Source organism: Amorphoplanes digitatis, assembly GCF_014205335.1.
Lineage (GTDB): Bacteria > Actinomycetota > Actinomycetes > Mycobacteriales > Micromonosporaceae > Actinoplanes > Actinoplanes digitatus.
The window spans coordinates 5,419,135-5,644,727 of the sequence record NZ_JACHNH010000001.1 but is presented as its reverse complement, the minus strand read 5'-3'; the positions used below and the strand labels follow the sequence as shown (position 1 = coordinate 5,644,727).

Here is a 225,593-nt window from a genome sequence, read left to right as displayed (position 1 = left end):
TGCGCCTCAGCGATCTTGATCTGCTTGAGGATGTAGGCCAGGTCGGCGGGGGTGACGGTGAATCCCTGGCCGATCGGCCCGGCGCTGGCCGGGGTGGCCACCACGACGGTGGCGAGCAGGGTGGTGAGCAGGGCGCTCACTGCGGTGCGAAGCGGGAGCCTCATTACGCGCATCTCCGGGGGAGTCAGGGGAAAAGCGTTGAATTCGCACATCTTGGGCACCGCCGGTGTTGTCCACCTCCCGTCCGGCTGAGGGCATGCTGAAGGGCCGTCCCGGTCGCCGGGGACGGCCCTTCAGGTGGAGCTCAGAGGTCAGCCGTGGTGGCCGCTCGCCTTGGTGGTCAGGTCGGGGATGCCGTGCGACAGATCCACGCCCGGACCGGGCAGGTTCGCCGCGACCGCCACCCGGTCGGCCGGCACGTGGGCGGCGCGCCCCAGCGCCTGGCGTACGGCCTCGACCTGGCCGTCGCTGATGATCGCGCCGAAGTACCGGACGGTCAGCCCGGAGCGCTGCACCGTGGTGCGGTAGCGGTTGAGCGAGTCGGACAGCACGCCCTCCCGGTCGATCACCGTCGCGACGTCGGCCGGCAGGACGCCGGCCGCGGGGACGACGGCGAACGTCAGGTCGTGCACCAGCACCGGCTGCACCAGGTAGAACGCCACGCTCGCCGGCTGGTTGTCGCGCATGAACGCCTCGGCGTCCGGCACGGAGACGCCCTCGTCCAGCACCAGCGTCTGCTCCGGCACCAGGTACTCGAGCATCTCCGGGCTGAACACCGCGAACGTCGCGTCGGTCAGCGTGCCGAGCTTGGCGCGCTGCGCCGCCGCGCGCAGCTCACGGGCGATCTGCCCGCGATCGGCGCCCTTGGCCGGGTGAATCGCGACGGCCGCGCGCTTGCGCACCATCGGCCCGTCGAAGGTCGTCGTGGCCAGCTCGTCCCCGGCGTCGTCGGTGACCGGGCCGGTGGCGGCCTGCGCCGGTTCGGCGAGCCAGCCGCCCCAGCGGGCCATCGCCGCACCGCCGCCCGCCAGCAGGGCGAGCACCAGGCACCACCGCAGGGCGTTGCCCCAGGTAAGGCGCCTCATCAGGTACCCAGCGGGTAGCTCGGCGCGTACACCACCGGCTGCTCCGACTCGCCGTCCGGGTACGCCGCGTCGGAGCGGACCGGGTCGTTGACGTTGATGTCACCCACCGCGAACTGGATCATCATGTCGTTGTCCTCGTGGATGAGGTTGTGGCAGTGCACCATGTAGCGGCCGCCGGCGTTGCCGCCGCCGGTGGTGAACTGCATCAGCACGCTGACCGTCTCGTTCTCGCCGAGGTAGAAGACGTCCTTGCCGCCGCCCTCCCAGGCGTACGCCTTCTGGTCGGGGGTGTTGTTACGGCCGATGATCTTGCCGTCGATCAGGTGGATGTGCAGCGGGTGGAACCAGCCGCCCGACTCGTTGACCAGGTCCCAGATCTCGACGTCGTACGGCTTCGGGTTGCCGAAGACCCGCTGGAAGCCGCTCTTCTCGACGTCGTCCCAGGTCTCGCCGTTGACGGTCCAGATGCCGTGCTTGCGCTCCAGCCGCAGGCGGCGGCGGGCCGTCGCCATGTCGGGCGTCAGCTTGTGCACGTCGACGGCGCCCAGGTTCGCCCACGGCTGCGGCCCGAGGTCGAGCGTCTTGGGGATCTCGTACGTGTCGGGCCCGGCCGGGTCCGCGACCACCTCGAACTGCATGACCTTGCCGGTCTTGTCGAAGTCCTCGTTGTTCTTGTTGCTGAGGTTCTTCAGCTCGATCCTGGTGCCCGGCTTGTACTTGCGGAAGTCGATCAGGATCTCGTAGCGCTCGGCGGGCGCGTGCCGCCAGGACGACACCGCATTGACCGTCGGGGTCATGCCGCCGTCGGTGCCCACGACGTAGACCTGGTCGTCGGTGCTCAGCTTGAAACGGTACGAACGGGAGATGCTGGACACCAGCACCCGGAACCGGTAGACCCGGGGCTTGACCCGCATCTTCGGCCACGGCACGCCGTTGACCATGATCACGTCGCCCATGAAGCCGGCGTTGTCCTCGCCGTCGAAGGCCACCGAGCCGTTGGCCTTGAACGCCATGTCGCTGACGACCAGCGGGACGTCGTACTCGCCCTGCGGCAGCTGCCTGCGCTCGTACTGGTCGCTCAGGTGGTACATCGCGGCCAGCCCGACGAACGCGTTCTTGGCCGTGGTGCGGTGGTTGTGGTCGTGGTACCACATCGTGCGGGCCTGCTGCCAGTTCGGGTAGCGGTAGGTCTTGGCCTGCCCGGGGCTGGTGTGGTCGTTCGCGTACCCGTCGTACTGCGGCAGCGAGGCCGAGCCGTGCAGGTGGGTGACCGTGTTGAACTCGCCGCTGTACAGCGGGTGGTCGCCCAGCGCGTTCGCGATCCGGACCTCGGACCGGGTGCCCTGCGGCACCTTGATGGTCGGGCCCGGGAAGATCCCGTTGTAGCCCGCGATGGTGGTCAGCAGGCCGGGGACGATGCTGGCCTGGCCGATCTTCTGGGTGAGCCGGTAACGGTGGAACGGGCCCTTGTCGTCGACACCCTGTTCGCACGGCATGAGCACCGGAGGCCGCCGGAACATGTTCGTGTACGGCGTCGGGGTGTTCTTCGCCGCGAGCTTGCTCTCGGCGGCGATCACCTCACCGCCGGCGCCGGCCGCGATCAGCCCGCCGCCACCGATCGCGAGCGCGCCCTTGAGCATGCCGCGCCGGGTCACCATTCCATCAGTCATCCGTACTCTCCGTGTTCATCTCACCAGTCGTGCGCAGAAGCTAGCGGTGGGCACTGAGGTAAACCGGTGGAAATCCTGAGGCCGGCTTGAGCCGGCCCGGATCGCGCTCGGCCAGGGCGGCCGAAATCCTTAGGTGCCGGCCGGAGCCGCCGATCTCGCAGCGGACAGAGGGGGAATCACACAGATGCGCGTGACGGTGTTGGGGCCACTCACAGTGACCGACTGTGGCGGAACGATCCTGCCCGCCGGGGACCTGCCGCGCCGGGCCCGCCAGGTGCTCGCGGTGCTGGCCGCCCGGCACGACCGCATCCAGACCAAGGACGCCCTCGCGGACGCGGTCTGGGGTGCCGAGCTGCCCGGCAACCACGTCGCCACGCTCGAGCACTACGTGTCGATGATCCGGCGGCGCCTCCAGCCGGACGGCAGCGTCTCGAACTGGTTCATCGTCACCCGGGGCGGCGGATACCTCTTCGACACCGGCCGCGCCGAACTCGACCTGGCCGAGCTGCGCGGGCACATCCGCAGCCTGGACGCGCTCCCGCCGGACGGCCCCGACCGCCTCGCCGTGCACTCCTCGATACTCACCCTGGCCGGCCAGCTGCCGTTCCCGGAGGACCCGTACGCCGAATGGGCCGAGCAGGCCCGCACCGAGGTGCAGCTCGCCGCGGTGGACGCCCTGCTGGCGCTGGCCGGGGCCGCCCTGCCCGACGATCCCGCGCGGTCGCTGCGGCTGGCGCAGGAGGCGATCGGGCTCAGCCCGTTCCTCGAATCGGGTTACCAGGCGGCGATGACGGCGGCGGTCGCCATGGACCGGCCGGACCAGGCGCTGCGCATCTTCGACCGCTGCCGGCGGGTGCTCGAGGAGGAGCTCGGCCTGCCGCCCTCGGCCGAACTGATCCGCCTGCAGAGCGCCGCCCTGGCGCACCGGCTCCCCAAGCCCGCCGCGGCCGTACCCGCGCCGGCCGCCCCCGCGCCGGCCACCGGAGCCGAGCCGGTCTTCCTCGGCCGCCAGCACCAGATGGAGGTGCTGTTCGAGCCGACGGCGCCGCCGGTCGTGCACGTCGTCGGCCCGGTCGGCGCCGGCAAGTCGGCGTTCGTGGCCGAGCTGGCCCGGCGCGCGCCCAACCGCGTCGGCATCGGGCACGCCGGCTCGGCCGTGTTCCGGCTCGCCTGGCTGCGTGCCGTACTTGTCGACCTGGGCGCCGGGCCGGAGATCCTCGCCGCCGTCGACGGCGCCAAGAGCGACCAGCCGCTGGGCCCCGCCGAGCTGGAGCTGATCGGTTCGCTGTTCTACGGCCCCGAGCGGGTGTTCCTGGCCGTCGACGACGCCGCCGACCTGGACAGCGCCAGCGTCGCGGAGCTGGCCTGGCTGAGCAACAACTGCCCGCGGCTGCGGATCGTGCTGACCTACCGCTACCCGTCCCAGGTCATCGACCGGCCGCTGGCGGCGCTGAACACCACCGTCGTGCTGCGGCTGGGCCCCTTGAGCGCGGAGGACCTGGCGTCGCTTGACGACGACCGGGTGGCCGAGCGCAGCGGCGGAATCCCCGCCCTGGTGGCGGTCGCGACCCGGCCGCACGAGATCGCCTGCGCGGTCGCCATGCAGATCGCCCGGCAGCGGACCCGGTGGATGAGCGAGCCGGCCTGGGACGTGCTGCGCCTGTGCGCGGTGCTCGGCCCGCTGAGCGCGGCCGAGCTGGCCCCGCTCACCGGCCGGTCGGTGCAGGAGGTGCTGACCTCGATCGACGATCTGGTCCACGCCCACCTGCTCAGCGACGAGCCCGACGGGACCGTGCGGCACCGCGGCACGCTGATCCGCGACGCCATCCGGGCGCAGGTGTCCGAGGCGTCCTGCACCCATCTGCGGGAACGGCTGACGGCGGCCTCCTAACGGAGACCGCCGCCGCTGATGTGCCCTGCTCAGACCGTCAGTTGGTCACGTTGACATTGAAGGCGAGCTGCTGGGCGCCCGTCGTCGTGACGAAGCTGACCGTACGCACCGTGCCCGGGTTGGGTCCGGTGACCCGCAGGTCGAACGCCCCGGTGGCGTCCACGGACACCGGCGCACCGATCGTGCGGCCGGTGAGCGTGCCGCCCAGCACCACGGTGACCCGCTGGCCCGCGAGCAGGCTGCTGGTACCCGAGATGCGCCACTCGTTGTTGCCGGTGCGGTAGCGCACCGCCAGGCCGGACAGCGTCTCCGCCTGCGGCCGGACGACGACCCTCGCGGTGTCGGTGCCGGCCGGGTTGGTGACCGTCAGCTCGAGCACCACCGGGTCGTTGTTGAAGACGTACGCGGCGTTCGGGCCGGGCACCGCGGGCAGCGCCTGAACCGGGTAGGTGAACGTCGGCTTCGAGCTCGCCGGGTCGGACAGCTTGACCGCCGGACCGGACACCTGCCGCCACGAGTACGACTCGGCGGAGTTCGAGTTCGAGCCGTCCAGCGCGACCGCGCGGCCCCGGACCACGATCTGGTCCGCGCCCGGCTTGGCCTTCGGCAGGGCCGCCGCGATCACGTTGACGGTCACCTGCACCGGCACGCTCGTGCCGCCGGGCCCGTTCACGGTGAGCGTGAACTTGTACTTGTCCACCTCGGTCGGCACGAACGTCGCCACGGAGCCGGTCGGGTTCGTCAGCGTGACCGGCGTGCCGCCGGTCTGCTTCCAGGTGTACCCGGCGATCTCACCGGCCGAGCCGGTGCCGTCCAGCCGGACGGTCTGCCCGACGATGGCGGGGGAGTCGACCGTCGCGCCGGCCACCGGCGCCGTCGGCAGGAAGACCTGACCGGTGCCGGTGAGCGGAGCGGTCGCGGACCCGCCCGCGGCCGAGGTGACCGTGATGGCGGCCGGCGGAGCGGCGACGTTCACGAACGGCGACCCGGTGATCGGGCCGAACCCGGTGACCGACAGGGCCGGGTTCGAGCTGTGGTCGCTGGAGACGGCGGAGACCGACAGGGTCTGCGCGTCGGCGTCGTACGCGAGACCGGTGATCGTCACGACGTCGGCCAGGGCCCGCGTCTTGCGGGTCACCGGCCGGTCGCTGGCGTTGACGACCTCGATCTTGGAGTCCTTCGGCACGGCGGTGGCCGGGAACCGGCCGTAGTAGCGGCCGCCGCTGCCGCGCAGCGAGGTGGTGTGGAAGCCCAACGCGTCGTTGGTGGCGACCTGGATGACCTGGCCGGGCTCGCTGCTGGCGAACACCTCGACCACACCGGAGCCGTCCGGGTTGGTGGTGTACGTTGCCTGGTCGATGTCGACGCCGGCGTTCGTCGCGTAGCGGCCCTGGACGCTGAACACGTCGGTGAAGCCGACCTCGCCGATGACCGCGCCGGTGGCGGGGTTCAGCTGCTCGACGCGCACGAAGTTCGTCTTGTACGGGCTGCCGATGACCTTGTGGTTGACGCCCGGGTCACCGGTGTAGCCGACCGGCGCGGCGGGCGCCACGGCCGGGTCCCACTTCAGGAACGGGCCGATCCGGCTGCTCATGACGCCACCGAACGCGCCCGGGGCGACGCCGATGTCCTCGGTCATGTTCACGCCCTTGTCACCCGCGACGATGTCGTCGATCCCGTACGGGTGGGTGATGCGGAAGCGCTGGCCCTGCGGCGCGTCGAAGCGGATCCGGACCCGGCCGAAGACGACCTGGTCGCCGGGGATCGGGTCCTCGCGGGCGAACGCCGCCTCGACGTTCATCCCGAGGGTCACCCGGGAGCCGCCGGTCAGCGTGAAGTCGGCGCCGGCGAGCTGGTAGAAGGACTCACCGGGGAAGTTGTCGGGGAAGGACACCGGCTCGTCAGGATTGGGCATCTCGTCGGCGGGTCCCGGGCAGAGCTGATCGCCGGGGTCGACGCACAACTCCAACCGGTTGTTGTCGCTGTCCCGGTACCAGGCCGGGAAACCGTGTTCGGCGATCGGACCGACCTGCACGAGACTGCCGGACCGCTCGGTGGTCGGCTGCACGGCCACCGCGACGGCGGTGCCGGCGAGCGGCGCCACCACCGCCACGATCACGCCGAGCGTGACCGGGAGGCGAGCCAGTGTCTTCTTCATGGCACTCCTAAGCTGTTACTGGAGCCGCCAAGATAGGAACGCGTGCTGTGGCACTGCTGTGGTCCGGCTGAGGCGGACGGCCTCAGTCGTCGTCCCGCTCGTCCAGGACCGGCCGGTCGCCGGCGCAGCCGACCCGGACCTTGACCCGGTCGTGGTCGTCGACGGTGCCCCGGAACTCACCCTCCGCCTGCACGCGCGGACCCTGGTCGCGCTCGTGCACGGCGAATCCGCCCAGCGGGGACATCGCGACGATCTCGGCGCGCCCGGCCGCGCACCGCGCGACCACCGTGCCGCCCGCGGTCCGGAACGAGCGGAGCCCGGCGGACGGCGCCGACCCGCTGCCCGCCGACGCGGAGGCGGACGTGGACGCGGCCGCGGACGGCGTGGCCTCGACGCTGGGCGGGGCGGAGGCCGGCATGGTCGTCGCGTGGGCGGCCAGGTCGCGGTCCACCTCCGCCTGGGAGCGGGGTCGCCCCGCCTCCGAGCTGAGGCCGTCACCGATCACCCGCACGGCGGCCAGCCCGATGAGTACGGCCAGCACGGCCGCGCCGATCCAGCCGGCGGTGCCCAGCAGCGTTCGTGGCTTCATCCGGTCGACTATGCCCTCCCGGATGCTAAAGCCGGGCCGTGACCGCGCTAAGGGAGGGTTAAGCCGCTGGTGACGGGGATCCGGGTTACCGTGCGGTGATGGCGCACCTGCTGCTGATCGAGGACGACTCGGCGATCCGTACCAACCTGCTGCGGGCGCTGCGCGAGCGAGGTCACGCGGTGGCGGCGTCACACACCGCGATGGCCGGGTTGCAGACCGCCCTGGCCGAGCGCCCCGATCTGGTCGTGCTCGACCTCGGCCTGCCCGACCTCGACGGCCGCGAGCTGCTGCGGATGCTGCGGGCGGTGAGCGCGGTGCCGGTGATCGTGGCGACCGCGCGGGACGACGAGGAGGAGATCGTCCGGGTGCTGGACGCGGGCGCCGACGACTACGTGGTCAAGCCGTTCACGGCCGCGCAGCTGGACGCCCGGATCCGGGCGGTGCTGCGCCGAGGCGGCGAGGTCGGGCAGGAACCGGCCGCGATCACCGTCGGCGGGCTGCGGGTCGACGCCGGTGCCCGGACGGCCTCGCTGGACGGCGCGCAGCTGGACCTCACGCCGCGCGAGTTCGACCTGCTGCACCACCTCGCGACCCGCGCGGGGCAGGTGGTCACGAAGCGGGAGCTGCTCTCCGAGGTTTGGCAGGTGCCGTACGGCGGCGCGGACAAGACGGTCGACGTGCACCTGTCCTGGCTGCGCCGCAAGCTCGGCGAGACCGCGCAGACGCCACGCTATCTGCACACCGTGCGGGGGGTGGGCGTGCGGCTGAGTGAGCCGGCATGAGGCGCCGCCTCACCCTGCTGGTCGCCGCCACCACCGGCCTCGTGCTGCTGGCCTTCCTGGTGCCGCTGGCGGTGCTCGTGCGCCAGGTCGCCGCGGACCGCGCGGTGGGCCGCGCCGACAACGTGGTCCGGGCCATCGTGCCGCTGGTGGGCACGAGCGACTCGAGCGAGCTGGAGCTGTCGCTGAGCGGGGCGTCGGCGCCGGTGACGGTCTACCTGCCGGACGGGCGCGTGCTCGGCGCCCCGGCGGCGCCGACGGCGGCGGTGCGGCTGGCGAGCGCGGCCGGGCAGTCGTTCACGGTCGACGGCGCGGCCGGCCGGGAGATCGTCGTGCCGGTGGTCACCGCGCAGGGCACGGCGGTGGTGCGCACGGTGGTGCCGCGCGCGGAGCTGACCCGCGGCGTCGTCAAGGCGTGGCTCGTCCTCGCCGGGCTCGGCGTCGTGCTGGTGCTGCTCGGACTGCTGATCGCGGACCGGTTCGCCCGGACCCTTGTCGCGCCGATCGCGGACCTGTCCGCGGTCTCGCACCGCCTGGCCCGGGCCGAGCTGACGGCGCGCGCCTCACCCGGGGGTCCGCCGGAGATCCGGGAGGTGGCCGGTGCGCTCAACCACATGGCCGCCCGCATCCAGGACCTGCTGCGCCACGAGCGCGAGCAGGTCGCGGACCTCTCCCACCGGCTGCGCACCCCGCTCACCGCGCTGCGCCTGGAGGCGGAGACGCTGCGCGACCCCGGCGACGCGGCCCGGCTCGCGGCCGCGGCCGACGCGATCGAGCGGGCCGTCACGGCCGTCATCCGCGAGGCCCGCCGCCGCGGCGCGGCGCGCCCCCGCACCGGCTGCGACGCCACGGCGGTGGTCACCGAGCGGGTCGCCTTCTGGTCCGTGCTGGCCGAGGACACCGATCGAGGGGTACGCCGTGAGCTCCCCGCCGCGCCGCTCCCCGTCGCCGTACCCGCCGACGACCTGGCGGCGGCGCTCGACGCCCTCCTGGGCAACGTCTTCGCGCACACCCCGGACGGCACCGACTTCGCGGTGTCGCTTGTCGCGCGCCCGGCCGGCGCCGTACTGACCGTCTCGGACGCGGGACCCGGCTTCCCGGAGTCCGCGACGCGCCGCGGGGTGTCCGGTTCGGGCTCGACCGGCCTGGGCATGGACATCGCCCGCCAGGCCGCCGAGACCGCCGGCGGCACGATGCGGGTCGAGTCCGGCCGCGACGGCGGCGCCCGGGTGGTGCTGGAACTGGCCGGTCCCTTAACCAGCCCTTAGAGGTCGCACAGCGTGCCGCTAAGCCCCGGTACGCGAATGTGCTGGACATCAGCCAGTCAGCACACCGGAAGGTTCAACCGATGATCAAGCTCCGCACCGTCTCCACCCTCGCCGCCGGGGTGGCCGCCGCGCTCGCCCTCGGCGGCACCGCCCTCGCCGCCTCCGGCGCCGACGACCCCGCCGGCTCCGACGACCGCGGCGGCGCCGTGGAGATGCTGCCGAACGGCGACCCGGTCCCGACCGACGCGGCCACGGACCCGGCACCCACCGCCACCGCCACCACACCGGCGGCCACCTCGCCGGCCGCGGTCGACATCGCCACCGCCCGCGCGATCGCCCTGCGCGCCACCGGCGGCGGCCGCGTCACCAGCATCGAGGCCGAGACCGAGCACGGCCGCGCCGTCTGGGACATCGACGTCGTGACCAACGGCGTCCGCCACGACCTCGACGTCGACCAGGCGACGGGCACCGTCCTGCGCCACCGCGTCAAGTCCTCGAACGGAAAGGCGACCCGCACCTCCACCGACGACCACGGCCGCGGCGGCCACGGCACCGACGACACCGCCGCCGACGACCACGGCCGCGGTTCCGACGACACCGCCGCCGACGACCACGGCCGCGGCTCGGACGACACCGCCGCCGACGACCACGGCCGCGGCGACGACGACTCCGCCTCGGACGACCACGGCCGCGGCCGCGGCGGCGACGACTCCGGCGCCGACGACCACGGCAGCGGTGGCCACGGCTCCGACGACTGACCCACCGGTCGGCGGCCGCCGGCCTCGGCCTGGATGCCGCCGACCGAGACCGGACTGGTCGTTCCCCGAATCGGCCCGGACGGTCGCACGCAGCAGCAGGGCTCCGCGGGTTCCGCGGTGCTCTGCTGCCGCGGCGCCGGCTGCGTGACTGTGGAGTAGGCGACCAGCTTCAGGGTGCTTTGTCGGGCTGCTGCCTGGCCGCCGCGCAGGCGCAACCCCGCTGCCGAGCCAGGACGAGACACCCGTTGAACCAGCGGTCGAGGTTGCCGCCAAGTGCAGCGAGCAGCAGCGGCCGATCAGCAGACCGTCTCACCAAGCATGTAACTGAGAGTTGCCAAACCCCCTTCCGCATGGTCCGCGTGTGCCTTCGGCCCGGACCCGCCGCGAATTCGGGAAACGCGTGTGCGGAGAGTCCTTGTATCAATGAGAATGCATCCATCGGGCCGCCGGAAATGTTTTGTGTGTCTGTATGGGTGACGGACCGCCGAGGCCCCGGTGTGGTTTGAAATGGCATAGCCGGGCAGGTGGAGATCTTGCATTCCGTCGGTTCCTGTGCCGATCGATTTCGTCATGGGGTCCGCTGGCTACCTTAATTCCATAGCGGCTGCCGACCGGATCGAGTTGACCTTGATGCCGTTCGGGCGGGTGGGCAGGTTCCACCTGCCCAGTGGTCCCGTCCAGCGAGCGCGCCTTGGTGGGTTTCGCGTGGCGGGCGGTTTCCCTCAGCGGATGCGCCTGGGCAGGTTCCACCCGGCCGGCGGACTCGTCCGCCGAAGGTGTCGGGGTGGGCATCGCCGGGTCGATGGCCCTGTTGAGCCGGTGCGCCTCAGTGGATCCCGTCTCGCCCGGCGGCTCGGTCTGGTTGCTGTCCCACGGATCGTGGTGGGTCGAAGTGGTGCGGCGTGGCGCCGGGTGCCGGGCCGGCTCGACGTGGGCGAGCCCGGGCGAATGGGACGGCTGTGGCCTTGGTGGGCGTCGCTCGATCAGATCTGCCGTGTGGCGCTCATCGTCTCGGCTGCGCAGCCGGCGCAGGCGCCGGGCGTGACGTTGAGTGAGGCCCCACGCGCGGTGTCGCTCGTGGTTGCGGCGGAACTCGTCCCGCTCGGGGGAGTAATTGCGGGATGCGGTGCGGTCACGCATGGCGGCCAACTCGCTGCTGGTGAAGAATTGAAGCTGCCGCACGGATTCATTATCCCGGAGCGGCCAATGTTTGTCCTTTCCGATCCGTTTTAGATCATGCCAACTTCTCGCAGAGAACACTTGGTACTTTCAACCTTGCTGCGCTGTCGGACGCCGGCTCGAATACCTCCGTCGGAGGTCAGCTTGAAATTGCCTGGTCCGGCGAAATCGCAATGAAGCGAGGGAGGGCCAGCTCTTACGGTGCGGGAGTCCGCGGTGGGTCGACGGAACGGTCCGTGCGCAGGGGTCTGTCGGGGCTCACCGCGCTGCTGATGACGGGCCCGGTGGGTCGGCGGTCAGTCGAGCCAGCAGATGACCGCGTCGCCCTCCTTGGCCGCCGCGGCGAAGAATTCCCGGACGTCCGGCAGGTAGTGGGCCACCCACTCCAGCTCGCCGGGCCTCTCCCAGGTGCCGGGGTAGATCTCGGCCCGGTAGAGCTCGGTCGGGTCGACGCCGCGGATGAGGTCGTCCTCGGTGAGCGTGGCCAGTTGCGCGGCCGCGGCCGCCACCTGGTCCGGCGTCAGGTAGGAGGGTGGCCCGTAGCCCCAGTCGTCCTCGAGGTTGGCCAGGAAGTCGAACATCTCCTCGCTGTCGGGCTCGACGTCCGGCAGCTCGACGAAGCTCTCCGCGCCCAGGACCAGCGGAATCTCGAAGCCGAGCCGATCGAGCAGGAAGTCGAGCCCGTTCCACGCCTTGTCGATGCCGGTCCAGCGTTCGGAGCCGCTGTCGCGCGCCGTCCTGGCGAGCCGGTGTGCCCAGTCGAGGTCGGTCGCGGCGCGTGCCAACTCGTCGGGGGACACGCGTAGCCAGTTGCCGTTCATGCTCACGGCGGCAGCCTAGACGCGGGCTACGACAGTTCCGTACCGACCGGCGGCCGGTCACATCCAGAGCACGCCGGCGTCCTCGTGTTCGCGGACGCGGTACTCGATCATGCGGCGCAGCAGGTCCGCCGGCACCGGGCCGCCGTACGGGAGCTTGACCGTGCCCTTGCCGGTTTCGAGGTCGCCGAGTTCGGCGTCGAAGGCCTCGCGGGTGCTGGGGGTGAACGTGAAGTTCGCGTGCTTCGCGTGGCCGCTGATCACGAACAGGATCGTCCCCGACGGATGCACCCAGGCGGGGTGGCCCCACTTGATGGCCTCGCTCGCATCCGGCACGGTCGCACGGGCCAGCGCGTGCAGCTGCTCGAGCAGCTCCCGGGCCGGCCCGGCGACCCCTTCGATGTACTCGTCGATCGTCCGGGGCTTGGTCATGGCATCAGTCTGGCAAACCGTCAGGACTCGTAGTACCGGCTTCGTTGCCGCCGGTAGGGCCGACGGGAATCCATCATGAAGTGCCGGCAGGCGAAGACCGTCAAGGCGATGCTCACGAGCGCGACCACCACGATGGGCAGCACCGGCGCGCCGCCCACCGACAGGGGCGTCGCGGAGCTCACCGACTTCTGTGCCTGCGCGGCCGGTCCGGTCGTGGCGGCGGCCGGCGGAGGCGCCGTCGGCAGCCCGGCGAAATCGACGATGCCGCTGCTCTCCAGCAGGGTCATGTGCGTCATGACGAACTGGTTGGTGCGCTGGGCGAGCTTGCGTACCGTGTCGTTGCGGGTGCTGGCCCGGATGGTGGCGATGGCCGGGAAGATCTTGCCGTGTGCCGCCCGCAGCCGGTCGATGTAGATCTGGTCGAACTCCTCGCCCTCCGCCTCGCGCATCTCGGAGAGCCACTTCTGCTGGTCCGCGTTGGGCTTGTTCGGCAGGTCGACGTCGAGCTTCTTCGCCGCGTCGCGGACGAGCTTGTCCAGCACGCCGTGCTGGGCGGCGATGTCGCGCCCGATGGCCTTGATCCGGGGGTCGTTCGACTTCTCCTGAGCCATCTCGCCGGCCGGAATCTCCCACAGCCCGGCGAGGCGGACCTTCACCGTGAAGTCCTGGTCCGCCTCGGAGATGGAGCCCTTGCCGCGGTCGGTCAACAGCTCGTTCGGCGGCAGCGGAATGCCCGGCTCGGCGCGCGCCGAGTTCGGGTCGAGCAGGATCAGGGCGACGGCGACGAGCGCCGCACCCGACAGGCGGTGACGCCACCCCAACACTTGATCGACGGCGAACACGTCAACCTCCACCCCGGTTACCTCGGATGCTGCCAGCGACGGGAACTACGTACCGCGGCCCGTTATGGATCAACTCGCAGGGACGAATTTCTACAGGCCGTAGATCGCGGCTCAGGAGCGAGGGCGCGGTGAGGCGGCGCGGAGGCCGTCGGCAGCCGGGCCGTCGAGGTCGGTGCAGAGGGCGAGGGCCCGATGCCAGTGCCGGGCGGCGCGGTCAGGGCGAGCACGTGGTGTACAGGTCTTCGGTGAAAGAGGAAGGAGCCCGTTGGCTGATCTAGCGGAAGTCCAGGAGGGCGTGCCGGGAGGTGGTCGACGGCGGTATCGGCGGGGGAGACCACTGAATCGAAGGAATGAACTCTGATGAGAATGGACTACGATGTCCTGACCTGGGATATTGGGAGCGGTCCAGGGGTCGACGACCTTCCGACGGCATTTATCGACGGCGGATACGACGGAATCTACATTCGCATCGAGCGAGGCGTGAGGCTCAAGAATCTCGATTTCCTCGGTCAGCTGCCAGGTCTCAAATATGTAGAAGTAAAGGGTGCCGTACGTGACGACTCTCATGCCTTTTCTCTGTCAGGTGTCGTCGAGCTGGTTCTCCTGACGAGAAGCAAAGTCCCTTTACCCGTGACCGTGAGCGATACTCTCGAATCGCTCGGCATCGATGATCGTCCAGGTGTCCTTGAATTTTCTGGACTTGCCCGGCTCCAACACTTGACCCTGTGGTTGTGTGCGCGGCGCGACCTCCAGTTCTTGTCCGGAGCCCCAGGTCTGCTGTGGTTGAAGGTGGAAGGACTTGGGCAGGTGGTGAACCTTTCGGGAATAGAGAACTGCCGGTTGCTCCTCGAGGTCGAGTTGTTGGAGATTCAGGCTGAGAGCCTTTCGCCCCTCGGTGCCGTGCAAAACTTGCTGAGGCTGCGGCTGATCGGGTCACGGAAGTCCACCATCTCATCAGGTTTGAACCTGGACGAGCTCTGCGGCCTAAGCCGCCTCAGAGAGCTTCGGATCACCAACTCCAGGTCCGTCCAGTCCGTTGAACCATTGCTTGGATTGCCGGAGATCCAGGACGTTCGCATGAGGAATACCAGGATTTTGGATCCGGACGCTGAAGTGCAACAACGTCTTTCGCGCAGAGGAACGTTTCTCGGACCCGACGATTGAGTCCAGGGGTCAGTGGGTGCCCGGTCATTGTCGTGGAGCGTCGAGTGCGGTGAGGCGGGCGCGGATGTCGGCGGCGGCCGGGAGGTCGAGGTCGGTGTAGAGGGCCAGGGCGCGGTGCCAGTGGTGGCGGGCCTGCTCCGGGTCGCCGGTGGTGTGGTGGATGTTCGCGATTCCGGCGTGTGCGCGGGCCCGTTCGGCGACGGCGTCGGTGTCGGCGGTCAGGGTGAGTACGGCGGCGTGCAGGTCGCGGGCGCGGTCGTGCTGCCCGGTGGCGTGCAGGGTCTCGGCGAGGCCGTTGAGTGCCGATCCCTCGCCGGTGCGGTTGCCGATGTCGCGGAACAGGTCGATGGCCTGCTGGTGGTGGTCGATCGCGGCGTCGAAGCGGCCCTGCTGCCGGCGTACCAGGGCGAGTTCGTTCAGGGTGTCGGCCTCGCCGGGGCGGTTGCCGATCTCGCGGTCCAGGGCCAGGGCGCGCCGGAGGTGGTCGACGGCCTGTTCGTGGCGGCCCTGGCGGGCGTGGATGGCGCCGAGCCGCTCGAGCTGCATCGCCTCCCCGAGCGGGTCGCCGAGCTCGCGGTAGAGGGCGAGCGCCTCGTTCGAGTGCTCCGCCGCCTCGTCGTAGCGGCCCTGCTGGCGGTGGACGATGCCGAGGGTGTCCAGGGCGTCCGCCTGGCCGAGGCGGTTTCCGGTCTCCAGGAAGATGGAGAGCCCCGCCCGGGTGCACCGCACGGCCTGCCGGTGGCGGCCCCACCGGCAGTACGCGTAGCCGAGGTTGTTCAGCGCGCGGGCCTCGCCGGCCCGGTGGCCGATCTCGCGGAAGTTCAGCAGGGCGTGCCGGAGCTGCTCGACGGCCTCCGCGTGCCGGCCCAGCCCGTCGAGGCTGGTGCCGAGGTTGGCCAGGGCGTTGCCCTCGGCGGCCAGGTCGCCGCAGCGGCCGGCGGCCTCGCCGGCGTGCGTGTGGATGGTCAGGGCGTCGGCGAAGTGGCCGCCGAAGTCGAGGTAGAGGCCGAGGGTCGCGGACAGGCGGCTGGTGTAGCCGGGCCGGCCGTCGACGGCGGTGTGCGCGCAGACGGCGACCAGGTTGGGGCGTTCGGCGTCCAGCCAGGTCCGGGCGGCGACCGGGTCGGTGACGTCGGGGGTCGGTGAGCCGGCGGGTGGCACCCGCGGCCGCTGGAACGTGCCGGCCGGGAACAGGGCGTCCATCGCGGCGGCGGCGGTGGCCAGGTAGTGGTCGAACAGGCCGTTCAGGGCCGTACGCCGCGCGTCGTCGGTGTCCCGCGAGCGGGCCAGGTCGGCGGCGTATGCCCGCATCAGGTCGTGGAACCGGTACCGACCCGGTACGGCCTGGATGAGCAGGTGGGCGTCGAGGAGCTCCTCGAGGATCCGGCCCGCGGCGTCGACGGGACGGCCGGTGAGCGCGGCGACGGCGTACGGGTCGGTGTCGGCGCCGGGGTGCAGGCCCAGGTAGCGGAAGGTGCGCCGCTGCTCGTCGGTGAGGTCGTCGTAGGACAGGGTGAACGCGGCGGCCACGCCGCGTTCGCCGTCGTGGAGCTGGCCGAGCCGGTGGTGCCGGTCGGCGAGCCGGTCGGCCAGGTGTGTCGCGGTCCAGGCGGGGCGGGCGCGCAGCCGGGCGGCGGCGATGCGGACGGCGAGGGGTAGCCGCCCGCAGAGCCGGACGACCTGCTCGACGGCGGTGGGATCGCCGGCGGCGTGTCCGGGCCCGGCGATCCTGGTGAACAGGGTGACCGCGTCGGCGAGGGGCAGGATGTCCAGCGACAGGGGCCGCGCGTCGTCCAGGGCGGTCAGCCGGCGCCGGCTGGTGACCAGGACCAGGCAGCCGGGCTCGGCGGGGAGCAGCGGGCGTACCTGGTCGGCGGTACGGGCGTTGTCCAGCACGATCAACATCCGGCGGCCGGTCAGCCGGCCCCGGTAGAGCGCGGCCCGGTCGTCGACCTCGGCCGGTATCTGCTCACCGGGTACGCCCAGGGCGCGCAGCAGCCGCTCGAGCGCCTGCCCGGGTTCGATCGCCGCGACGGCGCGGGTGTAGCCGTGCAGGTCGAGGAAGAGGCTGCCGTCGGGAAAGCGTGCGGAGAGCCGGTGCGCGGCGTGCACCGCCAGGGCCGTCTTGCCGATGCCGCCCATGCCGTCCACGGCGCAGATCACCACGACTCCGGACGTCGTGCCGGGTGCGAGGTTGAGCAGTTGGGCGAGTTCGGCGTGGCGGCCGGTGAAGTTGCCCGTGTCGGCCGGCAGCTGCGCCGGTGCGGGTGTCGGTGCCCGGCCGTCGAGCACCGTCCGGTAGGCCTCTTCGAGGGCGTCGGTGGGGTCGACCCCGAGCCGGCCGGTCAGGTGCGTACGGGTGCGCTGGTAGACGGCGATCGCCTCGTCGCGCCGTCCGGCGGCGTGCAGGGCCCGGATGAGCAGCGTCGCCAGGCGTTCCCGGCCGGGATGCCCGGCCGCCGCCGGCGTGAGCAGGTCGACCGCCTCGCCCGTGCCGCCGCGGGCGAGCAGCACCGCGGCGAGGTCCTCGGTCGCGGCCAGCCGCAGGTCGCTCATCCGGTCCCGGAGGGGGTCCAGCGAGGGCCCGGCGAGATCGGCGAGCGCCGGCCCCCGCCACAGTGCCAGCGCGAGGCGCAGCGACTCGGCCGCGTCCGCGTCGTCGTCGGCCTGCCTCGCCGCCCGGGCCCGGGCGACCAGGTCGCGGAACCGGTGCCAGTCGACGACGGCCGGTTCCGCCTCGAGGAGGTAGCCCGGTGCGCGGGAGACCAGCCGGACCTGAGCACCGAAGCCCGCCTGACGGAACGCCGTCCGTAGCCGCGAGACGTAGTCGGTGACCAGCCGGTCGATCGTCACCGGCGGGTCGCCGGCGCCGCCGCCCCAGGCCAGCCTGACGATGTCCGCCCGGCTGACCACGGTGTTCGCGTGGAACGCCAGCACCGCGAGCACCGCGCGCTGCTTGGAACCCAGCGCCACCGCACGCCCGTCGTGCCGGACGTCGACGTCGCCGAGCAGCCGCAACTCGACCATCACAAGCCCCCGAATCCGACCCTACGGGATCGCTACGGCGCGGATCGGACCTCGTGTCCCGACTCTGTGGACCCGGTCGCTGCGACGAGAACGGCGGAACGATGACCACTTTCTACGATCACGACGGCATCCGCATCACCGAACGGTGGCTGTCCATCGGCGGCCGCCGGTGCCGGGTCGGCCACCTGCGCAACCTTCGGGTGGCGCGGGGGCGGTGCGACCGCACCGCGCGGCGCGCGGCGTACACGGCGGTGGTCTCGCTGCTCGTGGTCGGTGTGACCGCGCGGCACGTCCCGGTGGCGGTGTCGGTCGCCCTGGTGGTGCTGCCGGCCCTGGTCACGCTCGCCCGCGCGCGGCTGGTCCGGCCGGCGTACCTGCTGCTCGCCGACTACGGGGGTGCCACGGTGGCGCTCTACGCGACGAGGGACGAGACCGAGTTCGGCAAGGTCAGCCGCGCGCTGGCGCGCGCGGCGGCGGGGTCTAGGTGCCGAGCGCGGTCAGCGATGCCCACAGTGCCACCACCGCGAGTACCAGAGTCGCGGGCACCGCGAGCAGGCCGAGCCGGGTGAACTCGTGCAGGTCCACCCGCGCGTCGTGCTGGTGCACGATGCGCCGCCACAGCAGCGTGGCCAGCGACCCGGCGTAGGTGAGGTTGGGGCCGATGTTCACACCCAGCAGCACCGCGAGTACCGCGCCGGATCCGGCCGTCGCGGTCAGCGGCAGCAGCACCAGCACGGCGGGCAGGTTGTTGATGACGTTCGCCAGTACGGCGGCCAGCGCCGTGATCGCGAGCAGGGCCGCCAGGCCGGTGCCGTCCGGGATCAGTCGCCCCAGCGCCGCGGCGAGGCCGTTGTCGACCACCGCGCCGACCACGATCCCCAGCGCCAGTACGAAGAACAGGAACGGCACCCCGGCCGCCCGCAGGATGCTCGCGGGGGTGGTGCGGCGCCGGACGAGGGCCCGGGCGGCGAGCACCAGCGCGCCGGCGAACGCCGCCCAGGCGGGGTTGATCCCGGCCGCGGAGGTCAGGACGAAACCCGCGAGCGTGCAGCCGACGGTGGCCAGCGCGAACACCGGCACCGGCGGCGGCTCGGCGGCCGGCTCGGCGGCGGCGCCGGCGTCCAGGTCGGCGGCGAAGAAGCGCCGGAAGACCAGGTACTCGGTGCCGATCGCGACCAGCCAGGGCAGCGTCATCAGCGCGGCGAAGCGGGTGAAGGTCAGCGCGCTGGCGGCGAACGCCAGCAGGTTCGTCAGGTTGGAGACCGGCAGCAGCAGCGAGGCCGTGTTCGACAGGTGGGTGCAGGCGTAGACGTGCGGCCTCGGCCGGGCGTTCAGCCGCGCGGCGGTGGCGAACACCACCGGGGTGAGCAGCACGATCGTGGCGTCCAGGCTGAGCACCGCGGTGATCAGCGAGGCCACCGCGAACACGTACGCCAGGAGGTTGCGGGGCCGCCGCCGTGCGGCGCGCGCCATCCAGGCTCCGCAGGCCTGGAACAGCCCCTCGTCGTCGCACAGCCGGGCCAGCACGAGCACCGCGGCCAGGAATCCGATCACGGGCCCCAGCAGGGCGACCTCGGCCCGGACGCGGTCGAGCGTGATCGCACCGGTGGCGATGACCACGCCGGCCGCGGGGACGGCGACGACCGCCTCCGGCAGGCCACGGGGACGAATGACGGCGAAGGCGAGCACGGCCAGGAGCAGAACGGAGGAGAGGGCCTCCGCGAGCAAGGTGTTCAAGGCCAGGCCCTTCCCCGGAATCGGTGGCGGGGAAACGCCGAAGTGATCTTGGTCCCGGTCTGGTTGCCGCGATGAAATGAACCGTGGTTCAATCCTTGGCAAGCTTTGAACGCGGATTCAGAATTTTGGGGGCCTCCGGATGCCGTACCGGCAGACCGCACTGACCAGGCAGAACGCGAGGGACAAGCGGGACGCGATGCTCCGCGGCGCGCGTTCGCTTGTCGCCGCCGAGGGGTTCAAGGGCGCCACCGTCGCCGCGATCGCCACCCGCTGCCAGGCCAGCGTCGGCTCCGTCTACTCATACTTCGACAGCCGCGACCGCCTGCTCGCCGAGGTGTTCCGCAGCGCCGCGAACCACGAGATCGACCTGGCCCGCACGGCCGTCGCCGACGCCGGTCAGCAGGCTGCCGAGCGCCTCAACGGCCTGATCCGCACGTTCAGCGGGCGGGCACTGCACGGGCGGCGGATGGCCTGGGCGCTGCTGTTCGAGCCGGTCAGCCCGGTGGTCGAGGAGGAGCGGCTGGTCTACCGCGGTTCATACACCGACATCAGCGAGCGGATCATCCGCGACGGCCTGACCAGCGGCGACTTCGTGCCGCAGGACCCGCGGCTGGCGGCCTCCGCCGTGATGGGCGCCATCTCCGAGGCGCTGGTCGGGTGGATCCGCCCGGACAGCCCCGAACCGTCACCCGATGAACAGGCCGGCGTGATCGAGGCGATCCGGCTGTTCTGCTTCCGCGGACTGGGAGTCGCCCGATGACCGTCACAACCCCGCTGGCCCGCGCGCAGCGGGTCCTCGCCGACCAGTCCGTGACCCGGATGTTCGGCACCCGGCTGGTCTCGTTCGGCGAGGGCAGCGCCACCGTCGAGCTCGACATCCGGCCCGAGATCACCAACCACCACGGCGCCGTGCACGGCGGGATCGTCGCGTACGCCGCCGACAACGCCCTCGCCTTCGCCGGCGGCGCCGCGCTGGGACCCGACGTCGTCACGTCCGGGCTCACCATCGACTACATCGCGCCGGCCCGGGGCCGTACGCTGCGGGCACACGGCATGGTCATGCGCGCCGAAGGCCGGCGCGCCGCCTGCCGTTGCGAGCTGCACGCGATCGCCGAGGACGGCACCGAGACCCTGGTCGCCGTCGCGCAGGGCACCATCGTCGCGCCGGCGGAGCCGGCGGCCACGCCCGCCGCCCAGCCGGCGCGGGTGCGGGTGGGCCGGCTCGCCACGCCCAGCGTCCAGGACGTGCTCCTCGAGCGCCGCCGCACCGGTAACACCGACGACGGCGCCACGGTCGCCCTGGTCATCGAGGGTGGCGGCATGCGGGGCATCGTCTCCGCCGCGATGGCCGCCGTCATCGAGCGGGAGGGCCTGCTGCCGTCGATCGACATGATCGTGGGCACCTCGGCCGGCGCGGTCAACGCCGCCACCCTCGCCGTCGGCGCCGCCGGGGCGATGGCCGAGTCGTACGCGGAGGTCTTCACCTCGCCCGAGTTCATCGACCTGCGGCGGTTCGCCCTCGGCCGCCCGGTGATCGACGGCACGCGCATCGTCAGCCGCGTCGACGAGCTGTTCGACCTCGGCTCCGCGGCCGGCACCGACTGGGCCGGCCGGCTCGCGATGGTCGCCACCGACGTGGACACCGGCCGGGCCGAGGCGCTGTCCGACTTCACCGACCGCGCCGACCTGATCGGCAGCCTGCACGCCTCCGGCCTGCTGCCGATGCTCGCCGGCGACCCGGTCACGCTGCGCGGCCGGCGCTGGCTGGACGGCGGCATCGTGGAGGCAGTACCGGTCGTCGCCGCCGCCGCGCGCGGCGCCACCCACGCCGTCGTGCTCGCCACCCGGCCGCCCGGCACCCAGCCGTCGTTCGGCGCCGTCGACGTGGTGGTCGAGCGCTACCTGCGCCGCCTCAACCCGGAGCTCGCCGCCGCCTACCGCGGCCGGCCGCACCGCTACCGGGAGACCCTCCAGCAGGTACGCGACGGCTGGAGCCACGGCCTGAGCACGCTCGCGCTCGCGCCCCGCCTCGGCGACCCGCTGCCGTCCCGGCTCGAACGCGACCAGGCGGCGCTGCGTGCCGCCCGCGACGCGGCAACCGACGCCGCACGGGAGGCCCTGTCCTTCCTCCTGCGGTGAGGAGAGCTACCCGTCGGTGACGCCCGGGCGGACCAGGCCGCTCTCGTAGGCGAACGCGGCCGCCTGCACCCGGTCGCGCAGGCCCAGCTTCGCCAGCATCCGGGAGATGTACGTCTTGACCGTGGCCTCGCCCAGGAACAGCCGTACCGCGATCTCCGCGTTGGACAGCCCCCGGGCGACCAGGCGCAGCACGTCGACCTCCCGGTCGGTGAGGGCGGCCAGCCGCTCGGCGGCCGCGGGGTCGGCGCCGGGCGCCTGTGCGAACGACGCGATGACCCGCAGCGTGATCGCCGGGTCCAGCAGCGCCTGGCCGGCGGCGACCGTGCGCACCGCCTGCACCAGCTGCTCGGGCGGTGCCACCTTGAGCAGGAACCCGCTCACCCCCGAGCGCAGCGCCCGGGCCACGGCGGCGTCCTCGTCGAACGTGGTGAGGATGATGACCTTCGCGGCGCTCTCGGCGACGATGTGCCCGGCCGCCTGAAGCCCGTCGCAGCGCGGCATCCGGACGTCCATGAGCACGACGTCCGGCCGGGTGCGCCGGACCACCTCCCGGGCGTCGAACCCGTCGACGGCCTCACCGACGACGCTGATGTCGGGCTGGTGGTCGAGCAGCATCCGCAGCCCGGCGCGGATCATCGCCTCGTCGTCGGCGACCACGACCCGGATGCCGCTCACCGCCGCGCCCCGATCGGGAACACGGCGTCGACGCCGTACCCGCCGTCGGGCCGCGGACCGGCCGCCAGCCGCCCGCCGTACACGGAGACCCGCTCCCGCATGCCGACCAGGCCGTGACCGCCCGGGCCGGCCGTCGGGTCCCGGTCCGGACGCGCGCCCGGCGGCGGGTCGTTGTCGATGGTGAGGCCGAGCCGGTCCCCGGCGCGGTGCACGACGACCCGCGTCGGCACGGTGCCGGCGTGGCGCAGCACGTTGGCGAGCGCCTCCTGGAGGATCCGGTACGCCGAGACGTCCAGCGCCGCCGGCAGCTCCGCGATGTCGCCGTCGACGGTCAGGTCGACCGGCAGACCGGCGGCGCGCACCTCGGCGACGAGTTCGTCCGCGCGGGCCAGCGACGGGTTGCGCACCGGCTCGTTCGAGGCCGCGTCGCGCAGCATGCCCACCAGGGCGCGAAGCTCCCGTACCGACTCGCGGCCGAGCCGCTCCACGTTGCGCATCATCTCGGCCTGCGCGGTGTCCGGCGGCAGGGTGCTGCGGATGGCGCCGAGCTGGAGCACCATGACGCTTATCGAGTGGGCCACGACGTCGTGCATGTCGCGGGCGATGCGCTGGCGCTCCTCGACGAGGATCGCGTGTTCCCGCGCGTCGCGCTCGGCCTCCATCGCCTCGGCGAGGCGGGCCAGGAGCGTCGCGCGATGCCGCAGCCGGCGGGCGAGCAGGCCGACGCCCCAGGCGCCCCAGCACAGCAGCCCGAAGAACAGGTTCTCCCACGCGATCGCGCCGAGGCCGCCGACGGTGGAGCCGGTCGCGCGGCCGGCCACCCAGGTGCCGAGGCTCGCCATGAGCTGGGCCGACAGCGGCGCGAGCCAGGACCGCCGCGGATTCCCGCGGTACCCGGCCCAGCCCGGCGCGAGGAAGAAGCTGAGCACGCCCGCCCCGGTCGGCCCGTTCAGCCCACCGGCAACGACGATGGGGAACGCCGCGGCCACCACGGCGCCGGGTCCTGCCGGTGATCGCCGGCGGGGCGCTCATCGCCGGCGCGGCGCTGTTCTTCGCCGGGCTCGCCACCTCGCCGCCGGCGGCCGGCGACGAGAAGGCGCAGTACCTGGCGTCCCTGGCGCGGGACCCGTTGCTCACCCAGCTCTCCGCGCTGCTGCTGCACTACGGCAACCTGCTCATGGGCGCGGGCCTGCTCGCCGTGCCGCTGCTGGTGCGGGGCCGCAGGGGCGGCCTGCTGACGCTCGTCGGCGCGCTGTTCGGCGCGCTCGGGCTGCTCCAGATCTCCGGTTCGCTGCTGTCCGACTGGTTCCACATGGAGCTGGGCCGCAACCTGCCGCTGGAGCAGGCCGCGGCGATCTCGGACCGGGTGCTGGCCCACCCGGCCGAGCAGCTGGCGTTCAACCCGGGCCCGCTGGTCTCGCTGGCGCTGCTGATGACGTTCATCGGGCTGGCCCGGGCCGGCGTGGTCGGCTGGTGGACCGTGCCGGCCATCGTCGCCGGGTACGCCGGGATGCTGCTCCTGCCGTACAGCACGCCGATCCTGCCCGCGGTCGGCGCCGTACCGATGCTCGCCGTGCTGGGAGTCGCCGGCTGGCGGACGATCGCCCGGGCCCGGGTGCGGACGGCCTGATCGCATGGAGGTGGCGCGGCGGCCGGGGCCGCCGCGCCACAGGAGCGGGTGCTGCGAGCCGGCCGGGGTCAGCCCGTCCGGCAGGTGACGGTCGGCCAGGTCCAGTTGCCGTTGGCCATGATCGTCACACCGAAGTTGTTGCCGTTGCCGTTCGGCCGGGCGGTGACGGTTCCGGTCGTGCCGCTGACCGAGGCGTTCCAGCTGTTCTGCAGGCTCTGGCCGCCGTTGAGGCCGAGGCTGACGACCCAGCTGTTCGTGCCGCTGACCGCGACGTTGAGGTTGAACCGGTCGCCGAACTGCTGGCCGGCCGAGAGCGTCGCGGTGCAGTTGCCGCCGCCGGGGTTGGGGCTGGTGGTGGTCGGCCCCGGGTTGGGGGTGCCGCCCTCGCTCACCGTGATGTCGGAGCTGCCGCTGCTCTGGTAGCCCTCGGTGGCGATGATCTGGTACGCGTGGTTGCCGAGGTTCAGCCCGGCGCGTGCCCAGGCGTCGAAGTGGTTGGCGGTGGTGATGGTGCCGCCGCTGCGCTTCGACTGGCGGACGCTCCAGTACTGGTAGAACGTCGCGGTGCCGTCGATCGACGGCTGGTTGACCCGCTGGGTGCGGTAGATGTCGTAGGTGCTGCCGTCGGTGGTGACGGAGCCCAACCGCTGTGCGCCGGTGCTCGGGTTGTACGTGCCGAAGTTCTCCACGACGTAGTACTCGATGAGCGGGTTGCGCGTCCATCCGTACAGGGCGAGGTAGCTGTTGCCGTTCGGGCTGTAGCTGCCCGAGTAGCTGATCGTCCTGCGGCTGCCGGTGGCCCAGCCCTTGCCGCCGACCCAGTTGTTGGTGCCGCTGCCCCAGTTGCTGGAGTAACGGCCGTCGGCGCGCAGCGTCATGCTGGCGTTGCCGCTGTCTTTCCAGAACGAGTAGTAGAACCCGTTGTGCGTGCCGGTGGAGTTCGAGCTGACGGTCCGGTCGGCCTCGGCGTAGGCGCTCGGTGCGGCTATCACCGTGCCGGCCACGGCCATCACCGCGGCGCACGCGGCGCCGAGGAGCAGCCGCGTCCGGCCGCGTCTCCTCGGTGGGGTGGGGATGTCGTTCATGTGTCTGCTTCCTCCTCGTGACGGCTGGCGGGAGGCCAGCGGCGCGGGCGGCCGCCGGATATCGGCGTCGGACCACGCGGTGGGGGCGGTCGCGTTGGGACGTGCCATCGACGGTCATTGAGTCCCGTCGATGGCGACGCTATTTCCGTACCCACCAGGGTGTCAACAAGTTTCGGTAACCTTCCGGAAATCAGTCTGTGACGATAGATCGACGTTCAGCCTGACCGGTACCGGATTGGTGTGACACGCCTCCGAGGTGATCGCCGCAGCCCGCCCGCACCTTGAGGGAGGTGGGGTTCCGGAAGTTTCGGAAACGCTACGGGGTCGGCGGGCGGACTGCGGACTTCTCGGCGGTCGCGGTTTCGGGCGCGCGCCCGGCGAGGTGTGCCTCGATGAAGGCGACCAGCGCCGTCCGGGTCTCCGGCGTGAACTCGCCCACCGGGATCGGGATGAACTGGCCCCGGCCCATCCAGACCAGCAGCACGTCCGGCCGCTGTTCGAGCCGGTCGAGCAGCGGCCACCGGATGATGCCGTCGGTGTGCCGGGTGCTCGACCTGACCCCTTCGGCGTCGATCCGGTAGCCGACCGGCCCGTCGAGCAGTCGCTGCGCGCGTCCCACCGAGACGCGCACCAGCAGGGCCGGCATGCCGACGGCGAGGGCCAGGCCCAGCACGACGAGGGTCGTACCCGACACGTAGATGCCGATGCTGACCGCCCACGCGCCGAAGAAGGCCGCGAGCAGTCCGAAGATCCGGAGGAACCAGATCACCTTCCGCGCGGCGAGCCGCACGCTCGCCGCGAACTGGGCCTTGCTGAGCTGAGCCGTGAAGGCGAACTGCGTGTCGGTTTCCATGGACGCGAGAGCATACGGTGCGGCTCAGGCGGCGTGGTGATCGAGCAGGCGCAGCGCCCGGTGCACGTGTCCGTCCGTTTCGGCCAGTGCCCGGCCGGCCGCCTCGGCGCTGGCGCCGGCGATCAGCGTCACCACCGCCACCTTCGCGTCGCCGGCGGCCGCGCGCAGCGCCTGCCGGCACCGGTCCAGGTCGGCGCCGGTCGCCTCGGCCAGGATGCGCAGCTGCCGGTCGCGCAGCTTGGCGTTGCTGGCCAGCATGTCGGTCATCAGGTTCGAGTACGTGTGCCCCAGCCGCACCAGCGTCGCGGTGGAGAACGCGTTGAGCATCAGCTTCTGCGCGGTGCCGGCCTTCATCCGGGTGGATCCGGTGAGCACCTCCGGCCCGGTGTCGGGCGCGACGTGCACGTCGACGCCAGTGGCGATCGGCGAGGCCGGGTTCGCCGACAGCAGCACGGTGTGCGCGCCGCGGGCGCGGGCCACGGCGAGCGCCGCCCGGACGTACGGGGTGCGCCCGCTCGCCGTGACGCCGACGACGAGGTCTCCCTCGCCGGCCTCGGCGGCGGCCGCCGCACCGGCGTCCTCGTCGTCCTCGGCCGCCTCGGACGGATTGGTCAGCGCGTGCGATCCGCCCGCGATGTGCGCCACCACCCGGCCGGGCGCCAGCCCGAACGTGGGGATCAGCTCGGCCGCGTCCAGCACCGCGATCCGCCCGGAGGTGCCGGCGCCGACGTAGTGCACGCGGTGCCCGCCGGCGAGCGCGGCCACGGCCAGCTCGACGGCGGCGGCGAGGGCGGGCAGCACGTCGGCGACCGCGACCGGTACCTGGCGGTCCTCGGCGTTGATCAGGCGGAGCAGGTCCAGGGTGGACATCCGGTCGATCGAGGCGCTGCGCGGGTTGCGCTGCTCGGTCCGCGACAGCGGCGCCTCGTCCAGGGGCCTCACCCGCGGCTCCGATCGGTGCCGATCCGCCGCCCGCGTACCGCCGCGTAGGTGACGTCGAGCGCGGCCCGGGTCTGGTGGTAGGTGCGCTGGGCGACGCCGACGAAGACGCAGTCGATGACGGTGAGCTGGGCCAGCCGGCTGGCCATCGCGCCGGAGCGGAACGTGGTCTCGCGGGCCGCGGTGGTCAGCACCAGGTCGGCGACCTGGGTGATCGGCGCCTTGGGGAAGTTGGTGAGCGCGACGGTACGCGCGCCGCGCCGCCCGGCCTCGGCGAACGCCTCGATGGTGTCGCTTGTCGTGCCGGTGTGCGAGATGCCGAACGCCACGTCCCGCTCGTCCAGCAGCGCGGCGCTGGTCAGGGCCAGGTGGGTGTCGCTCCAGGCGAACGCGACGCGGCCGATGCGGTGCAGCTTCTGCTGGAAGTCGCTGGCCACGAACGCGCTCGCGCCGACGCCGTAGATGTCCACCCGCCGGGCGCCGGCGACCAGGTCGACCACCTGCTCCAGCACCGCGATGTCGATCTGCGAGGCGGTCTCCTCGACCGCCCGGGCGTCCGCGAAGGCGATCTTCTTGACCACCTGGGCGAGGTCGTCGCTCTCGCTGATGTCGCTGCCGACCGGCTCCTCGGCGGCTCCGGCGGCCTCGTACGCGCGGCCGGCCTCGCCCGCGAGGGTCAGCCGCAGCTCGGAGTAGCCGGCGAAGCCCATCGCCCGGCAGAACCGGATCACCGTGGTCTCGCTGGAGCCGGCCCGCCGGGCGAGGTCGGTGATGGTGAGCCGGGCGGCGGTGGCCGCCTCGTCGATGATCACCCGCGCCACCCGCTGCTCGGCCGGGGACAGCGACGGCAGCAGGCCGCGGGCCCGGACCGTGATGGGCGAGCGGTCGATCGCCGTATCTGCCATGGAGAAAAGTTTCCTATGCTCGTCGTGCGTGGTCAATTGTCTCCACCGAAGGGTACGGTCACCGGACGATGGGTGCGACGTTGGTGATCGGTGTCGACGCGGGTGCCACCACCACGCGTTGCGTGGTCGCGACCCTCGACGGCGAGGTGGTGGGCCGGGGCACGGCCGGCGGCGCGAACCGCAACAGCAGCGGCGGCGAGGTGGGCGCGAGCCTGTGCGCGGCGCTGACCGCGTCGCTGGCGGCGGTCGACCGTTCGACGGTGCGCCTCGGCGTCCTCGGCGCGGCCGGATCGGCCGGCGCCGGCCGTGGCGCGTTCCGCGCGGCAGCGGCGCGCGCCTGGCGCGACGCCGGGCTGACCGGCGAGCCGGTCACGGTGACCGACCTCGAGGTCGCGTACGCGGCCGGCACCGCCGAGCCCGACGGCGTGTTGCTGCTCTCCGGCACCGGCGCGCTGGCCGCCCGGTTCTCCGGCGGCGTGCTGCGGCGCCGCTGCGACGGGTACGGCTGGCTGCTGGGCGACGAGGGTTCCGCGGTGTGGATCGGGGTGCGCGCGCTGCGCGCGGTCCTCGCCGCGCTCGACGGCCGTGGCGAGCCGACCACCCTGGTGGACGCCGCGTGCGCGCACTTCGGTGTGGCGGGACCGTCCGGAGAGGACGTCGCGCAGGCGCTGCTCGCCGCCGGGTTCGCCGCGCCGCCCGCCGCGCTCGGCCGGCTGGCGCCCGCGGTCGGCGCCGCCTGCGAGTCCGGCGACCCGGTGGCGGTGCGGATTTGCGCCGCGGCCGCCGGCCGCCTGCTGCACACCTTCGACAGCGTCGGGCCGCCACCCGGCGCCGTCGTGGTGCTGGCCGGGTCGGTGCTGCTCAACCCGGGGCCGGTCGGCCGCGCGGTGCGCGCCGGCCTGCTGGCCCGCACCGGCGCTGAGCCCCGCGCGGCCCGCGACGGCGCCGGCGGGGCGGCGGCGCTCGCCGTCGGCCTGCTCACCGGCGCCCCCGTGGCGCCGGTGGTGCACGCGCGGCTGACCGGCGCCCGTCACGAGCCGAGCCGGGAGTAGCGCAGGTACGGCCGCCGCCGCGCCTCGAACTCGGCCAGTTCGCCGGCCCACGCACCGACCACGTCGTCGGTGCCCGCGCCCGCGTCGATCATCGTGCGCAGCCGCGACGAGCCGGTGAGCAGGTCGATCCAGTGCCGGGTGCCGCCGTCCACCCGCCACGCGAACGCCGCCTGGCGGCGGGCCTCCACCAGCATGCCGACCGCCGTACGGATCGGGTCGTACGCGGCCTGGTCGGTCACCTTGACCTCGATGCCCGCGCAGAGCCGGTTGGCGAACTTGTTGAACGTCGGGGTGAAGTACGCCTCGCGGAACTCCACGCCGGGCAGGTTCAGCGCCGTCACCCGGTCGCACCAGTGGTGGTCGAAGTCCGGCCCGCCGATCAGCTCGAACGGCCGGGTGGTGCCGCGCCCCTCGGACAGCGAGGACACCCCCTCGAACATGCCGGTTCCGGGGTAGACCACCGCGGTGTCCGGTGTGGGCATGTTCGGGCTGGGCAGCACCCACGGCAGATCGGTGTCGCCGGCCCGCAGCCGGGCGTGCCAGCCCCGGCAGTCGATCACGTCGAGGTCCACCGGCCGCCCCGCCTCGACGGGAAGGAACTCGCCGTTGTAGAAGCGGGCCAGCTCGCCGACGGTCATGCCGTGCTGCTGCACGATCTTCAGCCGGCCAACGCCGGAGGTGAAGCCGTCGGTCATCATCGGCCCGTACGCGCGGCCGCCGATCGGGTTGGGCCGGTCCAGCACCAGGTAGCGCAGGCCCAGCCGGGCGGCCGCGACCATCGAGTCGTACAGCGTGTAGATGTAGGTGTAGAAGCGGGCGCCGACGTCCTGGATGTCGAAGACGACGGTGCGTACCCCGGCGGCGGTGAACATCTCGGCCCACCTGGCCTGCGAGGCGAGGTAGGCGTCGTACACGGTCAGCCCGGTGCGGGCGTCGGTGCCGGTGCCCTCGCTGCCGCCGGCCTGCGCCGAGCCGCGGAAGCCGTGCTCGGGGCCGAAGACGCCGCCGATGGTCACGCCGTCGGCGTGCATCCGGTCCACCAGGTGCCGGTACCCGCCGTCCACGCCGGTCGGGTTGGAGACGACCCCGATCCGCTCGCCCCGGACCGCGTCCCAGCCGGCCGCGGCGAGCCGGTCCAGGCCGGTCCGCACGGGGACCCGGGGGAGCAGGCCGGGCTTCGCGGCGGCCGGTCCGCCGAGGGTCAGCCCGGCGGCGGCACCGGCCGCGCCCGCGGCCAGCAGGCCACGACGGTTCACGGGACGCTCCAGCTCAGCCCGTGCCCGTACGGATAGGTCCCGGGTATCTCGACCGGCAGCCTGCCGCGCGGCGGCGCGGTGCCGAGCAGCACCTTTGCGAGGGACTCCATGGCGACACCGGTGAAGCTGTAGGTGGCCAGGTAGGTGGTGACCTCCGGCAGCGCCGCGATGTCGTACGGGTCGCGGACCGCCACCACGACGACCGGCTTGCCGGCCGCCACCAGGGCTTTCACGAGGGCCTGCTGCCGACCGCCCGGATCGGCGACCGTGGTGTCCCACGCCCTGCTGGTGAGCACCACGGTGAGGTCGTGGGTGCCCGCCGCGGCGACCGCCTCGGCGATCTTGGCGTCGTTCGGCAGGTTGGTGACCAGCGGTGTGGCGCCGAGCGCGCCGGCCAGCACCGCGACGTTGTTGTATGCGCTGGAGTTCCACCCCGTGACCAGCACGGACTTCCCGGCGTGAGACCAGGGGAGCAGGCCCGCGTCGTTGCGGATCGCGGTGACGGTGCGGTCGGTGACGGACCGGGCGACGCGGACGTGCTCGGGCGAGCCGACGGCGCGTTCGGCCGCGGCCGGGTCGAGCGGCGTCCAGGCGAGCAGGCCGCGCTTCTGCTTGAGGGTGAGGATGCGGCGCACCGAGGCGTCGATGCGGGCCTCGGTGAGCTCGCCGGAGGCGACCGCGCCGAGCACGGCGTCGTACGCCACCTGCATGTTCGGGGGCATCAGCAGCATGTCGACGCCGGCCTTGAGCGCCAGCACCGGCACCCGGTCGTCGCCGTACTTCTGGCGTACGCCGGCCATCTCCAGGGAGTCGCTGACGATCACGCCGCGGTAGCCGAGCTCGCCGCGGAGCAGCCCGGTGATGATCGGCTGCGACAGGGTGGCCGGGTCGCCGGCCGGGTCGAGCGCCGGCACCACGATGTGCGCGCTCATGATGGCGTCGACGCCGGCCGCGATGGCGGCCTTGAACGGCGGCGCGTCGACGCGCTGCCACTCCTCGCGGGTGTGCGTGATCACCGGCAGGCCGGTGTGGCTGTCGGTGGCGGTGTCGCCGTGCCCGGGGAAGTGCTTGGCGGAGGCGGAGGCGTTCGCGCCGCGCTGGAGCCCGAGCACCTGGCTCGCGGTGAGCGCGGCGGCGAGCTTCGGGTCGCTGCCGAACGAGCGCACCCCGATGACCGGGTTGGCGGGGTTCACGTTGACGTCGGCCACCGGGGCCCAGGCCTGGTTGATGCCGACCGCGCGCAGCTCGGCGCCGGTGACCTGCCCGGTGCGGTACGCGTCGAGCACGCTGCGTCCGGCGCCGAGCGCCATCCCGCCGGGGAACTGGGTGGCCGGCGCGGGCATCCGGGAGACGACGCCGTGCTCCTGGTCGGTGGAGATGGTCAGCGGGACGCCGGCGGAGGCGGCCTGTAGCCCGTTGCTGAGCGTGGTGATCTGGCGCGGGCTCTGGAGGCTGTTGGTCCAGGCGAAGTAGATGACGCCGCCGAGGTGGTACTTCGCGACGACCTCCGCCGGGGTGTCCACGCCGTACAGGCGGCGGTTGGCGGCGGCGTCGGCGGCCGACGGCGTGTTCGCGTCGTTGCCGTAGACGTAGGTGGTGAAGAGCTGACCGATCTTCTGCGGCAACGTCATCCGGGCCAGGGCCGAGTCGACCGGTGACGGTGCGGGGTTCGCGGCGGCCGGAACGGCGGGAACCGTGAGACCCAGGGTGGCGAGAGCGAGAAGAGCCACGGGACGCGTTCGCATGGTGCCAGAAGGTAGCCGGGTCGCCGTGGTATGGCAATAACATTCGCCCCTCTTGCCAGTTACGAAGGAAACATTCATCCTCGACAGATCGACGTATGGAGAGGCGTTGATGATCAGACTTCGGTTCCTGCCCCCGCTCTGCGTGCTCGCCTGCCTGGTCGCCGGCGCGCCCGCGGCCGCCGAGCCCGCCCCGGCGGCGGCGCCGGCCGTCACGCCCGCCGACATCCGGTTCCGGCACGACGTACTGCGCACCGGCACCGCGTACGAGGCCGGCCTGCTGCCGGACCGGGTCGCCGCGCTGCCCGGCATCGCCGCGTCCTACCTCGAGGCGACGCCGGACCATCCCGGGCGCCCCGCGTACGCGGGCGCCGCCGTGCTCGCCGCGCACCACGGCGTCGTGGTGTCGCGGTTCGCGGTCGGTGACGCGGTCCGCTACACCGCCGACCCCGGCGGCGGGATCGCCGAGCTGCCGCCGCGGCAGCGGATACCGGCCCGCACCGACACCCTGTGGGACCTCGCCTCGATCTCCAAGCTGTTCACCACGATCGTCGTGCTCCAGCAGGTCGAGGCCGGACGGGTGGACCTGGACGCGCCGGTCGCGGACTCGGTCCCGGAGTTCGCGGCCGGCGGCAAGGAATCGGTGACGGTACGGAACCTGCTCACCCACACCTCCGGACTGCCGGCGTTCCTGCCGTTCTACTCCCGGTACGGCACGCCCGAGGAGCGGACCGCCGCGGCGCTCGTCACTCCGGTGACGGCCGGGTCGGCGCCCGGCGCTCAGTACGTCTACTCCGACATCGGCCTGATCGCGCTCGGCGTGCTGGTCCAGCGGGTCACCGGCGAGTCCCTCGCCGACGCGGTCCGTGCCGGGGTCACCGGCCCGCTCGGCATGCACGACACCGGCTACAACCCCGGCGCCGGGCAGCGGGACCGGACCGCCGCCACCGAGTACCAGCCGTACGTGAACCGCGGCGTGGTCTGGGGCCAGGTGCACGACGAGAACGCCTGGTCCCTCGGTGGCGTGGCCGGGCACGCCGGCGTCTTCTCCACCGTGGACGACCTGGCGGTCCTGTGCCAGATGCTGCTCGACGGCGGCACCTACCGGGGCCGGCGGATCCTGTCCCGGCCGATGGTCCGCCAGGCGCTCGTCGACTACAACGCGGACCTGCGGCCCCGGTACCCCGAGAGCGCCCGCGGGCTCGGCTTCGAGCTCGCCAAGCACTGGTACATGGACGGGATGACCTCGCCGGTGACCTTCGGGCATACCGGGTTCACCGGCACGTCGATCGTCATCGACCCGCTCGACCAGTCCTTCCTCATCCTGCTCAGCAACCGGGTGCACCCCGACCGGGCCTGGGGGAGCAACAACGTCGCGCGGCGCGCGCTGGCGCGTACGTTCGCGGCCGCGCACCCGGTCCACGCGCTCGCCGGCGGCGAGCCCTGGCGGACCGAGCTGCGCGACGGCGCGGTCATGACGCTGACCGCGCCGCTGCGGCGCGCGGCGGGTGAGCGGGCACGGGCCTCGTTCCTGCTCTGGTACGACACCGAGCCGGGCTACGACACGGCGACGCTGGAGTGGTCGGCCGACGGGGTGAGCTGGGCGCCGCTGCCGACGACCCTGCGCTCCGGCCGGGAGACGGTGACGGGCGACGGCACGTTCACCGGCTTCGGGGGCCGCCACTGGTGGCTGGCCGCCGCCGACGTGCCCGCCGGGACCACCCGGCTGCGGCTGAGCTACCGCACCGACGCCGCCTCGCAGGGCCGCGGCGTCCTGCTCGACCGTCTCCGGGTCTTCGAGCCCGGAGCGCTTCTCGTCGACGGCGCGACCACCTTCGCCGCCGACGGCTGGAACCCATCAGTGAACTCTTAGGCGGGAGCCGAACATGGGATACCGGATCAGCCGGCGCGGGCTGCTCAACGGCGCGGCGGGCGTCGCCGCCGCGGGCACACTCGCCGGGTGCGCGATGGGCGGCGACGACGACACCGAGTCCGACGCCAAGGGCGAGGTCAGCGCGGCCAACCCGCTGGGTGTGAAAGAGGACGCACCGCTGGAGGTGGTCATCTTCAACGGCGGCTTCGGCGAGGAGTACGCCAAGGCGCACGAGGCGATGTACCAGGAGCGCTACCCCAAGGCGGAGATCAAGCACTCGTCCACCCAGAAGATCGCCGAGACGCTGCAGCCGCGGTTCGTCGCGGGCGACCCGCCGGACGTGGTGAACAACTCGGGAGGCAGCCAGATCGACTTCAACGGCCTGGTCTCGCAGGGCGCGCTCACCGATCTCGGCGAGCTGCTCGACGCGCCGAGCCTCGACGACCCGGCCAAGAAGGTACGCGACACGCTGCTGCCCGGCATCGTCGACGTCGGCTCGTACGACGGTAAATTCCTGTCGCTGAACTACGCCTACTCGGCGTACGGCGTCTGGTACTCGCGGAAGCTCTTCGAGTCGAAGGGCTGGCAGTACCCGAAGACCTGGGACGAGATGATCGCCCTCTGCAAGAAGATCAAGGCGGCCGGCATCGCGCCCTGGACCTACCCGGGCAAGCACTCCCGCTACATGAGCTGGCCGATCCTCGCCGCGGCCGGCAAGCTGGGCGGCATCGAGGTGATCAAGGCGATCGACAACCTGGAGCCGAACGCCTGGAAGCACGAGGCGGTCCGGGCCGCCGCCGAGGCCTACTACCAGCTCGCCGTCGACGGCTTCCTCCAGCCGGGCGCCGAGGGCATGGACCACGTGCAGTCGCAGACCGAGTGGTGCCGGGGCCACGCCGCGTTCGTCTCCTGTGGATCGTGGCTGGAGAACGAGCAGAAGTCGGTCACCCCGCCGGACTTCCGGATGGCCGTCGCGCCGACGCCCAGCCTCACCACGAGCGACAAGATGCCGTTCGAGGCGTTCCGCGGCACCGGCAGCGAGCCGTTCATCGTCCCTACCAAGGGCAAGAACGTCCGCGGCGGCCTGGAGTACCTGCGGGTCATGCTCTCGCAGCAGGGCGCCTCCGACTTCACCCGCAAGGTCAGCAGCCTCACCTGCGTGAAAGGCGCCGGCGCCGGCATCGAGCTCGGCCCGGGCCTCGCGTCGGTGACCGGCCTGATCGAGGCGTCCAAGGGCACCGCGTTCACCTGGCTGTACTCGTCGTACTACCGCAAGCTGGAGCGCGAGCGGGTGGACGCGGCCTGCGCCGAGCTGTACACCAAGCGGATCAACGCGGCGCAGTGGTGCGAGCAGGTGCAGAAGTCCGCCGACGAGTTCGCCCAGGACCCCGCGGTCAAGAAGTACAAGCGGGCCTGAGGTGCGCGGCAAGCGGCTGTTCATCGCCACCTTCCTGATCCCACCCCTGCTCCTGTACGGAATCTTCGTCGTCTCGCCGTACGCGCAGGCGTTCCAGATAGCCGGCACGAACTGGAGCGGGCTGTCGCCGGACTACGAGTTCGTCGGCCTGGACAACTTCCGGCGGCTGGCCGGCGACGGCTACTTCTGGAACGCGCTGCGGCACAACGCTCTGATGCTCGTGCTGCTGCCGGTGGCGACGATTCTGCTCGGGCTCTTCTTCGCCTCGATGATCAGCGTCGGCGGCCGCTCGGACCGGGTCGGCGTCCACGGCGTACGCGGTGCCGGCTTCTACCGCGTCGTCTACTTCTTCCCGCAGGTGCTCTCGGTGGCGATCGTCGGCGTGCTCTGGAAGGAGATGTACGCACCGCACACCGGCATGGTCAACGGCATCCTCCGCGCGATCGGGCTGGACGGGCTCGCCGTGGCCTGGCTGGGCGATCCGCGGTTCTCGTTCTGGTGCGTGATGGCCGTGCTCGTCTGGATGAACGTCGGCTTCTACGTGGTCCTCTTCAGCGCGGCCATGCAGTCGATACCCCGCGACCTCTACGAGGCGGCCCTGCTCGACGGCGCGAGCCGGCTCACCACGCTGGTCCGGATCACGGTGCCGCTGGTGTGGGACACCATCCAGGTGGCCTGGGTGTACCTGGCGATCCTCGCGATCGACGGCTTCGCCGTGGTGCAGATCATCACCGACGGCGGCCCGAGCTCGTCGTCGGACGTGGTCGGCCTGCGGCTGTACAAGACCGCGTTCGCCGACGGGCAGTTCGGCTACGCCTCGGCCATCGGCGTGGCGATGTTCTTCCTGACCCTCACCGTGGCGGCCATGTTCCTGCGGGTCACCCGCCGCGACCGGGTGGAGCTGTGATGGCGGTGCTCACGCGGACCCACCGCGAGTCGCCGCCCGAGCAGCGGTCGCCGGCACCCCCGCGCCGGGTACCGGTGCTCTCGCACGCGTTCCTGATCGGCTGGGCGCTGCTGACCACCCTGCCGCTGCTCTGGGCGGTGCTCAGCTCGTTCAAGAGCGACGAGGAGATCCTGACCGACCCGTGGAGCCTGCCGTCGCGGCTGCGGTGGGAGAACTGGGGCCGGGCCTGGAACGAGGCGCACATCGGCCGTTACTTCCTGAACAGCGTGATCGTGGTGACCGGCGCGCTCGCACTCACCATGCTGCTCGGCGCCATGGCCGCGTACGTCCTGGCCCGCTACCGCTTCCGCGGCCGCCGGATCGTCTACCTCGCCTTCGTCGGCGGCATGATGTTCCCGGTCTTCCTGGCGCTGGTCCCGCTCTTCTTCGTGGTACGCAACCTGGGCCTGCTCGGCACCCTGCCCGGCCTGACGCTGGTGTACGCGGCCTACTCGCTGCCGTTCACGGTGTTCTTCCTGACCGCGTTCTTCCGCACCCTGCCCACCTCGGTCGCCGAGGCCGCGATGGTCGACGGGTGCGGGCACTATCGGCTGTTCTTCGCGGTGATGCTGCCGATGGCCCGCCCCGGGCTGGTCAGCGTCGGCATCTTCAACTTCCTGTTCCAGTGGAACCAGTACGTCCTGCCGCTCGTGCTCATGCAGGGCGAGGGCGCGGAGCGCAAGTGGGTGCTGGCGCAGGGGCTGACGGCGCTCGCGGTCAACGAGGGATACCGCGGCGACTTCAGCGGCCTGTTCGCCGGGATGACCATCGCGATGCTGCCGGTGATCGCCGCCTATCTGCTGTTCCACCGGCAGGTGCAGAGCGGCCTCGCCGCGGGCCAGCTCCGATAAACCCTACCGTGCCCCGGGTCAATGTACTGTGGACTTCCGCGCTGCAAAGGGGAGTGACAATGGCCTGGGAACTCAATGGAAATGGCGGCACGGACGCGACCAATATGTTCTTGGGCACCACCGACAATCAACCGTTGGTCTTCAAGACCAGAGGCTTCGAGCAGATGCGGATCGACCGCCTCGGGCGGGTAGGAGTCGGCACGTCGGATCCCAGCAAGACGCTCACGGTGTCCGGGCACGTCGAGGTGGCCGGAAGAATCTCCGGGTTCGGCACCTCCGAGGACGACTCCGTTTTCCGGGTCCGGCACACCGGCAAGGGCTTCGCGGGATTCTTCCACGGCAAGGTCGGCGTCGACGGCGACTTCAACGTCAATTCGAATATCGGCGTCCTGGGCGACATCAAGTTGGTCGGCGGCGCCGACCTGGCCGAGGAGTTCGACGTCGTCGGCGACGTCCCCGCCGACCCGGGAACCGTCGTGGTGCTGGTCGGCGGCGACAACGTGCAGGTCAGCGACAGGCCGTACGACCGGCGGGTGGCCGGCGTGGTCTCCGGCGCCGGCGACCTGCGACCGGGCCTGATTCTCGACCGACGGTCCGGGCCCGGCCGGCGCCCGCTCGCGCTGAGCGGCAAGGTCTGGTGCAAGGTCGACGCCGATCAGGGCGCCGTCGAGGTCGGCGACCTGCTCACCACGTCGCCGACGCCCGGACACGCGATGCGGGCCACGGACCGCGAGCGCTCCTTCGGCGCGGTGATCGGCAAGGCGCTCGGCCCGCTCGACTCGGGCCTCGGCCTGATCCGCGTCCTCGTCGCCCTTCAGTGACTAGGCCTAGGCGGAGAAACCCGCGGCGTTCGAGGTGAGGCCGGTCCGGACCCCGTGCGCCCGCACGACGTGGGCGGTCGGCTGAGCGCCGTGAACGAACCCGATGACGACGCTGTAGCCGCCGAGGGCGTCCGCGTTCACGACGGCGTGAAGGTGGATTCCCTCGATGATCTGCACCGGCTCCCCGGCGGCGAAGCCGCCACCGAAGATCCTCATCTCGGTCACGGTTCCGCCGGCCGGCCCGCTCGACGCCAGTTCGACCGAGCAGGTCGGCAGGAACGGGGGAGGAGGCGGCGGAGGCGGGGTCGGCCCCGGGCCGGTCACCGTGAACGCGAGACTGCGCACCACGATGGTGAATCCGTCGCTGGTGACGCCACTGCGGGCAATAACCGCCTGATAGTGGCCGGGCTCGTTGAACGTGGCCGGAATGATGGATCCCGAACCGATGTCATTGCCATTCGCCAGGGTCAGGGGTATCGCCGGCGGCAGCGGCACACCGTCCTTGAAGTAATTCAGTACGGTTTCGAGCGCATTGCCGGGCTGTGCGCTCACCTGAATGTTCGGCACGAACGGCGGCCGCCCGGACGCCGGCCCGACGAGCCGGGCGGACAATTCGAGCGACGACGGAAGACGCCCCAGCGCGCTGATCAAAGACCGCAGGGAGTGTCGCGCATCGGCCGGAATGCCGGGAACAAATGCCGCCACCGTTCTCGCGGTCGGCTCCCGCAGGGCCTGGCCGGCCCGGACGCCGGCACTCGTCAGCACGCCGGTGAATTGCACGACGTCCCTCAATGAATGAAGCTCGCGCATCAGGCTGCACCTTTCGGCGACGCACTCGGTGGCCTTCTCGATACTAGGTCCTCGCGGGGGTACCGACTTCGGCCGAGTGGGCGGCGATGAGGTCGAACGCCGCCGGCAGGCAGGTGCTCCAGTAGCCGAAGTTGTGGCCGCCGGCCGAGTACGTCCCGGCCGCCTTCGGCCGCGGCAGCGCCTTCTCGAGGGCGCGTACCTCGGGGAGCAGGCCGTCGTCGGTGCCGCACCAGAGCCCGACGGGCACGTCGCGAAGGCCGGCGGCCCGGGCGAACACGTCGTCGCCCGGGTGCACCGCGGGAGAGAACGCCGCCACGGCCCGGACGAAGCCCGGGAACGTTCCGGCCAGCAGCAGGGCGCCGTAGCCGCCCATCGACCAGCCGCAGACGGCGACGCGGGTGGTGTCGAAGCCCCGCTCGGCGCACCAGGCCGGGATCTCCTCGTGCACCATGCGCTGTGGATCGTCGGTGCCGGACGGGCGCCACGACAGGCGGTCGCCCGTCGCGCCGGCGAGGACGAACGGCGCGTTTCCCCGGCGTACCGAATCGCTCGCGAAGCGGCCGAGTCCCAGGCGGGGGAAGTCGGCCGCCGTGGTCGAGGCGCCGTGCAGGACCAGCAGCACCGGCAGGCCGCGCCCGTCGCCGTGCCCGGCGGGTACGGCGGTGTAGAAGTCGACGGTCCGGCCCCGGGCGGCGGAGCGGCGCCGGTCGAGTCGCTCGTCGCCGATCGGCGCGCCGGGGATCGTGGGCGGCGGCGCGGCGCGGCCGCGGTAGACGCCGCCCAGCGTCGCGATCGCGGCGGTGGCGCCGAGCGCGGTCAGCACCGTTCGTCGCCTCACTGGTCCTCCATCGCCGTGTTCAACGACGAAGGGCTCAGGCGGTGCCGCGCCGGGGCGCCTCGGCGCGCACGGCGTCCCGGTGCTCCCGCAGCGATGTGCTCATCGCCGCGATGAACCGGTGCACGGTCTCCAGTTCGTCGTCGGTGAAGTCCGCCATCACCGCGTCCGTGCGCCGCCCGAGCGGCTGGAAGAACTCCATGGCGAGGGCGGCGCCCTGCTCGGCGTAGTGCAGCAGGACCTTGCGCCGGTCGGCGGTGTCGCGGTCGCGGCGGATGTGGCCGGCGCGTTCGAGGCGGTCGATCAGGGCGGTCACGGATCCCGAGGAGAGGTTGAGCTGCTCGCCGAGGCGGCCGGGGGTGACCGGATCACCGACCAGTTCCGCGTCCATGACGGCGATCAGGGCGTGCAGGTCCGTCGGCCCCAGCCCGTGCAGGTTGGCGAAGGCGTGGCCGACGTGCTGGGCATCCGCCGCGTACTTCCGCAGGTCGTTGGTGACCTCGGCGACCAACTGGCCGCGCCGCGTGTCGCGCGGCCGGTACATGCCGTGCTCCGTGATCCTTTTCTCCTCCCGCCGGTTTGCAGCATAACTCAACCGTCGATAATCTCGATAAACGAGATACATGGCAGTCGAGATTTCTGCTCGCTCCAACCGTGAGGAAGTCATGTCCCTGTTCACCCACGTCGCCCGTGGCCGCCTGGCCGCCTGGCTCACCGTGGTCGCCGCGATCGTCGTCGGGGCCGCCGTCTTCGGGCTGCCGAGGCCCGCCAACCCCGACCCGGTGTCCGCCACCGGGCTGTCGGCGCAGTGGCAGTCGACCGTGGCCGAGCGGCTACAGGAGCAACTGCCCGACAGCGACGTCCAGCCCGCGCTCGTCGTCGCCGGCCGCTCCGACGGCGGGCCGCTCACCCCCGCCGACACCGAGGCGCTCGCCGCCCGGTCGCGGGACCTGAGCCGGTTCGCGGTCGGCGGAAAGGTCGCACCCCCGCAGGTCTCCCCGGACGGTAAGGTCGCGCTGATCGCGGTGCCGGTGTCCACCGCCGGCGGCCAGGAGCAGGTCGCCGACACGATCGAAGGAGTGCGCGCGGCGCTGGACGGCACCGGCGCGGGCCTGACCGTCGAGGTGACCGGCGGGCCGGCCTTCACCGCGGACCTGACAAAGGTCTTCGAGGGCGCGGACGCCACGCTGCTGATGGTGACCGCCGGCGTGGTGGCGCTCCTGCTGCTCATCACCTACCGCAGCCCGTTCCTGTGGATCATCCCGCTGGCCGTCGTCGCGGCCGCCGAGCAGCTGACCCTGCGCGCGATCGACACGATCGTGCCCGCCCTCGGCATCAACCTCCAGGCGGGCGCCGTCACCGGCATCGCCAGCGTGCTCGTCTTCGGCGCCGCCACCGACTACGCGCTGCTGCTCATCGCCCGCTACCGCGAGGAGCTGCGCCGGGAACCGGACCGCTTCGTCGCGATGCGCGCCACGCTGCGCCGCACCGCCGAGCCCATCCTGGCCAGTGGGTCGACGGTGGTGCTCGGCGTACTCACGCTGCTGCTGTCGGAGCAGGAGAACAACCGGGCCCTCGCCGTGGCGTGCGCGATCGGTGTCGTGTTCGCCATGCTGTCGGCCCTGCTCGTGCTCCCGGCCGCGCTGGTGATCTTCGGCCGGGGCCTGTTCTGGCCGTTCGTGCCCCACGCCGGCAGCGCGGCCCGGGAGGGCCGGCTCTGGGGCCGGCTCGGCACCGCCGTCGTGCGCCGGCCGGCGGCCGTCGCCGTCCTGTCGACGCTGCTGCTGGCCGGCCTCGCCCTCGGCGGCCTGGGCATCCGCACCGGCCTGTCGGAGACCGAGCAGTTCCGGGTAAAGCCGGAGGCGGTGGCCGGTGCGCAGACCCTCGCCAAGGCGTTCCCCGCCGGGACCACCCAGCCGGTCGCCGTGCTGACCAACCCGGCGGCGGTGGACGCGGTCAACCGGGCCGCCGCCGCGGTACCGGGCGTCGCGTCCGCACGCCAGGGCCGCGCCGGCGCCGCCGTCGCCCAGGTCGACGTGGTGCTGGAGGCCGAACCGGGAACCGGCGCGTCCGACCGGGCGGTCGAGGCGCTGCGGGCCGCGGTCGCCGCCGTTCCGGCCTCCGCGCCGCCGGCCGTCGAGGGCGCGGATCCGAGCACCGGCGCGGTGGTGGGCGGCAGCGTCGCCGCCACCTACGACACCGCCGAGGCCAACGGGCGGGACCTGCGGCTGATCCTGCCGGTCATCCTGCTGCTTGTCGCCGCCGTGCTGGTGCTGCTGCTGCGCGGCCTGCTCGCGCCGGCGCTGCTCGTGCTCACCGTCATCGCCTCGTTCTTCGCCAGCCTCGGCGCGGCGTGGCTGCTCTTCGATCACGTGCTCGGCTTCCCGGCGCTGGACAGCGGGGTCATCCTGCTCGCGTTCGTGTTCCTCGTGGCCCTCGGCGTCGACTACAACATCTTCCTGGTCACCCGGGCCCGCGAGGACGCGCGCCGGGCGGGCACCCGCGACGGGATGCTCTCCGCCCTGCGCGTCACCGGCGGCGTCATCACCAGCGCGGGGGTGCTGCTCGCCGCGGTCTTCGCCGTACTGGGCGTGCTGCCGCTGATCCTGCTGACCCAGATCGGCGTCATCGTCTGCATCGGCGTCCTGCTCGACACGCTGCTCGTGCGGACCGTCCTCGTGCCGGCGCTGGCGTTTCTGCTCGGCGAGCGCTTCTGGTGGCCGAATCGGGTTCGGGGCGCCGCCGGCGAGGCGGTCACCGCGGACGACCGGCCGCGCACCCTGCTCCTCAGCAGGCGGTGACCCTCAGCAGGTCACGGTGATCCGGTCGAACCGGGCGCGGAACGGGGTGGGCTTCGCCCCGAACTGCGCCCGGTTGAGCGCGGCCACGCCGACCCGGACGGTCTGCGGCAGGGTCATCTTCACGGTGGCCAGGTCGGCGAACGTCGGCTTGTCGGCCGGGCGCCACGAGCCGTGGACCGCGTCGCCCGACCGGGCCATCCGGAAGACGATCCGGGTGGCCGCGGTCTCGATCGGCCGCTGGCTGGGCAGCGGCCCGTGCGGCCGCAGATGCGTGCCGGCGTCGCTGTACTCGAAGCTCACCGTCCCGGTCGTCCTGCCGAAGCCGCGCTCCATCCGCACCCAGCTGGCCGGGCCGTTCCACAACAGCAGCCCGGCGCCCTGGTAGAACACGGCCGGGGACGCCTCCATCTCGGTCTCGAGGACGAAGTCTCCGGTGATCGGCCGCAGCAGCATCGGCGCGGTCGTGTTGGTCTTGTAGATGTCCGTACCCTCCGGGGCGTCCATCTCGGCCACCCCGCCGCCCACGGTGAGCGTCAGATCCTTCCGGGGCCGCTCCCAGGCGGGATCCACCGCGGTGCCGGCGAAGTCCTCGGTGAAGCCGCAGGTGGGTGCGCCGGAGGCGGGCGGCGGCGCGGCGGCCTGGCCGCGGTCGGCGCGCATCAGCCGCACGACGAGCGGGACGCTCACGGCGATCGCCAGGACGGCCGCGGCCGCGACCAGGATGAGGACGCGCCGCCGGCCCGAACCGGAACCGTCGGGCGAGGGCTCGGCCGGCGCGGCCCGGCCCACCGCGATGGGCCGGGTCGGCGGCGACTCCGGCGACTCCGGCGATGGAGCGGGCGGTTCCGGCGCCGGCGGGGCGGCCGATGGCGCCGGCGAGGAAGGCGGGGGCGCTTCCACCCGGGCGGCGGCGGGCGGGACGGTGCCGGTCAGGCGGGCCGCGCCGAGCGCGATGCTGTGCTCGGGGTTGGGGTCGACCACGACCGGCCGCTCGAACGCGGCGCCCACCAGCGCGCCGGCCAGCGGGATCCGCGCCGACCCGCCGGCAAGCAGCACCGCCCGCAGCTGCTCCGGGCCGACCCCGGCCGAGCGCAGCGCGCGCCCCAGCGCCCGCACCGTCTCCTCCATCGCCGGCGCGATCATCGCCTCGAACTCGTGCCGGGTCAGCCGCACCCGGGTGTGCAGGCCGGGCAGCGCCACCGGGATCATCACCTCGGTGTCGTAGGAGAGCGTCTCCTTGGCGTCCACACAGTCCCGCCGCAGCCGGGCGAGCGCCGCCACCAGCTCGGGGCCGTCCCCGGCCAGCCGTTCGGCCGGCAGGAGCCGGGTCACGTGGTCGAAGACCGCCTCGTCGAAGTCGGCCCCGCCGAGCTGCTCGATGCCCTCCGGCGTGCCGAGCAGCTCGAACCCGTCGGCGGTGCGGCGCAGCACGGCCGCGTCGAAGGTGCCGCCGCCCAGGTCGTAGACGGCCACTATGTCGCCGTCGTCCATGTGCTCGCCCGCCGCGTACGAGGCCGCGGCCGCCTCGGGCTCGCTGCGCAGCACCACCCGTGGCGCGTCGGCCATGCGCGCGGCCTGTTCCAGCAGGTCGCGCTTGTAGGGACCCCAGTTGGCCGGGCAGGTGAGCACGACCGAGCCGGGCGGGCCCTGCTCGTTCTTCGTGGCGACCGCCAGTACGTGCTCCAACTGGCGGGCGAGCAGCGCGTGCGCCGGATAGGGCGAGCCGCCGATCAGCAGCGGCACCGGGTCGCCGACCCGCCGCTTGAACTCGCGGGCCAGCCGCCCCGGCTGTTCCTCGCCGCGCCGCGTGGCCGGCTCGCCGACCAGCACCGGCCCGTCGGCCGGTAGGAAGATCACCGACGGGATCTCGGGACGCCGCCCGCCGAGCCGGAGCACCTCGATGGCGTCGCCGCGCCGCACGGCCGCCGCGGTCCAGGTGGTACCGAGGTCAACGCCCAGCCCGTAGGTCATCTCGCTCCGATCCGTGCCCCGGCGGGCCCCGGCCGGCGCCGAGCACTCAGCATCGGCCGGGGTGCCGGCACCGGCAAGGCCGCGACACACGGCTGCACCAAAGGCTGCCCGGGCAGACCCTAGGTGACCTCGCCGGCGAGCCGATCCAGGAGCTCCCGGTCGTCCGGGGCCAGCCACGTCTCGTCGAGCAGGCGGCCGCCGGCGCGCCGGACCGCGTGGACGAAGGGCTGCGCCCACAGGTGCTCGATGAGGGCGACCGCGGCGGCGCCGCCCGCGGGCACCGCGTCCTCAAGCGACCATGTGGCCGGGTCGGTCCCGCCCTGCCCGATCCGATGCCCGTCGCTCCCGGCCTCGTCCCCGGCTTCGCTGAGGAACGCGGTGGCCAGGCGGCCGAGGTCCGGCGCGGCGCCCGGCGGTGGCGGCAGCGTGTCGAGGTGGCCGTCCTCGGTGCGCGACACCAGCAGCACGTCGAGCAGCCGCACGACGCCCGCGTCCGCGAGCCTGGTCAGCTCGGCCAGGATCTCGCCGGACAACGACGCCTCGGGGAACCCGAGCACGAGTACCTGCACCGGACCGCTCACGGCGTCACCCGGGCCGCGAACTGCTGGTACTCCTCGGCCGTGAGCACGCCGGCGGCGAAGAGGTTCTGCAACGCGGCAAGTTGCTGGTCCGCGCGGGAGGTGGGCGCCGGGGGAGGCGGGGCCGGGCGCGGCTGGGGATGCGCCGCGGCGTACGCCTGAGCCGGGCTGAATCTGCCGCCGTAGTAGGGCACGTCGCCGGTCATGCCGGCGCGCAGCAGCTGCCTGGGCACCAACAGCATGGCCTACGAGTCCTTCGCCCCGAGCGCCGCCGAGATCTGCTCGATGGCGGCGGCCTCGTCGGGGCTCACGCTCTGCCCGTGCTCGCGGTGCGCCTCGGCCACCTTGTCGGCAAGTGCGAGCACGAAACGCCGGTACGCGTCCACCTCCTCGGGCGTGGCCTTGCCCTCCAGCAGCGCGACCGCGTCGCGCAGGTGCTGGAGTCCGTGCTCCTTCATCTCCTCGAAGGAGCGGTATCTCGTGTGGTCCGCCTGGGGTTTGGCCGCCGCGATCTCGTCGAGCAGCTCGCTCTCGCCGTGCAGCGCGCGTGCGTCCAGGTACGCCTTCGACATCGCGATCGTCTCGCGGAACGTTCCGCCGCGCGACGCCGTGATGACGATCAGGCCCGCGGTCGGCGGGCCCTCGAGCACTGACTTCCATTCCTCGGGCGTGAAGGCGCTCTTGGTGGTCATCGCAGCTCCCAATGGTCAGGCCATTGGCTCGAGGCTAGACGATCAGGGCCGGGTTCGGGGCAGAGTTGGGCGCGCCGCCCGTCGCGATGACGGGCGGCGCGCGGATCGATCGGCTAGAACCTGATCTCGCCCTGGTTGTACACCCGAGGCAGGAAGTACGCGTTCTGGATCTCCGCGTTGCTGTTGCTGCCGCGCAGCTGCTCGGACCAGATCATGAAGTAGGTCCACTTCGGCTGGCTGTCGAGCAGTGCCGCGGTGGGCACCTTGCCCATCTCGGCGAGCGCGATGGGCTTACCCGCGGCGATCGCCTGGATCTGCTGGTAGTCGCCGCTCGACGGGTGGTTCTTGTACCAGGCGTCGAGCGAGACGACGTCGACGTAGCCGGCGCCCGGGTAGTAGCCGGCCCAGCCGCCGGCCGGGTTGTCCTGCACGTTCCAGACCCAGATCAGGTTGGTCAGGCCCTGACTGTCGAAGTAGTCCTTCATCTGCTGGTAGATCTTCGCGCCGCCGTTGGCGCCGGGCCGGGCGCCCCACCAGTTCCAGCTCTCGTTCATCTCGTGGAACGGCCGCCAGAGCACCGGGACGCCGGCGTCCCTGAGCTGCCGCAGGTACGGGACGACGGCGGCCATCCGGCTGCGCCAGGTGGCGTTGAGGGCGGTGCCGCCGGTGACGATCTGCTGGAACTGTGCGTTGCTGATGCTGGTCTTGACGCCGCCGTCGAAGTTGCAGGTGGCGCCGACGGTGGGGGAGCAGGCGTGCCAGGTCAGCGCCACCAGTGAGCCGTTGGCCCACTCGGTCTTGGCCTGGTCGACGACCCGCTGTCGGTTGGCGACGTCGGCGGAGTTGAACATCATGTCGCCGCCCCAGAGGCCGGGCCACTGACCGGTGATGTCGTGTGCCTGCTGGGTGTACTGGCCGGGCGCGGAGGCGGGTTCCTTGTTGTGCTGGCCGCTGACGGTGTGGTTTCCGGTGATCGACCTCAGATAGTTGATCACGGTCTGTTTGGACGTGGCGGGGAACGCCAGCGCCGGGGTGGCGACCGAGGCGGCGGCGGTGGCCACCAGAGCGGCGACGGCCACCGTCGCCGTCAGCGCGCGGACGGGGATTCTCATGGGGAGGTTGTCCTCCTTCGGGGGAACGGCTCTCGTGCCGACAGCTTCGGGTAGCCGTTACGAACATGTCAATAGGTGAATTAATAATTTAAGTTTCAGCGGGTATCGATCAAGCCCGATGCGCGCGGGATGAGTGGTCAGACCTGGCCCGGGGTGTGGCCAGGCGCGACGGACGCCTGAACCACCAGCGCGGCGGCTCCGATGCCGGCCGCGTCACGGGGCTGCGCCGAGAGCTCCACGGTCACGCTGTGCCGCTGCCGGGAGTGTGCGGTCCGGTCGAGGTGCGCGCGCAGCCGGCGGGCGAAGATCGATCCCGCCCGTGCGACGCCGGGCCCGGTGAGCACGAGCCGGCCGAGATCCAGCAGGTTCACCATGGACGTCGCGGCCGCGCTCAGCCGCTCGGCCGCCTGGTCCAGCACCTGGTACGCGTCCGGGTCGCCGTAGACCGCGGCCCGGGCGATGGCGTCGTACGCGCTCGACTCGCTGCCGTCCAGGGCCAGCCGCGCGCGCAGGTCCGCACGCTCGCGGGCCGCCACCACGATCGCCCGCATCGACGCGTACCGCTCCACACAGCCCAGGTTGCCGCAGGGGCAGGAGCGTCCGGCGTAGTCGATGGACAGGTGGCCGAACTCGCCGGCGCCGAAGCTCGCCCCGCGGTACAGCGCGCCGCCGAACACGAAGCCGGCGCCGATCCCGGTCGACAGGTAGATGCAGCCGAAGGCCTGCTCGCGCGACACCCGGCGGCTCCAGAACTCGCCGAGCGCCGCGGCCGCCGCGTCGTTCTCCACCAGGATCGGCACGCCGAGGCGGCGTTCCAGCTCGGCACGCACGTCGCCGGGGTCGTCGCCGAGACCGGTCGCGGCCTGCGGCAGGCCGGGCCCGGGCGCCGGCCTGACGATGGCGAGGCCCTCGACGCGGTCGCGGGGCAGGCCCAGGCCGTCGGTGAAGTCCGCGAACCGCTCGGCCAGCCGGTCCGCCGCCCAGACCTCGTCGGGCAGGCGCGGTACCACCTCGCGGCCGACCACGCCGCCGGTGAGGTCGATCGCGACGCAGGTGACCGTGTCCGGCCCGAGGTTGAAGCCGACGCCGAACCGGTTGGCCGGGCTGATCGCGATGAGCTTGCGCCGCCGGCCCAGCACCGAGTCGGTCGAGCCGATCTCGTGGATGATGCCGTCGGCGATGAGATCGCGGACGATGTTGGAGATCGACGGCTGGGTGAGCCCGGTCAGCTCGGCGAGCTCGACCCGGCTGATGGCCACCGAGGACCGGACGACGTCGACGATCAGGGCGCGACTTCCCGGCCCGGCTGCGGGCGCTTCTCGACGAGCCATAGGGGTGCGTCTCCGGTTCGTTGCTGTCCGCTCCGCGCTAACTTACCGTCCCGGCGCGCGGCTCCGGCGGCGATGTGGTCGCTGGAGGATAAATTACTAATCTAATCTTGACAGCCTCGCGGCGACCGTCCCATGCTGGGCGCCCAAGCGGGCGGTGACGCATCCGCCCAGGCTGACATCGGCGGACGGATCCCAGCATGATCAATAGAAGGCACTTCATCGGTATCGGCGCGGCGGCCGCGCTCGCCCTGGCCTCCGGCTGCACCGGCGGCGCCGGCGACGAAAGCGAGACCGGCGACTTCTCCGGCGAGGTCAAGGGCGCCATCACGGTGCTGACCAACCGGACCGACCTGGTCGACACGACGTTCAAGGAGTACGCCAGGACCTTCGAGGCCCGGTTCCCCGGTACGAAGGTCACGTTCGAGGGCGTCACGAACTACGACAACGACGTCACCACCCAGCTCAGCGGCGGTGACTACGGCGACGTGCTGATGATCCCCGGCACCGTCGCCATCGACCAGTACCGCCAGTTCTTCGAGCCGCTCGGCACCGACACCGACCTCAAGGCGAAGTACCGGTTCACCGGCCCCGCGACGTACGAGGGCAAGGTGTACGGGCTGTCGCTTGGCGGCATCGCCAAGGGCTTCGTCATCAACAAGCGGATCTGGGCGCAGGCCGGGATCACCGCGCCGCCGAAGACGCCGGAGGAGTTCCTCGCGGGTCTCAAGGCCGTCGCCGGCAGGACCGGCGCCGTCCCGTACTACACCAACTACAAGGACGCCTGGCCGCTGAGCGAGTGGAACAACCACCGGGCCGTCCTGGCCGACCCGGCGATCAACGACAAGTTCCCGGCCGATGCCGCACCCTGGCAGCCGGGCAAGATCCAGTACCTCACCGACGGGCTGCTCTACGACGTCGTGAACAGCAAGCTCAGCGAGAAGGACCCGCTGACGACCAACTGGGAAGGCTCCAAGCCGATGATCGCCACCGGCAAGGTCGCGACCATGCTGCTCGGCTCCTGGGCGGTTCCGCAGATGCGGGCCGCCGCCGAGGCCGCCGGCGCGAACCCGGACGACATCGGCTTCTGGCCGTTCCCGTACCAGACCGGCGGCACCTTCCACGCCGCCATCGACGGCGACAAGCTGGCCGCGGTCAGCCGGAACTCCGAGAACAAGGCGACCGCCCGGGCGTTCCTCGACTGGTTCGTCAACGACTCCGGCTTCGCCGCGGACCAGCAGGCGATCCCGCCGGCGATCAGCCAGCCGCTGCCCGCCGGCCTGAAGGCCTTCCAGGACACCGGGGTCGAGCTGATGGAGGTGCCGGCGGCGACCACCAACGCCGGCAAGGAGGACGAGATCATCAAGGAGTCGGAGATCGACCTGAAGGGTGAGATCTACCGGCAGAAGCTCGTCGACATCGCCCGCGGCGCGGCCAGGGGCGACAAGGACTCGTACTTCGCCGAGCTGAACAAGCGGTGGAGCGCCGCGCAATCGCGGGTCATGCAGTGAGACGCGGTCCCTGGCTGTACCTGGCGCCCGCGCTGATCCTGCTGATCACCTTCACCTACGTGCCGGTCGCCAACATGCTGTGGTACAGCTTCCACAAGTGGGACGGCCTGGACGTCCACATGACCCCGGCGGGGTTCGGCAACTACGTCCGGGTCCTCACCGACGAGCAGTACTGGCGGGTCTTCCTGGTCAGCCTCTACTACCTCGCCGCGTCGTTCGCGCAGATCGCGATCGCCCTGTACTTCGCGGTCGTGCTCTCGTACAACGTCCGGTTCAAGAACCTGTTCAAGGGCATCCTGTTCTTCCCGTACCTGCTCAACGGCGTCGCGGTCGGCTTCGTCTTCCTCTACCTGTTCCAGCCCGGCGGCACCCTGGACACGATGCTGCGTGCGCTCGGGCTCGGCGAGCACACCCGGTACTGGCTGGGCGACCCGGACATCGCGAACCTCTCCCTGGCCGGCACGTCGGTGTGGCGGTTCACCGGGCTCAACTTCGTGCTGTTCCTCGGCGCGATCCAGTCGATACCCGGCGAGATCTACGAGGCGGCGGAGATCGACGGCGCGAACCGGTGGCACCAGTTCCGGCACATCATCGTTCCGGGCATCCGGCGCATCATCAGCCTGTCCTTCATCCTGGCGATCTCCGGCAGCCTCGCGGTCTTCGAGATCCCGTTCATCATGACCGGCGGCGCGAACGGCACCCGCACCTTCGTCGTCCAGGCGTACCAGACCGCCTTCCAGTTCCGGCAGATCGGCCTCGCCTCGGCCATGGCGGTCGTGCTGCTGCTGATCGTCCTGCTGGTCACCTGGGTACAGCGGCGCATCCTGCCCGACGACGAGGTGAGCCTGTCATGAGCGGGTTGGCTCGCACCGCGAAGTACCTCTCCCTCGTGCTGGCGTCGCTGGTCGTCCTCATCCCGCTCGTGGTCGTGCTGTTCGCCGCGCTCAAGACGCACGCGGAGTACAACTCGACGGGCCCGCTCACCCCGCCGCGGAACTGGCTCAACCTCGACAACTTCGTCACCGCCTGGACCGCCGGGAACATGCTGCGCGGCTTCTGGAACACCACGATCATCCTGGTGGTCTCGCTGACCGGCACGGTCCTGATCGGCACCCTCGCGGCATACGCGGTCAGCCGGTTCACGTTCGGTTTCAAGCGCCTGGTCCTCGGCCTCTTCCTGGTCGCCGCGCTGGTGCCCGGCGTCACCACGCAGGTGGCCACGTACCAGATCGTCAAGTCGATGGGCCTGGTCAACACCCAGTGGTCGGCCATCGTGCTGTTCCTGGGCACCGACATCGTGTCCATCTACATCTTCATGCAGTTCATGCAGTCGATCCCGCGGAGCCTGGACCAGGCCGCGATGATCGACGGCGCCGGCCGGTTCACCGTCTACCGCCGGATCATCCTGCCGCTGATGAAGCCGGCCATCGCCACCGTGGTGATCATCAAGGGCATCGCCATCTACAACGAGTTCTACATCCCGTTCCTCTACATGCGATCGCCCGGCCTCAGCGTCATCTCGACCGCGCTGTTCCGCTTCAAGGGCCCGTACGGCGCGCAGTGGGAGGCGATCGCCGCCTGCACGATGATCGTCCTCCTGCCGACTGTCGTGATCTTCCTGCTGCTCCAGCGCTTCATCTACAACGGCATCACCGCCGGAGCCACCAAATGACGAAGGACGTGCATATGCCGCAGACGCGAGACCTCGGCGGATCCTGGGAGCTGCGGGCCGACGGCGCGCTTCCCGAGCAGGCCCGGTCGCTGGCCGGGGTCGCCGTGCCGGCGGTCGTACCGGGCTGCGTCCACGTCGACCTGCTGAACGACGGCCGGCTGCCGGACCCGTTCCGGGACGACAACGAGAAGGCGGTCGCCTGGGTCGGGCGCACCGACTGGCGGTACACCCGCGAGGTGGCCTGGACCGGTGACCCGCACGAGCGCATCGACCTGGTGTTCGACGGCCTCGACACGGTGGCGGCCGTCGAGCTGGGCGGCGACGCGCTGGGCGCCACCCGCAACATGCACCGCGGCTACCGGTACGACGTCACCGCCCTGAACGACGGCGTCGCGCGGCCGCTGACCGTGCGGTTCACCTCCGCGTACACCGAGGCCGAGCAGGTCCGCGACCTGCTCGGTGCCCGCGCGAACGCCTACCCCGAGCCGTTCAACTTCATCCGCAAGATGGCCTGCGGCTTCGGCTGGGACTGGGGCCCGACCCTGGTCACCGCCGGCATCTGGCGCCCGGCCCGCCTGGAGGCCTGGAGCGTCGCCCGGCTGGCCTCCGTCCGTCCCCTGGGGACCTGGTCCGGCGGCGAGGGCCGCCTGGACCTGACGGTCGAGGCCGAGCGCCTGCACGACACGCACCTGACCGTGCGGGTTCTCCTGGACGGACGCGAGGTGGCGCGCGGCGAACTGCCGCCCGGCGACTCCCGGTGGGTGATCGGCACGACCGTCGCCGGCGTACGGCCGTGGGCCCCGATCGGCTACGGCGAGCCCACCCTGTACGACCTCACCGTCGAACTGTCCGCCGGTGACGTGCTCCTGGACCGCTGGCGGCGGCGCACCGGCTTCCGCGGCGTGACCATCGACCGCGGCCCGGACGCGGCCGGCTCCCGGTTCGTGATCGGGATCAACGGCGAGCCCGTGCTGGTCAAGGGCGTCAACTGGATCCCGGACGACATCTTCCCGTCCCGGATGACCCGGGAGCGCTACCGGCGCCGGCTGCGGGAGGCCGCCGACGCCGGCGTCAACCTGATCCGGGTGTGGGGCGGCGGGATCTACGAGGACCGCGCCTTCTACGAGGCGGCCGACGAGCTGGGCCTGATGGTGTGGCAGGACTTTCTGTTCGCCTGCGCCTGCTATCCGGAGGAGGAGCCGCTCTACTCCGAGGTGCTCGCCGAGGCCCGGGAGAACGTGGCCCGCCTCGCGCCGCACCCCAGCCTGATCACGTGGTGCGGCAACAACGAGAACCTGTGGCTGCGCGGGGCGATGCGCTGGAACCAGGCGGAGGGCGGAGACCTGACCTGGGGCGAGCGGTACTACCTGGAGACGCTGCCGCGGGTGGTCGCCGAGCTCGACCCGTCGCGCCCGTACCAGGCCGGCAGCCCGTGGTCCGGCTCGTGGGAGCACCCGCCCAACGACACCGGCCACGGGACGTTCCACTCGTGGGAGGTGTGGAACCGCGAGGACTACGCCGACTATCGCGACTCGGCGCCCCGGTTCGTCGCCGAGTTCGGCTGGCAGGCGCCGCCGGCCTGGACCACGCTGCGCGACGCGGTCTCCGACGACCCGATGCTGCCGGACTCGCCGGGCGTGCTGCACCACCAGAAGGCCGAGGACGGCAACGGCAAACTGGCCCGCGGCCTGGCACCGCACTTCGGGGCGCCGGTGGGCACCGAGGCCTGGCACTACCTGACCCAGCTCAACCAGGTGCGGGCGATCCGGACCGGGGTCGAGCACTGGCGCTCGCACTGGCCGCACACCGGCGGCACGATCCTCTGGCAGCTCAACGACCTGTGGCCGGTCACCTCGTGGGCGGCGATCGACGGCGCCGGGCGGTACAAGCCGCTCTACTTCGAGCTCAAGTCCCTGTACGCGCCGCGCGGGCTGACCGTGCAGCCGCGCGCGGGCGGCCTTGTCGTCGCGGTGCTCAACGACAGCCCGGAGCCCTGGTCCGGGCGGCTGGCCGTGCGGCGGCGCACCGCTGCCGGTGAACCGCGGGCGGCGTGGGCCGCGCGGGTCGACGTGCCCGCCCGGCGGGTGTCGACCGTGGAGATCCCGGCGCACGTGACCGCGCTCGGGGACGGGGAACTGCTGGTGGCGGAGCTCGACGCGGCACGGGCGCTGTGGTTCGGCGTACGGGACAAGGATTTCGCGTATCCCGCCGCGGGCCTGACCGTGACCGCTGACCCGGCACCCGGTGGTCTTGACGTGCGGATTCAGGCTGCGGGCCTGGCGCGGGACGTGCTGCTACAAGCCGACCGGATCCATCCGGAGGCGGTCGCCGACCGCGGTTTCCTCACGCTGCTGCCCGGCGAGTCGGCGACCGTGCGGGTGCGCGGCCCGTTCGAGCCGGACCCGGCGCTGCTCAAGGCGCCCTGGGTGATCACCGACCTGGCCTCGGTCCTGCGCCTCGGCCTGGCGGTACGGTAGCGCGGTGACACAGGCGCAACGACGGGTCGGGCTGGTGCTGGCCCGCGCCTCGCGGGTGCTGGGCGAGGAGCCGTATTACCACGAGTTCCTCGAGGGGCTCGAGCGCGTGCTCACCCCGGCCGGGGTCTCGGTGCTGGTCAAGGTCGTCACCGACCGGGACGCCGAGAAGCAGGCCTACGAACGCTGGGCCGCCGACGAGCGGGTCGACGGCGTCGTGCTCGTCGACCTGACGCCCGAGGACGACCGGGTGGCCCTGGTGCACCGGCTGGGGCTGCCCGCGGTGGTGATCGGCGCGCCGTCGACCGCGTCGGGCCTGCCGACGGTCTGGACCGACGACGCCGGGTTCGCCCGGGAGGTGGTCGGGTTCCTGGCCGAGCGGGGGCACGAGGTGATCGGGCACATCAGCGGCCCGATGTCGTTCGTGCACACCCAGCTGCGCCGCGAGGGCACCGAGGCCGAGGCCGCCGCGCGCGGCGTGCGGCTGCTGCACGGCGAGGGCGACTACTCGTACGAGTCGGGCCGCGCCGTGACCTCCGGCCTGCTCGGCGGCGGCCCGACCGCGATCGTCTGCGACAACGACCTGATGGCCCTCGCCGTGCTGGACGAGCTGCGCGAGCGCGACCTGGCGGTGCCGCACGACATCTCGGTGGTCGCCTGGGACGACTCCGCCCTGTGCCAGCTCGCCGTGCCGCCGCTGTCGGCGATGAGCCACGACGTGGGCCGCATCGGCGAGCTGGCGGCCCGGGCCCTGCTCGACGCGCTGGCCGGCGCGGCACCCGAGGTCTACCGGGCGCCGACCGCGCACCTGGTGGCCCGCGAGAGCACCCGCTAACGGTCCAGCAGCTGGGCCAGGTGCACGGCCGGGCGACCCCGCAGATCGGCGACTTGGGTGCGGCAGGAGAAGCCGTCGGCGAGGACCACCGCGTCGGGTGCGGCGTCCAGGGCGGGCAGCAGGTTCTGCTCGGCGACGGCGACGGAGACCTCGTAGTGGCCCAGCTCGACGCCGAAGTTGCCGGCCAGGCCGCAGCAGCCGGCCAGCCGCCGCACCCGGGCGCCGGCGGCGGCGAGCAGGTCGGCGTCGGCCTTCCAGCCCAGGACGGCGTGGTGGTGGCAGTGCGGCTGGGCGACGAGGTCGACGCCGGACAGGTCCGGCGGCGTCCAGTCCGGCGTCTTGGCGAGCAGCTCGGCGAGGGTGTGCACGGAGCCGGCGACCAGCGCGGCGTCGGCGTCGCCGGGCAGCAGCTCGTGGACGTCGGAGCGCAGCACCGCCGTGCAGGACGGCTCGATGCCCACGATCGGGACGCCGTCGCGGGCGTCGGCGGCGAGCGTGGCGACCGTGCGCGAGAGGATCTTCCGCGCCGAGTCGAGCTGGCCGGTGGTGATCCAGGTCAGGCCGCAGCACACCGAGCCGGACGGCAGCCGCGGCTCGTAGCCGGCCGCGCGCAGTACCCGTACCGTCGCCTCGGCGACCTCGGGTGAGAAGGCGTCGGAGAAGGAGTCGGCGAAGAGCACCACCGGCTTGCGGCCCTGCGCCGCGGCCGGGGTGAAGCCGCGCCGGAACGGCCGGCGGGCGAAGGCCGGCACGGAGCGCCGCCGGTCGACGCCGGCCAGCCAGAGGGCGAGGCGGCCGAGGCCGGGCAGCCGGACCGCCGCGTTCGCCAGCCGCGGCGTCCACCCGGCCAGGCGGGCCCAGAACGGCAGCCGGCCGAGCGTGTAGTGCGAGCGCGGCCGCAGCCGTCCCCGGTAGCTCTGGTGCAGCACCTCGGACTTGTAGGTGGCCATGTCGACGCCGGTCGGGCAGTCGGAGGCGCAGCCCTTGCAGGACAGGCAGAGGTCCATCGCGTCGTGCACCGACGGGTGCGACCAGGGCAGCTCGCCGCGCACGACCTCCTGGAGGATCCGGGCGCGTCCCCGGGTGGAGTCCTTCTCCTCGCGGGTGGCCAGGTAGGACGGGCACATGACGCCGCCGGCGGCGGAGTTGTCGGCGCGGCACTTGCCGACGCCGGTGCAGCGGTGCACGGCCTGGCCGAGGTCGCCGTCGTCGTGCGGGTACGCCATCGCGAGCCGCTGGAGCGGGAAGCGCCCGGCGGGCCTGATGTCGGCGTCGACCGGGTCCGGCTCGACAAGGACGCCCGGGTTGAGCAGGTTGCCGGGGTCGAACGCGTGCTTGATCCCCGCGAACAGGGCGATGGCGTCCGCGGAGTACATGTGTGGCAGCAGCTCCGAGCGGGCCCGGCCGTCGCCGTGCTCGCCGGAGAGCGAGCCGCCGAACTCGCCGACGAGCTTGGCCGCGTCGGTGAGGAACTCGCGCAGCACCGCCGTCCCGCCGGGCCGGTCGAGCGGGTAGTCGAGCCGCACGTGCATGCACCCGTCGCCGAAGTGGCCGAACGGCGCGGACGTCATGCCGTAGGAGGAGACGAGGTCGTCGAAGCGCGCGAGGTAGGCGCCGAGCCGCTCCGGCGGCACGGCGGCGTCCTCCCAGCCGGGCCAGGCGGGCTTGTCCGACGGCGCCCGGCCGGCCAGGCCCGCGCCGTCCTCGCGGATGCGCCACAGCCGGGCCTGGGTGGCGGGGTCCTCGACGACGAGGGCCTCGCCGATGCCGTCGGCCGCCAGCTTCCGGGCCCGCGCGGCCACCTCGCCGTGCTCCTCGCCGGCCAGCTCGACGAAGAGCCAGGCCGCGCCGCGGGGCAGCGGCGGGACGGCGTCCGGGCCGCGGCGGGCGCGCAGCACGTCGACCAGGCGCGAGTCGAGCCCCTCGCAGGAGGTGGGCCCGTGCGCGACCACGGCCGGTGCCGCCTCGCCGGCCGCGATGATGTCCGGGAAGCCGAGCACGACGACGACCCGGACCGGGGCGTCGACGACCAGCTTCACGGTCGCCTGGGTGATGACCGCAAGGGTGCCCTCGGAGCCGACGAGCGCCCGGCCGAGGTCGAAGCGCTCGGGCAGCAGATGCTGCACCGCGTAGCCGGACACCTGGCGGCCGAACCGGTCGAACTCGGTCCGGGCGGTGGCCAGGCGCGCGCCGACGACGTCCCGCAGGCCGGCGACGAGGGAGTCGGCACCCCGGGCGAAGGCGGCGCCCCGGTCGTCGTAGCCGGTGACGAGGCGGTCACCGGCCGCGGTCAGCAGCTCGAGCCCGGCCACGTTGTCGGAGGTCCGGCCGTAGGCGAGCGACCGCGAGCCGCAGGCGTTGTTGCCGATCATCCCGCCGATGGTGCAGCGCGGATGGGTGGACGGGTCCGGCCCGAAGCGGACGCCGTGCGGCATTACCGCCTTTTGCAGCACGGCGTGCACGGTGCCGGGCTCGACCACCGCGGTGCGCGCGGCGGGGTCGACGTCGAGCACCCGGTTGAGGTGGCGGGAGAAGTCCAGCACGATGCCCCGGCCGACGGCGTTGCCGGCCACCGACGTGCCGGCGCCGCGGGAGGTGAGCGGCACCCCGGTCTCGCGGGCGACGGCGAGCGCCGCGGCGACCTCGTCGACGTGCCGGGGCCGCACCACTGCGAGGGGGGGAATCCGGTACAGCGAGGCGTCGGAGGAGTACATCCCCAGCGTGCCGGCGTCGGCACGCACCTCGAGCCCGGCCTTCCGCAGGGCTTCCACCACTCCGCTCATGAGTAACATGTTACTCATGCCTGAGCTCGCCCTGCCGCCGGACGCGCACAGCCTCGCCGACGCCGTCGCCCGGGCCGTCCGGGACGGCGTCGCCGCCGGCGAGCTCGTGCCCGGCACGACCTACTCCGTCTACCAGCTCGCTGACCTGCTCGGCGTGTCCCGCAGCCCCGCCCGCGAGGGCCTGCTCCGCCTCGCCGAGGCAGGGCTCATCGAGATCCACCGCAACCGCGGCTTCCGCGTCCTGCTGCCGGGCCCGCACGACATCGAGGAGATCGTCGAGATCCGCCTCGCCCTCGAACCGCCCGCCGCCCGCCACGCCGCCGAGCGGGGCACCGACGAGCAGCACCGCACCATCCGATCCGCCCTGGAGACGATGGCGGCCGCGGCCGGGCGCGGCGACGACGCGTCCTTCTGGCCGGCCGACCGCGCCCTGCACGACCTGCTGCTGCGCGCCTCGGGCCGGCACCGCACCGCCGCCATCGTCGAGCGGCTGCGCACCACCACCGCCCTGCTCGGCCCGCCGACCACCGCCAGCGGCCGCACCCTGCCGGAGATCCACGCCGAGCACGAGCCGGTGGTCACCGCCGTCCTGGCCCGCGACGGCGCCGCCGCCGAGGCCGCCATGCGCACCCACCTCGAAGCCACCCGGGACCTGCTTGTGGGAAACCTGCTCCGCGGCTCACTCGCCGTCGCACCCGGAGGTGTCGATCGACCGCGAGCCGGGTAGCGCCTTCTCCATCCAGGCCAGCTCCGAGTCGATGTCGGCCCCGGTGAAGAGATCGACATCGCCCTTGGCCGCGTCGTGCACCACCACCAGGACCCGATCGCCGCGGGCCGGGCCGGCGCCCGTTCCGCTGACCGAGAGCACCGCCGGCCCGTTCTCCGGCTTCAGGTACCGCGCCGCGTCGACCTTCACCGCGAATTGATCGCCCAGCCGGCTCGCCGACGTCACGTTTCCCACCGCGATGATCTCGGCGCAGGCCACCAGGCCCGGCAGGCTCCGGCTTTCCGAACTGTCGGCCGGTCCGCTCCCGCTCACCGCGTAGCCGCCGGCCAGGGCGATCCCCACCCCGGCGGCCGCCGCCAAGATCCAAGGTCCAAACCTTATTCCCCTACGCGTCAACGAGGCGGGAGCCTGCTCGTCGGTACTGCCGCGTGCGTCCTCGACCCTGGTCATCTGACACCCGTCCAATCGCGTGCCGGGCGGCACTCGGTGCTTCGACGCAGAGCACCCCGAACACGTTCACGAAGATCAGGCCATCGCCGGGAGGCGACTCGCGACAAACCACGATCGGCAGCGCCGACGAGGAGGCTCCTGCCTCGTTGACGCGTAAGGGAAAAGGGGTTTGGTCTTTGATCCGCGGCGAATATCAGACGGCCTCCCAGACGAAGCCGTCCGGGTCGGTGAAGGGGCCGGCGGTAGCGCCGACGACGATGCGGTGCGAGCCGGTGCCCTCCGGTGCGACGCCGACGTTCTTGGCGGCGGCGCGGCGGCCGTAGAGTGCCAGGCTGATGGGGGAGCCGGCGGTGTCGAACTCGACGTACTTGCTGCCGAAGCTCTTCGTCACGGCAAGTCCCCGGTCGACGTAGAACTGCTTGCTCGCCTTCACGTCCGCGACTCCTAGCAGGAGCACGACGTCGTCGATCTCCCGGGTCTGCGGGCCGGTGTCCTTCTTCGAGGAGGTCGCGACGCTCCAGATCGTGCCGTCCGGTGCCTGCACGGCCGCGCCGTAGCCCCAGAGGCTCTTCTTCGGCGGCTTGAGCGTCGTGGCGCCGGCCTTGAGGGCGGTGCCGACGAGGCTGTCGACGGTGCTCGGCTGGGACACCACCAGGGAGAGGGTGAAGCCGCGGAAGCCGGTCGTCGGCGCCTGCGAGGCGCGGAAGTCCACCATCTTGCCTAGGCCGAAGGCCTCGCCGTAGAAGGCCTTGGCGGCCGCGGGGTCGGTGACCTCGAGGGACACGTACTCGATGGCGGTCACTTGGACACCTCCTGGATCCGCACCATGTTGCCGGCGGGGTCGCGGAAGGCGCAGTCGCGCACGCCGTACGGCTGCTCGGTCGGCTCCTGGATGACCTCGGCGTCGCCGGCCTGTAGCCGCTCGAACGTGCCGTCGAGGTCCTCGGTGGCCAGCAGCACGCTGCCGAAGGTGCCCTTGGCCATCATCTCCTGGATGGCGCGACGCTCGTCGTCGGTGAGGCCGGGGGTCGCCGCCGGCGGGTACAGGACGATGGAGGTGCCCGGCTGCCCCACGGGGCCGACCGTGATCCAGTGCATCCCGTTGTAGCCGACGTCGTTGCGTACCTCGAAGCCGAGCTTGTCGCGGTAGAAGGCCAGGGCGGCCTCGGGGTCGTCCTGTGGAAGGAAGCTCGAGAAGATCGTGATGTCCATGTCGACAACGCTAGGCGCGCCGCCCGGCACGCGCTTCTCGATTCCTGATCGGTCTCAGACCAGCGGCGTCCGGGTGCGCAGCAGTTCCGGGGTCAGCGTCGCCGCGGTGAGATCCAAGGTCCGCACAGCCATGGCGCCCGCCCGGGAGGCCTGGCGCAGGCACTCGGTGAGCGGCTCGCCGCCGAGGTACGCGGCGAGGAAGCCGGCGAAGAAGGCGTCGCCGGCGCCGTTGGTGTCGGCGACCTCGCCGGCCGGCGTGGCCGGCACCCGGATGATCCGCCCGTCGGAGTCGCAGGCGATCGCGCCCCGCGCGCCCAGCGTGCAGACGGCCAGCCGGCTGCCGGCGGCGACCCGTTCGCGCAGGAAGGCCTCGGGGTCGGCCAGGCGGTCCCCGCTGAGGAACAGGTAGTCGGCGGCGTCGCGGAACTCGCGGTGGAACTCGCTGGCACCGTCGTAGTCGTGCAGGTCGCACCAGACGGGCTTGCCGGCCTCCCGCGCCGCGCGCAGGAACGGGCGGGAGTGGTCGGCGAGGTCGGCGACGACCAGGTCGGCGGCGTCGATCAGGCCGGGCTCGACCGCGACGTCGTGCGCGGCCGCGGGCAGGGTCAGGTACACCGAGAGCCGCTGCCCCCGCGCGTCCATCAGGTTGACGTGCCGCTCGGAGCCGTTGGCGCTCGGGATGACCACCAGGTCGATACCGGGTGCGCGCAGCTCGGCGGTGATCCGCGCGCCGGTCTCGTCGTCGCCGACCAGGGTGATCAGGGTGACGGGCACGCCGAGCCGGGCCAGGTTGAGCGCCTTGCCGGCGGAGGTGCCGCCCAGGCTGTCGTAGTGCGACCGGGCGAACAGGGCGTGTGGCTCCGGGAGCGGCAGGTCCGCCACGTGGACGATGAGGTTCCAGGATGCTGGACCGGCGACGAGGACGCGAGGCATGGGCGCCATCATGCCCCAGGACGCACTCTGCAAGAAGTTTCAGTTACGACTTCGAGGCGTGTCGGTTTCCTGCGCTGCGGCCGGGCCGGCGCGCGCCGACAGCCGACCCGTGATCCCGCTCACTATGGCTGGTAGAAGCCCATCCACGTGACCTGCGCCGGAAGGTGTTCCGCCCGTCCACGGGCATTGACGGCAGTTGACGTGTCTTGCAAGAACTTGCAAGGGTTGGATGGCACCCCACGCCGCCGGTTCGGGCGTTTCCGAGCCGAACCACCTCTGATGCGGAGAGAACAGCATGCGCCCTACCACCATCCCGAGCCTGCTGGGCGTGATCGCCCTGGCGCTGATGCCCGCCGCGCCCGCGTCCGCCGCCACCACGCCCGTGATCCACTTCTCGTCGGACTGGAACACCACGGTCGAGGGCGTCGTCGCCGCGAACGCACCGGTGCTTGTGGAATACGACCCGGCGCGCCTGCCGAACTGCCGCGCGCAGTACGCCGGCGGCGACGCGTGGAGCATCGGCGTCGAGTTCCGGATCGACGGCGGCGCGGTGCAGCGCCGGCCGGTCACCCAGCTCGACGCCAACCGCAGGCAGGTCCCGGTGCCGGCGTCCCTGCCGCTCGGCGCGGACGCGCGCGAGCTGGAGCTGTGGTTCGTCTCCGGCGACCGGGCCGGCTGCCGGGAGTACGACTCGCGGTACGGGGCGAACTACCGGTTCGCGGTCGCGCAGTGACCATCCGCGCCCTGCTCACCGTGCTCCTCGGCGTCGCCGCAGGCCTCGGCGCGGTTGCCGCACCGGCGGTCGCCTCACCGCCGCCGCCGCGCCAGCTCGGCGCGCCCGACCTGGGCGGGTACTGCCGCTCGCTCGGCTACGCCGACGCCATCGCGCTGGGCCGCTCCGCGTACGACTGGCACTGCCGCGCCGGGGACCGGTACGGCGACCTGACCCTCGACGCCGCCTGCCGCTGGACGTACGGCACCCCGCAGGCCGTCGACCGCATCGCCGACTTCTGGCGCTCGGGCAGCGTCCAGTGCTGGCGGGTGCGCGACGACGTCATCGCGCCCGACCTCGACCGGTACTGCCGCACCACCGGTGCCGACGGCGCCGTGCTCGTCGGCGCCGACGCGTACAGCTGGCGCTGTGTCACCGGCGGGGACGAACCGGCGTACGTGAGCGTCGACATGCCCGCCGCGTGCCGGGAGAGCACCTACGGGTACGCCACCATCGACCGCTTCGTCGACTTCCTGGACCCGTACTCCTGGCAGTGCCGGGTCTGAGCGGGCCCGTCACGCGGGCGCCCGGAAGTGCGAGAACGTCGGGCGCCGGCGCAGGCGGAAGCCCAGCGACTCGTACAGGCGGATGGCCGCGGCGTTGTCGGCGGCGGTGTGCAGCATCGGGGTCTCGCCGCGCTCGCGGATGCCGGCGGCCACCGCCCTGACCAGGCGGGTCGCCAGGCCCCGCCCGCGGTGGGCGGGATCGGTGCAGACCGCGCTGATCTCGGTCCACCCGGGCGGGTGCAGCCGCTCGCCCGCCATCGCGATCAGCGCGCCGCCGCGCCGGATGCCGAGGTAGGTGCCGAGCTCGACGGTTCGCGGCAGGAACGGGCCCGGCTTGGTGCGCCCCACCAGGTCGAGCATCTCCGGCACGTCCGCCGCGGTCAGGGTCACCGCCTCCGGGTCGGGCTCGGCCCGCAACGCCACGTCGACCAGCTGGACGCCGCCGATCCGGCCCAGCGGCGTCCAGCCCGGCGGGGCGACGAGGTCGTCGCCGGTCAGCGTCAGCTCGGCGCCGGGACCGACAAGCTCGCGCAGGTCCGCCCAGGCGCCGGCGTCGGCCGGGTCGGACACGGCGTGGAACGGCGCCACCTCCGGGTCGTAGCGGGCGGCCCGCCCGACGACCTGCGCGAAGCGGGCGTGCGCGCCGCGCAGCGACGCCCACGCCGGGTTGTCGAGCACGGCCGTGCCGACGAGGGTCACCGTGCCGCCCCCGAGACGGCGGGCACCGACAGCCCGAGGTGTTCGCGCAGGGTCTCACCGGTGTACTCGGTGCGGAACACGCCCCGCTCCTGGAGCAGCGGCACGACGGTGTCGGCGAACTCGTCGAGCCCGTCCGGCGTGACGTGCGGTACGAGGATGAAGCCGTCGGCGGCGTCGCGCTGGACGAGGTCGTCGATGCGGTCGGCGACCGTGGCCGCCGTACCGATGAAGGTCTGTCGTCCGGACACCTCGATGATCAGATCGCGGATGGAGAGGTTGCCCGCCGTGGCGCGCTCGCGCCACTCGCGCGCGGTGGCAAGCGGATCGCGGTGCATCCGCACGCTGGCCCGGCCGCGCGCGATGTGTGCGTCGCCGAGGTCGGGGTCGACCTCGGGCAGCGGGCCGTCCGGGTCGTAGCCGCTGAGATCGCGGTTCCAGAGCTGTTCCAGCAGGCGCAGTGCGGTCTGGCCGCTGATCTGCTGCCGGCGGATGACCGCGGCCTTCTCCTGTGCGTCGGCGTCGGTGTCGCCGAGGGCGAACGTCGCGGCGGGCAGCACGAGCAACTGCTCAGGGGTACGCCCGTAGGCGGGAAGCCGCCGCTTGACGTCGGAGTAGAACGCCTGCCCCGCCTCAAGGGTGCCGTGCCGGCTGAAGATCGCGTCCGCGGTGCGGGCGGCGAACTCGCGGCCGCCGTCGGAGTCGCCGGCCTGGAGGATCACCGGCCGGCCCTGCGGGCCGCGGGGGACCGTGAACCGCCCGGCGATGTCGAAGTGCGCGTCGCGGTGGCTGAAGGAGCCGATGCGGGGGTCCTCGACGAACAGCCCCCGGTCGGGGTCGGCGGGGATCCGCGACTCGGGCCACGAGTCGAACAGCTCCGTCGCGGCCTGGAGGAACTGCGTGGCCCGGCTGTAGCGGTCCTGCTCGGCGAGGAACCCGCCGCGCCGGAAGTTCTCCCCGGTGAACGCGTCCCACGAGGTGACCACGTTCCAGGCGGCCCGGCCGCCGGAGAGGTGGTCGAGGCTGGCGAACTGCCGCGCCACCTCGTACGGCTCGTTGAACGTCGAGTTGATCGTGCCGGCCAGCCCGAGCCGGTCGGTGACCGCGGCGAGGGCGGCCAGCACGGTGAAGGTGTCCGGGCGCCCCACCACGTCGAGGTCGTAGATCCGCCCGGCCTGCTCGCGCAGCCGCAGGCCCTCGGCGAGGAAGAAGAAGTCGAACTTGGCCCGCTCGGCCGTCTGCGCGAGCCGCACGAAGGAGCCGAACTCGATGTGGCTGCCGGAGCGGGGGTCGCTCCACACGGTGGTGTTGTTGACGCCGGGGAAGTGCGCGGCGAGGTGGATCTGCTTACGGGGCTTGCTCATCGTCGCTCCCGGTGGCGTATCGGTTGGCGGGGCGGGGCAGGCCGAGCAGGCCCCGCAGCGTCGTCGCCTCGTACCCGCGGCGGAACGCGCCCCGCTCTTGCAGCTCGGGCACCAGGGCGCGGGTGATGGCCTCGAGGTCGTCCGGCAGGGTGCCCGGGCGCAGCCGGAAGCCGGTCAGCCCGGCGCCCCGCCACTCGACAAGCAGGTCGGCGAGCCCTTGCGGCGTACCGGTGAACACGGTGGCGTCGGACGCGAACGCGGCACCGGCGAGGTCGTCGAGCCGCGCCTTGCGGTCCCGGGCCGCGGCGGGGGTGTCGCCGAGGAAGACGACCAGGTCGGCGAAGACGTGCACGGTCTCGCCGGCGCGGCCGGCGACGGCCTGTTCCGCCCGGATCTCCCGCACGATCTCGGCGCCGTGCGCGGCGTCGGACGGCGTCACGTACACGATGTCGGCGCCGCGGGCACCCAGCCGGTACGCGATGCCGCCGTGCGCCAGCGCGCTCACCGGCGGCTGCCCCTGCGGCGGCCGCGGCGTGATCGACGGGCCCTTGACGCTGAACTTCGGGCCCTTGAAGTCGATGTAGTGCAGCTTGTCGCGGTCGATGAACCGGCCGGTTGCCGCGTCCCGGATCTCCGCGTCGTCCTCCCAGCTGTCCCAGAGGCGGCGGACCACCTCGATATGGTCCGCCGCCTCATCGAAGAGCTCGCCGAGCAGGTCCTGAACCTCGGGGGTGTCGAGGTCGTCGATCCGGAACGGCGGGATCGTCCGCCGTCCGAAGTGGGCCGCCTCGTCGGGCCGGCCGGACACCTGTGCCCGCCAGCCGGCCCGCCCGTTGCTGACGTAGTCCAGGGTGGCGATCGCCTTCGAGATGTGGAACGGCTCGGTGTGGGTGACCGTCGCCGTCGGTACCAGGCCGATGTGCCGGGTGAGCGGCGCGACCCGCGCGGCGACCAGCACCGCGTCGAGCCGGCCGCGTACCTGGTCGGTGCGGTCGTCGTGGCCGTCGCGCCGCGACGACTGCGGCCCGAGGGAGTCCTCGATGGTGACGAGGTCGAGCAGGCCGCGCTCCGCCTCCCGGACGAGGTCCACCCAGTAGCCGGGCCGGAACAGCTCGGCGGGGCGGGCGTGCGGCGCGCGCCAGGCGGCCGGGTGCCAGCCGGCGCCGTCGAGCGCGACGGCGAGGTGCAGCGGTACGGCTGCGGACATCGATCACTCCTTGTTCTGGCCGTCCCGGATGCCTACTTGTTGTCGATCGGCAGGCCGGGCGGGTTGACCTCGGCCTTCGTGACCGCCTCGTTGCGCAGGTTCCAGCGGTCGAGGATCTTTGCGTAGTCGCCGGACGAGATCAGCTGGTCCAGGGCGGCCGCGAGCGCCTTGATGAGGCCGTTGTCCTTCTTGGTGGTCAGCGCGATCTTGCCCTGGAGGTTGGCGCCGGCGCCGGAGTAGGTGCCGACGATCTTGGTCTGCCCGGCGACGGACACGTGGTACGCGGCGCTGGGGTTGGGGGTGAAGTAGGCGTCGATCTGGCCGGAGCCGAGCGCCAGGTAGACGGCCTGGTTGTTCTGGTAGTACTTGATGTCGATCGGCTTGAGGCCCTGCTTCTCGGCCTCCTTGCTCCACTCGACGAGGATCTTCTCCTGGTTGGTCCCGGAGCTGACGGCGACCTTCTTGCCGGCGACGTCCTTCGGCGCGGTGATCGTGAGGTCGGCGTCCTCGCGGACCTCCCAGGCGAGGTTGTCCAGCCGGTACGTCACGAAGTCGTACTTCTGCTTGCGCAGCTCGGTGACGGTGATGTTCGAGGCGCCGACGTTGTACTTGCCGCTGTCCAGGCCGACGAACAGGTTCTCCCAGGAGGTGTTCTGCAGGTCGGGCGCGAGGCCGAGCACGCCGGCGATCGCCACGCCGAGGTCGGGCTCGTTGCCGATCAGCGTCGTGTTGTCGGTGGCGGTGAACGCCAGCGGCGGGAAGCCGGACGCCGCGGCGCCGACGCCGATGGTGAGCTTTCCGGTGTCCCGGACGGCCTGCGGCACGAGGCTCGCGATCGCGTCCACCTTCGCCGGCACGATCCGCTTCTGGTCCGGGCTGGTGTTGAGGGCGGCGGATGAGGCGGCGACCGTCGTCGGCTTCTCCTCGGGGGCGGCGCAGGCCGCCAGGCCCGCGAGGAGGGCGGCGGCGGTCAGCGCGGCTCTGATGCGCATGGGGTCTTCTCCAGGGGTGTCAGCTGAGGACTTTGGACAGGAAGGCGCGGGTGCGGTCGTTTTCCGGGCTGTCGAGGAGCCGGCCGGGCGGGCCCTGCTCGACCACGAGGCCCTCGTCGAGGAAGACGATCGTGTCGGCGACCTCGCGGGCGAAGCCGATCTCGTGGGTGACGACGATCATCGTGGTGCCGGCGGTGGCCAGGTCGCGCATGACGTCGAGGACCTCGCCGACCAGCTCGGGGTCGAGAGCCGAGGTGGGCTCGTCGAAGAGCACCAGCTTCGGGCGCAGGGCCAGAGCCCGGGCGATGGCGACCCGCTGCTGCTGGCCGCCGGAGAGCTGCCGGGGGTACGCGTCGGCCTTGTCGCCCAGGCCGACCCGGTGCAGCAGGGCGAGCGCCTCGGTGTGCACCTGCGCCCTGGGGCGGCGCTGCGCGGAGATCGGCGCCTCGGCGACGTTGTCCAGCGCGGTCAGGTGCGGGAACAGGTTGAAGCTCTGGAAGACGAAGCCGATACCGGCCCGCTGGCGCAGCACGTGCCGCTCGCTCAGCTCGTGCAGCCGGTCGCCCGAGCGCCGGTATCCGATGATCTCCCCGTCGACGCTGACGTGGCCGCGCTCGGTCTTCTCCAGCCGGTTGATGCTGCGCAGCAGGGTCGACTTGCCGGAGCCGGACGGGCCGATGACGACGGTGACGCTGCCCGCCTCGACGGTCAGGTCGACACCGCGGAGCACCTCGTGCGTGCCGAAGCTCTTGTGCAGGCCCCGGACCTCCACCATGGGCCGGCTCATCGCGCGCCGCCCGCGCGGCGCAGGGCGAACAGCCGTTGCAGCGGAGTCGGCGGCAGGGTGCGCAGCGCGCCGCGGGCGTAGTGCCGCTCGACGTAGTACTGGAGCACCGACAGGGCGGCGGTGAGGATGACGTACCAGACTGTGGCGACCATGAGCAGCGGTACGACCCGGCCGTTGCGCCCGTAGACGACCTGCACCTGGTAGAAGAGCTCGCCGATGGCCAGGACGTAGACGACCGACGTGCTCTTGAGCAGGTTCACGAGTTCGTTCGCCGCGCTGGGCAGGATGGCGCGCATCGCCTGGGGCAGCAGGATGCGGCGGAACTGCCGGCCGCGGGGGATGCCCAGCGCGGCGGCGGCCTCGAGCTGCCCCTGGTCGACGGAGATGATGCCGGCGCGCACGATCTCGGCGGCGTACGCGGCCTCGTGCAGCGCGAGGCCGAGCAGCGCGGCACCCAGCGAGCTGACCAGGTGCAGCGTCTCGAAGCGGAAGAAGCCCGGCCCGAACGGCACGCCGACCTGGAGCGTCTCGTACAGGTAGCCGATGTTGGCCCAGAAGAGCAGCTGCACGATCAGCGGCACCGACCTGAAGACCCAGGTGTAGGTCCAGCTCACGGCCGCAAGGACCGGGTTCTTGGACAGCCGCATCGCGGCGAGCACGATGCCGCCGAGAAAGCCGAGGACCGCGCCGGCGAGCGTGAGTTCCAGCGTGACCAGCAGCGCCCGGACGATGGACTTCTCGAAGAAGTATCCGCCGAACGTGTACCAGTCCCAGCCGGGGTTGGTGGCCAGCCCGTGTGCGAACTGTGCGCAGAGGACGAGCACGATCAGCGCGAAGACCCACCGCCACGGATGACGTGCCGGCACCACCCGTAGCTCGGCGGGCGGCGCGGCCGGATCGTCCGGCGGGTCGGCGTTCTTGCGGTTGATCGATGACAGCAGGCTCACGGTTGCCTCCGCAATCACGGTTGGCGATGACCGTAGATCGCATCCATTCAGCCCACAAGTCCTATGGGCGTAATATGCTTTACACCGCACAACCCCTTGCCGTATCCCCATAGGCAAGGTAGGAAATACCCCGTGAGCACCTCTGTAGTCGAAAGGCCGGCCGCGCCCGCGACCGGCCCGGGCGCGACGCGTTCCGCGCGCTCGTCGGGCGGGCGCCGTCGCCGGATCGGGCTGCGGGTGCTGGCCCTCGTCGTGCTCTACCTGCTGTGGGAGCTGGCCGCCCGGGTCACCGAGAACCCGACGTTCATCCCCTCGCCGGGCGCGGTCTGGCACCAGCTGGTGCTGACCTCCACCACCCACGACGGCATCCGCGGCTACAGCGGCCACCTGCTCGCCGAGCACCTCGGCGTCAGCCTGCGCCGCATCGTCATCGGTTCCCTGATCGGGGTCGGCGGCGGCCTGCTCCTCGGAATCCTGATGGGCACCGTGCCCTGGATCCGGGTGGTCGTCGAGCCGGTGGTCACGTTCGTGCGCGCGCTTCCGCCGCTGGCGTACTTCAGCCTGTTCATCATCTGGTTCGGCATCGACGAGACCCCCAAGCTGTGGCTGCTGTCCATCGCGGCCCTCCCGCCCGTCGCCGTCGCCACCGCGTCGGCGGTCTACTCCGCGCCGACCGGGCTGGTCGAGGCCGCCCGCGCGCTCGGCGCCGGGCGGTGGCAGGTCGTGCGGGACGTGGTGCTGCCCAGCGCGCAGCCGGAGATCTTCACCGGCGTCCGGCTCGCGGTCGGCATCGCGTACTCCTCGGTGGTCGCGGCCGAGACCATCAACGGCGTACCCGGCATCGGCGGCATGGTCCGCGACGCACAGCGCTACTCACAGACCGACGTCGTCGTGCTCGGCCTCTTCGCCATCGGCCTCTCCGGCCTGCTCATCGACGCCCTGCTGCGGACCGCCGAGAACCGGCTGATCCCGTGGCGGGGCCGCGCCTAGATAAAGGAACCCCCCATGAAGATCACCCGCCTCCTCGCCGCCGCCCTGCTCGTCGCCGCGACCGCCGCCTGCGGCGACGGCGCCGCCAGTGGCAATGCCGATCCCCAGCAGAAGACCATCCGGCTCGCGTACCAGGCGTTCCCGAGCGGCGACCTCATCGTCAAGAACCAGGGGCTGCTCGAGAAGGCCCTGCCCGGCTACAAGATCACCTGGACCAAGTTCGACTCCGGCGCCAGCATCAACACCGCGTTCGTCGCCAAGAGCATCGACATCGCCGCGATCGGCTCCAGCCCGGTCGCCCGGGGCCTTTCCGCCCCGCTGAACATTCCGTACCAGGTGGCGTTCGTGCTCGACGTCGCCGGGGACAACGAGGCGCTGGTCGCCCGCAACGGCAGCGGGGTCACCTCGATCGAGGCGCTGCGCGGGAAGAAGGTCGCCACGCCGTTCGCCTCGACGGCGCACTACAGCCTGCTCGCCGCGCTCGACCGGGCCGGCATCAAGGAGTCCGAGCTGACCATCGTCGACCTGGAGCCGCAGGACATCCAGGCGGCCTGGACCCGCGGCGACGTCGACGCCGCCTACTCGTGGCTGCCGTCGCTTGACGAGCTCAAGAAGACCGGCAAGGTCCTGATCACCAGCCGCGAACTGGCCACGGCGGGCAAGCCGACGCTGGACCTCGGCGTGGTCTCCACCGCGTTCGCCACCGCGCACCCCGACGCCGTCGACGCGTGGCGCAAGGCCGAGGCGCAGGCCCTTGACCTGATCGCGAGCGACCCGGCGGCCGCCTCCGCGGCGGTCGGCGCGGAGCTCAACATCAGCGCCGACGACGCGAAGGCGCAGCTCGCGCAGGGCGTCTTCCTCAAGCCGGGCGACCTGTCGTCGGACGAGTGGCTCGGCACCGAGGCGAAGGTCGGCAAGCTCGCCCAGAATCTGCTCAACGCCGCCGAGTTCCTGAAGGCGCAGCAGAAGATCGACTCCGTGCCGGACCTGGCGAGCGTCGAGAAGGCCATCTACGTGAAGGGCCTGCCGGGTGTCCTCTCCTGACACCCGCGCCGCGGCGGAGGCCGCCATCGAGATCAGCCAGGTCGAGCACGTGTACGGCGCCGGCGCCGCGGCGGTCACCGCCGTGGGGCCCGTCGATCTCACCGTGGCCGCGGGGGAGTTCCTCGTCCTGGTCGGCGCGTCCGGCTGCGGCAAGAGCACCCTGCTCCGCCTCATCGCCGGGTTCGAGGAACCGACGTCCGGCAGCGTGCGCACCGCCGGGGCGGTGCCCCGCCCCGGCCACGGCGCCGGCCTGGTGTTCCAGCAGCCGCGGCTGTTCCCGTGGCTGACCGTCGGCGGCAACGTCGAGCTCGCGCTGCGCTACGCCGGGGTGCCCCGCCAGGAGCGGGTCGCCCGGGTGCCGGCTCTGCTGGCGAAGGTCGGGCTGGACGGCATCGCGCACCGGCGCACCTGGCAGATCTCCGGCGGCCAGCAGCAGCGGGTGGCCATCGCCCGCGCGCTGGCCGTCGACAACCCGCTGCTGCTGCTCGACGAGCCGTTCGCCGCGCTCGACGCGCTCACCCGCGAACGCCTTCAGGAGGATCTGCGCCGGGTCAGCGCCGCGACCGGCCGCACGTCGGTCTTCGTGACGCACAGCGTCGACGAGGCCGTCTTCCTCGGTAGCCGGGTCGTCGTTCTCAGCGCCCGCCCCGGCCGGGTCGTCCTCGACGTCGCCGTCGACCTGCCGCGGGCCGGGCTGCCCCCCGACGAGCTGCGCGGGCTGCCCGCGTACGCCGCGCTGCGCGCCACCATCGGCCACGCGGTCCGGGACGCGGCCGCCGTCGCGTGACGCTGGTGTTCGGGTACGCGGTCGAGCAGGATGGTAGCCGTGGCCGACGTTACCGCCTCCGCCTTCGTTGATCGCCTGCGCGCGGCCCCGCGCCGCGCCGATGGGTCCGAGCCCGGCCCGGACCACCTCGGTCTGGCCATGGGTACCGTCTTCAACCTGGCCAAGGAGTACCTCGACCTGCCCCTCGGCGAGGTCGAGGTCCTGCTGGACGAGTCCGTCTACGAGGCTCGCGTCGGCGCACTGTCGATCATGGACAAGAAGGCGCGCCGGAAGCGGACCGGCGAGGACGAGCGCCGCGGCCTCTACGAGCTGTACCTGCGCCGGATGGACCGCATCGACGACTGGGGGCTCGTCGACCTCGGCGCGCAGTACGTCATCGGCGGATACCTGCTGGACAAGCCGCGCGACGAGCTGTACCGGCTGGCCCGCTCGGAGAACGTGTGGGAGCGGCGCACCGCCATCTGGGCCACCATGTTGTTCGTGCGCCGAGGCGACCTCGACGACATGTACGCCATCTCCGAGCTGCTCGTCGACGACCCGGAGCACTTCGTGCAGACGGTCGTCGGCGGCATGCTGCGCACGGCCGGTGACCACGACGCCGGCCGGCTGCGCGCCTTCCTGGACCGGCACGCGGCGACGATGCCGCGCACGGCGCTGCGGTACTCGATCGAGCATCTCGGCAAACCGGAGCGCGATCACTACCTGTCGCTGGCCAGGGCCGGTACCCCGGGCCGGTGACGACCGGCCGGTCGCGCGCGGGGCGGGCTCCCGCGGGGCATGCTGGGTGGATGGCAGCGATGACCCGGCAGGAAGCACTCGATTTCATCTCCGTCGGCAGCCGCACGGGCAAGCTGGCCACGGCCTCGCCGACCGGTGAGCCGCACGTGGCGCCGATCTGGTTCGTGCTTGACGGCGACGACCTGGTGTTCAACACCGGCGCGCAGACCGTCAAGGGGCGCAACCTGCGGGCCGATCCGCGGGCGGCGCTCACCGTGGACGTGTCCGAGTTCCCCTACGACTTCGTCGTGGTCCGGGGCGTGGTCAGCCTCGAAACCCAGGCACCGGACCTGCTCGAATGGGCGACCAGGATCGCCGAGCGGTACGTGCCGGCCCGGCTCGCGACCGACTACGGCAAGCGGAACGCCGTCGACGGCGAGATGCTGTGCCGGCTGCGCATCGACCGCATCAGCGGCGCCAGCGACATCGCCCTGTGACGGGGTGTGACCAGCACTTACAGGTACAGGTCGATCCCGGTGCCGTCGGACAACCGGGCGGCCGCGATCGCGGGCATGCGCAGGCCCATCAGCGCCTGCAACAGGTCCGCCTGGGCGTTGACCTCACCCTGCCGCGCCTCCGGCGACGGCGTGCCCGCCCCGGTCGCCGCCCGGAACGCGAACATCGCGCCCGCACCTACGGAACTGACCGACATGGTCCGCCTCCTCGCGATCGAATCTGACCGCAACCATCGGCCGCCGTGCCGCCGACGTGAGACGAATGCGGCCCGGATCTAAGCCGTGAGGGTGTGCGCGATGTCGTTCGCGTGATCCGTCACGGACGCCGCGGTCACCGTCGCCCGCACCGGCAGGACCTCCAGGCAGCGGCGCAGCGCCGTGGCGAGCAGCGGGTTGGGCACCCGCATCGAGACCGTGCAGTGCGGCACCCACCGGCCCGGCCGGTAGTGGTCCCAGACCTCGATCCCGGCCGCCGCCAGGCGTTCGTGCACCGCCCGGTGCACCTCGAGCAGCGCGGCCGTCGGGGTGACACCCAGCCACAGCACGCGGCCCACGAACTGGCCGACGAAATCGAGGTCCAGGGTCAGCCCGACGCCGAGGTCGAGGTCCGCGAGCGCGGCCGCGACCGGCTCCGGCTCCAGCCGGGCCGCCGCGACCAGTGACAGGTGCGGGCGGTGCCGCTCGGCCAGCAGCGAGGCCAGGGTCGGGATGCCCTCGGCCTCCAGCGCGTGCCACAGCGTTCGGAGCCGCCGCGTCGCGTGGACGTCGAGATAGAGTTCGAGAGCCGCGACCACGAGGACACCGTAGCGTCAGGGTGACCCGGGCACGGCGAGCGCGTGCCCGGGTCACGATCTATTTCCGGTACGGGTTAACGGGTGCCGTTGAGCGTGGACGCCGGAATCTGGTCCGCGACCGGCGGGAGCTGCTTCGACTCGTCGGCCCGCATTGTCGACCTCTTCTCGTCCTCGTCCGGCTCGAGCGGCTCGGTGAACGGCTGGACGTCACCCTGGCAGACCTTGCCCTTGGCCGGGAGCGTGCCGCGGAGCAGGTAGTCGTCGATCGCCTTGGTGGCGCACGCCCCGGTGCCGTACGCGGTGTGCCCGAAGTTCGTGCTGGACAGCAGCCGGCTGTTCGGCAGCAGCTTGGCCGAGGAGACCGCCTCCACGTAGTTGGTCGCCGGGTCCCAGTAGCTGCCCACCACGAGCACCGGCGCCGCGGTGCGACGGGTGAACGGGCCCGTGTAGGCGTCCTCGTCGCGCACGGTCCAGGAGTTGCGGGCGCACTGCACGCTGCCCCAGGCCCAGGCGCGGCCGAAGTACTTCGCCCGCTTGTCCGCCTTGACGGTCGCCGCCGGCCAGGAGTTCGCGTCCTTCGGGTGCAGCCCGTCGGTGCACATGACGCCGCTGAACGCCTCGAAGCCGTTGTCGTACGGGAAGTCGCGGGCGGGCCGGGTGGCCCGGGCGTCCTTGATCCGCTTGATCATCGCGGCCTTCGCGGTCGCCTTGGCGGTGCCGCTCGCGAACAGCAGCTGCCACAGCTCGGCCGAGATCTGGGTGACCGAATCGCCCGCGTACATGCCGTAGAGCGCGCCGAGGACGCCGCCGACGAAGTCCGCGTAGGTGACCGTGTAGGTGCCCCACTCGTCGGTGATCACGAGCGGCTTCTTGCGCAGCTTCGCGGCGATGGCCTCGAAGTTCTTGACCGGGTCGCCGTCGGAGAAGGCGCAGTACACCGGGCCGGCCTTGTCGCAGCGCGTGAGGATCTCCTTGAGCGCCTTGTACGCGCCGTCCGCGGAGCGCATCCGCTCGTCCTGGATCTGGTTCTGGGTCTTCTTCGTGCCGGTCCACGACACCGGGTCGATGACGCCGTCGACGACGACCGCGCGTACCCGGTCCGGGAACATGTTGGCGTAGTACTGGCCGATCGCGGTGCCGTAGCTGAAGCCCAGGTAGCTGAGCTTCTTGTCACCGACGGCGCGGCGCAGCACGTCCATGTCCCGGACGACCTCGGCGGTCGACATCGCGCCGGCGATCTTCTTGCCGGTGGTCGAGCAGCCCTTGGCCACGGCCTTCGCGGACTTGATGTAGGCCTTCTCCTCGCCCTTGCCGTACGGGAAGGCGACGTTGAGGCCCTTGTACGCCAGGGTCTGGTCCCGGGTGGACTTGAAGCACTTGATGTTGTCGCTGTTGGCGATGCCGCGCGGGTCGACGCCGACGATGTCGAAGCGGTCGAGCAGCGTGTCGCTCAGGAACGAGGGTGCGGCCAGCGCGATGTCGACGCCGGAGCCGCCGGGGCCGCCCGGGTTCAGGAACAGGCTGCCGATCTTGCGCTTCTGGTCGCGGGCCTTGATCCGCAGGACGGCGATCTCGGTGGTCGCGCCCTTCGGCTTGTCGTAGTCGAGCGGCAGGCGGACGGTCGCGCATTCCGCGGTTCCGTAGCACTTGTACCAGCCGAGCTTGGGCGTCTTGACGCTGTCGACGCGCTTGCGTTCCTTGGCGCTGGTCTTGTCGGGTTTGGCCCGCACGACGAACGATGCGGTGGCTTCTTGGGGCGGCGTGGCCGCCACGGGCGCGACGGCACCGGCGGCGAGAATCACGCCGGCGATTCCCGCGCTCGCCAGACGGCTGGGGGTGAATGGCATGCAAGCTGCCTTTCGAAAGGGGTGTGCTTCAGTCGGGTGGATCGTAGGAAGTCGATGCCACTCCCGATCGTTGTGATATCAGTGGGTGAGTCGGACTTCGGCACTCCAGTTAGGACGCACGGCCAGTGATGAATGCAGGTCCGGCCCCGATTCGGCGCACGACGGTCAGCTGCAACTACCGCATGTTCGGGATGCACGATCCGTCCTGTGAGGAATCCGACAACTTCGCGACGGCGGTGTCGGCGGCGAGCCGCGAGGTGGTCGGCTGGGCGCCCAATGCGGTCATGGTCGAGGTGGTCTGCGACCTGGTCCGCATCGGCGTGCAGGTCGAGGTGCTCGCCGGGGAGCCGGCCGCGGACGAGTCCGCCGACCTGCTGCGCGACGGCCGGCTCGAGGTGCCCGGCGGCCTGCTCAGCGTCCCGCAGTCGGCGGACGAGGCGTTCCAGCGCGGCGTCGACCTGCCGGACGGCCCCGGCACGTACGGGGTACGGGTGCTCGGTTACGGCCGGGCCCGGGCCCGGCGGCTACGGGACGAGGGCGTCGGCCCCGCCATCGTGGGTGCACTGGCCGGGATCGAGCATTATCGAATCTGTCTTTGGCGGGTGTTGTCCGAGCCCCGCTGGGAGGACGACGAGGATTGACGGCGACGCGCCGGCACGGTGTCCGGCGCGTCGCATTTTCGCCCGGGCTACCGCAGAACGGTGACGTAGAACTTGTCGCCGTCCAGCACGCGCAGCGCCCGATAGAAATTCACCTCGAGGAGCGTGTTGCCGACATACTGGTTGTCGGTCTTGTCGATGAGGCGCACGGAGTACCGCTCGCCCCAGTTGTAGGTCTCGGGGCCCGTCCTGGAACCCTCGTAGGTCGACGCGAACGGAAACTCGTCGCAGTTGTCGAGATCGCTGTTCCAGCTGCCGAAGACCGCGGCACACATGGCCTCGGACTTGCGCCGGTTGCCCTCCTTGGCGGTGTCGTTGTACATGCGGGTCAGCGGCTCGGTCTTACCCGGCACGGACTTGCCGAGCCAACTGGGGAACGTCAGCTGCGGCCGGTCGTATGCGTGCAGGATGTGCAGGGCGCTCTCGTCCTGATTGGACTGCTTGAGGTCGACCTCCAGCACGAGCCGGTACAGCGGGAAGACCGCGCCGCGGGCACGCCCGACGTAGCTCGCGGAGTCGTAGCGGATCGGCGACTTCGCGACATCGACCCCGCCCGGCGCGCCCCACACCCATTCCGGCTGGGTGGGCGTCGCGAAGTCCAGGCTGAGCGTCATCGTCGAGTCGACGAGCTGGACGCCGGCACCGGACACCTCCGGCGAGGTGAACGTGAACGCGGCGGTGTTCACCGCCTGCCATCCCGGAACCGTTGAGATCCGGCTGGTGCTGGGGCAGCTCATGGCGGTGTTACAGCCGGCGAAGGCTACGCCGAGGGTTGCCGCCGCCCAGTTCACACCGGCGCCGGAGTAGTCGACGTCGTCGATGTAGACCAGGTAGTCGAACTGGCGGGCGCCGTTGTTGCCGTACCCGATGACGGTGAAGTCCACGGAGAAGTTCGCGACGATCTGCCCGGTGGTGACGTCGCGGCCGGGCGCGCTGAACTCGCCCCAGGCACACCAGCTGTACCGGTTCTTGTACCAGCCGCTGAGGTCACCCGGCTGGGTCTGCGCGTCCGGCTCGTCGCGGCACTCCTCCTTGGTCGGCGGTGGCGGCGGATCCTCGGGTGCCAGTTGCGGCAGGACGGGCAGCGTCGCGGCGGTGCCGGGACCCGGTAACGGCGCGATCGGGAGCCGGCCCGGCTCGGCCGGCTTCGCGAAACGCCGGCCCTGCTCGACGAAGGCGTGGTCCGAGGCGCCCGGCGGCGAGGCCTTCACCGAGGCCGCCGGGATCGCGGCGACGGCGAGCGCGGCCGCCAGCGAAAGCACCTTGATGAACATCCGTGTTCTCCTCTGCGTGGTCACGATGCCTCCCGGCAGCCGGCGCCGAGACAGGCGGAGATCAGGCGACCGGACGCCGCGTCGAACACCGCCACGTAGCCGTCGTAGAACTTGTCGTGTGATGCCGCCATGGACCGCACCCGCGCCGCCGACGTCACCACGTGCCGGGCACTCCTGGTGGTCACGGTGGCGGGTTCCGTGCCGACGACGTCGATCGCCCGGGCGACGGCCGCGCGGGCCTGCCCGGCGGTCATCGGCTTCGCCATCCCGGCCGTCTGTAGGACGGTGGCGGTGGCCGGCTTTCCGACCGTGAAGGCGTCCAACTGCACGGGATCGGTGGCGGTGGTGCTGTAGGAGGCGCTGAAGCAGTTCGGCGGCATGTTCACCGTGTCGTAGATCCAGTCCTCGTAGCGCGGCGGCGTCTCACAGGTCTTCGGCTCGCCCGTGCCGGTCTCACCCAGGTACGGCCGCCGCCACACCCCGTTGCCGTCCATCAGCTGCATCCGCAGCTCGAACGGCGTCGCGGTCGTCGTCACCTGCGGGTACCGCACGGCCATCCCGCTGCGCGAGACGCGGGTGCTGCCGCCGGCCTGCAACGCCGTGGTCGCCACCGTGTTGTAGTCGTAGAGCAGATCCCACTGCCCGGCGTCGCCCTTGCCGAGCAGCATGTATGTGTGGCTCCGCCCGTCGGCGACGTTCGAGCGGGGCGCCTGGCTGGTCGTCAGGGCGTGATACTGCTCGGTGGTCGAGTTCCACTCGAGCCAGTACGCCCCGTACGAGACGGTGCCGGTCTTCTCGATGCTGCGCTCGGCCCGGCTGCCGAACTCGACGCCCGTCGCGCCCTGGCCGTAGTCCGGCTTGAGTGGCCGCACCTGCGTGTACGTGTTCGTGGTGTTGGTGAGGATGAACAGCTCGGGGTCGAGCCAGTTCATGTTCACCGGATACTGCCGCCAGTTCGCGGTCACGCCGATCATCCGCTCGGCGCCTTGCGTGGCGCACACCTCGGTTATCGTCCAGTCCCGGCTGCGGACCGTGCAGTCCGAAGGCGCCGTGCGCAGCCGCCACCGCTGCGAGGCGATGCCCGAGCAGGCCGCGGTCTGTAGCAGCGCGCCGCTGGCCGTGCTGGACCCGACCACCTGAAGGCACTGGGAGTTGGCCCCGTTCACCAGCGTCCATCCGCCGTAGGGGTCGCTCAACGGCGCCCGCCACCGCTGGCTCGTCGCGGTTCCGCACGCGGAGATCACCACGGCGTTCGCGGAGTTCTTGTCGAGGCACAGCCCGCTGGCGACGTTCTTGATCCGCCAGGTGATGCCCGCCGTCGTGCTGGAGGCCACCCGTTCCCACTGCCACCGCTGGTTGTTCACCGTCGCACCGGCCACACCGACCCGGTACGGCGTCATCCGCACCCGCGACGCCGCCGCCGTCCCGACGATCTCCCAGACCCGGGCGTCGGTGGTGGCCCCACCGCCCGTCGCCCTCGGCGCCGACGTCGCGGCCAGCGCCGGCTGCCCGACGGCGAGGATCCCGCCCGCCGCCAGCACGGCGACCGCGAGTCGCGCCACCGCCCGCCTGCCGCGGCTACGTGTTCGAAGACGTGTTTGCACGATGCCCGTACCTCCCCCGTAGGAATGCGCCGGCATGCCACGGGACCGGGCCGGCCCGCAGCGAATCACATCGATCGGCGCCCATTCGTCTCCCGGATTCAAACCCCGCGAAGTCGCCGGCGCAAACGAAATTTCATCCGTCCAGTTTGGAGCCTCACGGCTTCGCCTGACCTGGGCCGCCGCCGTCGGTACGGTGAGGATGCGGACGGGAACACCCACGTCGAGGAAGGGATCCGTCATGACGGTCAACCCGGCACAGGACGCACGGCTGATGGAAACCCTCCAGGAGGCGATGGACTCCGCCACGGTCGCCCGGGTGTTCGGCGCCCCGATCGTGCACGAAGGGGTACTGCTCCTGCCGGTGGCCAAGGTCGGCGGCGGCGCCGGCGGCGGAAGCGGCAGCGGTCAGGAGGGCACGGGCCGGGAAGGGCGCGGCATGGGCGGCGGTTTCGGCACGGCCGCCAAGCCCCTCGGCGTATTCGTCCTCAAGAACGGCGAGATCACCTGGCGCCCGGTCGTCGACGTCAACCGCATCCTCCTAGCCGGCCAGGTCGTCGCCGTGGCAGCCCTACTCGCAGGCCGCGCCCTCCTCAGGACGCGCCGACGCCGCGCCACCCGAGTGCCAACCACCGGGTAACGCCGGGACCTTCGGCCTTGCCCGCGCCGGCGGTCGGTGTGATGCCGGGGCTTTGGGCTTTGGGCTTTGGGCTTTGGGCCTTGGGCCTTGCCCGCGCTGGCGGTCGGTGTGATTCCGGGGCCTTCGGCTTTGCGCGCGCTGGCGGTCGGTGTGATTCCGGGGCCTTCGGTCTTGCGCGCGCTGGCGGTCGGTGTGATGCCGGGGCCTTCGGTCTTGCGCACGTCGGCGGCTGGCGTGATTCCGGGGCCTTCGGTCTTGCGCGCGCTGGCGGTCGGCGTGATGCCGGGACCTTCGGCCCTGCACATGCCGGCGGCCGGCGGGCAGGGTGAGGGGAGGCGGGTCAGCCCGGGAAGCCGGCGCCGCCTTCGCCGGTTCCGCGTGATCAGCGGGAGGGAGACCACAATGACGTCATATTCCGAGGCCGACCTGCTGCGCGCGGCCGGGGCCGGTATCCGTGCGCCGTCCCTGCTCAACACCCAGCCGTGGCTGTTCCGCCTGCGCGCCGGCGCGATCGAGGTGCTCGCGGACCCGGCCCGCCGGCTCCCGGTCGCCGACCGGGCCGGCTGGGCGGTACGGCTCGCCTGCGGCGCGGCGCTCTACAACGCCCGGCTGGCCCTGGCCGCCGCGGGCACACCGGCGGCGGTCGAGCTGCGCCCGGACCGATCCGAGCCGGACCTCATCGCCCGCCTCACCCCCGGCCGGGCCCGAGAGGCGACCTACGCGGAGGTGGACCTGTTCGCGGCCATACCGCGCCGCTTCAGCAACCGCGCGCCGTTCTGGCCGGATCCGGTACCCGCCGAGACCCGGCTGCGACTGATCGACGCGGCCCGCTCCGAGGGCGCCTGGCTCGACCTGCTGGTCGGGATGACGGCGCTCAGCGGCTTCGCGGAGATCGCCAGCAGCGCGGACCGGGTACTGCGCCGCGACGTCCGCTACCAGTCGGAGATGGCCGGCTGGACCCACGCCGACGCGGCGCCGGACGGCGTCCCGGTCACCGCGGGCGCCCCCGCCGCCGAGCCGCAGGACCTGCTGCCGCAGCGCGCGTTCTCCGACCACCGGCGCGGCCCCGGCCGCGACTACGAGCCCGAGCCCCTCATCGGCATCCTCGGCGTCATCGGCGACCTCCCGGTCGACCAGATCGTCGCGGGCCAGGCGCTGCAAAAGGTGCTGCTGACCGCGACCGACGCGGGCCTTGCGACGTCGATGCTGTCCCAGCCGATCGAGGTCCCGGCGGCCCGGGACCAGCTACGGCGCGCCCTCGGCCGCTCGGGCGTACCGCAACTCGCCCTGCGCTTCGGCTACGGCCACCCGGGCCGCCCGACCCCCCGCCGCGACGTCTCCGAGGTCCTGCTCACCGCCGAGCCCTGACCGGACTGTCACTGGCGTGAAGAAAGCCCGCCGGCGTGGCGCTTCTGGCAACCCGTGGCGACACACCGTTCGGCGGGCCGTACCGACTCGCCGCGCCGTGTCCACCACCCGAGGCTTTCACCCCGGTACCGGTGGGCTTCTGCTTCCATCATCACGCGCCGCCTCCAGCCCGGACAGAGCCATTGGTCCCGACCCGCCACCAGAACACGAGCCGATGCGACACGCAGCCACCACCGGCGCCTGACCTGCTCCAGGAACCGGCCACGGAGTTCGGCACTCCGACCAGGGCCGGCGCCGTCGCGTCCGAGGAGCCCTCGCCCGCGGATCGTCGTCCACAGGTAGCAGCGGACAACCGATCTCGATCACGGTGACCGCGCGCCTCCGAACACCTCGCTCCCACCCGCTCCCGCGCCAGTGGGCCGCAGATCGACGACCATCCAAATAGGGGTGCACCATGAGCCAAATCGCCGACTATTCTCGCGCCTCGTTCCCCTCGGCCTCGCGGCATCCTGCATTCTCAAGCTTCAAGGTGGCCCACGACGGATACTCGCCGACTTTCACGTGATGTTGCGCTCCGACGCGGCAGTGGTTTGCCGAGTCGGCAACAAAGATTGCAAAACTCGAAATGATCTCGATCGGTTGCGGAATGCCGAAGCGTGCGATTCTCGCTCGCGGCGAGTGTGATCGTCTGGGCCGTATGTCAACAGCTCAGGCCGCCTGCTCTGATGGAAGTGGCCACCGGATGGTCTGGCCGCATCGTGCGAAACGGCGACCATGTGAGGGGTCTGTTTCGAGCTCTATTGTGGTGTTAGTTTGGTCACGCGATCAATTTCTTGCCAGGGTGTTCATCGTCGATAAGTTGGCATGATCTAAAACGGATCGGAAAGGACAAGCGTCAGCCGGTCCGGGATAATAATTCCATGCGGCAGCTTCAATTCTTCACCACCAGCGAATTGGCCGCCATGCGCGACCGCACCGCATCCCGCAACTACTCTCCCGAGCGCGACGAGTTCCGCCGCCACCACGAGCGACACCGCGCATGGGGCCTCACTCAACGCCACGCCCGGCGCCTGCGCCAGCTGCGCAACCGAGACGACGGGCGCCCCACCGCATTCCCGGCCGAACGACGCCCAGCAGTCCCGCAACCGCGCCGCCCAGCCAAACCAGTCCACATCAAACCGACCCGACACCCGGCACCGGGCCGCACCACCTCGACCCCCCACGATCCGCCTCGCCACCTCGAAAGGCAGGACAGCAACCAGACCGAGCCCCCAGGCAAGACCGAATCCCGTCAGCCGCACCGGCTCAGTCAAACCACCCACCGGGCGAACCGACCCGGCGAACCGACCACGGCGCATCCGCGGAACGAGTCCGCTAGCCCGGCGGAGCCGACGAGGGCGCGCTCGCCGAAGGGGATCGCCTGCGAGTCGGAACCTACCCGGGCCCGTTTGCCGAGCAAGGCTTCTTGTCGGCTGAGACCGGCCCGGACATGCTCGCCTGGCGGGATCCCTGGCGAGGTGGAACCTACCCAGACGCATTCGTCGGACGAGGCTGCCTGCCAGGCGAAACCAGCCCAGACATGCTTGCCGGACGTGGCTGCCTGCCAGGCGAAACCAGCCCTGACATGCTTGCCGGGCGTGGCTGCCTGCCAGGCGAAACCAGCCCTGACATGCTTGCCGGGCGTGGCTGCCTGCCAGGCGAAACCAGCCCTGACATGCTTGCCGGGCGTGGCTGCCTGCCAGGCGAAACCAGCCCTGACATGCTTGCCGGGCGTGGCTGCCTGCCAGGCGAAACCAGCCCTGACATGCTTGCCGGGCGTGGCTGCCTGCCAGGCGAAACCAGCCCTGACATGCTTGCCGGACGTGGCCGGCGGCCCGGCGAAACCGGCCAAGGCGCATCTGCGGAACGGACCCGCGGACCAGGCGAAGCCCACCCAGAGGCGTCCGGCGGAATGGACTGCTGGTCAGGTGGGATCTACCCGCACGCATCCGCCGAGCGAGTCCGCCCGCCGCGCGAAATCGACCAGCGTGTGCTCGTCGGAAGGGGCCACGGACGGGGTGGAATCTGCACCGGCGCATCCGCCGGGCGAGACTGCACGCCACCCGAAGCCCGCTCAGATGCGCTACCCGGAAGGGACTCCGGGCCGGGCGGAACCTGCGCTGGCGCATCCGTCGACCGAAGCCGCCTGCCAGGCGAAACCGGCCGACGCGCGCGCCGGGCGGGGCCGCTGGGCGGGTGGGGTCCGCCCGGACGTGCCCGTCAGAGGAAGTCGATCGCCAGGTGAGACTCGCTGACAGACGCTGAGCGCGACTTCTGCGCCTGCTGGATCGGCCACGTCGGGCCGGTAATCGCAGCCGAACCTGTGAGTGGCATGTCTTCGCGGTGGAGGTCCTGGGAGCGAAGCCTGACGGGCCGGAGGCCGCGCGAATCCCGAGGGAATGCGCAGACGGGCGATATCGCGCCACCGCAAGGCGCACCGAACCGAATCGGCGACCGGCACCGGTCACACCCACTCCCGCTCCGCGAGGTGGCCGATCCGTTCCTACTCGCAGAACCGGTGGACGTCAGTCTGCCGCGTCGATCACACGCGGACGCAGGACCACGTGCGGGTCTTCGAGGGTCACCACCATGGCGAAGGGGAACCGGTCGACCTCCAGGCAGAGCGCTACGTCATCGGCATGCAGGCCTGGAACGCCACGCCGCACTCCGGCCGTCAGCTCGGCGGCGGCACTGGAGCCGGCAGCACGATCGAGGAACCCGGCCGCATCGACTTTCGCCCCGGCGGCTCGGCGCGCGATGTATTGAGCGCACGACAGGTCCTCGTCGGCCCGGCCGTGGTCGCCGGTGACGACGAACGTGACATCGTCACCTTCGTGCTCCCGCAGGAGCTGGGCCGTTGCCTCCGCCACCACGAAGCTGGCGCATACCAGCAACGACGCACCCTTGGCCGCGTGGACGCCGACCGTTCCGTTGGTCGTCTTCTGCACCACCGTCCGCCCTGAAAGATCCATGGATCTCAGCAGACCTGGCGAGTTGACCAGGTCGAACCCGGGTGCCGGTGGACCGTCCTTGAGCGTGACCCACTCCGGATGGCGCGCCTTGAGCGTCAGCGCCTCCTCCAGCGACCCGGCAAGAACGACCTTCTCCGCACCCTGAGCAAAGGCCCAGGCGGTCACCGTGAAGGCGCGCATGACGTCGATCACGACAGCGACCGACGGAACCTCAGCCATCTCGGCGATACCAACAAAACGAGTGCCCACCCGAAGATCATCTCGCGCACCCGGCCCTCGAACAACGGACGTCCGAATCGCCGCGGGCTGGTTACGTCGGTTGGTGGGATTGGACGGCGGTGCGGACCGCGGTGAGGAGTTGGGTTGCGGTGAAGGGCTTGGCCAGCAGGGTGGTGCCGGGTGGGAGCATTCCGTGGTGGTCGATGAGGCCTTCGGCGTAGCCGGACATCAGCAGGACCCGGCTGGCGGGGCGGTCGGTGGCGAAGCGGCGGGCCAGGTCTGGGCCCGTCGTGCCGGGCATGACGACGTCGGTGAGCAGGAGGTCGATGGTGTCGTGGTCGGCGGCGACGGTCAGTGCCTCGTCGGCGTCGGCGGCGGTGATGACGGTGTAGCCGGCGTGGGTCAGGTTGCGGGCTACCGTTTCGCGGATGCCGGGCTCGTCGTCGACGACCAGGATTGTCTCGTGGCCGCCCGAGGCCGGGGTGCCGGGTGCCGGTGGCGGGGTCTCGACCGCGTGTTCGGTGGTGGGCAGGTGGATGGTGACCGTGGTGCCGTGCTCCGGGTCCGATTCGATGCGCAGTGAGCCGCCGAGCTGGTTGACCAGGCCGTAGGTGGTGGCGAGGCCGAGGCCGGCGCCGGTGCCCTTGGGCTTGGTGGTGAAGAAGGGTTCTAGGGCGCGGTCGAGGATCTCGGGTGTCATCCCGCTGCCCGTGTCGCGCAGGGTGAGCCGGGCATACCGGCCGGGTGGGAGGCCGGCGTCGGGGCTGTCGTCGCCGCGGACGTCCATGGTGGACGTGGTGATGGTGAGGGTGCCGCCGGCGGGCATCGCGTCGCGGGCGTTCATGGTGAGGTTGAGCAGGATCTGGCCGACGTTTACGGGTTCGGCGAGGATCGGGCGCAGGTCCGGTGCCAGGTGGGTGATGACCCCGACCTGCCGGCCGATGCTGGGTGCCAGCAGGTCGTTGGATTCGCGGATCGCCTCGTTGAGGTCCATGGGGGTCACGGACAGCTGCTTGCGGCTGCCGAACGTGAGCAGCTGCTGGGTGAGGTCGGTGGCCCGGCGCCCGCCCTTGCGGATCTGCCCGAGGTCGTTGAGCAGCATGCGGCCGGTGTCGGCCGGCAGCGTGCCGGTCTGGGTGAGTTCGGTGACGGTGTCGGTGATCAGGCCCTCGAAGCCGAGCATCGCGCCGAGGATGTTGTTGAAGTCGTGTGCGACCCCGCCGGCCAGGCGGCTGAGGCCCTCCAGGCGCTGGGCGGCCTGGATGCGGGCGTCGACGTAGCGCTTGCGCTCGCACTCCTGTTGCTGCTGCTCGGTCTCGACGGCGGCGGTGATGTCGTCGACGGTGGCGATGAAGCCGTGCGCGGCGCTGTCCGGGATCGACTGGACGTTGACGTGCAGCCAGCGCTGGCGGTTGTCGGGCAGGGTGACCTGGCCGCGGAACTGGTGCTGCCCGCCTGCCTGCCCGCGGCCGCCGACCACTGCGAGGATGGCCTCGCGCCGGTCGGGGGCGACGCAGCGCAGCCAGCGCAGGCCGAGCAGTTCGTCGGTGGGCATGCCCATGATGGCGACGAACCTGCCGTTGACGTAGTTGGCGTGGCCGTGCCGGTCGCCGAAGACGGTGCCGACGGGGGAGTGGTCGGCCATCAGCTGGAAGCGGGCCGCGGTCTCGGCGAGCACGTTGGTGCGTTCGAGCAGTTTCGCGTCGACGGCCCGCCGGCGTGCCCGGGCGGCGTGGTCGGCGTCGAAGCTGGTGTGCGTCCCGGCGGCGGTGGCGATCGCCCGGTCGACGGTGCGCAGCAGGGTCTGCGGGTCGGTGGACTTCAGCAGGACGTCGGCGACGCCGCAGGCCTCGGCGACGGGTTGCGCCTCGGCGGGCAGGTAGTTGGCGGTGAGGAAGACGATGGGGGTGTCGGCGGTGTCGGGGGCCGCGCGGAGCTCCTGCGCGAGCTGGTAGCCGTCCATGCCGGGCATGAGCACGTCGGTGAGCACCAGGTCGGGGTGCCGGGCGTGCGCCAGGCCGAGCGCCTCGCCGCCCTCGTGCGCCTCGATGACCGTGTGCCCGCGGTAGGTCAGGATGTCGCGGACCAGCTCACGGTTGGCTCTCTGGTCATCGACGACGAGGACGGTGCTCATCGCAAGTTCCCATCTCGAGACGCGTAACGATGAATGGTAGCTGACTTTTATAGTGCTTTAGGCGGATTTGAGCCTTCCTCGGACATCGGCGAACTCGATGTGCAGGCGGCCGAGCGTGTCGCGTGCGCCGGTCAGATCGTGGTGGAGTGCCGAGGCCTCGAGGATCTCGCAGACCGACGCCATCGCGCCGGCGCCGAGGTTGGACGCGGCGCCCTTGAGGCTGTGCGCGGCGAACCGGACGGCGTCGGCGTCGCCCGCGGCGACGGCGAGGTCCAGCTCGGCGAGCTGGCCCGGTGCCTCGTCGAGGAACGTGGTGATCAGGTTCGTGACGGTGTCGGGCTGCGCGTAGCGGCGCAGGTCGGCGAGGCGATGGGCGATCGTGTCCGCGGGCAGGTCCGGCCCGGGCGTCTCCGCCGGTTCCGGCTCCGCCTGATCCAGCCAGCGGCCGAGGGCGTCGGCGAGATCGTCGGGCTCGAAGGGCTTGCTGAGGTAGTCGTCCATCCCGGCGGCGAGGCACCGCTCGCGGTCCTCCTTCAGCGCGGCCGCCGTCATCGCGATGATCGGGGTGCGGGCCGGTGGCTCGCCGGGCGCGGCGGCCTGCTCCTCGCGCTCGCGCCATCGGCGCGTCGCCTCGTATCCGTCCATGCGCGGCATCTGGCAGTCCATCAGGACGGCGAGGTAGGTGCGGTCCGCGCCGCGGTCGAGCGCCTGCACACCGTCGGCGGCGATGTCCACCTCGAACCCCAGGTGGGCGAGGACCCCGGCCGCGACGATCTGGTTGGTGGCGTTGTCCTCGACCAGCAGCACCCGTCCCCGCACCGGCGGGGGCTCGGCGGGCCCGGTGTCGGCCGGCTCGGGCTCCGTGGCGGGCGACTCCTCGCAGGCGATGTCGATCAGGGTGTTGAACAGCGCGGACTGCTGCACCGGCTTGCGGACCTCGGCGGCGATGCCCACCTCCCGCAGCCGCTCGGGCGGCACGGTCTCGCTGCTCAGCAGCACGACCGGGAGCGGCGGGATGCCGGGGTGCTCCCGGATCCGGGCGGCCAGCTCCGCGCCGTCGCCGTCGGGCATGACCTGGTCGATGAGGGCGACGTCGTACGGCCGCCCGGCGATCGACGCCTGCCACAGGTGCTCGACCGTCTGCTCACCGGAGTCCACGGCCGTGGTCACCATCGCCCAGCTGCTGAGCTGCTCCTCGAGGACCTCCCGGGTGGTGGCGTTGTCGTCGGCCACGAGCACCCGTAGCCCCGCGAGGCTCGCCAGGTGCGCCTGCGGCGCCCGCGCGGACGCGTCCCGCTTCAGCGGGATGTCGCACCAGAAGGTGCTGCCCCGGCCGGGCTCGCTGTCCACGCCGATCTCGCCGCCCATCGCCGTGGCCAGCTCCCGGCAGATCGCCAGGCCGAGACCGCTGCCGCCGTACCGGCGGGTGGTGGAGACGTCCGCCTGGGTGAACGCGTCGAAGAGCCGGTCGTGCAGTTCCCGGCTGATGCCGATCCCGGTGTCGCTGACCTGGAGCCGGACGACTACCGGCCCGGCGGCCGGTGCCGGCGATCCCGGCGCCATACGGATGACGACGGAGACCTCGCCGCGGTCGGTGAACTTGATGGCGTTGGTGGTGAAGTTCAGCAGGATCTGGCGTACCCGCACGGGGTCGCCGCGAAGCCACTGCGGCACGTCGTGGTGGCACTGGCCGATCAGCTCCAGCTTCTTGACGCGCGCGGTCTCGGCGACCATGTCGAGGACGTCCTCGACGATGCTGCCGAGGTTGAGGTCGGTCTCGTCGAGCACCAGCGCGCCGGCGTCGATCTTGGAGAAGTCGAGGATGTCGCTGATCACCGCGACCAGGGCCCGGCCGGCGGCGCGGATGCTCTCGGCGTACCGGCGCTGGGTCTCGTCGAGATCGGTGCGCAGCAGCAGCGCGACCAGGCCGATGACGCCGTTCATCGGCGTCCGGATCTCGTGGCTCATCGTGGCCAGGAAGGCGGATTTCGCCGTGGTGGCCGCCACGGCCTCGTCCCGGGCCGACGCCATGACCTCCATCGAGGTGTTGACCAGGGTGGCCATCTCCGCGAGGTCGGACGGACCCGTCGCGTCGACCCGCTCCGCCAGGTCGCCGCGGATGATCCGCCTGGCCGCCGTCGTCACCCGGCCGACCGGCACGCTCACCGCGCGGGTCACCGTGTACCCGACGGCCGCGACGACCAGCAGGCTCAGCAGGGACGTCCACATGATCAACCGCTGGGTGGCCTCCGCGCGCGCGGTGCTGATCCGTTGCAGCTGTTGCAGTTGGTGGTCCTGATAGGCGTGCATCTGTAGCAGCAGCGCCTCGATCTGGCTCATCGCCCGCGTGCCGCGCTGGGTGAGTACCAACTGCTGGGCGGCCTCGAAACCCTGCTCGCGCCGGAGCGTGATCGTCTGATTCATCTCGGCCAGCTTGTCGCCGAGGGCCTCGTCCAGGTCGGACAGGAGCCGCTGCTGTTCCGGGTCGCCGGCCGTGAGCTGCCGCAGGCGTACCACGCTCTCGTCGATCCTGCCGAGCGCCCGATGGTAGGGCGCCAGGTACTCCTCCTGGCCGGTGATGATGAAGCCGCGCTGGCCACGTTCGGCGTCCTGTACGTCGGACCGGACGATGTCGACGCGGTGCATCACCTCGTTGGCGCGCGCCACGGGCACCTGATTCGTGACCAGCGAGTCGATCCGCCCGTACGAGCTGAACGCGACCAGGATCAACCCCGCCGCGGCGATACCGAAGCCGCCCGCCAGCAGCCACCGCACCGGCCAGCGCCAGATCCGGCGCAGTGCCCTTCCGGGCACGGGGTCCTCCGGCGCGGAATCATCCGCAGTCACAAGAGCGACGTTATGTCCCCGGCCGTTGCCGCGAGTGGCCTTTGGGGAACGCCGCGGAGCCATAATGATGGGCGATGCGTCATCCAGGACCGCCTTTGGGAGGGAACGAGATGAGCCAGCACACCTATCGCGTGACCGAGATCGTCGGCAGCTCGCACGACGGCGTGGATCAGGCGATCCGTAACGCCGTGAAGCGGGCCGCGCAGACCCTGCATCACCTCGAATGGTTCGAGGTGACCGAGATCCGCGGTCACCTGGAGAACGGCGAGATCGGCCACGTCCAGGTCACGATGAAGGTCGGCTTCCGGCTCGACGAGGTCTAGCCGGGCTGTTGTACCCTCGCGTAATGGTGATTACATGATTACGCCATCGATTCGGATCACCGAGGACGGGCCGTACCGGGTCGAGGGTGAGGTGTCGATCCGGGACACCGACGGCACCGAGCTACGCACCGAGGGGATCTGGCATCTGTGCCGGTGCGGCGGGTCACGCAACAAGCCGTTCTGCGACTCGACACACGGGCTGAAGGGCTGGACCGGGCCGGAGACCGCCGACCGCGGCGGCGACGAGCCCGCCGAGGGCCCGCCGTCGATCACCCCGACGGTGGACGGCCCCTATGAGGTGTGCGGCGCGATCCGGCTCCTCGGCGCGGACGGCGAGCCCTACGCCGCGCGGGGGCGGCAGTGGTTGTGCCGGTGCGGGCACTCCCGCAACAAGCCCTACTGCGACGGCTCGCACCGCTACGCCGGCTTCCGCGATCCGCTGCCGCCCGAGCTGGAGAACACCCCTACCGTGTACGCCTGGCTGGGCGGCCGCGAGGCCCTCGAACGGCTGACCACCGCGTTCTACGACGGCATCCTGAACGAGCCCGACGACCTGCTCGAGCCGGTCTTCCGCGGGATGGACCCCGAACACCCCAAGCACGTCGCCGCCTGGCTGGGCGAGACCTTCGGCGGGCCGGCCGACTACACCGCCCACCACGGCGGCTACGAGCACATGGTGGCGGCGCACCGCGGCCGCGCACTGACCGAGGAGCAACGGCAGCGCTGGGTGAGCCGGCTGGCCCGCACGGCCGACGAGGTGCTGCTGCCGGACGACCCGGACGTACGCCAGGCGTTCCTGTCCTATCTCGAGTGGGGCTCGCGGATCGCCCTGTTCAACAGCCAACCCGGCGTCGAGGTGATCGCGCACGCGCCCGTACCGAAATGGGGTTGGGGTAACGCGGCGCCCTATGTGCCGCAGCCCTGGGACGACCCCGAGGCTGCGGCCAAGGGCCGCGCCGGTCAGGACGGTTCGTAGGCCAGGTTCGGCCGCAGCCACCGCTCGACGTCGGCGACGGGCATGCCGCGGCGGGCCGCGTAGTCCTCGACCTGGTCCCGGCCGATGCGGCCCACCGTGAAGTACTTCGCCGCCGGGTTGGCGAAGATCAGGCCGCTGACGCTGGCGGCCGGCGTCATCGCGAAGGACTCGGTGAGCGCCAGGCCGAGCGCGTCCGCGTCCAGCAGGTCGAAGAGCTCCCGCTTCTCGCTGTGGTCCGGGCAGGCCGGGTAGCCGAGCGCCGGCCGGATGCCGCGGAAGCGCTCCGCGTGCAGGTCGGCCAGCGCCGGCTCGGCGTCCGGCTCGAACCAGTCGCGGCGGGCACGCAGGTGGATGTACTCGGCGAACGCCTCGGCGAGGCGGTCGGCCAGCGCCTTGACCATGATCGCGCGGTAGTCGTCCTGCTGGGCCTCGTACTGCGCGGCCAGGGTCTCCGCGCCGTGGATGGTCACCGCGAAGCCGCCCAGGTGGTCGCCGCGCGGCGCGACGTAGTCGGCAAGGCAGCGGTTGGCGCGGCCGTCCGGCTTGACCGTCTGCTGGCGCAGCATCGGCAGGCGCACCCCGTTCTCCAGGACGATGTCGTCGCCCTCGGTGCCCGCGGGCCAGTAGCCGTACACGCCCCGCGCCTGGAACGACCCGTTCTCGATGATCTCGTCGAGCAGGGTGTTCGCGTCGTCGTACAGCTCGCGGGCGACCGGCTGCTCCAGGATCGCCGGGAACTTGCCCTTGAGCTCCCAGGCCAGGAACAGGAACTGCCAGTCGATCAGCTCGCGCAGCGCGGGCAGGCCCGGCTCGACCGTGCGCAGGCCGGTGAACACCGGCGTCGGCAGCTCGCCGAAGCCGACCTCCTCGCGGTTGGCCCGGGCCTGGTCCAGGGCCAGCATCGGCTGGGAGTGCCGGTTGGCGTGCGCCTCGCGCAGCCGCTGCTGCTCCAGGCGGTTGGCGGTGTCCAGCCGCTCGGCGCGCTCGTCGTCGAGCAGGTCGGAGACCACGCCGACGACCCGCGACGCGTCGAGCACGTGCACGGTCGGTCCGTCGTACGCGGGGGCGATCCGCACGGCGGTGTGCTGGCGCGAGGTCGTGGCCCCGCCGATCAGCAGCGGCAGCTTCAGGCCGCGACGCTGCATCTCGGCGGCCACCGCGACCATCTCGTCCAGCGACGGGGTGATCAGCCCGGAGAGCCCGATCGCGTCGGCGCTCTCGGCGACGGCCACGTCAAGGATCTTCGCGGCCGGCACCATCACGCCCAGGTCGATGACCTCGTAGTTGTTGCAGCCCAGCACCACGCCGACGATGTTCTTGCCGATGTCGTGCACGTCGCCCTTGACGGTCGCGAGCACGACCCGGCCCTGGCCGCGGCCCGGGTCGACCCGGCCCTCGAGGCGGGCCTGCTCCTTCTCCGCCTCCATGAACGGCTCGAGGTAGGCGACCGAGCGCTTCATCACCCGGGCGCTCTTGACCACCTGCGGCAGGAACATCTTGCCGGCGCCGAACAGGTCGCCGACGATCTTCATGCCGTCCATCAGCGGGCCCTCGATCACCTCGAGGGGCCGGGCCAGCCCGCGGCGTGCCTCCTCGGTGTCCTCCTCGATGAAGTCGACGATGCCGTGCACCAGCGCGTGCGACAGCCGCTGCGCCACCGGCGCCTCGCGCCAGGACAGGTCGATCTCGCGCTTGGTGCCGGAACCGGTCACGGTCGAGGCGAAGGTGACGAGGCGGTCGGTGGCGTCGGCGCGCCGGTCGAAGATCACGTCCTCGACCAGTTCGAGCAGGTCCGCGGGGATGTCGGCGTACACCGCGAGCTGGCCGGCGTTGACGATGCCCATGTCGAGCCCGGCGCGGACCGCGTGCAGCAGGAACGCCGAGTGCATGGCCTCGCGGACCACGTCGTTGCCGCGGAAGGAGAAGGACAGGTTCGAGATACCGCCACTGGTACGGGCGCCCGGGCAGCGCGCCTTGATCAGGGGCAGGGCGTCGATGAACGCCTTCGCGTACCCGTTGTGCTCGGCGATGCCGGTGGCGACCGCGAGCACGTTCGGGTCGAAGATGATGTCCTCCGGCGCGAAGCCGGCCCGCTCCACGAGCAGGTCGTACGCCCGGCCGCAGATCGACACCTTGCGTTCGGTCGTGTCCGCCTGGCCCTGCTCGTCGAAGGCCATCACCACCACGCCGGCGCCGTAGTCGCGGATCCGGCGTGCCTGCGCCAGGAACGGCTCCTCGCCCTCCTTGAGGCTGATCGAGTTGACCACGCCCTTGCCCTGCACGCACTTGAGGCCGGCCTCGAGGACCGTCCACCGCGAGCTGTCGATCATCACCGGGATCCGGGCCACCTCCGGCTCGGTGGCGATCAGGTTGAGGAACGTCGTCATCGCCTGCTCGCTGTCGAGCAGGTCGGCGTCCATGTTCACGTCGAGCAGGTTGGCGCCGCCGCGGACCTGCTCCAGGGCGACGTCGACCGCGCCCTGGTAGTCGTCCGCCTCGACGAGCCGGCGGAACCGGGCCGAGCCGGTGACGTTCGTGCGCTCGCCGATCATCACGAATCCGGTGTCCGGCCCGATCGCGAACGGCTCCAGCCCGCTGAACCGGGTGGCCCCGGTCGGGGCGGCGATCGCTCGCGGCGCCGTCGCTCGCACCGCGTCGGCGATCCGGGCGATGTGCTCCGGCGAGGTGCCGCAGCAGCCGCCGACGATGTTGACCAGGCCGGACGCGGCGAACTCGGCGACCAGGGCGGCGGTCTCGTCCGGCGTCTGGTCGTAGCCGCCGAACGCGTTCGGCAGGCCGGCGTTGGGGTGGCACGCCACGTACGCGCCGGCGACCTTGGCGAGCTCGGCGACGTGCGGGCGCATCTCGGCCGCGCCGAGCGAGCAGTTCACGCCGACGACGAGCGGCTCGGCCCGCTCGATCGAGCGCCAGAACGCCTCGACGGTCTGCCCGGACAGGGTCCGGCCGCTGAGGTCGACGATCGTGACGGAGATCCAGAGCGGCAGGTGCGGCGCGACCTCCCGGGCCGCGGCGATCGCCGCCTTCGCATTCAGCGTATCGAAGATCGTCTCGATCAGCAGCAGGTCGACGCCGCCCTCGGCAAGGGCGGAGATCTGCTCCGCGTACGCCGCGCGCACCTGATCGAAGTCGACGGCGCGGTAGGCCGGGTCCTCGACCCGGGGCGACAGCGACAGCGTCACGTTCAGCGGCCCGATCGAGCCGGCGACGAACCGCCCGCCGAACTCGTCCGCCGCCTGCCGGGCCAGCCGCGCACCCTGCACGTTCATGTCGCGGACCAGGGACTCCAGGCCGTAGTCGGCCTGCCCGATGCTCGTCGCGGTGAAGGTATTTGTGGTGGTGATGTCGGCGCCGGCGGCGAGATACTGCCGGTGCACGTCCAGGATCAGGTCGGGGCGGGTCAGGTTCAGCAGGTCCGGGTCGCCGGTGACGTCCCGCGGGTGGTCGACGATCAGGTCGCCCCGGTAGTCCGCGGGGGTGAGTCGTGCGCCCTGGAGCATCGTGCCCCAGGCGCCGTCCAGCACCAGGACGCGCTCGTCCAGCAGCCGCCGCAGCGACGCTTCAGTGTCCCGACTTGACGTGTTCAACCAGCCACCTCCGGAATCGGAGGCGCCCTTGTCGAAGAATTCAGGCCGAGCGTGGCGGGTCCAGCCCGTCGCAGCGCCCCTCGACCTGACAACCGAGGATACCCGAAGCCGGGCGGCGGGCCGGTCAGCCGGTCGCCGCGGGTCCGCGTCGCCCGGGCACGATCAGGCCCGACTCGTACGCGACGACGACGGCCTGCGTGCGGTCCCGGAGCCCGAGCTTGCCCAGCACCCGGCTCACGTGCGTCTTCACCGTCTCCTCGCCGACCACCAGGCGGGCCGCGATCTCCGGGTTCGAGAGCCCCTCGGCGATCAGGCACAGCACCTCGGTCTCCCGGGGCGTCAGCGCGCCGAGTCCCGCACCGTCCGGCGCGCGACGCTGCCGGCGCAGCCGGGCGAACTCCTCCACCAGCCGGCGGGTGATGGCCGGCGCGAGCAGCGCCTCGCCCGCCGCCACCACCCGCACCGCGTCGAACAGCCGCTCGGCGGTGACGTCCTTGAGCAGGAAGCCGCTCGCGCCGGCGGCCAGCGCGTCGTAGACGTGTTCGTCCAGGTCGAACGTGGTGAGGATGAGGATGCGCGGCCCGTGCTCGCCGGACTCCGCCAGGATGCGGCGGGTCGCCTCGATCCCGTCGAGCACCGGCATCCGGACGTCCATGAGCACCAGGTCCGGGCGGTGTTCCCGGCACACCGCCACCGCGTCCTCGCCGTCGAGCGCGGTGGCGACCACGCTGAAGTCGGCCTGCGTGGCGAGCAGGGCCGCGAATGCCGTGCGCACCACGTCGTGATCATCGACGACGACGATCCGGATGGGGCTCATTCCTCGCCCCCGGTTGTCGGCAGGACGGCCTCGATGAGGAAGCCGCCGATCGGCGCCGGCCCCGCGGTGAGGCTGCCGCCGACCATGGCGGCGCGCTCGCGCATGCCGGTCAGGCCGTGCCCGCCCGGGCCGGGCGTCCGGCCGGCGGGCGGCGGCCCGGGACCATTGTCGCGTACCCGCAGCAGCAGGGTGCCGGGCCGGTAGTGCAGCTCGACGTCGACGGCGGCGCCGGCCGCGTGCCGGCGCGCGTTGGTCAGCGCCTCCTGCACGATCCGGTACGCGACGAGCTCGATGCCCGGGTCCAGCGGGACGACGCCGCCGTGCACGATCAGCCGGGTGCTGCCGGCCGACAGGTCGCGCGCCTCGTCCAGCAGGCCGTTGAGCTGGTGCAGGCCGGGCTGCGGCCGGCGGGTGACCTCGGTGCCGGCGTCCTCGCGCAGGACACCCAGCAGGCGGCGCATCTCGGTCAGCGCCGCCCGGGCGGTCTCGCCGATCGCGACGAGCCGCCGGGCGCCCTCGGCCGGCATGCCCGGGGTGGTCAGCCGGGCGGCGTCGGACTGCACCGCGATCATCGAGATGTGGTGGGCCACGACGTCGTGCAGCTCCCGGGCGATGCGGGCCCGCTCGCCCCGGGCCACGTGCTCCATCAGGGTGTCGGCGATGGCCCGGTCGGTGGCCTCGTGCCGGGCGGTGGCCGCGCCGGCCCGCCGGGCGGTGCCGGCGACCGCCGCGACGGCGGTCACCGCCAGCATGGCGATCGACGGCGTGCGCCCGCCGGCCGCCATGGCGACGCCGGGCGCGGCGGCGTAGGCCACGAACGGCACGATCAGCACGCCGGCCGTACGGACGTGGCCCTGCCGGCCGAGGACGTAGCAGGCGACCCCGAGCGCGACCAGCACGGCGACCGTGGGCGGGTAGCCGATCAGCGGGCTGATCAGGCACACCGCCGCGATCAGCACGGCCGACACCACGGGCATCGCCCGCACGAGCGCGATCGGCGCCGTCGCGGCAAGGGCCAGCAGGGCGCCCAGCGGCCGGGTCAGCGGCTGCCCGGCCTCGCGGACCGCCACCTCGACCAGCGCGGCGCAGCCGAGCACGGCGGCGAGCAGGTACGGCCAGTAGGCCGGCTCGAGCATCCGGCGGTAGCCCGGGACGGGGTTCTCCTGGGTGGGCCGCACGTCAACCATTGTGACCGCACCCCCGGCGCGCCGTCGTCCCCCGGCGCAGGGGGCCGCGGCTCCCTCGCGCGGGGGAGCCAGAACCGCTCCGCGGCGTGACGACCGCGGGCCCGTCCGGCTCCTAGCCTGCTAACCATGCCACCAACCATCGAGGTAAGCGGCGTGCGCAAGCATTTCCGCAGCACCGTCGCCGTCGACGGCCTGACCTTCACCGTCCGCCCGGGGGAGGTGACCGGGTTCGTCGGGCCCAACGGCGCCGGCAAGTCCACCACCATGCGGATCATCCTCGGCCTCGACGCGCCGGACGAGGGCGAGGCGCTGATCGACGGGCAGCCGTACCGCAGCTTGCGCACCCCGCTGCTCCAGGTCGGCGCGCTGCTGGACGCCGCAGCCGTGCACCCCGGCCGCAAGGCCCGCGACCACCTGCTGTGGCTCGCGCACAGCAACGGGATTCCGCGGCGGCGCGTCGGCGAGGTCCTCGACCAGGTCGGGCTCGCCTCGGCCGCCGGCCGCCGGGCCGGCGGCTACTCCCTGGGCATGCAGCAGCGGCTGGGCATCGCCGCGGCGCTGCTGGGCGACCCGCCCGTACTGATGTTCGACGAGCCGGTGAACGGCCTCGACCCGGACGGCATCGTCTGGATCCGCGGCCTCATGCGCTCGCTCGCCGCCGAGGGGCGGGTGGTCTTCGTCTCGAGCCACCTGATGAGCGAGCTCCAGGACACCGCCGACCACCTGATCGTCATCGGCCGCGGCCGGCTCATCGCCGACACCAGCGTGTCCAAGCTGATCGCCGCGGCCTCGAAGGACCGCGTCGACGTGCGCACCTCCCGGCGCGCCGACGCGATGGCGCTGCTCGCCAACGCGGGCGGCACCGTCGCCGCGATCGACGCCGAGGTACTTACCGTCGAGGGCGTCACCGGCGAGCGGACCGCCGCCCTGCTCACCGAGGCCGGCCTGCCGTTCTCCGAGCTGCGGTCGCACCGCGCCTCGCTGGAGGAGGCGTACATGGAGCTCACCCGCGACGCGGTCGAGTTCAGCGTCACCGAGGAGGAGGGGCGATGACCGCGCCGGGGGAGGCCTTCGGGCGGCTGCTGCTCGCCGAGTGGACCAAGCTGCGCTCGGTGCGCCGATGGGTGATCACCCTGTTCGGCGTCGCCGCGCTGACCGTCGGGGTCAGCGTGCTCGCCGCGAACGGCGGGTCCACCGACGTTAACGAGAGGCCCAACTTCGTGGTCGGGCCGGACGGCACCGCGGTCACCGACGGCATGGAGTTCGTACACCAGCCGATCACCGGCGACGGCTCGATCACCGTGCGGGTGGCCTCGCTGGGCAAGCCGCCGGCCGAGCGTCAGGCCTCCGGCGGACTGGCCGGCTCCACCCTGCTGCCGGTCGGGCCGTGGGGCGGTGCGGGCGTCATCATCAAGGACGGCACGCGCACCGGCTCGGCGTACGCCTCGGTGCTGCTCACCCCGGCACACGGCGTACGCATGCAGTCCAACTACAAGACCGACCTGGCCGGCGAGGCGGGCGGCGGGCCGCGCTGGCTGCGGCTGACCCGCAGCGGTGAGCTGATCACCGGGCACGAGTCGGCCGACGGGACGAACTGGCGCAGGATCGGTGAGCTGACCGTGCCCGGGCTGCCCCGCGAAGCCCAGATCGGCATGTTCGTGTCGGCCGAGCCCGAGATGAGGCTGCTGCGCCAGGCCGGCGGCACCTCGGTCGGCGGGCACGCCGGCAAGGCCGTCGCCACCTTCGACAACGTCCAGCTCTCCACCTCGGCCGGGCCGTGGCGCGCCGACGTGGTGGCCATGCCCGCGCCGCCGGAGCCCCCGGGCGAGCCGCACAAGGGCGACGAGGGGCCGCAGGGTGACATGACGGAGGCGAACGGCACCTACACCCTCACGGGTACCGGAAAGATCGGTCCCGAGATCCCGCCGGACGACATGGTGCAGATCTCGCTGTTCGGTGTGCTGGCGGGCCTCATGGCGCTGATCGCGGTCAGCGTGCTGTTCGCGACGTCGGAGTACCGGCGCGGGATGATCCGCACCACGTTCCTGGCCAGCCCGCGCCGCGGCCGGGTGCTCGCCGCGAAGGCCCTGGTGCTGGGCGCCGTCACCTACGTGGTCGGGCTGGCCGCGGCGGCGGCGGCGTTCCTGATCACCCAGCCGATCCTGCGGGAGCACGGCTTCGCCCCGCCCGCCTTCGCCAAGGAATCCCTGACCGACCCGGCCGTCGTCCGGGCGCTGCTGCTCACGGCGGCGTTCATGACCGCCGTCGCGGTGTTCAGCCTCGCCCTGGGCACGATCATGCGCCGCAGCGCCGCCGCCATCACGACCGTCATCGTGCTGGTGATCCTGCCGGTCATCGTCGGCTCGCTGTTGCAGGCGGCGCCCGCGCGCTGGCTGATGCACGTCACGCTCGCCGGCGGCTTCGCCACCCAGCGCGCCAAGCCGCCGAGCGACACCCTGGTCGAGCCGTGGTCGATGATCGGCCCGTGGACCGGCCTCACGGTCGCCGGCGCGTACGCGGGCGGCGCACTCCTGCTCGCGTGGTGGCTCCTGCGCCGGCGTGACGCATGAGCGGTTCCCTGTGCAGGGCGCTGCGTGCCGAGTGGACCAAGCTGCGGACCCTGCCGAGCACCGGCTGGCTGCTGCTGGCCGCGGTCGGGCTCACGGTCCTCGTCGGCTACGCGGCCGCGGCGACCCTCCAGGTGCGGGAGTGCCAGGCGCCGCTCTGCTACGAGGACCTCACGAAGATCAGCCTGGTCGGGGTCCGCCTCGGCCAGGCGGCCATCGTCATCCTCGCGGTGCTGACCGTCACCACCGAGTACGGCACCAAAATGATCAAGGTGACGCTCGCGGCGGTCCCCGGCCGGATGACCGTGCTCGCGGGCAAGCTGGGCGTCGTCACGGCGGCCGCGGCGCTGGCCGGCGCGGCGGGCGTGCTCGGCACGATGCTCGCCGCCCGGGCGGTGCTGCCCGGCAACGGCTTCACGGCCGCGAACGGCTATCGGCCGCTGTCCCTCGGCGACCACCTGACGCTGCGGGCCGCCACCGGCAGCGTGCTCTACCTGTGCCTGGTCGGCGTGCTCGGTGTCGGGGTGGGCCTGCTGATCCGGGACACGGCCGGCGCGGTCACCACCGTGCTCATGCTGCTGTACGGCTCGCCGATGCTGGCCCTGCTGATCTCCGATCCGCGCTGGCAGCACCGCATCCACCGGTACTCGCCGATGGACGCGGGGCTCAGCATCCAGACGACGCGGGACTTCGCGACCGCGCACATCGGCCCCTGGGCCGGCATCGGCGTGCTCGCCGCGTACGCGGGCGCGGCGATCGTGGCCGGGGCGATCGCGCTCCGGCTGCGGGATGCCTGAGCCCGCTAGCCTCGGGTCGATGATCGTATGGATCAACGGCACCCACGGCGCGGGCAAGACGACGACCGGCGCGCTCGTGCAGCGGCTGCTCCCGGAGTCGCGGGTGTTCGACGCCGAGAAGGTCGGCGGGATGCTCATGGACATCACGCCGGGGCTGCCCGACACGGACAACTTCCAGCACTGGCCGCCGTGGCGGCAGCTCGTCGTCGAGACCGCCCGCCGGGTGCTCGACTACACCGGCGGCACGCTGGTGATGCCCATGACCGTCCTGGTCGAGCAGTACTGGCGCGAGATCAGCCAGGGCCTGGCCCGGCACGACATCCCGGTCCGGCACTTCGTCCTGCACGCCGACCAGGACACCCTCCGCGGCCGCATCGAGGGAGCGTCCATCGTGCCGTCGCCGTTCCGCCTCAAATACCTGGAGCCGTACGCCGAGGCGGCCCGCACCTGGCTGCACGGCGAGGCCGAGGTCGTCGACACCACGCACCTCACGCCCGTACAGGCCGCGCAGTGGATCGTCTCGGCGCTCACCACCAATAGTTGTCCTGCGGCCGATAGGGGTTCTCCAGCTCGGTGATCTCGTCGTCGGTGAGGCGGAGCGCGAGCGCGGCGACCGCGTCCCGCAGGTGGTTCGGCTTGGTGGCGCCGACGATCGGGCTGGAGACGACCGGCTTGGACAGCACCCAGGCCAGCGCCACCTGGGCCATCGCGACGCCGCGGCCCTCGGCGACCCGCTGGATCGCGTCCACCACCGGTTCGTCGACGTCGCGGTCGAACGCTGTGGCGACGGTGTCCGACGACGACCGGGCGGTGGCCCGGCCCCACGGCCGGGCGGCCCGGCCCTTCGCCAGCGGCGAGTACGGGGTCAGCCCGACGCCCTGGTCGAGGCACATCGGGATCATGTCCCGCTCCTCCTCGCGCTTGAGCACGTTGTACTGATCCTGCATCGCGGTGAAGGTGGTCCACCCGTTCACCACGGCGGCCTGTTGCAGCTTGGCGAACTGCCAGGCCCACATCGACGACGCGCCGAGATAGCGCACCTTGCCGGCCCGGACCACGTCGTCGAGCGCCCGCATGGTCTCCTCGACCGGCGTCCCGGCGTCGAAGCGGTGGACGTAGTAGACGTCGACGTAGTCGGTGCCGAGCCGTCGCAGCGAGGCGTCGATCTGTTCGAGGACGGCCTTGCGGGACAGGCCGCTGCCGCCCGGGCCGTCGTGCATCCTCCCGCTGACCTTGGTGGCCAGCACGATCTCCTCCCGGCGGGAGAACCGGGTGATCGCCCGCCCGACGAACTCCTCCGAGGTGCCGCCCTGGTAGACGTTCGCGGTGTCCCAGAACGTCACGCCCAGCTCGACGGCCTGCCGGAAGAACGGCGCCGCGGCATCCTCGTCGAGGGTCCACCGATGCAGGCCGGCCGCGGCATCGCCGAAGCTCATGCAGCCCAGCCCGATGCGACTCACCGTCAGCCCGCTGCCGCCCAGCCGCGTGAACTCCACCTCAGTACCCTCCCGGAATCGGCGGCCCGGACCGCCCGCGTGGCCGCACCCGCCCAGCCTCGCACGTGGGTCAGACCGCGCGGAGGGCGTTGCGGTGCGGACGTAGGAGCAGCCGGTCGACGGCCGCGGCGGTCGCCTCGTCGGCGGGAAGGAGAACGACCAGTTGCTGGGCGTCCGCGGTGGGTAGTTCGAGGGTCTCGGTGTTCCACAGCAGTTGGTGTACCTGGGGGTGGTTGACTCGCAGCGGCACCCGGGCCGGTGGGATGTGGTGGTGCAGCCGCCGGGTGAACTCGGCGCCGGCGACGGTCGCGAAGTCGGCCGTGAACCATTCGAAGGATTCGGTCGACGGACCCAGCCACAGGTTGAACACCTGCTCGTCGGCGATCTGGTCCCAGTCGGCGAAGGTGGTTCTGGCCTGCGGGTGCGTGAAGACGTACCGGGTGAGGTTGGGCTCCTCGACGTCCAGCAACCCGGTGTCGCGCATTATCGTGGCGAACCCGCCGGTGTTGGCGAGCACGTCGCCCAGCCGGTTGGTGACGAAGGCGATGCCGGGTTCGAGAAGGTCGAGTATCCGGCGTACGGCTGGTCGCACGGTTCGGTCGGGCGGCGCCGGCCGGGCATGCCGGGCGCACGCGCCGCCGGTGATCTTGGCAAGGTAGACCAGGTGCGTGCGTTCCGCGGCATCGAGGCGGAGCGCGTCGGCGAGGGCGTTGACGATGGAGGGCGACGGGTTGCGGTCGCGGCCCTGCTCGATCCGGGTGAGGTATTCGACGCTGATGCCGGCCTGCTCGGCCAGTTCCGTTCGGCGTAGCCCCGGAGCACGTCGTCGCTGGTGGACCGGCAGGCCCACATCCTGTGGGCGGATGCTGTCGCGCTTGGCCCGGATGAAGTTACCCAGCGGCGTACCCATGTCGCGAGCCTACGGCCCGCCGCGCTGCTCAGGGTGGCCCTGTGGGGGCCAGCCTGCGCCCGGCCTGGTTGACGGGCCCGGAACGGCAGATCGTCTACGGCATGACTGACAAGAGCAGACTCGTGGTAATCATCGGCAGCGTCCGCGAGGGCCGGTTCGGGCCGGTCGTCGCCGCCTGGGTGGCGGACCGGGCCCGGGCGCACGGCGGTTTCGATGTCGACGTCATCGATCTGGCCGGTGTGGACATTCCGTTGGCGCTGCCGGCCGCGCCGCCGAAGTTCGCCGGTGACGACTATCCCCGTCCCGAGGGCATGAAGGACGTCACGCGGAGGCTGGCGGAGGCCGACGCGTTCCTCATCGTCACGCCGGAGTACAACCACAGCTATCCGGCATCGCTGAAGGCGCTCATCGACTGGCATTTCACCCAGTGGACCGCCAAGCCGGCGGCGTTCGTCAGCTACGGCGGCGCGGCCGGCGGCCGGCACGCGGTCCTGCACCTGGAGAACGTGCTCACCGAACTGCACGCGGTGACCATTCGGGACGGGCTGGCCTTTCCCAACTACTTCAACGCCTGGCAGGACGGCGCACCGCTCGACGCCGCGGCGGACGGCTACGCGAAGACGCTGCTGGAACAGCTCTCGTGGTGGGCGCAGGCGCTGCGTGTTGCCCGCAACGCCGCGCCTTACCCGGGCGGGGCGTGAGTGGAACTCAACGGTGGATGGCATGGTCGAGGCCTCGCCCGGAGTCGAACCGGAACTGGGTCACCCGCTTTGCAGGCGGGGCGCTCCGCCGGGAACGCCACGAGGCCGTCGTGCCCCCGGCCGGACTCGAACCGGCGACCTCGACGTTCGGAACGTCGCGCTCTGTCCTGCTGAGCTACGGAGGCATTTCCGATGCGTGCGGGCGGAGGGATTCGAACCCCCTCAGCGTGAGCACCTGGTTTACAGCCAGATCCGACTCTCCGACGTCGGCGCGCCCGCATGTAGGCCTTAAGCAGCGCGGACGGGACTCGAACCCGCACATTCCCGGGTGAAAGCCGGGCGACTCTACCTGTTCGTCCACCGCGCCAAGCTGCTGCCGCGTGTTCCGGCCTGGACTCGAACCAGGGCCCTCCGTCGTGTCGAGGCGGCGCTCTACCAACTGAGCTACCGGAACGGGTGCGGGGGAGACCCCGCAGTGCGCCGTCACAGATTCGAACTGTGGACCCGAGGCTTAAGAGGCCCCTGCTCTGACCGGGCTGAGCTAACGGCGCGTGGCGGAGGAGGGCGGGGTCGAACCGCCACGGGCGGCGAAGCCCCAACCGTTTTCGAGACGGTGGCCGGCGCCAACTGTCGGCTGGCTCCTCCAAGGTGCGTCGGGCCAGTCGGATTCGAACCGACGTCCTCTCGCTTCCAAAGCGAGCGCGCTGACCAAGCTGCGCCATGACCCGTGGTGTCGACGGTCGTGCGTGCCTCCACGAGGATTCGAACCTCGGACACCCGGATCCGTAATCCGGTGCTCTATCCGCTGAGCTATGGAGGCCTGGTCTCGCCGGCAGGATTCGAACCTGCGCCCTCCTCGTTATCAGCGAGGCGCCCCTACCAGCTGGGCCACGGCGAGACGAAGCGGAGGGCGGTGCCCTCCTTGCGCGCCGACGACGGGAATCGAACCCGCGGCCCTCCGCTCGACAGGCGGATGCTCTACCACTGAGCTACGTCGACAAGTGGACCCGGTCGGATTCGAACCGACAAACCTTCGCTGTGCAAAAGCGCTGCTCTACCAGTTGGAGCTACGAGCCCTCGAATGTGCTGTCGCGTACCCGGAGCAGGATTCGAACCTGCACTGCCCGCGTTCTGGGCGCGGTGCCTCCTACCGTTGGGCTACCCGGGCATGGGTTGTTTCGCCTGTTGCGTGCCCTCGGCGCGATTCGAACGCGCACCGTACGGTCCCTCAGACCGTTGCCTCTGCCGTTGGGCTACGAGGGCGGGAGCTGCGAGCGGAGGATTCGAACCTCCATCGCCCGGGTCAGAGCCGGGTGTGCTGCCGTTGCACCAGCTCGCATCGTCCGGGCGGCGGGGGTAGCGATGCCCGCGGCCCGGACTCACTCAGCGCGCGGTGAGCTGTCGGGGTCACCCTTGCGCTGGTGCACCTTTCTGTCTCGTCGTCGGTGGTGCTGGACATGAGTGGCTACGGGGAGTCGAACCCCGGTCTCCGCCATGGCAAGGCGGCGCACTGACCGTTGTGCTACAGCCACAGGGTGTTGCGTCGCCCGTCCGGGGGTTGAACCCGGTCTTCCGGATCGAGAGTCCGGTGGTCTACCTACCTCAGCCTCACGGGCGGTGCGCCGGGGGAGCGGACGGTCAGCCGTCCGCCCCGGTCCGGCACCGGCGACCCATCCAAAGAATGGGTGCCGGATATACATGCCATCCACTGTTGAGTTGACAAAAATCAATTCCACTGAACGAATTCAGGGCACGCACGGGTGGCAGGATTCGAACCTGCAACCTTCGGATTTGGAGGCCGGTGCTCTAAGCCGTTGAGCTACACCCGTAAGACAATTCAAGAACGAAAAAACCGCCCGTTCCCCGGTACGGAGGAGGGCGGCGTGTGCGCACACAAAGCTGCGCTAACCGCTCCAACGCTCCAGGTCACGAAGGGTTTCGTAACCTCGCAGGGTAAGTCTCACCGTCGCGACGGGCGCGGCTAGGCCACACCACGTCGCCCTTGATTGGGCGATCGCGCAGTTCGGCTGCCACGCCATGACGGTTCAACTCCTCTCGGGACTCTCGGTGCGGTATCGCCATCCAGGATGGCCGATGACGCTTCATTCGTCAACGGTTTTGTGGGCCGGATTCCCGGCCCGCCGTCGGCGTTGGGATCACTGTGCCGTAAACCCCGGAATGCCCGCCAGTTATTTATCGGCGCGAGATTCCGCGGTTCGCCGGGCAACCGGACCGGTGCGCGGCCGGTCTAGTAGGGGTGAGAGCTCAAGCCGGCAGAGGGAGCGTCCGTGGCTACGGACTTGGAGACCGAACTGCAGTCGTTCGTCGAGGCGAGATACCTGCACCTGCGGCGCACCGCGTACCTGCTCTGCGGTGACTGGCACCGGGCCGAGGACCTGGTGCAGACCGCGCTGGCCCGGGTGGTGGTCGCGGCGCGGCGGCGCACGATCGACAACCTCGACGCGTACGCACGGACCGTGCTGACCCGGGTCTACCTCGACCACCGGCGTCGTCATCCCTGGCGGCGCGAGGGGCCGCTGGCGGAGGCGCACGAGCAACCGGCCGCCGACGGCGACCGGGCGCTCTCCCTGACGGTCCTCGCGGCCCTGCGCGCGCTGCCGCCCCGGCAGCGCGCGGCGGTGGTGCTGCGCTACTGGGAGGACCGGAGCACCGAGGAGACCGCGGAGGCGCTGGGCGTCGCCGCCGGCACGGTCAAGAGCCAGTGCGCCAAGGCCCTGGCGACGCTGCGTGGCTCACTCGCCGGCATTCGGCCGGAGATGTCAGTGAATGGAGGCGGAAAGTGACCGGAGTGCACGATCTCAAGGGCCTGCTGGAGCAGGCGACCAGCCACGAGCCGCCCCCGGGGGCGGGACCGGCGGAGGTGTTCGGCCGGGCCCGGTCGATGCAGCGGCGGCGCCGGGTGGGTGCCGGGGTCGCCGGTGCCGCCACGCTCGGCGTGCTGCTTGTCGTCGCGGTGGCGGCACGGCCCGGCCCGGCCGCGGGCCCGGACCCGGAAGGCGGCGTGGCACCCGCGGCGCCGGCGCCGTCCACCGGTGCGCCGTCGCCCGGTACGCCGGCGACGGTGCTGGAGACCCTGCGTACGCTGCTGCCGCCGGGCGCGAAGACCAGGGACCACGAGTCGGATGACGGCTTCGCGGGCCTGGTGATCACCGACCCGGCCGGCCGCACCACCGTGGAGGTCAACGTCCAGCCGCACTTCACCGAGTTGGGCAAGGCCTCCGCGGCGCAGCTGCTCGACCGCTACGACTGTGCGAAGAGGACGGATCCTGACGGCACCGAGTGCACCGCGACCTCGACCGGCGGGGTCCGGATCGTGTCGATCGACGGTCCGGCCGAGGAGCCGAGTCCGGCGGGGGTCGTCCGGCGGCAGGTCGACGTCCTCGGCCCCGACGGGCTGCGGGTGGTCGTCACCGCCTGGAACGCCGTTGAGGTCAAGGACGGCCCCGCGACCAGGTCGGCGCCGGCACTCACCGGCGCCGAGCTGCGGGAGATCGCCACCAGCGAACGGTGGAGCCCGGCGCCGACCGGGCAGGGGAACCCGCAGGGCGCCCCGAAGTAGACCCCGGGTCGAAGACCGCTCAGTGGTAGGTGTCCTCGTCGGACTTGCGGTAGTCGTGGATCTCGTCGAGCCGTCCGGCCGCCGCGAGGGTCACCCACGCCGGGTTACGCAGCAGGATGCGTCCGAGTGCGACCAGGTCGAACTCGCCGGCGTCGAGCCGCTCGATCAGGCCGCGCAGCGCGCCGGAGCCGAGGAAGTCGCGGGTCAGCCCGATCGAGCCGACGGTGATGGAGGGCAGGCCGGTGAGGTGCTTCGCCCAGCCGGCCAGGTTGCGCGGCGAGCCGGTGAACGCCGGTGCGGCGAAGTCGCGCTGCGAGGCGTGCAGCACGTCGGCGCCGGCCGCGGTGAAGGCGTCGAGCAGCACCGCCAGCTCGGCGGGGGATCCGGCGATCCGGGCGGCGTAGTCCCGCTCCTTGAACTGGGAGAACCGTACGATGATCGGCATCTCGGCCGGAACGGCCGCGCGGACCGCCCGGATGACCTCCGCCGGGAACGCGGCCCGCGCGGCGGGTGAACCGCCGAAGCGGTCGGTGCGGCGGTTGGTGTGCGACCAGAGGAATTCGTCGAGCAGGTAGCCGTGCGCGGCGTGGATCTCCACGGCGTCGAACCCGGCCCGGGCCGCCACCCGGGCGGCGTCGGCATACGCGGCGAGCAGCGTGTCGATGTCCGCGAGGGTCATCGCGTGGCTGTCGCCGGGCACGCCCGAAGGGGTCCAGGCCGCGATCCCGTCCACCGGTTCGCGCGCGCTGCCGAGGTGCCAGAGCTGCGCGGCGATCCGGCCGCCGGCGGCGTGCACCTCGCCGGTCACCCGCAGCCAGCCGTGCTCGGCCGCGCCGGCGGTCATCCGCGGCACGGTGGTCTCGTGGCCGGCGCTGGGGTGGCCGACGAGCACGCCCTCGCTGATGATCAGGCCGATGCCGTGCTCGGCCCGGCGCCGGTAGTAGGCGGCGACCTCGGGCGTCGGCACGCCGCCGGGTGAGCGGAACCGGGTCATCGGCGCCATCGCGAAACGGCTGCTCAGCGGCAGGCCGGCGAGGTTGGTCGGGGTGAGGAGGGAGCCCAGCGCGGTGGTGAGTGTCGTGGTCATGGCGCTACGCTAAAACCTGACATTGACGTCAAGGGCAAGTTTTGTGGCGAGGGAGACACCCGTGCGCATCGGAGACCTGACGGCGGCGACCGGCGCCAGCGCGCGATCGTTGCGCTACTACGAGGAGCAGGGCCTGCTCGCGAGCGAGCGCAGCGCCGGCGGGCAGCGGCACTATCCGGAGTCGGCGGTCGCGCGCGTGACGCTGATACAGACCCTGCTCGCCGCCGGCCTGTCCAGCAGCACCATCCACGACGTGCTGCCGTGCATCTCCGAGGAGGCGATCCGCACGCCCTGGCTGGCCGAGCGGCTGCGCACGGAGCTGGCCCGGGTCGAGGACCAGATCAGCTCCCTGCACCGGACCCGCGACATCCTGGCCGGCCTGGTCGAGCAGTACGTCGTCTGACAAAGAACCGCGGCGCACCTCCGAGTGGTCGGAGATGCGCCGCGGGCCGGAAGCGACTTGCTCAGTGCACCATCACCGGGGTCTCGACGTGGCCGGCGTCGCCGCTGCCGGCCTCGCCCGCGGGCACCCGCTTGCGGGGCAGGAACGCGATCGGGATGAACGTCGCCAGCACCAGCAGGAACGCGACGGTGAACGTGGTGGCGAACGAGTCGGCCACGAACGCCAGGCCCCGCTCGATGATCGACGGCGGCACCGCAACCGGCAGCGCGCCGTGCTGGCTGGCGATCGCGAGGCCGGCCTCGGTGACCGGCTTGCCGGTCTCCGGGTTGGTCATGCCCGGGACCGGGGTCGACTCGTTGAGCTGGCTGGTCAGGATCACCGACATGATCGCGGAACCGATCGAGCCGCCGATCTGCTGGAGGATGTTCACCAGCGTGGAGCCGCGGGCCACGTCGTGGCTGCCCAGGGTCCGCAGCGCCGAGGTCATGATCGGCATCATCGTGCCGCCCATGCCGAGGCCCATCACGAACAGCGAGCCGCACAGCAGCCAGTACGAGGTGTCCACGCCCACCTGGGTGAACGTGAAGAAGCCGGCGGCGATGAGCGCCATCGCGAAGGGCACGGTCCGGCCCACCGGGATCTTGTCGGCCAGCGCGCCGGCGATCGGCATCGTCAGCATCGCGCCGAGGCCCTGCGGCGCCATCAGCAGGCCGGCGTGCAGCGTCGACTCGCCCCGGACCTGGAGGAAGTAGCTCGGGAACAGCAGGCCGGCGCCCATGAACGCGATGATGAACACGAACAGCGAGATCGACGCGATCGCCAGGTTGCGGTTCTTGAACAGCCGCAGGTCCAGCAGCGGGTGCTTCGGCTTGAACGAGTAGAAGACGAACCCGATCACCAGCAGGGCGCCGACGAGCATAGGGATCCAGACCTTGTTGGCCGTGATCGTGCTGGTCTCCGGCAGCGACGAGACGCCGTACAGGAAGAGCGCGAGGCCGGGGGACAGCATCAGCATGCCGACGAAGTCGAACGACTCCGACGGCTGCGGGTCGTCCTTCGGCAGCGCGAACTGCGCGTACACCAGGCCGATGATGCCGATCGGCAGGTTGATCAGGAACACCCAGTGCCAGCTCGCCGCCTCGATCAGCCAGCCGCCGAGGATGGGGCCGGCGATCGGGCCGAGCAGCATCGGAACGCCCAGGACCGCCATCAGGCGGCCGATCCGCTCCGGGCCGGCCGCGCGGGTCATGATCGTCATGCCGATCGGCATGAGCATGCCGCCGCCGAGGCCCTGGAGCACCCGGAACGCGACGAGCTGCTCGATCGTGTCGGCGGTGGCGCAGAGCACCGAGCCGAGCGTGAACAGCAGCAGCGCGAGCATGTAGAGCCGCTTGGTGCCGAACCGGTCGGCGGCCCAGCCGCTGAGCGGAATCACCGTCGCGAGCGCCAGGGTGTAGCCGGTCATGGTCCAGGCGACCTCGGCGTACGTCGCGTTGAAGACGTCCTGGAAGGTCGGGATCGCGACGCTGACGACGGTGATGTCGAGGATCGACATGATCGCGCCGAGGACCACCACGCCGGCGATCTTGAATACGGCGCCGTCCAGTTTCGTGGGCGGCGCGACGGCCTGATTGGTCACAAGAGCTCCATGTTCGTCGTTCGGACTGCCGCCCGTGGCACACCGGATCCCAAGGCCGCGCGCGACGCAGACGGCCATGGTGTCACTGCGGCGGGGCCGCGATCATCCAATATTTCCAGCATCCCAGGGGTGGCCCCGCCACGGGCCGGACGGTGACCGACGGCACAGTCACCCCTGGACAACCCCGATATTTAAGGCGCCGTCCTTTCGGCGGCCTCGCCCGCCGACATCACCGTTTGTGATCCGGGCCACGTCGGCCGGGCAGTCGGATCTTGGACATCGGCGTGGCACCGCCGATCCGGCCGGTGCGATTCTGATGCCGGTCCTACCTGCGCACGAGGGCGGCCGATGACCTTCAGATCACGGGTACGCGCGCTGGTGGCCGGGCAGGCTGCGGCGCTTCGCCGCTCGGAGCAGGCCGGCGACCTCGACCGGCGGATCACGCGGCTGCGGGCCGGGGTCGACGACGCCGAGCCGGGCTCCCTGAGCCAGGCCGAGCTACTCAACAGCCTCGGCAACCGCCTCGTCGACCGCCACCGGTTGTCGGGGGACGTGGCCGATCTCGCGACGGCCATGGACTGCTACCGGCGCTGCGGGGACCTGGCGCCGGGCACCGAGCTCGCCACGACGGCGCTGGGAAACCTGGCGGTCGCGTGTGTGAACCGCTACACGCAGCTCGGTGCGCTCGAGGACCTCGAGGCCGCGATCACGAACGGCCGCGCCGCCCTCGCCGTGGTACAGGACCCGGCGGACCGGGCCCGCGACCTGAGCAACCTGTCGCACGCGCTGCACGAGCGGTACTACCGCACGCGCCACCGCGAGGACCTCGAGGAATCGGTCACCGTCGCGGAGGCCGCCGTCGAGCTCGCCGCGGAGGGCGCGCCCGAGCGGGCGGCGGCGAGCGTGAACCTCGCCGTCGCGCTCCTCGAACGCGCCGCCGCCACCGAATCGTTCGCCGACCTGGACCGTGCCGCCGGGCTCTACGAGAGCGCGGCGGCCATCACGCCCCGGGACTCCTGGCTCCGGGCACCCGTCGCCGCGGGCCTGGGCACGGTGCGGCTGCTCCAGCTCCGCCGGTCGGGGCAGTCCCGGGCCGAGGGGGAGGAGGCCCGAACCATCGCCGGCCTGCGGGCGATCGCCGAGCGGGCGCCGGCAGGCTCGACGATGCGTCATGCCGCCTACTACGCGATAGGCGGCACGTTGTGGCAGCGGTACCTGCGGGACCGGGACCCCGCACGGCTGGAGGCGGCGATCGAGGCGCTCGGGGCCGCCGTCGCCGCCGCGCCCGACGGCGCCGGCGAGCTGCCGAGGTATCTCAACGCGCTCGGCATCGCGCTCAGCGAACGGACCTTCGTGTCGGGCAGCTACGCGGGACTTGCCGCGGCGCTCGCGGAGTGGGTGCGCGCCCTCAACCTGCTGGACCGGGGCTTCGGCTCGGTGCCGATGGCGTACAAGCTCGGTCAGCAGGACATCTCCGCCGGCCTCGGCATCGCCGAACGGGTGGTCTCGGCGTACCTCGTCCTCGCCGAGGCGGTCACGACCAGGGCGGGCGTCGACCGCATGCTGCGCAACGCGATGTTGATCGCCGAGGCGGCCAAGTCCCGGCTCCTGACGGAGCTGATCGGGCGGGCGGACCTGCCGGCGCCGCCGGGCGTACCCGCGGACGACGCCGGCCGGGAACGGGAGATCTTCGCCGAGCTGCGGATGCTGGACACGGTCGAACTCGTCGGTCACGGCCAGGATGCCGGGGTGACCGACGCCGGCTCGGGCGGCCGCCTCGCCCGGCGCACGGCGCTGCGCGGTGAGCTCGAGGCGGTGTGGGCGTCGATGACGGCCGCCGATCCGCGCGCGGAGGCCCACGTGGCGCTGCGGCGCGGGCGCCCGCTCGACTGGGAGACCCTGACCGGTCTCGCGCGGCGGCTCGGGCCGGGTACGGCGCTGCTGTCGCTCTTCCTCACGAACTCCCGGACGGTGATCTTCGTGCTTCGTTCCGGCGAGGACGCGCCGGACGTCTGCACGGTCGACCTCGAACCGTCACAGTGGGACGACATCCTGAACCGCTTCGACCGCGAGGTGCTCGCCGGCTCCGGCCGCCGGGCCGAGACCTGGGACCGGCCGCTGCGCCCGCTGCTGGAGGCGGTCTCCGCCCATCTCGGCGGCGTCGAGCGGGTGGTCCTCGCGCCGTACGACGCCGGGCTGCGGCTTCCGTGGTCGCTGATGGCGGCGCGGGCCGGCTGGCGTGCCGCGGACGGCGGCGCGCTGCCGCTGGTCACCATGGAATCGCTGGGCCTGCTGCCGTTCCTGCTCGATCGCCGCCCGGCCGCGCGGGGACCGGCCGCCGTGGTCGGCGACCCCACCGGGAACCTGGCGCACGCCAACGCCGAGGCCGTCGAGATCGCGGCGATGCTTGGCGTCGACCCGCTGCTCGGGCCCGCCGCGACGAAGGCACGTGTGCTGGACCTTCTGCGCCGCTCGCCGGTCGCGCACGTCGCGGCACACGCGCTCTTCCTTCCCGGCTCGCCGCTGGACTCGGGGATCGTCCTCGCGGACGGGGTCCTGACCGCGCGGGAGATCCTGGCCGAGTCCGTCACGCTCGACCTGCTCGTCCTCTCCGGCTGCGAGACCGGCGTCGCCGAGTCACTCGGCGGGTACGAGTTCGCCGGGCTCTCGCAGGCATTCCTCCAGGCCGGCGTCCGTTGCCTCGTCGCGAGCCTGTGGCGGGTCGACGACCCGGCGACCGCCGCGCTGATGGCCTCGTTCTACGGCGACTGGCGTGACGGCCTGAGCCTGGACCGGTGCCTCGCCCGCGCGGTGTCCGCCGCGAGACCCGCCGGGCCGGGCCGGGCGCACTCGTCGGACGCGTTCGTGCTCTCCGGCGACTGGTCGATCGGGTGGCCGGTGACCGCATCGAGATGAGGAGTCGCACCATGTTGCTTCGGGTACCGGACGCGATCCAGCGGCCGCTCTGGGAGGGCGAGCTGGAGCCGGACGACACCGTGCCGCCGGCGGAGACGCTGCGCGGCACCGAGTCCGCGAGAGTGGGCGCGGCGCCGCGGAACCTGCCGGTCGTCAGCATCGGGCGCCCCGAGGTCTGGAACGTCGTCGACTTCTTCGACGCCGGCGCGCTGCCGACGCCGATGCGCGCGAAGCTGTCGGAGGCCAGCTTCTACCTGGTGCGGCTGGCCTGCTCGTTCCGGCCGGCGCACGACAGCACCGAGATCGACTGGGCGCGGTTCTCGGTGTCGTTGCAGCGCGACGAGGCCGGCCTGATTCCGAGCGCGTTCGACCTGCACCCCCTGTTCGTCACGCAGGAGGTGAAGCGCAACGTGACGGTCAGCCTGGCGCCGACGCTGAAGTTCCTCGAGGTGGAGGCGGGCATCGGCGCGGTGGGCTTCGGCTTCGAGTACCAGGAGATCCAGCCGGTCATCAGCGCGTCCGGCGCGGGCGAGTCGGAACCGGCGTGGGACTTCCAGGCCGTCAAGGGCACGCACGTGTACGGCAGCAAGTGGATGCACCTGCTGGTGCGGGCCAGCCCGGCGATGACCACCTGCCACGCCCGGCTCGAACTCAGCGCCGACGTGGTCCGCAGCGGCCTGCGGATCGCCGCGTTCAGCCGGCCCCGGCAGACGTCGGCGGACCCGCTGACCGTACGCCTCTGGGGTTGATCAGTCCTTGATCGAGTCTCGGCCGCGCTGCACGAGCAAAGGATCCGCGGGGAACACCACCGCGGTGTCCTTGCCCTCGTAGTCGAACTGGTCCAGGAAGAACCGCATCGCGTTGATCCGCGCCCGCTTCTTGTCATTGCTCTTGATCGACGTCCACGGCGCATGATCGGTGTCCGTATGCTCGATCATCGCCTCCTTCGCCACCGTGTACGCATCCCAGCGATCCAAAGACTCGATGTCCATCGGCGACAACTTCCACCGCCGCACCGGATCGATCTGCCGGATCGCGAACCGGGTCCGCTGCTCGGCATGCGTCACCGAGAACCACAACTTCGTCAACGAGAAACCACTCTCGGTCAACATCCGCTCGAACACCGGCGCCTGCCGCAGAAACAACTCATACTCACCGTCGCTGCAAAACCCCATCACCCGCTCGACCCCGGCCCGGTTGTACCAGGACCGATCGAACAACACGATCTCCCCCGCCGTCGGCAACTGCGACACATACCGGTGGAAATACCACTGACCCAACTCGGTCTCCGTCGGCTTCGTCAACGCCACCACCCGGGCAGCACGCGGATTCAGATGCTCCATGAACCGCTTGATCGTCCCGCCCTTACCAGCCGCGTCACGACCCTCACACACGATGACATGCTTCGTCGCCGTGTCCAGCGCCCAGTACTGGAACTTCAACAACTCGATCTGCAACTGATACTTCTGCTCCTCATACACATCACGATCGAGGCGCTCGCCGTACGGATAATCCTGCCGCCAGGTCTCCACCGGACTACCACCCGGATCGATCAGATCCGGATCCGACAGGTGCGCGTCATGCCGCACGCTGTAACCCTCACGCAGCAACTGGTCCAGGTACTCGCGGAAGTTCTCACGTATCACACCCTCAGTATCGGCCTAAATGCGCGCGGTCACCTGGGTCCGGCGAAGGATTCCGCCGCGCACCAAGCCCCGAGGGTTGTCCCGATGAAATGGTTGATGTCACCGACCTCGTGGATGCCGACGGTGAGCGCGGCGATGGTCGGGGCCCACTCCGGGCCGTCCGCCGGCAACCTGTCCGCCGGCACGCGGAAGGCGTCCGACCGCCATTCGCCGAACTGCCGCGCGTCCGTGTCGGGCGGCCGGATGTTCTCCAGGGCCTCCGCCTCCGCCCACGGCGCGCCGATCTCAAGGGCGCGCGTGCGCAGCACGTTCAGGCGCGCGATCTCTCGTGCCGCCTGCCGCAGCAGCACGCCGTACTCCGGCGGGTTCGGCAGAAACAGCTCGCACTGGTTGCCCAGCCCCAGGACGGCCATCCGCGTCGCCTCGTCGGGGGGCCTGCTATAGCGTTCCGCGGTGAGCAGGCCGGCGGACGCCTTCCGCAGCTTCTTTTCGATCTCGCGGAGGCGGTCCTGGTTATCGCTCCCCAACGCCATGGCGACCGCGATGGCGTGCAGGTCGGCGGCCGACTTCGTCACCTGGGCCGCGAGCGCGTGACTCTCCGCGTGATTCGCCTGCCGGCTGGCGACGCGCTGGATGACGACGAGCGCCACCGGTATGCCGAACATGGCACCCGTGAGCGACGACACGAGGTTCGTCATGAAGGGCTTGTCCGCCCAGAACCCGTGGTCGTCGCCGGTCCATCCGGCCGCGGTGAGCGTGAGACCCATGGCCCACATCGGCGCGAAGGTGTGCCGGACGACGGGTGCGGTCGAGCGCCAGAAGCGGCGTACCGAGCGGAACAATTGGCCGTTTCCCTTCCCTGGAACGGACCGGAGTCTCCCAGTGACCAGCGGGGCGTAGACGGCCTTTCTGTCCGACGCCGCGGCTTGCGAAGTTATCCACAATGGATGATGGGAAGCCCCTGAGCCGGTGAGATGACTCACTCGGCTCGATGGCCGATCGCATCGACACATGCGCATCGTCCTATCAAAAGCGTCGCGCCACCCGCGCGTTTTCGCGCCACCGGGCTCGGCGAGCAGTGCTCGCGCACGCCGTCCGGGCCGGCGGCGGGTTGCTGCCCGTTGATCGACATTGCTAGCTTCGGCGACCTCGGGACGAGCTGAAGAATCCTCGGAAACGCCGGTCTAATTCAAGAAATTCTTAGGTAGATGGCGGCCAAACCCACGGAATCTTCGGCTCACGAACAAGGGGGAAGTTCAGTGACCACCATGAATCGCCGTGAGCTGCTGAAGCTGACGGCTGCCGGGGCGGTGGCGGTCGGCACCGGCGCGCTCGGCGTCCAGGTATTGACCGTCAGCGGCTCGCAGGCCGCCGTCGACACGTCCGTCACCACCGGCGAACGCTTCGACGAGACCTACCGGGGCCGCCGCATCCAGGGCGCCGGCGTACCCGCCGGGCGGGCCCGCGCACTTGCCGAGGGCGGCGCCGGCGCGGCCATGCCCGACGTCGTCATCGACGGCACCGCGCTGCACGTGATGGTGAACGCCGACGGCACCTACACCAGCGTCGCGAACCACTACCAGACCTTCCGGACGCTGCGTGAGGTGGCCCGGGCCGCGGTCGACGAGCTCGACGGAGCCCGGCTGGTGCCCGTACGGCACCACTGACCCGCGCTTACGGCAACCCCTCTCTCGGAAAGGCGACCCGATCCACCATGGGCGTACGCAAGAACCAGCGCGACCTCACCGCCACGGAGAAGCGCGACTTCGTCGCCGCCGTGCTCGAGCTCAAGCGCAGCGGCCGGTACGACGAGTTCGTCCGTACCCATAACAGCTTCATCCTCGGCGACAGTGACAACGGCAACCGGGTCGGCCACCGCTCGCCGTCGTTCCTGCCCTGGCACCGGCAGTTCCTGCTCGACTTCGAGCGCGCGCTACAGGCCGTCAACCCCGCTGTCGACCTGCCCTACTGGGACTGGACCGTCGACCGCAGCGCCACCTCGTCGATCTGGGCCGCCGACTTCATGGGCGGCGACGGCCGCAGTTCCGACGGCCGCGTCACCACCGGGCCGTTCGCGTTCGGCGCCGGCAACTGGACGCTGAACGTGCGCACCGACGACCGCGGCTATCTGCGGCGGGCACTGGGCGCCGGTACCCGGTCGCTGCCGACCGCGGCCGAGACCCGCGACGTGCTGGCCATCAGCACCTACGACTCCGCGCCGTGGAACAGCTCCTCGGCCACCGGCTTCCGCAACCAGGTCGAGGGCTGGCGCGGGCCGAACCTGCACAACCGGGTCCACGTCTGGGTCGGCGGCGACATGCTCGCCGGCACCTCACCCAACGACCCGGTGTTCTGGCTGCACCACTGCCACATCGACAAGCTGTGGTCGGACTGGCAGCGGGCGCATCCGGCCTCGGGCTACCTGCCCACCGCCGGCACGACGAACGTGGTCGACCTCAACGACACGATGACGCCGTGGAACACCGTGCGCCCGGCGGACGTGCTGGACCACAAGCGCTGGTACACGTACGCCTGAGCGGTTGAACGAGCCCGGCCGGCGGCGGCCCGGCCGGGCCGGAGACCGGTGCGGCGGACGCGGATGCGTGTCCGTCGATGGTGATTAGGATCATGGTGCGGAAGATCGGGGCCGTGCCGGTTGCTGACGCCGGCATGACGACTACCCCACTCAGCACCGCCAGCGCGCTGCTGCGGCCGGTGACGGCCGGCGCGCTCCAGGCACCCAACCGGATCTGGATGGCGCCGCTGACCCGCAACCGCGCGAACCCGGACGGCACCCCGAACGCGTTGCAGGCCGAGTACTACGGCCAGCGCGCCGGCGCCGGCGTCATCATCGCCGAAGGAAGCCAGCCGTCGGCGGTAGGACAGGGCTATCCGAACACCCCGGGTCTGCACACCGACGAGCAGCAGGAGGGCTGGCGGCGGATCGCCGAGGCCGTGCACGCCGGCGGCGGCCGGATCGTGGTCCAGCTCATGCACGCCGGACGGATCTCGCACAGCAGCACCATCGGCGGGCAGGTGCCGGTCGCGCCCTCCGCCGTCCGCGCCGCGGGCGAGGCGGTCACCGTCACCGGCCTCCAGCCCTTCTCCGAGCCGCGCGAGCTGCGCACCGACGAGCTGGCCGGCGTGGTCGCCGAGTACGCGGACGCCGCCCGCCGGGCGGTGGCCGCCGGACTGGACGGTGTGGAACTGCACGCCGCGAACGGCTACCTGCTGCACCAGTTCCTCGCCGACGGCGTGAACGCGCGCACCGACGGCTACGGCGGCTCGGCGGCCAACCGGGCCCGCTTCGTCGTCGAGGTCGCGGCCGCCGTCAGCGCCGCGATCGGCGCAGACCGCGTCGGGATCAGGATCTCCCCGCTGAACCCGTTCAACGACATCGCCGAGGACGACGTGTCGGTGTACGAGGTGCTCACCGCCCAGCTCGCCGAGCTGGGCCTCGCGTACCTGCACCTGCTGGCCGCACCGGGCGACCCGATCATCGAGAAGCTGCGCGCGGTCTGGCCCTCGACGCTCGTGCTCAACACCGGCTTCGGGGTGGAGTCGGATCGCGACCAGCTCGACCGGCTCGTCGCCGACGGCGTTGCCGACGCGGTGACGGTGGGACGCCCGTTCATCGCCAACCCGGACCTGGTGCTGCGCTGGACGCGGGGCGCCGAGCTCAACGAGCCGGACCCGGCAACCTTCTACGCCGGCGGCGCGAAGGGCTACACGGACTACCCCGCCCTGTCCTGACCGGGAGCGCCTACCGCCCGTCGCCCGTCGGCGGGCGGTAGGCCGCGTCCGACCAGCCGGATCTCGGCGACACCGGCGCCGTCCGCCTCGTCCAGGCGGGTGCCTCCGTCGGGCTCGAACCCGGCTCGCCGGTAGAAGTCCCGGGCACGCCGGTTGGGCGCGTAGACATAGACGCACAGCGGCCGGTGTCCGCGCCGCCGCAGATCGAGCACCGCGTGGTGGAACAGCTCTCCGCCTCCCGGCCGGGGTCCAGCGCGTCGAGGACGTCCCCGCTCATGAACTCCCCGTACGCCGCCCGCCAGGCCCGGACCTTGAGGGCGCCGATGCCGCGCGCGTCCCGGGGCTCTGCCGACCGGATCACCCCCGCATCGTAATCCCCGGATTCCCGCGCTTGTCCCTCACGCGGCGTCATGCCGCATAGTCCGTGGCGTGGAAGAGCAACTGACCGTGGGGCATGTGGCCGAGCTGGCCGGCGTGACCGTACGCACGCTGCATCACTATGACGAGATCGGCCTGGTGCGGCCGTCCTCGCGGACCGCGGCCGGGTACCGGGCCTACTCGGCGGGCGATGTGGAGCGGCTGCGCGAGGTGCTCGCGTACCGGCGGCTGGGCTTCGGGCTGCGCGAGGTCGCGGTCCTGGTCGACGACCCGGCCACCGACGCCGTCGCGCACCTGCGGCGGCTGCGCGGCCTGCTGCTGGACCAGCGCGACCGCGCCGCCGCCATGGTCACCGCCATCGACAGGGAACTGGAGGCACGGGCGATGGGTATCAGGACGACGCCGGAGGAACAGCTGAAGATGTTCGGCGCGCGGCTGTACGACGCCATCGGGTCCGCCTATCCGGCGACGCGGCGCACCGAGCCGCGGATCGCCGCGCAGATCTGGGCGGCGCTCGGGGACGCCCGGACGGTGTTGAACGTCGGTGCCGGCACCGGCTCCTACGAGCCGCCGGACCGCGACGTCACCGCGGTGGAACCGTCGGCGGTCATGCGGGCGCAGCGTCCCGCGGGCGCGGCGCCGTGCGTGGCGGCCGCCGCGGAGAGCCTGCCGTTCGAGGACCGGTCCTTCGACGCCGCGATGGCGGTCAGCACCGTTCATCACTGGCCGGACGCGGTCGCCGGGCTGCGCGAGATGCGGCGGGTTGCCCGCCGCGTGGTGGTGTTCACCTACGACGCCGACGACCCCGGCTGGCTTCAGCGGTTCTGGCTCACCCGCGACTACCTGCCCGAGTTCGCCGGCCTGGTGACCGGCCGGCCCTCGCTGGCCGACCTGGCCGGCGCGATCGGGGCCCGCACGGAGCCGGTGCCGATACCGTGGGACTGCGCCGACGGCTTCTTCGAGGCACACTGGCGCCGGCCCGAGGCGTACCTGGACGAACAGGTGCGCCGCGCGGTGTCGGTGTGGACCCGGGTCGGCCCGCAGGCCGAGCGGCGGGCGGTGAGCAGGCTCCGCGACGACCTCGCCTCGGGCCGGTGGGCCGAGCGGAACTGCGAGCTCGTCACCCTCGACGCGGCGGAGCTCGGCCTACGCCTGCTCGTGGCCTGAACCCCGCGCCGTCTCACCGGGCCTGTTCCTCGTACACGCGTTCCGCGACGCGGCGGGTCTGCTCGTCGAAGAGGACCAGGCGGACCGACTCGACCTGGTCCGGCACGCCACGCAGCGCCGCCAGCGCCTGTGCGACGGCGTCCTCCTTCGGCCACCGGTACACCCCCGAGGAGATCAGCGGAAACGCGACCGACCGCGCGCCCAGCTCGGCCGCGACGGACAGCGAGTTGGTGTAGCAGCCGCGCAGCAGGGCGGAACGGTCCTCGTCCGCGCTGTACACCGGCCCGACGGTGTGGATCACCCAGCGGGCCGGCAGCCGGCCGCCCGTCGTGGCCACCGCCTGCCCGACCGGCAGCCCGCGCCCGTAGCGGCTCGCCCGCAGCGCCCGGCACTCCTCGAGGATCGCCGGCCCGCCCTTGCGGTGGATCGCGCCGTCGACGCCACCGCCGCCCAGCAGCGACGAGTTCGCCGCGTTGACGACCGCGTCGACCTGCTCGGTGGTGATATCGCCGGTGACGAGCTCGACCTGCACTGTCTCTCTCCTCCGCGTGACGGCTGCCGCTGTCAACATATTCCAGCCGATGTCTAGCATTTCATCCGTGATCGACGACTTCGCGGACCGGCTTCTTCGTGAGATGGCCGGCCTCGACCCCTGCACGGCGATCGTCGAGGCCGGCGAGCAGGATGTCGACGGCCTGACCGACTACGGCCCGGAGGGCCATCAGGCCCGCGCCGATCTCGCCGTCCGCGCCCTGCGCGAGCTCGAGATCCTGGTTGACACCCCGCCGGCCCGCCCGCTGCGCGCACACCTGGCCGAACGGCTGCGTACCCGGATCGCCCTGCACGAGGCCGGTGAGGACCTGCGCGAACTGCACGCGGCGGCCACCGGCCCGCTCCAGCTCGTCCGCCAGGCCGTCGAGGCCGCGGTACCCGCCCGCGGTGCCGAGGGCGCGGCCTTCGAGGAGGGCTGGGCCCGCGTCGGCGCGCGCCTGGCCGCGATCCCCGCGACCCTCGACGGGTACGCCCGCAGCCTCCTGCTCGCCGCGGAGCGCGGCAACCTGCCGGCGCGGCGGCAGGTGGAGCTCGTCACGCGGCGCTGCCGCGACTGGATCGACGACGACGTCGCCCTGGTGGATCGCTACGGACAGGGGCGGCAGCGGGCGTCGTTGGAGGCCGCGGCGACGGGCGCGCGGGCGGCGTACCGGAAACTGGCCGGGACGCTGACCGCGGAGCTGGCACCGCGGGCCGCCGACGAGGAGGCGTTCGGACCGCGCCGGTACGCGCTCTGGGTGCGCACCTTCCTCGCGACCGAGCCCGACCTGCGCGAGCTGTACGACTGGGGCCGGGACGAGTTCGGCGCGACGGAGGCGGAGCTGATCGCGGAGGCGAAGGCCCTCGGCGGCGGCGTGCCGGAGGTCCTCGACCGGCTCGACCGCCCCGACGCGCCCGGCACGCTGCACGGCAGGGAGGCGTTCGCCGCCTGGCTGCAGGAGCTGTTGGAGGCCACCACCGAGCGGCTGGACGGCGTGCACTTCGACATACCCGCCCCGCTGCGGCGCATCGAGTCGCGGTTGACCCGCTCGGCCGGCATCGCCTACAACGGGCCGTCGCGGGACCTGACCCGGCCGGGCCGGGTCTGGTGGTCCCTCCCGGAGGGCACCGAGAACTTCCCGACCTGGTACGCCTACAGCACCGCCTACCACGAGGGCGTTCCCGGCCACCACCTGCACATCGGCGCCGAGGTCCTCCGGGGCGGACTCGGGCAGCGGCTGAACCTGCTCGGCGGCCTCTCCGGCAGCCAGGAGGGCTGGGCGCTGTACGCCGAGCGGTTCATGGACGAGCTCGGACTCTACGAGCAGCCGGGCGCCCGGCTGGGGTACCTGTTCATGCGGCTCCTGCGGGCGGCGCGGGTCGTCGTCGACATCGGCCTGCACCTGCGGCTGCCGATGCGCCCCGGCGGCGCTGTCTGGACGCCGGACGCCGCGCTGGAGTTGCTGCGGGACCGCTGCCACCAAGGGCAGCACGCGCACGCCGAGCTCGCGCGTTACCTGGGCCGGCCGGGGCAGGCGCTGGCCTACAAGGCCGGTGAGCGCGTGTGGCTGGCGGGCCGCGCGTCGTTCCCCGGCGACCGGCGCGCGTTCCACCGGCGGGCACTGGAGCTGGGCTCGCTGGGCCTGGATCAGCTCACGGCCGCCCTCACCGGTCGCGGTGCGGCGGAACGTCCGGGTAGCCGAGGAGCCTGACGAGGTCGCCCGCGGCGGCGGAGAAGGCCTCCTGGACCTCGTCGTCGAAGTGGTTGCGCCAGTCGCCGGGCTCGCCTCTGCGGTAGTGGGAGACCGTGCCGGAGCCTGCCGGCGCGCCGCGCATTCTCGAGAAGCTGTACCGGTCCCGCAGCGCGGCCAGGTCCGTCGGCGGTAGGGCGATCCCGCAGTGCCGTAGAAGCCGATCGAGGTCCTCCAGCTGCCGCTCCCCGGTCAGGTCCTCGTACCGGACGATGCGGACGGCCTCCGTGCTCGGCGCGGTCGCCCACGCCCGCAGGGACTTGAAGGTGCCCCTGCGGGAGTGATGGTCGATCACGTAGAGCAGGCCCTCCTTCGGCGATCTGCCGCGCAGGGCGCTGCGGACCTGCGGAACGTCGCCCATCGGCGTGTGCGAGCTCCGGTAGGAGAAGTAGCTGGACACGACGATGTCGCGCGGATCCCGGCAGACGAAGAACGCCCGGTAGCGGTCGGGCTTCGGGATGCTCAGGAAGCCCTTGTGGGAGATGAACAGGGACGAGACCACCCGGCCGGGCGGGAAGGCCATCGGGGGATGCCAGTTGTACGGGCGCGGATCGTAGGGCAGCAGTCCGGAGTGCCGGTACACGGCGGGATCGTTGAGGATTGCCTTGATCCATTGGCTGGCCGTCTTGCGCATCGTGCAGTGGTACACGTTCTCGAACTCGCACCGCGACTCCACTGGGACCGTGAGCCGCAGCCTGGCATTGTGGGCCTCACACATCACCCGCCGGGCCGCGACGCGAACGGAATTCGGGGTGTGGTGTTTGGTGAACGTGACGGCACGGTTCAGCATCGCCGTGAACCTCTTCTTACCTGCGCGGCCGGGGGAGCACCGCAGGACAGTCGAGTCATCTGTTCAGGGGTTCCGGAGCGGACCGACCCTGCGCGGTACACCTTCACCGCTCCGGACACGAATCTGGGGTGCGGAACTCTACATTGAATTCGGCGGGTTCGCCGGGCGTCGCATCGAGGGATCTACCCGCCGCGAATACCACATATGGGCGATAGCCCGGCAAGGCGGCACGGGGCTAGGCTCAGAACCGCTGTCATTGCCGAGATCCTTGCTGCTCAAGAAGCGGGCAGCGCACCTGTTCCTGGGGTGCCCGCCGCTCTGGAGTAGACATGCCCGTGGAACTGAAGCCGCCGTACCTGATCAATCACGCCCCGGAACGCGGAGACGGCCGGGTCGCGGTCACCGCGGACGTGGCCGGCGCGGTGATCGAGGTAGCGGTGCACGGCCGCTGGAATCCGTCGTTGCGGATGGACGCGTGGGCCGCCGTGAGCAAGTGTTTCGCGCAGCATCCCCCGATGGTCATCGTCGACCTCCACGACCTGGGCGACCCGCTGGCCGCCAGCGCGCCGGCCTGGTGGACCATGGGCGCGACGGGCGCGGCGATGCACCCGCCGGTGTCGGTGGCGGTGTGCCTGCCCACGGCGACGGCCCTGGCGGCCCGGCTCAACCGGATCGGCGTCAAGCGGCAGCTGTCGATGTTCGCGACAATGCCCGAGGCCCATGTCGCGGTGACCGGCCGGGCGCCGATGGTCAGCCGCGTCCAGCTGGAGGTGCCGCCCCGGCCCGACGCGGTGGCCCGGGCCCGGGACCTGGTCGGCGAGGCCTGCGAGACCTGGAGCCTGCCCCGGCTGCTGGGCCCCGGCCGCCTGGTCGTCGCCGAGCTGGTCGCCAACGCCGTCGAGCACGCCGGCACCGACGCCACGGTCACCGTCCGCCGCCGCGGCGGCGGGCTTCACCTGGCCGTCAGCGACGGCGACCCGCGGCTGCCGAGCCTGCTCGACCCGCCACCGCCGGGCCGGTCGGCGCCGGACGGGCGGGGCCGCGGCCGTGGCCTGCGCGCCGTGCACGCCGCCACGATCGCCTGGGGCGCCCTGCCGACGGCCACCGGCAAGGTCGTCTGGGCCGTGCCGCGCCCCGACCCGGCCTGAGCCGGGTCAGGCCGTCCGGGAAGCGCGGCGCCTGCGCCGGACGAGGACGAAGGCTACGAACGCGGCGGCGAGCACAGTCACGGCCGCGACCGCGACCGCGGCGACGATGATCGCGGCGCTCCTGGCGCCGGAGCCGGACGACGACGGTGGTCCCGGGTCGCCGAGCGGGTTGACCGGCACGTCGGGCATCTCGGCGGTGACCGCGGCGTTCGCGTCGACGATGCCGTGCCCGTAGGCGTCGTCGGGGCCGGGGGCGCCGCCGTCGGTGGCGGTCCGCAGGATCCTGTTGACCACGTTCGCGGCCGTCAGGTCCGGTGAGCGCGACCGTTGCAGCGCCACGACGCCGGTGACGAGGGCGGCGGCCACCTGGTCGCCGTCGGGTATCAGCAGCGGGCCGTGGCCGCTGCCGTCCTTCGCGCCCGGATCGAGGCCGATGATCCGATCGCCCTGGCCGGCGGTGACGGGGTCGGGGCCGGGAGCGCGCAGCGTCACCCGGTTGTCGGGCCGGACGCCCGCGGGCAGCGCACCGTCGCGGCCCACACCGCCGACGAGGAGCACCCCCGCGCGCTGCCGTGGCGGCAGCCGCGCGCCGTCGTGCAGCGCCATGACGACCACGACGTCGTGTGCCAGGGCGTACCGGATGCCGTCGAAGTTCTGGCCGAGGCGGTCGAACGGGGCCTCGGCGACGTTGATGACGTCCACACCCGAGTCCACCAGCCAGCGCATGCACAACTCGGTGTCGTCGGCCGGCCCGGGGCAGATGATCGGCCTGACCTTCGCGCCGGGCGCGACGCCCAACTGCCCGGTTCCGCCCTGCGCCGTCATGAGGCCGATCCGCGCGGTGGCGGTGTCGTCGGCCAGCGGGTAGTCGGCGGGCGCCTCCTCGACGTCGTCCAGCAGCCCGCCGTCGACGCGCATCGCCGGCAGCACGCTGTCGCCGAGATCGGGGTGGCCGGCCGGGAGGCCGTTGGTGAGCAGGCCGATGGTGACGCCGTCACCCCGGGCCGCCCGCTGCGCCTCGGGGACGTGGATCTGGTCGAGGTACCACTGCTCGCTCCGCGGGCTCGCCGCGGCCGGCGTCGCCGGCAGCGCCACGGCCGCGACGACAAGCGCGATCGCGGCGGCGGCGCGCACCGGCCCGCGCGGCGCCCGCCGCATCACATCGTGACCATCTGCGGCCAGGAGTCGCCCAGCTCGCCGGTGACCTTCTTGGCGTCGACCATCTTGTTGACCACCTCGGTGACGTGGTTGACGCCGTTCTCCAGCCCCTCATACATGGCGTTGACCGCGATCTGGACCAGCTCGCCGCTCTTGCCGATCGCCTCGAGCGCGCCGACGACCGTCGCCGCGTCGACGATCGCCGCGCCGAGGGCGCCGGCGATGTCGAACAGGGGCTTGAACAGCGAGACGATGTAGGCGGCGTTGGCGGCGGCGAGCTCGGCGAGCCAGCTCGCCATGTCGCCTCCGGCGGCGGCGAGCCCGTCGATCGCCTTGACCTGGATCGGCACCCGCTGGTCGTACGCGCGCTTCGCCGGGCCGTCCCAGTTGTTGACGTTGATGGTGTATTGCGCCGCGGTGTCCGACATCGCCGTGACCGGCGCGTGCACCCGGTCGAGCCAGTCGAACGCGCGGGTGATCAGCGAGAAGACCGGGATGCCCTCGTCGAGGATCTTCTTCACCAGCGCGAGGACCTCGACGACGGCCTTCTTCAGCCGCTCCATGGCGTCGTGCACCTTGTCGCCGTAGAAGTGCGCGGCGGCGATGCCGCCCAGGCCGCCCAGCCAGCTGACCTTGCCGAGGTCGGAGAGCGTCCCGTTGACCGTGCTGATCAGCTTGTCGAGGGCGTCGCCGGTCTTGCGGTGCTGGTCCGCCACCTTCTCCGTCGAGTCCTTCAGGGCGGTGCCGGCATCGTTGATGTTCTTACCGTCGCCGGGCGGCGGGGCCATCGGGAATCACTCCGTTCGCGGTAGGGCTGCTATTTGCCGTAGATGCGGCTCAGGTCGTAGGCCTTCTTGCCGTCCGTGGCCTCGTATTCGTCGTGCGCGCGGTGCAGGGCCTCGTCGATCTGCTTGAACTCGGTCGCGGCCTCGCCCGCCAGCTTCGACACGAGGTGCCAGACGCCGTCGTAGGCGTTCTTCGCCGCCTGCGCGGTGATCGGGTTGTTGGTGAAGAAGGCCGTCACCTGGAGGGCGAGGTCGTCCACCTGCCGCTGGACCGCCGTCATGTCGGTCGAGAGCGCCGACCATTTGGCCGCCTCGTCCAGCAGGGCCTGCTTGACCACGCGAGTCTCATCGGGGCTTCCCGCCATCAGGACCTCCGTTCTGTTCGGATCGGGTCAGCCGCGGGCCCGCGCGGCGGCGTGGAAGGCGCCGAGCGCCTCCCGCGCGAGGTCGCCGTTCGCGGCCATGGCCGGCAGGCGGCTCAGCAGCACGCGGATGTCGTGGATCTGGCCACTCTGCACGGTGATCTCGATGAACCCCGACGGGCCGGTCACCGTCGCGTCGTGGTGCTCCGGGGCACGGACGTCCGGGTTGTCGCCGTAGAGCTGGAGCATCTCGATCTGCCGCAGCTGGTCCTGCACGTCGCCGAGCAGCTCGTCCGGCGCGAGGTATCGGCGGCGGTGCGAGCGCAGGTCGTCCTCGGCCCGCCGCTCCAGGTCGGCCCGGTCGACGTCGCGCTCGGCGTCCTCGAACGCCCGCGCGCCGGCGGTCAGCAGGTCGCACACCGCCTCGCCGTATGCCTGCATGAGGGCGCCGCCGAGGCGCTCGCGGGCCAGCCGCTGGTCCCACCGCGGGTCGAAGTGGACCCGCTCGACGCGCTGGCGACCGTCGACTGTGACCGCAACGGTCCCGGAGCCGTCCCGGCCCTCGAATCGCGCACCCGGCCGGACCGTGGCGCTCGTGGCCTGGCTCAACGTGCGCAGCTCGACGCTGACGCGCCGCAGCCGCGAGAAGACGTCATCGTGGGGATGCGCCATGATCCGTCGTTCCGCCTTCCGCGCTCGCCGGAGCGGCCCTCGCGCCGCACCGCCAGGACGCTACTAGTAAACGGCCGGTCGACGCTGCCCCGCCCGTACCGTCTGGGGATGGCGCCGGGGACTCAGTCCCGGCGGCGCAGACAGATCAGCTTGCCGCCGGCGTCGACGGCCACCGTCTCCCAGCCGCTGCTCTCCAGCAGCTCGGCGGCGGACAGCAGGACGTCCACCCGGCCGAGGTCGCTCGGATGGATCTTGGTGTCGGCGTAGTACGACGACAGCGCGATGACCAGGTAGATCAGCCGGAAGGGGTATCCCTCGAGCGAGACCCGACCATAGAGGACATCCTCGGCCTCGAAGATGCGAGGAGGGCGCGGCAACATCGCACCAATATCTCATCAGCCGTCAACCGCTCGGGCGCTCAGGCGAGGCCGGCCTCCTTGGCGAGGATCGCGGCCTGCACCCGGGAGGAGCAGCCGAGCTTGGCGAGCACCCGGGAGACGTGCGTCTTCGCGGTCGCCTCGCTGATGGACAGCGCCGCGGCGAGCCCGGCGTTGGACAGTCCGCGGCCCAGCGCGGCGAGCACGTCGCGTTCGCGTTCGGTGAGGATCTCGAACGCCGGTGGCGCCGGCGGCGGCGACGGCGCGGGCCCGGCGGAGACGAACGCGGTGAGCAGCCTGCGGGTCACCTCGGGCGCCAGGAAGCCGTCGCCGGCCGCGACCCGGCGTACGGCGTCGATCAGGGCCGCCGGCTCGACCGACTTGAGCAGGAAGCCGGCCGCGCCGGCGCGCAGCGCGCCGAACAGGTAGTCGTCGAAGTCGAAGGTGGTGAGGATCAGGACGTCGGCGAGCCCGGCCGAGGTGATCGCGCGGGTGGCGCTGATGCCGTCGGTGCCGGGCATCCGGATGTCCATCAGCACGACGTCCGGGCGCAGCGCCGTCGCCTGGCGCACCGCGACGGCACCGTCCGCCGCCTCGGCGACCACGGTGATGTCGGGCGCCTGCTCCAGCATCAGCCGCATGCCCGCCCGGATGGCGGCGTGATCGTCGGCGACCACGACCCGGATCGGCCGGTCGTTCACGGCGTCTCGGCCGGGCGCAGCGGCAGCGACGCGCGTACCAGGAAACGGTCGTCGTCGCGGCCGGCGGTGAGCTCGCCGCCCAGCAGGGCGGCCCGCTCGCGCAGCGACACCAGGCCGGTGCCCGAGCTGAGCGCGTGATGGTCGACGCCGCCGGCCCGGGTCAGGGTGTTGGTGACGGTCGCGGTCACCCGGTCACCGGCCCGGCGGACCTCGAGGCGAACGTCCGAACCCGGTGCGTGCTTGCCCGCGTTGGTGAGCGCCTCCCGCACGATGCGGTACACCGCGTGTGACACCACCGCCGCGATCCCGGGCACCTCCGCGGCGTGGGCCTCGATCCGCAACCCGCCGGCGGCGGCCTCCGCGACCAGGTCGGGCAGGCGGTCCAGGCCGCCCGGGAGGGTGGGGTCCGCCGCCGCCGGGTCGTCGGCGCGCAGCAGCATGATCATGGAACGCATCTCCTCGAGGGCGGCGAGGCTGCTCGCGCGCACGGCCTGGATGGTGGCCCGGTCCCGCTCGGTGTCCGGCGGCCGGGCCAGGGCCGCGCCGGAGTGGATCGCGGTGGTGGACAGGTGCGCGGCGATGACGTCGTGCAGGTCCCGGGCCATCGCGGCGCGCTCGGCGAGGACGGCCTCGCGGGCGGTCCGCTCGGCGTCGAGGGCGCCCAGTTGCCGCTGTTGGCGGATGTTGGCCGCCCACCACAGCGGCACGAACAGCAGGGTGGTCAGCTGCAGGCCGATGAAGACGGCGATGCGCAGTTCGCCCGCGGCGAGCCCGCCGACGACGCTCGCCGTGCCGATGACCACGAACACCGCCGTGGTCAGCGCCGCGCGGGCCCGCGCGGAGGCGAACTGCCCGGCCGAGAAGAGCAGGTCGAACAGGACCAGCACGAGCGCGACGCTGCCACCGAGCGCGATGTCGGCGGCGGCCGCGACGACGCCGGCACCGAGCGCGAGCATGGGATGGCGGCGCTTGCCGAGCATGGCGAGGCAGCCGGCGGCCAGCAGGACCGTGTGCCACCAGGCCGGTGCGCCGGCGAGCCGGCCGGCCTCGGCGAAGGACCAGACATCGGTCAGGCCGACCAGGTTGAACGCGTACCCGGCGGCGAAGGTTCCCGCCGCGGTCACGACGTCCTGGAACCGGGTGCTGCTCCGCCAGCGCGCTCTCACCCCCACCCGCCCATCTCACCACGCACCGCCCGGGCGGGCGTCCGGCGAAGGATGTACGCCCGGCGTACCCGGCCATCCTTCGGGCGACGCGGCCGGTGCCGCGCGCACGGCAGGGTGCCGGCATGGACCTCGCGCTCCTCGGCTCGCTTGCCGCACTCGCCCTGATCGACTCCACCAGCTTCGGGACCCTGCTGATCCCGATCTGGCTGCTGCTGCGACCCGGCCCGGCGCGTGCCGGCCGTATTTCGATCTTCCTGGGTACGGTCGCCGCGTTCTACTTCGCGGTCGGGCTCGCCGTCGCGCTGGGTGCCGGCGCCTTCCTGCCGCGGATCGGCGGCCTCCTCGGCACCCGCCCGGTGGCGTGGGCCCAGCTCGTCCTCGGCGTCGCGCTGTTCTTCGTGAGCTTCCGGCTGGACCGCGGCAGGCGGAAGTCCTCCGGCGGCGGCCGCCTGATCCGCTGGCGGGAACGCGCCCTCGCCGACCGCGGCGGCGTCGCGGGCCTCGCCGGCCTGGCGCTGGCGGCGGCCGCCGCCGAGGTGACGACAATGCTGCCGTACCTCGCCGCGATCGGGCTGCTGACCACCTCCGGGCTGGATCCGGCGGGGGTCGCGCTGGTCATGGCCGGCTACTGCCTGTTGATGATCGTCCCCGCGCTGCTGCTGCTCGCGGCGCGGCTGGCCGCGGGGGACCGGGTCACGCCGCTGCTGACCCGGATCAGCGACTGGATGGTCAACAGCAACGCGCTGGCGTGGATCGTGGGCATCGTCGGCTTCCTGCTCGCCCGCGACGCCGCGTTCCGGCTCGGCCTGATCGGCGCCTAGGCCCTAAGCGGACGAACCGCCCGGAATCCCTGGCGCCGGCGGCGGCGGATGGGCAGCATGAAGGGGACGCGGACACCGTCCGCGCAGACCGAGTCCCGCGGAGGTTCGCCATGGCGGACGGCACGGCTGTACCGCAGCCGGATGGTGACGACTACGAGTACGACGAGGCGCACGACGCCGACGTCCGCGCCCAGCAGCCCACGGATCCGCCGCCGGTGCGCATGCCGGAGGGCATCCACGTCACCGATACCGACGGTGACTACGGCTATGACAGCGCACACGACCTGAGCTGAGCTGAGCTGAGCTGAGCCGCCCCCAGATACTTGCCGCCTCCTTGAAGCCCGGTTGAGGCTGCGTTGACCTGCGCAGCCGACTTCTTCCCTCGACAGCACCGGATGGCACGCAGGGCTCCGGTCTAGGGAAGGACGTTCTGATGCAGGGTGCAGTGGGCATTGTCGCGGCGGCCGCGACGGTTGTCGGCGGGATCGCCGTCAGCTCCGGCGTGATGTGGCAGGCGTCGAGCGCAGCCTTCACCGCGTCGACGAGCAACGCGGCCGACGCGTGGAACGCCGGCACGGTCGGCCTCGCCGACGACGACACCAGCACGGCGATGTTCACCGCGAACAACCTGCGGCCCGGCTCGACCGGCTCCAAGTGCATCAAGCTGACCTACAACGGCAGCCTGTCGGGCTCCGTCAAGCTGTACAGCAGCGCGGTGTCCGGTGCGCTGGCCCCGTACGTCGACCTCGTGATCGAGGAGGGCACCGGCGGCGACTTCGGCACCTGCACCGGCTTCACGCCGACGGGTACGGACTTCACCGGCACCCTTGCCGCGTTCGGCACCGGCAAGACCGACTTCACCACGGGCGTCGGCACGTTCGCGCCGTCCGGCCCGGCCCAGACCAGGACCTACCGCTTCAACTACACCGTGAACGCCGCCACGCCGGACGCCGCGCAGGGCACCGGCGCGAACGCGACCTTCAACTGGCAGGCGGCGAGCTGACCATGAACACCGTACTTCTCGAACCCCCGCCGGCGACCATCACGGTCCCCGCCGACACCGCGAACCGGGACCACTCGGGGCCCGAGGCGCCGGGACGCAGGTACAAGGGGCGCCACCGGGCGCGCAAGGGCGCGCCGTGGTGACGATGCGCTGGTCGCTCCCGCTGGCGCGGCTGGTCGCGATCGGCCTGCTGGCGGCGGGCGCCGCGGTCGTCGCCTGGTCCGTCCTCCCGCTCTCCTGGGGCTGGAGCTCCGCGGTGATCGTCAGCGGCTCGATGGGCCCGCGGGTGCACCGCGGCGACGTGGTGATCTCGTCCCCGCCGGCGCCGGACTGGCGGCCCGCGGTGGGCCAGGTGGTCACCGTGCCGGACGCGCTGCACCCCGGCCAGACGGTGACCCACCGCGTCGTCGGGTTCGACGAGCGGGGCCGGCTGATGACGCGCGGCGACGCCAACGGCAGCGACGACTCCTTCCACACGGCGCCGGAGCAGGTGCGCGGGATCGCGCGGCTGCTCGTGCCCCGGGTCGGCCTGGCGACGCTGCTGATGCGCGAGGGGAGCCCGGCGATGTTCGTGGCGCAGAGCGCGGCGGTGCTCGCCCTGCTGGCGCTGGCGCTGCGGCTGCCGGTCGTGCCGCGCCGCTGGGCGGGAAGGTTCAAGTCCGGCGCCCTCCTGCCGACGTAGTCCCGGTGGGAGGACTCTGATGGCTGGCGACACACCGCGGGCGCGGCGCGGCCTGCGCGCCGGGCTGGCGCTGCTTGCGGTCCTCGGCCTGGTCGGCCTCGGCCTGCTGCCCACCAGCATGGCCGCCTTCTCGGCCAGCACCTCGAACCCCGCCTCCTCGTTCACGGCGCGCGCCACCTTCGGCCTGACCCAGACGGCGCCGTGCTTCAGCTACGACGGCTCGGGCGGCTGCACCGCGGCCACCGCCATCGCGGCGGGCCGCAGCGCGGTGGTCAGCCCGGACGGCAAGCACGTCTACGTCGCCACCAGCTACAGCCCGGACAGCATCCGAAGCGGCGTGGCGGAGTTCTCCCGCGACGCCGTGACCGGGGCGCTCACCCAGATCGGGTGCCTCAGCAACGGCACCCTCGCCGGCTGCACCGCGGTGCCCGGCGCCCTCAACGGCGTGCAGGACGTCGCCATCAGCCCGGACGGCCGGCACGTATACGCCGCCGGCGCCACCAGCTCGACGATCACGGCGCTCAGCCGCGACCCGGGCACCGGCGTGCTGAGCGCGCTGGCCGCACCCAACAGGTGCCTCTACCACAGCGCCGCGACCGCCGTCACCGGCTGCGCCTCGGGCCGCGTCCTCGACGGCGCCGGCGGCGTCGCCGTCAGCCCCGACGGCGCGTTCGTCTACGTCGCCTCCAGCGTGTCCGACTCGGTGACGGTCTTCGCCCGCGACTCCGGCACCGGCGCGCTGACCCAGCTCGCCGGCACCGCCGGCTGCGTCACCAACTCCGCGGTCGGCGGCTGCGCGACCGGCAAGGGCCTCAACGGGGCCGCCTATCTGCACCTGTCGCCCGACGGCGGCAGCCTCTACGTGGCGTCGTCGGGCAGCAACGCCGTCGCGGTGTTCCAGCGCGACGCCGGCACCGGTGTGCTCACCCAGCCGGCGGCGCCGAACGCCTGCGTGTACAACAGCGGCTCCACCGCCATCACCGGCTGCACGGCCGTCAAGGGCCTCACGGGCGTGAAGAACGTGGCGATCGCGCCCGACGGCCGCACCGCGTACGCGATGGCGGTCTCCGGTGACAACCTCGCCGCGTTCACCCGCAACACCGGCACCGGCGTGCTCACCCAGGTCGCCGCTCCGAACGCGTGCCTCTACCGGGTCACCGTGATCACCGGCTGCACCGCCGCCAACGGGCTCGACGGGCCGTCGGCCATGGCATTCAGCCCGGACGGGCTGTTCGCGTTCGTCGCCGCCTCCGCGTACAACGCGGTGCTGGCGTTCCGGCACGACAACACCACCGGAGTGCTCACCCAGCTGACCGGGAACGCCGGATGCCTCAGGGTGAGCGGCACCGGCAGCTGCGCCGCCGGTCTGGGATTGTCCCGGTCCAACTCCGTCGCGACGAGCCCGGACGGCCGCGACGTGTACGCGGTCGGCGGCAACGTCAACTCCACCGGCTTCGTGGTCCCGCTGAACCTCGCACACTGAGCAGGCGTGACATCGCGTGCCAAGATGGCGCGCGATGATCGAATTGATCGAACTGACCAAGTCCTACGGGCGGGTCCGCGCCGTCGACGACGTGACGTTCTCCGCCGTCCCCGGGCGCGTGACCGGATTTCTCGGGCTCAACGGCTCGGGCAAGACCACCACGCTGCGGATGCTGCTCGGCCTGACCCGGCCGACGTCCGGCACGGCGCTGATCAACAAGGTGCGGTACCGGGAGCTGAACCACCCGGCCCGGCAGGTCGGCGCCGTGCTGGAGCAGGGCATCAGCCATCCGGGGCAGAGCGGGCGGGCGCACCTGATGACCCAGGCGCTGCTCACCGGCGCCGAGGTGTCCCGGGTCGACCCGCTGCTGGAGCAGGTGGGGCTCGAGGCCGCCGCCGAGCAGCGCTGCGGCGACTACTCGCTCGGCATGCGGCAGCGGCTGGCGGTGGCGACCGCGCTGCTGGGTGACCCGCCGGTGCTGGTCCTCGACGAGCCGGCGAACGGGCTGGACCCCGAGGGCATCGCCTGGCTCCGGGAGCTGCTGCGCGATCATGCCCGCAGCGGCGGCACGGTGCTGATCTCCAGCCATCTCCTGGCGGAGCTCGCCCAGCTCATCGACGATGTCGTCATCATCTCGCACGGAACCGTGCGGTACGCGGCGCCGCTGGACGAGCTGTACGGCTCGGCGTCGTCGCGGCTGCGGATCCGCGGCCGCGATCCGCAGCTCCTGTCGCGCGCGTTCGAGCAGGCCGGGGCCCAGGTCGGCACGGACGGGGATGTCCTCGCGGTGACCGGCCTGACGCCGGAGGACGCTGGCGAGATCGCCTTCGAGGCCCAGGTGCCGATCTACGAGCTGGCCACGGACTCCCCGAACCTCGAACAGATCTTCCTCGACCTGGTGAGCGCCGCGGCGCCCGCGGCAGCCGAGGAGGAGGTCCGATGATCGCCGTGGTGCGCAGCGAGCTGTACCGCCTGTCGACCGTCCGGTCCAGCGCGTTGTCGTTGGCGGTCTTCGGCGCCTTCGGCATCGTCCTGAGCATGATCGGCACCGACATGTGGGCGCTGCTGGCCGGGGTCGGCGCGTTCGGGTTCGGGGTGACCGGCGTCTCCCAGCACTATCAGCACCGGACGGCCGTGCTGCAATACCTGGCCCGGCCGCGGCGGATCCTGGTGCTGCTCGGGCAGCTCGTCACCGCGGTGATCGTGAGCCTCGGCTTCGCCGCCGTGAGCGGCGTCATCGTGCTCGTGCAGGGCGACCGGGAGCGGTACCTGATCACCCTGCTGGTCGCCCCGCTGATGGCGGTGCTCGGCGCCGCCGCCGCGGCGATCGTGCGCAGCGCCACGTTCCTGTTCATCGGCTTCGCGGCCTGGGTCCTCTTCGTGGAGGCCATGTACGGCAAGATGCAGGAGCCGCTGCCGTTCTCGGCGTACCTGGACGCGGCGACGGGCGACGTCCGCAAGCTGCTGATCCTGCTGTGCTGGACCCTGGCGACGATCGTCGGCGCGATCTTCGCGATCCGCCGCGACCTGAGCGGCGACTGACCGCACGTCACCGGCCGGCGTGGGCCGCTCTTTGATCGTGGCAAACACAGAGCGCCGGTTGAGGTGTGCTTGACCTTGGCCGGGCATTGTTGGCCACGTCAAGGAAGTCGGGGACGTGAAAGGGAACCAAACATTATGAAGTCATCCCGCCTGATCGCCATCCTGGGTGCGGCCATCGCCGGCACCCTGCTGGTCGCTCCGCAGGCGGCGTCGGCCGCCGCGGCACAGGCGCCCGTCGACGAGGTGCCCAACGCCCCGATGGGCCTCCAGCAGCTGCGCTCGGCCACCGACGCCACCCAGACCGACGTGTACTGGAAGCCGGCGACCTACGCCACCAAGTACCGGGTCAAGGTCACCGACGGCGTCACCACGGTCTCCAACCAGGTGGTGCCGGCGACCCAGGCGCTCACCAACGGCCTGTACCACGTGAGCGTCTCGACGCCGAACAAGTGCTCCACCTACAAGATCACCGTTCGGGCGGAGGACGCCATCGGCCAGGGCGCCGCGGCCGGCGTCACCGAGAAGTCGCTGGTTCCGACGATCGTCACCAAGGCCCGCGGATACCGCAGCGCGGACCGGACCAAGGCGACGTTCGAGATGGCCTCCCCGCAGTGGAAGGGCTACCTCGTCGCTCCCGGCGGCGGCGCCAAGGGCGACAACCTGAAGAAGCCGACGATCGCCGTCAGCACCACGCTCCAGCTGGTCCGGCTCATCGACAACAAGGTGATCAACACCGTCACCACGACGCAGACGGGGTGGACCACCGCCAAGGTCTCCAAGACCTACACCTCGCTGGACACCAAGCGCGCCTACGTGCTGCGGGTGACCACGTCCAACGCGTGGGGCGGCTGCTCCCGCGCCGACGGCAAGATCCTGATCAACCCCGTACCCGCCTGAGATACCCCCCAGAGAAACGGCCCGGCATCCGCCGGGCCGTTTCTCGTTGTGCCGGGATCTTGAAGGAAGCCCAGAGCCGCGCTTGAGCGCGGGTTGAGAGACCGGCCCGATTGGCTATGTGTCAGCAGGAAGAAACAAAGGAGAAGTTCATGAAGATGTCGCGCCTCGTGGCCGTGCTCGGTGTGGCCGTGGCCGGCACCGTCGTGGTCGCCCCGCAGTCCGCTTCCGCCGCTCCCTCCTACCCGCCGGGTCACCTGATGGGTATCGAGGCCAGCCGCGGCGGCTCGCAGGGCCAGACGACCACGGTGAAGTGGACTGCTCAGGTGGACGCCACCCAGTACCGCGTCGTCGTGCTCGAGGGGTCGAAGAAGAGCGGCGAGTACGTCGTGCCGGGCGGGGCCGGCACCGGGAAGCTGAGCCTCACGGTCCCCACCGTCGACAAGTGCTCGTCCTTCCGCATCAACGTGTACCCGGAGAACGCGAACGGCGTCGGCGCGCACCAGAGCTACTGGATCGGCACCCTGATGCCCACGGTGATCGTCAAGGCGAGGGCGAAGCGCCTCCCCGACGGCAAGACCGCGGTCTTCTCGTACGACTACCCGCAGTGGCCGGGCTACGTGGGCGACGCCAAGACCGGACCGCGCCGGCCGGACCCCGCGCACTGGCCCGTGAGCGTGCAGTTCAAGCCCACCCTCGTCAAGATGGTCGGCAACCAGGTGATCAACCAGAGCCTGCTCCCGACGTACAACCCCGCCACCAAGCTGCGCGACATCACCGTCAAGGACCTCGACCCGAAGCGCGCGTACGTGCTGAAGATGAGCACCTCGAACGGCTGGGGCACCTGCGCCCGCGCCGACGGCAAGATCCTGCTCAAGGCCGGTAAGTAAGTAGCATCCGGCAACCGGCCCGCTACCCAGGCGGGCCGGTGCTGCACCCGCCGGTCGCGAGACTCGGCTGGACGACCTGGGGCTCTACGGTCCGCCCGGTACGGCTTCCGCCGCCGGGCGGACCGCTTCGGCATGTGACCGTCCGGTGATGTGCCGCCGCCCCGCGCCGACGTCCAGGCCGAGGAGCGCACAGCGATGACGACCCGACCGCAAGCCCGATCACGGCGGTATTCCGCCGTGGCCATCATCGCGGCGCTGGCCGTCGCCCTGACGGTCGCCGGACCGCCCAGCCCGGCATCGGCCAAGGTGCCGACGGCAGCCAAGCGGTGGTCGTCGCTGATGTACCACAGCCTCACCCCGACCAAGGAATACGTGGCGCTCCGCAAGAAGCTCGCCTCCCAGCGGATCACCATGGCGAAGCGGGCCGAACGGGTACCCGTGCGCGAGGCCGAGCACGAGGCCGCGCAGACGGCCGTGACGAAGGCCGTCACCGCCGACGCGGGCCCCCGTACCCGGTACGCGCTCGCCCGGGAGGAACTGGCCAGCGCGAGGAACCGGCTGACCGTGGCGACGCAGCTACGGCCGAAGAACGCCGCAGCGGTCACCGCGGCCAGGAACGCCGTCACCGCCGCGGCCGAGACGGCGTCCGCCCGCCGCAAGGAGGCGGCCACCGCCGCCGCGGCGTTGAAGACGGCGCAGGCCACCGCCCGGACCGCCACCGTCGAGCTGGACAAGTCGATCACCGCGTTGGAGACCTCCAAGAAGGCGGTCCAGACGAACCAGCGCAGACTCAAGGCGCTCGACAAGTCGGCCGAACTGCGCGCCGACGCCGCCGCGACCAGCCGGGACGTGGTCACCGCCGTCCGGGGCAAGTTCGCCGTCGCCGACACCACCACCGTCAACGGCATCCGGGTGCACAGGAGCGTCGCGTTCGCGTTCCGCCGGATGCTCAGCGACGCGAAGGCCGACGGCGTCGTGCTGTCCGGCGGCGGGTTCCGGACCAAGAAGCGGCAGATCGAACTGCGGAAGATCAACGGCTGCCCGGACATCTGGACCGCGCCGGCCTCGTCGTGCCGGGTGCCGACGGCGATTCCCGGCCGGTCGCTGCACGAGCTGGGCCTGGCCATCGACATCACGTCCGGCGGCCGCACGCTCACCCGCGACAGCGCCGGGTTCGCCTGGCTGGACGAGCACGCACACAAGTACGGCTTCGTGAACCTGCCGTCCGAGGCCTGGCACTGGTCGATCACCGGCGGATGACCGGCAGGCCGCCGCCCGTCTCCTGACCGGCCGGGGTCCGGAAGAATGGCCGGATGACCATGCGCATCACGCCGTTGACCGACCCCAACCGCGGCCCGTCGAGCTACCGGCTGGCCTGGCTCGCGGCCGGCGGGGACGGGCGGCCGCTCGGCACGGCCTTCCTGCGGGTACCCGCGGTCGGCGACTCGGGCGAGGTGGAGCTCCACGTGCACCCGGCCGAGCGGCGCGCGGGCGTCGGCACGCGGCTGCTCGAGACCGTCGCCGGTGCGGCCGGCGAGCTGGGGCTGCACGGCGTGCTCACCGAGGCGGTGCCGGAGGACTCGGCGGGGGACCGGTTCTGCGCGGCGCGCGGGCTGCGGCGGGTGCTGGCGCTCACCTACACCCGGCTGGAGCTGGCCGGCGCCGATCCGGTCGCGGATCCGGTGCCCGGCTACCGGCTGGTCCAGTGGGAGGGGACGGTGCCGGACGATCTCGCGGAGACGTTCGCCCGGTCACGCCGGGCGATGGACGACATGCCGATGGACGACGCGGGCCAGGTACCGCAGCCCTGGAACGTCGAGCGCCTGCACGCGATCGCCGACGCGGTCGCCAGGCGCGGCGAGACGCTGTTCACCGTCGCGGCGGTGGCCGCGGACGGGGAGATCGCCGGCTTCACCGAGCTGGTGGTGCCGGGCGACGGCACGGGCGACGGTCAGCACTACGGCACCGGGGTGCTGCCCGAGCACCGCGGCCACGGCCTGGCCCGGTGGATGAAGGCGGACGCGATCAGCCGGGCCCGGTCCCGCTTCCCCGGGCTCGCCGGGCTGCTCGCGGACACCGCGGACAGCAACGTGGCGATGCGCCGGACGAACGACGCGCTCGGCTACCGGCCGACCCACCGCAGCGTGCTCTACCGCCTGGATCTGGCCGCCTCCATTCCCGACGAATCGTGACGGGGATGCCGGCCCGGGCGCCGGGCCGGCATCCCCACGGTCGCCGTCTACGCGGGTCCGCAGATCACGTCGTCCATGAGCCGGAAGGTGCGCCGGGACACCGCGGCGGCCGGCTCCTCGTCGGCGAGCTGGGTGGACAGGGACAGCACCGCGACGCGGTCACCGTCCGCGTCGACCGCGTTCGCCGTGCTCATGCCGGGCACGTCGCCGCCGTGCGACCAGTAGCCGCCGCACCGGTTCGGGATGAACATGATGCCGAGGCCGTAGCGCGCGCCGGGGATGTAGTCCTGGAACGTCTCGGCGAGCACCGTCTGGTGCAGCTGCGCCATCTGCCGCGGCTTGAGCAGCCGGCCGCGCTGGAGCGCCTGCCAGAAGCGCGCCAGGTCGGTCGGCGTCGTGATCAGACTGCCGGCCGCGTCGGCGACGGTCGGGTTGAACCGGGTGGTGTCGTGCAGGGCGCCGCCGGGTGCCCACTGCTGGTAGCCCTTGGCGTGCGGCGCCGGCAGGTACGGGCGGTCGCCCGGCTCCGACGTGTGGCTCAGCCCGAGCGGCCGCAGGATGCGGGCGCGTACCTCGGTGGCCCAGGCCCGGCCGGTCGCCCGCTCGATGATCATTCCGGCGAGGATGTAGTTGGTGTTGGAGTAGTCCCAGCTGGTGCCGGGCGCGAAGCCGGGCTCGTGCTTCGTCGCCAGGGCGACGAGGTCCTCCGCCTCGTAGTGGTCGTAGCGGTGCGCCAGGTAGTCCTCCTGCGAGCCGAGCGCGGTGATGTCGCCGGTGTAGTTGTAGAGCCCGCTGGTGTGCTGGAGCAGGTTGCGGACCGTGATCCGGCGGCCGTCGTTGCCGTTGCCCGTGACGAGCCCGGGCAGCCACCGCTCGACGGTGTCGTCAAGCGACAGTCGGCCCTCGCCGACGAGTTGCAGGACGACGACGGACACGAACGTCTTGGTGTTGCTGCCCATCCGGAAGTGGCCGTCGAGCGGCACCGGCGACCCCCGCTCTTGGTCGCCGACGCCGGCCCGCGCGCGGACGGTGTCGCCGTCGACGCGGGTGAGCCCCTGCACCCCGGTGATGCCGAGGTCGTGCAGGTCGTCGAGCGCGGCCTGAAGCCGCCGGCCGTCGTGTGCCGTCGCGGCGGTGGCCGGCACCGTGGTGCCGGCCACCAGGGCCGCCGTCAGTGCGGCGGCCAGGCCGAGTCGGCCGAGGTGTTTTCGCATGTCAGGCCCCCTCCAAGGGATCCAGGCGAACCAGGAGCCTTGACCGTACGAAGCCCGTCGATGCGTCTCCAGCCGGTGATCCCCCCAACCGGGGTGGGGCTAACCCCCGTAAACGCCTCAGGCCGGCGGTATCCGCCGGCGGACGTCCTCCGCCGTGGTCGGCCCCGGCTCCCACGTGGACACCCAGGCCCCGTCGCCCGGCGGCAGGATGATGCCCTCCTCCAGGAAGGCGTAGCGGCCGTCGAGCACGCGCCGGGCCACCTCGACGTCCGGTGCGTCGGTGTTGTCCCAGAGCGCGGTGAAGAGCGCCTCGATCCGCAGCCGCGCCTGCCGGCAGAAGACGTGTGCCAGCTCGACGCCCTCGGGATGCGTCTGCCGCTCGCCCTGTGCGCGCACGCAGACCGCCGACATCGCGAACAGCTCGGCGCCGATGTCGACGACGCGGCCGAGGAAGCCCTGCTTGCGCTCCAGCTTGCCCTGCCAGCGCGACATCGCGTAGAAGACCGACCGGGCGAGCTTGCGCGAGGCCCGCTCGACGTACCTCAGGTGCGCGGCGAGGACGCCGAACTCGCCGTAGCCCTTCGGCAGCTGGCCGCGGCCGACGGCCAGGGTCGGCAGCCACCGCGCGTAGAACGCGCCGGCCCGCGCCCCGGTCTTGACCTTCTGACCGGCCCCGGCGTCGGGGTCGATGATGTCGCCGGCGACGGAGAGGTGCGCGTCGACCGCCTCGCGGGCGATGAGCAGGTGCATGATCTCCGTCGAGCCCTCGAAGATGCGGTTGATCCGCAGGTCGCGCAGGATCTGCTCGGCCTCGACCGCGCGCTCGCCGCGGGCGGCCTGCGACTCGGCCGTCTCGTAGCCCCGGCCGCCGCGTACCTGGATCAGCTCGTCGGCGACCAGCCAGGACATCTCGCTGGCGAAGAGCTTGACCAGGGCGGCCTCGATGCGGATGTCGTTGCGGTCGTCGTCGGCGATGGTGCAGCAGAGATCCAACATGGATTCCATCGCGTACGTCGTGGCGGCGATGAATGCGATCTTCTTGGCCACGGCCTCGTGCTGCCCGACCTGGCGGCCCCACTGGACCCGCTCCGCCGACCACTCCCGGGCGATGTTGACCGACCACTTGGCCGCGCCGAGGCAGAGCGCGGGCAGCGACAACCGGCCGGTGTTGAGCGTGGTCAGCGCGATCTTGAGGCCCTTGCCCAGGCCGCCGATGAGGTTCTCCGCCGGCACGAACACGTCGTGGAACCGGGTCACGCTGTTCTCCAGCCCGCGCAGGCCGAGGAACTCGTTGCGCCGCTCCACCGTGATGCCGGGCGCCTCGCCCTCCACCACGAACGCGGTGATGCCGCGGTCGGGCACCCGGGCCATCACCACCAGCAGGGTCGCCAGCGTGCCGTTGGTGGCCCACAGCTTCACCCCGTTGAGCCGGTAGCCGCCCTCGACGGGCTCGGCGACGGTGCCGAGGCGCGCCGGGTCGGAACCGACGTCCGGCTCGGTGAGCAGGAACGCGGACACCTCGCCCGCCGCCAGCCGGGGCAGGAACGCCTTCTTCTGCTCGGCGGTGCCGAAGAGCTTGAGCGGCTGCGGCACCCCGATCGACTGGTGCGCCGACAGGAGCGCGCCGAGGGCGGGGTTCACCGAGCCGATGAGCGTGAGCGCCTTGCAGTAGTGCAGGTTGGACAGCCCGAGGCCGCCGTATTCCTTGTCGATCTTCATGCCGAAGGCGCCGAGCCGGGCCAGGCCGTGGAAGACCTCGTCGGGGATCCGGCCCTCCCGCTCGATGCGCACACCGTCCACCTCGGCGCGGAGGTACGCCTCCAGCTTGGCGAGGAAGTCGTCGGCGTCGGTGGAGGATTCCGCGGCCTGCCAGGGATCGATCAGATCGAGCCGGAACCGTCCAAGGAACAGTTCCTTCCCGAAGCTCGGTTTGCGCCACTCGGACTGGCGAGCGGCCTCGGCTACCTGTCGCGCCTGCTTCTCGGAGACGTCGGCCGGCTTGGTCACGGTTACCCCCTTGACCTGGGTACGGCTGGCACGCCCCGTGAAGATGCTCATCCCCGCCGGGGCCTGGCAAGCGCCACGTTACCCACGGGTGTTACCGGAAGGTAGTCGTCTGCGCTATTCGTCTGTTCGCGCGTCTTGCGCTTTCCCGCCGTCTGTCCAGGCATTTCCCGGCCGCACGCCGGCCGGGGCGGCCCGCCGGCGTAGCCGCAGGCCCTGCGAGACCGCGACGCCGGCCAGCACGATCGCGGCGCCGGCCGGCTGGTTCCAGTGCAGGTGCTCGCGCAGGACCAGGACGCCGACCAGGACGGCGACCACCGGCATCAGATAGGTCACCGACGTCGAGGTGCTGGCGCCGGCCACCCGGATCACCTGGAAGTTGAGCACGAACGCGATGCCGGTGCCGAGGGCGCCGAGCGCCAGCACGCAGAGCAGCACGTCGGTGGAGAGGCCGGTCGGGTCCGGCGGCGGGCCGGCCAGCAGCGGCGCCGCCACGGCGAGCATGGCGAGGGCGGCAAGCAACTGCGCCGCGGCCATGGAGACGCCGCTGCCGGCGCGCCCGGCGATGAACTTCTTCTGGTAGGGGATCGCGACCGCGTAGCACATCGCCGCGCCGAAGCACATGAGCTGCCCCGTGAGCTGGGCGCCGCCGACGCCGCGCCAGACGCCGAGCACCACCAGCACGCCGGTGAAGCCGATGCCGAGGCCGGCGGCCCGGCGCACGGTCATCCGCTCGGTGCGGAACAGCAGCACCGCCAGCGGCAGCGCGACAAGCGGCGTCGCCGCGTTCCAGATGCCGGCCAGCACCGAGGACACCCGCTGCTCGCCGAAGCCGAACAGGGTGAAGGGCAGCACCACGCCGAGCAGCGCGACCACCGCAAGGTGTCCCCACAGCCGGGCGTCCCGCGGCAGCCGGTCGCGGGTGACCGCGAGCACCGCCAGCAGGATCAGCGCGCCCGCGGCGACCCGGCCGAACGTGAGCCACAACGGGTGCAGCTCGCGGACGCCGACCTTGATGAACAGGAAGCTGGTGCCCCAGATCGCGGCGAGCACCAGGAAGTGGGGCAGCCACCGGCGCAGCGCGGCGGGAGCGGCGGCGGGAGCGGCCACGGGTGCGCCGGCGAGGGGTGCCTGAACGTCAGGACCGGTTTGCGTTGTCACCCCTGACACTCTGCCGAATGGGTACGACAAACTCGCGCGGTTTTCCGACCTGGATGCCCTGGGAACGGTGTGTTCTGCGTTACGCACCGGCCCGGGTGTGCCGGCGCAGGAACGGCAGCGCGACGGCGAGGAACTCCCCGGGCGCCTCGGCGTACGGCGCGTGCCCGGTCGGCAGCGGCGACCAGGTCGCGTGGGGGAGCAGGCGGCGGGCACGGCGGCCGTCGCGGCCGAGCAGCGGGTCGCGGGTTCCCCAGGCGAGCAGGGTCGCGACGGTGAGGCCGCCGGCGGCCGCCCGCAGGTCGTGCGCGGGATCGTTGAAGCTGCGCCAGATCGCGGCCTCGACGGCGATCGCCGCCGGGTCGTCGCGGCGCGCGTCGTCGCGGGCCAGCATCTCGGCGACGGTCCGGTTCCGGCGGCGCAGGTAGCGGCGGCTGAGCCGGCCCGCGAGCAGCCGGGTGGCCGCCTCGGTGCCCTTGACGCGGACGAAGGCCCTGCCGGGCGGCGTCGGCCGGGTGAACCCGCCGCTGTTGACGAGCACCAGGGCCCGGACCCGCCCGGGGTGCTCCAGCGCGAACCGGACGGCGCAGTAACCGCCGACGCTGTTGCCGATGAAGGCGGCGTGCTCGATGCCGAGCGCGTTGAGCACCTGCGGGACGAGGAGGGCGTAACCCATGGCGGTCGCCGAGGACGGCGGTTGCGGCGGTGGCGATTGGCCGTAGCCGGGCCAGTCGACCGCGTACACGGTGAAGTGCTCGGAAAGGGCGGGCAGGACGGCCGAGAAGTCCCGGCTGTCGCCGGGGTTGGCGTGCAGGAGCACGACGGCCGGTCCGGAGCCGGAGCGGTGCACGACGACGGGCCCGGCGGACGTGGGCACGGTCGCGGGGTCACGGTGCATGCGATCCCCGCCCTCCGGGCAGGAAGCCGGCGAGCGCGTCGCGCAGCGGCGCGATGACGGCGTCGCGGGCCGACTCGGCGACGGCGACCTCCGCCGCCATGACCACCCACAGCTGGGCGGCGGCCTCGGCGCCGGGCCGGCCGAGCGCGGCGAAGTCGGCGGCGGCGAGCGCGGTGAACTGCGCGTTGCGCCGGGTGATCTCGGCGCGGACGGCCGGTTCGGCCCGCGCCTCGACGAGCAGCGCGCGCGTGCCCTGGTCGCGCCGGCAGCCGTCGAGGTACGCCGTGGTGGCCAGCAGGAGCCGGTCGCGACCCGGGCTCAGGTCGCCGATGGCCGCGGAGATGTCTTCGGCCAGCCGGTCGTGGAAGCGGCGGTGCAGCTCGACCAGGAACCCGGCGCGGTCGCCGAAGTGGTGGAAGAACGTGCCCTTCGCGACGCCGGCCGCCGCGACGACGCGGTTGACGCTGACCTGGCCGAGTCCGTCCTCGTGTGCCAGCGAGACGCCGGCGGACAGGAGCGCGTCGCGCTTGGCGTCGGGATCGCGGGTGCGCATCCCCGGACCCTAGCTATTGACCGACCGGTCGGTCAATAGCCTGCCTGTGCGACGATCTCGGCGTGCGTACGTTCGATGATCTGGTCCGCGAGGCCGCAGCGGCCGATGTGTCCGGTTGGGACTTCGGCTGGCTCGACGGCCGGGCGACCGAGGAGCGGCCGCCGTGGGGATACGCGCGGCTGCTCGCGTCGCGGCTGGCCGAGGCCGGCTCGGCCCTGGACATCGACACCGGCGGCGGCGAGATCGTCGCCGAGGCCCCGCGCCTGCCGCCGGGGATGGTCGTCACCGAGGGGTGGCCGCCGAACGCCGAACGCGCCCGCCGCCTTCTGTCGCCCCGCGGCGTGCGGGTCGTGCAGGTCGAGCAGGGCGCGCATCTGCCGCTGCCGGACGCCGCGTTCGAGCTGGTGAGCAGCCGCCACCCGGTCAGCCCCGACTGGCCGGAGATCGCCCGCGTGCTTGTCGACGACGGCACATACCTCGCACAGCACGTCGGGCCCGCGTCGGCGTTCGAGCTGATCGAGTGGTTCACCGGCCCGCTGCCGCGGAACGGCCTGGCCCGCGATCCCGGTGACGAGGCCGCGGCGGCCCGATCGGCGGGCCTGCGCGTCGTCGACCTGCGCACCGCACGGTGCCGGATGGAGCTCTTCGACATCGGCGCGGTCGTCTACCTGCTCCGCAAGTGCGTCTGGTGGGTGCCCGACTTCTCCGTCGACCGCTGTCGGGACGCCCTCGTCCGGCTCGACGCGCATATCCGCGAGCACGGCTCCTTCCGTGCGCACTCGGCCCGCACCCTCATCGAGGCCAGGCGCGAGCCGCGTCGTGGGTGACTCGTGGCGGGTACGGCTGGTGGCGGTCCTCGCCGCCGGCGGCTTCCTGGCGCTGGCGCTCGGCATCCGGGTGGCGGCGGGCGGCGGCGTCCTGGACAGCTCCGGCGCCCTGGCGCAGTACTCGGGCACCGTGCTGTACGCCTCCATGATCTATGCGGGGGTGTTCCTCGTGGTGCCGGCCGCCGGCCCCTGGGCGGCGGTCGCGGCGGCGGTCGCGTTCTGCTGGCTCGTCGAGCTCTCGCAGCTGACCGGCGTGCCCGCGGCGCTGTCCGAGCACAGCGTGCTCGCCCGGCTGGCCCTCGGCGTGCGGTTCGACGCCGCCGACCTGGCCTGGTACCCGGTGGGCGTGCTGCCGCTGGCGGCGCTGTACTTCGCCGCCGCGAGCAGGTACCGGTGAACGCGCGGCGGCGCGAGGTGCTCGGCCACGTCGCGCGCCGGATTCCCGTGCTCGGCGGCCGGGCGTGTCCCCGGGTCGCCGTCGACGGGCCGGACGGTTCCGGCAAGACCGTCTTCGCCGACGAACTCGCGGCGGCGGCGCGCTCGCTCGGGCGTACCGTCGTGCGGGTCTCGCTCGACGACTTCCACAATCCGCGGGCGGTGCGCTACCGGCTGGGGCGCGAGTCACCGGAGGGCTTCTGGCGGGACTCGTACGACTACCGGCGTTTCCGCGACGACGTCCTGGAGCCGTTCGCGCCGGGCGGTTCCCGGCGCTACCGGCCGACCGCGCACGACCTGGCCACCGACGCCGTGCTCGACCCGCCGCCGCGCACCGCGCCGCCGGGTGCCGTGCTCGTCGTCGACGGGCTCTTCCTCCACAGGGAGGAGGTCGTGAACGACTGGGACCTGACGGTCTTCCTCGACGTCCCGTTCGCCGTGACGGCGCGGCGGATGGCGGTCCGCGACGGCACGGACCCCGACCCCGAACACCCGGGCATGCGGCGCTACGTCCAGGCGCAACGCATCTACTTCGCCGCCTGCTCGCCGCAGCGCCGCGCCGGCATCCTGATCGACAACCAGAACTTCGACGCCCCTCGCATCGTTGACCGGTGACTCCACAATCGCCGTATGTGGTGGTGGGGGAGCGCCCGGTGCCCGGTACGCGACGTCGAGCGGGACTGGATCGACACGTCGCTGGACTGGCTGCTCGCCGAGTTCGGCCCGGACCGGCTGCGCGGCACCGTGCTCCTGCCGACCGACGACTTCTTCCCCGGCGCCTACCGCGGCACCCGCGAGGACACCAGGACGGTGCTCGGTCTCCTCTGCGCGCACATGGAGATCGACCCGGCGCGGATCGACCTCGAGCACTACTCCGACGACGCCGACCCGGAGCTTTCCGCACACGTGCCGCTGAACTCCAGGTCACGGGGCGCCGCCGGGCATCACCGGATGCGCGACGGCCGGTCGGTCATCGGCATAGCCGACGAGCAGGCGGACGCCCCGATGGCGCTGGTGGCGACCATCGCGCACGAGCTCGGCCACGTGCTGCTGCTCGCCGAGGGCCGGATCTCCCCGCGGCGCGAGGACCACGAGCCGCTGACCGACCTGCTCACTGTCTTCTTCGGCCTGGGCGTCTTCGCGGCGAACTCCGCGTTCGAGTACGCCGGTGACGCCGGCGGCTACCGCACCTCGCGGCTGGGCTACCTGACCGAGCCGATGTTCGGGTACGCGCTGGCCCGCTACGCCTGGCTCCGGGGCGAGACGGACCCGCCGTGGGCCCGGCATCTCGACACGAACCCGCGGACGTTCCTCAGGCAGGGCCTGCGCTTTCTCGCCCGGACCCCGGGCTGAACCGCCCGGTGCCCTCGTCCGGTGCGCGCATCCGCCACGCGTCGGTCACCAGTTCGGCGAGCCGGTCGGCGTCCACCCGCGCCAGCCAGAGCATGACCAGGGGCAGGCCGTCGTAGGCGGGCGTGGTGAAGAACAGGTCCGGCTCGCCGAGCAGCAGCGCCTGCTTCTCCGCCTCGTCGCCGACGTACAGCACCGCGATGTCGGTCCGGATCACGCGCGGCCGGCCCGGCGTGCGCTCCGGGTACGACCAGACGAAACCCTTGCCGGCCACCCGGAAGTCGAAGCCGTCGCTGTCGATCTCGGCCACGTGGGGGAGCGCCAGCGCCAGGCGCCGTACGTCGTCGGCGTCAGCCATCGAGGTCTCGCACCTGACGGATGTTATCCGGCTGCGGTACCTCCCGGAGCTGCCCTACGCTCACCTGCGCCCGAGGCGACGACGACAGGACGTGCCCGCGATGACCTCCCGACTGTCCGCGCTCAGCGTCGACGCGGTCGAACCGCTGCGCCTGGCCCGCTTCTGGGCCGGCGTCCTGGGCCGGGAGATGGCCGACGACCCGCACGACGTCGCGCTGTCGCCCGGCGACGGCACCGGGTTCCGAATCCGGTTCGTGCCAACCCGGGACAGAAAGACCGGCCGGAACTGGACGCACTTCGAACTGACGAGTGAGACCCCGGAGGCTCAGCGGCGGACCGTGGCCCGGGCGCTGGAGCTCGGCGGGGAGCACTACGACGTCGGGCAGCTGCCGGACGAGAAGCACGTCGTGCTCGCCGACCCCGAGGGCAACGAGTTCTGCGTCATCGAGCCGGGCAACAGGTTCCTGGCGGGCTGCGGGTTCCTCGGTGCGCTGTCCTGCGACGGCACCCGCGAGGTCGGCCACTTCTGGAGCGCGGCGCTGGGCTGGCCGCTGGTCTGGGACCAGAACGAGGAGACCGCGATCCAGTCACCGGACGGCGGCCCGAAGATCGCCTGGGGCGGCCCGCCGCTGATGCCGAAGCCGGCCCGGAACCGCCTGCGCTTCGACCTCGCGCCACCTCCCGGCGGCGATCGGGATGAGGAGGTCGAGCGCCTGCTCTCCCTCGGTGCCACCCGGATCGACAGCGAACGAGCCGAGCCCGGCCCGGTGGCGATGGCCGACCCCGACGGCAACGAGTTCTGCGTCCTGACCCCCCGATAACCGGCCGGCCCGATCACGACTGTCGTCGTCGCCGGGCCGCGACGATACCGAGGACCGCGATGCCGGCGGCCAGGATCACGGCGACCGCCCACGCCCCGGCCGGGATGCGGCCACCTCCAGGGGCGGAGGCAACTGCCGCCCCGGAAGGGGCCGACGATCCCGTCGAGGCTGCGGTGGCGGACGGCGCGGCGGCGGAAACGGTGACCGCCGGACGGTCCGGCAGCGGGTAGCCCCACACGTCTGCCTTGGTGCCGGGCGGCTGGTTCGCCACCTCGGAGACGGTCAGCAGCGCGGTACCGTCCCCGCGGTAGGCGACGGACTCGCCCTGCGGCTCGTCCGGCAACGCGACGATCCGCGGCGTCCCCGTCGTGATGGCCCGGACCACGTCACCGTGGGCTACGTCGAACTCGAACGCGTCGGCGTAGGTCCGCAGCACCGCCCGCCGCCCATCCGGGCTGACCGCCCCACCGGTGACCACCAGCCGGCCGGGCAACGAGTACGGATTCCCGGTGGTGGTCAGCGGCAGGGTGACCGAGCCGGCCCGGCGCAGCGGCGTGGTCCGCCCGGCCCGCAACGCGGCATCCGGGACGTACACGGCCGCGGTTGCCGCGCTCTTCGTCACCACGATCGGTGCGCCGGTCGGCGAGAGTAGCAGCGCCTCCGCGTCGTGCGGCCCGTCCGGGTAGGACAGCCGGTACAGCTGGGGTCTGCGCGCATCCGGGGCCAACCGCCACACGGCGATCGTGGTGCGGGTCAGCCCGTTGTCGCCGATGTCGGCGACCCAGACGGTGCCGTCCGCGGCGAGCGCCAGATCCTCGGTGTCGCGGGGCCGCGACGGGTAGCGCACCGCGCGGACCACGGAACAGCGCCGGTCCAGAAAGAAGATCCGCCGGTTGGCGGCCTCGTCGGACCCGTCGTTCACCACGACGTATCCGGTACCGGTTTCCGCCAGGCCGGAGATCTCGGTCAGCCGGCCGTCGCCGATCCGGCACACCCGGGTCCGGTCGGCGGCCGCGGCCGCCACACGACCGGGCAGGACCACCGGTACGCCGATCCCGATCAGCGCGGCGATCAGCACGGTCGTGGCGCGCAGGGCGACGGGAGCACGGGACACCGGGGCCACACTCTCGCTCCTCAGCAGCACACCCGGCCCCTGCTCCTCGCCAGGTGCCGCAGTCGGCTACCTGCTCCCCAAACAGAACCTAGTCCCCCGCCGCTCGCGGATCACTCTGCCGCTGCCGACCGCTTCCAGCTCTGGCCGCAGATGCCGCCGCCGAAACGGCCTGCGTCGAGACCTTGTCGTCGGCTGTCGCGGGCCCTCCGCCTCCTGGCTGTCTGCCGGCCAGAATATCGACTCGCCGTGCGGTGCCAGCTACCGGCAGCACCGGAAGCCGGGCGCACGCAGATTCGGATTTCGCCGCAAACGCACAGCTCAGAACGCAGTCGGACGCCAGGTCGGTGCGCCGGATCGGCCGTCAGGCCGGAGTTCCCGGACCGCCGCGACTCGCCGACAGTCGGGTGCAGGGGAAGGCACTTCAACCGGGGGGATTCCGAGCGGATGCCTCCGGATCTGTTCGATCGGTTCCTGGGATGGATCCGGCGCGAGCCGGGATGACATGCTGACCGGGTTCGAATCCCGGTACCGGTGTGGAGGTTTCGGCGTGGCGGTGTTGCGGGTGCGCGGCTACGCCCTTCCCGACGGGGAACCGATCGATCTGTACGCCGACGGGGACGAGTGGACGACGGATCCGGTCGGCGGCGCGGAGCTGGTGGGCGAGGGGTGGGTGCTGCCCGGGCTGGTGGACGCGCACACGCACCCGGGCGCGGAGGAGCCGGGCCGGCCGCTCGACGACGGCGTCCTGCGCGAGGATCTGCGGGCGCACCTTGAGGCCGGGGTGGCACTGATCCGCGCGCCCGGCCTCGCGGGAGAGCCGCCGGACTGGTTCGGCCGCGACGACGACAGCCCGCGGGCCTTCCACGCCGGACCGTGGATCGCACAGTACGGACACTTCTTCGACGGCTGGGGGCGTCGCGCCGAGCCGGTCGATCTGCCCGCGGTCGCGGCCGAGCAGGCCGCCCGTACCGGATGGGCGAAGGTCGTGATCGACTGGCTGGTCGGCGACGACGTTCTTCCGCTGGAGGTGCTGCGTGAGGCCGTCCGGCGCGTGCACGCGGCCGGCGGTCGCCTCGCGGTGCATTCGATGCATCCCGCGGGCGCCGCGATCGCCGTCGAGGCCGGGGTCGACTCCCTGGAGCACGGCATGTGGCTGGACCCGGAGCTGCTGCCGCGCATGGCGGAGCAGGGCACGGCGCTGACGCCCACGCTCGCGCTGATCACCGCATCGCTGGAGCGGGCCCGCGCGAAGCCCGACGGGCCGGACCGGGAGTGGCACGTGGGTGGTGCCTCCGCGCACGGCCGGCTGACCGCCGCCGCGGTCGAGGCCGGGGTCACCGTGCTCGCCGGCACGGATTCCCGGCCGCACGGTGGCGTCGCCGGCGAGGTCCGCGCGTTCGTCGACGCCGGTGTCCCGCCGCACGAGGCGATCGCCGCGGCGTCCTGGGCGGCGCGGTCCTATCTCGGCCTGCCCGGCCTGGCCGAGGGCGCCCCGGCCGACGCGGTCGTGTACGACGCCGATCCCCGCACCGACCTCGGCCTGCTCGACAAGCCTCGTGCCGTCATCGTGCGCGGCAGGCTGGTCCGGCGGCGCCGCGGTCCACAGTGAACGATCATGACTGTGGGGCGATTCAAGCTGGGCGGGTACCTGAGCGTCTCCCGGATCGGGTACGGCGCGAGCGGGCCGGCATCGCCTTCGTGCCGTTCTTCCCGATCGGCGGGTTCCAGCCGCTCGCCGCGGCGTGGCTGGACTGGTTCGCCGCCCGCCACCGTGCGACCGCGCCGCAGGTGGCCCTGGCCTGGCTGCTGGCCCGGGCGCCGAACATTCTGCCGATCCCCGGCACCGGCTCGCTGGACCACCTGGCCGGGAACCTGGCCGCCGGCGACCTCGAGCTGAGCCCGGAGGACATCGCGGAGCTCACCGGGTGGTGAAGGTGTAGCTGCCCGACGGGACGTGGTAGACGGCGTGGTCGCCGTCGGTGCGCAGGAACCGGGCCCGGTGCGGGGTGCGGGTCACGGGGCCGTCCACGGTGGGTACCCGGACCTCGGCGGTGGTGTTGGGCGGGACCGTCACCGCCAGCCGCAGCCGGCCGTCCTCGCGGGTCCACTCGGCGCGGGCCACGCCCTGCGGGGTCGCGTAGCTGCCCCGCACGAACGTCAGGTCGCCCACGATCTTCGGCTGGATGACCAGTTCCCGGTAGGCCGTGGTGCCGTCGGCCGCGCGGATGCCGGCCAGTCCGGTGTGGAACCACTCCTCGATCTGGGCGAGGATCATGTGGTTCTTCGAGTCGCCCCGGTTCCACCGTTCGCCGATCGTCGTCATGCCGCCGGGGTTGGCGGCGGTCGGCTCCATGAAGAAGCCGTAGCTGGGCTCGGTGTTCTCCTGCAACAGGTCCCACAGCACGTCGTCGCGGCCGCCCGCGGACAGCGCCCGCACGATCGGGGCCATGCCGATCGTGCCGCCGCTGAGGTGCGGGCCCTCGCCGGCCGGGTGGAAACCCCGCACGAGCTCGACGAGCGCGGCCAGCACCGCGGCGCGTTCGCCCGCCGGAACCAGGCCGGCGTCGAGGGCGAGCGCCTGCGCCGTCTGGGTGGCGCCGGCGGTTCCCGCGTCGCCGTCGGTGGTGTACCGCCGCAGCGTCGTGTTGTAGAAGTGCCGGTGGAACGCGGTCCCGATGTCCGCGGCGAGTGCCTGGTACCGCTGCGCGTCGGCCGCGTGACCGGTCAGCCGGGCCAGCTCCGCGAGGTCGCGGATCATGACGTAGTAGCCCCAGGTGCCGGTGATCCGGCCGGAGGTCTGGTCGGCCGCGACCCAGTCGGCGAGGGCGGCGTCGACGATGTGCGCGTCGGCGCCGGTGCCGGCCTTCTGCCGCTGGATGTAGTCGGCGAACCGCACCATCCGCGGGTAGTAGCGGGCCGCCGTCCCGGTGTCGCCGTACAGCCGGTGCAGGAAGGCCGGCACCAGGATGATGGCGTCACCCCAGTTGATCTCGTCACCGAATCGGCCCTCGTAGCCCCAGTCGTAGACCGGGGTCTTGAGCGCCACGTTGCCGAACATCGGGGTGTCGGCGACCGACTGGCCCTCGACCAGGTGCCGCATTGTGGTGCGCAGGTAGGCCGACAGGTCGAAGTCGCGGTGGATCGAGCCCATCGGCATCGTGTAGTCGGCCGGGTAGGACAGCTTCTCGCGGCCCGGGCAGTCGGTGAAGACCGACATGATGTTGCCCGCGAAGGAGTACCGGGCCATCTCGTGAATGCGGTTGATCCGGGCGTTCGAGGTGACGACCTCGCCCGCGACGGGTGTCGCCGCCTGCACCCGTACGCCGATCACGGTGTCCGGTGTTGGCACGTAGCCGTCGGGCAGGCCGGTGACCTGGACCCACTGCATGCCGAAGTAGTTGAAGTCCGGCCACCACGACTCGCCGCCCGGCAGCCCGGCCGTGGTGTAGGTGTTGAACAGGTCGGTGCCGCGGCGCCCGCCGCCGCCCATCAGCGACGCCTGGTCGACAGTCCCGTCGGCGGCCAGGGACTCCGCCGGCGACAGGCGGATCGTCGTGCCGGCCGGCACGCCCAGGCGCAGCCGCAGCCGGGGCCGGCCGACGATGTTTTGCCCGAGGTCGAACACCCAGGTGCCGGGCCGCGGGTTGGTGACCGAGACCGGGGTGAACGTCTCGGCGACCGTGATCGGCGGCGCGGTGCGCCCGACCAGGCGGGTGGCCAGGTTCGGCGGCGGCGCGATCCCGGCGGGGATCCAGCCGGCCGGGCCGCCGTCGCGCCGCTTCGCGGCGGCCGACAGGTCCGATCCGGGCAGGTCCCAGCCGGGCTGCTCGCGGCGGGCGTCATGGTCGGCGCCGGAATACCAGGCGTCGGTGACCAGGGGGCCCAGCGCGGTGCGCCACTCGCGGTCAGAGACGATCACGGTCGCCGGACCGCGGGCGTACGCGATCTCGAGGCGCGCGATCAGCCGGGGCGTGACGGCCGCGCCGGCGCTGGCGTCGCTGGCGGCGATGTTGTTGCCGGAGCCGGTGACCGTGGCGCCGGCCGGGTGCGGCTTCGACAGGGCCGGGGTGAACGTGATGCCGTCGGCGCCGATCGCGGTGATGGTGCGCGACTCCAGGTTGTCGCCGCCGTCGCCGGTGTCGACGTTGACGGTGCCGCCGACGTGGTAGCCGGTGACGGTGTCGAGCGGCACCGCGGTGGCGCCGGCCGGCACGCCGGCGGTCAGGACGCCGCGGCCCTTGAGCTGGCTCTGCCACCACGAGTAGGGCGCCGTGCGCCCGACGGCCGGGTTGGTGACGCCGCGCCGCACGTACGCGGGGCCGTTGCCGAGGCGCACCCCGACGGAGTTGGCGCCGCCGCGCAGCTCGCCGGTGATGTCGTAGGCCCGGTACTCGCTGGAGAGCTGGTAGTTGGAGTAGCCGGGCGCGAGCACCTCATCGGAGATCCGGCGCCCGTTGACGGTCGGCAGGTGCAGGCCGACGCCGGACAGGTAGAGCCGCGCGTGGCTGATCCTGCGGTGTTTCTCGACGGTGAACTGCCGGGCGAAGATCGGCATCGGCTGGGTCTCGGCGCGGCCGGGGTACTCGATCCACTTCGCGGCGCCCCAGTCGGACTGTTCGAGCAGTCCCGTCTCCCAGGTGGACGGCCGGCTCCAGCCGGAGGCGCGGCGGTGGGCGTCCCAGGCGCGGACCTGCCAGCTGAGGCGCTGCCGGGAGCCGAGCGCCGCGCCGCCGTAGCGGACACCGGACTGGATCGCGGAGCCGACCCTGCCGGAGTCCCAGAGCATGCGGTCGCCGTCGAGGTCGCGTACCCGTACCTGATAGGCGGTCTGCCGGTCGGCGGCGGCCGACCGGGTCTCGGCGAAGCGCCAGCTGAGCAGGGGAGCGGGGTCGTCCAGGCCGAGCGGCCGGTCGGCCCGGCCGTCGACGCGCAGGCCGACGACCCGCACGGCGGGGGCGGCGGCGGCCGGCGCGGCGGTGAGCGCGGTCGTGGTGAGGATCAGGGAGACTCCGAGCGCGGTGAGTGCCTTCATCTTGAATCGTTTCACTCGATGGGTCGAGGATAGGTAACGTTTTCCAGGATGTTCCGCCGACCTTAGGAGAGGGTGCCGATGGCCGTCAAGCATTGATAGGTAACGTTCCCTAGGCTTGAACGCCAGTCGGGGCGGCTGCGAAGATGCGGATTCGTGACGCGAAGATCCGAACAAAGGTGCCGAGGGTCGCATCGAACTCAGTGACGGACCAGAGAACATGTGATTGAAAGGCACCACCCATGCGCACAACCCCCCTCGCCGGAGCCGCCCTCTGCCTGGCCCTGGCGGCCGGATGCAACAGCTCCGTGCCGGAGCTCGACGGCGAGGCCGCACCGATCGGCGCCGCGAGTCCGAGCGCCGCCGGAGCCTCGTCGGCTCCGAGGTCCGCGGCGCCCTCGTCGCCGGCGCCGGCCACCACGACGACGGCGCCCGCGGCGCCCTCGGTGATCGGGCCGTTCGGCGTCGGCGCGCTCAAGCTCGGCATGAACCGCAAGCAGGCGGAGGCGACCGGCCTGATCACCAAGTGGGTGGCCTCGGCCCCGGCCGGCTGCTCGGTCACGGCCCACCTGCGCGACCGCGACCGCAACCCCGGTGACGCCGACGTCGACGGCGACGAGGGCAACATCTTCTACTCCAAGGAACGGGGCATCCAGGCCATCGACGCGCACGTGGGCCTGCACACGCCCGAGGGCATCAAGCTCGGCAGCTCGCTGGACCAGGTGAAGACGGCGTACCCGGACTGGTGGGACGCCGACGCCGACGCCGACGCGGAGGGCAACGGACAGGACCTGGTGGACGTGCCCGGCAATCCCAGGGCGGTGTACCAGATCGCCATCAATGAGTTCACGGTCGTGCACCTGGCGCTGCACGTTCGCCAACAGGACTGCTTCGAGTAGGCGGGCCTCAGAAGCCGACCAGGAACAACACGCCGGCGGCGACCAGGCCGATCTCCACGAGCAGGACGAAGACGCGATCGCTGACCCGGGCGACGATCCACCGGCCGGCGCCGGCGCCGAGCAGCGTCGCCGGGGTCAGCGCGAGACCGTAGAGCAGGACCTGGCGGGTGAGCAGCGCTCCGGTCCCGTACACGCCGATCTTGGTCAGGTGCACGACCAGGGCGCTCGCCGCCTCGGTGCCGACGTACGCCGCCCGCGTCAGCCCCGCCGCCAGGAAGAACGGCGCGGTCAGCGGGCCGACCGAGCCCAGCAGCGCCGAGCCCAGCCCGGAGACGGCGCCGACGGCGGCGAAGGCCGGATCCGGCGGCCGGCGGGTCCGGCGCCGCGGGCGGCGCCGCCAGAGCACGACACCGATCAGGAACGCACCGAGCAGGCGCTGCAACGGCGCGAGCGGGGCGTGCGCCAGCAGCAGCCCGCCGGCGACAGCGCACGGCACCGCGCCGAGCGCGAACCAGCCGATCAGCGGCAGGCGCAGCTCGCCGCGGTTGAGCCAGGCCCGCGCGCCGTTGCTGGAGAGCTGGGTCAGCGTCAGCATCGGCACCGCGGCGCGAAGCCCGAACATGGCCGTGAACACCGGCAGCAGCAGCACCCCGCCGCCGAAACCGGCGACCGCCGAGAGCATCGCGAGACCGAACGCCGCCAGCGAGGCGAACAGCAGCTCTGTCATTCCGGCGGTCTACCGGGCCCGGCGACCGGCTTGTAGGGTGGGCAGTGGCTCGGGTGGCTGTTCACATGGATAACCAACCACCCCGGCGTCATCCGTCAACCATGTCCCCACTGGGGAAACGCTGTAGGTTGAGACGGTTGACGGGAGCTGATATGAGCGCTGCCGGAATCACGGTTAACGGGCGTGAAATCGCGTTCGGGGACATCGCGCCACACACCACCGCGTTGGAGTGGCTGCGGACGCAGGGCTTCACCGGCTGCAAGGAAGGCTGCGGCGAGGGCGAGTGCGGCGCCTGTTCCGTGCTTGTCGCGCGGCCCGGCCTCGATTGCCCCACGGAGTGGGTGGCGGTCAACGCCTGCCTGCTTCCCGCGCTCGGGCTGGACGGCCAGGAGGTCGTCACGGCCGAGGGGCTGGGCGGCCCGGACAGCCTGCACCCGGTTCAGTACGAGATGGCGGTCCGGGGCGGCTCCCAGTGCGGTTACTGCACGCCGGGCTTCGTGTGCAGCATGGCCGCCGAGTTCTACCGCGACGGCCGGCAGGCCGGTCCGGACGGCGCACCGGCGGACCACGAGCACGGCCCGAACGGGTTCGACCTGCACGCGCTCAGCGGCAACCTGTGCCGCTGCACCGGGTACCGGCCGATCCGCGACGCGGCATACGCCCTCGGCGCGCCGGAGCGGGACGATCCGCTCGCCGAACGCCGGCAGGCGCCGCCGACGCCGGCCCGGCCGACCAGCGTGCGCGGCGACGACGGCGAGTTCCTCCGCCCGGCGGCGCTGGCCGACGCGCTGCGGCTGCTGCGGGACCGGCCCACCGCGACCGTCGTCGCCGGCTCGACCGACTGGGGCGTCGAGGTCAATCTGCGCGGCGCCCGCGCGGAGTGCGTCATCGCCATCGACCGGGTGCCCGAGCTGCGGGAACTGACGGTCGGCGCCGATCACATCGAGATCGGCGCGGGGCTGACCCTGACCGAGATCGAGCGCCGGCTCGCGGGCCGGATACCGCTGCTCGACCAGGTCTTCCCCCAGTTCGCGTCCCGGCTTATCCGTAACGGCGCCACCATCGGCGGCAACCTCGGCACCGGATCCCCGATCGGCGACGCCGCGCCGGCGCTGCTGGCGCTGGACGCCGAGCTGGTGCTGGCCGACGCCGACGGCGAGCGGCTGGTGCCGCTGGCTGACTACTTCACCGGGTACCGGACCAGCGTGCGGCGGGCGGACGAGCTGATCCGGGCGGTCCGGATCCCGCTGCCGCAGGCCGGGCTCGTGGCGTTCCACAAGATCGCCAAGCGGCGCTTCGACGACATCTCCAGCGTCGCCGTCGGCTTCGCCCTCGACATCGCGGACGGGACGGTCGTGCGGGCGCGCGTCGGCCTCGGCGGCGTCGCCGCCACGCCGATCCGGGCCCGGGGGACCGAGGCGGAGCTGGAGGGGCGGGCCTGGTCCGAACAGACCGCCGCGGCGGCCGCGCGGGTGCTGCGCGGCGAGGGCTCGCCGCTGGACGACCACCGGGCCAGCGCCGCCTACCGGGCGGCGATGCTCGAACAGAGCCTGCTGAAGCTGTACGCGGAGGCGGGATCATGAGCGAGCTCTCGCAGCGGCCGGAGAACGGCGCCGTCGGGGTCGCGGTACCGCACGAGAGCGCGGCGCTGCACGTCACCGGCGCGGCGTTGTACACCGACGACCTGATCTACCGGACCAAGGACGTGCTGCACGCGCACCCCGTGCAGGTGCCGCGGGCACACGCCCGGGTCACCGCGCTGCGGGTCGAACCGGCGCTGCGCGTGCCCGGCGTGGTCCGCGTGCTCACCGCCGCCGACGTGCCCGGTGTCAACGACGCCGGCGTCAAGCACGACGAGCCGCTCTTCCCGGACGAGGTGATGTTCTTCGGCCACGCCGTCTGCTGGGTGCTCGCCGAGACGTTCGAGGCGGCGCGGCTGGGCGCGGCCGCCGTCGAGGTCGACGTGGAGCCGCTGCCGTCGCACGTGACCGTCCGGGAGGCGATCGCCGCGGGCAGCTTCCAGGGCGCCACGCCGCAGATCCTGCGCGGCGACGTCGAGGCCGGCCTGGCCGGCGCCGCGCGGGTCTTCAGCGGCGACTTCGAGTTCGCCGGCCAGGAGCACTTCTACCTGGAGACGCACTGCGCGCTGGCGCTCGTCGACGAGGCCGGGCAGATCTTCGTGCAGTGCAGCACGCAGCACCCGTCCGAGACGCAGGAGATCGTCGCGCACGTGCTGGGCCGGCACAGCCACGAGGTCACCGTGCAGTGCCTGCGCATGGGCGGCGGCTTCGGCGGCAAGGAGATGCAGCCGCACGGCTTCGCCGCCGTCGCGGCGCTGGGCGCGACGCTCACCGGCCGCCCGGTGCGGGTGCGCCTGACCCGTACCCAGGACCTGACGATGTCGGGCAAGCGCCACGGGTTCCATGTGGACTGGCGGGTGGGCTTCGACGAGGACGGCCACCTGAGCGCGCTCGACGCGACGCTGACCGCGGACGGCGGCTGGAGCCTCGACCTCTCCGAGCCGGTGCTGGCGCGGGCGCTGTGCCACACCGACAACGCCTACTGGCTTCCGCACGTGCGGCTCACCGGCCGCATCGCGCGCACCAACAAGACCTCCAACACGGCGTTCCGCGGCTTCGGCGGGCCACAGGGGATGCTCGTCATCGAGGACATCCTGGGCCGCTGCGCACCGCTGCTCGGCATCGACCCGATGGAGCTGCGCCGGCGCAACCTCTACCGGGCCGGGCAGACCACGCCGTACGGCCAGCCGGTGCGGCACCCGGAGCGGCTGCACCGGCTCTGGGCGCAGGTCCTCGACGACGGCGCGGTCCTCGCCCGGCAGGAGGAGATCGCCGCGCACAACGCGCGCCATCCGCACGCCAAGCGCGGCCTGGCCGTCACGCCGGTGAAGTTCGGCATCTCGTTCAACTTCACCGCGTTCAACCAGGCGGGCGCGCTCGTGCACGTCTACAAGGACGGCTCGGTGCTGATCAACCACGGCGGCACCGAGATGGGCCAGGGCCTGCACACCAAGATGTTGCAGGTCGCCGCGACCTCGCTGGGTCTGCCCCTCGAGCGGATCCGGCTGGCGCCGACGCGCACCGACAAGGTGCCAAACACCTCGGCCACCGCGGCGAGCTCGGGCGCGGACCTCAACGGCGGGGCGGTCCGGCACGCCTGCGAGCAGATCCGCGGGCGGCTAGCACGAGTGGCGGGCGTGACGCTCGGTGTCAACCCCGCCGACGTCCGCTTCGCCGACGGCGTCGCCCGTGGCCTCGGCGCCGCCGACGGCATCGCCTGGAACGAGCTCGTCCGCGCCGCGTACTTCCAGCGGGTGCAGCTCTTCGCGGCGGGCTACTACCGCACCGAGGGACTGCACTGGGACTCCTCGGTGATGCGGGGATCGCCGTTCAAGTACTTCGCGTACGGGGTGGCGGCCGCCGAGGTCGAGGTGGACGGCTTCACCGGCGCGTACCGGACCCGGCGGGTGGACATCGTGCACGACGTGGGCGACAGCCTGTCGCCGCTGATCGACATCGGACAGATCGAGGGAGGCTTCGTCCAGGGCGCCGGCTGGCTGACGCTGGAGGACCCGCGCTGGGACGACGGCGAAGGGCCCACGCGCGGGCGGCTGAGCACCCAGGCGGCCAGCACGTACAAGCTGCCCAGCTTCTCGGAGATGCCCGAGGTCTTCAACGTGACCCTGCTCGCCGAGGCCGAGGAGGACGGGGTCGTCTACGGCTCCAAGGCGGTGGGCGAGCCGCCGCTCATGCTGGCCTTCTCGGTCAGGGAGGCGCTGCGGCAGGCGGCGGCCGCGTTCGGCCCGGCCGGCGTGGCCGTCAACCTCGCCTCGCCGGCCACGCCGGAGGCCGTCTTCTGGGCGGTCGAGCAGGCGCGCGCCGCCGCCCGCGACGGACACCTGGTGGAGGCGGACATCGCTCCGCCGCAGCCCGGCGCGGGCGCGCACGCCCTGCATCCCGACTCGGAGCAGGCGGGGCAGGCGGTGAGTCGTGTCTGACCGGACCTGGCTCGGCGCGGTGACACACCTGCGGGCCGCACGCGAGGCCGGCGTCCTGGTCACCCTCGCCGCCGTGCGCGGACACGCGCCCCGCGACGCCGGCGCCAAGCTCGTCGTCGGCGCGGACCGGACCTGGGGCTCCATCGGCGGCGGCAACGTCGAGGCCGTCGCGATCGACCGGGCCCGCGCGCTGCTGGGCGCGGCCGGCGCGGCGCCCGAGCTGTTCACCGTCGAGCTGTCCGACAGGGCCGCGAACCGGCACGGCGTCCAGTGCTGCGGCGGAAGCGTCACGGTGCTGCTCGAACCGCTGCCCGTGGTGCCCGCGGTGGCGGTCTTCGGCGTCGGCCACGTCGGCCTGGAGCTCACGCGCATCCTCGCCCGGCACGACATCGAGCTGCACCTGATCGACACCCGCCCGGAGCAGCTCGCCGCCGACCGGCTGGCGGTGCTCTCCGACGCGGTGGCCGGCGTGCACGTGCACCAGGTCGCGGTGATGCCGGAGATCGTGCTGGGCGAGCTGGCACCGGGCACCCATGTGCTGATCATGACCCACGACCACGCGGAGGACTTCGCGCTCTGCGATGCCGTCCTGCGCGGCGGCGAGTTCGGCTCCATCGGCCTCATCGGCTCGGCGGGCAAGTGGGCCCGGTTCCGCACCCAGCTCGCCGCGCAGGGCCACGACGACGCGGCGATCGCCCGCATCACCACGCCGATCGGGCTCGCCGGCCTCGGCGGCAAGGAGCCCGCGGCGATCGCCGTCAGCGTGGCGGCCGAGCTGCTGCGCACGTTTCAGGCGGACGCCGCCGTCACCCTGGACGCCGGGACATGACGCTCTTCCGGGCACAGACCATCGACACACCCGACGACCCGTTCTCCGGCGGCGTGCTGCGCGCCGACGCCGACGCCGGGCTGCTGGTGGAGGACGGCGTCATCGTCGAGCGGGGCGCCTTCGCCGACCTGCGGTCGCGGCACCCCGATGCCGACCTGGTCGAGCTGCCCGACGGCGTCCTGCTGCCCGGACTCGTCGACAGCCACGTGCACTTTCCGCAGGTACGGGTGATCGGCGCGCTCGGCATGCCGCTGCTGGAGTGGCTGGAGCGCTGCGCGCTGCCCGAGGAGGCGCGGCTCGCCGAGGCGGGCTACGCCCGCGCCGTCGCCGGCGAGTTCGTCGACGGCCTCGTCGGCGCGGGCACCACCACGGCGCTGGTCTTCGGCTCGCACTTCGCGCCGGCCGTCGACGCGCTGTTCACCGTGGCCGCCGCGCGGGGGCTGCGGATCACCAGCGGCCTGGTGGTCAGCGACCGGATGCTCCGCGCGGACCTGCACACGTCCGCGCGGCGCGGCTACGACGAGGGGCGCGCGCTCGCGGAGCGCTGGCACGGCACCGGGCGCAGCCGGTACGCGGTGACCCCGCGCTTCGCGCTGTCGTGCAGCGACGACCTGCTCGCCTCGTGCGCGCAGCTGCACGGTGAGCTGGCCGACGGCTGGTTCACCTCGCACCTCAACGAGAACCTCGACGAGATCGCCACGGTCGGGCGGCTGTTCGGCGGCGGCAGCTACCTCGACTGCTACGACCGGCACGACCTGGTCGGCCGGCGCAGCGTCCTGGCGCACGACGTACACCCGACCGACGTGGAGCTGAAGCGGTTGGCCGAGGCCGGCGCGAGCGTGGCGCACTGCCCGACCAGCAACTCGGCGCTGGGCAGCGGCCTGTTCCCGCTCAACCGCCACCTGGCGTACGGGGTGCACGTCGCGCTCGGCACCGACGTCGGCGCCGGCACCGGGTTCTCGCTGTTCAAGGAGGGCCTCCAGGCCTACCTGCTGCAACGGCTGCGCGGCGCGGACGGCGTGGCGCTGACCGCCGCGCACCTGCTGCACCTGGCCACCGCGGCCGGCGCGCGGGCGCTCGGGCTCCGCGATCAGGTGGGCGACCTGAGCGTCGGCCGGCGGTTCGACGCGATCTGGGTACGGCCGCGGCCGGGCACGCCGCTCGACATCGGCATGCGGCACGCGGGCGGGCCGGAGGAGGCTCTCGCGCGGGTGTTCGCGCTCGGCACGCCGCACGACGTCGCCCAGGTCTGGATCGACGGCGTGCCGGTGGGGTCGTCAGGCTAGTTTGTTCCGGTGAGTCTCCTTGATGACGTGGCGAAGCGTGACGGCTGGCGATGCTGGGTGTGCGACGAGCCGGTCGACGCCGACATGTCGGTGAACGACCCGCGCGGCCCCAGCGTGGACAGCCGCACCGCCGACCGGAAGGCCAAGGTCGCCGAGCGGCTCGCGCACCGCGCCTGCAACACCCGCAAGGGCGCGGTCAAGGTGGTCATCGCCTGGCCGGACCGCCTGCACGTGGTGGAGCCCGCGCCGCTGATCACCGTCGCGGAGCGCCTCGAACGCAAGGGCGGCCGCGAGCTGGTCGCCCGCTGCCCGAGCCGCAAGGACGCACAGGAGGCGGCCGACTGGCTGGTCGACCGGTTCTCCCGGCTGGTGCCCGGACTGCCGGTCACCGCGAGCGTCGACGCGGGCGGCGGCCAGTTCCTCGTCGCGCTGGCCACCGGCCGCCGCTGATCCGGTGGCCGCCCGCGTCAGTCGCCGCGGGTCGCCGCGAACATGAAGCATCCGTAGGCGATGTTGCGGCTGTGCACCACGGCCACCGTGTGGTCGGCGAGGACCGCGGCGATGGCCGCCTCCGGGTCGCCGCCGTCGTGCGTCCGGGTCGCCGGGTGTATCCAGCCACGCTCGTCGTAGGCGCGCAGCACCTGAGGGCGCCCGAACCAGTCGGCCGGGTACCGGGACTCCGTCGCCGGCCCGGCGCAGGGTGCGGCGTGTGCGAACACCGCGCCGACCTCCCGGTACGGGCCGGCGGGGAGGGGCGGCTCGTACCCGAAGAGCATGAGGTCGTCCCCGGCGGCCGCGTCGCGCAGGCAGCAGCGAAGCGGCTCGCCCCCGGCGGCGACGAGCCGCTCGACGGGGTTGCCGGAGGCGTCGAGCCCGCTGCGGCGGGTGTCGTCGAGCGACGGGGCCGGCAGCGCGTGGATCCGGTATCCGGTGGTCGATGGGGTCATGACGCCATCGTCCGGCGCGGGCGGGCGATCGTCTGGCGGTATTCGGTCGTCACGCTCCCACTCGCTGGGCGTTCCCCCGGCGGAGCGCGGTGACCACCAGGGACACCACCGCCGTTGCCGAGGCCAGGCCGACCAGCAGCATGACCGTGCCGACGCCGTACATGCCGGTGCTGTCCTCGGCGGCCGCCGTCGTGGTCCAGGCCGCGGTGAACGCGAGCGTCAGCGCCGCCGACGCCCAGAGCGGCCGGGCGCCGAGCAGCAGCGCGCCGACGAACACCACGAGCAGCGACACCCCACACCCGACGACCTGCCAGGCCTCGTACGGGCCGGAGGTGACCTGCGTGACGGGATCGGTCTGATACTCGGTGTCCCAGGCCATCCAGACGTACCACTGCACGGCCGACAACAGGGCGACGACGAACGCGCCGGCGATCTGACGGATCGATGAGGTCATGCACCGAACCTATGGCGGCGGCCCCACCCCGGGCATGAGCTTCGATACTCAGAAAGCGGGTCCCCGCGACACCAGAAGATCATCTAGTATGCCCGCCATGTCCGCCGCCCCCACCCTGCCGCAACCCACCTTCGACCCCGTCGCCGCGTACCCGGAGATGGGCCGGGTGCGGTCCGCGCTGGCCGCCATGGACTGGGCCGGCGTGCGCGCGCTCATCGACGGCGCGCCGGATCCGGTCGCCCGGACCATGCTGATCCGCTTCGCCGCGACCGTCCCGGGCGCCGAGCAGTTCCTCCAGGACGTCCTGGCTCGCGACCCGGACGATTCCGTCGCCGGCGCCGTGCTCGGCGGCCACCTCGTCGATGTGGGCTGGAAGATCCGGAGCGGGCTCCGGGCGCAGTACGTCAGCGCCGAGCAGTTCAGCACGTTCCACGGCTACCTGCGCCGCGCCGAGCAGATCCTCATCGACGCGGCGGCCCGCAACCCGGCCGACGTGTCGGTCTGGTGCCAGCGGCTGGTCAGCGCGCGGGGCCTCGAGCTCGGGCTGTCCGAGGTGCGCCGGCGCTACGACCGGCTGGCCGAGCACGAGCCGCACCACCTGCCGGCGCAGTCTCAGCTGCTCCAGTCGCTGTGCCCGAAGTGGAGCGGAAGCTGGGAGCAGATGCACGCGTTCGCCGGCGAGTGCATGCTGGCCGCGCCGAAGGGCGCGCACAACGCCGTCCTGGTCGTCACCGGGCACCTGGAGCGGTGGCTCGACGACGACGGCCAGGGCGTGGCCTACCTGGCGACATCCCGGGCCCGCAACGAGATCTACGAGGCCGCCACCCGCTCGGTGTGGGACCCGGGCTTCCGGCACGACTACGGCTGGGTCGCGGTGCGCAACACGTTCGCTATGGCCTTCAGCCTGATCGGCGACAGCCGCGCGGCGGCGGCACAGTTCGCCGCGCTGGACCGCTTCGGGAGCGAGGATCCCTGGCACTACCTCGGTGATCCCGCCGAGGAGTTCGTGCGGCGGCGGGCGCTGGCGTACGGCAAGGGGGGCGCGCGATGATCCGCCGCACCGAGGTCGACGGCGTGCCCACGCTGATCGCGCCCACCTCCGGGCCGTTGCACGCCGGGCTGATGTTCCGGGTCGGCCGCGCCGACGAGACCCTGCCCCGCGCGGGCATCACCCACCTGCTCGAACACCTCGTGCTGCACCCGCTGGGCCTGGCGGACTACCACTACAACGGCGCGACCGCCCCGGTCATGACCTACTTCCACATGCAGGGCCCGGAGAAGGACGTCGCCGGCTTCCTGTCGGGCGTCTGCGACAGCCTCAGCGACCTGCCGATGGACCGGCTGGAGACCGAGAAGACGATCCTGCGTACGGAGCACAGCAGCCGGACGCCGCAGGTCACCGAGCCGATGTCGCTGTGGCGCTACGGTGCACGCGGCCACGGCCTGGTCAGCTACCCGGAGTGGGGGCTGGACATGATCACCCCGGACGACCTGCGCGCGTGGGCCGCCCGGTACTTCACCCGGGACAACGCGGTGCTCTGGATCGCCGGGCGCGACGTGCCCGCGGGCCTGACCCTGCGCCTGCCCGCCGGCGAGCGCCGCGCGGTGCCGGCCGTCTCGTCGGCGCTGCCGGTCACGCCCGCGTACTTCTCCGGCGACGCGCGGGCCGTCGCACTGGAGGCGGTGGTCCGGCGGCGCACCGCCGCGGGCGTGTTCTCCGGGGTCCTGGAGCGCGAACTGTTCCGCGGGCTGCGCCAGGAGGGCGGCCTGTCCTACACGGCCGGCACCGACTACAGCCCGCGCGGCGACGGGTACGCCGTGGTCACCGCGCTCGCCGACGCGCTGCCGGAGAAGCAGGACGCGGTGCTCGGCGGCTTCGTCGACATCCTGGCCAAGCTGCGGGTCGGCCGGATCGAGCAGGCCGACGTCGACTCGGTCGTGGCCAAGCGGGCCGACGCCCTGGACAACGCCGAGGTGTGGGCCTCCCGGCTGCCCTCGTCCGCGTTCGCGGAGCTCACCGGCGAGCCGCAGCCGTCGAACGAGGAGCTGATCGGCGAGCTGCGCAACGTGACCGTCGGCGACGTTCACGAGGTCGCGGTCGAGGCGCTGGGCTCGGCGCTGCTGATGGTCCCGCCGCACCGGAGCGCCGACTGGGCCGGGTTCACGGCGGCACCGACGTCCTCCGAGTCCGCGGTGGAGGGCAGGGCGTACCGGTCGCTGGAGGGCGACGGCGCGCGGCTGGTCATCGGCGACCAGGGTGTGAGCCTGGTCGGCGAGCGGGAGACGGTCACCGTCCGGTTCGACGGGTGCGCGGCCGTGCTGGGCTGGGCGGACGGGCGCCGCACGATGATCGGCGACGACGCGATCACGCTGACCGTCGAGCCGACCCTGTTCGCCGCCGGCTCGGCGGTGCCGCCCGTCATCGACGCGGCCGTTCCGGCGCACCTGCGGGTCACGATGCCCGCCCGTGAGCCGTCCGCGATCCCGCGGCCGGACCCGAAGCGGAACCGCCCGCCCCGGCCCTCGTTCGGCAGCCGCTACAAGCTGTGGAAGGACTCGGGCGTTCCCGCGCTCGGGGTGCTGCTGTTCGTCGTCGCCGGAATCAGCCTGCTGATGATCGTCGGCATCGCGGTCGACGGGGACGGCAATCCCCGCCACTGGGTGCTGGCAGCGGCGGGGACGGTCGGCTCGGGCATCATCGCCCGGGCCCTGATCAACCGCGTCAAGGAGGTACGGCGCGCCCTGCGGTGATCCGCCCGGTCAGGACGCGCTGACCGCGAGCCGGCGGTTGCCGGCCGGTGCCGGCGCGGTGGGCAGGACCAGCGCCGGCGCGGCGGGCAGCTCGGCGGCGGGCAGGGTGAAGACGAAGCGGGAGCCGCCGCCCGGGTTGTCCTCGGCGGTGATGGTGCCGCCGTGGCGTGCCACGATGCGGTGGCAGATGGCCAGGCCGATCCCGGTGCCCGCGTACCCGGTGCCGGGGTGTGCGCGGTGGAAGTTGTCGAAGATGGCCTCGTGCTGCCCGGCCGGGATGCCGATGCCGTTGTCGGCGATGGTGATCCGCACCGTGCCGTCCTCGCGGGTGCTGGTGACGGACAGGCGCGGCGTGACGCCCGGCGCGGTGTACTTGACGGCGTTGCCGATCAGGTTCTCCAGCAGCTGCCGGACGGCGCCGGCGTCGGCGTGCACCGGCTCGAGCGGGTCGAGGACGACCTGGGGCACCGGCTGGCCGGCGGTGACGGCGGCGTCGGTGCGGCCGGCGGCGATGTCGCGGACCAGCTCGGTCAGGTCGACCGGCGCGGGCGCGAGGTCGGCGTCGCGGGCGGAGGTGTATGCGAGCAGGTCGTTGATGAGTCCGCGCATGCGGGTGGCGGCCTGCGTGACCCGGGTGAGGCCGTCGCGGGACCGGTCGATGGCGGGGTGCCCCGGTGCGGCGTCGAGGGACTCGGCGGCGACCTCGGTCCAGCCCTCGACGACGGTCAGCGGGGTCTGCAGGTCGTGCGCGACGACGCCGGCGAAGTCGGCGAGCTGGGCGTGGTGGCGGCGTTCGGCGGTGACGTCGTGGTAGAGCACGACGGCGCTGCGCCGGCCGTGCTCGTCGGTCAGCGGCGTGGCGGTGACCCGGTAGACGTGCGTGTCGCGGCCGTCCTGGTCGGTTACCCGGACGTCGACCGGGTCGACCGTCTCACCCCGAGCGGCGCGGGTGGACGGCAGGTCGGCGGTGTCGATCGGGGTGCCGTCGAGGTGGCTGAGCCGGAACTGCACGTCGCCGACGGCGTCGGCGGGCCCGAGCATGCGTACGCCGGCGGGGTTGCGCAGCGTGATGCGGCCCTCGGCGTCGATGACCGACAGCCCGTCGGCCATCGAGTCGATGACGGCGTTCATCAGCGCGGCGTGCCGCGCCGCCTGTTCCTCGTGCGCGGCCAGCTCGGCGAGCAGGGCCACGCGCTCGTCGCGACCCAGGGCCAGCAGCAGGCCGACCGTGGTGATCAGGACGACGAACAGCTGGGCGACAACCGTGCGCACCAGGGGGCTGTCGATCGTGGCGAACGGACCCTCACCCTGGAGGGTGAACACCATCGCCGCAGTGCCGAGGATCAGGTTCTGGAGGACGACGGAGGTCGTGCTCAGCCGCAGCCCCGCCCACACCGTGACCACGATCAGCGGGAACGCCAGGGGCAGCCCGCCGTCGTAGACGAACCCGATCAGGTAGGCGCCGGCCGAGCACAGCACCACGGCCAGGGACTCGGCGACCCGCAGGGCCGGCACCGCGCGCAGCGCCCGGTCGATCGCGTTCCAGCAGCCGCGCGCCGAGCCGGTGCGGGCCGCGCAGGTGGAGATCCGGTGGCCGAGCCACAGGCCGGCGGTGGCGATCACGAACATGCCGGTGACCTGCCGGGCCATCCAGTCCGCGAACGTCACGGCCGTCACGTTGCCCGTCATCAGCCACAGGCCGGTCAGGCCGTACACCGCGCCGGCGGCGGCGGCGACGGCCGAGATGGCCAGCAGGCTGGCCAGCTCCCGCGGGTGGGACAGGCGCCGGGTGCCGCCCGCGCCCCACAGGGACGGGCGGAACCGGCACAGCAGGCTCACGAACACCACGGCCATCACCAGGTTCGCCACGGCCAGCATTCCGCCGAGGAGCAGGCCGGTGCCGGTGGCGGCGTTGCCCACCCACGCGATCGTGATCAGCGCGGCCACGTCGACCCACCGCTTCGGGGCGCCACGCTGGGCACAGAACCACACCACGGCCACACCCGCCGCGGGCCACACCAGCGCCATCCGGGTGTCGGCCATCACGGTCATCCGGCCCACGATGATCGCGGCTGCGTACAGGGTGGCGAATGCCGCCGTACGGGCTAGCGATGCACGTGTGCTCAACCGGTGCCCCCAAGGGTCCAAGATCGCGAACGGGGCCGAGTCGGCCGGGTTCACCACTCAGTTCGGACCGGACGCGAAGACTCTGGTAGCAAAACGGGTGCCACCCGGTGGCAGGCCGGTCAGCCGCACCACATCTGCTGGATCTCGCCGGGCCCCAGCGCCTCGAGCAGCGCTTCGAGGGCCTCCGGGCGCATGCCGTCGCCGAGTATCTCGACGCCGGTCGCGGTCACCGAGATGCGCAGCCGGATCAGGCCGCCGTCGGGGTGCTCGTCGTACTCGGCGGCGTCGATGAGGTCCGGCAGCTCCGGCACGCCCTCGTACCTGGTCATCTCAGTTCCACCGCCCGTCGATCGGGTGATCACAGCGGGCGCAGCGCCCGCCCGTCAGCTCGGATGCCTCCAGCCGCCAGACGCCGCGGCGGACCACCGTCTCGTCGCAGCCCGGGCAGCGCGTCGCCCGCCCTGGCGCGCCCAGCGCCCGCTCGACGTAGACGTGCCGCAGGCCCGCCGCGTGTCCGATCCGGACGGCCTCGGCCAGGTCGGCCGGCGTCGTCGGGTCGTGGCCGGTCATCCGGTACGTCGGGGTGAACCGCACCAGGTGCCACGGCACCTGCGCGCCCACCGCCGCGACGGCACGTGCGATCGTGGCCAGCTGGTCCGGCGCGGCGCTGGTGCCGGGTATCAGCGGGGTGGTGATCTCCAGCCACACGCCGCGGCGGGCGAACTCGCGGATCGTGTCCAGCACCGGCTCCAGCGGCGCGCCGGTGAGCCGCAGGTGCTCGGCCGTGCCGGCCGCCTTGACGTCGATGTTCACGGCGTCGACAAGGCCCGCGGCCCGGTCGACGGCCTCGGGCGTCAGGAACCCGTTCGACTTCCACATCACCCGTACGCCGGCCGGCCGCGCGAGCGCCACGACGGCCTCGGTCAGCTCCAGCGCCAGCGACGGCTCAGTGTACGAGAAGCAGATGTCGGCGCCCTCGGCCACCGCCCGGGCGACCACGTCGGCGGGGCGCACCGGCTCCGCGTCCCAATCGACCGAGGACTCCCGGCCGTACTGGGAGATGCGGTGGTTGATGCAGTAACCACAGGCGAAGGTGCAGCCGGGCGCCGCGAGCGTGAGGCTCCGGCCGCCCGGCCGGAAGTGGTAGAAGGGTTTGCGCTCGTTCGCGTCGACGTGCTGCATCACGGTCGCGAAGGTGGCGGTCTCCAGGACGTCCCCGGTGCGCCGGCGGACGCCGCACGTGCCGACCTGCCCGTCGCGCAGCATGCAGCGCAGTGGACAGAGGTCGCACCGGATCCGGTCACCGCGCGTGCTGAATAGTGTCGCCGGGCTCCACTGCACCCGCCCATCCTCCCGGCGCGCCCCGGCGCGGGCAATCCCCCCGTTCGGACGCCCCTTCCGGCGGGGGAGCCCGGCGCGTATAACTAACTAACCGGTACGAACATTATTTTGGTTCTGATGGTCCGCCTGGCGGAGCAGGAAGGCGGCGCACCATGCTCATCGCCGATCACGCCGCTGTGAGCGGCCCGGCCGGCGGCCACCGGCTCTCCATCGCCACCGCGTGCCTGTCGGGAACCCTCGAGGACAAGCTGGCGGCGGCCGCCGCGGCGGGCTTCCACGGTGTCGAGATCTTCGAGAGCGACCTCGTCGCGTCGCCGTGGTCGCCGTCGCGAATCGGCCGGGAGTGCGCGCGCCGCGGCCTGACGATCGACGTCTATCAGCCGTTCCGCGACTTCGAGGCGGTCCCGCCGGAGCGGTTCCGGGCCGGCCTGCGCCGGGCCGAGCGCAAGTTCGACCTCCTGGAGCAGCTCGGCGCCGGGACCATGCTGGTCTGCTCCTCCGAGTCGGCGGAGTCGGTGGACGACGACGACCTCGCCGCCGAGCAGCTGCGCGAGCTGGCGGAGCGGGCCGGGCGGCGGGGCCTGCGGATCGCGTACGAGGCGCTGGCGTGGGGCCGGCACGTGAAGAGCTACGCGCACGCGTGGCGGATCGTCCGGCGTGCTGACCACGCCGCCCTCGGCCTCTGCCTGGACAGCTTCCACGTCCTGTCCCGGCGCGAGGACCCGGCCGGCATCCGGGTGATACCCGGCGCCAAGGTGTTCCACCTCCAGCTGGCCGACGCGCCGCGCCTCAAGATGGACGTGGTCCAGCGCAGCCGGCACCATCGGCTCTTCCCCGGGCTGGGCTCCTTCGACCTGGCGGCGTTCGTCGGGCACGTCCGCACCACCGGGTACGGCGGTCCGCTCTCGCTGGAGGTGTTCAACGACATCTACCGGCAGGCCGACCCGCGGCACGCCGCCATCGACGGGATGCGGTCGCTGCTGGCGCTCCAGGAGTCCGTCACCGCCCGGCGCGGACCGGTGCCGTCGCCCGGCCTGCCGCCGGCGCCGCGGCTCGGCGGGCACGTCTTCACCGAGCTGGCCGTCGACGAGGTGTCCGGTCCGGTGGTCGCGCGCACGCTGACCGCGCTCGGCTTCGCCCGGACCGGGCAGCACCGGTCCAAGCCGGTGCAGCTCTGGCAGCAGGGCGACGCCCGGATCCTGCTGAACTTCGCGCCGCAGCGCACGATCGTGCCCGGCACGGCGGTGATCTGCGCGCTCGGGGTGGAGAGCGAGGACCCGGCCGGGTCGGCCGAGCGCGCGGACCGGCTGCTGGCGCCGGTGCTGCCGCGGGTCCGGCTGCCCGAGGAGGCGGATCTGAGCTCGGTTGCCGCGCCCGACGGCACCGCGGTCTTCTTCTGCCGGGGCGGTGCCGACGGCTGGCTGGCGGACTTCGCACCCACCGGGGAGCCGGCGCGCGAGGAAGGCCTGGTCACCGGCACCGACCACGTCTCACTCACCGAGTCCGTCGACGACTTCGACCAGGTGGGCCTCTTCTACACCTCGGTGCTCGGCCTGCGGTCCGGACCGACGACGGAGGTCGCCGCGCCGTTCGGCCTGATCCGCAGCCGGTCGGCGACCAACGCGGCGCAGACGTTCCGGATCACGCTCAACACGGCGCCGCTGCGCCGCGGCAGCTGGTCGCCCGGCATCCCGAGCCCCCAGCACGTGGCGTTCGCCGGCGACGACGTGATCGCCGGCGCGCGGGCCATGCGCGAGCTCGGCGCGCCGGTGCTGCGCATCCCGGACAACTACTACGACGACCTGGACGCCCGGCTCGCGCCGCCGCCGGACCTGCTCGCCGCGCTGCGGGAGAACTCCATCCTGTACGACAGCGACGGCGACGGTGAGTACCTGCACTTCTTCACCGAGATGCTCGGGTCCCGGCTGTTCTTCGAGGTGGTGCAGCGGGTCGGCGGATACGGCGGGTACGGCGCCGCGGGCAGCGCGCCGGTGCGGATGGCCGCGCACCGGCACCGGCGCCTACAGGGGCTGCGCGACGGCGCCGGGCGGCCGGACGGCCGGGTGCACGACTACTCGCTGGCACACCTGACCGCGCTGAGCCTGTCCCCGCCGGAGCTCGTCGAGGCCGCCGCCGACGCGGGTTACCGGTACGTCGGCGTGCGGCTGACCCGGGTCACGCCGCAGGAGCCGCACTATCCGCTGGCCACCGATCCCGCCCTGATGCGCACCACCAAGGTCCGGCTGGCCGCGACCGGCGTCGAGGTGCTGGACATCGAGCTGGCGCGGATCGGCCCGCACGAGGATCCCCGGGACTTCCAGCGTTTCCTGGAGGCGGGCGCGGAGCTCGGCGCCCGGCACGTCATCACCCAGCTGCCCGATCCGGACCGCAACCGCAAAGTGGACCGCTTCGCACAGCTCTGCGAGATGGCCCGGCCGCTCGGGCTCACCGTCGACCTCGAGTTCCCGTCCTGGACCGAGACGCCGGACCTGGGCGAGGCCACCCGGGTGCTGCGGGCCGCCGATCAGCCGAACGCCGGCATGCTCATCGACCTGCTGCACTTCGCCCGCTCCGGGTCCAGCGTGGCGGACCTGCGGGAGCTGCCGGCCGAATGGTTCCACTTCGCGCACGTCTGCGACGCGCCGGCCGGCGTGCCGCCGACCAACGAGGGGCTCATACACACCGCGCGGTTCGAGCGGCTCTATCCGGGCGAGGGCGGCATCGACCTCGACGGGATCCTGGCCGCCCTGCCGCCGGGCCTGCCGTACGCGCTGGAGATCCCGCGGGCGCAGCTGGTGGCCCAGATCGGGGCCAAGGAACACGCCCGCATGGCGATCGCCGCCACCCGCCGCCGGCTGGAGGGGGTACCGGCGCCTGCCTGACCCGCGCCGGTACCGGTCCGGTTGTGGGGACGCAGAGGCGTGTCTCGTTCGAGAGCCGCGACTATCTCGCGGACGGCCGCGCCTAACGGCGGGCCCCGGGCGGCCGGGGCCCGCCGCACCTCAGGTGTTGTTCGCCAGGGCGATCAGCCGACTGCGGTCGCCGTTGAAGTAGTTGCGGTCGACGGCGCCGCTGACGCCGGCGACCGAGCCGCTGGCGGTGTACTGCCAGAAGCTGTAATACGGCGCGCCCGCCGGCAGCGTGCCCGGTGCGCCGGCCCAGCGCGCGATCCACAACGGATGGTTCGCCCAGGGGCCGCTCCAGTTGCCGGTGCAACTGGTCCACCAGCTGGTGGTGGTGTAGATGACGGCGTACCGGCCGGTGCGGCTGCGGTAGGTGTTGAGGAAGTCCTGGATCCAGGTGCGCATCGAGGCCTGGCTCAGGCCGTAGCACGTCGCGCCGTACGGGTTGAACTCGATGTCCAGTGCCGCGGGCAGCGTGCGGCCGTCCGCCGACCACGCGCCGCCGCTGCTGGCCAGGTAGTTGGCCTGCACGGCGCCGCCGGACCGGTCCGGCAGCGCGAAGTGGTACGCGCCCCGGATCACGCCGGCGTTGTACGCGCCGACGTAGTTGGCGCCGAAGTTCGGGTCCTTGTAGCTGACGCCCTCGGTGCTCTTGATGTAGGCGAACTGGATGCCGGCGTTGCGCACGCTGGTCCAGTTGATCCTGCCCTGGTAGCGGGACACGTCGATGCCGGGGGTGGTCGCGGCCAAAGCGGGGGAAGCCGTGACCGTGAGGGTGGCGGTCATCGTCGCGGCCAGCGTGATGACACCGGCCACGAGCCGGCGTAGGGGGCGCCGGGTAGTGCGGGAAATGCTCATCGTTCCCCTTCGGGGCAGAGAGGATAGTGCCGAGCAATCTATACGTGTCGATCTCCAAAAGCGACGGTGCCGGCGACCCGCAAGGGTCGCCGGCACCGAACGTCAGGCGTGCGAGCGGTGGGCTACCCCTCGACGGTCCGCTCCTGGCGCTTGCGCGCGGGCAGCGCGATCGCGGCGACGACGGCCAGGACCGCGACGCCCGCGCAGACCCAGAAGCCGTTGGTGAAGGCGGCGTCGGTCGGCAGGCCCCGCGGTGTGGTGTTGGAGGTGATGACGGCGGCGACCACGGCGGTGCCGATGCAGCTGCCGATGGTCCGGGCGATGGTGTTGACGCTGGTGGCCTCGCCGGTCTGTGTCGCCGGGACGCTCTCGATGATGGCGTTGGACATGGCGGCGAAGGCGAAGCCGATGCCGGCGCCGGTGAGGATGCCGGAGGCCAGGACCTGCCAGATCCGGTCGTGGGACACGGCGGGCAGGGTGAACGCGGCGACCACGAAGACGGTGCCGAGGAACAGCGGCAGCTTCGGGCCGAACCTGCGGTTCAGGATGCCCGCGAGGGGGCCGAAGACGACCATCATGACGACGGTCGGCAGCAGGAACAGGCCGGCCTGCGACACGGACTTCCCGAAGCCGTACCCGGTGGCCTCGGGCAGCAGGAGCAGGGTCGGGACCAGCAGGAACGTGCCGAACATGGCGAAGCCGAGTATCAGGGCGACCAGGTCGGTTGCCCACACGCCGCGGATCTTCATCAGCTTCATGTCGATGAGCGGTTCCTTGACCCGCAGCTCGACGAGTACGAACGCGATCAGGCCGACGACGCCGAGGGCGAGCAGGCCGATGGTCTTGATCTCGCCCCAGCCCCAGGCCTGGCCCTTGCTGATGGCCAGCAGCAGCGCGACGAGCGACACCGACAGGACGGCGGCGCCGAGCATGTCGAGCCGGCCGGGGGAGCGGACCGGGGACTCCTTCATGCCGAAGATCGCGCCGAGCAGCGCGACGGCGACGAGGACCAACGGCAGCCAGAACAGCCAGTGCCACGAGAGGTGCTCGACGATCGGGCCGGCGGCCACGATGCCGACGCCGGCGCCGATGCCGAAGATCGCCGAGATCAGGCCGATGATGGGCGCGACCTTCTCGCGGGGCAGCTCGTCGCGGATCATGCCGATCGACAGCGGCAGGATCGCGCCCGCCGCGCCCTGGAGCACGCGGCCGGCGATCAGCACGGCCAGGTTCGTGGCCAGCGCGGCGACGAGCGTCCCGGCGGCGAGGGCGGCCAGCACGCCGATGAGGACCTTGCGCTTGCCGGCGATGTCGCCGAGCCGGCCGAGGATGGGCGTCAGGACCGACGCCGACAGCAGGTACGCGGTGACGATCCAGCTCACGTCGCTTGTCGAGGCGTTCAGCTCGCGCCCGATTGTCGAGAGCGCCGGCGAGACCAGCGACTGGAGCACCGCGAACGCCAGGCCGCCGAGTGCCAGATACAGCACCAACAGCCCGCCGCCCGTGCTCCCGCCCTCGGCCGGAGCGGATCCGGCGGAGGTGGTCTCTTCGATGGTGTAGGTCATGGCGTTCCCTTGGCGCTCGAAGTAAACGTTTGCTGACTTAAGTATCGGCAGTCGGCCGGATAAGTCAACAGTTGTTTACGTCAGGCGAGCGCCTCGCGCCGGCTGCTCCGGTTCAGCCGCAGGTACGCGGCCAGCCCAGCCGGCAGTACGAACCAGAACGAGACGAGCCGGTAGGCGAGCACGACCGCCGCCGCGCCCGCCTGGGGCGCACCGGCCGCGACCAGCCCCGCGAGCAGGCTCGCCTCGATCAGCCCGACGCCGCCGGGCGTGAGCGGGATCTGCCGCACCACCTGCACGGCCAGGTATGCCGAGGCGAGGTGGAAGGCGGTCAGCGGCAGGTCGCAGGCGTGCGCGACCGCGACGAGGCAGCCGAGGTCGAGCAGCCAGTTCAGCACTGCATAGGCGATGGTCGCGGCCCAGTGGCGCAGGCGAACGGCGCGCGCCTCGCGGAGCAGCCGGCGCGCCTGGAAGAGCCCGCGCTCGATTCGTCCCGGCGCGGGGCCGAGCACCCGGGCCGGCGCGGCGGCCGGGTGTGGTGCGCGGCGCCGGTGCGCGACCAGCGCCCACCCGCCGAGCGCGGCAACGGTCAGGGCCGCGCCCGCCGCCGCGGCGGCACGCCATCCGCCGTGCGGCGCGAACGCCGACGTGCCGACCGCGCCCGCGTACAGCAGGGCCAGGCCGACGACGGAGGCCGCGCCGGACAGCACGATGCCGGTGGTGGCCGCGGCCTTGGTCGCGCCGTGGCGGCGGTACTCCCGCATGGCGAAGGCCGCGGACATCGCCGAACCGGCGGGCAGCACCATGCTCATCGCCGTGCGGCTGTAGGTGATGGCCAGGGCGTCGCGCCGCGAGACCCGGACGGCGAGGGCGGCGAGCAGGGTGCGCTGCTGCCGGGCGAAGGCCACCTGCGACAGGAACTGGGCGAGCACCGCGGCGGCGAGCCAGCGCGGGTCGGCGGCGCCGACGATGGCGAGGATCCGGGCGGGATCGGGCACGCGATCCCGCAGCACGAACACCGCGGCGACGCCCGCGGCGGCCAGCAGCAGCAGGCGCGCCGGGCGTCCGCGCAGCCACGCCATACCGCCCGTCGCCGTGACGGCCCCCGCTGTGGTCATCGAGCTCTCTCCGCCGTGCCGGTAGTAAACATTCGCTGACTTACAACCTACCGGCGCGGCGGCCAATATCAACAGCCGTTTACCGGCGACTGAGCGGCGGATCACAGGGGCCGTGAGCTGCAATGTCATCGTTTGTTTACTTGTCGCGTAGATCGGGCTACGCTGTCCCGGTGACGGATCCCGGCCAGCCGCGACGCCGCGACGCGGGCCGGACCCGGCAGATCCTGCTCGAGGCGGCGCGGACCAGATTCGCGCGTGACGGCTACGCGGCGACCACCGTGCGCGACATCGCCGACGAGGCCGGCGTCAACGTCGCTCTCATCAACCGCTACTTCACGTCCAAGGAAGGCCTGTTCGAGGCCTGTCTGACCACCGCCGTCACCGACGTGCGCCGGGACGAGAGCGGCGTGCCGGTGGACGGGATCGCCGAGGGCATCGCCCGGCGGATCGGCGGCACGGCCGACGACGACCGGCTGCGCGTCGCGCTGCTCCTGCTGCTGCGCTCCTCCGGCGACGACCGCATCGACGAGCTGCGCCGCTCGGTGCTGCACGCGGTCAGCGAGAAGATGGCGAGCGCCGCGGGCGGCGCCGAACCGGACGACGCGGCGCTGCTGCGCGCACAGATCGTGCTGGCCACGACCCTGGGCATCGTCACGCTGCGCTCCTCGCTCGGGCTTCAGCCGCTCGCCTCGGCCACCGAGGAGCAGCTGCTGGACCCGCTGCGCGACCTGGTGGAGTCCGTCCTCCCCGGCGGGCGCCCCCCACGTAGTTGATCTGTGCGCTATCGTCCGTCCACCTTCAACAAGGGAGCGGACATGGCGGCGTGGATTCGACGTGGTGCTGCGGTGGTCGGCGTCGCGGTGCTCGGCGCCCTCCTGCTCACCGGCCCGGCGGTCGCGGCACCTCCGGCCGCCGGCGACGAGACCCTCAAGCTCTACAGCGACGACCCCTCGGCGTCGAGGCCGCCCGGCGGGACGATCAGCTACGAGATGACGGCGACCCGCCACCCGACGGCGGCGGCACAGCACCGCACCGTCGTGCTGGAGCTGCCCGAGGGCGTCACCTTCCGCTCCGCCGACTACCCGCAGGCCGCCGGCCCCTGCGTGGCTGACGCCGCCAAGCGCACGGTGACCTGCACGACCAAGGCGCGGGAGACCAGCGCCCGCTGGCGGGTCGACACCGACGTAGCCAAGGACGCGCCGCAGGGCGTGTACGTCACCGCCAAGGCCACGCTCACCACCGAGCAGCCCGACCCCGAGCCGGCGAACAACGTCTCCACCACCGACGTCTTCATCACCGCCGGCGGTGAGCTGTCGGTCGCCGTCAGCGCGCCCAAGGGCCCCTGGCAGGTCGGCGCGAAGTTCGACGCCGAGATCAGCGTTCACAACGCCGGCCCCTACCGCACCCCGCTGCGGGTGAACGTGTTCCTGCTCCCGGTGAAGGGCCTGCGCCCCACCGCGTTGCCGGCGGGCTGCGAGCCCGACACCGGCATTCTCTTCTGCGACATCGAGATGATCGAGGCCGGTGCGACGCTCGTGCTCCCGGTGAGCTTCGAGGTCACCAGGTACGACAAGGACGGCCTGTCGGTCAAGCCGGTCCTCATCCCGGTCGGGCCGGACGCGGACCGCACCAACAACGAGGCGACCTACGCGGCGGAGATCGTCGCGCCTCCGGCGTCGCCGAGTCCCACGCCGACACAGACCGCCGGTGGCGGCGGCGCGGGCGAGCCCAGCCTGCCGATCACCGGATCACCCGTCGCGCCGCTGGCCCTCACCGGCCTGGTCCTGCTCGTGGCCGGTGCCGGCGCCGTCCTGCTGGCGCGCCGCCGCGCCTGACGCCGGGGCGAAGGCCCGCGGGCTGACGCCGAGAATGCGCCGGAAATGGCGTACCAGATGGGGTTGGTCGTAGAAACCGCTGTCGACGGCGGCGGACCCCAACGGCTCGCCGGCGACGATCAGCCGGCGGGCCAGGTCCACCCGCCGCGAGACCAGGTACCGGTGCGGTGACATGCCGAACTCGCGCGTGAAGGACCGCACCAGGTACGCCGGATGGAAGTGCAGGGCCCGTGCCGCCTCGTCCAGCGACAGCCCCGGCACGACGTGCTCCTCCAGCAGGTCGCGCAGCCGGTACGCGGGTGCGCGGTCGAGCCGGCCGGGCAGCGCCGGGCGGCCGTGCCAGGCGCGCAGCCGTTCGATGACGTCCGCGAGCCGGACCTGCGCCTCGAACTCCTCGCCGGGCTGCCGGATGACGCGGTGCAGGGCGGCGACCCGCCCGCGCAGCGACGGGTCGCCGACGGTGGGGTTGTCGACCGCGGCGCCGATCAGCGCGTCCGGCAGCCGGTCCGGCGCGAGGTAGAACACCCGCTTGTGGAAGCCGCCCGGTGTCGCCGAGGCGCCGTTGTGCGGCACGTGCGGCGGAAGCAGCGTGACCAGGTCGCCGAACGCCCCGCGTTCGTGCCGGTCGAGGTCGTAGCGCACGGCGCCGTCGTCGATGATGAGCAGCGTCCAGGTGTCGTGCGCGTGCATGGGATAGGCGTGGCCGTCCAGGTGCGCGTGCAGCACCTCCACCACGCCGTCCAGGCGCGGCCGCCACGCCGAGATCCTCGCCGGCACGTCAAAATCGTACAAGACCCGCGGGTACCCGGCCCCGCACGATCGATCCATGCGCTTCGACACCAAGATTGCCGTGCTGCTCCGCGACGACCTGCTCACCTGGCAGCGCCTGAACATCACGGCGTTCCTGGCCGGCGGCGTCGCGGCGGCGGTGCCCGAAGTGATCGGCGAGCCCTACGAGGACGCCGGCGGCGTGCGCTACCTGCCGATGTTCCGTCAGCCGGTCCTGGTCTTCGAGGGGGACAAGGAGCTGCTGCGCTCGGCGCACGGCCGGGCGATCGGCCGCGGCCTGGCGGTCTCGGTGTTCACCTCGGACCTCTTCGCCACCGGCAACGACCGGGACAACCGGGCGGCCGTGCGCGCGGTCGCCACCGGGAACCTGGACCTGGCCGGCATGGCCGTGCACGGCCCGCGCAACGCGGTGGACAAGATCCTGAAGGGCGCGACCATGCACCCCTGAGGTTGCTAAAGATGTCTTTATAAAGCATTCTCTAGGGTATGCCTTCCGAGGAACGCACGACGATCCGGCTGGACGACCCGCGTGCCCTGCGCGCCTACGCGCACCCGCTGCGGCTCAGCCTGATCGGGATGCTGCGGCGCAACGGGCCGATGACCGCCACCCAGTGCGCCGCCGCGCTGGATGAGAACGTGCCGAACTGCTCGTTCCACCTGCGCCAGCTCGCGAAGTACGGGCTGGCCGAGCGGGCACCCGCGGCCGACGGGCGGGAGCGGCCCTGGCAGGCGACCGCGAACAGCACGTCGTGGACCGACGACTCCGACGACCCGGAGACGCGGATGGCGGCCGACCAGCTCAACGCGGCGATCCTGCGGCAGTACGTGCGGCGGGCCGAGGCCTATCTCGCGGTCCGCGGCGAGGAGTCCGCAGAGTGGCGCGCGGCGGCCGGCTTCGGCGACGACATGATCTATGTGACGGCCGAGCAGCTTGTCGACCTCGCCGGGCGGGTCGAGGCGCTGCTGGCGCCGTACCGGGACAGGGCCGGGCGGGCCGCGGGGTCCCGGCCGGTCACCATCGTGCAGCTGGCGATACCGACGCCCGAGGAGGGCGCGCCGTGACCGCGGCCGCCCCGCCGAGGCCCGCGCCGGCGCCGGCGCTGCTGCGCGAGCGGGTGTTTCGGCACTACTGGAGCGCGCACGTCGTCTCGATGGTCGGCGACCAGATCTCGCTGATCGCGATCCCGCTGCTCGCCGTGCTGACGATCGGCGCCGGCCCGGTCGAGATGGGCTACCTGACCGCCGCGGCGCTGCTGCCGAACCTCTTCCTCTCGCTGCTCGCCGGCGCGTGGGTGGACCGGCGTGCGTACAAGCGGAAGGTCATGATCGTCGCCGACCTCGGCCGGGCCGCGCTGCTCGCGGTGGTGCCGGTGCTGGCGTTCGCCGGTGTGCTGGAGCTGTGGCACCTCTGCGCGCTGTCCTTCGCCATCGGCACGCTCACCGTCTTCTACGAGGTCGCCGACGGCAGCCTGTTCGCGTCGGTGGTCCGGCGGCCGGACTACATCGCCGCCAACTCGCTGACCAACGGCGCCCGGGCCATGTCGTTCGTGGCCGGTCCGAGCGTGGGCGGCGTCCTGGTCCAGGTGCTGACCGCGCCGTTCGCCCTGGTGGTGGACGTGCTGTCGTACGTCGGGTCGGCGCTGCTGCTGACCCGGATCGCCCCGCCCGAGAACGCCGGCTCCGAGTCCGAGGGCGGCGGCCTTGGCATCGGCTCCGGGCTGACGTTCATCTTCCGCTCGGCGGTGCTCCGGCAACTGCTGCTCGGTGCCACGACGATCAACCTGTTCAACTACGTCTTCCACGCGCTGCTGATCCTCTACGTGACCACCGTGCTCGGCCTCTCGCCCGGGCTGCTCGGCATGCTGATCGGCATCGCCTCGATCGGCGGGCTGGTCGGCGCCGCGGTCACCGGCCCGCTCACCCGCCGCATCGGCATCGGCCCGGTCGTGGTGCTCGGCTACCTGGCGTTCCCGCTCCCGCTGGTGCTGATCCCGCTCGCCGGCGGCCCGCAGCCGGCGGTACTGACCATGCTGCTCGCCGCCGAGTTCCTCTCCTGCGTCGGCGTGATGATCCTCGACATCGGGGTCGGCTCGCTACAGACGGCGGCCACCCCGGTGTCCCGGCTCTCCCTGGTCAAGGGCGCGCAACGCACGGTCAACTACGGGGTACGGCCGATCGGTGCGCTGCTCGGCGGCGTGCTCGGCGAGCTGATCGGGGTGCACGGTGCGCTGTGGATCGGCGCGGTCGGCGCGGTGGCCGGCGTGCTCTTCATCCTGTTCTCCCCGGTGCCGCGCATGCGGGAACTGCCCGACGCCTGACGGAGGCCCGGCCCCGGGACCGGGCCGGGCCTCCACAGGACTACCGGCGGAACTGGACCCAGTTCACGTTCACGAAGTCGGCCGGCTGGCCGCTGGTGAAGGTGAGGAAGACCGTGTGCCGGCCGGACACGTTGGAGACGTTGCCGGGCACCGAGCGCCAGGTCTGCCAGCCGCCGGTGTTGGCGAGCGCGAAGCTGCCGATCGGCGCGTTGGCGCGGCTGTCGACGCGGACCTCGACCAGGCCGCTGACGTTCGCCGCCGCGCCCGAGGCGACCCGGGCGACGAAGTCGCGGACGCCGCCGGTGCCGAAGTCCACGTTGTTGTACTGCAACCAGTCGCCGTTGCCGATGTAGGCGACGTTCTGTCCGCCCTCGGACGCGGTCTCCTTGGTGACCGCGGAGGCCGCGTCGTAGGACTCGGCCTCGATCTGCGCGTAGGCGTCGCGGACCGAGCCGGTCGGCGGGGTCGTGGTCGGCGGGGTGGTCGGCGAGGTGGTGGGCGGCGTGGTGGTGCCGCCCGACTGGTACACGGCGACGTAGTCGACGAGCATGGGAACGCCGGACTGGGTGGCCGCGGTGGGCCCGCCGCCGAACGCCGCCGGGAAGCCGCCGCCCATCGCCACGTTGAGGATCACGAACATGCCGTGCTGGGTGGCGTTGTTCCAGGTGGTGGCGTCCAGCTGGCCGGCGTTGACCTGGAAGTACTGTGCGCCGTCCAGGTAGAACCGCAGCTGCTCGGGCGAGACGCCGCGGTCGTACTCCACCGCGTACGTGTGGAAGCTGGTCTGGCAGGTGCCGCACGCGTGCTCGCCGCTGCTCAGGCCGGTGGTCTCGTTGCAGGGGCCGCCGGAGGCGACGCCGCAGTGCAGGGCCGAGAAGACCGAGTTCCGGCCGTTGATCGACTCCATGATGTCCCACTCGCCGATGCTCGGCCAGTTGGTCGCGCCGACCGGGCGCGCGGCCGCGCCCAGCGTCCAGAACGCCGGCCAGTAGCCCGCGGCCGCGGCGCCGGTGACGTTCGGCTGCTGAAGCCGGCCCTCGATGCGCAGCTTGCCGCCGGCGGGCGCGGCGAAGTCGGTGCGCTGCGTCTCCACCCGGCCGGAGGTCCAGCGTCCGGCCGAGTCGCGGATCGGCTTGATCACCAGGTTGCCGTTGCCGTCCTGGTAGACGTTCTGCGTCGAGTCGGTCATCGTCTCGATCTCGCCGGTGCCCCAGTTGGCGGCGCCGCCCGGATACGACGTGCCGATGTCGTAGAGCCAGTTGGACCGGTTGAGGCCGGTGCCGGCGGCCCCGGTGAAGTCGTCGCTGAAGACCAGGGACATGCCGGACGGTGCCGACGGCACGGCAGCGTCGGCGTGCATGGCGAAGACGGCGGAGGTGCCGCCGGCTATCAGGACTGCGGCGGCGGCGAGCCACCGGCGACGCCATCTGTACGCGGAACTCGGCATGGAAACGGCCTTTCGGGGGAGGGTATGGTGTCCGTGAGAGCGCTCTCACGGAGTTTCCAGTTCGTTACGGACCTTGTCAATATTTATTAACGTCTATATCAAGCCGGACCGGAAAGGACTGGACGCCGCTCCGCGGTGCTTGTAGCTTGCTGCTGACCGCGACACCGCCCGAGGAGGTGAGACCCCATGAACGCTGTATCGATGTGGGTGCTCCCCGATCCCGTCACGGTCGGGCGATCGACGTAGCCGTCGCCGGGAGCGCCAGACACTCCCGAAGGGCAACATCATGTTCAACACCGATGTGATCATCGCCGGGTGCGGCCCGGCCGGCGCGATGCTGGCCGCCGAGCTACGGCTGCACGACGTGCGGGTGCTCGTCCTGGAGCGGGACACCGAGCCCGCGTCGTTCGTCCGCATCGTCGGCCTGCACATCCGCACCATCGAGCTGATGGCGATGCGCGGGCTCCTGGAGCGCGTCCTCGAACGCGGCCGGCGGCGTCCGGCCGGCGCCTACTTCGCCGCCATCGACAAGCCCGCGCCCGCGGACCTGGACTCCGCGCACGCCTACCTGCTGGGCATACCGCACCCGGTCATCGTGGGGCTGCTGGAGCGGCACGCGGTCGAGCGGGGCGCGGAGGTCCGGCGCGGTGCCACGATGACCGGTTTCGACCAGGACGCCGAGGGCGTGACCGTCGAGCTGGCCGACGGGGAACGGCTGCGTTCCCGCTACCTCGTCGGCTGCGACGGCGCGCGCAGCACGGTGCGCAAGCTGCTCGGCGTCGGCTTCCCCGGCGAGCCCGCGCGCAACGAGACGCTGATGGGGGAGATGTCCCTGGGCGCGCCGCCGGAGGAGGAGATTCGCGACAGGCGATTCAGCCTCAGCCCGGCCGGCCCGGGGGTCTATCGCGTCGTGGTACCCGCCGAAGGGGTCAGTGATCGCGCGGAACCGCCGACCCTCGACGACTTCAAGCGACAGCTGCGCGCCGTCGCCGGCACCGACTTCGGCGTGCACTCACCGCGCTGGCTGTCCCGCTTCGGGGACGCCACCCGGCTGGCCGACCGCTATCGGGTCGGGCGGGTGCTGCTCGCCGGCGACGCCGCGCACATCCATCCGCCGATCGGCGGGCAGGGCCTCAACCTGGGCGTTCAGGACGCCTTCAACCTCGGCTGGAAACTGGCCGCGCAGGTACGCGGCTGGGCGCCGGAGACGCTGCTCGACACCTACCAGGCCGAACGTCATCCGGTCGCCGAGCAGGTGCTCGACAACACCCGCGCACAGACGGAACTGCTGTCCGCCGGGCCGGGCCCGGAGGCCGTGCGCAGGCTGCTCACCGAGCTGATGGACCTCGACGAGGTGAACCGCCTCCTGCTGGAGAAGATCACCGCGATCGGCATCCGCTACGACTTCGGCCCGGGCACCGACCTGCTCGGCCGCCGCCTGCGCGACATCGACGTGAAGCAGGGCCGCCTCTACGGTCAGCTGCACCGCGGCCGTGGCCTGCTGCTGGACCGCACCGAGCGCCTGACCGCCGGCGGCTGGTCGGACCGGGTCGATCACCTCGGCGATCACACCGCGGCGCTGGATGTTCCGGCCGTCCTGCTCCGCCCCGACGGCCACGTCGCCTGGATCGGCGACGATCAGCGGGACCTGGACGACCACCTCCGGCGCTGGTTCGGATCAGCCCGCGGCGGCGGTGAGCCGGCGTAGCTCCGCCTCGGTGCCGATGGCCGGGCGGTGCCCGGGGTGGTTCAGGTACTCGTTGATCGCCCGGGCCAGGAACACCGCGTCGACGCTGCCCGCCTGGACGCTGCCGCCGCCGGGATGGATGCCCCGGCGGCGGACCAGCTCCGGCCGCTGGAGGTGGAAGGCGATCCGGCGCCCGCTCGGCAGGGCCGGGTACGCGGGGACGAGGGCGTCCCAGGGAATGAACAGGGAGCCGAGCACCTGCCGGTCGTGCACGCCGTCCGGCCCCAGGTGCACACCCCACCAGCCCCAGGTCAGCCGCCATTGGACCAGCACGACGGCGGTCCAGAGGACGATGTTCGGCACGCCGAGGACCACCGAAAGCTCCTCGCCGTCCACGATGTCGTGGATGTTGTCGGCCAGCAGGATGCTGCCCTCGATCAGGACGACCGCGGCGACGAAGACCGGTGCCGGGTTCGGCCGGGCCGCGAACGACGGCTCCTTCGGCCGCGCGACAAGGGTCGCGGAGCGGTAGCGCACCGCGGCGACCAGGGACAGCGTCAGCAGCACCACGATCAGGGCCGCCCAGACGCCGAAGGACGGCAGCCAGGTGGCCCGGTCGTCCGACTCGGTGAGCACGCCCAGCGCCACGGCGAGCGGCAGCACGGCGAGCAGGAACGGACGCCGCCAGCGGCCGACGGCGGTGAAAGCGGTGATCACGAGGGCATCGTAGGCGTCGACGGCCGCCGGCCGCCGTCCCACATCGCACGGGTCATCTCGTACTCGACCTCGCCCGCCTCCGCGCCCGGCAGCGGGTCGTCCCAGGTGGGGAACCAGGTCCGCACGTGCCGCATGCCGATCGCCTCCATGACGCCGCGCGACCCCCGGTTCACCGCCATGGTCTGCGCGATCACCCGGCTCTGCCCGACGGTGTCGAAGGCGTGTCGCAGCAAGGCCCGGGACGCATCGGTGGCCAGGCCCCGCCGCCAGTGGCGGCGCAGGAGCCGGTAGCCGAGGTCGCAGACGGCCGGGTCGGCGGGCTGATCGGGGCCGTGCGCCGGCGGCAGCATCATGAGCCCGACGAACTCGCCGTCGTCCTCGCCCTCCGGCCCGAACGCTATCCAGTAGCCCAGGCCGTCGACCTGCTCGGCCGACGCCATCCGCTGCTCATGCGAGGCGAGCACCTCGTCCGGAGTCCGGGCCCGTCCCCAGATGTAGCGCAGCACCTCCGGATCGGAGTCGAGCTCCACCTCCAGGTCGAGATGCCGGTCCGCCAGCGGGATCAGCAGCAGCCGGTCGGTGCGCAGAATCGGTTGGGGCATCCCGTCATCTTCACCTTCCCACCGTAAGTCGAGTTATGTAGAGTTTCGGAATGCCGAGGACACCTCACGCCTCGCCGCAGACGTTGCGGCTCTTCGAGGCGCTGCTCACCGACCCGACCCGCCACCGATACGGCTACGACCTGAGCCGCGAGACCGGCCTGGCGTCCGGCACCCTCTACCCGATCCTCATGCGGCTCGCCGCCCAGCACCTGCTCGACGCCGGCTGGGAGCCCTCCGACGAGCCCGGCCGGCCGCCCCGGCACACCTACCGGCTCACCGCCGACGGCATCGCCCTGGCCAAGGAGCGGCTGGCGAGCGCGGCGCGCAAGGCCCGGCCCGCCACGTTCACGCCGAGGGAGGCCTGATGCGGCGGGTCACCCGGGCGGTCCTTGCCGCCGCGGTGCGGGGGCGCGGCGACCGGGGCGGTCCCTGGAGCGAGGCGGTCCTGGCCGAATTCGACCAGACCACCGGCCGGTGGGAGGGCCTGCGCTGGGCGGTGGGCGGCCTCCGCGCCGTCTGGTACGAGCGCAGGGCGAGGACGGCGGTACGCATACCGCGACTCGTCCTGGCGGCGGCGGTCGTCGGGCTGGCCGCGGCGTTCGTGCTCAACCAGTTCGCGCTCTCCGCGCGGTACATGGCCAGCGGCTCGATGGAGCCGACCGTGCCGGTCGCGGGCCGCTTCCTGCTGGACAAGGCGAGCTTCCGGGTGACCGGGATCGAGCGCGGTGACATCGTCGAGTTCGCGCTGCCGGAGGAACCCGGCCGGCACGGGGTCAAGCGCGTCATCGGCCTGCCGGGCGACACCGTCGCCTGCCGGGACGGCGTGGTCGAGCTCGACGGCACGCCGCTCGACGAGCCCTACCTGGACGGCGGAGCCGGCACGTACGACTGCGGCGCGCCGGTCGTGGTGCCGCCCGGCGAGCTGTTCGTGCTCGGCGACCACCGCGAGGTCTCCCGGGACTCCCGCCACTGGGGCCCGATCCCGCGGTCCGCCGTGGAGGGCCGCCTGCTGACGACCTTCAGCCTGCACCTCTGATCCGGCGCGTGGTTGGATGCGGATCATGACTCGCACGACGCCGCCGCGTCCGCTGGATGTGGTCTCGCTCTTCCCCGAGCTGGCGGGCCGTGCCAGGACCGCCACCCGCCTGCATCCGCGCCCCGGTGCGCCGACCGTGCACGACAGCTCGGTCGGCGGGCCGCTGCTGTGGCCGGCCGGCGAGGACTGGCCGGTCTGCACCGGGACGCACCGGCCGTACGAGCTGACGACGCTGCGGGACGTCCGCACCCGCCGGCGCGTCCTCGCGCAGGCCTGGCAGCGGCCCCGGCCGCCGCGGACGAACCTGCTCACCCCGGATGAGCAGGCGGTGATCGACCGGATTTCCGCCGGCTACGACCTCGCGCTGCTGCCGGCGGAGCCGCAGCCGCTCATCCCGCTGGCGCAGCTCTACGCCCGCGACGTCCCCGGCCTGCCCTGTCCCGACGGCATGGACCTGCTCCAGGTGCTGTGGTGCCCGTTCGACGAGATCATGGATTCCGGAGCGGAGGTGCGGCTGAGGTGGCGCCGGTCGGGCACCGTGACCGACGTGCCGGCGGACCCGCCGGAGCCCGCCTACATCGGCAACGGCGACTACGTGCCGGAACCCTGCGTCCTGCATCCGGAGCGGGTCGTCGAGTATCCCGCCTACCACGATCTGCCCGAGGAGCTGGCGGAACGCGTCATCGCCCGCGAGCGGGAGCTGCTCGCGTCCCCGGCGCCGGACCAGCCGCGCTACCAGGGCAACCTGTCGGTCGCACCGGGCTGGAAGGTCGGTGGCTGGGCCGCCTTCTTCACGTTCCGGGACCCCGCGGACCCCGACGAGCTGCGGTGCTGCGGTGCCCCGCTCGAGCCGCTGCTCACCATCGCCGACGAATGGGACCCCGACAGCATCACCTGGCGCCCCGCCGACGAGGAGGGGTCGACCGAGAACAACCCGACCCGGGTGGTCATCGGACGCGGATACACACTCCAGGTCTACCGGTGCACCGCCTCGTCCGCGCACGCGCCGGTCACGGTGATGCAGTAGCCGATCGGGTAGGCGACAGCGCCGCACGCGCGCCGGGGCGATGATGTCCTCCAGGCACGTCCCGCGCGCGTCCGGGAGGCAAGTGGTGATCACCGTAGGTACCTGGAACCTGGAGAACCTGTTCTGGCCCGATGCCGAGTTCGGGCCCGACGACAAGGCCGTCTACGACGGCAAGCTGGCCGCGCTGGCCGCGACCATCAACGCGGCCGCGCCGGACGTGCTCGGCCTCCAGGAGGTCGGGCAGCCGGAGGCCCTCGCCGACCTCGTCGCCCTGCTGGACGGCGACTGGCACGCGGAGCTGTCCACCCACTTCGAGCCGCATCGCCCGATCCGCGTCGCGGTGATCTCCCGGCACCCGCTGCGGGTGGTCACGGACACCGCGACGTTCGCGCCGCTGCTGCGCCCGGTGCAGGGCGGTGACGACCCGCAGAAGACGGTCGGCGGCATGGGCCGCGGCGTCCTGGGCGTCGACGTGGACCTGCCCGGCGGGCGGAGCGTGACAATGCTGGTCTGCCACCTGAAGTCGAAGCTGCTGTCGTTCCCCGGACCCAACGGCACCAGCCGGTTCTGGCCGCGCAACGAGGCCGAGCGGGCCCGCTACGCCGCGTACGCCCTCTACCGGCGTGCCGCGGAGGCGGTGACCGTCCGCGTCGCCGTCGACGACCTGCTGCACGGCGCCGGCGAGCGGAGCGTGATCCTGGTCGGCGACCTCAACGACGAGCCGCCGGCCGCCACGACCCAGATCCTGTACGGCCCGCCCGGCTCGCAGATCGGCACGGCCGGCTTCCGGCGGCCCGACCGGGGCGACACCTCCCGGCTGTGGAACCTGGCACCGCTGATCCCCGAGGAGACCCGCTTCACCCGCGTGTACGAGGGAAAGCCGGAGCTGATCGACCACATCATGGTCAGCCACGCCCTGATCGACAAGGTGCGCGAGGTCCGCACCGTCACCGACCGCAGGCTGCCCTCGGTCGGCGACGACCCGGCGGAACGACGCAGCGCACCCGACTCCGACCATGCCCCGATCTTCGCCGGCCTCGACATCTAGGGCCGCCCCCGCAATTCGATGGACACGCGGACCGGCCGCGGACATGGTGGGTCCCATGTGGCAGGAGCACCTCTGGGACGCCGACGCGGCCGAACGCTATGACACGACGGACTCCGGCATGTTCGCGCCAGAGGTGCTGGAGCCGGTCGTCGACCGCCTCGCCGAACTCGCCGCCGGGGGAGCGGCGTTGGAGTTCGCCGTCGGGACCGGCCGCGTCGCGGTGCCGCTGGCCGGCCGCGGCGTGCCCGTCACCGGCATCGAGCTGTCCCGGCCGATGCTCGCCCGGCTCCGCGAGAAGGCCGACGAGGCGACCATCCCCGTCCTGGCCGGCGACATGGCCACCACGGTGGCACCGGGGGAGTACACGCTCGTCTACCTCGTCTACAACACGATCTCGAACCTGCTGACGCAGTCCGAACAGGTGGCGTGCTTCCGTAATGCCGCCCGCCACCTCACGCCCGGCGGCCGCTTCGTGATCGAGCTGTGGGTGCCGGAGCTGCGCCGGCTCCCGCCCGGGCAGCCGGCGACCGTCTTCGCCTCCGAGCCCGGCTACATCGGCCTGGACACCTACGATCCGTTGCGGCAGCACGTGGTGTCACACCACTTCAGGTTCGACGACAGCAGGCAGGCCCGGCTCTACCGCAGCCCGCACCGCTACATCTGGCCGGCCGAGCTGGACCTCATGGCCCAGCTCGCCGGCCTCGAACTCGAGAACAGGCACGCCGACTGGCGGGGCACGGAGTTCACCGCCGAATCGCCGTCGCACGTCTCCGTCTACCGCAAACCCTGACTACCGCGCGGTCCGGGCCGGACGCTAGGGTTCCGGCGCATGATCTCCGTGAAGCCCTGGGAACTGACCGCCCTCGCTATCTGCATGCTCGCTGTCGCCGGCATCGTGTTCGCGCTCGTCCGCGGGTCCCGGCGCCGGTAGGTCACCACAGGTAGCTGTAATAGAACATGACCGCCCGGATGCCCCAGCCGCCGTTGGCGTTCCCGACCGTGACGCGGTTGCCCTCCAGTCCGCACTGCCACCCCTGCCAGCCGTACTCCTCCATATAGGCCTGCATGCAGAATTTCCCTGGTCCGGGCAGGGAGATGGTCAGGGCCTCCATGGCCCGGTCCTCCTGGCCGAACAGCACGGGGCCGACACCGCACTGCCATTGCTGCCAGCCGCGGTCCATGACGTAGGCCTGCCCGCAGACCTCGCGGCTCTCGGGGTCGAAGCTCACGACGTCCAGCCAGTCATCCGAGGTGCCGGCAACGGGCATCTCGCCGGCCTGGAAGCACTGCTGCGTCCATTCCCGTCCGTTGTCGAACCCCAAGCACCCGATGGTCGGACTCGATGCGGATGCCGGAGCGGCCGCCAGAACGGTGAACGTGATCGCTGCGGCGATAAGCGCCATCAATTTCTTCATGCGGGCTTGGATGTGGGAGCGCTCCCGTGAGATGCCTTGTGTCGCATAGGCGTCCACATTGATATCGGTCTATAGTTTGGCCATGGGCACCCGTTACCGGCGGCTCGTCGCCGCCGTCCTGCTCGCCCTCGCCGCCGTGATGATGCCCGCACACCCCGCCGCCGCCGGTACCCCCGCGGACTATCCCGAGTTCCCCTACCCGGCGACCTCGTACGACGAGGCGTTCCGCGGGCAGTTCCACTTCAGCTCGCGCGCCGGCTGGATGAACGATCCCAACGGCTCGTTCTGGTACCGCGGGCAGTACCACCTCTTCTACCAGCACAACCCGCACGGGCTGGCCTGGGACACGATGCACTGGGGGCACGCCACCAGCCCGGACCTGGTGCACTGGACGCAGAAGCCGATCGCCCTCGAGCCGGGCGTGCACGCCGGCGACCTCTGGTCCGGCAACGGGGTGGTGGACACCGCCAACGTGACCGGCCTCAAGAACGGCGCGGACGACCCGATCCTGGTCTTCTCCGGCACCAACGGCGCCACGATCCACTACAGCCTCGACGGCGCCAGGACCTTCCAGACGTACGGCGGCGGCCGCAAGGTTGCCGTCCCGGCCGGCACCAGCCGGGACCCGAAGGTGTTCTGGCACGAGCCGTCGCGGCGCTGGGTGATGGTGATGTGGTCGGACGGCGGCGGCAACGGCGCCGACTTCTACACCTCGGCCGACCTGCTGAACTGGACCTGGCGCAGCCGGTACGCGGCGGGCTGGTTCTTCGAGTGCCCGGACATGTTCCAGCTGCCCGTCGACGGCAACGCCGCCGACCGGCGGTGGGTACTGACCGACGCGAGCGGCGAGTACGTGACCGGCGACTTCGACGGCACCACGTTCCTGCCGCGGACCGCGGTGCGGCGGATGGACCACGGCGCCAACGACGCGGGCGGCACGTTCTACGCGGGACAGACCTTCCTCGGCGACCCCCGCGGCCGGGTGGTGCAGACGGTGTGGCAGCCGGCCGCGCGCGGCAGCGTCTGGAGCGGCAACCTGACCTTCCCGGCGGAGCTGGCGCTCAGGACCGGCACCGACGGGGTGAGCCTCACCCGCACCCCGGTCGACGAGCTGGCGTCGCTGCGCTCCGGCACGGTGACCCTGTCCGACCGGACGGTGACACCGACGACGCCGGTGTCGCCGGCCGCCGCGGACACCTACGAGGTGACCGCCGTGTTCGACGCGGCCTCGGCCACCGCCACCCGGTTCGGCCTGCGGCTGCACGCCCGCGCGGACGGCACCTACGACCGCGCCGTTACCTACGACCGGGCGGCCCGCACGCTGTACGGCGCGCCCCTCGCCCCGGAGAACGGCCGGGTGACCATGCGGGTCCTCGTCGACCGCGGGCAGCTGGAGGTGTTCGGCAACGGCGGCGCGGTCTCGATCAGCGACGTCGTCCGCTTCGACTCCGCCGCCGGCAGCCAGGGCCTGCAGGCGTACGCCGAGGGCGGCTCGGTGCGACTGGTCTCGCTGCGGTTCGACCGGCTCGGCTCGGCGTGGGGCACCGGGGAGCCGACCCTGGCCGGCAACCTCGCGGGCCCGTGGGCGGCCGCCGGCGGGACCTGGACCGACGTGGCCGGCGGCAAGCAGGGCACCGCGACCGGCGACGGCTTCTACCTGAACTCGACGGTCGCGGGCGACGGCACCTACGAGGCCGACGTCCGGCTCCGCGACGCCGTCGCGGCGGGGCTGACGTTCCGGGACCGCTACACCGCCAACGTGGACGCGGCCGGGCTGGTCAAGCTGTGGCGCCCGGGCCGCGACATCGCCACGTACGCGACGCCGATCGCCCGCGACCGCACCTACCACCTGCGGGTGGTCGCCGCCGGTCCGCGCCTGCGGGTCTACCTGGACCACGGCACCACCCCGGTGATCGACGCCGAGGACGGCACCTACGCCACCGGCCGCGCGGGCGCGAACGTCTTCGCCGGCACCGCGGTGATCGGCAACATCACCCTCGGCGCGCCCGGCTTCGCCACCAACGTCGCCGGTCCGTGGCGTCCGGTCGGCGGCACCTGGACCGCACCCGGCGACGGCGTGCGCGCGCAGGCCGCCGGCGACGCGTTCTACCTGAGCGGCACGACCGGCACCGACTTCACCTACGAGGCCGACGTACGCCCGGTGATCGGCGTCGCCGCCGCGCTGACCTTCCGCGCCACCGCCGACGCGTCCCAGCACTACACGGCGAACGTCGACACGTCGGGCGTGGTCAAGCTGTGGCGTCCCGGCCGGGACATCGCGGTATACCCGACGCCGATCGTGCCGGGCCGCACCCGCCACCTGACGGTCATCGCCACCGGCTCCCGCCTGCGCGTCCTGCTCGACGGCACCCAGGTGATCGACGCCGTCGACGCGACATACCCCACCGGCCTGTTCGGCCTGAACGCCTACGCCGGCACCGCCTCCTTCCAGAACGTCCGCCTCGGCCCCGCCTGACTCCGGCGACCCGGCGCGGGCAGCTCGATGGTCACGGCGCATAGCCTTGCCCCGTGAGTTTCGGAACGGCTGGAGCAGCTCCGCGAGGCATCAGGCCGGCCGAACTTCGACGCGCCGAACTGGCAAAGGGCCAACCAGTCTCTATGGGTCCTGCACCAGATCTCCAACGCGACGGCATAGGCAGGCGACCGGCCGCGACGGCAATGCGTCACCGGGCAGGACGACGGTGTGGCCGGCTCAGTGGCTGGGGCGGAACTCTCGGGCGAGGACGTACCGCGCGACCTGTGTGCCGAGCCGGGTGCCCTGTTCGTCGGCGGTGCGGAAGTGCACGCCGCCCCAGATTCTCGCCTCGACGACCTCGTCGAGGGCCTGCGAGAAGCTGTCGAAGTGGCGGGTGGTTCCGGAGTCGGTGCTGTAGGCGCTGAACGGCACGTCGTCGCGGCCGAAGAACTGCCGCAGCGCATACATGATCGTCGCGGTGGAGCAGGAGTGGCCGGACGTGTGGTCCGGGAACGGCGGGGTGATCAGCAGCGGCGTCCAGGCCGGGTCGGCGGTGGTCGCCGGGTTGCCGTCGGTGTCGGCGAGCCGCACCGCGGTCACCGGGCGCCAGAAGTTCCAGGTGCGCTTCTGGTGGAAGCAGGCGATCGTCGAGTCGGCGCGGGTGACGTCGGTCATCGCGAACATCCGGGCGGTCTGCAGCGGGCTGAGCCGCCGGGTCTGCGCGAGCTGCCGCTTGATCTCCCACTCGGTCTGCCGCCGGTCGTGCCACCAGATCGCCGCCTCGGTCTGGTCCTGGGTGCGGGCCGAGCCGGTGGCCGGGCCGAGCGCCTTCACCTCGTTGAGGTCCCGCGCGTACGCGGCGCTGCCCAGTGCCGGCGGTCCGGCCGTACCGAAGAGGTCGGCGCGCGGGATGACGAACGGCCTGATGTCGGCGACCTGCGCGCCGTCCTGTGCGAACGCCGGCGGGGTCGGCCGCCACTGGCCCGGTTCGGTGCCGACCGTCCAGGTCGCGGCGCGGTCCGCACCGTCGTTCTCGCGGGCGGCGATCATCGCGGTGGCGGCGGCCCCGCCGACGGCGATGCCGCCGCGCTCGGCGCGCCCGTCGCGGACCGTGGCCAGGGACCTGTCGTATTCGACGGACAGCCACTCCGCCTGCCCGGGGAAGAGCGAGAGCAGCACGCGATAGGCGGCGGTGGCGACGGCCGCGTCGAGCGAGTCGCCGCGGCGGGCCGGCGGTGAGATCAGGTACGGCCGGTACGGGGTGCCGGAGACGGCGTTCGCCGCGTCGTAGACGGCGCCCTGCACCATCGCGAACGTGCGGCCGTTGATGTACGGCGGCTGGCGCGCCACCTCGTATGCCGCGGTCTGCGAGTGGACGGCCCAGGTGATGACCATGTTGGTGCCGGTGGTCCGCGCCCGGGCGGCGGTCGGCGTGAACAGCAGAGGAACGGTCAGGACCAGGGCGGCCACGACGGCGGCGCGGCGCCGCGTCCGGATCTTCTCGAGCATGTCGGTGCACCCCCATGTGCGGACTCTCGGCCGGGATCCAGCCTGGCGGCGCGGTTCGGCGTGGGCAAGACATAGACATGCGGCTATGTCAGTAGTATCGGTTTGTACCCGCTTTTGGCACTTTGCCAATTTGATGAGCATTGATCGCCGAGGCTCCGATGCGGGATGATCTTCCGCGTGGAGATCATGGCGGCTTCGGTCCTCGCGGTGTCGTTGCCCGCCGAGTTGTACGGCCCGCTGCTGCCCGGTCCGGCCGAACGCCGGCTGGTCACCGTCCGTACCGACGACGCGCTGGCGGTGTACGACCTGGACCGTCTCGCGGCGGGTGACGGTGCGCCGGCCGTCACCTTCCCGGCGCCGTGGCCGCGCCTCGCGAGTGGCGTGGACGTGGTGGCGCCGGGGCTGGACCTGGCCGTGTTCACCGGTCTTCACGCGGTGCGGGCGGTGGCACCGGACGGCGCGACGCGCTGGGAGATCGGCCACGCCTGCTGGGCGTGCGAGGACTTCCACGAATCGGCCGAGGAATACGCCGGCGACGGGGAGCACCGGCATCCGGACAGCGGCTCGGCCGGGTTCGACGCCGACGGCCGGGCGGTGTGGGTGCATGTGCGGGCGCCGCTGGCCTGCGACGAGGACGAGGATGCCGGGGATGACCCGCGCGGCGAGTCCGGAGTCGAGGCGTGGCTGGTGATCGACGCGGCGGACGGCGAGGTGCTGGCGCGGGCCGATCCCGGGACGTACGCCGCCGGCTCCGAGCACATCCCGCATCCCGGCCCGGGCGTCATGGGCCTGTCCGTCGGTGAGGGCCAGGACGGCGCGCCGGCGCTGTGGGGTCACCGGCAGGGCGACCACCTGCGTATCGACCGGCTCGACGGCGACGACCGGATTCTTCTGGCCGCCGGGCCGGGCGGTCACACCTTCCTGACCATCGGCCATGAGCGGCGGGAGGAACTCGCCGTGCACCGGTCGTCGGACCATGCCGTGCTCGGCACCGTCTCGGCCGGTGATCTGGCACCGGCGGCGCCCTCCGCCGGTTGGGACTACGGCTGCGGCGTCGTCGACGACCGAACGCTCATCGCCGGCACCAGTGACGACGCGGACGGCGTCGTCGCCCGGCACTGGCTCATCGACGTGGAGACGCTGGAGGTGCGGGCGCTGCGGTATCCGATCGGAGCCGGATCGAATCCGTTCGGGCTGGGCGACGGCACCTGGGTGACCAGCGGCCCGGGGCCGGGCGACGTGCACGTCTGGCGGCTACCCGAGGTGCTTGAGTAGCAGCGGGTGCAGCTCGTCGGGTACCCGCAGCGGCAGCAGGTGGTCGGCGGGCGACAGCGTGACCAGGTGGGCGCCGGGGATGCCGCGCTCGTACCGGCGGCCGATGTCGGCGACCGGTTCGACGTCGCGGTCGCCCAGCACGATGAGCGTCGGCACGGCGATCTCGCCCAGCCGGTGCTCGGCCGCGGGCTCCTCGACCTCCTCCTCGTCCTGCATGAACCAGTCCGCCTGGTCGAGCACGGTCGCGGCGGCCGCGTCGTCCTCGCGCAGCCGCCCGGCCGCGTCGAACGACATCGGTCCCCACAGCCGCAGGATCTCCAGCGCCAGGCCGGCGCCGTCGCCGCGCTCCCAGGCGGCCACGCGGTCGTCCCGGCCGGCCAGGTCCGGCCAGTCGTAGCCGGACATTCCGGGTGCGACCAGCGCCAGCGACCGGATACGCCCGGGATGGGCCAGCGCGACGTCGACGCCGATCGCGCCGCCCTGTGACAGCCCGACCCAGTGCGCCGACTCGACGCCGGTCGCGTCGAGCACCTCCAGCGCGTCGGCGACCATCGAGTGCGGGCCGGTGGGGCGCGGTGACCGGCCGAACCCGGGCTGGTCGTAGCGGATCACCCGGTAGCCCGCCGCGACCAGGACGGGAACGGCGGCGTCCCAGACCCGGCGGTCGGTGACTCCGGCGTGTGCCAGCACGACCGGCTCGCCCTGTCCCTGGTCCTCAATGTGAATAGTCATCAAGGCGCACGCTAGTCGAGCCGGGGCCGCGATCCGCGGCCACCACCCTGGAACCTTGCAGGATCCGCTCGCGGCCACCGGACCCCAGAATCAAGCCACCGCCTCAGCGAGGCCGACCCGGACAGTGTCCATCATGGATATCCGGACGGGTGGCTCCAGCCGTGGATCGGCACAGGCCTTGCCGCCTGGCGGCCAAGAAATGGGGGAACCATGTTCAGGAAAATGGCCGGAGTGCTGGTCGCCGCTACCGCGCTGCTCGCACTCACGACGGGTGCCGCATCCGCCGCGCCGGCGGGCGACGCCGCCCTCCAGCAGCGGGTCGACAAGGTGCTGGCCTCGATCCCGGGTGGCACTCAGGTCTCGGCCAACGAGGTCCGGTACGACGGGCTCACCGTGAGGTTCGCGTCGAAGAGCGTCTCGGCCCTGGCCGCGATCCCGTGCGGCTACGGCCACCTCTGCTTCCGGGTCAACGGCAACACCGACTTCGACTTCTACACCTGCAAGACCTGGTCGCTGTCGAACTGGCTGGGCAGCGCCCCGTACAACAACAACCAGACGGTCACCAACGGCGTCGGCACGACCGCCAAGGCCTGGGACAACAACAGCGTCCAGCGGTGGAGCTCGACCTCCAAGGAGTCCGGAACGGCGAACGTGAACCCGTGGTACTGGCTCAAGCCCTGCTGATCTGATCGGCGAAACCGGGGCGCACCCACCTTGTGGGTGCGCCTCGCGGCGTCCAATGACCGGATTCGCGGCGTTCGTCCCGGGTGACTTGTTGTGTTGGTCGCCACGAAAGCGTAGCGATTCCGTCATTCTGCGTTAGTCCAACGTAGCGTTGAGCGTTGCCCCGGGCGGGCGCGCCATGCCGCACGCCCGGTTGACGCCGACCCGTGAGGTGAAGATGGTGCACGCCCGGTGACCGTGACGACTGATCTGCGCCTGGTTGAGCTCCCACCCATCGCCATCCCGTCGGCGGGTCCGGCGGTGTTCCGTTCCTCCTGCACCCCGGTGCGCCGCACGCTCATCGACATCCTCGACGAGACCGTGCGCGCGCACCCCGGCGCCGCCGCACTCGACGACGGCGTGACCGTGCTGACGTACCGGGAGCTGGCCGACCGGGTCGAGGCCGTCGCGGCCTCCCTGGCCGGGCACGGCATCGGCGCCGGCGACCGGGTCGGCGTCCGGATCTCCTCCGGTACGGCCGAGCTGTACCTCGCGATCCTCGGCGTGCTCGCGGCCGGCGCGGCGTACGTGCCGGTCGACGCGGACGATCCCGAGGAGCGCGCCGAGCTCGTCTTCGCCGAGGCGGGCGTCTGCGCGGTGCTCGGCGACGGCCTGGCCGTCTCGCCGCGCCGCGCGCCCGGTGGCCGCACCGGCCGGCCGGGCCCGGCCGACGACGCTTGGATCATCTTCACCTCCGGCTCGACCGGCACCCCGAAGGGCGTCGCCGTCAGCCACGGCTCGGCGGCCGCGTTCGTCGACGCCGAGGCGCGGCTGTTCCTGGCCGACGGCGCCGTCGACCCGATCGGCCCGCGGGACCGGGCCCTGGCCGGCCTGTCGGTGGCGTTCGACGCCTCCTGCGAGGAGATGTGGCTGGCCTGGCGGCACGGCGCCTGCCTGGTGCCCGCCGAGCGGTCGCTCGTGCGCAGCGGCGTCGACCTGGGCCCGTGGCTGGCCGGGCAGCGGATCTCCGTGGTGTCCACGGTGCCGACGCTCGCCGCGCTCTGGCCGGTCGAGGCGCTGGACGACGTCCGGCTGCTGATCTTCGGCGGGGAGGCCTGCCCGCCGGAGCTCGCGGAGCGGCTGGCGGTGCCGGGGCGCGAGGTCTGGAACACCTACGGGCCGACCGAGGCGACCGTTGTCGCCTGCGCCGCGCGGATGACCGGCGACGGCCCGGTGCGCATCGGGCTGCCGCTCGCCGGCTGGCAGCTCGCGGTGGTCGACGCGGCGGGCGAACCCGTCTCGATGGGTGAGACCGGCGAGCTGGTGATCGGCGGGGTGGGGCTCGCGCGCTACCTCGACGCGGACAAGGACGCCGAGAAGTTCGCGGCGCTGCCCGCGCTCGGCTGGCGGCGTGCGTACCGCAGCGGCGACATCGTCCGGGCTGAACCCGACGGGCTGCTGTTCGTCGGCCGCGGCGACGAGCAGGTCAAGCTCGGCGGGCGCCGGATCGAGCTGGGCGAGGTCGACGCCGCGTTACAGGCCCTGCCGGGTGTCGCCGGTGCGGCCGCCGCGGTGCGGCGCACGGCCGCGGGCAACCAGCTCCTGGTCGGGTACGTGGTGCCGGGCGAGGGCGCCGAATTCGACGCCGCGGCGGCGGCGCTGCGGATCCGCGAGCAGCTACCTGCCGCGCTCGTGCCGCTGCTGGCGGTGGTGGACGCGCTGCCGACCCGGACGTCCGGCAAGGTGGACCGGGCCGCGCTGCCCTGGCCGCTGGCCACCGGGCAGGACGTGGCGGTCGAGCTGACCGCCACCGAGGACTGGCTCGCCGGTGGCTGGGAGGAGATCCTCGGCGTGCGCCCCGCCGAGGCGGACGCCGACTTCTTCAGCAGCGGCGGCGGCAGCCTGACGGCGGCGCAGCTGGTGGCGTGGATCCGGAGCCGGCATCCGCGGGTCTCGGTCGCCGACATCTACCTGCACCCGAGCCTGTCGCGGCTCGCGGCCGTGCTCGACGGGCTCGACACCACGGCGGCGGTCCGCCGCGAGGTCCGGCCGACGCCGCGCCGGGCCGGGCTGGCGCAGGGCGTGCTCCTGCTGCCGATGCTCGCGCTTGTCGGCCTCCGCTGGCTGACCGTCCTCGCCGCGCTGGGCAACGTGCTGGCCCTCGTCGTCCCGGCGCCGTGGGCGCCGGCCGTGTCCTGGTGGTGGGTGGCGCTGGGCTGGGCTCTGCTGTTCAGCCCGCTCGGCCGGATCGGCCTGTCGGCCGGCGGTGCGCGGCTGCTGCTGCGCGGCGTGCGCCCGGGCAGCTACCCGCGCGGCGGCGGCGTGCACCTGCGGCTGTGGGCCGCGGAGCGGCTCGCCGAGGTGACCGGGGCGACCGGGGTCGCCGGCGCCTCCTGGATGACCGTCTACGCCCGGGCGCTCGGCGCCGAGGTCGGCCCGGACGTCGACCTGCACTCCGCGCCGCCGGTCACGGGCCTGCTCAAGCTCGGCCGCGGCGCTGCGATCGAGCCGGAGGTCGACCTGTCCGGCCACTGGGTCGACGGCGACGTCGTGCGCGTCGGCCGGGTACACGTCGGCCCGGGCGCCCGGGTCGGTTCCCGCAGCACCCTCCTGCCCGGCGCCCGGGTCGGCAAGGGCGCGCGGATCGCCGCCGGCTCGACCCTGGCCGGCGCCGTGCCGGCGAACCAGCGCTGGTCCGGCTCGCCCGCGGCGCCCGGCGCCGAGGCCGCGGCCGGGTGGCCCGCGCAGCGTCCGCCGCGGACGCGGCTGCGTTCCCGGTTCTGGACCGCCGCGTACGGGGCGACCGCGCAGCTCATCGGGCTGCTGCCGATGGTGGCCGCCCTGCCGGCGATCGCCCTGGTCGGCTGGACGTTGGCCGTCCGGCCGACGGCCGGCGCGGTGGTGGCCGCCGTCGCCGCGGCGACCGTCGCCTACCTCGTCGGCTACGCGCTGCTGGTGCTCGTCGCCGTCCGGGCGCTCAGCATCGGCCTGCGCGCCGGATTCCACCCGGTTCGGGGCCGGGTGGCGTGGCAGGTCTGGGCGACCGAGCGGCTCATGGGCATGGCCCGGGTCGGGCTGTTCCCGCTCTACGCCAGCCTGTTCACGCCGGTGTGGCTGCGGCTGCTGGGCGCCAAGGTGGGTCGCGGCGTCGAGGCGTCGACGGTGCTCGCGCTCCCGGCGATGACCACCGTCGACGACGGGGCGTTCCTGGCCGACGACACCATGGTCGCCACGTACGAGCTGAGCCACGGGTGGCTGCGGGTCGCGCCGGCCAGGATCGGCAAGCAGGCGTTCCTCGGCAACTCCGGGATGACGGCGCCCGGCCGGTCGGTGCCCAAGCGCGGCCTCGTCGGCGTGCTGTCGTCGACGCCGCGCAAGGCGAAGAAGGGCTCGTCGTGGCTCGGCGCGCCGCCGATGCCGCTGCGCCGCACCGTGGAGTCGGCCGACACCAGCCGCACCTTCGACCCGCCGCTGCGGCTGAAGCTGGCCCGCGCGGCGATCGAACTTTGCCGTATCGTGCCGGTGATGTTGACCGCCGCCCTCGCCGTCGGTGTCCTCGCCGCGCTGGCGTTCGCGTGGCAGGTCGCCGGAGCGCTCGTGGCCGCGCTGGCCGCCGGCCCGGTGATGCTCGGCGCGGCGATCGTCGCCGCCGCCGTCGCGACGGCCGCGAAGTGGCTGCTGGTCGGGCGGTTCAAGGTCGCCGATCGCGCGCTGTGGACCTCCTTCGTGTGGCGCAACGAGCTCGCCGACACGTTCGTCGAGGTGCTCGCCGCGCCGTGGCTGGTCCGCTTCGCCAGCGGCACGCCGCTGCTCACCGCGTGGCTGCGGACGCTCGGCGCGAAGATCGGCCGGGGCGTGTGGCTGGAGACCTACTGGCTGCCCGAGTACGACCTGGTCCGGCTCGGCGACGGCGCGACCGTCAACCGCGGTTGTGTGGTGCAGACCCACCTGTTCCATGATCGTGTGATGAGCATGGACGAGGTGACCCTCGGCGCGGGAGCCGCGCTCGGCCCGCACGGCATCGTGCTGCCCGGCGCGAGCATCGGCGCCCGGACCACGGTCGGGCCCGGCTCGCTGGTGACCCGCGGCGACGCCGTGCCCGAGGACAGCCGGTGGCTCGGCAACCCCATCGCGACCTGGCCGGCCCCGGCCGCCCGTCAGGCATGATCCGGAAGGTACCGGGTGCCCGCGGCGCCTGGCCCGGTGCCGACCGCTCGACCGACCCGTACCTTCCCGAGCACGGCAACGGCGGTTACCACGTCGCGCACTACGACCTCGACCTGGACTACCGGGTCGTGTCCAACCGGCTCGCCGGCCGGGCGACCGTCACCGCGGTGGCCGTGCAGCCGTTGTCGCGGTTCACCCTCGACCTGGGCCACTTCCGGATCCAGGACATCCGGGTCGACGGGCGGCCGGCGAAATACACGCACCGGCCGGACAAGCTGCACATCCGGCCCGAGCGCCCCATCTTCGCCGGTGACACGTTCCGGGTCGACATCCGGTACGCGGGCAAGCCGGTGCCCATCTCCGGCCGGTGGGGCGACGTCGGGTGGGACGAGCTCACCGACGGCGCGCTCGTCGCCAGCCAGCCGAACGGGTCGCCGTCGTGGTTCCCCTGCAACGACCGGCCCGGCGACAAGGCCGCCTTCCGGGTGGCGCTCACGACCGCTTCACCGTACGCGGTGATGGTGACCGGTGATCTCGTGTCCCAGCGCCGCGGCGCGGGCAGCACCACCTGGGTCTACGAGCGCCTCGAGCCGACACCGCCCTACCTGATGAGCGTCCAGATCGGACGGTATGAGCTTGTCGAGATCGCCGCGGGCGGGGTGACGCAGCGCGCCGCGATACCGCGCGCCCTGCGCGCCGCGTTCGCGCACGACTTCGGCCGGCACGGCGAGATCATGGAGGCGTTGCAGCGGCTCTTCGGGCCGTACCCGTTCAGCGAGTACGTCGTCGTGGTCGCCGACGACGAGCTCGACGATCCGGTCGAGGCGCAGGGCATGGCGGTCTTCGGCAGGAACCACGTCGACGGGCGGCGCACCCACGAGCGGCTCGTCGTGCACGAGCTGGCACACCAGTGGTTCGGCAACAGCCTCACGGTCGCGGACTGGCGGCACATCTGGCTCAACGAGGGCTTCGCCACCTACGCCGAGTGGCTGTGGTCCGGCGTCTGCGGCGACCTGCCGACCGACGCGTGCGCGGCGCAGTGGCACGCCCGCCTCGCCGCCCGCCCGCGGGACGTCATCGTCGCGAACCCCGGCGCGGACCGGATGTTCGACCCGCTGGTCTACAAGCGCGGCGCGCTCACCCTGCACGCCCTGCGCAAGCGGGTCGGCGACGAGGCGTTCTTCACGCTGCTGCGGGCCTGGGTCGCGGACCACCGGCACGCGACCGTGACGACCGAGCAGTTCCGGGCGCACGCGCAGCGCTTCGCCCGGGAGTCGCTGGACGGCCTGTTCGCCGAGTGGCTGGACCGGCCGGCGCTACCCCCGCTGCCGCGGTAGCCGCCGCGGGTAGGGCCGCTCGTCGACGACGTTCTTCATCACGATCGTCGAGGTGAGCCGCCGCACGCCGGGCAGGGTGGCCAGCTTCTCGTCCCGGACGCGCCGGTAGGCCTCGGGGTCGGCGGTCGCCACGCGCACGACGTAGTCGGGGTCGCCGAAGAGCCGCTCCGCGTGCCGGACCTCGGCGACGCCGGCGAGGCCGCGCTCGAACTCCTCGATCGTCGCGGCGTCCTCGCGGTCCATGGTGACCGAGACCAGCACCTCGAACCCGAGGCCGAGCGCGGCCGGATCGACGATCGCCCGGTAGCCCCGGATGGTGCCGGCGCGCTCCAGCTCGCGCAGCCGCCGATGGACCGGCGCCGCGCTGAGCCCGACCCGCTGGGCCAGCTCGGTGACGGTGAGCCGGCCGTCCGCCTCCAGGAGCGCAATAATATTGCGGTCAATGGCGTCCATGCGCCGGATTCTAGCCCTGGCCATTGAATTCGAGCATTATTTAGCAAAGTACCTGCGTCGATATCGGCATATCGTTCCGGCGTATGGAGTATCTGTTCGACTCCCTCCCGTTCGTGGCGACGGCGTTCGGCATTCCGCAGTATCTGCCGCAGATCAGGAAACTGCGCCGCACCCGCGACCCCGCCGGCGTCTCCTGGTCCTGGGCCGCGCTCGCCGGCGTCAACAACGCGGCGTGGTTCGCCTACTTCGCGGCGTCCGGGTACTGGACGGCGCTGGTCCCGTCGACGGCGGCGACACTGCTGGCGACCACGGTCGCCGTCCTGCTGACCGGCCTGGGGTGCGGGAGTGCCCGGGCCGCGGCGGCGGTGTGCGCCTGGGCCGCCCTGCTGGCCGGTGCCGCGGCGGTCGCCGGCACCCGGGGCCTCGGTACGTTGCTGGTCGCCGCCGCCGCGGTCCAGGTCCTGCCGTCGGTCGTGACCGCGTACCGGACCCGCCGGCCGACGGGCGTCTCGGCCGGCACCTGGCTGCTCACCCTCGGCGAGGTCTGTTGCTGGGCCACGTACGGCCTGTACCGCGGTGATCCGCGCCTGATCGCCCTCGGCGCCACCGGCATCACCGCGAGCCTGCTGATGCTCGCGCGGATCCGGTACACGGGCGGCCCGGCGGTACCATCCGCAGCCAGCCGGGTAGCGGCGGGTTAACCTACCTGCGGTGCCTCGAACCGCGTGACCGGAGGAGTCGGTGCTGGGATGACGCTGCGGCGACCGATGCCCACGCAGGACGACGTGCTCGGATACTTCGACTCGCTGTCGAACTGGGGACGGTGGGGCGACGAGGACGAGCGCGGAACCCTGAACCACATCACCGACGAGGTCCGGCTGGCGGCGGCGCGGGCCGTGCGCCACGGCAGGAGCGTGTCCTGCGCGTGGGAGGTCGCCGCGCCGGAGGACATGGAGCGGTCGACGACGACGCACCCGTGCGCCGCCGACATGCCGGGTGCCGAGAACATGCCGGTGGTCGCCTTCCACGCCGACCGGCGCTGGGGTTTCTCGTCCGAGCGGCTCGGCCTCACGTTCCACGGCAACACGCTCACCCACCTCGACTCGCCGTGCCACATCTTCTGGGACGGCACCATGTACAACGGGCGCTCACACTCGTTGGTGGACCCCGCGACGGGCTCGGCGTGGGCGGCCGTCACGGCGGCGGCGAACGGGATCATCACGCGTGGCGTCCTGCTGGACGTCGCGAGGGCCCGCGAGGTGCCGTGGCTGGAACCGGGGCAGGGCGTGTCTCCCGACGATCTCGAGGAGGCCGAGCGTCGCCAGGGTGTGCGGGTGCGCTCCGGCGACGCGCTGCTCCTACGGACCGGTTATGGCCGGGCCCGGCACGAGGCCGGTGCGACCGGCGGTTTCACGCAGGCCGGCTGGCACGCGTCCTGCCTGCCGTGGCTGCGCGAACGCGGCGTCGCGCTGATCGGCGCCGACACACCCCAGGACGTTCAGCCCTCGGGGTACCCGGACGTGTTGATGCCGGTCCACGCGGTGGGCCTGGTCGCGATGGGCCTGTGGCTGCTCGACAACTGCGACCTGGAGGCGTGCGCGGCGACGGCCGCCGAGCTCGGGCAGTGGGACTTCCACCTCGCCGTCGCGCCGGTACGCCTCGCCGGTACCTCCGGCAGCCCGGTCAACCCGATCGCCACGTTCTGACCCGCAGGATGGCGTCGAGCCGGGCCAGGGCCGGCATCGTCAACAGCTGCCGCCACGGCTGGAACAGCGGCTCCGGCAGCGAGTCCAGGTCGTACCAGCCCAGGTCGGTGAACTTGTCCGGCTCGCGGACGACGGGTTCGCCGCCGACCTCGTCGCCGACCATCCACAGCGTCACGCTGTGCCGGCCCTCGCGGGCGAACACGTCGTTGGTGACCGCGAGCAGCTCCGGGTTCCCGATCGTCAGGCCGGTCTCCTCACACAGCTCGCGGCGGGCCGCGTCGGCGAACGACTCGCCGAACTCCACGTTGCCGCCGGGCAGCGACCACGTGCCCGCGCCGTGCGCGCCGTGCCGGCGGCCCATCAGGAACGCGCCGTCGCGCACGGCGAACACGCCGACGCCGACCCGGACCTCGCCCATCGGAGCGGTCAGAGGCGCAGCTCGGCCCAGTCCAGCAGGCCGGCGCCGAGGTCGCGGACGGTCGCCAGCAGGCCGAGCCGCGCCTTGCGGATCGTCGGGTCGTCGGCCATGACGAAGACGTCGTCGAAGAAGTCCCCGATCGGCGCGACGATGCGGCCCGTCGCGGCCGTGAAGCGGACCAGGTCCGGCTCCGGCGCCGAGCGCAGGTCGGCCACCGTGGCCGCGACCGCCTCGTGCAGCGCGACCTCGGCCGGCTCCTTCAACACCTCCGGGTCGTACTGCGCGGGGGTGTCCTGCGGAACGATCCGCCGCGCCCGCTGGATGGCCGCGACGACGGCGACGAAGTCCGAGTCGGCGGCGACGAGCGAGTCGAGCTGGTCGAGCAGGCCGACGGCGAGCGACGGGCGGGCGTACCGCGGCAGCACCGCGCGGATCCGGTCGAGCGGGCGGTCCTCCTCGATCAGGGCCTGCTCGAACCGCTTGGCCAGGAACACGCCGCACGCCGACAGCACGTCCGCGGCCACCGGGACCGGCTGGAGCGAGGCCGCGGCGGCGAGCGCGTCGTCGAGGCTGAGCGCGGCCAGGTCCGGGTGTGCCCGGTGCACCGCGACGAGGCCGAGCACGGCGCGCCGGACGGCGAACGGGTCGCTGCTGCTGGTCGGCAGCCCGACGGTGGCGGCGAGCCCGACGAACAGGTCGAGCCGGTCGGCCAGCGACAGCAGCGCGCCCTCGGTGGTGGCGGGCAGATCGTCGCCGGTGTTGCGGGGCAGCTCGGACTCGTAGACGGCCCGGGCGACGGCCTCGCTCTCGCCGGCGTTGAGCGCGTAGTCGCGGGCCATGATGCCGGCCAGGCTGGTCATCTCGGTCACCAGCTGGGATCCGAGGTCGAACTTGACGAGCTCGGCGGCCCGCCGCAGCGTGGGCGAGTCCAGGCCGAGCGGCCCGGCCAGCGCCGTGGCCAGCGCGGCGATGCGGCCGGCGCGGTCGGCCATCGACCCGAGCTTGTCGGTGAAGGTGAGCCGGGTCAGCCGCTCCAGCATCGCCGCGAGGGGCGTCTGCCGGTCGGCGCGGTAGAAGAACGCCGCGTCCTCGTACCGGGCCCGCAGCACCGCCTCGTTGCCGGCACGGACCAGGTCGACGTCGACCGGCCCGTTCGCCACCGTGACGAACATCGGCAGCAGCGCGCCGGCGGCGTCGCGGACCGGCAGGTAACGCTGGTGCTTGCGCATCACGGAGGTGAGCACGGGCTCGGGCAGCGACAGGTAGCCCGGGTCGAACGTGCCGAGCAGCGGCGTCGGCGCCTCGACCAGGTAGGCGATCTGGTTCAGCAGCGCGGCCTCGCCGGCCAGGTCGATGACGCCCGCGGAGCGGACCAGGTCGGTGGCGCCGCCGGCGATCGCGGTGAGGCGGTCCTCGGGGTCGGTGAGGATGCCGTTGGCCGCGAGGGTCTCGAGGAAGGTCTCCGCCGAGGCCACCGGCACCACCGGCGACGCCGCGGTGCGCAGCAGCCGGGTGGTGCGGCCGGCGGCGAGGGTGGACACCGCGACCGGCACGACGTCGTCGCCCCAGAGGGCGGTCAGCCAGCGCACCGGCCGGCTGAACGACAGCTGCGGATCGTTCCACCGCATGTTCTTCGACGACCGCAGGCCGGAGACGATCTTCGCGAGCACGCCGGCGAGCACCTCGGGCGCCGCGCCGCCGGCCTCCTGCCGGACCACGACCACGTGCCGCGCGCCCTTGACGTCCTGCTCCTCGACCTCGGCGAGCGTCGCGCCCTGGCCCTGGAGGAAGCCCTGGAGCGCCTTGGTGGGTACGCCGTCGGCGTCGTAGGCGGCCGCGACCTTCGGGCCCTTGACCACGCGCACGTGGTCCTCCTCCCGGGCGGCGACTCCCGCGACCACCGCGATCAGGCGCCGCGGCGTCGCGAGGACCTGGATGTCGCCGTGGTGCAGCCGGGTCGTGCCGAGGCCGTCGGTGATCGTCCGGCGCAGTTCCTCGCGGGCGGCGCGGGCCTCGCTCGGCGGCAGCTCCTCGGTGCCGATCTCGAAGACCAGCGTGCGCGGCTCGTCGCCGGTCCGTGCGGCCGCGGCGGGCTCGGCCGGCGGGGCCTGCCCGATCAGGCCGAGCGGGTGTCCGAGCTCCTCGCGGCGGGCCTGCCACAGCTTGGCGACGTCGCCGGCGAGGCGGCGCATGCGGGCGAATTCGGCGGCGCGGTCGGCGGTGGAGACGGCGCCGCGGGAGTCCAGGACGTTGAAGGCCTGCGAGCACTTGAGGACGTAGGTGTGCGCGGGCACCGGCAGGCCGGCGTCGAGGAGTCGTTGTGCCTCGGCGGCGTAGATCTCCAGGAGCCGCCGATTGGCGTCGACGTCGGCGTCGTCGAGGTAGTACCGCGACATCTCGTATTCGCTCTGGCCGAAGACCTCGCCGTAGCTGATGCCGGGCGAATACTCGATTTCCTTGAAATGCTGTTTGTTCTGCAACGCCATGACGATGCGTTCGATGCCGTAGGTGATCTCGACGGAGGGTGGGTCGAGGTTGAGGCCGCCGGCTTGCTGGAAGTAGGTGAACTGGGTGATCTCGAGGCCGTCGAGCCAGACTTCCCAGCCCAGGCCCCAGGCGCCGAGTGCGGGGGATGCCCAGTTGTCCTCGACGAAGCGGACGTCGTGTGCGGTGACGTCGATGCCGAGTGCGGTGAGGCTGCCGAGGTAGAGCTCTTGGGGGTTGCCGGGGTCGGGTTTGAGGATGACCTGGAGTTGGGTGTGTGTCTGTAGGCGGTTGGGGTTTTCGCCGTATCGGGAGTCGTCGGGTCGTACGGAGGGTTCGACGTAGACGACGCGCCAGGGTTCGGGTCCGAGTACGCGCAGGAAGGTGGCCGGGTTGAGGGTCCCGGCGCCGACCTCGGTGTTCATCGGCTGGACGGTCAGGCAGCCCTGAGCCGTCCAGTACGCCGTCAACCGGGCCAGCGCTTCCTGCATCGTGAGCATGGAGCCGGAGTCTATACGAGTGGTCCGGTTCCGATGCGCCGCGCCGAGCCGTTTGCATCGGAACGGTTTCCTTTTCAATTCATATATTGACGCGCCCAATTGATTTGCCGTCCCCGTCGACGCGTTGCCATTACGTTCTCGCCGCCGTGTTCCCACTTGGTGAGATAACTCGACGGAGTAGGCGCGATCACTCGCGACGGACTCAACCCTCGACCGGTCCTGCCGATATGTCAGACGTGCGGACGAGGACTGTGGGGGGCCTGGTGAAGCGCCCTCAGTTCGTCCATGTGGCGTACGTGCTGACGGCGCTCACCGCCTGCGTCGTGCACCTGGCGGGCCCGACCTCGGTGCGCCTGGCGGTCGTGACCGCCTCCAGCGCCCTCGCGGTCGTCGGCATCACCGTCGGCATGCGGATCAACAAGATCGAGCGGCGTGGCACCTGGCACATCCTGCTGCTCGGCACCGTGCTCTTCACGATCTTCAACCACCTGTGGTTCATGGATCTCGGCCTGGGTATCCCGGTCGGCGCCGACGGGCCGGCCAATCTGATCCTCCAGGTCGTCGCGTACATGTGCATTCTCAGCGCGGCCCTGATGGTGGTGTTCCGGCACGGCGCCGGCGACCGCGGAGGCATCCTCGACGCCGCCCTGATCGGCGTCGGCCTGATCGCACCCGGGTGGGAGATCCTGCTCCGGCCCCACCTGGAGGGCGTCGGGGCGGCCATGCCCACCCAGGCGGTCTACCTGGCCAAGCTGCTGATGCTGACGGCCAGCATGGGCGCGCTGATGCGGATCGCCAAGACGGCGGGCACCGCGCGGGTCTCGCTGACCTACTTCGTGATCAGCCTTACCTCCACCATCGTCAGCGTGGTCGCCTCGCTGATGACCACGCGCCCGGACAGCGACTACTACTCGCCGATCGTCGACCTGTGCGCGATCGTCGGCTATCTCGGCCTGGCCGCGGCGGCGCTGCATCCGAGCGCGACGGAGTTCACTCAGCCCAACGGCTGGCGGCGCGGCGAGCTGACGCCGGTGAAGCTGCACCATCTCGGCTTCGTGCTGGCGCTCGTGCCGGTCGTCGGCAGCATCCCGACGCTGTTCGGCCGGACCTCCGACACGCTGCTGTTGTCCCTCGGCACCCTGGTCGTGACCCCCTTGGTGATCATGCGAATCGGCCTGCTGCTCGCGGAACGGACGGCGGACCAGGAGGCACTCCGCTACCAGGCGCACCACGACGAGCTGACCGGCCTGATCAACCGGCGCCGGTTCTTCGCCGTGCTCGATCAGGAGGTCGAACGCTGCCGGCGCGGGGAATCCCCGGGCCTGGCGGTGCTCTACTGCGACCTCAACAAATTCAAGATCGTCAACGACGAGTACGGCCATGAGGCGGGCGACCATGTCCTGCGTACGTTCGCGGAAAGGCTGACGCGCGCGCTGCGGGCCGACGACCTCGCGGCCCGGATCGGCGGCGACGAGTTCCTGGTGCTCTGTCGCGACGCCGAGGCCGCCGATGCCGAAGGCCTGCGCCGCCGGGTGGAGGAGCTGGCGTGGCAACCGGTGTGGTGGGCCGGCCACGAGCTACCCCTCGGGGTCTCGGTCGGCATGGCCGTCGGCGCCGGGACCGACCTGTCGGGAGATGCCCTGGTCAAGGCCGCCGACGCCGAGATGTACGTGCGCAAGTCGTCCACGCCGGAGCTGGTACACGCCCAGCGCGGGCCGGCGACGCCGTCGCTGGCGCTGCCGGCGCCGGTGCTGCCCTCGTGGCCGGCGCCGCCGCCGCGGATGGCGAGGCCGTCGCGGAGCGGGGGGCGGCACCGTGCCTTCGGTGATCGGCGGGCAGGCGCGCCGGGACCGGGTCAGTCCCGATAGACACATAGTTGATCTTGCGCCCTGGCTGCTCAGCAGGGGCGCCCGGCGGCCGATAGGTGTGGCCGACCGCGCCGTCCGCTGGAAGGATCCCGGTGAACCGTCGTTCGGCAATGCTCTGCACCGCCGCGGCCCTGCTGCCGCTCGTGACGGGCGGGTGCGCCCCGTCCCCGACGGCCGCCGCCGGCCCGGACGCGGCGGCCACCGCGACGCCGTCCGCGCAGAGCTGGATCGTGGTGGCGGCGGGATCGGCGCAGCCGAAACGGTCCGCCTCGCCCGCCGCGCGCACCTCGCCCTCTTCGCGCACCTCGCCCTCTTCGCGCACCTCGCCCGCGGAGCCCGGCGGTGCGGCGCTGTCGTCCCCCGTCTCCGTGCCCGCCGCGCGGCCGGGGGAGCCGCAGTGCGTCAAGACGCAGCCACAGGGGCGGATCGACGTCGCGCTGGTGCGGCCCGGCCGCACGACCGCGACCGTGACCTGGTACCACCCCGGCGACCCCGCCGTCGTCGCCTACCGGGTCGCGGCCGTCTCGCAGGCGCTGGTGGTCGGCCGGCAGCCGGAGCTCTCGTGGACCGTTGTCGAGCCGGGCAAGGGCTGCCACGAGCTGACGGCCACCATCAGCGGCCTGCGGGCGGCAACCCCCTACGTCTTCACCGTCAACGCGACCAGGATCCGGCACTCGCAGGGGAACACCTACAACGTGACCGTCGCCCGGTCGCGGGCCGTGGTCACCGCACCCTGAGCCCGTAAGACAATCACGTCCTTGAATGGATCGTAGCAATCCCGTAACATCCCCAGCGCGAGATTGTTACCGTTAACATTCCCCGACGCGGAGGTTCCCATGTCGTCCCTGCCTGTCAGCCGACGCCGGCTGCTGCAAGCCGCCGGCGCGGGCGCGCTGGCCTCCGCGGCCGGCCTCGGGCCGCTCGGCGGCGGACCCGCCGCGGCGGCCGTCGTGCCACCCGTGCGGCCCGACCTCGGCGTCTCGGCCTATCCGTTCACGCTCGGCCAGGTGCGGCTCACCGCCGGCCGATGGCTGGACAACCAGAACCGGACCCTGAGCTACCTGCGGTTCGTCGACGTCGACCGGCTGCTCTACAACTTCCGGGCCAATCACCGGCTGTCCACCGGCTCCGCCGCCGCGACCGGGGGATGGGACGCGCCGACGTTCCCGTTCCGCACACACATGCAGGGCCACCTGCTGACCGCGTGGGCGCAGGCGTACGCGGTGCTCGGCGACACCACCTGCCGCGCCAAGGCCGACTACATGGTGGCCGAGCTTGCCAAGTGCCAGGCGAACAACGGCGCCGCCGGATTCGGCGCCGGATACCTCTCCGGGTTCCCCGAGTCCGACTTCACCGCGCTGGAGGCCCGGACCCTCTCGAACGGGAACGTGCCGTACTACTGCGTGCACAAGACCCTCGCGGGCCTGCTCGACGTGTGGCGCCACACCGGCAACACCCAGGCCCGCGACGTGCTCCTCGCGCTGGCCGGCTGGGTCGACACCCGCACCGCGCGGCTGAGCTCCAGCCAGATGCAGGCCATGCTCGGCACCGAGTTCGGCGGTATGAACGAGGTGCTCGCCGACATCTACCAGCAGACCGGCGACGGGCGCTGGCTCACCGCGGCACAGCGGTTCGACCACGCCGCGGTGTTCAACCCGCTCGCCTCCAATCAGGACCAGCTCAACGGCCTGCACGCCAACACGCAGGTGCCGAAGTGGGTCGGCGCGGCCCGGGAGTACAAGGCCACCGGCACCACCCGCTACCGGGACATCGCCGCCAACGCCTGGCGGATCGCCACCGGCGCGCACACGTACGTGATCGGCGGCAACAGCCAGGCCGAGCACTTCCGCGCGCCGAACGCGATCGCCGGCTATCTCACCAACGACACCTGCGAGCACTGCAACTCCTACAACATGCTGAAGCTGACCCGGGAGCTGTGGCAGCTCGACCCGAGCCGGGCCGACTACTTCGACTTCTACGAGCGGACCCTGCTCAACCACGTCATCGGCGCGCAGAACCCGGCCGACAGCCACGGCCACGTCACCTACTTCACGCCGCTGAACCCCGGCGGCCGCCGCGGCGTCGGCCCCGCGTGGGGCGGCGGCACCTGGTCCACCGACTACAACAGCTTCTGGTGCTGCCAGGGCACCGGGGTCGAGATCAACACGAAGCTGATGGACTCCATCTACTTCTACAACGGCACCACGCTGACGGTGAACCTCTTCGTGCCGTCGGTGCTGACCTGGACCCAGCGCGGCATCACCGTCACCCAGAACACCACGTTCCCGGTCAGCGACACCACCACGCTGACGCTGTCCGGCACCATGAGCGGGTCGTGGAGCATCCGGCTGCGGATACCGTCCTGGACCACCGGCGCGACAATCAGCGTCAACGGGACCGTGCAGAGCGTCACGGCGACGCCCGGCAGCTACGCGACCGTCACCCGGACCTGGGCGGCCGGCGACACGATCGCGGTGAAGCTGCCGATGCGGGTGATCATGCGGGCCGCGAACGACAACGCCGACGTGCAGGCGATCACCTACGGCCCGGCGGTGCTGTGCGGCAACTACGGCAGCACCACGCCGGCCGGCCTGCCCGCGCTGACCGTCTCGACGATCACCCGGACCAGCACGAGCAGCCTGGCGTTCACCGCCACCGCGAACGGCGCGACGGTAAACATCGGGCCGTTCCACGACGCGCAGGGCTTCAACTACACCGTCTACTGGAACACCGGCGCCGCCGCCGTCACCTACAAGCTGGTGAACGTCGGCAGTGGACTGGTGCTCGGCATCCAGGACATGTCCACCGTCGACGGTGGCCTCGCCCTGCAATGGGACGACAGCGGCACCGCCGACCACAACTGGGTGATGGTCACCGACGGCAGCGCGGTCAGATTCCGCAACGTCAACAGCGGCAAGGTCCTCGGCGTGGAGAACATGTCCACCGCCGACAACGCCCGCGTCCTGCAATGGTCCGACAACGGCACCGCCGACCACCGCTGGACCCTGATCGACAACGGCGACGGCACACACCGGATCCGCAACGTCAACAGCGGCAAGCTGCTCGCCATCCTCAACGGCTCCGTCGCCCGGGGCGCGCAGGCCGTCCAGGACCCCGACAACGGCAGCGCGGACAACCGCTGGCGCCTCGTCCGTCTCACCTGAACGCCGTGACGGACAACGTGTGCGAGTCCCGGTGGCGAGAAGGGCTCACCATGTTCGGTGTTCATCGAAAGGGACCTACGGGAAGTATTCCACCGTGATTGGAGACCGATGGCGACCGTGTTGGTTGTCGATGACGATCCGATCAGCCGGGACTTTCTGCGCACGTTGCTGGGCTACCGGGGGCATCAGGCCTGCGAGGCCGCCGACGGCGACACCGCACTGATGCTGGCCCGCCGGCAGCTGCCGGACGCGGTGATCACCGACGTCATGATGCCGAACCTGGACGGCTACGAGCTGGCCCGGATGCTGCGCAGCCAGCCGACCACCAGTCATATACCGATCGCGTTCAGCACCGCGCACTACCGCCACGAGGAGATCGAGCCCATGGCCCGCGCCTGCGGCGTCCGGGACGTGATCTTCAAACCGGCGCAGCCCGGCATGGTGCTGGCGACGATCGACGCGCTGCTCGAGGCCGGGAACCTGCCCGGGCAGGTGCTGACGGGCGACCTCGTCGGGCACACCGACGACGTCGCCGTCGCCGCGCCGGGCCGGCAGGCCGCGCTGCCGGCCGACGAGCTCACGGAGCAGTGGCGGATGCTCGCCGCGGACTTCGCCGACCGGCTGGCCGAGACCCACCAGCTCACCCAGTCCGGCACCTGGGATCTCGACCCGGAGGCCGGCCTGATAGTGCTGTCGATGGGCCTGCGCGACCTGCTCCGGCTGCCCTCGGCCCGGGTGCGCCTCGAGCAGCTCCGGCAGCGCGTGCACCCCGAGGACCTCGCCAAACTCCTCACCACCGCCGGGAACACCCTGCGCACCGGCGTGCCCAGCCTCGCCGAGGTACGCGTCGCGGACATGGACGGCGGCGTACACGAGCTGATCGTGTCCTGCCGGACGGCCCTGCCGGGGCGGCAGCGCGCGGACACGCCCCGGGTCGTGTGGGGAGTCGCGCAGGACGTCACCGAGGTACGCCACGCGCAGCGCGCCCACCTGCGGGCGCAGGCGGAGTGGCACGCGGAGCGGCGCACCGTCGACTCGTTCCACCGCGCCGTGCTGCCGCAGGCGCTGCCCCTGGTCGCCGGCGCCAGCCTCGGCGCGATCTACCTGGCCGCCCCCGAGCGGCTCGACGTCGGCACCGGCTGGTACGACGCGCAGGAGATCTCCGGCGGACGGATCCTGCTGTCGGTCGGCGAGGTGGCCGGGCACGACCAGCCGGCCACCGCCGCCATGGCGCCGATCCTCGCCGCGCTGCGCGCGTACGCCTTCGAGGACCCCGACCCGGCCCGCCTGCTGACCCGGCTGAACCGGCTCCTGGTCGGCGTCGTGCAGGACGACACGTTCGTCACCGCCGTCGTCGCGATCTATGACCCCGACACGAGCTGCCTGTGCGTGGCGAACGCCGGTCACCCCGTACCCATGATGGTCATGCCCCGCAGCGGCGGCGTGCCGGCGGTCGCCCTGCTGCGGCAGCGCGGCCCGGCGCTGGGGGTCTTCCCCGACGCCGAGTTCACCGGGCAGTACCTGACCATGACGCCGGGCGCGGTGCTGTGCGCGTACACCGACGGCCTGACCGACCGCCACAGCGGCCCGGAGGCCGGCGACGCGCAGCGGCTCCCGTATGCCGTCGTGCGGGCGCTCGGCGAACTCGCGGACGGTGCGGCGGATCAGCAGCCGGACGCGCAGGACCTGGCTGAGGAGATCGTCCGGGAGGTACTCGGCGGCGACTCGCCCGACGACGACGCCTGCGTCGCCGTCCTGTGGGTCGCCGGGGACGGCGACTAACCCGCACCCAGCGAGTCGTCCACCAGGCGCAGCAGATCCTCGATCTCGTACGGCTTGGTCAGCCACTGCGCGCCCTGCGCCAGCAGCCGCAGATGGACCGAGGGATCGGTCTCGCCGCTGACCACGATCACGGGAATGGAGCGGGTGGCCGGGTCGGCGCGGAGCTGGGCCAGCACCTGCTCGCCGCTGATGTCGGGCAGGGTGAGGTCGAGCAGCACCAGATCCGGGCGCAGCCGCGTGGCGCTGTCCAGGCCGGAGCGGCCGTCCGCGGCGGAGCCGAACACCACACCGGGGCGGCAGGCGAGGATCCGCTCGACCAGGATGGTGTTGATCGCGCTGTCGTCGATGTAGAGCACGGTCTTCCCGGTCAGTTCGGATGGCACCGCATACCTCAGTTCGTCGCCGTGGCAGAGCTGGTTCGGGCGTCCAGGACGGCGCGGACCGTCCGGGTGATTCCCGTGGCCGTGTAGGGCTTCTCCAGGAAGGCGACGCCCGGGTCGTCCCGGGTGGTGGGTGTCAGCACCCCGCGGGTGTGCGCGGAGGTGAAGAGGACGGGCAGGCCCGGCAGCATGGCGGTGATCCGGTCGGCCAGCTGCTGGCCGTTCATGCCCGGCATGATCACGTCGGTGACCAGCATGCTGATCTCCGGGTTCCCCTCCATGATCCTGAGCGCGTGGTGCCCGTCGACGCCGGTCAGGACCCGGTAGCCGGCGGTGCGCAGGATCCGTTCGGTGAGCGTACGGACCGCGGGATCGTCCTCGATGAACAGGATCGTCTCGGTGCCCGCCACCAGCCGCTGCGGCACCGGGTCCGGCACGGGACCGACCGGCAGCTCCGCCGCCGCGGCCATCGGCAGGTACACCTCGACCGCGGTGCCCTGACCCGGCCGCGAGTTCACCTGGATGCACCCGCCCGCCTGCGTCACTATGCCGTACACGGTGGACATGCCGAGGCCCGTGCCCTTGCCCTGCTCCTTGGTGGTGAAGAACGGCTCGAAGATGCGGGCGGCCACCTCGGCCGACATGCCGCAACCGGCGTCGGAGACGGTGATCCGGACGTTCTCCCCGGGCTGCGCGCCCAGCTGGGCGGCGGCCTCGCCGTCGACCTCGACCCGGTCGGTGCCGATGATCAGGGTCCCGCCCTCGGGCATCGCGTCGCGGGCGTTGACGACCAGGTTGACGAGCACCTGCTCCAGCTGACCCGGATCGATCCGCACGTGCAGCGGCGCCGTCGCGGCCGTCACCACCATCTCGATGTCCTCGCGGATGAGCCGGTGCAGCATCCCCTCGAGCCCCGTGACGAGACCCACGACGTCGACGACGCGCTCCTCGGCGGTCTGAGTCCGGGAGAACGCCAGCAGCTGCCGCGTCAGCGTCGCCGCCCGGGTGGCCGCCTCGCGGATCATGGTGAGGTCGCGGGCGGATGCCTCGTCGGCCCGGGCGATCAGCAGCGCCGCGTACCCGTCGATGACGGTCAGCAGGTTGTTGAAGTCGTGCGCGACCCCGCCGGCGAGCTGACCGACCGCGTCGAGCTTCTGCGCCTGGCGCAGCTGCGCCTCGATGTTCTTCTGCGCGGTCACGTCGGCGACCATCGCGAGGACGTCGCCGTCGTCGTCGACGCGCGCCGTCAACGCGACCTGCGCGCACATCACCTGGCCGCCGCTGCGGTGCAGCCCCAGCTCGAGCCGGCGGGTCCCGCCCTCGGCGACGCCGGCGAGCTCCCGTTCGGCGAGCTGCCGGTCGGCCTCGGTCACCAGGTTCATGAACGCCGCGCCCGACAGCTCGTCCTGCGGCCGGCCGAGCATCGCGGCGAACCGGCTGTTCGCGTACGTGATCCGGCCCTCGCCGTCGAGGAGCAGCACGCCCTCGCTGGTGGTCTCCACGATGCCGCGGTAGCGCTCCTCGCTGGCGCGCAGCGTGGCCTCCGCCGCCTGCCGCAGCCGGAGGTCCTCGAACACCGCCGCGCCGCGCACCAGCGCCGGGAAGCGCCCGCGCAGTGTCCAGTACCAGACCGCGAGCGCGGCGGTCACGACGTCCCAGCTCGCGATGGAGGGGCTGCTGAACGCGTGCCGCATGGCCAGCCCCATGTGCATCGTGGGGTCCAGGTAGGGCAGCATCAGGTGCACGGTGTGCGCGCCGTGGTGCACCGCGCAGCTGAAGAAGATCGCCGCGGTCGCTAGCCCGAGCGGATTGTTCCGCCATTGGCGCGTACGCCACAAACCTCGCGCGATGGCGAATGAGATAGCCAGATAAGCCACGAGAATCACCGCATTGGCCAATGCGGTCAGCTGCCACCACTCCACGGTTCGCACACCACCCGACCACGCAGACAGGACAGCCACTCCCGGCCGGCCAAGGCCACACCATATCCACTTGCGAGCGACACCGACCATCACCTGATCGGGGTACCCGGATACCCGTCAGCCGTCCACCGGGCGCGATTTCTCATTGATCAGTTCCAGTAGCTGCCGTGCGCTCTCCTGCACGAGCTCGAGCTGGCGCACCTGCTCGTCGTTGAGCGGGCCCGGTAGCCGCAGCAGCAGGGTGCCGGTGAAGCCGATCACGGCCTGCAGCGGGGTCCGCAGCTCGTGGCTGGTGCGGGTGGACAGGACCTGCTGCTCCGCCGGCTCCGCCTGCTGTTGGGCGTCCCGGCCGCCGTCGGGGGCGGCGCGGACGCGGCGGGCGGCGGCGGCGACACCGACGATGTCACCCGCGTCGCCGGCGATGGGCGAGACGCTCAGCCGCACCGTGACCATGTTCCCGTCGCGGCGGACCCGCTCGGCGATGTACTGGTCGAGCCGTTCGCCGCGGGCGAGCCGGCGCAGGATGACCGCCTCGCCGGCCCGGGCCGCGGGCGGGTAGAGCTGCTCGGCGCGCCGGCCGACGATCTCCGCGGCGCGATAGCCGTAGAGCTGCTCGGCGGCCGGGTTCCACGTCGTCACCACGCCCTCGAGCGTCATGCCGACGATCGCATCGTGCGACGAGCGCACGATGTCGGCGAGCCCGGCATCCGGGGCGGATGCCTCGGCGAGCCGGGACTCACCCGCGGACCATCCGAGGCTGTCGCCGGGCGCGTTCATATTCGGATCCGCAAGAGTCGTCCTCGCTCCAGGATGGGCCTAATGACCATGTGAAAGGCCTTCCGCCGAGCCACCAACATTTCGCAGCAAATAGGCTAGCCCGACGACTTTCGGCCACACAAGCGACCACCGGCCCTAGACAAACGCCCGCGCGCAGGCCATCCTGCGCGCGGGATCTCCGAATTGGACCTTGTGAAATGCGCCCGCCGGTCGCCGCACTAGCCGAAGATCGACGTGACCCACTCGGGGTGGTCGATGAACGGGTTCCGGTTGTGCTGGTAGCTGCTGTAGATCAGCTCGTTCCGGCGCATCTCGAACGCGTCCGGCGGGTCCTGGAGGTTCCACTGCCGCAGCGCGGACAGCCGGCCCAGCCGCGGCGCGGTGCCGCTGCCGGTGGCGTCGTCGACCTCGAGGTTCGGCCAGGAGTCCCCGCCCTCGTAGCGCACCGCCATGTAGAAGATCATTCGCGCGACATCGCCCTTGACCGCGGCCCGCGGTTCCCAGGAGTCGGCGTCGGTGCGGTTGCCCGGTGCGTCGGCGACGGCGGTGCCGCCGGTGTCGAAGTCCTTGTTGTCCCGCTCCGAGTTGACGTGCACGTCCTCGGGGCGAAGATGGTGCAGGTCGGTGCCGGGCCCGTTGGCGGTGCCGAAGTCGCCGTGCGACTTCGCCCAGACGTGCTCACGGTTCCAGTCGCCGAGATCACCGCCGTTGAGCGACTTCGACCGGCTGACCCCGGAGTAGAGCAGGATCACGTTCGCCGAGTTGGCGGGGTCCTGGTCGGTGACCTTGAGCGCGTTCCAGACCGCGTCGTACGACAGGGTGGAGACCCCGCTGGAGATGATGCCGTGCAGCGCGCTCTTCAGCGCGGCGCCGGACTTGCCGGCCGCGGCCGCGTAGTACCCGGTCGGCGCCGGCGAGGTGGTGCCGGTCGGCGTCGGCGTCGGGGTGCTCCCGCCGAGCGTCATCGCGGACGGTGACTTGAGGCCCGCGTGCGTGAAGTAGGCGGTCAGGGTGCCGGTCACGGTGAGCGGGTCGCCGATCAGGCCCGGGTTGCTCTGCAACCCGAAGCTCGACCGGTAGGCGCTGGTGATCTGGACGTACAGCATGTCGCCGGTGTCGGTCTCGCCGCTGCTGTCGGCGATCGCCAGCGCCGTGTCGCCGGTGAAGTTGGCGAAGAGCACCGTGTTGGTGGCGGTGGGCTGCCCGACGATGTAGCCGCGGACCGTCCCGGTGCCGCCGCTCTGGCTGCTGATCGCCTGCGCGACCGTCATCGTGGCGGCGGCCACCGGCCGCATGCCGGGCGAGGTTCCCGCCGGCGCCCTGAACATCGGGATGGTGAGGGCGAGCAGGCCCAGAAGGGCCGGCATCAGGAGCGCGAGAGCGCGCCGATGCGACGTCAGTCCGGACATCATCTCAGCTCCGTTCGCCAGGCCATCGACTACCAGCAGTATGGAAGTCAGGATCGTTAATAGATCCATATCAACTTCGTCATATGTTTTGCTGTCGTGGTGGCGCGCAGGCCCTCAGCTCTGCTGGTAGTTCACCGCGGCGAAGCCGCACGGCGCGTGCAGGTGCAGGTAGTAGGCGCCCTCACCGAACTCCAGGTCGGCACCGCCGACCAGGCCGATGTAGTCCATCGCCTGCCCGCAGCCGGGACAGTCGGCGTGCTCGGCGTCCTGGATCCAGTCGGGGCTGCCACCCAGCGTCGAGCCGCCCTCCTCCCACGCACCGGCCTGGAACGGCGACGCCCGGCGTTCCCCGACGGCGGGCAGCACGGCCGGCGGATCCTCCGGCAGGGCGCCGACCCGCAGGTGTTCCGGCCGGCTGTTGCCCGCCCACCATGCGGCGCCGCCGTCGGGGGTGACCCGGCAGTACAGGGTCGTGTGACAGGTGCAGAGGTGGCAGGTGGTGATCCTCAGCCGGCCGCCCCACCCGGTATGCGCCAGGGCGACGCCCACCTCGGCGACGCCGACATCGAGATCAACGACGGTCCAGAGCTCTGACCTGCACCAAGGGCACGCCGGGCCTCCGCCGGCCCTCGGCACCCCGTTCATGATCATCTGGTACGCCGTTGGCGCGCAGAGCTCGCGCCGGCTGCCGTCGGGAGCAACCGTCCAACCAGCCTCGCGCGCGTAGTCCAGCGCCCTGACATGCAGCTGATCCGCGCCGGGCGGCGGCGACTCCTGCCACCGCCGCAGCGCCTGCTCGGCACCGGGATCCGAGGCGAACGCGAGAATGGCCAGCAGATTGTTGAGCCGCCCCGGCGCCCGCCCGGCGTCGACGTCCTCGACGATGCGGCGGACCACGTCACCGCCCGCGCCGCGGTAGAGAACCGGTGGCCACAGCACGCCCGCGTCGAGAAGCGGACCCAGATGCCCGGCCAGCCGCGCCGGCTCGGCGGCGGCGATCGCGACCAGTTCCTCGAGCGCGTCGTCGTCGTCGGCCGCGGCCGCCCGGACCAATTCCTCGATCATGGCGGCATGCTAGCGGCGGGGGTCTGTCATGTCCGGAGAATTCGGTGGCGGGGCCGCGTGCGGCCCCGATAGCCTCCGGGCTCCGGCTTGGCGAGGAGGTCCTGATGGCGTGCATGGTTCCCGGCGAGGTGGCCGTTACCGCTTCGACCCCTGAGTTCGCCGCGATCTGAACGATCACCGCCCTCGTGGGCGGGACACGCGAACCCTCGGCTCGCAGCGGTCCAGCCGGCCGCGGTCTTCTCCGCGCCGCCGGCTCCTGGCGCCGTCATTCGGCGCCGTATCACCGCTTACCGCGCTGACACGAGGAGAATTCGTGGTTTCCGCATCGTCCTTCGAGCCGCTCGCCGCGGCCGAAGGCGGACCCAGTCATGTCATCCGTTCCGGCGAGACGATCCGGCGTCCCGCCCAACCCTGGACCGGCACCGTCCATGCGCTCCTGCGCCACCTCGAGGACGCCGGATTCGCCGGCTCACCGCGGGTGGTCGGCGACGGCTTCGACGCCGCCGGCAACGAGGTGCTCACCTACATCGAGGGCGATCTCGTTCACCCGTACGCGTGGTCGGACGAGGCCGTCGGGCAGGTCGGCGGGATGCTCCGCGACCTGCACACCGCGACGGCCGGCTTCCGGCCGGCGCCGGACGCGGTGTGGCAGCGCTGGTGGATGCATCATCGGGGCGCAGACCCGGTGATCGGCCACTGCGACGCCGGACCGTGGCACACCGTCGCCCGGGACGGACTACCCGTGGCGTTCATCGACTGGACGCTGGCCGGCCCGGTCGACCGCCTCGACGAGGTGGTGGCCACCGCCTGGTGGCACGCGCAGCTGCACGACGACGACGTCGCCGAGCGCAACAACCTTCCCGACGCGGCCACCCGCGCCGGGCAGTTGCGGCTGTTCCTCGACGGCTACGAGCTGCCGCGCGCCGACCGGCAGGGCCTGGTCACCAGAATGATCGAGTTCGCGATCCGGGACTGTTCCGCCGAGGCGGTCCGTGCCGGCATCACCCCGGACTCGACCGACCCGGCGCCGCTGTGGGCGCTGGCCTGGCGGGCCCGCTCCGCCGGGTGGATGATCCGCCACCGCACCCTGCTCGAACGGGCCATCGCCTAGCTGGCAGGCCCGGGCCGGGGCCGCCGAAGCATCGGTGGCCCCGGCCGCCGGCAGAGTCTCAACGCAGCCAGAACGTCTCCGGAAGGGCCTGCACGTCGGTCGCGGACCGTTCGAGAAGGCCCGCGATGGGTAGCAGCGCCACCGACGCCGGGTCACCCTCGCCGGCCATGCGGCGGATCACGCCGGCCTGCCGGCGGGCCCGCTGTGGCACTACGGCTCCGAAGCCACGCCGGTCGCCGTCGTAGCCGTAGGCGTCAAGCAGAAGATGAAGGCGGCGCGACCGCTCCCGCGGGTCGTGGCCGCCCGAGGCCGTGCCGTCGGGCGGTGAGGCGAGCGGCACCCAGGACAGCGCGGAGAACGCCAGGTCCCAGTCCCGTGTGGACGGACCGGCGATGTCCCAGTCGCAGAAGCCGACCAGCCGGTCGCCGTCCACCACCGCGTTGTAGGGCGCCGCGTCCTGGTGCCCGACGATCATGCCGGGCCCCATCGCGCCACCGATGAACCAGCGCTCGCCCGCCGGCGGCGTGAAGTCGGCCGTCAGGTCGTGTAGCCGTCGCAGCCACCGCCCGACCTGGATCAGCATCGAGTCGGCCGACGTCCAGGCCGGCCAGGGATTCCGGTCGCCGATCGTCTCGCCCGGCAGATAGGTGAGCATCTCCCGGCCCTGGTCGTCGAAGCCGAGCGCGCGGGGAGCGGACTCGAACCCGGCATCCTCGAGATGGCGCAACAGCGCGTGCACCGTCGCCGTCCACGGCGAGGCCCGCTTGTGAACGACACCGTCGATCAGCGAGGCGCCGGTGGTGTTGCCGCCGGGCAGGGTCGTTTCGGACATCCACCGTTTGTATCGGGTGTCGAACGGCGGCGACACCGATTTTCGCGGTCCACGCGGGCCGGGTGGCCGCAGACTGGGCTGATGACCACGAGCGCGGGTTCGGTGCGCGTCTTCGACGCGGATGAAGGCTGGGGCGTCATCGACGGCCCGGATGTTCCGGGTGGGTGCTGGGTGCATTTCTCGGCGATCGCCGCCGAGGGGTACCGCGAATTGACGCGGGGGCAGGATGTCAGCTTCCGTGCCGAGGCGGCGGAACAGGACGGGTTCGCCTATCGCGCGGTGAAGGTCTGGACGGGAGACACGGAGCCGCCCGATCAGCCAGGAACCCACGGCGGCTCAGTCGCCTACCGCAGCTCGCTGACCCTGAGTTTCGATCCGCCCCCGAGCGACGTGGCCGGGCCGCGGTCGCCGGGGATTCTGGCGATCTCGTGGGGGCGCATCGAGGTGGAGGGGCTCGGGGTGGTCAAGGAGGCCAAGCTCTATCCCGGCGGCGGCCGGGAGTGGGACTGGTCCGAGACCGGCACCCGGCACAGCCCGGGCATCCAGCCCGCCGACGTCGAGGAGATTCTCCTGCACGGCGCCACCGCCGTCGTCCTCTCCCGCGGCATGGACCTGCGGCTTCAGGTGGGCCGGCCCGTGCTCGAGTTTCTCGAGCGGCAGGGCGTCGCGGTGCATGTCGCCGAGACGAGGGAAGCGGTGCGGATCTACACGGAGCTGGCGGCGGAACGGCCGGTCGGAGGGCTGTTCCATTCGACCTGTTGAGGTCATGAGGACGGGACGCTTCTTGTCGTACCCGCCGCCTAGTCTCGCCTGATGACCGTGCACAACCTGTCGCGCACCGACGCGCGCCGGCTCGCCGTGCGTGCCCAGTTGCTGGACGCCCGGCGGCCGGACGGGATGTTCGACGCGGTGCGCCGGCTGACGCTGCTCCAGAATGATCCGGCCGCGCCCGTCGCGCCCAGCGCCGACCTGGTCCTGTGGAGCAGGCTCGGCTCCTCCTACTCGCCGGCGCAGCTGCGTGACGCCGTCGACGAGCAGGCCCTGCTGGAGCTGCGCGGCATGATCCGCCCGGCGGAGGACCTCGCGCTCTACCTGGCGGAGATGGCCGAGTGGCCGGGGCGCCCGCCGCTGCGCGACTGGCAGGAGGGCCTGCGGGAGTGGGTCGACGTCAACAACGGTTGCCGGATCGACGTCCTCTCCCGGTTGCGCGCCGACGGGCCACTGACCACACGCGAGCTGCCGGACACCTGCGTGATCCCGTGGCGCTCCTCCGGCTGGAACGACAACCGGAACATCACCAAGATGATCGACTTCCTGGTCCAGCGGGGCGAGGTCGCGGCCGCCGGCCGGCGCGGCGCCGACCGGCTGTGGGACCTGGCCGAGCGGGTCTACCCGGACGAGATGGTGCCCTACGAGCAGGCGCTGAACATCCGCGAGCAGCGGCGGCTGCGCGCGCTGGGCATTGCCCGCCCCCAGGCGCGCCCGGCCCGCGGCGGGCCGGACGACGCGGGCGAGCCCGCGGTGGTCGAGGGCGTGAGGGGCCGATGGCGCGTCGACCCGGAGCTGCTGGACGCGGCCTTCACCGGCCGCACCGCGCTGCTGTCCCCGCTCGACCGGCTGGTCTACGACCGCAAGCGGATGGCCGAGCTGTTCGAGTTCGACTACCAGCTGGAGATGTTCAAGCCGGTCGCCGAACGCCGCTGGGGCTACTGGGCGCTGCCGATCCTGCACGGCGACCGCCTGATCGGCAAGCTCGACGCCACCGCCGACCGCAAGGCCGGCGTGCTGCGGGTGGACGCGATCCACGAGGACGCCCCGTTCACCAAGGCGATGACCGCCGCGGTCCGCCACGAGATCGAGGACCTGGCGGACTGGCTCCGCCTGGACCTCGCCCTGGCCACCTGACCGGGTGGCAGCCCGACCTGCGGGGAGGGGAGTTCGTGCTCACCGAACGCGAGCCTGCGGTCCGGGTGGAGGCGCGCCGACAGGCCTGGCGGGTCGTCAGCTTGACGGCTAACGGGGGTCGCCCGTTTGCCAGGGGTGGAGGAATCGTTCCGGCCGTAGGTTCCAGGTCTCGAGGGCGACCATGAGGTGGGCCTCATCGGTGACGGTCATGGACCGGACGAGGACCGCGCCGATGTCGTAGTCGAAACCGTCGACCCGGTCGGCGTCGTATTCCCAGTGCGTCAGCTCGAACGCGCGCCCCCGATCGGAGCGGGCCCACCCCTGCCCGCGGGCGTCGGCGTCGGCTCCGGTGGCGACAGGTCTGACATCGATGAAGGCACGCCTGCCCGGTCCGGACGAGGCAACCTCGGTGACCAGCCGCCGGCCGAGGCGTAGGGCGTTCAGCTTGTCGAGCGGCCAGGTCGGGGAGTCTTCGGCCGCTGTCATGGTGCGGGACGGCCGGCCAAGGGGCGCCGGTCGGTGGGTTTCTCCGGGTCCGTGCTGTGCATGGCGGGAATTCAACCAGGTCGAACGGCCGGTGGGGGTGCTCCCCGTTGTTTGAGTACCGCGACTCAGGACTGGCGGCGGGCGGGTCGCGCAGGCTGTGCATCACGCCGGGCACCGTGCCGGGCGGCGCCTAACGCCTCTGGAGAATGTCGTGACCAACCAGCCGTCGTCCTCGGCCCAGCCCACCGCCGCCTTCGTGGGGGCCTCCTGGGCAGTACTGCTGCTCGGTGTCGTGTCCTTCGCCGTCGGGCTGTGGAACGCCACGATGGCCAGGAGCGAGAAGGGCTTCTACGCCGCCGTTCTGGTGCTGGGCGTGTTCGCCGCCATCTCGTTGCAGAAGTCGGTGCGGGACCGGGCCGAGGGGCTGCCGGTGTCGGCGTTGTATCTGGGGCTGTCGTGGTCCGTGCTCGCCCTGGGAGTGGTGATGCTGGCGGTCGGGCTGTGGAACAGCGGACTGGCGCTCAGCGAGAAGGGCTTCTACGGCCTGGCGTTCGCGATGACGCTGTTCGCCGCGGTCGCGGTGCAGAAGAACGTGCGCGACACCCTGCAATTCCGGGCGCCGTCGCGATCCGCCGCCGCGCCGTCGGTGCCGGCCACGGACCACATGAACGGCATCATCACCGGCGTTCCTCGGTGACGGGCGGCTGTTGACCTCGACCGAGGTTGAGGTTTTACCGTCCTCTTCCAGCCAATCCCGACCGAGAGGACGGTACATGACGGCGGAGTTGTTGTCCGACGCCGAGCTTGCGGGGCAGCCCGCCGCCTACTGGACCGGGGTCGCCTATGAGGCCCTCATCGCGTTCACGCGCGCGGCAGGCCGAGTTCGGCTTCACCCAGCCCCAGTTCTGGTTGCTGCGCAACCTTTCCGGCAACGATCTCTCGCCGGACGGTCACGGGATGACCGTCCCCGAGCTTCGGCGGGCGATGAGGACCTATCTGCGGGCCGAGGACGATCTCGACGCCGAGGCGGAGGTGCTCGTGGGGCGCGGCTGGCTGAGCCGGGCGGGGGAGCGGCTGCGGATCACCGAAGCGGGTGAGCGGGCACGGGTCGGCCTCAAGCGGCACGCCCCGGAGATCCGCGCCCGAATTCACCAGGACATCGACGACGCGGACTACGTCACGACCCTCAAGGTGCTCCGGCAGATGATCCGGAACACCGGCGGCTCGGTGGCCTGATCTCCGTCAGCCCTCCGCGCGCAGTCGTTCGATCTCGGCGTGGACGGCGTCGTAGGTCACGCCCAGGTCCGACAGCCTGCCGACCGTGGGGTCGCCGGTTGCCTGGAGCAGTCCCAGCAGCAGGTGTTCGGTGCCGATCCGGTCGTCACCCAGTCGCCGCGCCTGCCGCGCAGCCCGGACCATCGCCTGCTCGCACGCCTCGGTGAACGGGATGTGCGTGGGGGAGGGATGAGGGCCGGGCACGAGGGCGCCGGCGATCGCGTTCTCGGCGGGCGCGCACGAGCCGGACAGGCTTGCCACGGCGCGTGCGGCCATGCCCTTCCGCACGGCGAACAGGGCGAGCAGGACGTGCTCTGGTCCGATGACGCGGCTGTGCAGGCCGCCGGCCCTGCGCCGGGCGAGTTCGACGGTGCGCTTGGCCCGGTCGTCCAGGTGGGCGAGGGGTGACTGGTCGTTGATCACGGGTCCTCCGGCGTTCACGTCGTATGCATGGCTCCAGTGTGCCCGGAGGCCTTTTCGGCGGTCGCCGCGTTCATCGGGGCGGTGGTCCTGCTGATCCTCGGTCTCCTCGGCCTGCGCCACGCCCGGCGCATGAAACAGGCGGCCCCCACCCAGCCGGCCGCGACCGGCGACGCCCCGACGGGCCTGACGGGCGAGACACCGGCCGCCGAGACACCGCCCGCCTGACCGGCGAGACGCCGGCCGCCGAGACGCCGGCAGGCTGACGGGCGGGGCGCCGGCGGTCTGGGCCGGGTCGCCCCGGCTGCCTGGCCGGAGGCACCTGGCGGAGGCGATCTAAGATCGTCGATCATGGGGATGAAGTCGGGCAAGGTGCGTGTCGCGGTTCAGATCACGCCGGCGCGGGCGGACTACGCCCAGATCCGGCGGGCGGCCGGCGAGGCGGACGCGCTCGGCGTCGACGTGATCTTCAACTGGGATCATTTCTTTCCGCTCGGCAAGGACCGGACCGGCAAGCACTTCGAGTGCTGGACCATGCTCGGTGCGTGGGCCGAGTCGACCCGGCGCGCGGAGATCGGCGCGCTGGTCAGCTGCGTCGGCTACCGCAATCCCGACCTGCTCGCCGACATGGCCCGCACCGTCGACCACGTCAGCGGCGGCCGGCTGGTTCTCGGCCTCGGTGCGGGCTTCCGCGAGGTGGAGGCCGCCGAGTACGGGTACCCGTTCGGATCGCCGGCCGAGCGGGTCCGGGACCTGGGCGACGCGCTGCGGCGCATCGAGGGGCGCCTCGCCGCGCTGAACCCGCCGCCGACCCGGAAGGTGCCGGTCCTGGTCGCCGCCGACGGCCCGGTCGCCCTGCGGCTGGTGGCCCGGCACGCCGACATCTGGCACACCTTCGCCTCGGGCGAGGCGCTCGGCGAGAAGTCCGGGCGGCTCGACCGCTACTGCCGCGAACTGGGCCGGGACCCGGCCGAGATCGAACGCTCGACGTTCGTCAAGGGCGACCCGTGGCAGGTGGGGCCCGAACTGCGCGAGCACGGCATCGGCCTGTTCACCG

Annotated in this window: 209 protein-coding genes, 18 tRNA genes and 1 riboswitch (2 of these 228 only partly in view); of the genes, 108 read left to right on the top strand and 119 right to left on the bottom strand. The window is 72.3% G+C overall.

Going from position 1 to position 225,593, the window contains the following annotated elements; genetic code table 11:
• From BJ971_RS24855 to BJ971_RS24845, 3 genes are all read right to left on the bottom strand, one after another.
• Positions 1-164 carry the 5' portion of a peroxidase family protein gene (locus tag BJ971_RS24855; protein ID WP_184995620.1) on the bottom strand. Its footprint begins 5,302 nt before the window's first position, so the window shows 164 of its 5,466 coding nt (coding positions 1-164); its start codon is at positions 162-164; the stop codon falls past the left edge of the window.
• Positions 165-311: 147 nt separating this feature from the next.
• Positions 312-1,085 (bottom strand): hypothetical protein, encoded by a 774-nt coding sequence (locus BJ971_RS24850; protein ID WP_184995619.1) that lies wholly within the window; start codon positions 1,083-1,085, stop codon positions 312-314.
• Entirely contained in the window at positions 1,085-2,755 is a 1,671-nt protein-coding gene (locus BJ971_RS24845) for a multicopper oxidase family protein (RefSeq protein ID WP_184995618.1), read from the bottom strand. Before BJ971_RS24845 ends, BJ971_RS24850 begins: the two co-directional genes overlap by 1 nt.
• A gap of 214 nt (positions 2,756-2,969) precedes the next feature.
• On the opposite strand from BJ971_RS24845, the gene BJ971_RS24840 reads away from it, so the two are divergent.
• Positions 2,970-4,646, top strand: coding sequence for an AfsR/SARP family transcriptional regulator (locus tag BJ971_RS24840; protein WP_184995617.1), 1,677 nt, complete (start codon positions 2,970-2,972; stop codon positions 4,644-4,646).
• A gap of 37 nt (positions 4,647-4,683) precedes the next feature.
• Here the strand turns inward: BJ971_RS24840 and BJ971_RS24835 are convergent, their stop codons facing one another.
• Together BJ971_RS24835 and BJ971_RS24830 are read right to left on the bottom strand one after the other, a co-directional pair.
• Positions 4,684-6,804 (bottom strand): PKD domain-containing protein, encoded by a 2,121-nt coding sequence (locus BJ971_RS24835; RefSeq protein ID WP_184995616.1) that lies wholly within the window; start codon positions 6,802-6,804, stop codon positions 4,684-4,686.
• An 82-nt stretch (positions 6,805-6,886) separates the two neighbouring features.
• Positions 6,887-7,393, bottom strand: coding sequence for a hypothetical protein (locus BJ971_RS24830; RefSeq protein ID WP_239087441.1), 507 nt, complete (start codon positions 7,391-7,393; stop codon positions 6,887-6,889).
• A 98-nt stretch (positions 7,394-7,491) separates the two neighbouring features.
• Here BJ971_RS24830 and BJ971_RS24825 point away from each other — a divergent pair, with 98 nt between their 5' ends.
• The 4 genes from BJ971_RS24825 (at position 7,492) to BJ971_RS24810 (ending at position 11,431) form a co-directional block, all read left to right on the top strand.
• A complete protein-coding gene (locus BJ971_RS24825; RefSeq protein WP_184995614.1) occupies positions 7,492-8,175 on the top strand; it encodes a response regulator transcription factor in 684 nt (227 codons plus the stop codon).
• The gene (locus tag BJ971_RS24820) at positions 8,172-9,440 is read left to right on the top strand and encodes a HAMP domain-containing sensor histidine kinase (RefSeq protein ID WP_184995613.1); all 1,269 of its coding nucleotides are present in this window, start codon (positions 8,172-8,174) and stop codon (positions 9,438-9,440) included. The genes BJ971_RS24825 and BJ971_RS24820 overlap by 4 nt, the downstream gene beginning before the upstream one ends.
• A gap of 80 nt (positions 9,441-9,520) precedes the next feature.
• Complete coding sequence (locus tag BJ971_RS42270; protein WP_184995611.1) at positions 9,521-10,198, top strand: PepSY domain-containing protein; 678 nt, start codon at positions 9,521-9,523, stop codon at positions 10,196-10,198.
• Between the two features lie 996 nt (positions 10,199-11,194).
• Entirely contained in the window at positions 11,195-11,431 is a 237-nt protein-coding gene (locus BJ971_RS24810; RefSeq protein WP_184995610.1) for a hypothetical protein, read from the top strand.
• Between the two features lie 242 nt (positions 11,432-11,673).
• Here BJ971_RS24810 and BJ971_RS24805 read toward each other — a convergent pair whose 3' ends face one another.
• The 3 genes from BJ971_RS24805 to BJ971_RS24795 are packed head-to-tail and all read right to left on the bottom strand — an operon-like array spanning position 11,674 to position 13,481.
• Complete coding sequence (locus BJ971_RS24805) at positions 11,674-12,198, bottom strand: DUF1877 family protein (RefSeq protein WP_184999077.1); 525 nt, start codon at positions 12,196-12,198, stop codon at positions 11,674-11,676.
• Between the two features lie 57 nt (positions 12,199-12,255).
• Positions 12,256-12,627: an iron chaperone gene (locus BJ971_RS24800; protein ID WP_184995608.1), complete on the bottom strand. Its 372-nt coding sequence runs from the start codon at positions 12,625-12,627 to the stop codon at positions 12,256-12,258.
• 20 nt (positions 12,628-12,647) lie between these two features.
• Positions 12,648-13,481, bottom strand: a complete 834-nt coding sequence (locus tag BJ971_RS24795) for a DUF4142 domain-containing protein (protein ID WP_307837381.1) — start codon at positions 13,479-13,481, stop codon at positions 12,648-12,650.
• Between the two features lie 348 nt (positions 13,482-13,829).
• Here BJ971_RS24795 and BJ971_RS24790 point away from each other — a divergent pair, with 348 nt between their 5' ends.
• A complete protein-coding gene (locus BJ971_RS24790) occupies positions 13,830-14,633 on the top strand; it encodes a hypothetical protein (protein ID WP_184995607.1) in 804 nt (267 codons plus the stop codon).
• 24 nt (positions 14,634-14,657) lie between these two features.
• On the opposite strand, the gene BJ971_RS24785 is transcribed toward BJ971_RS24790, so the two are convergent.
• Positions 14,658-17,660 (bottom strand): AfsR/SARP family transcriptional regulator, encoded by a 3,003-nt coding sequence (locus BJ971_RS24785; protein WP_184995606.1) that lies wholly within the window; start codon positions 17,658-17,660, stop codon positions 14,658-14,660.
• A gap of 101 nt (positions 17,661-17,761) precedes the next feature.
• On the opposite strand from BJ971_RS24785, the gene BJ971_RS24780 reads away from it, so the two are divergent.
• A complete protein-coding gene (locus tag BJ971_RS24780; protein WP_184995605.1) occupies positions 17,762-18,229 on the top strand; it encodes a DUF6232 family protein in 468 nt (155 codons plus the stop codon).
• Here the strand turns inward: BJ971_RS24780 and BJ971_RS24775 are convergent.
• Positions 18,141-19,397: an SLC13 family permease gene (locus tag BJ971_RS24775; protein WP_184995604.1), complete on the bottom strand. Its 1,257-nt coding sequence runs from the start codon at positions 19,395-19,397 to the stop codon at positions 18,141-18,143. The two genes, BJ971_RS24780 and BJ971_RS24775, sit on opposite strands and share 89 nt — an antisense overlap.
• A gap of 139 nt (positions 19,398-19,536) precedes the next feature.
• Here BJ971_RS24775 and BJ971_RS24770 point away from each other — a divergent pair, with 139 nt between their 5' ends.
• Both BJ971_RS24770 and BJ971_RS24765 read left to right on the top strand, forming a co-directional pair.
• A complete protein-coding gene (locus tag BJ971_RS24770) occupies positions 19,537-20,157 on the top strand; it encodes a TetR/AcrR family transcriptional regulator (RefSeq protein WP_184995603.1) in 621 nt (206 codons plus the stop codon).
• The gene (locus BJ971_RS24765) at positions 20,154-21,536 is read left to right on the top strand and encodes a patatin-like phospholipase family protein (RefSeq protein ID WP_184995602.1); all 1,383 of its coding nucleotides are present in this window, start codon (positions 20,154-20,156) and stop codon (positions 21,534-21,536) included. The genes BJ971_RS24770 and BJ971_RS24765 overlap by 4 nt, the downstream gene beginning before the upstream one ends.
• Before the next feature lie 6 nt (positions 21,537-21,542).
• Here the strand turns inward: BJ971_RS24765 and BJ971_RS24760 are convergent, their stop codons facing one another.
• Both BJ971_RS24760 and BJ971_RS24755 read right to left on the bottom strand, forming a co-directional pair.
• Positions 21,543-22,211, bottom strand: a complete 669-nt coding sequence (locus BJ971_RS24760; RefSeq protein ID WP_184995601.1) for a response regulator — start codon at positions 22,209-22,211, stop codon at positions 21,543-21,545.
• Entirely contained in the window at positions 22,208-23,203 is a 996-nt protein-coding gene (locus tag BJ971_RS24755; protein ID WP_184995600.1) for a sensor histidine kinase, read from the bottom strand. Before BJ971_RS24755 ends, BJ971_RS24760 begins: the two co-directional genes overlap by 4 nt.
• A gap of 17 nt (positions 23,204-23,220) precedes the next feature.
• Here BJ971_RS24755 and BJ971_RS24750 point away from each other — a divergent pair, with 17 nt between their 5' ends.
• A complete protein-coding gene (locus tag BJ971_RS24750; RefSeq protein WP_184995599.1) occupies positions 23,221-23,841 on the top strand; it encodes a hypothetical protein in 621 nt (206 codons plus the stop codon).
• Positions 23,842-23,909: 68 nt separating this feature from the next.
• Here the strand turns inward: BJ971_RS24750 and BJ971_RS24745 are convergent, their stop codons facing one another.
• From BJ971_RS24745 to BJ971_RS24730, 4 genes are all read right to left on the bottom strand, one after another.
• Complete coding sequence (locus BJ971_RS24745; protein ID WP_239087442.1) at positions 23,910-24,926, bottom strand: glycoside hydrolase family 11 protein; 1,017 nt, start codon at positions 24,924-24,926, stop codon at positions 23,910-23,912.
• A gap of 316 nt (positions 24,927-25,242) precedes the next feature.
• The gene (locus BJ971_RS24740; RefSeq protein ID WP_184995598.1) at positions 25,243-25,779 is read right to left on the bottom strand and encodes a YcxB family protein; all 537 of its coding nucleotides are present in this window, start codon (positions 25,777-25,779) and stop codon (positions 25,243-25,245) included.
• A 24-nt stretch (positions 25,780-25,803) separates the two neighbouring features.
• A complete protein-coding gene (gene murQ / locus BJ971_RS24735) occupies positions 25,804-26,721 on the bottom strand; it encodes an N-acetylmuramic acid 6-phosphate etherase (protein ID WP_184995597.1) in 918 nt (305 codons plus the stop codon).
• Complete coding sequence (locus tag BJ971_RS24730) at positions 26,718-27,623, bottom strand: MurR/RpiR family transcriptional regulator (RefSeq protein WP_184995596.1); 906 nt, start codon at positions 27,621-27,623, stop codon at positions 26,718-26,720. The genes murQ and BJ971_RS24730 overlap by 4 nt, the downstream gene beginning before the upstream one ends.
• Before the next feature lie 68 nt (positions 27,624-27,691).
• Between BJ971_RS24730 and BJ971_RS24725 the strand changes: the two genes are divergently transcribed.
• On the top strand, positions 27,692-28,675 hold the full coding sequence (locus tag BJ971_RS24725; protein ID WP_184995595.1) for an N-acetylglucosamine kinase: 984 nt from the start codon (positions 27,692-27,694) through the stop codon (positions 28,673-28,675).
• On the opposite strand, the gene BJ971_RS40695 is transcribed toward BJ971_RS24725, so the two are convergent.
• Positions 28,654-29,931 (bottom strand): exo-beta-N-acetylmuramidase NamZ family protein, encoded by a 1,278-nt coding sequence (locus BJ971_RS40695; RefSeq protein ID WP_239087443.1) that lies wholly within the window; start codon positions 29,929-29,931, stop codon positions 28,654-28,656. The two genes, BJ971_RS24725 and BJ971_RS40695, sit on opposite strands and share 22 nt — an antisense overlap.
• Positions 29,928-31,661, bottom strand: a complete 1,734-nt coding sequence (locus BJ971_RS40690; RefSeq protein WP_203709296.1) for a glycoside hydrolase family 3 protein — start codon at positions 31,659-31,661, stop codon at positions 29,928-29,930. The genes BJ971_RS40695 and BJ971_RS40690 overlap by 4 nt, the downstream gene beginning before the upstream one ends.
• Before the next feature lie 124 nt (positions 31,662-31,785).
• Here BJ971_RS40690 and BJ971_RS24715 point away from each other — a divergent pair, with 124 nt between their 5' ends.
• From BJ971_RS24715 to BJ971_RS24695, 5 genes are all read left to right on the top strand, one after another.
• Positions 31,786-33,546 carry a serine hydrolase domain-containing protein gene (locus BJ971_RS24715; RefSeq protein ID WP_184995594.1) on the top strand — a complete coding sequence of 587 codons (1,761 nt, stop codon included), beginning with the start codon at positions 31,786-31,788 and terminating at the stop codon, positions 33,544-33,546.
• 13 nt (positions 33,547-33,559) lie between these two features.
• Complete coding sequence (gene ngcE, locus BJ971_RS24710) at positions 33,560-34,963, top strand: N-acetylglucosamine/diacetylchitobiose ABC transporter substrate-binding protein (protein WP_184995593.1); 1,404 nt, start codon at positions 33,560-33,562, stop codon at positions 34,961-34,963.
• A 1-nt stretch (position 34,964) separates the two neighbouring features.
• On the top strand, positions 34,965-35,870 hold the full coding sequence (locus BJ971_RS24705) for a carbohydrate ABC transporter permease (RefSeq protein WP_184995592.1): 906 nt from the start codon (positions 34,965-34,967) through the stop codon (positions 35,868-35,870).
• On the top strand, positions 35,870-36,760 hold the full coding sequence (locus tag BJ971_RS24700) for a carbohydrate ABC transporter permease (protein ID WP_184995591.1): 891 nt from the start codon (positions 35,870-35,872) through the stop codon (positions 36,758-36,760). The genes BJ971_RS24705 and BJ971_RS24700 overlap by 1 nt, the downstream gene beginning before the upstream one ends.
• Before the next feature lie 134 nt (positions 36,761-36,894).
• Entirely contained in the window at positions 36,895-37,581 is a 687-nt protein-coding gene (locus BJ971_RS24695) for a hypothetical protein (protein WP_184995590.1), read from the top strand.
• Between the two features lie 6 nt (positions 37,582-37,587).
• Here BJ971_RS24695 and BJ971_RS24690 read toward each other — a convergent pair whose 3' ends face one another.
• The 3 genes from BJ971_RS24690 to BJ971_RS24680 are packed head-to-tail and all read right to left on the bottom strand — an operon-like array spanning position 37,588 to position 39,770.
• A complete protein-coding gene (locus BJ971_RS24690) occupies positions 37,588-38,391 on the bottom strand; it encodes a hypothetical protein (RefSeq protein WP_184995589.1) in 804 nt (267 codons plus the stop codon).
• A 43-nt stretch (positions 38,392-38,434) separates the two neighbouring features.
• Entirely contained in the window at positions 38,435-39,229 is a 795-nt protein-coding gene (locus BJ971_RS24685; RefSeq protein ID WP_184995588.1) for an alpha/beta hydrolase, read from the bottom strand.
• A gap of 34 nt (positions 39,230-39,263) precedes the next feature.
• Positions 39,264-39,770, bottom strand: a complete 507-nt coding sequence (locus tag BJ971_RS24680; protein WP_184995587.1) for a MarR family winged helix-turn-helix transcriptional regulator — start codon at positions 39,768-39,770, stop codon at positions 39,264-39,266.
• 121 nt (positions 39,771-39,891) lie between these two features.
• On the opposite strand from BJ971_RS24680, the gene BJ971_RS24675 reads away from it, so the two are divergent.
• Entirely contained in the window at positions 39,892-42,027 is a 2,136-nt protein-coding gene (locus tag BJ971_RS24675) for an MMPL family transporter (protein ID WP_184995586.1), read from the top strand.
• 3 nt (positions 42,028-42,030) lie between these two features.
• Here BJ971_RS24675 and BJ971_RS24670 read toward each other — a convergent pair whose 3' ends face one another.
• The 6 genes from BJ971_RS24670 to BJ971_RS24645 all read right to left on the bottom strand — a co-directional run bounded on the left by BJ971_RS24670 (position 42,031) and on the right by BJ971_RS24645 (position 47,711).
• The gene (locus BJ971_RS24670) at positions 42,031-43,998 is read right to left on the bottom strand and encodes an Hsp70 family protein (RefSeq protein WP_184995585.1); all 1,968 of its coding nucleotides are present in this window, start codon (positions 43,996-43,998) and stop codon (positions 42,031-42,033) included.
• 119 nt (positions 43,999-44,117) lie between these two features.
• Positions 44,118-44,579 (bottom strand): DUF6325 family protein, encoded by a 462-nt coding sequence (locus BJ971_RS41560; RefSeq protein WP_184995584.1) that lies wholly within the window; start codon positions 44,577-44,579, stop codon positions 44,118-44,120.
• Entirely contained in the window at positions 44,576-44,818 is a 243-nt protein-coding gene (locus BJ971_RS41555; RefSeq protein WP_184995583.1) for an SHOCT domain-containing protein, read from the bottom strand. The genes BJ971_RS41560 and BJ971_RS41555 overlap by 4 nt, the downstream gene beginning before the upstream one ends.
• Before the next feature lie 3 nt (positions 44,819-44,821).
• Positions 44,822-45,268 (bottom strand): hypothetical protein, encoded by a 447-nt coding sequence (locus BJ971_RS41550; protein ID WP_184995582.1) that lies wholly within the window; start codon positions 45,266-45,268, stop codon positions 44,822-44,824.
• 113 nt (positions 45,269-45,381) lie between these two features.
• Positions 45,382-46,380, bottom strand: coding sequence for a glycosyl hydrolase (locus BJ971_RS24650; RefSeq protein WP_184995581.1), 999 nt, complete (start codon positions 46,378-46,380; stop codon positions 45,382-45,384).
• Positions 46,381-46,517: 137 nt separating this feature from the next.
• Positions 46,518-47,711 (bottom strand): ROK family transcriptional regulator, encoded by a 1,194-nt coding sequence (locus BJ971_RS24645; RefSeq protein ID WP_184995580.1) that lies wholly within the window; start codon positions 47,709-47,711, stop codon positions 46,518-46,520.
• A 197-nt stretch (positions 47,712-47,908) separates the two neighbouring features.
• On the opposite strand from BJ971_RS24645, the gene BJ971_RS24640 reads away from it, so the two are divergent.
• From BJ971_RS24640 to BJ971_RS24620, 5 genes are read left to right on the top strand one after another with little or no spacing between them, the layout of a single operon-like run.
• On the top strand, positions 47,909-49,219 hold the full coding sequence (locus tag BJ971_RS24640; RefSeq protein ID WP_184995579.1) for an ABC transporter substrate-binding protein: 1,311 nt from the start codon (positions 47,909-47,911) through the stop codon (positions 49,217-49,219).
• Positions 49,216-50,073 (top strand): carbohydrate ABC transporter permease, encoded by an 858-nt coding sequence (locus BJ971_RS24635; protein WP_239087444.1) that lies wholly within the window; start codon positions 49,216-49,218, stop codon positions 50,071-50,073. Before BJ971_RS24640 ends, BJ971_RS24635 begins: the two co-directional genes overlap by 4 nt.
• Positions 50,070-50,891: a carbohydrate ABC transporter permease gene (locus BJ971_RS24630; RefSeq protein WP_184995577.1), complete on the top strand. Its 822-nt coding sequence runs from the start codon at positions 50,070-50,072 to the stop codon at positions 50,889-50,891. The genes BJ971_RS24635 and BJ971_RS24630 overlap by 4 nt, the downstream gene beginning before the upstream one ends.
• Positions 50,892-50,905: 14 nt before the next feature.
• The gene (locus BJ971_RS24625; RefSeq protein ID WP_184995576.1) at positions 50,906-53,368 is read left to right on the top strand and encodes a glycoside hydrolase family 2 protein; all 2,463 of its coding nucleotides are present in this window, start codon (positions 50,906-50,908) and stop codon (positions 53,366-53,368) included.
• 4 nt (positions 53,369-53,372) lie between these two features.
• Positions 53,373-54,200 (top strand): LacI family DNA-binding transcriptional regulator, encoded by an 828-nt coding sequence (locus BJ971_RS24620; protein WP_184995575.1) that lies wholly within the window; start codon positions 53,373-53,375, stop codon positions 54,198-54,200.
• Here BJ971_RS24620 and BJ971_RS24615 read toward each other — a convergent pair.
• Positions 54,197-56,983: an FAD-binding and (Fe-S)-binding domain-containing protein gene (locus tag BJ971_RS24615; RefSeq protein ID WP_239087445.1), complete on the bottom strand. Its 2,787-nt coding sequence runs from the start codon at positions 56,981-56,983 to the stop codon at positions 54,197-54,199. The two genes, BJ971_RS24620 and BJ971_RS24615, sit on opposite strands and share 4 nt — an antisense overlap.
• Positions 56,984-56,999: 16 nt before the next feature.
• On the opposite strand from BJ971_RS24615, the gene BJ971_RS24610 reads away from it, so the two are divergent.
• On the top strand, positions 57,000-57,710 hold the full coding sequence (locus BJ971_RS24610; RefSeq protein WP_184995573.1) for a GntR family transcriptional regulator: 711 nt from the start codon (positions 57,000-57,002) through the stop codon (positions 57,708-57,710).
• Here the strand turns inward: BJ971_RS24610 and BJ971_RS24605 are convergent.
• The 4 genes from BJ971_RS24605 to BJ971_RS24590 form a co-directional block, all read right to left on the bottom strand.
• Positions 57,663-58,070: a hypothetical protein gene (locus BJ971_RS24605; protein ID WP_184995572.1), complete on the bottom strand. Its 408-nt coding sequence runs from the start codon at positions 58,068-58,070 to the stop codon at positions 57,663-57,665. The two genes, BJ971_RS24610 and BJ971_RS24605, sit on opposite strands and share 48 nt — an antisense overlap.
• Positions 58,071-58,353: 283 nt before the next feature.
• On the bottom strand, positions 58,354-58,962 hold the full coding sequence (locus BJ971_RS24600; RefSeq protein WP_184995571.1) for a VOC family protein: 609 nt from the start codon (positions 58,960-58,962) through the stop codon (positions 58,354-58,356).
• Entirely contained in the window at positions 58,959-59,372 is a 414-nt protein-coding gene (locus tag BJ971_RS24595; protein ID WP_184995570.1) for a VOC family protein, read from the bottom strand. The genes BJ971_RS24600 and BJ971_RS24595 overlap by 4 nt, the downstream gene beginning before the upstream one ends.
• A gap of 54 nt (positions 59,373-59,426) precedes the next feature.
• Complete coding sequence (locus tag BJ971_RS24590; protein WP_184995569.1) at positions 59,427-60,305, bottom strand: carbohydrate kinase family protein; 879 nt, start codon at positions 60,303-60,305, stop codon at positions 59,427-59,429.
• A gap of 295 nt (positions 60,306-60,600) precedes the next feature.
• Between BJ971_RS24590 and BJ971_RS24585 the strand changes: the two genes are divergently transcribed.
• Both BJ971_RS24585 and BJ971_RS24580 read left to right on the top strand, forming a co-directional pair.
• On the top strand, positions 60,601-61,038 hold the full coding sequence (locus tag BJ971_RS24585; RefSeq protein WP_184995568.1) for a DUF6209 family protein: 438 nt from the start codon (positions 60,601-60,603) through the stop codon (positions 61,036-61,038).
• Positions 61,035-61,583 (top strand): hypothetical protein, encoded by a 549-nt coding sequence (locus tag BJ971_RS24580; protein ID WP_184995567.1) that lies wholly within the window; start codon positions 61,035-61,037, stop codon positions 61,581-61,583. Before BJ971_RS24585 ends, BJ971_RS24580 begins: the two co-directional genes overlap by 4 nt.
• A 9-nt stretch (positions 61,584-61,592) precedes the next feature.
• Here BJ971_RS24580 and BJ971_RS24575 read toward each other — a convergent pair whose 3' ends face one another.
• Genes BJ971_RS24575 through BJ971_RS24550 form a run of 6 tightly spaced genes read right to left on the bottom strand, consistent with a single transcriptional unit; the run spans position 61,593 to position 67,576 of the window.
• Entirely contained in the window at positions 61,593-62,282 is a 690-nt protein-coding gene (locus BJ971_RS24575; protein ID WP_184995566.1) for a GNAT family N-acetyltransferase, read from the bottom strand.
• Complete coding sequence (locus tag BJ971_RS24570; RefSeq protein ID WP_184995565.1) at positions 62,279-63,643, bottom strand: NtaA/DmoA family FMN-dependent monooxygenase; 1,365 nt, start codon at positions 63,641-63,643, stop codon at positions 62,279-62,281. Before BJ971_RS24570 ends, BJ971_RS24575 begins: the two co-directional genes overlap by 4 nt.
• On the bottom strand, positions 63,627-64,850 hold the full coding sequence (locus BJ971_RS24565; protein ID WP_184995564.1) for an LLM class flavin-dependent oxidoreductase: 1,224 nt from the start codon (positions 64,848-64,850) through the stop codon (positions 63,627-63,629). The genes BJ971_RS24570 and BJ971_RS24565 overlap by 17 nt, the downstream gene beginning before the upstream one ends.
• Before the next feature lie 32 nt (positions 64,851-64,882).
• A complete protein-coding gene (locus BJ971_RS24560; protein ID WP_184995563.1) occupies positions 64,883-65,842 on the bottom strand; it encodes an ABC transporter substrate-binding protein in 960 nt (319 codons plus the stop codon).
• A gap of 19 nt (positions 65,843-65,861) precedes the next feature.
• Positions 65,862-66,629 carry an amino acid ABC transporter ATP-binding protein gene (locus BJ971_RS24555; RefSeq protein ID WP_275411375.1) on the bottom strand — a complete coding sequence of 256 codons (768 nt, stop codon included), beginning with the start codon at positions 66,627-66,629 and terminating at the stop codon, positions 65,862-65,864.
• Positions 66,626-67,576: an amino acid ABC transporter permease gene (locus BJ971_RS24550; protein ID WP_203709297.1), complete on the bottom strand. Its 951-nt coding sequence runs from the start codon at positions 67,574-67,576 to the stop codon at positions 66,626-66,628. The genes BJ971_RS24555 and BJ971_RS24550 overlap by 4 nt, the downstream gene beginning before the upstream one ends.
• 132 nt (positions 67,577-67,708) lie before the next feature.
• On the opposite strand from BJ971_RS24550, the gene BJ971_RS24545 reads away from it, so the two are divergent.
• Genes BJ971_RS24545 through BJ971_RS24525 form a run of 5 tightly spaced genes read left to right on the top strand, consistent with a single transcriptional unit; the run spans position 67,709 to position 71,611 of the window.
• Entirely contained in the window at positions 67,709-68,566 is an 858-nt protein-coding gene (locus BJ971_RS24545; protein WP_239087446.1) for an ABC transporter permease, read from the top strand.
• A gap of 15 nt (positions 68,567-68,581) precedes the next feature.
• The gene (locus BJ971_RS24540; RefSeq protein ID WP_184995559.1) at positions 68,582-69,610 is read left to right on the top strand and encodes a taurine ABC transporter substrate-binding protein; all 1,029 of its coding nucleotides are present in this window, start codon (positions 68,582-68,584) and stop codon (positions 69,608-69,610) included.
• Positions 69,597-70,397, top strand: a complete 801-nt coding sequence (locus tag BJ971_RS24535; RefSeq protein ID WP_184995558.1) for an ABC transporter ATP-binding protein — start codon at positions 69,597-69,599, stop codon at positions 70,395-70,397. Before BJ971_RS24540 ends, BJ971_RS24535 begins: the two co-directional genes overlap by 14 nt.
• Before the next feature lie 39 nt (positions 70,398-70,436).
• Positions 70,437-71,135, top strand: coding sequence for a DNA alkylation repair protein (locus tag BJ971_RS24530; RefSeq protein ID WP_184995557.1), 699 nt, complete (start codon positions 70,437-70,439; stop codon positions 71,133-71,135).
• A gap of 50 nt (positions 71,136-71,185) precedes the next feature.
• Positions 71,186-71,611: a PPOX class F420-dependent oxidoreductase gene (locus BJ971_RS24525; RefSeq protein ID WP_203709298.1), complete on the top strand. Its 426-nt coding sequence runs from the start codon at positions 71,186-71,188 to the stop codon at positions 71,609-71,611.
• A 17-nt stretch (positions 71,612-71,628) separates the two neighbouring features.
• On the opposite strand, the gene BJ971_RS24520 is transcribed toward BJ971_RS24525, so the two are convergent.
• The 3 genes from BJ971_RS24520 to BJ971_RS24510 form a co-directional block, all read right to left on the bottom strand.
• Complete coding sequence (locus BJ971_RS24520; RefSeq protein WP_184995556.1) at positions 71,629-71,826, bottom strand: hypothetical protein; 198 nt, start codon at positions 71,824-71,826, stop codon at positions 71,629-71,631.
• 78 nt (positions 71,827-71,904) lie between these two features.
• On the bottom strand, positions 71,905-72,423 hold the full coding sequence (locus BJ971_RS24515) for a 2'-5' RNA ligase family protein (RefSeq protein WP_184995555.1): 519 nt from the start codon (positions 72,421-72,423) through the stop codon (positions 71,905-71,907).
• 74 nt (positions 72,424-72,497) lie between these two features.
• The gene (locus BJ971_RS24510) at positions 72,498-74,270 is read right to left on the bottom strand and encodes an alpha/beta hydrolase (protein WP_184995554.1); all 1,773 of its coding nucleotides are present in this window, start codon (positions 74,268-74,270) and stop codon (positions 72,498-72,500) included.
• Positions 74,271-74,452: 182 nt separating this feature from the next.
• Between BJ971_RS24510 and BJ971_RS24505 the strand changes: the two genes are divergently transcribed.
• Entirely contained in the window at positions 74,453-74,911 is a 459-nt protein-coding gene (locus tag BJ971_RS24505) for a hypothetical protein (RefSeq protein WP_184995553.1), read from the top strand.
• Positions 74,912-74,958: 47 nt separating this feature from the next.
• On the opposite strand, the gene BJ971_RS24500 is transcribed toward BJ971_RS24505, so the two are convergent.
• The gene (locus BJ971_RS24500; protein WP_184995552.1) at positions 74,959-76,203 is read right to left on the bottom strand and encodes a NucA/NucB deoxyribonuclease domain-containing protein; all 1,245 of its coding nucleotides are present in this window, start codon (positions 76,201-76,203) and stop codon (positions 74,959-74,961) included.
• A gap of 20 nt (positions 76,204-76,223) precedes the next feature.
• Positions 76,224-77,765, bottom strand: a complete 1,542-nt coding sequence (locus BJ971_RS24495; RefSeq protein WP_184995551.1) for an RICIN domain-containing protein — start codon at positions 77,763-77,765, stop codon at positions 76,224-76,226.
• A 280-nt stretch (positions 77,766-78,045) separates the two neighbouring features.
• Here BJ971_RS24495 and BJ971_RS24490 point away from each other — a divergent pair, with 280 nt between their 5' ends.
• Both BJ971_RS24490 and BJ971_RS24485 read left to right on the top strand, forming a co-directional pair.
• Positions 78,046-78,444 carry a spore germination protein GerW family protein gene (locus BJ971_RS24490; protein WP_239087447.1) on the top strand — a complete coding sequence of 133 codons (399 nt, stop codon included), beginning with the start codon at positions 78,046-78,048 and terminating at the stop codon, positions 78,442-78,444.
• A 402-nt stretch (positions 78,445-78,846) separates the two neighbouring features.
• Complete coding sequence (locus BJ971_RS24485; RefSeq protein WP_184995550.1) at positions 78,847-79,812, top strand: Acg family FMN-binding oxidoreductase; 966 nt, start codon at positions 78,847-78,849, stop codon at positions 79,810-79,812.
• Between the two features lie 869 nt (positions 79,813-80,681).
• On the opposite strand, the gene BJ971_RS24480 is transcribed toward BJ971_RS24485, so the two are convergent.
• From BJ971_RS24480 to BJ971_RS24460, 5 genes are all read right to left on the bottom strand, one after another.
• Complete coding sequence (locus BJ971_RS24480; protein ID WP_184995549.1) at positions 80,682-81,125, bottom strand: hypothetical protein; 444 nt, start codon at positions 81,123-81,125, stop codon at positions 80,682-80,684.
• On the bottom strand, positions 81,122-81,703 hold the full coding sequence (locus tag BJ971_RS24475) for a hypothetical protein (protein WP_184995548.1): 582 nt from the start codon (positions 81,701-81,703) through the stop codon (positions 81,122-81,124). Before BJ971_RS24475 ends, BJ971_RS24480 begins: the two co-directional genes overlap by 4 nt.
• Positions 81,704-82,376: 673 nt before the next feature.
• Entirely contained in the window at positions 82,377-83,072 is a 696-nt protein-coding gene (locus BJ971_RS24470; RefSeq protein WP_184995547.1) for a 2-phosphosulfolactate phosphatase, read from the bottom strand.
• A 61-nt stretch (positions 83,073-83,133) separates the two neighbouring features.
• Positions 83,134-85,176: a response regulator gene (locus BJ971_RS24465; protein ID WP_184995546.1), complete on the bottom strand. Its 2,043-nt coding sequence runs from the start codon at positions 85,174-85,176 to the stop codon at positions 83,134-83,136.
• Between the two features lie 57 nt (positions 85,177-85,233).
• Complete coding sequence (locus BJ971_RS24460; RefSeq protein WP_184995545.1) at positions 85,234-88,023, bottom strand: response regulator; 2,790 nt, start codon at positions 88,021-88,023, stop codon at positions 85,234-85,236.
• Between the two features lie 110 nt (positions 88,024-88,133).
• On the opposite strand from BJ971_RS24460, the gene BJ971_RS24455 reads away from it, so the two are divergent.
• A complete protein-coding gene (locus tag BJ971_RS24455) occupies positions 88,134-88,346 on the top strand; it encodes a dodecin (RefSeq protein WP_184995544.1) in 213 nt (70 codons plus the stop codon).
• 34 nt (positions 88,347-88,380) lie between these two features.
• Positions 88,381-89,322, top strand: a complete 942-nt coding sequence (locus tag BJ971_RS41545) for a CDGSH iron-sulfur domain-containing protein (protein ID WP_184995543.1) — start codon at positions 88,381-88,383, stop codon at positions 89,320-89,322.
• On the opposite strand, the gene metH is transcribed toward BJ971_RS41545, so the two are convergent.
• The 3 genes from metH to BJ971_RS24435 form a co-directional block, all read right to left on the bottom strand.
• Entirely contained in the window at positions 89,307-92,882 is a 3,576-nt protein-coding gene (metH, locus tag BJ971_RS24445; protein ID WP_239087453.1) for a methionine synthase, read from the bottom strand. The genes BJ971_RS41545 and metH overlap by 16 nt on opposite strands.
• A 58-nt stretch (positions 92,883-92,940) precedes the next feature.
• Positions 92,941-93,015, bottom strand: a riboswitch (S-adenosyl-L-homocysteine riboswitch).
• Between the two features lie 36 nt (positions 93,016-93,051).
• Positions 93,052-93,744: a response regulator gene (locus BJ971_RS24440; RefSeq protein ID WP_184995541.1), complete on the bottom strand. Its 693-nt coding sequence runs from the start codon at positions 93,742-93,744 to the stop codon at positions 93,052-93,054.
• Complete coding sequence (locus BJ971_RS24435) at positions 93,741-94,922, bottom strand: sensor histidine kinase (RefSeq protein ID WP_239087448.1); 1,182 nt, start codon at positions 94,920-94,922, stop codon at positions 93,741-93,743. The genes BJ971_RS24440 and BJ971_RS24435 overlap by 4 nt, the downstream gene beginning before the upstream one ends.
• Before the next feature lie 135 nt (positions 94,923-95,057).
• On the opposite strand from BJ971_RS24435, the gene BJ971_RS24430 reads away from it, so the two are divergent.
• Genes BJ971_RS24430 through BJ971_RS24415 form a run of 4 tightly spaced genes read left to right on the top strand, consistent with a single transcriptional unit; the run spans position 95,058 to position 98,872 of the window.
• Positions 95,058-95,984: an ABC transporter ATP-binding protein gene (locus tag BJ971_RS24430; protein ID WP_184995540.1), complete on the top strand. Its 927-nt coding sequence runs from the start codon at positions 95,058-95,060 to the stop codon at positions 95,982-95,984.
• Complete coding sequence (locus BJ971_RS24425) at positions 95,981-97,501, top strand: ABC transporter permease subunit (protein WP_184995539.1); 1,521 nt, start codon at positions 95,981-95,983, stop codon at positions 97,499-97,501. Before BJ971_RS24430 ends, BJ971_RS24425 begins: the two co-directional genes overlap by 4 nt.
• Positions 97,498-98,295 carry an ABC transporter permease gene (locus BJ971_RS24420; protein ID WP_239087449.1) on the top strand — a complete coding sequence of 266 codons (798 nt, stop codon included), beginning with the start codon at positions 97,498-97,500 and terminating at the stop codon, positions 98,293-98,295. The genes BJ971_RS24425 and BJ971_RS24420 overlap by 4 nt, the downstream gene beginning before the upstream one ends.
• Positions 98,296-98,314: 19 nt before the next feature.
• On the top strand, positions 98,315-98,872 hold the full coding sequence (locus tag BJ971_RS24415) for an AAA family ATPase (RefSeq protein ID WP_184995538.1): 558 nt from the start codon (positions 98,315-98,317) through the stop codon (positions 98,870-98,872).
• Here the strand turns inward: BJ971_RS24415 and BJ971_RS24410 are convergent.
• Together BJ971_RS24410 and BJ971_RS24405 are read right to left on the bottom strand one after the other, a co-directional pair.
• Positions 98,823-99,791 carry an aldo/keto reductase gene (locus BJ971_RS24410; protein ID WP_184995537.1) on the bottom strand — a complete coding sequence of 323 codons (969 nt, stop codon included), beginning with the start codon at positions 99,789-99,791 and terminating at the stop codon, positions 98,823-98,825. The genes BJ971_RS24415 and BJ971_RS24410 overlap by 50 nt on opposite strands.
• 70 nt (positions 99,792-99,861) lie before the next feature.
• Positions 99,862-100,701, bottom strand: a complete 840-nt coding sequence (locus BJ971_RS24405; protein WP_184995536.1) for a helix-turn-helix domain-containing protein — start codon at positions 100,699-100,701, stop codon at positions 99,862-99,864.
• Positions 100,702-100,802: 101 nt separating this feature from the next.
• On the opposite strand from BJ971_RS24405, the gene BJ971_RS24400 reads away from it, so the two are divergent.
• Positions 100,803-101,402 carry an NADPH-dependent FMN reductase gene (locus tag BJ971_RS24400; RefSeq protein WP_184995535.1) on the top strand — a complete coding sequence of 200 codons (600 nt, stop codon included), beginning with the start codon at positions 100,803-100,805 and terminating at the stop codon, positions 101,400-101,402.
• Positions 101,403-101,431: 29 nt separating this feature from the next.
• Here the strand turns inward: BJ971_RS24400 and BJ971_RS24395 are convergent.
• The 18 genes from BJ971_RS24395 to BJ971_RS24310 all read right to left on the bottom strand — a co-directional run bounded on the left by BJ971_RS24395 (position 101,432) and on the right by BJ971_RS24310 (position 103,231).
• Positions 101,432-101,509 (bottom strand) — tRNA-Cys (locus BJ971_RS24395).
• Positions 101,510-101,513: 4 nt separating this feature from the next.
• Positions 101,514-101,587 (bottom strand) — tRNA-Arg (locus BJ971_RS24390).
• Positions 101,588-101,599: 12 nt separating this feature from the next.
• A tRNA-Tyr gene (locus BJ971_RS24385) sits at positions 101,600-101,681 on the bottom strand.
• A 14-nt stretch (positions 101,682-101,695) separates the two neighbouring features.
• Positions 101,696-101,769 (bottom strand) — tRNA-Glu (locus BJ971_RS24380).
• Between the two features lie 14 nt (positions 101,770-101,783).
• Positions 101,784-101,856, bottom strand: a tRNA-Val gene (locus BJ971_RS24375).
• Between the two features lie 22 nt (positions 101,857-101,878).
• Positions 101,879-101,953: transfer RNA gene (locus BJ971_RS24370), tRNA-Lys, on the bottom strand.
• 1 nt (position 101,954) lies between these two features.
• Positions 101,955-102,047, bottom strand: a tRNA-Ser gene (locus BJ971_RS24365).
• A gap of 8 nt (positions 102,048-102,055) precedes the next feature.
• Positions 102,056-102,130, bottom strand: a tRNA-Pro gene (locus BJ971_RS24360).
• A 19-nt stretch (positions 102,131-102,149) separates the two neighbouring features.
• Positions 102,150-102,222: transfer RNA gene (locus tag BJ971_RS24355), tRNA-Arg, on the bottom strand.
• A gap of 1 nt (position 102,223) precedes the next feature.
• Positions 102,224-102,300, bottom strand: a tRNA-Ile gene (locus BJ971_RS24350).
• A 29-nt stretch (positions 102,301-102,329) separates the two neighbouring features.
• Positions 102,330-102,401: transfer RNA gene (locus tag BJ971_RS24345), tRNA-Asp, on the bottom strand.
• A 3-nt stretch (positions 102,402-102,404) separates the two neighbouring features.
• Positions 102,405-102,479, bottom strand: a tRNA-Ala gene (locus tag BJ971_RS24340).
• A gap of 17 nt (positions 102,480-102,496) precedes the next feature.
• Positions 102,497-102,570 (bottom strand) — tRNA-Leu (locus BJ971_RS24335).
• Between the two features lie 22 nt (positions 102,571-102,592).
• A tRNA-Leu gene (locus tag BJ971_RS24330) sits at positions 102,593-102,665 on the bottom strand.
• Between the two features lie 5 nt (positions 102,666-102,670).
• A tRNA-Gln gene (locus BJ971_RS24325) sits at positions 102,671-102,741 on the bottom strand.
• 121 nt (positions 102,742-102,862) lie between these two features.
• Positions 102,863-102,934: transfer RNA gene (locus tag BJ971_RS24320), tRNA-Gly, on the bottom strand.
• Positions 102,935-102,945: 11 nt separating this feature from the next.
• Positions 102,946-103,019, bottom strand: a tRNA-Glu gene (locus BJ971_RS24315).
• A gap of 138 nt (positions 103,020-103,157) precedes the next feature.
• Positions 103,158-103,231 (bottom strand) — tRNA-Trp (locus BJ971_RS24310).
• Positions 103,232-103,690: 459 nt separating this feature from the next.
• On the opposite strand from BJ971_RS24310, the gene BJ971_RS24305 reads away from it, so the two are divergent.
• A complete protein-coding gene (locus BJ971_RS24305) occupies positions 103,691-104,206 on the top strand; it encodes a SigE family RNA polymerase sigma factor (protein WP_184995534.1) in 516 nt (171 codons plus the stop codon).
• Complete coding sequence (locus BJ971_RS24300; RefSeq protein ID WP_184995533.1) at positions 104,203-104,982, top strand: hypothetical protein; 780 nt, start codon at positions 104,203-104,205, stop codon at positions 104,980-104,982. Before BJ971_RS24305 ends, BJ971_RS24300 begins: the two co-directional genes overlap by 4 nt.
• 19 nt (positions 104,983-105,001) lie before the next feature.
• Here the strand turns inward: BJ971_RS24300 and BJ971_RS24295 are convergent, their stop codons facing one another.
• Positions 105,002-106,069, bottom strand: a complete 1,068-nt coding sequence (locus BJ971_RS24295; RefSeq protein WP_184995532.1) for an oxidoreductase — start codon at positions 106,067-106,069, stop codon at positions 105,002-105,004.
• A gap of 61 nt (positions 106,070-106,130) precedes the next feature.
• Between BJ971_RS24295 and BJ971_RS24290 the strand changes: the two genes are divergently transcribed.
• Positions 106,131-106,472, top strand: a complete 342-nt coding sequence (locus BJ971_RS24290) for a MerR family transcriptional regulator (RefSeq protein WP_184995531.1) — start codon at positions 106,131-106,133, stop codon at positions 106,470-106,472.
• A 61-nt stretch (positions 106,473-106,533) separates the two neighbouring features.
• On the opposite strand, the gene BJ971_RS24285 is transcribed toward BJ971_RS24290, so the two are convergent.
• Positions 106,534-108,111 carry a DHA2 family efflux MFS transporter permease subunit gene (locus tag BJ971_RS24285; protein WP_239087450.1) on the bottom strand — a complete coding sequence of 526 codons (1,578 nt, stop codon included), beginning with the start codon at positions 108,109-108,111 and terminating at the stop codon, positions 106,534-106,536.
• 348 nt (positions 108,112-108,459) lie between these two features.
• Between BJ971_RS24285 and BJ971_RS24280 the strand changes: the two genes are divergently transcribed.
• A complete protein-coding gene (locus tag BJ971_RS24280; protein WP_184995529.1) occupies positions 108,460-111,027 on the top strand; it encodes a CHAT domain-containing protein in 2,568 nt (855 codons plus the stop codon).
• 11 nt (positions 111,028-111,038) lie between these two features.
• Complete coding sequence (locus BJ971_RS24275) at positions 111,039-111,776, top strand: hypothetical protein (RefSeq protein ID WP_184995528.1); 738 nt, start codon at positions 111,039-111,041, stop codon at positions 111,774-111,776.
• Here BJ971_RS24275 and ppk2 read toward each other — a convergent pair whose 3' ends face one another.
• The gene (ppk2, locus tag BJ971_RS24270; RefSeq protein ID WP_184995527.1) at positions 111,777-112,673 is read right to left on the bottom strand and encodes a polyphosphate kinase 2; all 897 of its coding nucleotides are present in this window, start codon (positions 112,671-112,673) and stop codon (positions 111,777-111,779) included.
• Positions 112,674-112,702: 29 nt separating this feature from the next.
• Complete coding sequence (locus BJ971_RS24265) at positions 112,703-113,515, bottom strand: hypothetical protein (protein ID WP_184995526.1); 813 nt, start codon at positions 113,513-113,515, stop codon at positions 112,703-112,705.
• 426 nt (positions 113,516-113,941) lie between these two features.
• On the opposite strand from BJ971_RS24265, the gene BJ971_RS24260 reads away from it, so the two are divergent.
• The 4 genes from BJ971_RS24260 to BJ971_RS24245 all read left to right on the top strand — a co-directional run bounded on the left by BJ971_RS24260 (position 113,942) and on the right by BJ971_RS24245 (position 117,971).
• On the top strand, positions 113,942-114,340 hold the full coding sequence (locus BJ971_RS24260; RefSeq protein WP_184995525.1) for a tyrosinase family oxidase copper chaperone: 399 nt from the start codon (positions 113,942-113,944) through the stop codon (positions 114,338-114,340).
• Between the two features lie 47 nt (positions 114,341-114,387).
• On the top strand, positions 114,388-115,209 hold the full coding sequence (gene melC2, locus BJ971_RS24255) for a tyrosinase MelC2 (protein ID WP_184995524.1): 822 nt from the start codon (positions 114,388-114,390) through the stop codon (positions 115,207-115,209).
• Between the two features lie 134 nt (positions 115,210-115,343).
• Positions 115,344-116,426: an alkene reductase gene (locus BJ971_RS24250; RefSeq protein WP_184995523.1), complete on the top strand. Its 1,083-nt coding sequence runs from the start codon at positions 115,344-115,346 to the stop codon at positions 116,424-116,426.
• 429 nt (positions 116,427-116,855) lie between these two features.
• Complete coding sequence (locus BJ971_RS24245; protein WP_184995522.1) at positions 116,856-117,971, top strand: MerR family transcriptional regulator; 1,116 nt, start codon at positions 116,856-116,858, stop codon at positions 117,969-117,971.
• 13 nt (positions 117,972-117,984) lie between these two features.
• Here the strand turns inward: BJ971_RS24245 and BJ971_RS24240 are convergent, their stop codons facing one another.
• Positions 117,985-118,503 (bottom strand): O-acetyl-ADP-ribose deacetylase, encoded by a 519-nt coding sequence (locus tag BJ971_RS24240; protein WP_184995521.1) that lies wholly within the window; start codon positions 118,501-118,503, stop codon positions 117,985-117,987.
• 67 nt (positions 118,504-118,570) lie between these two features.
• Between BJ971_RS24240 and BJ971_RS24235 the strand changes: the two genes are divergently transcribed.
• On the top strand, positions 118,571-120,214 hold the full coding sequence (locus BJ971_RS24235) for a DUF885 domain-containing protein (RefSeq protein ID WP_184995520.1): 1,644 nt from the start codon (positions 118,571-118,573) through the stop codon (positions 120,212-120,214).
• Here the strand turns inward: BJ971_RS24235 and BJ971_RS24230 are convergent.
• The gene (locus tag BJ971_RS24230) at positions 120,168-121,043 is read right to left on the bottom strand and encodes a sulfotransferase domain-containing protein (protein WP_184995519.1); all 876 of its coding nucleotides are present in this window, start codon (positions 121,041-121,043) and stop codon (positions 120,168-120,170) included. The two genes, BJ971_RS24235 and BJ971_RS24230, sit on opposite strands and share 47 nt — an antisense overlap.
• Positions 121,044-121,372: 329 nt before the next feature.
• Between BJ971_RS24230 and BJ971_RS24225 the strand changes: the two genes are divergently transcribed.
• Positions 121,373-122,191, top strand: a complete 819-nt coding sequence (locus BJ971_RS24225; protein ID WP_184995518.1) for an ATP-binding protein — start codon at positions 121,373-121,375, stop codon at positions 122,189-122,191.
• Between the two features lie 6 nt (positions 122,192-122,197).
• On the opposite strand, the gene BJ971_RS24220 is transcribed toward BJ971_RS24225, so the two are convergent.
• The 7 genes from BJ971_RS24220 to BJ971_RS42265 form a co-directional block, all read right to left on the bottom strand.
• A complete protein-coding gene (locus BJ971_RS24220; protein WP_239087658.1) occupies positions 122,198-123,349 on the bottom strand; it encodes a S8 family serine peptidase in 1,152 nt (383 codons plus the stop codon).
• Positions 123,349-124,137, bottom strand: coding sequence for a hypothetical protein (locus BJ971_RS24215; RefSeq protein ID WP_184995516.1), 789 nt, complete (start codon positions 124,135-124,137; stop codon positions 123,349-123,351). Before BJ971_RS24215 ends, BJ971_RS24220 begins: the two co-directional genes overlap by 1 nt.
• A 29-nt stretch (positions 124,138-124,166) precedes the next feature.
• The gene (locus BJ971_RS24210) at positions 124,167-124,472 is read right to left on the bottom strand and encodes a hypothetical protein (RefSeq protein ID WP_184995515.1); all 306 of its coding nucleotides are present in this window, start codon (positions 124,470-124,472) and stop codon (positions 124,167-124,169) included.
• Between the two features lie 54 nt (positions 124,473-124,526).
• Positions 124,527-125,168, bottom strand: coding sequence for a YbaB/EbfC family nucleoid-associated protein (locus tag BJ971_RS24205; RefSeq protein ID WP_184995514.1), 642 nt, complete (start codon positions 125,166-125,168; stop codon positions 124,527-124,529).
• Positions 125,169-125,290: 122 nt separating this feature from the next.
• Positions 125,291-125,548 (bottom strand): hypothetical protein, encoded by a 258-nt coding sequence (locus BJ971_RS24200; RefSeq protein ID WP_184995513.1) that lies wholly within the window; start codon positions 125,546-125,548, stop codon positions 125,291-125,293.
• Positions 125,549-125,586: 38 nt separating this feature from the next.
• The gene (locus tag BJ971_RS24195; RefSeq protein WP_275411388.1) at positions 125,587-126,246 is read right to left on the bottom strand and encodes a response regulator; all 660 of its coding nucleotides are present in this window, start codon (positions 126,244-126,246) and stop codon (positions 125,587-125,589) included.
• Positions 126,243-127,418, bottom strand: a complete 1,176-nt coding sequence (locus BJ971_RS42265) for a sensor histidine kinase (RefSeq protein WP_184995512.1) — start codon at positions 127,416-127,418, stop codon at positions 126,243-126,245. Before BJ971_RS42265 ends, BJ971_RS24195 begins: the two co-directional genes overlap by 4 nt.
• A gap of 116 nt (positions 127,419-127,534) precedes the next feature.
• Between BJ971_RS42265 and BJ971_RS24185 the strand changes: the two genes are divergently transcribed.
• The 12 genes from BJ971_RS24185 (at position 127,535) to BJ971_RS24130 (ending at position 136,919) form a co-directional block, all read left to right on the top strand.
• Complete coding sequence (locus tag BJ971_RS24185; RefSeq protein WP_184995511.1) at positions 127,535-128,233, top strand: GAP family protein; 699 nt, start codon at positions 127,535-127,537, stop codon at positions 128,231-128,233.
• 110 nt (positions 128,234-128,343) lie between these two features.
• Positions 128,344-128,526 carry a hypothetical protein gene (locus tag BJ971_RS24180; protein ID WP_184995510.1) on the top strand — a complete coding sequence of 61 codons (183 nt, stop codon included), beginning with the start codon at positions 128,344-128,346 and terminating at the stop codon, positions 128,524-128,526.
• Between the two features lie 140 nt (positions 128,527-128,666).
• Positions 128,667-129,236: a hypothetical protein gene (locus BJ971_RS24175; RefSeq protein WP_184995509.1), complete on the top strand. Its 570-nt coding sequence runs from the start codon at positions 128,667-128,669 to the stop codon at positions 129,234-129,236.
• A 2-nt stretch (positions 129,237-129,238) separates the two neighbouring features.
• Positions 129,239-129,379, top strand: coding sequence for a hypothetical protein (locus BJ971_RS24170; protein WP_184995508.1), 141 nt, complete (start codon positions 129,239-129,241; stop codon positions 129,377-129,379).
• On the top strand, positions 129,373-129,918 hold the full coding sequence (locus tag BJ971_RS24165) for a S26 family signal peptidase (RefSeq protein WP_184995507.1): 546 nt from the start codon (positions 129,373-129,375) through the stop codon (positions 129,916-129,918). The genes BJ971_RS24170 and BJ971_RS24165 overlap by 7 nt, the downstream gene beginning before the upstream one ends.
• A 19-nt stretch (positions 129,919-129,937) precedes the next feature.
• On the top strand, positions 129,938-131,401 hold the full coding sequence (locus BJ971_RS24160) for a lactonase family protein (RefSeq protein ID WP_184995506.1): 1,464 nt from the start codon (positions 129,938-129,940) through the stop codon (positions 131,399-131,401).
• Positions 131,402-131,435: 34 nt separating this feature from the next.
• Complete coding sequence (locus BJ971_RS24155; protein WP_184995505.1) at positions 131,436-132,344, top strand: ABC transporter ATP-binding protein; 909 nt, start codon at positions 131,436-131,438, stop codon at positions 132,342-132,344.
• A complete protein-coding gene (locus BJ971_RS24150; protein ID WP_184995504.1) occupies positions 132,341-132,943 on the top strand; it encodes a hypothetical protein in 603 nt (200 codons plus the stop codon). The genes BJ971_RS24155 and BJ971_RS24150 overlap by 4 nt, the downstream gene beginning before the upstream one ends.
• A 135-nt stretch (positions 132,944-133,078) precedes the next feature.
• Positions 133,079-133,840, top strand: coding sequence for a hypothetical protein (locus BJ971_RS24145; RefSeq protein ID WP_184995503.1), 762 nt, complete (start codon positions 133,079-133,081; stop codon positions 133,838-133,840).
• Positions 133,841-133,989: 149 nt separating this feature from the next.
• A complete protein-coding gene (locus BJ971_RS24140; protein ID WP_184995502.1) occupies positions 133,990-134,727 on the top strand; it encodes a hypothetical protein in 738 nt (245 codons plus the stop codon).
• A 237-nt stretch (positions 134,728-134,964) separates the two neighbouring features.
• Positions 134,965-135,987: a M15 family metallopeptidase gene (locus BJ971_RS24135; protein ID WP_239087652.1), complete on the top strand. Its 1,023-nt coding sequence runs from the start codon at positions 134,965-134,967 to the stop codon at positions 135,985-135,987.
• Positions 135,988-136,040: 53 nt separating this feature from the next.
• Complete coding sequence (locus tag BJ971_RS24130; RefSeq protein ID WP_184995500.1) at positions 136,041-136,919, top strand: GNAT family N-acetyltransferase; 879 nt, start codon at positions 136,041-136,043, stop codon at positions 136,917-136,919.
• Positions 136,920-136,966: 47 nt separating this feature from the next.
• Here the strand turns inward: BJ971_RS24130 and BJ971_RS24125 are convergent, their stop codons facing one another.
• The 5 genes from BJ971_RS24125 to BJ971_RS24105 form a co-directional block, all read right to left on the bottom strand.
• Positions 136,967-138,133 carry a serine hydrolase domain-containing protein gene (locus tag BJ971_RS24125; protein WP_184995499.1) on the bottom strand — a complete coding sequence of 389 codons (1,167 nt, stop codon included), beginning with the start codon at positions 138,131-138,133 and terminating at the stop codon, positions 136,967-136,969.
• Between the two features lie 117 nt (positions 138,134-138,250).
• Positions 138,251-140,191, bottom strand: coding sequence for an acyl-CoA dehydrogenase family protein (locus tag BJ971_RS24120; RefSeq protein WP_184995498.1), 1,941 nt, complete (start codon positions 140,189-140,191; stop codon positions 138,251-138,253).
• Positions 140,192-140,254: 63 nt separating this feature from the next.
• Entirely contained in the window at positions 140,255-141,247 is a 993-nt protein-coding gene (locus tag BJ971_RS24115; RefSeq protein ID WP_239087659.1) for a DMT family transporter, read from the bottom strand.
• Positions 141,248-141,377: 130 nt separating this feature from the next.
• The gene (locus BJ971_RS24110) at positions 141,378-142,193 is read right to left on the bottom strand and encodes an alpha/beta fold hydrolase (protein ID WP_184995496.1); all 816 of its coding nucleotides are present in this window, start codon (positions 142,191-142,193) and stop codon (positions 141,378-141,380) included.
• Positions 142,183-142,746, bottom strand: a complete 564-nt coding sequence (locus tag BJ971_RS24105) for a TetR/AcrR family transcriptional regulator (protein WP_184995495.1) — start codon at positions 142,744-142,746, stop codon at positions 142,183-142,185. Before BJ971_RS24105 ends, BJ971_RS24110 begins: the two co-directional genes overlap by 11 nt.
• 62 nt (positions 142,747-142,808) lie before the next feature.
• Here BJ971_RS24105 and BJ971_RS24100 point away from each other — a divergent pair, with 62 nt between their 5' ends.
• Genes BJ971_RS24100 through BJ971_RS24085 form a run of 4 tightly spaced genes read left to right on the top strand, consistent with a single transcriptional unit; the run spans position 142,809 to position 145,361 of the window.
• Positions 142,809-143,573 (top strand): class I SAM-dependent methyltransferase, encoded by a 765-nt coding sequence (locus BJ971_RS24100; protein WP_184995494.1) that lies wholly within the window; start codon positions 142,809-142,811, stop codon positions 143,571-143,573.
• Positions 143,566-143,970, top strand: a complete 405-nt coding sequence (locus BJ971_RS24095) for a ribosomal maturation YjgA family protein (RefSeq protein ID WP_184995493.1) — start codon at positions 143,566-143,568, stop codon at positions 143,968-143,970. The genes BJ971_RS24100 and BJ971_RS24095 overlap by 8 nt, the downstream gene beginning before the upstream one ends.
• On the top strand, positions 143,967-144,623 hold the full coding sequence (locus tag BJ971_RS24090; RefSeq protein ID WP_184995492.1) for a nucleoside/nucleotide kinase family protein: 657 nt from the start codon (positions 143,967-143,969) through the stop codon (positions 144,621-144,623). Before BJ971_RS24095 ends, BJ971_RS24090 begins: the two co-directional genes overlap by 4 nt.
• A gap of 15 nt (positions 144,624-144,638) precedes the next feature.
• On the top strand, positions 144,639-145,361 hold the full coding sequence (locus tag BJ971_RS24085) for a hypothetical protein (RefSeq protein WP_184995491.1): 723 nt from the start codon (positions 144,639-144,641) through the stop codon (positions 145,359-145,361).
• Here BJ971_RS24085 and BJ971_RS24080 read toward each other — a convergent pair.
• Entirely contained in the window at positions 145,321-145,716 is a 396-nt protein-coding gene (locus BJ971_RS24080) for an MmcQ/YjbR family DNA-binding protein (protein WP_184995490.1), read from the bottom strand. The genes BJ971_RS24085 and BJ971_RS24080 overlap by 41 nt on opposite strands.
• A gap of 100 nt (positions 145,717-145,816) precedes the next feature.
• Here BJ971_RS24080 and BJ971_RS24075 point away from each other — a divergent pair, with 100 nt between their 5' ends.
• On the top strand, positions 145,817-146,536 hold the full coding sequence (locus BJ971_RS24075; protein WP_184995489.1) for a VOC family protein: 720 nt from the start codon (positions 145,817-145,819) through the stop codon (positions 146,534-146,536).
• 13 nt (positions 146,537-146,549) lie between these two features.
• Here BJ971_RS24075 and BJ971_RS24070 read toward each other — a convergent pair whose 3' ends face one another.
• Positions 146,550-147,650 (bottom strand): hypothetical protein, encoded by a 1,101-nt coding sequence (locus tag BJ971_RS24070; protein WP_239087653.1) that lies wholly within the window; start codon positions 147,648-147,650, stop codon positions 146,550-146,552.
• 547 nt (positions 147,651-148,197) lie between these two features.
• Here BJ971_RS24070 and BJ971_RS24065 point away from each other — a divergent pair.
• Together BJ971_RS24065 and BJ971_RS40665 are read left to right on the top strand one after the other, a co-directional pair.
• Positions 148,198-149,259 carry an amidohydrolase family protein gene (locus BJ971_RS24065; RefSeq protein WP_203709484.1) on the top strand — a complete coding sequence of 354 codons (1,062 nt, stop codon included), beginning with the start codon at positions 148,198-148,200 and terminating at the stop codon, positions 149,257-149,259.
• A gap of 89 nt (positions 149,260-149,348) precedes the next feature.
• The gene (locus BJ971_RS40665; protein ID WP_239087654.1) at positions 149,349-149,582 is read left to right on the top strand and encodes an aldo/keto reductase; all 234 of its coding nucleotides are present in this window, start codon (positions 149,349-149,351) and stop codon (positions 149,580-149,582) included.
• Here BJ971_RS40665 and BJ971_RS24055 read toward each other — a convergent pair.
• A complete protein-coding gene (locus BJ971_RS24055; RefSeq protein ID WP_184995485.1) occupies positions 149,569-152,682 on the bottom strand; it encodes an alpha-L-rhamnosidase in 3,114 nt (1,037 codons plus the stop codon). The two genes, BJ971_RS40665 and BJ971_RS24055, sit on opposite strands and share 14 nt — an antisense overlap.
• Positions 152,683-152,921: 239 nt before the next feature.
• Between BJ971_RS24055 and BJ971_RS24050 the strand changes: the two genes are divergently transcribed.
• Complete coding sequence (locus tag BJ971_RS24050; RefSeq protein WP_184995484.1) at positions 152,922-153,578, top strand: hypothetical protein; 657 nt, start codon at positions 152,922-152,924, stop codon at positions 153,576-153,578.
• 7 nt (positions 153,579-153,585) lie between these two features.
• On the opposite strand, the gene BJ971_RS24045 is transcribed toward BJ971_RS24050, so the two are convergent.
• Positions 153,586-154,305 (bottom strand): sulfite exporter TauE/SafE family protein, encoded by a 720-nt coding sequence (locus tag BJ971_RS24045; RefSeq protein WP_184995483.1) that lies wholly within the window; start codon positions 154,303-154,305, stop codon positions 153,586-153,588.
• Between the two features lie 152 nt (positions 154,306-154,457).
• On the opposite strand from BJ971_RS24045, the gene BJ971_RS24040 reads away from it, so the two are divergent.
• Genes BJ971_RS24040 through BJ971_RS24020 form a run of 5 tightly spaced genes read left to right on the top strand, consistent with a single transcriptional unit; the run spans position 154,458 to position 160,888 of the window.
• Complete coding sequence (locus tag BJ971_RS24040) at positions 154,458-155,888, top strand: xanthine dehydrogenase small subunit (RefSeq protein ID WP_184995482.1); 1,431 nt, start codon at positions 154,458-154,460, stop codon at positions 155,886-155,888.
• Positions 155,885-158,323, top strand: a complete 2,439-nt coding sequence (gene xdhB / locus BJ971_RS24035; protein ID WP_184995481.1) for a xanthine dehydrogenase molybdopterin binding subunit — start codon at positions 155,885-155,887, stop codon at positions 158,321-158,323. Before BJ971_RS24040 ends, xdhB begins: the two co-directional genes overlap by 4 nt.
• Positions 158,316-159,152, top strand: a complete 837-nt coding sequence (gene xdhC / locus BJ971_RS24030) for a xanthine dehydrogenase accessory protein XdhC (protein ID WP_184995480.1) — start codon at positions 158,316-158,318, stop codon at positions 159,150-159,152. Before xdhB ends, xdhC begins: the two co-directional genes overlap by 8 nt.
• Positions 159,149-160,438, top strand: a complete 1,290-nt coding sequence (locus tag BJ971_RS24025) for a guanine deaminase (RefSeq protein ID WP_184995479.1) — start codon at positions 159,149-159,151, stop codon at positions 160,436-160,438. The genes xdhC and BJ971_RS24025 overlap by 4 nt, the downstream gene beginning before the upstream one ends.
• 9 nt (positions 160,439-160,447) lie before the next feature.
• On the top strand, positions 160,448-160,888 hold the full coding sequence (locus BJ971_RS24020; protein WP_184995478.1) for a hypothetical protein: 441 nt from the start codon (positions 160,448-160,450) through the stop codon (positions 160,886-160,888).
• Between the two features lie 17 nt (positions 160,889-160,905).
• On the opposite strand, the gene BJ971_RS24015 is transcribed toward BJ971_RS24020, so the two are convergent.
• The gene (locus BJ971_RS24015) at positions 160,906-161,385 is read right to left on the bottom strand and encodes a DUF1203 domain-containing protein (RefSeq protein WP_184995477.1); all 480 of its coding nucleotides are present in this window, start codon (positions 161,383-161,385) and stop codon (positions 160,906-160,908) included.
• 49 nt (positions 161,386-161,434) lie between these two features.
• Positions 161,435-161,839, bottom strand: coding sequence for a hypothetical protein (locus BJ971_RS24010; protein WP_184995476.1), 405 nt, complete (start codon positions 161,837-161,839; stop codon positions 161,435-161,437).
• 97 nt (positions 161,840-161,936) lie between these two features.
• Between BJ971_RS24010 and BJ971_RS24005 the strand changes: the two genes are divergently transcribed.
• The gene (locus BJ971_RS24005; protein WP_184995475.1) at positions 161,937-162,890 is read left to right on the top strand and encodes a hypothetical protein; all 954 of its coding nucleotides are present in this window, start codon (positions 161,937-161,939) and stop codon (positions 162,888-162,890) included.
• The gene (locus BJ971_RS24000) at positions 162,887-164,590 is read left to right on the top strand and encodes a M16 family metallopeptidase (RefSeq protein ID WP_184995474.1); all 1,704 of its coding nucleotides are present in this window, start codon (positions 162,887-162,889) and stop codon (positions 164,588-164,590) included. Before BJ971_RS24005 ends, BJ971_RS24000 begins: the two co-directional genes overlap by 4 nt.
• Positions 164,591-164,599: 9 nt before the next feature.
• On the opposite strand, the gene BJ971_RS23995 is transcribed toward BJ971_RS24000, so the two are convergent.
• The 3 genes from BJ971_RS23995 to amrS all read right to left on the bottom strand — a co-directional run bounded on the left by BJ971_RS23995 (position 164,600) and on the right by amrS (position 168,058).
• Positions 164,600-166,771 carry a sensor histidine kinase gene (locus BJ971_RS23995; protein ID WP_275411389.1) on the bottom strand — a complete coding sequence of 724 codons (2,172 nt, stop codon included), beginning with the start codon at positions 166,769-166,771 and terminating at the stop codon, positions 164,600-164,602.
• A gap of 65 nt (positions 166,772-166,836) precedes the next feature.
• The gene (locus BJ971_RS23990; RefSeq protein ID WP_184995472.1) at positions 166,837-167,046 is read right to left on the bottom strand and encodes a radical SAM-modified peptide, FtsH ternary system-associated; all 210 of its coding nucleotides are present in this window, start codon (positions 167,044-167,046) and stop codon (positions 166,837-166,839) included.
• 1 nt (position 167,047) lies between these two features.
• Positions 167,048-168,058, bottom strand: a complete 1,011-nt coding sequence (amrS, locus tag BJ971_RS23985; protein WP_275411390.1) for an AmmeMemoRadiSam system radical SAM enzyme — start codon at positions 168,056-168,058, stop codon at positions 167,048-167,050.
• A 152-nt stretch (positions 168,059-168,210) separates the two neighbouring features.
• Here amrS and BJ971_RS23980 point away from each other — a divergent pair, with 152 nt between their 5' ends.
• Positions 168,211-170,940 carry a TIM barrel protein gene (locus BJ971_RS23980; RefSeq protein WP_184995470.1) on the top strand — a complete coding sequence of 910 codons (2,730 nt, stop codon included), beginning with the start codon at positions 168,211-168,213 and terminating at the stop codon, positions 170,938-170,940.
• 120 nt (positions 170,941-171,060) lie between these two features.
• On the opposite strand, the gene BJ971_RS23975 is transcribed toward BJ971_RS23980, so the two are convergent.
• The 3 genes from BJ971_RS23975 to BJ971_RS23965 all read right to left on the bottom strand — a co-directional run bounded on the left by BJ971_RS23975 (position 171,061) and on the right by BJ971_RS23965 (position 174,499).
• A complete protein-coding gene (locus BJ971_RS23975; RefSeq protein WP_184995469.1) occupies positions 171,061-171,819 on the bottom strand; it encodes a GH25 family lysozyme in 759 nt (252 codons plus the stop codon).
• A 122-nt stretch (positions 171,820-171,941) separates the two neighbouring features.
• Entirely contained in the window at positions 171,942-173,384 is a 1,443-nt protein-coding gene (locus BJ971_RS23970; RefSeq protein ID WP_184995468.1) for an MFS transporter, read from the bottom strand.
• Positions 173,385-173,464: 80 nt separating this feature from the next.
• On the bottom strand, positions 173,465-174,499 hold the full coding sequence (locus tag BJ971_RS23965; RefSeq protein WP_184995467.1) for a lysylphosphatidylglycerol synthase transmembrane domain-containing protein: 1,035 nt from the start codon (positions 174,497-174,499) through the stop codon (positions 173,465-173,467).
• A gap of 170 nt (positions 174,500-174,669) precedes the next feature.
• On the opposite strand from BJ971_RS23965, the gene BJ971_RS23960 reads away from it, so the two are divergent.
• Both BJ971_RS23960 and BJ971_RS23955 read left to right on the top strand, forming a co-directional pair.
• Positions 174,670-175,272, top strand: a complete 603-nt coding sequence (locus BJ971_RS23960) for a TetR/AcrR family transcriptional regulator (protein ID WP_239087655.1) — start codon at positions 174,670-174,672, stop codon at positions 175,270-175,272.
• A 42-nt stretch (positions 175,273-175,314) separates the two neighbouring features.
• A complete protein-coding gene (locus BJ971_RS23955; RefSeq protein ID WP_184995465.1) occupies positions 175,315-176,334 on the top strand; it encodes a DUF11 domain-containing protein in 1,020 nt (339 codons plus the stop codon).
• Here BJ971_RS23955 and BJ971_RS23950 read toward each other — a convergent pair.
• Complete coding sequence (locus BJ971_RS23950) at positions 176,248-177,162, bottom strand: helix-turn-helix transcriptional regulator (protein WP_184995464.1); 915 nt, start codon at positions 177,160-177,162, stop codon at positions 176,248-176,250. The two genes, BJ971_RS23955 and BJ971_RS23950, sit on opposite strands and share 87 nt — an antisense overlap.
• On the opposite strand from BJ971_RS23950, the gene BJ971_RS23945 reads away from it, so the two are divergent.
• From BJ971_RS23945 to BJ971_RS23935, 3 genes are read left to right on the top strand one after another with little or no spacing between them, the layout of a single operon-like run.
• Positions 177,161-177,571, top strand: a complete 411-nt coding sequence (locus BJ971_RS23945) for a DUF2000 domain-containing protein (RefSeq protein WP_184995463.1) — start codon at positions 177,161-177,163, stop codon at positions 177,569-177,571. The two genes, BJ971_RS23950 and BJ971_RS23945, sit on opposite strands and share 2 nt — an antisense overlap.
• A 38-nt stretch (positions 177,572-177,609) precedes the next feature.
• Positions 177,610-178,185, top strand: a complete 576-nt coding sequence (locus BJ971_RS23940; RefSeq protein WP_184995462.1) for a helix-turn-helix domain-containing protein — start codon at positions 177,610-177,612, stop codon at positions 178,183-178,185.
• Complete coding sequence (locus tag BJ971_RS23935) at positions 178,182-179,441, top strand: MFS transporter (RefSeq protein ID WP_184995461.1); 1,260 nt, start codon at positions 178,182-178,184, stop codon at positions 179,439-179,441. Before BJ971_RS23940 ends, BJ971_RS23935 begins: the two co-directional genes overlap by 4 nt.
• A gap of 40 nt (positions 179,442-179,481) precedes the next feature.
• Here BJ971_RS23935 and BJ971_RS23930 read toward each other — a convergent pair whose 3' ends face one another.
• Positions 179,482-180,888, bottom strand: a complete 1,407-nt coding sequence (locus BJ971_RS23930) for a carbohydrate-binding protein (protein WP_184995460.1) — start codon at positions 180,886-180,888, stop codon at positions 179,482-179,484.
• Between the two features lie 286 nt (positions 180,889-181,174).
• Between BJ971_RS23930 and BJ971_RS23925 the strand changes: the two genes are divergently transcribed.
• Positions 181,175-182,596, top strand: a complete 1,422-nt coding sequence (locus BJ971_RS23925; RefSeq protein WP_184995459.1) for an FAD-dependent monooxygenase — start codon at positions 181,175-181,177, stop codon at positions 182,594-182,596.
• Here the strand turns inward: BJ971_RS23925 and BJ971_RS23920 are convergent.
• A complete protein-coding gene (locus BJ971_RS23920) occupies positions 182,567-183,292 on the bottom strand; it encodes a hypothetical protein (protein WP_184995458.1) in 726 nt (241 codons plus the stop codon). The two genes, BJ971_RS23925 and BJ971_RS23920, sit on opposite strands and share 30 nt — an antisense overlap.
• The gene (locus BJ971_RS23915) at positions 183,289-183,894 is read right to left on the bottom strand and encodes a GNAT family N-acetyltransferase (RefSeq protein WP_184995457.1); all 606 of its coding nucleotides are present in this window, start codon (positions 183,892-183,894) and stop codon (positions 183,289-183,291) included. The genes BJ971_RS23920 and BJ971_RS23915 overlap by 4 nt, the downstream gene beginning before the upstream one ends.
• Positions 183,895-183,944: 50 nt before the next feature.
• Here BJ971_RS23915 and BJ971_RS23910 point away from each other — a divergent pair, with 50 nt between their 5' ends.
• From BJ971_RS23910 to BJ971_RS23890, 5 genes are all read left to right on the top strand, one after another.
• Complete coding sequence (locus BJ971_RS23910; protein WP_184995456.1) at positions 183,945-184,259, top strand: PadR family transcriptional regulator; 315 nt, start codon at positions 183,945-183,947, stop codon at positions 184,257-184,259.
• The gene (lepB, locus tag BJ971_RS23905) at positions 184,259-184,930 is read left to right on the top strand and encodes a signal peptidase I (protein ID WP_184995455.1); all 672 of its coding nucleotides are present in this window, start codon (positions 184,259-184,261) and stop codon (positions 184,928-184,930) included. The genes BJ971_RS23910 and lepB overlap by 1 nt, the downstream gene beginning before the upstream one ends.
• Positions 184,931-184,955: 25 nt before the next feature.
• Complete coding sequence (locus BJ971_RS23900; RefSeq protein WP_184995454.1) at positions 184,956-185,957, top strand: hypothetical protein; 1,002 nt, start codon at positions 184,956-184,958, stop codon at positions 185,955-185,957.
• 85 nt (positions 185,958-186,042) lie between these two features.
• Entirely contained in the window at positions 186,043-187,005 is a 963-nt protein-coding gene (locus BJ971_RS23895) for an endonuclease/exonuclease/phosphatase family protein (RefSeq protein ID WP_203709496.1), read from the top strand.
• 55 nt (positions 187,006-187,060) lie between these two features.
• Positions 187,061-187,795 carry a class I SAM-dependent methyltransferase gene (locus BJ971_RS23890; protein ID WP_184995453.1) on the top strand — a complete coding sequence of 245 codons (735 nt, stop codon included), beginning with the start codon at positions 187,061-187,063 and terminating at the stop codon, positions 187,793-187,795.
• A 142-nt stretch (positions 187,796-187,937) separates the two neighbouring features.
• On the opposite strand, the gene BJ971_RS23885 is transcribed toward BJ971_RS23890, so the two are convergent.
• Complete coding sequence (locus BJ971_RS23885; RefSeq protein ID WP_184995452.1) at positions 187,938-188,420, bottom strand: hypothetical protein; 483 nt, start codon at positions 188,418-188,420, stop codon at positions 187,938-187,940.
• Between the two features lie 82 nt (positions 188,421-188,502).
• Between BJ971_RS23885 and BJ971_RS23880 the strand changes: the two genes are divergently transcribed.
• The gene (locus BJ971_RS23880) at positions 188,503-190,896 is read left to right on the top strand and encodes a glycoside hydrolase family 32 protein (protein WP_184995451.1); all 2,394 of its coding nucleotides are present in this window, start codon (positions 188,503-188,505) and stop codon (positions 190,894-190,896) included.
• 237 nt (positions 190,897-191,133) lie between these two features.
• Here the strand turns inward: BJ971_RS23880 and BJ971_RS23875 are convergent, their stop codons facing one another.
• On the bottom strand, positions 191,134-192,405 hold the full coding sequence (locus BJ971_RS23875) for a vanadium-dependent haloperoxidase (protein ID WP_184995450.1): 1,272 nt from the start codon (positions 192,403-192,405) through the stop codon (positions 191,134-191,136).
• Positions 192,406-192,582: 177 nt separating this feature from the next.
• Here BJ971_RS23875 and BJ971_RS23870 point away from each other — a divergent pair, with 177 nt between their 5' ends.
• A complete protein-coding gene (locus BJ971_RS23870; RefSeq protein ID WP_184995449.1) occupies positions 192,583-193,680 on the top strand; it encodes a hypothetical protein in 1,098 nt (365 codons plus the stop codon).
• Here BJ971_RS23870 and BJ971_RS23865 read toward each other — a convergent pair.
• Entirely contained in the window at positions 193,660-194,412 is a 753-nt protein-coding gene (locus tag BJ971_RS23865) for an alpha/beta fold hydrolase (protein ID WP_184995448.1), read from the bottom strand. The two genes, BJ971_RS23870 and BJ971_RS23865, sit on opposite strands and share 21 nt — an antisense overlap.
• A 222-nt stretch (positions 194,413-194,634) precedes the next feature.
• Here BJ971_RS23865 and BJ971_RS23860 point away from each other — a divergent pair, with 222 nt between their 5' ends.
• From BJ971_RS23860 to BJ971_RS23850, 3 genes are all read left to right on the top strand, one after another.
• A complete protein-coding gene (locus tag BJ971_RS23860; protein ID WP_203709498.1) occupies positions 194,635-195,096 on the top strand; it encodes a hypothetical protein in 462 nt (153 codons plus the stop codon).
• Between the two features lie 237 nt (positions 195,097-195,333).
• Positions 195,334-199,242: a Pls/PosA family non-ribosomal peptide synthetase gene (locus BJ971_RS23855; protein WP_377885646.1), complete on the top strand. Its 3,909-nt coding sequence runs from the start codon at positions 195,334-195,336 to the stop codon at positions 199,240-199,242.
• Positions 199,239-200,579, top strand: a complete 1,341-nt coding sequence (locus BJ971_RS23850) for a M1 family metallopeptidase (RefSeq protein WP_184995445.1) — start codon at positions 199,239-199,241, stop codon at positions 200,577-200,579. The genes BJ971_RS23855 and BJ971_RS23850 overlap by 4 nt, the downstream gene beginning before the upstream one ends.
• Here the strand turns inward: BJ971_RS23850 and BJ971_RS23845 are convergent.
• The gene (locus BJ971_RS23845; protein ID WP_184995444.1) at positions 200,559-201,032 is read right to left on the bottom strand and encodes an Lrp/AsnC family transcriptional regulator; all 474 of its coding nucleotides are present in this window, start codon (positions 201,030-201,032) and stop codon (positions 200,559-200,561) included. The two genes, BJ971_RS23850 and BJ971_RS23845, sit on opposite strands and share 21 nt — an antisense overlap.
• Positions 201,033-201,115: 83 nt before the next feature.
• Here BJ971_RS23845 and BJ971_RS23840 point away from each other — a divergent pair, with 83 nt between their 5' ends.
• Together BJ971_RS23840 and BJ971_RS23835 are read left to right on the top strand one after the other, a co-directional pair.
• Complete coding sequence (locus BJ971_RS23840; RefSeq protein WP_184995443.1) at positions 201,116-201,733, top strand: hypothetical protein; 618 nt, start codon at positions 201,116-201,118, stop codon at positions 201,731-201,733.
• Positions 201,734-201,781: 48 nt separating this feature from the next.
• The gene (locus tag BJ971_RS23835) at positions 201,782-202,738 is read left to right on the top strand and encodes a cyclase family protein (RefSeq protein WP_239087657.1); all 957 of its coding nucleotides are present in this window, start codon (positions 201,782-201,784) and stop codon (positions 202,736-202,738) included.
• Here the strand turns inward: BJ971_RS23835 and BJ971_RS23830 are convergent.
• Both BJ971_RS23830 and BJ971_RS23825 read right to left on the bottom strand, forming a co-directional pair.
• The gene (locus tag BJ971_RS23830) at positions 202,716-203,156 is read right to left on the bottom strand and encodes a nucleotide triphosphate diphosphatase NUDT15 (protein WP_184995442.1); all 441 of its coding nucleotides are present in this window, start codon (positions 203,154-203,156) and stop codon (positions 202,716-202,718) included. The two genes, BJ971_RS23835 and BJ971_RS23830, sit on opposite strands and share 23 nt — an antisense overlap.
• Positions 203,157-203,164: 8 nt before the next feature.
• Entirely contained in the window at positions 203,165-206,140 is a 2,976-nt protein-coding gene (locus BJ971_RS23825) for a glycine--tRNA ligase (protein WP_184995441.1), read from the bottom strand.
• A gap of 263 nt (positions 206,141-206,403) precedes the next feature.
• On the opposite strand from BJ971_RS23825, the gene BJ971_RS42260 reads away from it, so the two are divergent.
• The 4 genes from BJ971_RS42260 (at position 206,404) to BJ971_RS23805 (ending at position 212,954) form a co-directional block, all read left to right on the top strand.
• Complete coding sequence (locus tag BJ971_RS42260) at positions 206,404-208,008, top strand: GGDEF domain-containing protein (protein ID WP_184995440.1); 1,605 nt, start codon at positions 206,404-206,406, stop codon at positions 208,006-208,008.
• Positions 208,009-208,100: 92 nt separating this feature from the next.
• Positions 208,101-208,745 carry a fibronectin type III domain-containing protein gene (locus tag BJ971_RS23815; protein ID WP_184995439.1) on the top strand — a complete coding sequence of 215 codons (645 nt, stop codon included), beginning with the start codon at positions 208,101-208,103 and terminating at the stop codon, positions 208,743-208,745.
• A gap of 99 nt (positions 208,746-208,844) precedes the next feature.
• Positions 208,845-211,172 (top strand): beta-L-arabinofuranosidase domain-containing protein, encoded by a 2,328-nt coding sequence (locus tag BJ971_RS23810; protein WP_184995438.1) that lies wholly within the window; start codon positions 208,845-208,847, stop codon positions 211,170-211,172.
• Between the two features lie 108 nt (positions 211,173-211,280).
• The gene (locus BJ971_RS23805) at positions 211,281-212,954 is read left to right on the top strand and encodes a SpoIIE family protein phosphatase (RefSeq protein ID WP_184995437.1); all 1,674 of its coding nucleotides are present in this window, start codon (positions 211,281-211,283) and stop codon (positions 212,952-212,954) included.
• Here the strand turns inward: BJ971_RS23805 and BJ971_RS23800 are convergent.
• The 5 genes from BJ971_RS23800 to BJ971_RS23780 all read right to left on the bottom strand — a co-directional run bounded on the left by BJ971_RS23800 (position 212,951) and on the right by BJ971_RS23780 (position 218,507).
• Positions 212,951-213,337: a response regulator gene (locus BJ971_RS23800; protein WP_184995436.1), complete on the bottom strand. Its 387-nt coding sequence runs from the start codon at positions 213,335-213,337 to the stop codon at positions 212,951-212,953. The two genes, BJ971_RS23805 and BJ971_RS23800, sit on opposite strands and share 4 nt — an antisense overlap.
• Before the next feature lie 8 nt (positions 213,338-213,345).
• A complete protein-coding gene (locus tag BJ971_RS23795; protein ID WP_239087821.1) occupies positions 213,346-215,070 on the bottom strand; it encodes a hybrid sensor histidine kinase/response regulator in 1,725 nt (574 codons plus the stop codon).
• A 303-nt stretch (positions 215,071-215,373) separates the two neighbouring features.
• On the bottom strand, positions 215,374-216,033 hold the full coding sequence (locus BJ971_RS23790; RefSeq protein ID WP_184995434.1) for a PAS domain S-box protein: 660 nt from the start codon (positions 216,031-216,033) through the stop codon (positions 215,374-215,376).
• Between the two features lie 218 nt (positions 216,034-216,251).
• The gene (locus tag BJ971_RS23785; RefSeq protein WP_239087822.1) at positions 216,252-217,445 is read right to left on the bottom strand and encodes an endonuclease; all 1,194 of its coding nucleotides are present in this window, start codon (positions 217,443-217,445) and stop codon (positions 216,252-216,254) included.
• A gap of 111 nt (positions 217,446-217,556) precedes the next feature.
• A complete protein-coding gene (locus BJ971_RS23780; RefSeq protein ID WP_184995433.1) occupies positions 217,557-218,507 on the bottom strand; it encodes a hypothetical protein in 951 nt (316 codons plus the stop codon).
• 313 nt (positions 218,508-218,820) lie between these two features.
• Here BJ971_RS23780 and BJ971_RS23775 point away from each other — a divergent pair, with 313 nt between their 5' ends.
• Positions 218,821-219,618, top strand: a complete 798-nt coding sequence (locus tag BJ971_RS23775) for an aminoglycoside phosphotransferase/kinase family protein (protein WP_184995432.1) — start codon at positions 218,821-218,823, stop codon at positions 219,616-219,618.
• Between the two features lie 58 nt (positions 219,619-219,676).
• On the opposite strand, the gene BJ971_RS23770 is transcribed toward BJ971_RS23775, so the two are convergent.
• The gene (locus tag BJ971_RS23770) at positions 219,677-220,450 is read right to left on the bottom strand and encodes an aminoglycoside phosphotransferase/kinase family protein (RefSeq protein WP_184995431.1); all 774 of its coding nucleotides are present in this window, start codon (positions 220,448-220,450) and stop codon (positions 219,677-219,679) included.
• An 81-nt stretch (positions 220,451-220,531) separates the two neighbouring features.
• Here BJ971_RS23770 and BJ971_RS42255 point away from each other — a divergent pair, with 81 nt between their 5' ends.
• On the top strand, positions 220,532-221,212 hold the full coding sequence (locus BJ971_RS42255) for an MTH938/NDUFAF3 family protein (RefSeq protein ID WP_275411407.1): 681 nt from the start codon (positions 220,532-220,534) through the stop codon (positions 221,210-221,212).
• Between the two features lie 51 nt (positions 221,213-221,263).
• On the top strand, positions 221,264-222,355 hold the full coding sequence (locus BJ971_RS23755) for a DNA glycosylase AlkZ-like family protein (protein WP_184995430.1): 1,092 nt from the start codon (positions 221,264-221,266) through the stop codon (positions 222,353-222,355).
• A 108-nt stretch (positions 222,356-222,463) separates the two neighbouring features.
• Here BJ971_RS23755 and BJ971_RS23750 read toward each other — a convergent pair whose 3' ends face one another.
• A complete protein-coding gene (locus BJ971_RS23750) occupies positions 222,464-222,841 on the bottom strand; it encodes a hypothetical protein (protein ID WP_203709670.1) in 378 nt (125 codons plus the stop codon).
• 211 nt (positions 222,842-223,052) lie between these two features.
• Between BJ971_RS23750 and yiaA the strand changes: the two genes are divergently transcribed.
• Positions 223,053-223,538 (top strand): inner membrane protein YiaA, encoded by a 486-nt coding sequence (gene yiaA, locus BJ971_RS23745; RefSeq protein WP_184995429.1) that lies wholly within the window; start codon positions 223,053-223,055, stop codon positions 223,536-223,538.
• A 146-nt stretch (positions 223,539-223,684) separates the two neighbouring features.
• Positions 223,685-224,077, top strand: a complete 393-nt coding sequence (locus BJ971_RS23740) for a winged helix DNA-binding protein (RefSeq protein WP_203709672.1) — start codon at positions 223,685-223,687, stop codon at positions 224,075-224,077.
• Between the two features lie 6 nt (positions 224,078-224,083).
• On the opposite strand, the gene BJ971_RS23735 is transcribed toward BJ971_RS23740, so the two are convergent.
• Positions 224,084-224,539: a Clp protease N-terminal domain-containing protein gene (locus BJ971_RS23735; protein WP_184995428.1), complete on the bottom strand. Its 456-nt coding sequence runs from the start codon at positions 224,537-224,539 to the stop codon at positions 224,084-224,086.
• Between the two features lie 27 nt (positions 224,540-224,566).
• Between BJ971_RS23735 and BJ971_RS23730 the strand changes: the two genes are divergently transcribed.
• On the top strand, positions 224,567-224,764 hold the full coding sequence (locus tag BJ971_RS23730) for a hypothetical protein (RefSeq protein WP_184995427.1): 198 nt from the start codon (positions 224,567-224,569) through the stop codon (positions 224,762-224,764).
• 123 nt (positions 224,765-224,887) lie between these two features.
• Positions 224,888-225,593, top strand: the 5' portion of a protein-coding gene (locus BJ971_RS23725; RefSeq protein ID WP_184995426.1) for an LLM class F420-dependent oxidoreductase. It continues 77 nt past the right edge of the window; 706 of the gene's 783 nt are visible here — the first part of the coding sequence; it begins with the start codon at positions 224,888-224,890; its stop codon lies off the right edge, out of view.

What these genes read in the sequence shown, in the direction of transcription:
- BJ971_RS23885 (WP_184995452.1), bottom strand. Translation starts at nt 188,420, where the DNA reads ATGAAGAAATTGATGGCGCTTATCGCCGCAGCGATCACGTTCACCGTT.
- BJ971_RS24570 (WP_184995565.1), bottom strand. Translation starts at nt 63,643, where the DNA reads ATGAGCAAGCCCCGTAAGCAGATCCACCTCGCCGCGCACTTCCCCGGC.
- BJ971_RS24590 (WP_184995569.1), bottom strand. Translation starts at nt 60,305, where the DNA reads ATGCCTCGCGTCCTCGTCGCCGGTCCAGCATCCTGGAACCTCATCGTC.
- BJ971_RS24045 (WP_184995483.1), bottom strand. Translation starts at nt 154,305, where the DNA reads ATGACAGAGCTGCTGTTCGCCTCGCTGGCGGCGTTCGGTCTCGCGATG.
- BJ971_RS24085 (WP_184995491.1), top strand. Translation starts at nt 144,639, where the DNA reads ATGTGGTGGTGGGGGAGCGCCCGGTGCCCGGTACGCGACGTCGAGCGG.
- BJ971_RS24800 (WP_184995608.1), bottom strand. Translation starts at nt 12,627, where the DNA reads ATGACCAAGCCCCGGACGATCGACGAGTACATCGAAGGGGTCGCCGGG.
- BJ971_RS24105 (WP_184995495.1), bottom strand. Translation starts at nt 142,746, where the DNA reads ATGCGCACCCGCGATCCCGACGCCAAGCGCGACGCGCTCCTGTCCGCC.
- BJ971_RS24680 (WP_184995587.1), bottom strand. Translation starts at nt 39,770, where the DNA reads ATGTACCGGCCGCGCGACACGCGGCGCGGCCAGTTGGTCGCCGAGGTC.
- BJ971_RS24845 (WP_184995618.1), bottom strand. Translation starts at nt 2,755, where the DNA reads ATGACTGATGGAATGGTGACCCGGCGCGGCATGCTCAAGGGCGCGCTC.
- BJ971_RS24730 (WP_184995596.1), bottom strand. Translation starts at nt 27,623, where the DNA reads ATGGCAGATACGGCGATCGACCGCTCGCCCATCACGGTCCGGGCCCGC.
- BJ971_RS23950 (WP_184995464.1), bottom strand. Translation starts at nt 177,162, where the DNA reads ATGGATCGATCGTGCGGGGCCGGGTACCCGCGGGTCTTGTACGATTTT.
- BJ971_RS23945 (WP_184995463.1), top strand. Translation starts at nt 177,161, where the DNA reads ATGCGCTTCGACACCAAGATTGCCGTGCTGCTCCGCGACGACCTGCTC.
- BJ971_RS24820 (WP_184995613.1), top strand. Translation starts at nt 8,172, where the DNA reads ATGAGGCGCCGCCTCACCCTGCTGGTCGCCGCCACCACCGGCCTCGTG.
- BJ971_RS23980 (WP_184995470.1), top strand. Translation starts at nt 168,211, where the DNA reads ATGCTCATCGCCGATCACGCCGCTGTGAGCGGCCCGGCCGGCGGCCAC.
- BJ971_RS23890 (WP_184995453.1), top strand. Translation starts at nt 187,061, where the DNA reads ATGTGGCAGGAGCACCTCTGGGACGCCGACGCGGCCGAACGCTATGAC.
- BJ971_RS24455 (WP_184995544.1), top strand. Translation starts at nt 88,134, where the DNA reads ATGAGCCAGCACACCTATCGCGTGACCGAGATCGTCGGCAGCTCGCAC.
- BJ971_RS24215 (WP_184995516.1), bottom strand. Translation starts at nt 124,137, where the DNA reads ATGGCCCCGCCGCCCGGCGACGGTAAGAACATCAACGATGCCGGCACC.
- xdhB (WP_184995481.1), top strand. Translation starts at nt 155,885, where the DNA reads ATGAGCGAGCTCTCGCAGCGGCCGGAGAACGGCGCCGTCGGGGTCGCG.
- ngcE (WP_184995593.1), top strand. Translation starts at nt 33,560, where the DNA reads ATGGGATACCGGATCAGCCGGCGCGGGCTGCTCAACGGCGCGGCGGGC.
- BJ971_RS24420 (WP_239087449.1), top strand. Translation starts at nt 97,498, where the DNA reads ATGAGCGGTTCCCTGTGCAGGGCGCTGCGTGCCGAGTGGACCAAGCTG.
- BJ971_RS24185 (WP_184995511.1), top strand. Translation starts at nt 127,535, where the DNA reads ATGGACCTCGCGCTCCTCGGCTCGCTTGCCGCACTCGCCCTGATCGAC.
- BJ971_RS24230 (WP_184995519.1), bottom strand. Translation starts at nt 121,043, where the DNA reads ATGCTGAACCGTGCCGTCACGTTCACCAAACACCACACCCCGAATTCC.
- BJ971_RS23825 (WP_184995441.1), bottom strand. Translation starts at nt 206,140, where the DNA reads ATGCTCACGATGCAGGAAGCGCTGGCCCGGTTGACGGCGTACTGGACG.
- BJ971_RS23845 (WP_184995444.1), bottom strand. Translation starts at nt 201,032, where the DNA reads ATGGACGCCATTGACCGCAATATTATTGCGCTCCTGGAGGCGGACGGC.
- BJ971_RS24075 (WP_184995489.1), top strand. Translation starts at nt 145,817, where the DNA reads ATGACCTCCCGACTGTCCGCGCTCAGCGTCGACGCGGTCGAACCGCTG.
- BJ971_RS24625 (WP_184995576.1), top strand. Translation starts at nt 50,906, where the DNA reads ATGCCGCAGACGCGAGACCTCGGCGGATCCTGGGAGCTGCGGGCCGAC.
- BJ971_RS23755 (WP_184995430.1), top strand. Translation starts at nt 221,264, where the DNA reads ATGACCGTGCACAACCTGTCGCGCACCGACGCGCGCCGGCTCGCCGTG.
- BJ971_RS24125 (WP_184995499.1), bottom strand. Translation starts at nt 138,133, where the DNA reads ATGCGAAAACACCTCGGCCGACTCGGCCTGGCCGCCGCACTGACGGCG.
- BJ971_RS24490 (WP_239087447.1), top strand. Translation starts at nt 78,046, where the DNA reads ATGACGGTCAACCCGGCACAGGACGCACGGCTGATGGAAACCCTCCAG.
- BJ971_RS24465 (WP_184995546.1), bottom strand. Translation starts at nt 85,176, where the DNA reads ATGAGCACCGTCCTCGTCGTCGATGACCAGAGAGCCAACCGTGAGCTG.
- BJ971_RS24005 (WP_184995475.1), top strand. Translation starts at nt 161,937, where the DNA reads ATGTCCGCCGCCCCCACCCTGCCGCAACCCACCTTCGACCCCGTCGCC.
- BJ971_RS41550 (WP_184995582.1), bottom strand. Translation starts at nt 45,268, where the DNA reads ATGACCACCAAGAGCGCCTTCACGCCCGAGGAATGGAAGTCAGTGCTC.
- BJ971_RS24690 (WP_184995589.1), bottom strand. Translation starts at nt 38,391, where the DNA reads ATGCGCGAGCTTCATTCATTGAGGGACGTCGTGCAATTCACCGGCGTG.
- BJ971_RS24130 (WP_184995500.1), top strand. Translation starts at nt 136,041, where the DNA reads ATGACCATGCGCATCACGCCGTTGACCGACCCCAACCGCGGCCCGTCG.
- BJ971_RS24120 (WP_184995498.1), bottom strand. Translation starts at nt 140,191, where the DNA reads ATGAGCATCTTCACGGGGCGTGCCAGCCGTACCCAGGTCAAGGGGGTA.
- BJ971_RS24110 (WP_184995496.1), bottom strand. Translation starts at nt 142,193, where the DNA reads ATGCACCGTGACCCCGCGACCGTGCCCACGTCCGCCGGGCCCGTCGTC.
- BJ971_RS24145 (WP_184995503.1), top strand. Translation starts at nt 133,079, where the DNA reads ATGAAGTCATCCCGCCTGATCGCCATCCTGGGTGCGGCCATCGCCGGC.
- BJ971_RS23730 (WP_184995427.1), top strand. Translation starts at nt 224,567, where the DNA reads ATGGCTCCAGTGTGCCCGGAGGCCTTTTCGGCGGTCGCCGCGTTCATC.
- BJ971_RS24425 (WP_184995539.1), top strand. Translation starts at nt 95,981, where the DNA reads ATGACCGCGCCGGGGGAGGCCTTCGGGCGGCTGCTGCTCGCCGAGTGG.
- BJ971_RS24225 (WP_184995518.1), top strand. Translation starts at nt 121,373, where the DNA reads ATGCCCGTGGAACTGAAGCCGCCGTACCTGATCAATCACGCCCCGGAA.
- BJ971_RS24140 (WP_184995502.1), top strand. Translation starts at nt 133,990, where the DNA reads ATGAAGATGTCGCGCCTCGTGGCCGTGCTCGGTGTGGCCGTGGCCGGC.
- BJ971_RS24745 (WP_239087442.1), bottom strand. Translation starts at nt 24,926, where the DNA reads ATGAACGACATCCCCACCCCACCGAGGAGACGCGGCCGGACGCGGCTG.
- BJ971_RS24170 (WP_184995508.1), top strand. Translation starts at nt 129,239, where the DNA reads ATGAACACCGTACTTCTCGAACCCCCGCCGGCGACCATCACGGTCCCC.
- BJ971_RS23875 (WP_184995450.1), bottom strand. Translation starts at nt 192,405, where the DNA reads ATGCTCGAGAAGATCCGGACGCGGCGCCGCGCCGCCGTCGTGGCCGCC.
- BJ971_RS24150 (WP_184995504.1), top strand. Translation starts at nt 132,341, where the DNA reads ATGATCGCCGTGGTGCGCAGCGAGCTGTACCGCCTGTCGACCGTCCGG.
- BJ971_RS24485 (WP_184995550.1), top strand. Translation starts at nt 78,847, where the DNA reads ATGACGTCATATTCCGAGGCCGACCTGCTGCGCGCGGCCGGGGCCGGT.
- BJ971_RS24050 (WP_184995484.1), top strand. Translation starts at nt 152,922, where the DNA reads ATGCGCACAACCCCCCTCGCCGGAGCCGCCCTCTGCCTGGCCCTGGCG.
- BJ971_RS24850 (WP_184995619.1), bottom strand. Translation starts at nt 1,085, where the DNA reads ATGAGGCGCCTTACCTGGGGCAACGCCCTGCGGTGGTGCCTGGTGCTC.
- BJ971_RS24715 (WP_184995594.1), top strand. Translation starts at nt 31,786, where the DNA reads ATGATCAGACTTCGGTTCCTGCCCCCGCTCTGCGTGCTCGCCTGCCTG.
- BJ971_RS23790 (WP_184995434.1), bottom strand. Translation starts at nt 216,033, where the DNA reads ATGAACGCGCCCGGCGACAGCCTCGGATGGTCCGCGGGTGAGTCCCGG.
- BJ971_RS24280 (WP_184995529.1), top strand. Translation starts at nt 108,460, where the DNA reads ATGACCTTCAGATCACGGGTACGCGCGCTGGTGGCCGGGCAGGCTGCG.
- BJ971_RS23860 (WP_203709498.1), top strand. Translation starts at nt 194,635, where the DNA reads ATGGCCGGAGTGCTGGTCGCCGCTACCGCGCTGCTCGCACTCACGACG.
- BJ971_RS41545 (WP_184995543.1), top strand. Translation starts at nt 88,381, where the DNA reads ATGATTACGCCATCGATTCGGATCACCGAGGACGGGCCGTACCGGGTC.
- BJ971_RS24520 (WP_184995556.1), bottom strand. Translation starts at nt 71,826, where the DNA reads ATGTCGGTCAGTTCCGTAGGTGCGGGCGCGATGTTCGCGTTCCGGGCG.
- BJ971_RS24505 (WP_184995553.1), top strand. Translation starts at nt 74,453, where the DNA reads ATGTTCGGGATGCACGATCCGTCCTGTGAGGAATCCGACAACTTCGCG.
- BJ971_RS24565 (WP_184995564.1), bottom strand. Translation starts at nt 64,850, where the DNA reads ATGTCCGCAGCCGTACCGCTGCACCTCGCCGTCGCGCTCGACGGCGCC.
- BJ971_RS24160 (WP_184995506.1), top strand. Translation starts at nt 129,938, where the DNA reads ATGGCTGGCGACACACCGCGGGCGCGGCGCGGCCTGCGCGCCGGGCTG.
- BJ971_RS24830 (WP_239087441.1), bottom strand. Translation starts at nt 7,393, where the DNA reads ATGAAGCCACGAACGCTGCTGGGCACCGCCGGCTGGATCGGCGCGGCC.
- BJ971_RS23910 (WP_184995456.1), top strand. Translation starts at nt 183,945, where the DNA reads ATGCCGAGGACACCTCACGCCTCGCCGCAGACGTTGCGGCTCTTCGAG.
- BJ971_RS24200 (WP_184995513.1), bottom strand. Translation starts at nt 125,548, where the DNA reads ATGTTGCCGCGCCCTCCTCGCATCTTCGAGGCCGAGGATGTCCTCTAT.
- BJ971_RS23930 (WP_184995460.1), bottom strand. Translation starts at nt 180,888, where the DNA reads ATGCCGAGTTCCGCGTACAGATGGCGTCGCCGGTGGCTCGCCGCCGCC.
- melC2 (WP_184995524.1), top strand. Translation starts at nt 114,388, where the DNA reads ATGGGCGTACGCAAGAACCAGCGCGACCTCACCGCCACGGAGAAGCGC.
- BJ971_RS23925 (WP_184995459.1), top strand. Translation starts at nt 181,175, where the DNA reads ATGTTCAACACCGATGTGATCATCGCCGGGTGCGGCCCGGCCGGCGCG.
- BJ971_RS23795 (WP_239087821.1), bottom strand. Translation starts at nt 215,070, where the DNA reads ATGCTGCCCTACCTGGACCCCACGATGCACATGGGGCTGGCCATGCGG.
- BJ971_RS23750 (WP_203709670.1), bottom strand. Translation starts at nt 222,841, where the DNA reads ATGACAGCGGCCGAAGACTCCCCGACCTGGCCGCTCGACAAGCTGAAC.
- lepB (WP_184995455.1), top strand. Translation starts at nt 184,259, where the DNA reads ATGCGGCGGGTCACCCGGGCGGTCCTTGCCGCCGCGGTGCGGGGGCGC.
- BJ971_RS24585 (WP_184995568.1), top strand. Translation starts at nt 60,601, where the DNA reads ATGCGCCCTACCACCATCCCGAGCCTGCTGGGCGTGATCGCCCTGGCG.
- BJ971_RS23835 (WP_239087657.1), top strand. Translation starts at nt 201,782, where the DNA reads ATGACGCTGCGGCGACCGATGCCCACGCAGGACGACGTGCTCGGATAC.
- BJ971_RS24295 (WP_184995532.1), bottom strand. Translation starts at nt 106,069, where the DNA reads ATGACCACGACACTCACCACCGCGCTGGGCTCCCTCCTCACCCCGACC.
- BJ971_RS24540 (WP_184995559.1), top strand. Translation starts at nt 68,582, where the DNA reads ATGAAGATCACCCGCCTCCTCGCCGCCGCCCTGCTCGTCGCCGCGACC.
- BJ971_RS23965 (WP_184995467.1), bottom strand. Translation starts at nt 174,499, where the DNA reads ATGACCACAGCGGGGGCCGTCACGGCGACGGGCGGTATGGCGTGGCTG.
- BJ971_RS23915 (WP_184995457.1), bottom strand. Translation starts at nt 183,894, where the DNA reads ATGCCCCAACCGATTCTGCGCACCGACCGGCTGCTGCTGATCCCGCTG.
- BJ971_RS24010 (WP_184995476.1), bottom strand. Translation starts at nt 161,839, where the DNA reads ATGACCTCATCGATCCGTCAGATCGCCGGCGCGTTCGTCGTCGCCCTG.
- BJ971_RS42270 (WP_184995611.1), top strand. Translation starts at nt 9,521, where the DNA reads ATGATCAAGCTCCGCACCGTCTCCACCCTCGCCGCCGGGGTGGCCGCC.
- BJ971_RS24780 (WP_184995605.1), top strand. Translation starts at nt 17,762, where the DNA reads ATGACCACTTTCTACGATCACGACGGCATCCGCATCACCGAACGGTGG.
- BJ971_RS24595 (WP_184995570.1), bottom strand. Translation starts at nt 59,372, where the DNA reads ATGGACATCACGATCTTCTCGAGCTTCCTTCCACAGGACGACCCCGAG.
- BJ971_RS24155 (WP_184995505.1), top strand. Translation starts at nt 131,436, where the DNA reads ATGATCGAATTGATCGAACTGACCAAGTCCTACGGGCGGGTCCGCGCC.
- BJ971_RS24560 (WP_184995563.1), bottom strand. Translation starts at nt 65,842, where the DNA reads ATGCGCATCAGAGCCGCGCTGACCGCCGCCGCCCTCCTCGCGGGCCTG.
- BJ971_RS42255 (WP_275411407.1), top strand. Translation starts at nt 220,532, where the DNA reads ATGACCACGAGCGCGGGTTCGGTGCGCGTCTTCGACGCGGATGAAGGC.
- BJ971_RS23970 (WP_184995468.1), bottom strand. Translation starts at nt 173,384, where the DNA reads ATGACCTACACCATCGAAGAGACCACCTCCGCCGGATCCGCTCCGGCC.
- BJ971_RS24555 (WP_275411375.1), bottom strand. Translation starts at nt 66,629, where the DNA reads ATGAGCCGGCCCATGGTGGAGGTCCGGGGCCTGCACAAGAGCTTCGGC.
- BJ971_RS24275 (WP_184995528.1), top strand. Translation starts at nt 111,039, where the DNA reads ATGTTGCTTCGGGTACCGGACGCGATCCAGCGGCCGCTCTGGGAGGGC.
- BJ971_RS24825 (WP_184995614.1), top strand. Translation starts at nt 7,492, where the DNA reads ATGGCGCACCTGCTGCTGATCGAGGACGACTCGGCGATCCGTACCAAC.
- BJ971_RS24055 (WP_184995485.1), bottom strand. Translation starts at nt 152,682, where the DNA reads ATGAAGGCACTCACCGCGCTCGGAGTCTCCCTGATCCTCACCACGACC.
- BJ971_RS23770 (WP_184995431.1), bottom strand. Translation starts at nt 220,450, where the DNA reads ATGTCCGAAACGACCCTGCCCGGCGGCAACACCACCGGCGCCTCGCTG.
- BJ971_RS23810 (WP_184995438.1), top strand. Translation starts at nt 208,845, where the DNA reads ATGTCGTCCCTGCCTGTCAGCCGACGCCGGCTGCTGCAAGCCGCCGGC.
- BJ971_RS24700 (WP_184995591.1), top strand. Translation starts at nt 35,870, where the DNA reads ATGGCGGTGCTCACGCGGACCCACCGCGAGTCGCCGCCCGAGCAGCGG.
- BJ971_RS23740 (WP_203709672.1), top strand. Translation starts at nt 223,685, where the DNA reads ATGAGGCCCTCATCGCGTTCACGCGCGCGGCAGGCCGAGTTCGGCTTC.
- BJ971_RS24000 (WP_184995474.1), top strand. Translation starts at nt 162,887, where the DNA reads ATGATCCGCCGCACCGAGGTCGACGGCGTGCCCACGCTGATCGCGCCC.
- BJ971_RS24725 (WP_184995595.1), top strand. Translation starts at nt 27,692, where the DNA reads ATGGGTGCGACGTTGGTGATCGGTGTCGACGCGGGTGCCACCACCACG.
- BJ971_RS24525 (WP_203709298.1), top strand. Translation starts at nt 71,186, where the DNA reads ATGGCAGCGATGACCCGGCAGGAAGCACTCGATTTCATCTCCGTCGGC.
- BJ971_RS23900 (WP_184995454.1), top strand. Translation starts at nt 184,956, where the DNA reads ATGACTCGCACGACGCCGCCGCGTCCGCTGGATGTGGTCTCGCTCTTC.
- BJ971_RS23780 (WP_184995433.1), bottom strand. Translation starts at nt 218,507, where the DNA reads ATGATCGAGGAATTGGTCCGGGCGGCCGCGGCCGACGACGACGACGCG.
- BJ971_RS23975 (WP_184995469.1), bottom strand. Translation starts at nt 171,819, where the DNA reads ATGAGCATTTCCCGCACTACCCGGCGCCCCCTACGCCGGCTCGTGGCC.
- BJ971_RS24430 (WP_184995540.1), top strand. Translation starts at nt 95,058, where the DNA reads ATGCCACCAACCATCGAGGTAAGCGGCGTGCGCAAGCATTTCCGCAGC.
- BJ971_RS24025 (WP_184995479.1), top strand. Translation starts at nt 159,149, where the DNA reads ATGACGCTCTTCCGGGCACAGACCATCGACACACCCGACGACCCGTTC.
- BJ971_RS24630 (WP_184995577.1), top strand. Translation starts at nt 50,070, where the DNA reads ATGAGCGGGTTGGCTCGCACCGCGAAGTACCTCTCCCTCGTGCTGGCG.
- BJ971_RS24790 (WP_184995607.1), top strand. Translation starts at nt 13,830, where the DNA reads ATGAGAATGGACTACGATGTCCTGACCTGGGATATTGGGAGCGGTCCA.
- BJ971_RS23830 (WP_184995442.1), bottom strand. Translation starts at nt 203,156, where the DNA reads ATGGGCGAGGTCCGGGTCGGCGTCGGCGTGTTCGCCGTGCGCGACGGC.
- BJ971_RS24615 (WP_239087445.1), bottom strand. Translation starts at nt 56,983, where the DNA reads ATGAGCGGAGTGGTGGAAGCCCTGCGGAAGGCCGGGCTCGAGGTGCGT.
- BJ971_RS24080 (WP_184995490.1), bottom strand. Translation starts at nt 145,716, where the DNA reads ATGGCTGACGCCGACGACGTACGGCGCCTGGCGCTGGCGCTCCCCCAC.
- BJ971_RS24400 (WP_184995535.1), top strand. Translation starts at nt 100,803, where the DNA reads ATGACTGACAAGAGCAGACTCGTGGTAATCATCGGCAGCGTCCGCGAG.
- BJ971_RS23785 (WP_239087822.1), bottom strand. Translation starts at nt 217,445, where the DNA reads ATGATGTCCGGACTGACGTCGCATCGGCGCGCTCTCGCGCTCCTGATG.
- BJ971_RS24500 (WP_184995552.1), bottom strand. Translation starts at nt 76,203, where the DNA reads ATGTTCATCAAGGTGCTTTCGCTGGCGGCCGCGCTCGCCGTCGCCGCG.
- BJ971_RS24415 (WP_184995538.1), top strand. Translation starts at nt 98,315, where the DNA reads ATGATCGTATGGATCAACGGCACCCACGGCGCGGGCAAGACGACGACC.
- BJ971_RS24040 (WP_184995482.1), top strand. Translation starts at nt 154,458, where the DNA reads ATGAGCGCTGCCGGAATCACGGTTAACGGGCGTGAAATCGCGTTCGGG.
- BJ971_RS24610 (WP_184995573.1), top strand. Translation starts at nt 57,000, where the DNA reads ATGCCTGAGCTCGCCCTGCCGCCGGACGCGCACAGCCTCGCCGACGCC.
- BJ971_RS24260 (WP_184995525.1), top strand. Translation starts at nt 113,942, where the DNA reads ATGAATCGCCGTGAGCTGCTGAAGCTGACGGCTGCCGGGGCGGTGGCG.
- BJ971_RS24765 (WP_184995602.1), top strand. Translation starts at nt 20,154, where the DNA reads ATGACCGTCACAACCCCGCTGGCCCGCGCGCAGCGGGTCCTCGCCGAC.
- BJ971_RS24440 (WP_184995541.1), bottom strand. Translation starts at nt 93,744, where the DNA reads ATGAGCCCCATCCGGATCGTCGTCGTCGATGATCACGACGTGGTGCGC.
- BJ971_RS23955 (WP_184995465.1), top strand. Translation starts at nt 175,315, where the DNA reads ATGGCGGCGTGGATTCGACGTGGTGCTGCGGTGGTCGGCGTCGCGGTG.
- BJ971_RS23865 (WP_184995448.1), bottom strand. Translation starts at nt 194,412, where the DNA reads ATGACTATTCACATTGAGGACCAGGGACAGGGCGAGCCGGTCGTGCTG.
- BJ971_RS24675 (WP_184995586.1), top strand. Translation starts at nt 39,892, where the DNA reads ATGTCCCTGTTCACCCACGTCGCCCGTGGCCGCCTGGCCGCCTGGCTC.
- BJ971_RS41555 (WP_184995583.1), bottom strand. Translation starts at nt 44,818, where the DNA reads ATGCTGTTGGTGCCCAGGCAGCTGCTGCGCGCCGGCATGACCGGCGAC.
- BJ971_RS23805 (WP_184995437.1), top strand. Translation starts at nt 211,281, where the DNA reads ATGGCGACCGTGTTGGTTGTCGATGACGATCCGATCAGCCGGGACTTT.
- BJ971_RS24250 (WP_184995523.1), top strand. Translation starts at nt 115,344, where the DNA reads ATGACGACTACCCCACTCAGCACCGCCAGCGCGCTGCTGCGGCCGGTG.
- BJ971_RS24645 (WP_184995580.1), bottom strand. Translation starts at nt 47,711, where the DNA reads ATGGCTCGTCGAGAAGCGCCCGCAGCCGGGCCGGGAAGTCGCGCCCTG.
- BJ971_RS24650 (WP_184995581.1), bottom strand. Translation starts at nt 46,380, where the DNA reads ATGAGAATCCCCGTCCGCGCGCTGACGGCGACGGTGGCCGTCGCCGCT.
- BJ971_RS23850 (WP_184995445.1), top strand. Translation starts at nt 199,239, where the DNA reads ATGATCCGGAAGGTACCGGGTGCCCGCGGCGCCTGGCCCGGTGCCGAC.
- BJ971_RS24180 (WP_184995510.1), top strand. Translation starts at nt 128,344, where the DNA reads ATGGCGGACGGCACGGCTGTACCGCAGCCGGATGGTGACGACTACGAG.
- BJ971_RS24835 (WP_184995616.1), bottom strand. Translation starts at nt 6,804, where the DNA reads ATGAAGAAGACACTGGCTCGCCTCCCGGTCACGCTCGGCGTGATCGTG.
- BJ971_RS23940 (WP_184995462.1), top strand. Translation starts at nt 177,610, where the DNA reads ATGCCTTCCGAGGAACGCACGACGATCCGGCTGGACGACCCGCGTGCC.
- BJ971_RS24405 (WP_184995536.1), bottom strand. Translation starts at nt 100,701, where the DNA reads ATGGGTACGCCGCTGGGTAACTTCATCCGGGCCAAGCGCGACAGCATC.
- BJ971_RS24510 (WP_184995554.1), bottom strand. Translation starts at nt 74,270, where the DNA reads ATGCCATTCACCCCCAGCCGTCTGGCGAGCGCGGGAATCGCCGGCGTG.
- BJ971_RS24205 (WP_184995514.1), bottom strand. Translation starts at nt 125,168, where the DNA reads ATGGCGCATCCCCACGATGACGTCTTCTCGCGGCTGCGGCGCGTCAGC.
- BJ971_RS23990 (WP_184995472.1), bottom strand. Translation starts at nt 167,046, where the DNA reads ATGACCAGGTACGAGGGCGTGCCGGAGCTGCCGGACCTCATCGACGCC.
- BJ971_RS24785 (WP_184995606.1), bottom strand. Translation starts at nt 17,660, where the DNA reads ATGGTCGAGTTGCGGCTGCTCGGCGACGTCGACGTCCGGCACGACGGG.
- BJ971_RS24175 (WP_184995509.1), top strand. Translation starts at nt 128,667, where the DNA reads ATGCAGGGTGCAGTGGGCATTGTCGCGGCGGCCGCGACGGTTGTCGGC.
- BJ971_RS24015 (WP_184995477.1), bottom strand. Translation starts at nt 161,385, where the DNA reads ATGACCCCATCGACCACCGGATACCGGATCCACGCGCTGCCGGCCCCG.
- BJ971_RS23840 (WP_184995443.1), top strand. Translation starts at nt 201,116, where the DNA reads ATGGAGTATCTGTTCGACTCCCTCCCGTTCGTGGCGACGGCGTTCGGC.
- BJ971_RS24770 (WP_184995603.1), top strand. Translation starts at nt 19,537, where the DNA reads ATGCCGTACCGGCAGACCGCACTGACCAGGCAGAACGCGAGGGACAAG.
- BJ971_RS24670 (WP_184995585.1), bottom strand. Translation starts at nt 43,998, where the DNA reads ATGACCTACGGGCTGGGCGTTGACCTCGGTACCACCTGGACCGCGGCG.
- BJ971_RS23880 (WP_184995451.1), top strand. Translation starts at nt 188,503, where the DNA reads ATGGGCACCCGTTACCGGCGGCTCGTCGCCGCCGTCCTGCTCGCCCTC.
- BJ971_RS24805 (WP_184999077.1), bottom strand. Translation starts at nt 12,198, where the DNA reads ATGAACGGCAACTGGCTACGCGTGTCCCCCGACGAGTTGGCACGCGCC.
- BJ971_RS24740 (WP_184995598.1), bottom strand. Translation starts at nt 25,779, where the DNA reads ATGGAAACCGACACGCAGTTCGCCTTCACGGCTCAGCTCAGCAAGGCC.
- BJ971_RS24640 (WP_184995579.1), top strand. Translation starts at nt 47,909, where the DNA reads ATGATCAATAGAAGGCACTTCATCGGTATCGGCGCGGCGGCCGCGCTC.
- BJ971_RS24220 (WP_239087658.1), bottom strand. Translation starts at nt 123,349, where the DNA reads ATGCGGCGGGCGCCGCGCGGGCCGGTGCGCGCCGCCGCCGCGATCGCG.